General features: G+C 72.3%; 194 protein-coding genes and 6 pseudogenes (1 of these 200 cut by a window edge). 102 read left to right on the forward strand and 98 right to left on the reverse strand.

From position 1 onward, the window contains the following. Positions 1-176 precede the first annotated feature (176 nt). The 6 genes from AB0F04_RS16200 to AB0F04_RS16225 form a co-directional block, all read right to left on the reverse strand. Positions 177-1,556, reverse strand: a complete 1,380-nt coding sequence (locus tag AB0F04_RS16200; RefSeq protein ID WP_362041981.1) for an 8-oxoguanine deaminase — start codon at positions 1,554-1,556, stop codon at positions 177-179. A gap of 118 nt (positions 1,557-1,674) precedes the next feature. Then, positions 1,675-2,607 carry a factor-independent urate hydroxylase gene (gene pucL / locus AB0F04_RS16205; protein ID WP_362041984.1) on the reverse strand — a complete coding sequence of 311 codons (933 nt, stop codon included), beginning with the start codon at positions 2,605-2,607 and terminating at the stop codon, positions 1,675-1,677. A 6-nt stretch (positions 2,608-2,613) separates the two neighbouring features. Continuing rightward, positions 2,614-3,015: a hydroxyisourate hydrolase gene (gene uraH, locus AB0F04_RS16210; protein ID WP_362041987.1), complete on the reverse strand. Its 402-nt coding sequence runs from the start codon at positions 3,013-3,015 to the stop codon at positions 2,614-2,616. Positions 3,016-3,019: 4 nt separating this feature from the next. Further along, positions 3,020-3,532, reverse strand: coding sequence for a 2-oxo-4-hydroxy-4-carboxy-5-ureidoimidazoline decarboxylase (gene uraD, locus AB0F04_RS16215; protein WP_362041990.1), 513 nt, complete (start codon positions 3,530-3,532; stop codon positions 3,020-3,022). A 133-nt stretch (positions 3,533-3,665) separates the two neighbouring features. Further along, positions 3,666-4,034 carry a helix-turn-helix domain-containing protein gene (locus tag AB0F04_RS16220; RefSeq protein WP_362041993.1) on the reverse strand — a complete coding sequence of 123 codons (369 nt, stop codon included), beginning with the start codon at positions 4,032-4,034 and terminating at the stop codon, positions 3,666-3,668. Beyond that, positions 4,031-4,282 carry a thiamine-binding protein gene (locus tag AB0F04_RS16225; protein ID WP_361879652.1) on the reverse strand — a complete coding sequence of 84 codons (252 nt, stop codon included), beginning with the start codon at positions 4,280-4,282 and terminating at the stop codon, positions 4,031-4,033. The genes AB0F04_RS16220 and AB0F04_RS16225 overlap by 4 nt, the downstream gene beginning before the upstream one ends. Positions 4,283-4,442: 160 nt before the next feature. On the opposite strand from AB0F04_RS16225, the gene AB0F04_RS16230 reads away from it, so the two are divergent. The 5 genes and pseudogenes from AB0F04_RS16230 to AB0F04_RS16250 all read left to right on the forward strand — a co-directional run bounded on the left by AB0F04_RS16230 (position 4,443) and on the right by AB0F04_RS16250 (position 7,624). Then, the gene (locus AB0F04_RS16230) at positions 4,443-5,264 is read left to right on the forward strand and encodes a TIM barrel protein (RefSeq protein WP_362041996.1); all 822 of its coding nucleotides are present in this window, start codon (positions 4,443-4,445) and stop codon (positions 5,262-5,264) included. Between the two features lie 25 nt (positions 5,265-5,289). Beyond that, a complete protein-coding gene (locus AB0F04_RS16235; protein ID WP_362041998.1) occupies positions 5,290-6,180 on the forward strand; it encodes a 2-hydroxy-3-oxopropionate reductase in 891 nt (296 codons plus the stop codon). Positions 6,181-6,374: 194 nt separating this feature from the next. After that, a pseudogene (locus tag AB0F04_RS16240) lies at positions 6,375-6,515 on the forward strand (catalase-related domain-containing protein); the annotation flags it as partial. Positions 6,516-6,827: 312 nt separating this feature from the next. Further along, the gene (locus AB0F04_RS16245; protein ID WP_362042000.1) at positions 6,828-7,064 is read left to right on the forward strand and encodes a hypothetical protein; all 237 of its coding nucleotides are present in this window, start codon (positions 6,828-6,830) and stop codon (positions 7,062-7,064) included. A gap of 158 nt (positions 7,065-7,222) precedes the next feature. Next, complete coding sequence (locus AB0F04_RS16250; RefSeq protein ID WP_362042001.1) at positions 7,223-7,624, forward strand: hypothetical protein; 402 nt, start codon at positions 7,223-7,225, stop codon at positions 7,622-7,624. Between the two features lie 387 nt (positions 7,625-8,011). On the opposite strand, the gene gcl is transcribed toward AB0F04_RS16250, so the two are convergent. Next, on the reverse strand, positions 8,012-9,796 hold the full coding sequence (gene gcl, locus AB0F04_RS16255) for a glyoxylate carboligase (protein WP_362042003.1): 1,785 nt from the start codon (positions 9,794-9,796) through the stop codon (positions 8,012-8,014). Positions 9,797-10,003: 207 nt separating this feature from the next. Between gcl and AB0F04_RS16260 the strand changes: the two genes are divergently transcribed. Both AB0F04_RS16260 and AB0F04_RS16265 read left to right on the forward strand, forming a co-directional pair. Beyond that, the gene (locus tag AB0F04_RS16260) at positions 10,004-10,753 is read left to right on the forward strand and encodes a hypothetical protein (protein ID WP_362042005.1); all 750 of its coding nucleotides are present in this window, start codon (positions 10,004-10,006) and stop codon (positions 10,751-10,753) included. Between the two features lie 28 nt (positions 10,754-10,781). Next, positions 10,782-11,288, forward strand: a complete 507-nt coding sequence (locus AB0F04_RS16265; RefSeq protein WP_362042007.1) for a GNAT family N-acetyltransferase — start codon at positions 10,782-10,784, stop codon at positions 11,286-11,288. 12 nt (positions 11,289-11,300) lie between these two features. Here AB0F04_RS16265 and AB0F04_RS16270 read toward each other — a convergent pair whose 3' ends face one another. Both AB0F04_RS16270 and AB0F04_RS16275 read right to left on the reverse strand, forming a co-directional pair. Continuing rightward, positions 11,301-12,887, reverse strand: a complete 1,587-nt coding sequence (locus tag AB0F04_RS16270) for an AMP-binding protein (RefSeq protein ID WP_362042008.1) — start codon at positions 12,885-12,887, stop codon at positions 11,301-11,303. After that, positions 12,884-14,563 (reverse strand): AMP-binding protein, encoded by a 1,680-nt coding sequence (locus AB0F04_RS16275; protein ID WP_362042010.1) that lies wholly within the window; start codon positions 14,561-14,563, stop codon positions 12,884-12,886. Before AB0F04_RS16275 ends, AB0F04_RS16270 begins: the two co-directional genes overlap by 4 nt. 126 nt (positions 14,564-14,689) lie before the next feature. Here AB0F04_RS16275 and AB0F04_RS16280 point away from each other — a divergent pair, with 126 nt between their 5' ends. The 3 genes from AB0F04_RS16280 to AB0F04_RS16290 all read left to right on the forward strand — a co-directional run bounded on the left by AB0F04_RS16280 (position 14,690) and on the right by AB0F04_RS16290 (position 19,551). Further along, positions 14,690-15,499, forward strand: a complete 810-nt coding sequence (locus AB0F04_RS16280; protein WP_362042012.1) for a helix-turn-helix transcriptional regulator — start codon at positions 14,690-14,692, stop codon at positions 15,497-15,499. Positions 15,500-15,703: 204 nt separating this feature from the next. Further along, positions 15,704-18,556, forward strand: coding sequence for an AAA family ATPase (locus tag AB0F04_RS16285; protein WP_362042014.1), 2,853 nt, complete (start codon positions 15,704-15,706; stop codon positions 18,554-18,556). A 203-nt stretch (positions 18,557-18,759) separates the two neighbouring features. Further along, positions 18,760-19,551 (forward strand): serine protease, encoded by a 792-nt coding sequence (locus tag AB0F04_RS16290; protein WP_362042016.1) that lies wholly within the window; start codon positions 18,760-18,762, stop codon positions 19,549-19,551. Between the two features lie 111 nt (positions 19,552-19,662). Here the strand turns inward: AB0F04_RS16290 and AB0F04_RS16295 are convergent, their stop codons facing one another. Together AB0F04_RS16295 and AB0F04_RS16300 are read right to left on the reverse strand one after the other, a co-directional pair. Continuing rightward, entirely contained in the window at positions 19,663-20,778 is a 1,116-nt protein-coding gene (locus AB0F04_RS16295; RefSeq protein WP_362042018.1) for a winged helix DNA-binding domain-containing protein, read from the reverse strand. Positions 20,779-20,895: 117 nt separating this feature from the next. After that, on the reverse strand, positions 20,896-23,694 hold the full coding sequence (locus AB0F04_RS16300; protein WP_362042020.1) for a hypothetical protein: 2,799 nt from the start codon (positions 23,692-23,694) through the stop codon (positions 20,896-20,898). A gap of 442 nt (positions 23,695-24,136) precedes the next feature. On the opposite strand from AB0F04_RS16300, the gene AB0F04_RS16305 reads away from it, so the two are divergent. From AB0F04_RS16305 to AB0F04_RS16330, 6 genes are all read left to right on the forward strand, one after another. After that, on the forward strand, positions 24,137-25,135 hold the full coding sequence (locus AB0F04_RS16305; protein ID WP_362042790.1) for a LacI family DNA-binding transcriptional regulator: 999 nt from the start codon (positions 24,137-24,139) through the stop codon (positions 25,133-25,135). 123 nt (positions 25,136-25,258) lie between these two features. Next, positions 25,259-28,270: a glycoside hydrolase family 2 TIM barrel-domain containing protein gene (locus AB0F04_RS16310; protein WP_362042022.1), complete on the forward strand. Its 3,012-nt coding sequence runs from the start codon at positions 25,259-25,261 to the stop codon at positions 28,268-28,270. Positions 28,271-28,337: 67 nt separating this feature from the next. Beyond that, a complete protein-coding gene (locus tag AB0F04_RS16315) occupies positions 28,338-29,651 on the forward strand; it encodes a sugar ABC transporter substrate-binding protein (RefSeq protein ID WP_362042025.1) in 1,314 nt (437 codons plus the stop codon). A 218-nt stretch (positions 29,652-29,869) separates the two neighbouring features. Beyond that, on the forward strand, positions 29,870-30,739 hold the full coding sequence (locus AB0F04_RS16320; protein WP_362042027.1) for a sugar ABC transporter permease: 870 nt from the start codon (positions 29,870-29,872) through the stop codon (positions 30,737-30,739). Then, entirely contained in the window at positions 30,736-31,614 is an 879-nt protein-coding gene (locus AB0F04_RS16325; RefSeq protein WP_362042029.1) for a carbohydrate ABC transporter permease, read from the forward strand. Before AB0F04_RS16320 ends, AB0F04_RS16325 begins: the two co-directional genes overlap by 4 nt. A gap of 164 nt (positions 31,615-31,778) precedes the next feature. Further along, on the forward strand, positions 31,779-32,348 hold the full coding sequence (locus AB0F04_RS16330) for an isochorismatase family cysteine hydrolase (protein ID WP_362042031.1): 570 nt from the start codon (positions 31,779-31,781) through the stop codon (positions 32,346-32,348). A 66-nt stretch (positions 32,349-32,414) separates the two neighbouring features. On the opposite strand, the gene AB0F04_RS16335 is transcribed toward AB0F04_RS16330, so the two are convergent. Beyond that, positions 32,415-33,146 carry a flavodoxin family protein gene (locus AB0F04_RS16335; RefSeq protein WP_362042034.1) on the reverse strand — a complete coding sequence of 244 codons (732 nt, stop codon included), beginning with the start codon at positions 33,144-33,146 and terminating at the stop codon, positions 32,415-32,417. Positions 33,147-33,271: 125 nt separating this feature from the next. On the opposite strand from AB0F04_RS16335, the gene AB0F04_RS16340 reads away from it, so the two are divergent. Then, positions 33,272-34,276, forward strand: a complete 1,005-nt coding sequence (locus tag AB0F04_RS16340; protein WP_362042037.1) for an NAD-dependent epimerase/dehydratase family protein — start codon at positions 33,272-33,274, stop codon at positions 34,274-34,276. Between the two features lie 236 nt (positions 34,277-34,512). Here AB0F04_RS16340 and AB0F04_RS16345 read toward each other — a convergent pair whose 3' ends face one another. Further along, positions 34,513-35,625, reverse strand: coding sequence for a HAMP domain-containing sensor histidine kinase (locus AB0F04_RS16345; protein WP_362042038.1), 1,113 nt, complete (start codon positions 35,623-35,625; stop codon positions 34,513-34,515). Then, entirely contained in the window at positions 35,622-36,356 is a 735-nt protein-coding gene (locus tag AB0F04_RS16350; protein ID WP_362042041.1) for a response regulator transcription factor, read from the reverse strand. The genes AB0F04_RS16345 and AB0F04_RS16350 overlap by 4 nt, the downstream gene beginning before the upstream one ends. A gap of 122 nt (positions 36,357-36,478) precedes the next feature. Between AB0F04_RS16350 and AB0F04_RS16355 the strand changes: the two genes are divergently transcribed. From AB0F04_RS16355 to AB0F04_RS16365, 3 genes are read left to right on the forward strand one after another with little or no spacing between them, the layout of a single operon-like run. After that, positions 36,479-37,249 carry a glycosyltransferase family 2 protein gene (locus AB0F04_RS16355; protein ID WP_362042044.1) on the forward strand — a complete coding sequence of 257 codons (771 nt, stop codon included), beginning with the start codon at positions 36,479-36,481 and terminating at the stop codon, positions 37,247-37,249. Next, entirely contained in the window at positions 37,246-37,899 is a 654-nt protein-coding gene (locus AB0F04_RS16360; protein ID WP_362042046.1) for a DUF2064 domain-containing protein, read from the forward strand. The genes AB0F04_RS16355 and AB0F04_RS16360 overlap by 4 nt, the downstream gene beginning before the upstream one ends. Next, positions 37,896-38,654, forward strand: a complete 759-nt coding sequence (locus AB0F04_RS16365) for a methyltransferase domain-containing protein (RefSeq protein WP_362042048.1) — start codon at positions 37,896-37,898, stop codon at positions 38,652-38,654. Before AB0F04_RS16360 ends, AB0F04_RS16365 begins: the two co-directional genes overlap by 4 nt. A 313-nt stretch (positions 38,655-38,967) precedes the next feature. Here the strand turns inward: AB0F04_RS16365 and AB0F04_RS16370 are convergent, their stop codons facing one another. Next, the gene (locus tag AB0F04_RS16370) at positions 38,968-40,209 is read right to left on the reverse strand and encodes a molybdopterin-dependent oxidoreductase (protein ID WP_362042051.1); all 1,242 of its coding nucleotides are present in this window, start codon (positions 40,207-40,209) and stop codon (positions 38,968-38,970) included. Between the two features lie 161 nt (positions 40,210-40,370). Here AB0F04_RS16370 and AB0F04_RS16375 point away from each other — a divergent pair, with 161 nt between their 5' ends. Beyond that, positions 40,371-41,678, forward strand: a complete 1,308-nt coding sequence (locus AB0F04_RS16375; protein ID WP_362042792.1) for a hypothetical protein — start codon at positions 40,371-40,373, stop codon at positions 41,676-41,678. Between the two features lie 31 nt (positions 41,679-41,709). On the opposite strand, the gene AB0F04_RS16380 is transcribed toward AB0F04_RS16375, so the two are convergent. Beyond that, positions 41,710-42,204, reverse strand: coding sequence for an ATP-binding protein (locus AB0F04_RS16380; RefSeq protein ID WP_362042053.1), 495 nt, complete (start codon positions 42,202-42,204; stop codon positions 41,710-41,712). Positions 42,205-42,512: 308 nt separating this feature from the next. Between AB0F04_RS16380 and AB0F04_RS16385 the strand changes: the two genes are divergently transcribed. The 4 genes from AB0F04_RS16385 to argG all read left to right on the forward strand — a co-directional run bounded on the left by AB0F04_RS16385 (position 42,513) and on the right by argG (position 49,018). Beyond that, the gene (locus tag AB0F04_RS16385) at positions 42,513-44,324 is read left to right on the forward strand and encodes a methylmalonyl-CoA mutase family protein (protein ID WP_362042055.1); all 1,812 of its coding nucleotides are present in this window, start codon (positions 42,513-42,515) and stop codon (positions 44,322-44,324) included. Further along, on the forward strand, positions 44,324-46,498 hold the full coding sequence (scpA, locus tag AB0F04_RS16390; RefSeq protein ID WP_362042058.1) for a methylmalonyl-CoA mutase: 2,175 nt from the start codon (positions 44,324-44,326) through the stop codon (positions 46,496-46,498). Before AB0F04_RS16385 ends, scpA begins: the two co-directional genes overlap by 1 nt. Beyond that, on the forward strand, positions 46,495-47,490 hold the full coding sequence (gene meaB, locus AB0F04_RS16395) for a methylmalonyl Co-A mutase-associated GTPase MeaB (protein WP_362042061.1): 996 nt from the start codon (positions 46,495-46,497) through the stop codon (positions 47,488-47,490). The genes scpA and meaB overlap by 4 nt, the downstream gene beginning before the upstream one ends. 73 nt (positions 47,491-47,563) lie before the next feature. Next, positions 47,564-49,018: an argininosuccinate synthase gene (gene argG, locus AB0F04_RS16400; RefSeq protein ID WP_362042063.1), complete on the forward strand. Its 1,455-nt coding sequence runs from the start codon at positions 47,564-47,566 to the stop codon at positions 49,016-49,018. Between the two features lie 56 nt (positions 49,019-49,074). Here argG and AB0F04_RS16405 read toward each other — a convergent pair whose 3' ends face one another. The 3 genes from AB0F04_RS16405 to AB0F04_RS16415 form a co-directional block, all read right to left on the reverse strand. After that, positions 49,075-49,767, reverse strand: a complete 693-nt coding sequence (locus AB0F04_RS16405; RefSeq protein WP_362042066.1) for a hypothetical protein — start codon at positions 49,765-49,767, stop codon at positions 49,075-49,077. Between the two features lie 159 nt (positions 49,768-49,926). Continuing rightward, entirely contained in the window at positions 49,927-51,360 is a 1,434-nt protein-coding gene (gene pntB, locus AB0F04_RS16410; protein WP_362042069.1) for a Re/Si-specific NAD(P)(+) transhydrogenase subunit beta, read from the reverse strand. Positions 51,361-51,366: 6 nt separating this feature from the next. Further along, positions 51,367-52,923, reverse strand: a complete 1,557-nt coding sequence (locus AB0F04_RS16415) for a Re/Si-specific NAD(P)(+) transhydrogenase subunit alpha (RefSeq protein WP_362042071.1) — start codon at positions 52,921-52,923, stop codon at positions 51,367-51,369. Positions 52,924-53,222: 299 nt separating this feature from the next. On the opposite strand from AB0F04_RS16415, the gene AB0F04_RS16420 reads away from it, so the two are divergent. Continuing rightward, the gene (locus AB0F04_RS16420) at positions 53,223-54,752 is read left to right on the forward strand and encodes an MFS transporter (protein WP_362042794.1); all 1,530 of its coding nucleotides are present in this window, start codon (positions 53,223-53,225) and stop codon (positions 54,750-54,752) included. Between the two features lie 127 nt (positions 54,753-54,879). On the opposite strand, the pseudogene AB0F04_RS16425 reads toward AB0F04_RS16420, so the two are convergent. After that, positions 54,880-55,702: pseudogene (locus AB0F04_RS16425) on the reverse strand (DUF3459 domain-containing protein); the annotation flags it as partial. 348 nt (positions 55,703-56,050) lie between these two features. On the opposite strand from AB0F04_RS16425, the gene AB0F04_RS16430 reads away from it, so the two are divergent. Beyond that, positions 56,051-56,977, forward strand: coding sequence for a polysaccharide pyruvyl transferase family protein (locus tag AB0F04_RS16430; RefSeq protein WP_362042074.1), 927 nt, complete (start codon positions 56,051-56,053; stop codon positions 56,975-56,977). Positions 56,978-57,081: 104 nt separating this feature from the next. Continuing rightward, entirely contained in the window at positions 57,082-57,402 is a 321-nt protein-coding gene (locus AB0F04_RS16435) for a DUF3040 domain-containing protein (protein WP_362042077.1), read from the forward strand. A gap of 15 nt (positions 57,403-57,417) precedes the next feature. Here the strand turns inward: AB0F04_RS16435 and AB0F04_RS16440 are convergent, their stop codons facing one another. From AB0F04_RS16440 to AB0F04_RS16450, 3 genes are all read right to left on the reverse strand, one after another. Continuing rightward, the gene (locus tag AB0F04_RS16440; RefSeq protein ID WP_362042079.1) at positions 57,418-58,395 is read right to left on the reverse strand and encodes a glycosyltransferase family 9 protein; all 978 of its coding nucleotides are present in this window, start codon (positions 58,393-58,395) and stop codon (positions 57,418-57,420) included. 190 nt (positions 58,396-58,585) lie between these two features. Continuing rightward, positions 58,586-59,167 (reverse strand): HAD-IIIA family hydrolase, encoded by a 582-nt coding sequence (locus tag AB0F04_RS16445; RefSeq protein WP_362042081.1) that lies wholly within the window; start codon positions 59,165-59,167, stop codon positions 58,586-58,588. Beyond that, complete coding sequence (locus tag AB0F04_RS16450) at positions 59,164-60,165, reverse strand: glycosyltransferase (RefSeq protein ID WP_362042083.1); 1,002 nt, start codon at positions 60,163-60,165, stop codon at positions 59,164-59,166. The genes AB0F04_RS16445 and AB0F04_RS16450 overlap by 4 nt, the downstream gene beginning before the upstream one ends. 167 nt (positions 60,166-60,332) lie before the next feature. Here AB0F04_RS16450 and AB0F04_RS16455 point away from each other — a divergent pair, with 167 nt between their 5' ends. Together AB0F04_RS16455 and AB0F04_RS16460 are read left to right on the forward strand one after the other, a co-directional pair. After that, positions 60,333-61,100, forward strand: coding sequence for a polysaccharide deacetylase family protein (locus AB0F04_RS16455; protein WP_362042796.1), 768 nt, complete (start codon positions 60,333-60,335; stop codon positions 61,098-61,100). 28 nt (positions 61,101-61,128) lie between these two features. Further along, positions 61,129-61,569 carry an SRPBCC family protein gene (locus AB0F04_RS16460; RefSeq protein WP_362042084.1) on the forward strand — a complete coding sequence of 147 codons (441 nt, stop codon included), beginning with the start codon at positions 61,129-61,131 and terminating at the stop codon, positions 61,567-61,569. Positions 61,570-61,606: 37 nt separating this feature from the next. Here AB0F04_RS16460 and AB0F04_RS16465 read toward each other — a convergent pair whose 3' ends face one another. The 5 genes from AB0F04_RS16465 to AB0F04_RS16485 all read right to left on the reverse strand — a co-directional run bounded on the left by AB0F04_RS16465 (position 61,607) and on the right by AB0F04_RS16485 (position 68,235). Beyond that, positions 61,607-62,758 (reverse strand): XdhC/CoxI family protein, encoded by a 1,152-nt coding sequence (locus AB0F04_RS16465; RefSeq protein ID WP_362042086.1) that lies wholly within the window; start codon positions 62,756-62,758, stop codon positions 61,607-61,609. Between the two features lie 38 nt (positions 62,759-62,796). Further along, the gene (locus tag AB0F04_RS16470; protein ID WP_362042088.1) at positions 62,797-64,254 is read right to left on the reverse strand and encodes an NCS2 family permease; all 1,458 of its coding nucleotides are present in this window, start codon (positions 64,252-64,254) and stop codon (positions 62,797-62,799) included. Positions 64,255-64,361: 107 nt separating this feature from the next. Next, positions 64,362-66,761 (reverse strand): molybdopterin cofactor-binding domain-containing protein, encoded by a 2,400-nt coding sequence (locus tag AB0F04_RS16475; RefSeq protein ID WP_362042089.1) that lies wholly within the window; start codon positions 66,759-66,761, stop codon positions 64,362-64,364. Positions 66,762-66,763: 2 nt separating this feature from the next. After that, positions 66,764-67,345, reverse strand: coding sequence for a (2Fe-2S)-binding protein (locus tag AB0F04_RS16480; RefSeq protein WP_362042091.1), 582 nt, complete (start codon positions 67,343-67,345; stop codon positions 66,764-66,766). Next, entirely contained in the window at positions 67,345-68,235 is an 891-nt protein-coding gene (locus AB0F04_RS16485) for an FAD binding domain-containing protein (RefSeq protein WP_362042093.1), read from the reverse strand. The genes AB0F04_RS16480 and AB0F04_RS16485 overlap by 1 nt, the downstream gene beginning before the upstream one ends. A gap of 306 nt (positions 68,236-68,541) precedes the next feature. Here AB0F04_RS16485 and AB0F04_RS16490 point away from each other — a divergent pair, with 306 nt between their 5' ends. Further along, positions 68,542-70,215 carry a PucR family transcriptional regulator ligand-binding domain-containing protein gene (locus AB0F04_RS16490; RefSeq protein ID WP_362042095.1) on the forward strand — a complete coding sequence of 558 codons (1,674 nt, stop codon included), beginning with the start codon at positions 68,542-68,544 and terminating at the stop codon, positions 70,213-70,215. Between the two features lie 165 nt (positions 70,216-70,380). Beyond that, the gene (locus AB0F04_RS16495; protein WP_362042097.1) at positions 70,381-71,148 is read left to right on the forward strand and encodes a hypothetical protein; all 768 of its coding nucleotides are present in this window, start codon (positions 70,381-70,383) and stop codon (positions 71,146-71,148) included. A gap of 597 nt (positions 71,149-71,745) precedes the next feature. Here the strand turns inward: AB0F04_RS16495 and AB0F04_RS16500 are convergent. Further along, positions 71,746-72,570, reverse strand: a complete 825-nt coding sequence (locus AB0F04_RS16500; RefSeq protein WP_362042099.1) for a GntR family transcriptional regulator — start codon at positions 72,568-72,570, stop codon at positions 71,746-71,748. 176 nt (positions 72,571-72,746) lie between these two features. On the opposite strand from AB0F04_RS16500, the gene AB0F04_RS16505 reads away from it, so the two are divergent. Continuing rightward, a complete protein-coding gene (locus tag AB0F04_RS16505; protein ID WP_362042101.1) occupies positions 72,747-73,598 on the forward strand; it encodes a (2Fe-2S)-binding protein in 852 nt (283 codons plus the stop codon). Between the two features lie 306 nt (positions 73,599-73,904). Continuing rightward, positions 73,905-74,945 (forward strand): DUF2637 domain-containing protein, encoded by a 1,041-nt coding sequence (locus AB0F04_RS16510; protein ID WP_362042103.1) that lies wholly within the window; start codon positions 73,905-73,907, stop codon positions 74,943-74,945. Between the two features lie 57 nt (positions 74,946-75,002). On the opposite strand, the gene AB0F04_RS16515 is transcribed toward AB0F04_RS16510, so the two are convergent. Next, positions 75,003-75,485 (reverse strand): ATP-binding protein, encoded by a 483-nt coding sequence (locus tag AB0F04_RS16515; RefSeq protein WP_362042105.1) that lies wholly within the window; start codon positions 75,483-75,485, stop codon positions 75,003-75,005. 428 nt (positions 75,486-75,913) lie between these two features. Next, on the reverse strand, positions 75,914-76,537 hold the full coding sequence (locus AB0F04_RS16520; protein WP_362042107.1) for a hypothetical protein: 624 nt from the start codon (positions 76,535-76,537) through the stop codon (positions 75,914-75,916). A gap of 231 nt (positions 76,538-76,768) precedes the next feature. Between AB0F04_RS16520 and AB0F04_RS16525 the strand changes: the two genes are divergently transcribed. Beyond that, entirely contained in the window at positions 76,769-78,160 is a 1,392-nt protein-coding gene (locus AB0F04_RS16525; RefSeq protein WP_362042109.1) for a helix-turn-helix transcriptional regulator, read from the forward strand. Between the two features lie 9 nt (positions 78,161-78,169). On the opposite strand, the gene AB0F04_RS16530 is transcribed toward AB0F04_RS16525, so the two are convergent. Then, on the reverse strand, positions 78,170-79,912 hold the full coding sequence (locus AB0F04_RS16530) for a pyruvate dehydrogenase (RefSeq protein ID WP_362042111.1): 1,743 nt from the start codon (positions 79,910-79,912) through the stop codon (positions 78,170-78,172). A 66-nt stretch (positions 79,913-79,978) separates the two neighbouring features. Beyond that, the gene (locus AB0F04_RS16535) at positions 79,979-81,796 is read right to left on the reverse strand and encodes a protein phosphatase 2C domain-containing protein (protein WP_362042112.1); all 1,818 of its coding nucleotides are present in this window, start codon (positions 81,794-81,796) and stop codon (positions 79,979-79,981) included. Positions 81,797-82,007: 211 nt separating this feature from the next. Between AB0F04_RS16535 and AB0F04_RS16540 the strand changes: the two genes are divergently transcribed. Then, positions 82,008-82,490 carry a DUF456 domain-containing protein gene (locus AB0F04_RS16540; protein ID WP_362042114.1) on the forward strand — a complete coding sequence of 161 codons (483 nt, stop codon included), beginning with the start codon at positions 82,008-82,010 and terminating at the stop codon, positions 82,488-82,490. A 37-nt stretch (positions 82,491-82,527) separates the two neighbouring features. Here AB0F04_RS16540 and AB0F04_RS16545 read toward each other — a convergent pair whose 3' ends face one another. The 6 genes from AB0F04_RS16545 to AB0F04_RS16570 form a co-directional block, all read right to left on the reverse strand. Beyond that, entirely contained in the window at positions 82,528-83,022 is a 495-nt protein-coding gene (locus tag AB0F04_RS16545) for a methylated-DNA--[protein]-cysteine S-methyltransferase (protein ID WP_053667721.1), read from the reverse strand. Then, on the reverse strand, positions 83,022-84,434 hold the full coding sequence (locus tag AB0F04_RS16550) for an AlkA N-terminal domain-containing protein (protein ID WP_362042116.1): 1,413 nt from the start codon (positions 84,432-84,434) through the stop codon (positions 83,022-83,024). Before AB0F04_RS16550 ends, AB0F04_RS16545 begins: the two co-directional genes overlap by 1 nt. Positions 84,435-84,712: 278 nt before the next feature. After that, positions 84,713-85,819: a ribosome small subunit-dependent GTPase A gene (rsgA, locus tag AB0F04_RS16555; RefSeq protein ID WP_362042118.1), complete on the reverse strand. Its 1,107-nt coding sequence runs from the start codon at positions 85,817-85,819 to the stop codon at positions 84,713-84,715. Positions 85,820-86,041: 222 nt separating this feature from the next. Next, positions 86,042-87,532 (reverse strand): cellulose-binding domain-containing protein, encoded by a 1,491-nt coding sequence (locus tag AB0F04_RS16560; protein WP_362042119.1) that lies wholly within the window; start codon positions 87,530-87,532, stop codon positions 86,042-86,044. A gap of 236 nt (positions 87,533-87,768) precedes the next feature. Then, positions 87,769-89,088: a radical SAM protein gene (locus AB0F04_RS16565; RefSeq protein ID WP_362042121.1), complete on the reverse strand. Its 1,320-nt coding sequence runs from the start codon at positions 89,086-89,088 to the stop codon at positions 87,769-87,771. A 127-nt stretch (positions 89,089-89,215) separates the two neighbouring features. After that, a complete protein-coding gene (locus AB0F04_RS16570; protein WP_362042123.1) occupies positions 89,216-90,223 on the reverse strand; it encodes a hydroxyacid dehydrogenase in 1,008 nt (335 codons plus the stop codon). A 176-nt stretch (positions 90,224-90,399) separates the two neighbouring features. Here AB0F04_RS16570 and AB0F04_RS16575 point away from each other — a divergent pair, with 176 nt between their 5' ends. Next, the gene (locus tag AB0F04_RS16575) at positions 90,400-91,656 is read left to right on the forward strand and encodes an FAD-binding protein (RefSeq protein WP_362042124.1); all 1,257 of its coding nucleotides are present in this window, start codon (positions 90,400-90,402) and stop codon (positions 91,654-91,656) included. 148 nt (positions 91,657-91,804) lie between these two features. On the opposite strand, the gene AB0F04_RS16580 is transcribed toward AB0F04_RS16575, so the two are convergent. After that, the gene (locus tag AB0F04_RS16580) at positions 91,805-92,155 is read right to left on the reverse strand and encodes an ArsR family transcriptional regulator (protein ID WP_362042126.1); all 351 of its coding nucleotides are present in this window, start codon (positions 92,153-92,155) and stop codon (positions 91,805-91,807) included. A 228-nt stretch (positions 92,156-92,383) separates the two neighbouring features. Here AB0F04_RS16580 and AB0F04_RS16585 point away from each other — a divergent pair, with 228 nt between their 5' ends. From AB0F04_RS16585 to AB0F04_RS16625, 9 genes are all read left to right on the forward strand, one after another. Further along, a complete protein-coding gene (locus AB0F04_RS16585) occupies positions 92,384-93,043 on the forward strand; it encodes an ANTAR domain-containing protein (protein WP_362042127.1) in 660 nt (219 codons plus the stop codon). Between the two features lie 207 nt (positions 93,044-93,250). Continuing rightward, positions 93,251-94,498 (forward strand): ROK family transcriptional regulator, encoded by a 1,248-nt coding sequence (locus AB0F04_RS16590; RefSeq protein ID WP_362042129.1) that lies wholly within the window; start codon positions 93,251-93,253, stop codon positions 94,496-94,498. Positions 94,499-94,718: 220 nt separating this feature from the next. Next, positions 94,719-95,984, forward strand: coding sequence for a sugar ABC transporter substrate-binding protein (locus AB0F04_RS16595; protein WP_362042131.1), 1,266 nt, complete (start codon positions 94,719-94,721; stop codon positions 95,982-95,984). A 20-nt stretch (positions 95,985-96,004) separates the two neighbouring features. Further along, positions 96,005-96,970 (forward strand): sugar ABC transporter permease, encoded by a 966-nt coding sequence (locus AB0F04_RS16600; protein WP_362042133.1) that lies wholly within the window; start codon positions 96,005-96,007, stop codon positions 96,968-96,970. A gap of 8 nt (positions 96,971-96,978) precedes the next feature. Further along, on the forward strand, positions 96,979-97,863 hold the full coding sequence (locus AB0F04_RS16605) for a carbohydrate ABC transporter permease (protein WP_362042797.1): 885 nt from the start codon (positions 96,979-96,981) through the stop codon (positions 97,861-97,863). Between the two features lie 12 nt (positions 97,864-97,875). Further along, a complete protein-coding gene (locus tag AB0F04_RS16610; protein ID WP_362042135.1) occupies positions 97,876-100,749 on the forward strand; it encodes a glycoside hydrolase family 2 TIM barrel-domain containing protein in 2,874 nt (957 codons plus the stop codon). Positions 100,750-100,874: 125 nt separating this feature from the next. Beyond that, positions 100,875-101,870: an ATP-binding cassette domain-containing protein gene (locus tag AB0F04_RS16615; RefSeq protein ID WP_362042799.1), complete on the forward strand. Its 996-nt coding sequence runs from the start codon at positions 100,875-100,877 to the stop codon at positions 101,868-101,870. A gap of 1 nt (position 101,871) precedes the next feature. Next, on the forward strand, positions 101,872-102,675 hold the full coding sequence (locus AB0F04_RS16620) for an ABC-2 family transporter protein (RefSeq protein WP_362042137.1): 804 nt from the start codon (positions 101,872-101,874) through the stop codon (positions 102,673-102,675). A 1-nt stretch (position 102,676) separates the two neighbouring features. Then, entirely contained in the window at positions 102,677-103,483 is an 807-nt protein-coding gene (locus AB0F04_RS16625) for an ABC-2 family transporter protein (protein WP_362042139.1), read from the forward strand. Here the strand turns inward: AB0F04_RS16625 and AB0F04_RS16630 are convergent. Continuing rightward, positions 103,473-104,762: an MFS transporter gene (locus AB0F04_RS16630; protein WP_362042141.1), complete on the reverse strand. Its 1,290-nt coding sequence runs from the start codon at positions 104,760-104,762 to the stop codon at positions 103,473-103,475. The genes AB0F04_RS16625 and AB0F04_RS16630 overlap by 11 nt on opposite strands. 416 nt (positions 104,763-105,178) lie before the next feature. Here AB0F04_RS16630 and AB0F04_RS16635 point away from each other — a divergent pair, with 416 nt between their 5' ends. Together AB0F04_RS16635 and AB0F04_RS16640 are read left to right on the forward strand one after the other, a co-directional pair. Continuing rightward, a complete protein-coding gene (locus AB0F04_RS16635; protein WP_362042143.1) occupies positions 105,179-105,766 on the forward strand; it encodes a WHG domain-containing protein in 588 nt (195 codons plus the stop codon). Beyond that, on the forward strand, positions 105,763-106,755 hold the full coding sequence (locus tag AB0F04_RS16640) for an aminoglycoside phosphotransferase family protein (RefSeq protein ID WP_362042145.1): 993 nt from the start codon (positions 105,763-105,765) through the stop codon (positions 106,753-106,755). Before AB0F04_RS16635 ends, AB0F04_RS16640 begins: the two co-directional genes overlap by 4 nt. Before the next feature lie 173 nt (positions 106,756-106,928). Here the strand turns inward: AB0F04_RS16640 and AB0F04_RS16645 are convergent, their stop codons facing one another. The 6 genes from AB0F04_RS16645 to AB0F04_RS16670 all read right to left on the reverse strand — a co-directional run bounded on the left by AB0F04_RS16645 (position 106,929) and on the right by AB0F04_RS16670 (position 114,062). Next, positions 106,929-107,423: a hypothetical protein gene (locus tag AB0F04_RS16645; RefSeq protein WP_362042147.1), complete on the reverse strand. Its 495-nt coding sequence runs from the start codon at positions 107,421-107,423 to the stop codon at positions 106,929-106,931. A 137-nt stretch (positions 107,424-107,560) separates the two neighbouring features. Then, positions 107,561-108,394, reverse strand: a complete 834-nt coding sequence (locus AB0F04_RS16650) for an isocitrate lyase/phosphoenolpyruvate mutase family protein (RefSeq protein WP_362042149.1) — start codon at positions 108,392-108,394, stop codon at positions 107,561-107,563. Positions 108,395-108,473: 79 nt separating this feature from the next. After that, on the reverse strand, positions 108,474-110,156 hold the full coding sequence (locus AB0F04_RS16655) for a DUF2264 domain-containing protein (RefSeq protein ID WP_362042151.1): 1,683 nt from the start codon (positions 110,154-110,156) through the stop codon (positions 108,474-108,476). A 79-nt stretch (positions 110,157-110,235) separates the two neighbouring features. Then, the gene (locus tag AB0F04_RS16660; protein WP_362042153.1) at positions 110,236-111,279 is read right to left on the reverse strand and encodes a rhamnogalacturonan acetylesterase; all 1,044 of its coding nucleotides are present in this window, start codon (positions 111,277-111,279) and stop codon (positions 110,236-110,238) included. Between the two features lie 244 nt (positions 111,280-111,523). Then, a complete protein-coding gene (locus AB0F04_RS16665) occupies positions 111,524-112,936 on the reverse strand; it encodes an RICIN domain-containing protein (protein ID WP_362042155.1) in 1,413 nt (470 codons plus the stop codon). 1 nt (position 112,937) lies between these two features. Further along, positions 112,938-114,062, reverse strand: a complete 1,125-nt coding sequence (locus AB0F04_RS16670) for a glycoside hydrolase family 43 protein (protein ID WP_362042157.1) — start codon at positions 114,060-114,062, stop codon at positions 112,938-112,940. A gap of 234 nt (positions 114,063-114,296) precedes the next feature. Here AB0F04_RS16670 and AB0F04_RS16675 point away from each other — a divergent pair. Further along, positions 114,297-114,530 (forward strand): annotated as a pseudogene (locus tag AB0F04_RS16675) (YrhB domain-containing protein); the annotation flags it as partial. A 145-nt stretch (positions 114,531-114,675) separates the two neighbouring features. Here AB0F04_RS16675 and AB0F04_RS16680 read toward each other — a convergent pair. Both AB0F04_RS16680 and AB0F04_RS16685 read right to left on the reverse strand, forming a co-directional pair. After that, positions 114,676-114,774: pseudogene (locus AB0F04_RS16680) on the reverse strand (MOSC domain-containing protein); the annotation flags it as partial. Between the two features lie 120 nt (positions 114,775-114,894). Then, positions 114,895-116,286, reverse strand: coding sequence for an amino acid permease (locus AB0F04_RS16685; RefSeq protein WP_362042159.1), 1,392 nt, complete (start codon positions 116,284-116,286; stop codon positions 114,895-114,897). A 129-nt stretch (positions 116,287-116,415) separates the two neighbouring features. Here AB0F04_RS16685 and mmuM point away from each other — a divergent pair, with 129 nt between their 5' ends. Further along, a complete protein-coding gene (gene mmuM / locus AB0F04_RS16690; RefSeq protein WP_362042161.1) occupies positions 116,416-117,327 on the forward strand; it encodes a homocysteine S-methyltransferase in 912 nt (303 codons plus the stop codon). A 77-nt stretch (positions 117,328-117,404) separates the two neighbouring features. On the opposite strand, the gene AB0F04_RS16695 is transcribed toward mmuM, so the two are convergent. The 4 genes from AB0F04_RS16695 to AB0F04_RS16710 form a co-directional block, all read right to left on the reverse strand. Further along, a complete protein-coding gene (locus AB0F04_RS16695; RefSeq protein ID WP_362042163.1) occupies positions 117,405-118,256 on the reverse strand; it encodes an ABC transporter permease in 852 nt (283 codons plus the stop codon). Continuing rightward, positions 118,253-119,227: an ABC transporter ATP-binding protein gene (locus AB0F04_RS16700; protein WP_362042165.1), complete on the reverse strand. Its 975-nt coding sequence runs from the start codon at positions 119,225-119,227 to the stop codon at positions 118,253-118,255. The genes AB0F04_RS16695 and AB0F04_RS16700 overlap by 4 nt, the downstream gene beginning before the upstream one ends. Positions 119,228-119,399: 172 nt before the next feature. Beyond that, positions 119,400-121,016, reverse strand: a complete 1,617-nt coding sequence (locus AB0F04_RS16705; protein WP_362042167.1) for a carboxylesterase family protein — start codon at positions 121,014-121,016, stop codon at positions 119,400-119,402. A gap of 102 nt (positions 121,017-121,118) precedes the next feature. Then, positions 121,119-121,280 carry a hypothetical protein gene (locus AB0F04_RS16710; RefSeq protein ID WP_362042169.1) on the reverse strand — a complete coding sequence of 54 codons (162 nt, stop codon included), beginning with the start codon at positions 121,278-121,280 and terminating at the stop codon, positions 121,119-121,121. Positions 121,281-121,601: 321 nt separating this feature from the next. On the opposite strand from AB0F04_RS16710, the gene AB0F04_RS16715 reads away from it, so the two are divergent. Beyond that, positions 121,602-122,663: a substrate-binding domain-containing protein gene (locus tag AB0F04_RS16715; protein WP_362042171.1), complete on the forward strand. Its 1,062-nt coding sequence runs from the start codon at positions 121,602-121,604 to the stop codon at positions 122,661-122,663. A gap of 160 nt (positions 122,664-122,823) precedes the next feature. After that, positions 122,824-123,222 (forward strand): VOC family protein, encoded by a 399-nt coding sequence (locus tag AB0F04_RS16720; RefSeq protein WP_362042173.1) that lies wholly within the window; start codon positions 122,824-122,826, stop codon positions 123,220-123,222. Here AB0F04_RS16720 and AB0F04_RS16725 read toward each other — a convergent pair. Both AB0F04_RS16725 and AB0F04_RS16730 read right to left on the reverse strand, forming a co-directional pair. Then, on the reverse strand, positions 123,208-123,891 hold the full coding sequence (locus tag AB0F04_RS16725; protein ID WP_362042174.1) for a helix-turn-helix transcriptional regulator: 684 nt from the start codon (positions 123,889-123,891) through the stop codon (positions 123,208-123,210). The genes AB0F04_RS16720 and AB0F04_RS16725 overlap by 15 nt on opposite strands. Before the next feature lie 248 nt (positions 123,892-124,139). Beyond that, positions 124,140-125,075: an AraC family transcriptional regulator gene (locus AB0F04_RS16730; RefSeq protein ID WP_362042176.1), complete on the reverse strand. Its 936-nt coding sequence runs from the start codon at positions 125,073-125,075 to the stop codon at positions 124,140-124,142. A gap of 183 nt (positions 125,076-125,258) precedes the next feature. On the opposite strand from AB0F04_RS16730, the gene AB0F04_RS16735 reads away from it, so the two are divergent. Continuing rightward, complete coding sequence (locus tag AB0F04_RS16735) at positions 125,259-126,074, forward strand: NmrA family transcriptional regulator (RefSeq protein WP_362042801.1); 816 nt, start codon at positions 125,259-125,261, stop codon at positions 126,072-126,074. A gap of 12 nt (positions 126,075-126,086) precedes the next feature. On the opposite strand, the gene AB0F04_RS16740 is transcribed toward AB0F04_RS16735, so the two are convergent. Next, positions 126,087-127,268, reverse strand: coding sequence for a YihY/virulence factor BrkB family protein (locus tag AB0F04_RS16740; protein ID WP_362042178.1), 1,182 nt, complete (start codon positions 127,266-127,268; stop codon positions 126,087-126,089). Positions 127,269-127,378: 110 nt separating this feature from the next. Here AB0F04_RS16740 and AB0F04_RS16745 point away from each other — a divergent pair, with 110 nt between their 5' ends. From AB0F04_RS16745 to AB0F04_RS16815, 15 genes are all read left to right on the forward strand, one after another. Then, positions 127,379-129,013 (forward strand): acyl-CoA dehydrogenase family protein, encoded by a 1,635-nt coding sequence (locus AB0F04_RS16745; protein ID WP_362042180.1) that lies wholly within the window; start codon positions 127,379-127,381, stop codon positions 129,011-129,013. Positions 129,014-129,289: 276 nt separating this feature from the next. Beyond that, a complete protein-coding gene (locus tag AB0F04_RS16750; RefSeq protein WP_362042182.1) occupies positions 129,290-130,564 on the forward strand; it encodes a GAF domain-containing protein in 1,275 nt (424 codons plus the stop codon). Positions 130,565-130,737: 173 nt separating this feature from the next. Next, positions 130,738-132,048, forward strand: a complete 1,311-nt coding sequence (locus AB0F04_RS16755) for a hypothetical protein (RefSeq protein WP_362042183.1) — start codon at positions 130,738-130,740, stop codon at positions 132,046-132,048. 86 nt (positions 132,049-132,134) lie between these two features. Beyond that, the gene (locus AB0F04_RS16760) at positions 132,135-132,707 is read left to right on the forward strand and encodes a GNAT family N-acetyltransferase (RefSeq protein WP_362042184.1); all 573 of its coding nucleotides are present in this window, start codon (positions 132,135-132,137) and stop codon (positions 132,705-132,707) included. Between the two features lie 126 nt (positions 132,708-132,833). Then, on the forward strand, positions 132,834-132,917 hold the full coding sequence (locus tag AB0F04_RS16765) for a putative leader peptide (protein ID WP_311241247.1): 84 nt from the start codon (positions 132,834-132,836) through the stop codon (positions 132,915-132,917). Between the two features lie 129 nt (positions 132,918-133,046). Then, complete coding sequence (locus AB0F04_RS16770; protein WP_362042185.1) at positions 133,047-134,744, forward strand: nitrite/sulfite reductase; 1,698 nt, start codon at positions 133,047-133,049, stop codon at positions 134,742-134,744. After that, positions 134,741-134,929, forward strand: a complete 189-nt coding sequence (locus AB0F04_RS16775) for a hypothetical protein (RefSeq protein WP_362042187.1) — start codon at positions 134,741-134,743, stop codon at positions 134,927-134,929. The genes AB0F04_RS16770 and AB0F04_RS16775 overlap by 4 nt, the downstream gene beginning before the upstream one ends. Beyond that, positions 134,926-135,636 carry a phosphoadenylyl-sulfate reductase gene (locus AB0F04_RS16780; RefSeq protein ID WP_362042189.1) on the forward strand — a complete coding sequence of 237 codons (711 nt, stop codon included), beginning with the start codon at positions 134,926-134,928 and terminating at the stop codon, positions 135,634-135,636. The genes AB0F04_RS16775 and AB0F04_RS16780 overlap by 4 nt, the downstream gene beginning before the upstream one ends. A 23-nt stretch (positions 135,637-135,659) precedes the next feature. Continuing rightward, positions 135,660-136,196: an adenylyl-sulfate kinase gene (gene cysC / locus AB0F04_RS16785; RefSeq protein ID WP_362042190.1), complete on the forward strand. Its 537-nt coding sequence runs from the start codon at positions 135,660-135,662 to the stop codon at positions 136,194-136,196. Beyond that, on the forward strand, positions 136,193-137,131 hold the full coding sequence (gene cysD / locus AB0F04_RS16790) for a sulfate adenylyltransferase subunit CysD (protein WP_362042192.1): 939 nt from the start codon (positions 136,193-136,195) through the stop codon (positions 137,129-137,131). The genes cysC and cysD overlap by 4 nt, the downstream gene beginning before the upstream one ends. A gap of 2 nt (positions 137,132-137,133) precedes the next feature. Then, positions 137,134-138,468 carry a GTP-binding protein gene (locus AB0F04_RS16795; protein WP_362042194.1) on the forward strand — a complete coding sequence of 445 codons (1,335 nt, stop codon included), beginning with the start codon at positions 137,134-137,136 and terminating at the stop codon, positions 138,466-138,468. A 224-nt stretch (positions 138,469-138,692) separates the two neighbouring features. Then, a complete protein-coding gene (locus tag AB0F04_RS16800) occupies positions 138,693-139,796 on the forward strand; it encodes an aliphatic sulfonate ABC transporter substrate-binding protein (protein WP_362042196.1) in 1,104 nt (367 codons plus the stop codon). A gap of 46 nt (positions 139,797-139,842) precedes the next feature. Next, a complete protein-coding gene (locus tag AB0F04_RS16805) occupies positions 139,843-140,631 on the forward strand; it encodes an ABC transporter ATP-binding protein (RefSeq protein WP_362042197.1) in 789 nt (262 codons plus the stop codon). Further along, entirely contained in the window at positions 140,618-141,514 is an 897-nt protein-coding gene (locus AB0F04_RS16810) for an ABC transporter permease (protein WP_362042199.1), read from the forward strand. Before AB0F04_RS16805 ends, AB0F04_RS16810 begins: the two co-directional genes overlap by 14 nt. Before the next feature lie 5 nt (positions 141,515-141,519). Beyond that, the gene (locus tag AB0F04_RS16815; protein WP_362042201.1) at positions 141,520-142,260 is read left to right on the forward strand and encodes a sirohydrochlorin chelatase; all 741 of its coding nucleotides are present in this window, start codon (positions 141,520-141,522) and stop codon (positions 142,258-142,260) included. A 25-nt stretch (positions 142,261-142,285) separates the two neighbouring features. On the opposite strand, the gene AB0F04_RS16820 is transcribed toward AB0F04_RS16815, so the two are convergent. After that, positions 142,286-143,113 carry a GvpL/GvpF family gas vesicle protein gene (locus tag AB0F04_RS16820; protein ID WP_362042203.1) on the reverse strand — a complete coding sequence of 276 codons (828 nt, stop codon included), beginning with the start codon at positions 143,111-143,113 and terminating at the stop codon, positions 142,286-142,288. Between the two features lie 152 nt (positions 143,114-143,265). On the opposite strand from AB0F04_RS16820, the gene AB0F04_RS16825 reads away from it, so the two are divergent. Further along, the gene (locus tag AB0F04_RS16825; RefSeq protein ID WP_362042205.1) at positions 143,266-144,123 is read left to right on the forward strand and encodes a transglutaminase domain-containing protein; all 858 of its coding nucleotides are present in this window, start codon (positions 143,266-143,268) and stop codon (positions 144,121-144,123) included. Here AB0F04_RS16825 and AB0F04_RS16830 read toward each other — a convergent pair. Next, positions 144,104-144,478, reverse strand: a complete 375-nt coding sequence (locus AB0F04_RS16830; protein WP_362042207.1) for a nuclear transport factor 2 family protein — start codon at positions 144,476-144,478, stop codon at positions 144,104-144,106. The genes AB0F04_RS16825 and AB0F04_RS16830 overlap by 20 nt on opposite strands. After that, a complete protein-coding gene (locus tag AB0F04_RS16835) occupies positions 144,471-145,019 on the reverse strand; it encodes a DUF1697 domain-containing protein (protein WP_362042209.1) in 549 nt (182 codons plus the stop codon). Before AB0F04_RS16835 ends, AB0F04_RS16830 begins: the two co-directional genes overlap by 8 nt. Positions 145,020-145,370: 351 nt before the next feature. Here AB0F04_RS16835 and AB0F04_RS16840 point away from each other — a divergent pair, with 351 nt between their 5' ends. Continuing rightward, positions 145,371-147,635: an MMPL family transporter gene (locus AB0F04_RS16840; protein ID WP_362042211.1), complete on the forward strand. Its 2,265-nt coding sequence runs from the start codon at positions 145,371-145,373 to the stop codon at positions 147,633-147,635. Here the strand turns inward: AB0F04_RS16840 and AB0F04_RS16845 are convergent. From AB0F04_RS16845 to AB0F04_RS16865, 5 genes and pseudogenes are all read right to left on the reverse strand, one after another. Continuing rightward, positions 147,625-148,056, reverse strand: a complete 432-nt coding sequence (locus AB0F04_RS16845; protein ID WP_362042213.1) for a hypothetical protein — start codon at positions 148,054-148,056, stop codon at positions 147,625-147,627. The genes AB0F04_RS16840 and AB0F04_RS16845 overlap by 11 nt on opposite strands. A gap of 119 nt (positions 148,057-148,175) precedes the next feature. After that, positions 148,176-149,415: pseudogene (gene mgt / locus AB0F04_RS16850) on the reverse strand (macrolide-inactivating glycosyltransferase). A 56-nt stretch (positions 149,416-149,471) separates the two neighbouring features. Next, positions 149,472-150,752 (reverse strand): sugar ABC transporter substrate-binding protein, encoded by a 1,281-nt coding sequence (locus AB0F04_RS16855; RefSeq protein WP_362042215.1) that lies wholly within the window; start codon positions 150,750-150,752, stop codon positions 149,472-149,474. Then, positions 150,752-151,585 (reverse strand): carbohydrate ABC transporter permease, encoded by an 834-nt coding sequence (locus AB0F04_RS16860; protein ID WP_362042217.1) that lies wholly within the window; start codon positions 151,583-151,585, stop codon positions 150,752-150,754. The genes AB0F04_RS16855 and AB0F04_RS16860 overlap by 1 nt, the downstream gene beginning before the upstream one ends. Beyond that, the gene (locus tag AB0F04_RS16865; RefSeq protein WP_362042219.1) at positions 151,582-152,541 is read right to left on the reverse strand and encodes a sugar ABC transporter permease; all 960 of its coding nucleotides are present in this window, start codon (positions 152,539-152,541) and stop codon (positions 151,582-151,584) included. Before AB0F04_RS16865 ends, AB0F04_RS16860 begins: the two co-directional genes overlap by 4 nt. Positions 152,542-152,711: 170 nt before the next feature. Here AB0F04_RS16865 and AB0F04_RS16870 point away from each other — a divergent pair, with 170 nt between their 5' ends. Beyond that, entirely contained in the window at positions 152,712-153,575 is an 864-nt protein-coding gene (locus tag AB0F04_RS16870; RefSeq protein ID WP_362042221.1) for an aminoglycoside phosphotransferase family protein, read from the forward strand. On the opposite strand, the gene AB0F04_RS16875 is transcribed toward AB0F04_RS16870, so the two are convergent. From AB0F04_RS16875 to AB0F04_RS16890, 4 genes are all read right to left on the reverse strand, one after another. After that, positions 153,535-154,350, reverse strand: a complete 816-nt coding sequence (locus tag AB0F04_RS16875; RefSeq protein ID WP_362042223.1) for a 3'-5' exonuclease — start codon at positions 154,348-154,350, stop codon at positions 153,535-153,537. The genes AB0F04_RS16870 and AB0F04_RS16875 overlap by 41 nt on opposite strands. Positions 154,351-154,481: 131 nt before the next feature. Further along, the gene (locus AB0F04_RS16880) at positions 154,482-155,723 is read right to left on the reverse strand and encodes an SAV2148 family HEPN domain-containing protein (protein ID WP_362042225.1); all 1,242 of its coding nucleotides are present in this window, start codon (positions 155,721-155,723) and stop codon (positions 154,482-154,484) included. A 102-nt stretch (positions 155,724-155,825) separates the two neighbouring features. Next, complete coding sequence (locus tag AB0F04_RS16885) at positions 155,826-157,151, reverse strand: copper amine oxidase (RefSeq protein WP_362042227.1); 1,326 nt, start codon at positions 157,149-157,151, stop codon at positions 155,826-155,828. 57 nt (positions 157,152-157,208) lie between these two features. After that, positions 157,209-158,036 (reverse strand): Tat pathway signal sequence domain protein, encoded by an 828-nt coding sequence (locus AB0F04_RS16890; RefSeq protein ID WP_362042229.1) that lies wholly within the window; start codon positions 158,034-158,036, stop codon positions 157,209-157,211. A 179-nt stretch (positions 158,037-158,215) separates the two neighbouring features. Between AB0F04_RS16890 and glgX the strand changes: the two genes are divergently transcribed. The 4 genes and pseudogenes from glgX to AB0F04_RS16910 all read left to right on the forward strand — a co-directional run bounded on the left by glgX (position 158,216) and on the right by AB0F04_RS16910 (position 165,025). Beyond that, positions 158,216-160,369, forward strand: a complete 2,154-nt coding sequence (glgX, locus tag AB0F04_RS16895) for a glycogen debranching protein GlgX (protein WP_362042231.1) — start codon at positions 158,216-158,218, stop codon at positions 160,367-160,369. Between the two features lie 108 nt (positions 160,370-160,477). Then, on the forward strand, positions 160,478-162,847 hold the full coding sequence (gene treY / locus AB0F04_RS16900; RefSeq protein WP_362042233.1) for a malto-oligosyltrehalose synthase: 2,370 nt from the start codon (positions 160,478-160,480) through the stop codon (positions 162,845-162,847). A 157-nt stretch (positions 162,848-163,004) separates the two neighbouring features. Then, positions 163,005-163,718: pseudogene (locus tag AB0F04_RS16905) on the forward strand (FAD-dependent oxidoreductase); the annotation flags it as partial. 56 nt (positions 163,719-163,774) lie between these two features. Beyond that, positions 163,775-165,025: a M14 family zinc carboxypeptidase gene (locus tag AB0F04_RS16910; RefSeq protein ID WP_362042235.1), complete on the forward strand. Its 1,251-nt coding sequence runs from the start codon at positions 163,775-163,777 to the stop codon at positions 165,023-165,025. Between the two features lie 435 nt (positions 165,026-165,460). Here AB0F04_RS16910 and AB0F04_RS16915 read toward each other — a convergent pair whose 3' ends face one another. Together AB0F04_RS16915 and AB0F04_RS16920 are read right to left on the reverse strand one after the other, a co-directional pair. Then, the gene (locus AB0F04_RS16915; RefSeq protein ID WP_362042803.1) at positions 165,461-166,792 is read right to left on the reverse strand and encodes a M14 family zinc carboxypeptidase; all 1,332 of its coding nucleotides are present in this window, start codon (positions 166,790-166,792) and stop codon (positions 165,461-165,463) included. A gap of 199 nt (positions 166,793-166,991) precedes the next feature. Further along, positions 166,992-167,543, reverse strand: a complete 552-nt coding sequence (locus AB0F04_RS16920) for a DUF1707 and FHA domain-containing protein (RefSeq protein WP_362042236.1) — start codon at positions 167,541-167,543, stop codon at positions 166,992-166,994. A 173-nt stretch (positions 167,544-167,716) separates the two neighbouring features. Between AB0F04_RS16920 and treZ the strand changes: the two genes are divergently transcribed. Next, positions 167,717-169,462, forward strand: coding sequence for a malto-oligosyltrehalose trehalohydrolase (gene treZ / locus AB0F04_RS16925; protein ID WP_362042238.1), 1,746 nt, complete (start codon positions 167,717-167,719; stop codon positions 169,460-169,462). A gap of 12 nt (positions 169,463-169,474) precedes the next feature. On the opposite strand, the gene AB0F04_RS16930 is transcribed toward treZ, so the two are convergent. Genes AB0F04_RS16930 through AB0F04_RS16940 form a run of 3 tightly spaced genes read right to left on the reverse strand, consistent with a single transcriptional unit; the run spans position 169,475 to position 172,385 of the window. Continuing rightward, positions 169,475-170,179: a hypothetical protein gene (locus AB0F04_RS16930; protein WP_362042239.1), complete on the reverse strand. Its 705-nt coding sequence runs from the start codon at positions 170,177-170,179 to the stop codon at positions 169,475-169,477. A 42-nt stretch (positions 170,180-170,221) separates the two neighbouring features. Beyond that, the gene (locus tag AB0F04_RS16935; RefSeq protein WP_362042804.1) at positions 170,222-171,211 is read right to left on the reverse strand and encodes an aminoglycoside phosphotransferase family protein; all 990 of its coding nucleotides are present in this window, start codon (positions 171,209-171,211) and stop codon (positions 170,222-170,224) included. 46 nt (positions 171,212-171,257) lie between these two features. Beyond that, on the reverse strand, positions 171,258-172,385 hold the full coding sequence (locus tag AB0F04_RS16940; protein WP_362042241.1) for an aminopeptidase P family protein: 1,128 nt from the start codon (positions 172,383-172,385) through the stop codon (positions 171,258-171,260). A 182-nt stretch (positions 172,386-172,567) separates the two neighbouring features. Between AB0F04_RS16940 and AB0F04_RS16945 the strand changes: the two genes are divergently transcribed. Further along, positions 172,568-173,323, forward strand: a complete 756-nt coding sequence (locus tag AB0F04_RS16945) for a metallophosphoesterase (protein ID WP_362042242.1) — start codon at positions 172,568-172,570, stop codon at positions 173,321-173,323. A gap of 61 nt (positions 173,324-173,384) precedes the next feature. Here AB0F04_RS16945 and AB0F04_RS16950 read toward each other — a convergent pair whose 3' ends face one another. The 5 genes from AB0F04_RS16950 to AB0F04_RS16970 form a co-directional block, all read right to left on the reverse strand. After that, positions 173,385-173,945 carry a PDZ domain-containing protein gene (locus tag AB0F04_RS16950; RefSeq protein ID WP_362042244.1) on the reverse strand — a complete coding sequence of 187 codons (561 nt, stop codon included), beginning with the start codon at positions 173,943-173,945 and terminating at the stop codon, positions 173,385-173,387. A gap of 295 nt (positions 173,946-174,240) precedes the next feature. Continuing rightward, positions 174,241-176,409, reverse strand: coding sequence for a germacradienol/geosmin synthase Cyc2 (cyc2, locus tag AB0F04_RS16955; RefSeq protein WP_362042246.1), 2,169 nt, complete (start codon positions 176,407-176,409; stop codon positions 174,241-174,243). A 133-nt stretch (positions 176,410-176,542) separates the two neighbouring features. Next, positions 176,543-177,733 (reverse strand): damage-control phosphatase ARMT1 family protein, encoded by a 1,191-nt coding sequence (locus AB0F04_RS16960; RefSeq protein WP_362042248.1) that lies wholly within the window; start codon positions 177,731-177,733, stop codon positions 176,543-176,545. A 56-nt stretch (positions 177,734-177,789) separates the two neighbouring features. After that, positions 177,790-178,437, reverse strand: a complete 648-nt coding sequence (locus AB0F04_RS16965; RefSeq protein WP_362042250.1) for a ScbR family autoregulator-binding transcription factor — start codon at positions 178,435-178,437, stop codon at positions 177,790-177,792. Between the two features lie 290 nt (positions 178,438-178,727). Then, positions 178,728-180,527, reverse strand: a complete 1,800-nt coding sequence (locus tag AB0F04_RS16970) for a S8 family serine peptidase (protein ID WP_362042252.1) — start codon at positions 180,525-180,527, stop codon at positions 178,728-178,730. A gap of 362 nt (positions 180,528-180,889) precedes the next feature. On the opposite strand from AB0F04_RS16970, the gene AB0F04_RS16975 reads away from it, so the two are divergent. Then, complete coding sequence (locus AB0F04_RS16975) at positions 180,890-181,813, forward strand: lytic polysaccharide monooxygenase (RefSeq protein ID WP_362042254.1); 924 nt, start codon at positions 180,890-180,892, stop codon at positions 181,811-181,813. Positions 181,814-181,832: 19 nt separating this feature from the next. Here AB0F04_RS16975 and AB0F04_RS16980 read toward each other — a convergent pair whose 3' ends face one another. Further along, the gene (locus AB0F04_RS16980) at positions 181,833-182,474 is read right to left on the reverse strand and encodes a Tat pathway signal sequence domain protein (protein WP_362042256.1); all 642 of its coding nucleotides are present in this window, start codon (positions 182,472-182,474) and stop codon (positions 181,833-181,835) included. A 632-nt stretch (positions 182,475-183,106) separates the two neighbouring features. Here AB0F04_RS16980 and AB0F04_RS16985 point away from each other — a divergent pair. From AB0F04_RS16985 to AB0F04_RS16995, 3 genes are all read left to right on the forward strand, one after another. Next, positions 183,107-183,778, forward strand: a complete 672-nt coding sequence (locus tag AB0F04_RS16985) for a DUF6230 family protein (protein WP_362042258.1) — start codon at positions 183,107-183,109, stop codon at positions 183,776-183,778. Then, entirely contained in the window at positions 183,778-184,236 is a 459-nt protein-coding gene (locus tag AB0F04_RS16990; protein WP_362042260.1) for a DUF6114 domain-containing protein, read from the forward strand. Before AB0F04_RS16985 ends, AB0F04_RS16990 begins: the two co-directional genes overlap by 1 nt. A 122-nt stretch (positions 184,237-184,358) precedes the next feature. Next, a complete protein-coding gene (locus AB0F04_RS16995) occupies positions 184,359-185,603 on the forward strand; it encodes a cytochrome P450 (RefSeq protein WP_362042262.1) in 1,245 nt (414 codons plus the stop codon). Here the strand turns inward: AB0F04_RS16995 and tatA are convergent. After that, on the reverse strand, positions 185,560-185,805 hold the full coding sequence (gene tatA, locus AB0F04_RS17000) for a Sec-independent protein translocase subunit TatA (protein WP_362042264.1): 246 nt from the start codon (positions 185,803-185,805) through the stop codon (positions 185,560-185,562). The two genes, AB0F04_RS16995 and tatA, sit on opposite strands and share 44 nt — an antisense overlap. A gap of 77 nt (positions 185,806-185,882) precedes the next feature. Here tatA and AB0F04_RS17005 point away from each other — a divergent pair, with 77 nt between their 5' ends. Next, positions 185,883-187,442, forward strand: coding sequence for an LCP family protein (locus tag AB0F04_RS17005; protein WP_362042266.1), 1,560 nt, complete (start codon positions 185,883-185,885; stop codon positions 187,440-187,442). On the opposite strand, the gene mgtA is transcribed toward AB0F04_RS17005, so the two are convergent. Together mgtA and AB0F04_RS17015 are read right to left on the reverse strand one after the other, a co-directional pair. Beyond that, positions 187,433-189,925, reverse strand: coding sequence for a magnesium-translocating P-type ATPase (gene mgtA / locus AB0F04_RS17010; protein WP_362042268.1), 2,493 nt, complete (start codon positions 189,923-189,925; stop codon positions 187,433-187,435). The two genes, AB0F04_RS17005 and mgtA, sit on opposite strands and share 10 nt — an antisense overlap. Then, the gene (locus AB0F04_RS17015) at positions 189,915-190,262 is read right to left on the reverse strand and encodes a metalloregulator ArsR/SmtB family transcription factor (RefSeq protein ID WP_362042806.1); all 348 of its coding nucleotides are present in this window, start codon (positions 190,260-190,262) and stop codon (positions 189,915-189,917) included. Before AB0F04_RS17015 ends, mgtA begins: the two co-directional genes overlap by 11 nt. A 362-nt stretch (positions 190,263-190,624) precedes the next feature. Here AB0F04_RS17015 and AB0F04_RS17020 point away from each other — a divergent pair, with 362 nt between their 5' ends. From AB0F04_RS17020 to AB0F04_RS17040, 5 genes are all read left to right on the forward strand, one after another. Further along, the gene (locus tag AB0F04_RS17020) at positions 190,625-191,635 is read left to right on the forward strand and encodes a substrate-binding domain-containing protein (protein WP_362042270.1); all 1,011 of its coding nucleotides are present in this window, start codon (positions 190,625-190,627) and stop codon (positions 191,633-191,635) included. A 194-nt stretch (positions 191,636-191,829) separates the two neighbouring features. Beyond that, positions 191,830-194,325 (forward strand): nitrate- and nitrite sensing domain-containing protein, encoded by a 2,496-nt coding sequence (locus AB0F04_RS17025; RefSeq protein WP_362042272.1) that lies wholly within the window; start codon positions 191,830-191,832, stop codon positions 194,323-194,325. A 14-nt stretch (positions 194,326-194,339) separates the two neighbouring features. After that, positions 194,340-194,771, forward strand: a complete 432-nt coding sequence (locus AB0F04_RS17030; RefSeq protein ID WP_020271575.1) for a roadblock/LC7 domain-containing protein — start codon at positions 194,340-194,342, stop codon at positions 194,769-194,771. A 1-nt stretch (position 194,772) separates the two neighbouring features. Then, positions 194,773-195,138: a DUF742 domain-containing protein gene (locus AB0F04_RS17035; protein ID WP_362042275.1), complete on the forward strand. Its 366-nt coding sequence runs from the start codon at positions 194,773-194,775 to the stop codon at positions 195,136-195,138. After that, positions 195,125-195,709: an ATP/GTP-binding protein gene (locus AB0F04_RS17040; RefSeq protein ID WP_362042277.1), complete on the forward strand. Its 585-nt coding sequence runs from the start codon at positions 195,125-195,127 to the stop codon at positions 195,707-195,709. Before AB0F04_RS17035 ends, AB0F04_RS17040 begins: the two co-directional genes overlap by 14 nt. Positions 195,710-195,757: 48 nt before the next feature. Here AB0F04_RS17040 and AB0F04_RS17045 read toward each other — a convergent pair whose 3' ends face one another. The 6 genes from AB0F04_RS17045 to AB0F04_RS17070 all read right to left on the reverse strand — a co-directional run bounded on the left by AB0F04_RS17045 (position 195,758) and on the right by AB0F04_RS17070 (position 201,518). After that, a complete protein-coding gene (locus AB0F04_RS17045) occupies positions 195,758-196,714 on the reverse strand; it encodes an ABC transporter substrate-binding protein (RefSeq protein ID WP_362042279.1) in 957 nt (318 codons plus the stop codon). Between the two features lie 72 nt (positions 196,715-196,786). Next, positions 196,787-197,452, reverse strand: a complete 666-nt coding sequence (locus tag AB0F04_RS17050; protein ID WP_362042280.1) for an ABC transporter permease — start codon at positions 197,450-197,452, stop codon at positions 196,787-196,789. Further along, a complete protein-coding gene (locus AB0F04_RS17055; RefSeq protein ID WP_362042281.1) occupies positions 197,449-198,165 on the reverse strand; it encodes an ABC transporter permease subunit in 717 nt (238 codons plus the stop codon). The genes AB0F04_RS17050 and AB0F04_RS17055 overlap by 4 nt, the downstream gene beginning before the upstream one ends. Continuing rightward, positions 198,162-199,286: an ABC transporter ATP-binding protein gene (locus tag AB0F04_RS17060; RefSeq protein WP_362042283.1), complete on the reverse strand. Its 1,125-nt coding sequence runs from the start codon at positions 199,284-199,286 to the stop codon at positions 198,162-198,164. Before AB0F04_RS17060 ends, AB0F04_RS17055 begins: the two co-directional genes overlap by 4 nt. A 79-nt stretch (positions 199,287-199,365) precedes the next feature. After that, positions 199,366-200,823, reverse strand: a complete 1,458-nt coding sequence (locus tag AB0F04_RS17065; RefSeq protein ID WP_362042285.1) for a HAMP domain-containing sensor histidine kinase — start codon at positions 200,821-200,823, stop codon at positions 199,366-199,368. Further along, positions 200,820-201,518 carry a response regulator transcription factor gene (locus AB0F04_RS17070; protein ID WP_362042287.1) on the reverse strand — a complete coding sequence of 233 codons (699 nt, stop codon included), beginning with the start codon at positions 201,516-201,518 and terminating at the stop codon, positions 200,820-200,822. Before AB0F04_RS17070 ends, AB0F04_RS17065 begins: the two co-directional genes overlap by 4 nt. A gap of 209 nt (positions 201,519-201,727) precedes the next feature. On the opposite strand from AB0F04_RS17070, the gene AB0F04_RS17075 reads away from it, so the two are divergent. Genes AB0F04_RS17075 through AB0F04_RS17085 form a run of 3 tightly spaced genes read left to right on the forward strand, consistent with a single transcriptional unit; the run spans position 201,728 to position 204,193 of the window. Next, entirely contained in the window at positions 201,728-203,014 is a 1,287-nt protein-coding gene (locus tag AB0F04_RS17075) for a ferredoxin reductase family protein (RefSeq protein WP_362042808.1), read from the forward strand. A 13-nt stretch (positions 203,015-203,027) separates the two neighbouring features. Next, complete coding sequence (locus AB0F04_RS17080) at positions 203,028-203,441, forward strand: FMN-binding protein (RefSeq protein ID WP_362042289.1); 414 nt, start codon at positions 203,028-203,030, stop codon at positions 203,439-203,441. Between the two features lie 14 nt (positions 203,442-203,455). Next, positions 203,456-204,193 carry an FAD:protein FMN transferase gene (locus tag AB0F04_RS17085; protein WP_362042809.1) on the forward strand — a complete coding sequence of 246 codons (738 nt, stop codon included), beginning with the start codon at positions 203,456-203,458 and terminating at the stop codon, positions 204,191-204,193. A 15-nt stretch (positions 204,194-204,208) separates the two neighbouring features. Here AB0F04_RS17085 and AB0F04_RS17090 read toward each other — a convergent pair whose 3' ends face one another. Beyond that, positions 204,209-205,150, reverse strand: a complete 942-nt coding sequence (locus AB0F04_RS17090) for a Dyp-type peroxidase (RefSeq protein ID WP_362042291.1) — start codon at positions 205,148-205,150, stop codon at positions 204,209-204,211. A 444-nt stretch (positions 205,151-205,594) separates the two neighbouring features. Here AB0F04_RS17090 and AB0F04_RS17095 point away from each other — a divergent pair, with 444 nt between their 5' ends. Next, positions 205,595-208,504, forward strand: a complete 2,910-nt coding sequence (locus AB0F04_RS17095) for an ABC transporter substrate-binding protein (protein WP_362042293.1) — start codon at positions 205,595-205,597, stop codon at positions 208,502-208,504. An 8-nt stretch (positions 208,505-208,512) separates the two neighbouring features. On the opposite strand, the gene msrB is transcribed toward AB0F04_RS17095, so the two are convergent. The 4 genes from msrB to AB0F04_RS17115 form a co-directional block, all read right to left on the reverse strand. Beyond that, entirely contained in the window at positions 208,513-208,920 is a 408-nt protein-coding gene (gene msrB, locus AB0F04_RS17100; RefSeq protein ID WP_362042295.1) for a peptide-methionine (R)-S-oxide reductase MsrB, read from the reverse strand. Between the two features lie 14 nt (positions 208,921-208,934). After that, positions 208,935-210,326, reverse strand: coding sequence for a UDP-N-acetylmuramate--L-alanine ligase (gene murC, locus AB0F04_RS17105; protein ID WP_362042297.1), 1,392 nt, complete (start codon positions 210,324-210,326; stop codon positions 208,935-208,937). Between the two features lie 169 nt (positions 210,327-210,495). Further along, the gene (locus AB0F04_RS17110; protein WP_362042299.1) at positions 210,496-210,969 is read right to left on the reverse strand and encodes an indole-3-glycerol phosphate synthase; all 474 of its coding nucleotides are present in this window, start codon (positions 210,967-210,969) and stop codon (positions 210,496-210,498) included. A gap of 234 nt (positions 210,970-211,203) precedes the next feature. After that, positions 211,204-212,019 (reverse strand): pyrimidine reductase family protein, encoded by an 816-nt coding sequence (locus AB0F04_RS17115; protein WP_362042301.1) that lies wholly within the window; start codon positions 212,017-212,019, stop codon positions 211,204-211,206. Positions 212,020-212,056: 37 nt separating this feature from the next. Between AB0F04_RS17115 and zapE the strand changes: the two genes are divergently transcribed. The 8 genes from zapE (at position 212,057) to AB0F04_RS17155 (ending at position 221,314) form a co-directional block, all read left to right on the forward strand. Further along, entirely contained in the window at positions 212,057-213,160 is a 1,104-nt protein-coding gene (gene zapE / locus AB0F04_RS17120) for a cell division protein ZapE (protein ID WP_362042303.1), read from the forward strand. A gap of 708 nt (positions 213,161-213,868) precedes the next feature. Further along, positions 213,869-214,450: a carbonic anhydrase gene (locus AB0F04_RS17125; RefSeq protein WP_362042305.1), complete on the forward strand. Its 582-nt coding sequence runs from the start codon at positions 213,869-213,871 to the stop codon at positions 214,448-214,450. Between the two features lie 8 nt (positions 214,451-214,458). Beyond that, entirely contained in the window at positions 214,459-215,964 is a 1,506-nt protein-coding gene (locus AB0F04_RS17130; protein WP_362042307.1) for a SulP family inorganic anion transporter, read from the forward strand. A gap of 168 nt (positions 215,965-216,132) precedes the next feature. Beyond that, entirely contained in the window at positions 216,133-217,077 is a 945-nt protein-coding gene (locus AB0F04_RS17135; protein ID WP_362042309.1) for a slipin family protein, read from the forward strand. A gap of 90 nt (positions 217,078-217,167) precedes the next feature. Further along, a complete protein-coding gene (locus AB0F04_RS17140) occupies positions 217,168-218,574 on the forward strand; it encodes an alkaline phosphatase PhoX (protein ID WP_362042311.1) in 1,407 nt (468 codons plus the stop codon). Between the two features lie 87 nt (positions 218,575-218,661). Then, positions 218,662-219,519 (forward strand): PPK2 family polyphosphate kinase, encoded by an 858-nt coding sequence (locus AB0F04_RS17145; RefSeq protein WP_362042313.1) that lies wholly within the window; start codon positions 218,662-218,664, stop codon positions 219,517-219,519. A 69-nt stretch (positions 219,520-219,588) separates the two neighbouring features. After that, a complete protein-coding gene (locus AB0F04_RS17150; RefSeq protein WP_362042315.1) occupies positions 219,589-221,106 on the forward strand; it encodes an FAD-dependent oxidoreductase in 1,518 nt (505 codons plus the stop codon). A gap of 28 nt (positions 221,107-221,134) precedes the next feature. Beyond that, on the forward strand, positions 221,135-221,314 hold the full coding sequence (locus tag AB0F04_RS17155; protein WP_362042317.1) for a hypothetical protein: 180 nt from the start codon (positions 221,135-221,137) through the stop codon (positions 221,312-221,314). A gap of 9 nt (positions 221,315-221,323) precedes the next feature. Here AB0F04_RS17155 and AB0F04_RS17160 read toward each other — a convergent pair whose 3' ends face one another. After that, positions 221,324-221,995: an ABC transporter gene (locus AB0F04_RS17160; RefSeq protein WP_362042319.1), complete on the reverse strand. Its 672-nt coding sequence runs from the start codon at positions 221,993-221,995 to the stop codon at positions 221,324-221,326. Between the two features lie 106 nt (positions 221,996-222,101). Next, positions 222,102-222,971 carry an ABC transporter ATP-binding protein gene (locus AB0F04_RS17165; RefSeq protein ID WP_362042321.1) on the reverse strand — a complete coding sequence of 290 codons (870 nt, stop codon included), beginning with the start codon at positions 222,969-222,971 and terminating at the stop codon, positions 222,102-222,104. 40 nt (positions 222,972-223,011) lie between these two features. Here AB0F04_RS17165 and AB0F04_RS17170 point away from each other — a divergent pair, with 40 nt between their 5' ends. Next, positions 223,012-223,779: an aminoacyl-tRNA hydrolase gene (locus tag AB0F04_RS17170; RefSeq protein ID WP_362042323.1), complete on the forward strand. Its 768-nt coding sequence runs from the start codon at positions 223,012-223,014 to the stop codon at positions 223,777-223,779. Between the two features lie 69 nt (positions 223,780-223,848). Then, the gene (locus AB0F04_RS17175; protein ID WP_362042324.1) at positions 223,849-224,310 is read left to right on the forward strand and encodes a hypothetical protein; all 462 of its coding nucleotides are present in this window, start codon (positions 223,849-223,851) and stop codon (positions 224,308-224,310) included. Here the strand turns inward: AB0F04_RS17175 and AB0F04_RS17180 are convergent. Then, positions 224,286-224,819 carry a potassium channel family protein gene (locus tag AB0F04_RS17180; RefSeq protein ID WP_362042811.1) on the reverse strand — a complete coding sequence of 178 codons (534 nt, stop codon included), beginning with the start codon at positions 224,817-224,819 and terminating at the stop codon, positions 224,286-224,288. The two genes, AB0F04_RS17175 and AB0F04_RS17180, sit on opposite strands and share 25 nt — an antisense overlap. Positions 224,820-225,076: 257 nt before the next feature. On the opposite strand from AB0F04_RS17180, the gene AB0F04_RS17185 reads away from it, so the two are divergent. After that, positions 225,077-226,987 (forward strand): DUF692 domain-containing protein, encoded by a 1,911-nt coding sequence (locus AB0F04_RS17185; protein WP_362042326.1) that lies wholly within the window; start codon positions 225,077-225,079, stop codon positions 226,985-226,987. A gap of 55 nt (positions 226,988-227,042) precedes the next feature. Here AB0F04_RS17185 and AB0F04_RS17190 read toward each other — a convergent pair whose 3' ends face one another. Both AB0F04_RS17190 and AB0F04_RS17195 read right to left on the reverse strand, forming a co-directional pair. Beyond that, on the reverse strand, positions 227,043-228,551 hold the full coding sequence (locus tag AB0F04_RS17190; RefSeq protein ID WP_362042328.1) for an APC family permease: 1,509 nt from the start codon (positions 228,549-228,551) through the stop codon (positions 227,043-227,045). Then, a protein-coding gene (locus AB0F04_RS17195; protein ID WP_362042330.1) for a GMC oxidoreductase crosses the window boundary here: on the reverse strand, positions 228,548-228,781 show its final stretch. The gene runs 1,323 nt beyond the window's last position; 234 of the gene's 1,557 nt are visible here — the last part of the coding sequence; its start codon lies off the right edge, out of view; the stop codon is at positions 228,548-228,550. Before AB0F04_RS17195 ends, AB0F04_RS17190 begins: the two co-directional genes overlap by 4 nt.

Raw genomic sequence — 228,781 nt, forward strand, 5'->3', positions numbered from 1 at the left:
GGACGGTCGCGTTGTCCGCCGTGGACATGTCCTGGACACCGAGCACCTTGCCGCTGTGGGCGTTGCGGAAGCGGAACCCGTTTCCGTCGGGCCCCGGAGACGACCGCCGTGCACCCCGCTCGGGTGCACGGCCACCGGCCGGGAGCCGTCCCTCCCGGCCGGAGCCAAGGGGGTGTTCAGGCCTCGGCGGCGATCTTCGCCAGCCGCCGGGCCTCGTCCCGCGTGGCGCGGGCGATGGCGTCCTCGTCGGCCGTCAGCAGCCGTCCGTCCTCCACGATCTGCCGGCCGTTCACGAAGGAGGCGGTGACCGGGGCGGCCGCGCCGAAGACCAGTGCGGTCACCGGGTCGGCGATGGAGGCGTGGGCGAGCGTGTCCAGCTTCCACAGCACGAGGTCGGCGAGCTTGCCGGGCTCCAGGGAGCCGGTCTCCGCGGCCCGGCCGAGGACCTGGGCGCCTCCGTACGTGCCCAGGCGCAGGGCCTGACGGGCGTTCAGGGCGGCCTCCTTGTGGCCGCCGAGGCGGTTGATGAGGAGGGCGTTGCGCAGTTCGGTGTGGAGTTCGCCGGACTCGTTGGAGGCGGTGCCGTCGACGCCGAGGCCGACGGGGACGCCGGCGGCGAGCATGTCGGGGACGCGGGCGATTCCGGCGGCGAGGCGGGCGTTGGAGGACGGGCAGTGCGCGACGCCGGTCCGGGACCGGGCGAAGGCGGCGATGTCGGAGTCGTTCATGTGGACGCAGTGCGCCATCCACACGTCCTCGCCGAGCCAGCCGGTGGACTCGAAGTAGTCGGTCGGTCCCATGCCGAACAGTTCGTGGCAGAACTTCTCCTCCTCCACGGTCTCCGAGCCGTGGGTGTGCAGCCGGACGCCGAGGCGGCGGGCCAGCTGGGCGCCGTCGCGGAGCAGTTCGGTGGAGACGGAGAAGGGCGAGCAGGGCGCGACGGCGACCTGGGTCATGGCGTCGAAGGAGGAGTCGTGGTGCTGCCGCACGGTCTCCTCGGTGGCCGCCAGCGCACCGTCGAGACTCTCCACGGCGAAGTCCGGGGGCAGGCCGCCGTCCTTCTCGCTGCGGTCCATGGAGCCGCGGGCGAGGGTGAAGCGGACGCCCATGTCGCGGGCGGCGCCGATGATCGCGCCGGAGAGGTCGCCGGAGCCCCGCGGGAAGACGTAGTGGTGGTCCATGGCGGTGGTGACGCCGCCGCGGGCCATCATCGCCAGGGAGCCCTGGGCGGCGGCGCGGACCATCGGCTCGTCGATGCGCGCCCAGGTGGGGTAGAGCGCGACGAGCCAGTCGAACAGGTTGTGGTCCGTGGCGAGGCCCCGGGTGATCCACTGGTAGAAGTGGTGGTGGGTGTTGATCAGGCCGGGGGTCACGAGGTGGCCGTCGGCGTCGATACGACGAACGACGTTCTCCAGGGCCTCGGGGGCCGCGCCCGCGCCGAGCGACTCGATGCGGTTGCCGGCGAGGACGACGTGCCCGCGGGCGTACTCCGTGTCGTGTTCGTCGACGGTCGCGATCGCGCAGTTCTCGATGACGGTGCGCCGCTCTGCTGCCATGGTTCGTCCCTTTTCACGAAGTGTGCTGAATTGGCGAGGGCACGGCAGGACCCTGGGAGTTTTGAGTGCCGTGGCCGGGAGGAGGGTTCCCCGGCCACGGGTGCCGAAAGGGTGAGCGTCAGAGGTTGGTGAGGTCCTCGGGGATCCTCGCCTCGCAGCCGTCCCTGAGGACCGTCGCCTCGATCAGGCCGTAGGGGCGGTCGGCGGCGTAGTACACAGCTCCGTCGGCGGTGTCGTTCTTCAGCCCGAACGGCTCCAGGTCGACCAGGAAGTGGTGCTTGTTCGGGAGGGAGAAGCGGACCTCGTCGATCTCGCTGCGGTGATCGATGATCCGCGCGCCCATCTGGTACAGCGTCTGCTGCAGCGAGAGGGAGTAGGTCTCGGCGAAGGCCTGGAGCAGGTGCTTCTTGACCTGCTCGTAGGACTTCTCCCAGTCGGGCATGCGCTGCTCGTCGTCGGTCCAGTTGAACCGCCAGCGGCCGGAGACCTCGGTGGCCAGGATGCGGTCGTAGGCCTCCTTCAGCGTCGTGTACTTGTCCTTGACGTACCCCCAGAACTCGGAGTTGGTCGAGTTCATCACGACCAGGTCCTTCAGGCCGGAGACGACCTCCCACGACGAGCCGTCGTAGGTGATCTGGGTCAGCCGGACCTCCTGGCCCGTGCGGACGAAGGAGTGCTTGGCCTCGTCGGCGCCGATGGACTGCGAGGCGGCGTCGGAGGCCTCGATCCGCTCCCAGGCGTATTCCTCGATGCGGATCCGGGCGCGGTGGATGGGCTGCTGGCTGGTGACGAAGTGCCGGGCGAGGTGAATGCCGAACTGCTCGGCCGACTCGATGCCGTGTTCCTTGGCGAACGCGTACACCGTGTTCTTGGTGGTGTCGGTCGGCAGGACGTTGGCGTTGGAACCGGAGTAGTGGACCTCGTCCATGTCGCCGGAGAGGGCGACGGAGACGTTGAGGTCCTTGATGTGGTGGGTGGCGCCGTCCCGCGTGATCTTGACGACTCGGTTCTCGGCCTTGCCGTACTGGTTCTGTCCCAGAATGGTGGGCATCTCTAGCTAGCTCCCTCGGTAAACGGAGTAGCCGAACGGGTTGAGCAGCAGCGGTACGTGGTAGTGCTCCCCGGGCGTCACGGCGAAGGTGATCGCCACCTCGGGGAAGAACACGGCACCGCTGTCCCGATTCGCGGGGGCGTCCTGCTGCGCATCGGCTTGCTTCTTCGCAGATTCTTCGAAGTACGGCTCCACCGCGAAGTCGAGCCGTACGTGGGTCGTTCCCTCCGGCAGAGCCGGCAGGTCCTTGCACCGCCCGTCCGCGTCGGTCACCGAGCCGCCGAGCGCCCGCCAGTCGGCTGCACGCCCCGAACGGGCGGACAGGTGGACGGCGACGCCTGCGGCGGGCCGGCCGACGCTGGTGTCCAGGATGTGCGTGGACACGGAGGCGGTGGTGCTGGTGCTCATGGGGTCAGGCTTCCTCTTCGACGAGTCGGGCGAGGCGGATGCGGTTGATCTTCCCCAGTTCGGTGCGGACGATCTCCCGCTCCCGGTCCGGTGTGTTGCCGATCCGTTCCCTGACCGCGTCGCGCATCTGCTCGCCGGTCCGGCCGGTCGCGCAGATGAGGAAGACGTGGCCGAACTTCTCCTGGTAGGCGAGGTTCAGCTCCAGCATCTCCGCCTTGAGCGCGTCGGAGGCGCCGGCCATGCCACGCTGTTCCCGGGCCGAGGTGGGGTCCCCGGGCCGGGGGCGGCCGATGGGCGGGTGGCCGGCCATCGCCTCGTCGAGGTCCGCGGCCGTCAGGTCGGCCATGGCGGCGTCGCTCGCGGCGTACAGGTCCTCGCAGGTGGCGTAGGGGCGGGCGGCCAGCAGGCGCTTCGCCCACGCCGTGGCGGCGCACACCTCGTGGAGGGCGGCGTGGGCCGCGTGCTCCTCGAGGGTGTTGAACCGGGTCAGGCCCGGCGGCGTGGAAGTGGACGTCACGGGAGCCTCCGTGGCCGGATTCGGCCTTCGTGCTGAACGGGCGTGCCGATAGCTAACGCCTTCCCGCGACAGCACGTCAACAGTTTGTTGAAAATTTCGGGGCGCGAAACCGGACCGATACGCCGGGCGCCGGTCAGGCCCCCTTCTCGCGGTTGAGGTAGTTGTAGACGGTGAAGCGGCTGACACCCAGTGCGCTCGCCACCGTCTCCACTCCGTGCCGTACGGAGAAGGCGCCGCGCGCCTCGAGTGTCCGCACCACCTCCTGCTTGGCCCTGCGGTCCAGATCCGCCAGCGGCATGCCCTTGCGGCGCTCCATGGCGGCCAGGATGTGATCGAGGGAGTCGGCGAGCTGCGGCAGCCGTACGGCGACGGCATCCCTGCCCTCCCAGGCCAGGACGACGTCGTCGGGGCCGGCCTCGTCGGGCGGGATCATCTCGCCGCCCATCGCGTCGACCAGGGGTTTCACGGCCGCGATGAACGGCTCGTCCCCGGCGCCACTCACGCGCCACCCTCCTCGACCACGTTGACCTGGAGCGAGACGCGGGTGGCGCCGGCCTCCAGGGTCTTGCGGAGCAGGGCGTCCACGGCGGTGAGCACCGCGTCGGCACCACCCTCCGCGGTGTTGCCGAACGGGCCCACGTCCACGGCGTCCAGCTCGGCGGCCTCCACGACCTCGCGGGCCACCACCGCGTGCGCGGGCGCCTCGTCCAGGTCGAACGGCTCGGTCGTGAACTCCACTCTCAGTCGCACGCGCTCAACCTAACGCGCGGGACGGACTTTCCGGCAGCCCCTCTTGACAGCCCTCGCACCCCACGGGCAGTCTTCCGTTAAGCAGAAACAAGATTCCACTATGCGGAAACTACGGAGCAGTGGCAAGCACTGCAGAGACAAGGAAGGGAGCGCCGCCCCGATGGGATTCGCAGACCAGCGCTTCAACGTCAACCTGTCGATCCTCTTCACGGAGCTCCCCCTCCTGGAGCGCCCCGCGGCCGCCGCGGCGGCGGGCTTCACCGCCGTCGAGCTGTGGTGGCCCTGGGTCGACTCACCCGTCCCCGAGCGGTCCGGGCTCCACGCCCTCAAACGCGCGATCGAGGACGCCGGCGTCCGGCTCACCGGCCTGAACTTCTACGCCGGGCAGCTCCCGGGCCCGGACCGCGGCGCCCTGTCGCTTCCCGGCGAGGAGTCGGAGCGGTTCCGCGCCAACATCGACGTGGCCGCCGACTTCGCCGCGTCCGTGGGCTGCACGGCGCTCAACGCCCTGTACGGCAACCGCGTCGAGGGCGTGGACCCGGCCGAGCAGGACGCGCTCGCGCTCGAGAATCTGGTCCTGGCGGCCCGGGCCGCCGACCGGATCGGCGCGATCCTGCTGATCGAGGCGCTGAACAAGCCCGAGTCGCCGCTGTACCCGCTGGTGTCCGCGCCCGCCGCCGTCGAGGTCGTCGACAAGGTCAACGAGGCGACGGGGCTGGACAACGCGCGCTTCCTCATGGACCTCTACCACCTGTCCATGAACGGCGAGGACCTGCCGGCGGTGATCGAGCGGTTCGCCCCGAAGACCGGGCACGTCCAGATCGCCGACAGCCCGGGCCGCGGCGCGCCCGGCACGGGCTCGCTGCCCCTCGAAGACCTCCTCGACCGGCTGAACAAGGCGGGTTACGACGGCTGGGTCGGCCTCGAGTACAAGCCGGGCGACCGCCCGAGCGCCGAGGCCTTCGGCTGGCTGTCCCGCTGACCCCGCATCCGAAAGGCACACCATCATGAGCACACTCCCCAAGGTCGCCTGGATCGGACTCGGCATCATGGGCTCCCCCATGTCCGAGAACCTGATCAAGGCGGGCTACCAGGTCACCGGCTACACGCTGGAGCAGGACAAGCTGGACCGTCTGGCCGCCGCCGGCGGCACCGCCGCCTCCTCGGTCGCCGAGGCCGTCGAGGACGCCGATGTCGTCATCACGATGGTCCCGGCGTCCCCGCAGGTGGAGGCCATCGCCCACGGCCCGGACGGCATCCTGGAGAACGCGCGGTCCGGCGCGCTGCTGATCGACATGTCCTCGATCACGCCCCAGACCTCGGTCGACCTGGCGAAGGCGGCGAAGGACAAGGGCATCCGTGTCCTGGACGCCCCGGTGTCCGGCGGCGAGGCCGGCGCGATCGAGGCCGTGCTGTCCATCATGGTGGGCGGCGAGCAAGCCGACTTCGACCAGGCGAAGCCGATCTTCGAGGCGCTCGGCAAGACCATCGTGCTGTGCGGTCCGCACGGCTCCGGCCAGACCGTGAAGGCCGCCAACCAGCTGATCGTCGCCGTGAACATCCAGGCGTGCGCCGAGGCCGTGGTCTTCCTGGAGAAGTCCGGCGTGGACCTGAAGGCCGCCCTGGACGTCCTGGGCGGCGGACTCGCCGGCTCGACCGTGCTGACCCGCAAGAAGGACAACTTCCTCGGCCGGGACTTCAAGCCGGGCTTCCGGATCGACCTGCACCACAAGGACATGGGCATCGTCACGGACGCCGCCCGCACCGTCGGCGCGGCCCTGCCGGTCGGCGCCGTGGTCGCCCAGCTGGTGGCGAGTCTGCGTGCGCAGGGCGACGGGGGCCTGGACCACTCGGCGCTGCTGAGGGCCGTGGAACGGCTCTCCGGCGCCCAGCTCTGACCCTGCGCAGACCCTCGTGACCCCGGAGGCCCTGATCCCCGGGCGGCGCCGCCGCTGACACCTGTCCTGTCGCGCCCGAAGCGGCGGCGCCGCCCGGAACCAGCCATGCCGACCACTCAACGAAACGAGATGCGCCAGGCCTGCAGGCCGAACTCCTACAACGGCCCCGCCGAGACCGGCCGCCCGCTCTCGGCGTGGTCGCGAACATCGCCGGCGGCCTGTCGAAGGTCACCCGCGACGACGTGACCGAGAAGAACCTCGCGCACCTCCGCGCCGCCGACCCCGAGTACGGGCGGCGCGTGGAGGAGGCGGTCCGCGCCCTGCGCGAGGACTGAACTCCCTGACCGTGACCGACCACCCGGGGAGACCCGGATGAGGGGTGGTCCCCCCCGGCACGGACACGGCCAGGGCGCGGACCGCGGCGGCGTGCGAGCCAGTGCGGTGGTGAAAGGCCCGGACCGGCTTCTCGACCTGAGGGAAGCCGGCCTCGGAGCCCGTCGCACCCGCCGCGGTCCCAGCACCACCCTTCCCCTGTCCCCCGGACCCCGTCCGGCGGCGCGAATGTCCTGTCGCGCCCAGCCTCGCGCCGCCGGACGGCCAAGCCCTCCCGGGGTGCGGACCGGTTCCGTTCGCAGCAGCCTGAAGGCATGGCATCTCCCACCGAGCAACCGCACGTCGTGGTCCACGCCCCCGCCCTGGACGGCTCCCGCCGCGTCACCCTGGGCGAGGAGCCGCTCGGCGTCGCCACCCACACCGACGACGTCGCCGAGATCCTGCGCCTCGCCGACCTGTACGTCACCGATGTCGCCGAGAGCGACCTCGTCGAGTGGCAGGGCGGCGGTCCGGACGACTGGCCGGGGCTGTCGGAGCACCACGAGCGCTGAGCGCGTCTGCCGCACCGTTCGTACAGTCCGTACGGCACCCTCACATCGAGCTCTGAACCCGGCCCCGGGGGCTGCGACCGCCCCCGGGGCCGGGCACATTCTCGTCATACGGGGGCCCGCCGGCACGGGGGCGGCGGGCCCGGTACGGGGGTGAAGCCATGGGCGACGGTACGGCGGTCCGGCTGGAGCCGCACGAGATCGCACTGCTGGGGGGAGGCCCGCGGGCCGCCGTCACCGTCGCCCTGGTGGAGCTGTACCTGCGGGGTCGGGTGGAGGCGGGCCCGCCCGGGACGGTCCGGGCGGGTGTCGCGGACGCCGCGGAGGCGGAACGGCAGCCCTCCGGTTCGGCGGCCGCGGTACACACCTGCCTGCGTGTGCCCGTCTCTCCCAAGGCCTTGGTGAAGGATCCGGAGATCCGCCTCGCGGTGACCCTCATGCGCATTCCGCTCGCGGAGGCGGGGCTGCTGCGTCACCCCCTGCCCGGGCCGACCCGCGCTGCCCGCCGCCACGTCCGCGGGCAGCGCCACGAGCACCCCCTGCCGACGAGCAGAACGGTCTGACCGACCCCGAACGGCTGCTGCTGGTCGCCCTGCACGGGGAGGCGGCCCTGCGGCTCCTGGTGCCGCGCTTCGCGCTGCGGGCGGGCCTGGTGCGCCGGGCGGAGGTGGGCGGCAGCAGCCTTCTCGAGGACCCGCCGCGCGGCAGGAACGGCGGGGGCGGGGGCTACCACTCATGCGGTGCCGGCGGGGGCTGCGGAGGCGGCGGAAGCTGACGCGTGCGTAGGGCACTTCGCGGGCAGGCGCCCGGACCTGACCAGCGGCGCGTGTGCGTGAGCGGTCTCGCCCGAGGACGCGACGCGTTGGGGGACATGCCGCAAGAGCGGCCCCCACGGACATGCCGGAGGGGCGGTCCGCCCCCCATGGACGGACCGCCCCTCTCCCCCCGCGTCAGACCTTGAGCGTCCTGATCGAGGTCGGCGCGTGGCCGGGCTCGGTGGCGATCTCCTCGAACTCCACGACGTTGCCGATGTCGTTGGTCGTCGACATGGAGATATTGGTGACGCGCTCCAGGATCGCCTCGACGACGACCGGGACCCGGTACTCCGCGGCCAGCTTCTTGGCCTGCTCGAAGGCGGCCCCCAGCTCGGCGGGGTCGGTGACGCGGATCGCCTTGCAGCCGAGGCCCTCGGCGACCTTGACATGGTCGACGCCGTAGACGCCGAGCTCCGGCGAGTTGAGGTTCTCGAACTCCAGGTTGACCTGGAAGTCGATCTCGAACGCCCGCTGCGCCTGGCGGATCAGGCCCAGGTAGGAGTTGTTCACCAGGACGTGGATGTACGGGATCCGGTGCTGTGCGCCGACGGCCAGTTCCTCCAGCATGAACTGGAAGTCGTAGTCGCCGGAGAGGGCGACGACCGAGGCGTCCGGGTCGGCCTTGGCCACGCCCAGCGCGGCCGGGATGGTCCAGCCGAGCGGGCCGGCCTGGCCGCAGTTGATCCAGTGGCGGGGCCGGTACACGTGCAGCATCTGCGCCCCGGCGATCTGTGAGAGGCCGATCGTGGAGACGTAGCGGGTCTCCGGCCCGAAGGCCTTGTTCATCTCCTCGTAGACGCGCTGCGGCTTGATCGGGATGTCGTCGAAGTGCGTACGGCGCTGGAGGGTCGCCTTGCGCTCCTGCGCCGCCCGGGCCCACGCGGACCGGTCGGGCAGGGTGCCGGCCTCCCTCAGCTCGCGGGCGACCTCGACGAACAGCTTCAGGGCGGCCCTCGCGTCGGAGGCGATGCCGTAGTCCGGGGCGAAGATCTTGCCGATCTGGGTGGGTTCGACGTCGACGTGGACGAAGGTCCGCCCGGCCGTGTAGACGTCGAGCCTGCCGGTGTGGCGGTTGGCCCAGCGGTTGCCGATGCCGAGGACGAAGTCGGACTCCAGGAACGTCGCGTTGCCGTAGCGGTGCGAGGTCTGCAGGCCCACCATGCCGGCGTTGAGTTCGTGGTCGTCGGGCAGCAGGCCCCAGCCCATCAGGGTCGGGACGACCGGGGTGCCGGTCAGCTCGGCGAATTCGACGAGGAGTTCGGCGGCGTCGGCGTTGATGATGCCGCCGCCCGCGACGATCAGGGGCCGCTCGGAGGCGTTCAGCATCCCGATCGCCTTCTCGATCTGGGCGCGGGTCGCGGCGGGCTTGTAGACGGGGAGCGGCTCGTAGGTCTCCGGGTCGAACTCGATCTCCGTCAGCTGCACGTCGATCGGCAGGTCGATGAGGACCGGGCCCGGGCGGCCGGAACGCATCAGGTGGAAGGCCTGCTGGAAGACGCCCGGGACCTGCGCGGCCTCCAGCACGGTGACGGCCATTTTGGTGACCGGCTTGGCGATGGAGGCGATGTCGACGGCCTGGAAGTCCTCCTTGTGGATCACGGCGGTCGGGGCCTGACCCGTGATGCACAGGATCGGGACGGAGTCACCGGTCGCGGAGTACAGGCCCGTGATCATGTCGGTGCCGGCCGGGCCGGAGGTGCCGATGCAGACGCCGATGTTCCCCGGGCGGGTGCGGGTGTAGCCCTCGGCCATGTGCGAGGCGCCCTCGACGTGGCGGGCGAGGGTGTGGGCGATGCCGCCCGAGGCCTTGAGCGCCGCGTAGAACGGGTTGATCGCCGCGCCGGGGACACCGAACGCGTCGGCGACGCCCTCGCGCTTGAGGATCTCAACTGCCGCGCGGGCAGCGGTCATTCGAGCCATCGAGTACTCCTGCTTCGGCTGTCGGATTCGCACTCCCGTCGCGCCCGCGGTGAGCTCTTCCGTATTGCGGAAATTGTTTTCTACGATCTGGAATGAATGTATGTGGGGCGGGCGAAGGGCGTCAAGAGACGGAAAGCGCCGGACAGGGCGGGGGCGGAGGGAGCACGATGGGCGCACTGCCCCGATACGAAACGGTTCTGGAGTGCCATGACCGAGACCGCCTCGGTGCGCTGCCCGGCCTGCCGCCGCGAGCACCGCTACACGACACCGGCGTACCCGTGCGTGTGCGGCGCGCCGGTCGCCCCGCGCCTGGTCCGGGACGGCACGGCGACGCCCGTCTCGCACCGGGTCTGGCAGGACGACTGGGTGACCGTGCGGTGCGGCTCCTGCGGGCGGCGCGGCGAGTGGCCCCGCCCGGAGGTGGGGTGTTCGTGCGGGATGACGCTGCGGGTGGCGGTCATGGAGGACGGGGAGAGCGCCGCCGCCCGGGGCGGTACAGCCGGTGTGGACGCCACCTCGGCCTCGGAGGCGGTGACGGTCCGGCGCGCCGCCCCGGCCGCCCGGCCCCCCTTCCTCTCCGTCACGATCCGGACCGCGCGGGACGCCGTCACGGCCACCGCCCTGTATCTGCGCTGGCTCGGCTACCGGGGTGTGCGCAGGGCCGACCAGCGCCCGCCCTCCGGCATCGGCCTCGCCGCCCGCGGTGTCGTCGCGCAGGTGGACCCGGTCGTACGCCCGGCGACCCTCAGGGACGTCGAATGCCTGTGGCTGACGGCCATGACGGAGTCCGTGGAGGCCGTCTACGTCTCCCTCGCCGGGTACGCGGACGACGCCCGGGCCCGCGCGGACGCCCTGGGCGTCGCCCTGTTCGTCCTCGGCCTCGACGGCACGCCGAGGCCGGTGAACGGCCCGGCCGACGTCCTGGCCACCTCCGCGACCGGGAACCGGGCCCCCTGACCCCGCCCGCGCCCCGCATACTCACCGCATGCGCATCCGTCCCGCGACCCCGGCCGAACTCCCCGCTCTGCAGGACATCGAACGGGCCGCCGGCGCCCCCTTCCGCGACCTCGGCATGCCGGAGATCGCCGATGACGAACCGCCCGCCGCGGACGTCCTGGAGCGCTACCGCCGGGCGGGCCGCTGCTGGGTCGCCGCCGACCAGCGCGACAGGCCGGTCGCCTACCTCCTGGCCGAACCCGTCGACGGCGCCCTGCACATCGAGCAGGTCTCGGTCCATCCGCGCGCCGCACGGCAGGGCATCGGCCGCGCTTTGCTGGTCCACGCCGCCGGCCGCGCCCGCGAGGAGGGCCTGACGGCCCTGACGCTGACCACCTTCACGGAGGTCCCGTGGAACGCCCCGTACTACGCCCGCCTGGGCTTCCGGCCCGTGGCCGAGGCGGACCTCACGCCCGGCCTCCGAGAGATCCGCGCGGCGGAGGCGGCACACGGCCTGGACCTGTGGCCACGGGTGTGCATGCGTGCGCCGCTGTGACCGGCGCGCCCCTCAGCCGTCGGCGAACCTCTCCCGCAGCTCCACCTTGCGGACCTTCCCGGACACCGTCATCGGGAAGGAGTCGAGGATCCGCACCCGGGCCGGGACCTTGTAGTGGGCCAACCGCCCCTCACAGAAGGCGCGGAGCTCCTCCAGCGTGGGCGGGTCGGCCGGGTCGCGGGCGATGACGCAGGCCAGGACCTCCTCGCCGTAGCGCTCGTGCGGGACGCCGACGACCTGGACGTCCTGGATCTTAGGATGGCCGTACAGGAACTCCTCGATCTCGCGCGGGTAGATGTTCTCGCCGCCCCGGATGATCATGTCCTTGATGCGGCCGACGATCTCGACGTAGCCGTCCTCGCGCATCACGGCGAGGTCGCCCGTGTGCATCCAGCGACCGGCGTCGACGGACGCGGCGGTCTTCTCCGGCTCGTTCCAGTAGCCGAGCATCACGCTGTAGCCGCGGGTGCACAACTCCCCTGCGGTGCCGCGCGGCCGGGTGACCCCCGTCGCCGGGTCGACGACCTTGACCTCGATGTGCGGCAGGACCCGGCCGACCGTGCCGGTGCGGTGCTCCAGGTCGTCGTCCCTGCGGGTCTGCAGCGACACCGGGGACGTCTCGGTCATGCCGTAGCAGATGGACACCTCCGCCATGTGCATCTCGGCGACCACCCGCTTCATCACCTCCACCGGGCACGGCGAGCCCGCCATGATGCCGGTGCGCAGGGAGGTCAGGTCATAGGAGGCGAAGCCGGGGAGGTTCAGCTCCGCGATGAACATGGTCGGGACGCCGTAGAGGGACGTGCAGCGTTCCCGCTGGACCGCCTCCAGGGTGGCCTTCGGGTCGAAGGACGGGGCGGGGATGACCATGCAGGCGCCGTGCGAGGTGGCGGCCAGGTTCCCCATGACCATGCCGAAACAGTGGTAGAAGGGGACAGGGATGCAGATTCTGTCCTGCTCGGTGTAGGCGAGCAACTCCCCCACGAAAAAGCCGTTGTTGAGGATGTTGTGGTGGGAGAGCGTCGCGCCCTTCGGGAAGCCCGTGGTACCCGACGTGTACTGGATGTTGATCGGGTCGTCGCAGGAGAGTTCGTCGTACGTCGCGTCGGGGACCGCCCGCCCGAGCAGCGCCTCCCAGCTCGGGTCGCCGAAGTAGACCACCTCGCGCAACTCCGGAATGCCGCCGCGGACTTGCTCGACCATCGCCCGGTAGTCGCTCGTCTTGTGGCTCAGGGAGGCGAACAGCATCGACACGCCCGCCTGCTTCAGGACGTACTCCACCTCGTGGGTGCGGTACGCCGGGTTGATGTTGACCATGATCGCGCCGATGCGGGCGGTGGCGTACTGGACGAGCACCCACTCGGGGCAGTTGACCGCCCAGATCCCCACCCGGTCGCCCTTGGCGACGCCCAAGGCGTGCAGGGCGGAGGCCAGTTCGCCGACCGCCGCACCGAACTCGGCGTACGTCCAGCGCCGGCCGGACGGCACGTCGACCAGTGCCTCGCGGCCCGGCCAGCGGGCCACCGCCCGGTCCAGGTCGGCCCCGATGGTGTCGCCGAGCAACGCCGTCCCGCTGGTGCCGTGGCTGTAGGAACTCACCGGAAGTCCTCCTCGCGGTACTCGGTCTCCGAGCCGGCCGCCGTGGCCTCACGCAGCTCGATCCGCCGGATCTTGCCGGAGACGGTCTTGGGCAGGTCGCCGAACTCCAGGCGCCGGATGCGCTTGTAGGGGGCCAGGACCTCGCGGGAGTGCTCGAACAGGACCTTGGCGGTGTCGGGGCCGGGCTGCCAGCCCTCGGCCAGCACGACGTACGCCTTGGGGACGGCCAGCCGCAGCTCGTCCGGCGCGGGGACGACCGCCGCCTCGGCGACCGCCTCGTGCTCCAGCAGCGCGCTCTCCAGCTCGAAGGGGCTGATCTTGTAGTCGGAGGCCTTGAAGACGTCGTCGCTGCGTCCGATGTACGTCAGATACCCCTCGGCGTCCCTGGAGGCGACGTCGCCCGTGCGGTAGTACCCGCCGGCCATCGCCTCGGCCGTACGGTCGGCGTCGCCGTGGTACCCGGTCATCAGGCCGACGGGGCGGCCGGACAGGTCGAGTGCGATCTCGCCCTCGGCGGCGCCCGGTGCGCCGGACACGGGGTCGAGGAGTTCGACGCGGTAGCCGGGGCTCGGCCGGCCCATCGAGCCGGTCTTGAGCGGCTGGCCGGGGCTGTTGGCGACCTGGACGGCCGTCTCGGTCTGGCCGAAGCCGTCCCGGATGGTGATGTCCCAGGCCCGGCGGACCTGCTCGATGACCTCCGGGTTGAGCGGCTCGCCGGCCGCGACGACCTCACGGGGCGGGGTGCGCAGCTGCGTCAGGTCGGCCTGGATGAGCATGCGCCACACGGTCGGCGGGGCGCAGAAGGTGGTGACGCCCGCCCGGTCCATCTCCGTCATGAGACGGACGGCGTCGAAACGCGTGTAGTTGTGCAGGAAGACCGTCGCCTCGGCGTTCCACGGGGCGAAGAGATTGGACCAGGCGTGCTTGGCCCAGCCGGGTGAGGAGATGTTCAGGTGCACGTCACCGGGTTTCAGGCCGATCCAGTACATGGTCGACAGATGGCCGATCGGGTACGACGTGTGGGTGTGCTCGACGAGCTTGGGCCGGGCTGTGGTGCCCGACGTGAAGTACAGCATCAACGGGTCGTCGGCCCGGGTCGGGCCGTCGGGGGCGAAGTCCGCGGAGGCGCCGTAGGCGTCGTCCAGCGGCAGCCAGCCGTCCGGCACCGCACCGGCGGCGCCCGCGGCGATGCGCGTGTAGTCGCCGGGGACCTCGGCGAACTTGCCGGTGTCCTCGGGGCGGGCGATGACGTGCCGGACCCGGCCGCGTCCGACGCGGTCGCGCAGGTCGGCGGGGCCGAGCAGGGGGGTGGCCGGAATGACCACCGCGCGCAGTTTCATCGCGGCGAGGGCGGTGATCCACAGTTCGGCCTGGTTGCCGAGCATGACGAGGATCCGGTCCTCGGCGCGCACGCCCCGCTCCCGCAGCCAGGTGGCGAACTGCGCCGACCGCACCGACATCTCCCCGAAGGACAGCCGGGTCTCCCGGCCGTCCTCCTCGACGAGGTGCAGGGCGGTGCGGGAATTGCCGTCGGCGATCTCGTCGAACCAGTCGAGCGCCCAGTTGAAGTACTCCGGACGGGGCCAGCGGAAGCCCTCGTAGGCGGTCGGGTAGTCCTCGCGGTGTTCGAGCAGGAAATCCCGCGCGTCGCGGAACAGCTCCGTCGCCGATGTCATCTGTCCTCCTGGGTGCCGGACCATTGCCGGGCGGCTCTGAGCCATCGTGTAATCCGTGATGCAGGTCTCACTACCCCCGAACGGGGGGTGCGCCCGCACAGGAGCCGTGACGAAGGGGCGGATCAGGTGACGACGGACGCGTCCGACGCGGTCGAGATACGCAACGCGCTGCTGCGTCTGCGGCGGGGCACCGGCCTTCCCGTCGCCTTCGGCGGCCTGCTGGAGGCCGGGCAGAGGATGCGCATCAGCGAACTGAGCGGCACGGCGACGCACGCCCTGCGGTCGCTGGTGGTGACGTCCGGCACCGGTCTCGGCGGCAAGACCCTGGCGCTGGCCCGGCCCTGCGTCGTGACGGAGTACTCGGCGTCGCGGCAGATCAGCCACGAGTACGACGCCCCGGTGGCAGTGGAGGGGCTGCGCTCGGTGCTGGCCGTGCCGGTGGTGGTGCGGCACCGGGTGCGCGGAGTGCTGTACGGGGCGCTGCGCACCTCCCTGCCGCTGGGCGGGCGGATGCTGGACGCGGCCGTGGAGGCGGCGCGGGACGTGGAGCGGGCCATGGCCGTCCGGGACGAGGCCCGCACGCTCGCCGCCGGGGCCGGAGCGGGCCCGGGATGGGAGCGGGTGCGGGAGGCGCACGCGGCCCTGCGGGCGCTGGCTCCGCGGATCGCGGACCCGGAGCTGCGCGCGGAGGTGCTCGGCGCGTGTGCGCTGCTCACGGACGAGTCCGCCGGGCCGCCCCGGGTCGGGCTCGCGCCGCGCGAGGTGGACGTGCTGGCGTGCGTGGCGGCGGGGGCGACGAACGCGGTCGCCGCGGAACGGCTGGGCGTGACGCCGGAGACGGTCAAGGGGTACCTGCGGTCGGCCATGCGGAAGCTGCGGGCCCGTACCCGCGGCGAGGCCGTGGTCGCCGCGCGCCGAGCGGGGTGGTTGCCGTAGGTTTGTGGTGTTTTCTGTGATGCCTGCACGAGTGCTGCGCCGAGGGGTCCCCGAGGAGCCACCGGCCCCGTCTTCCGGGGCATTCGGGAGTCCCGAGAATTCTCCCGCCCTCACGTGTTGTTATTTCCCTCACGAGGTCGTCCCTCCGAAATTCAAACAGCTGTTGCCTAATATTGGCCAGGACACGACACAGGGAGGGGAGCGGTGACCGTACGACGGGACTTCCAGGAGCCTCCCAGAAGCCGCCCCGACCAGGTCATCGGCCGGGAGGAGCTGTTCGCCTCGGCATGTGAACAGCTCGGCCGAGGGGGCAGTGTGCTGCTCCACGGTCCGGCCGGAATTGGAAAGTCGACCGTCCTGCGGGCGCTGGCCGCGGATTACGGCGGTGCGGACCGGACGGTGTTGCGCTGCTCGGCGACCGAGTCGGAATCCCACCTGCCCTTCCTGGCGCTGGCCGATCTGTTCGGACTGGTCCTGGACGACGTGTCCGGTGCCCTGCCCGGCGCCCAGCGCACCGCCCTGGAGTCGGCACTCACCGGCCGCGGCGAGTCCACGCTCCAGCGGGACGGGCTCGCGCTGCGCCTCGCGGTGCTGTCGGCGTTGCGCGCCCTGGCCGCGAAGGGCCCGGTGCTCGTGGTCGCCGACGATCTGCAGTGGCTGGACGCCGCGAGTGCGGAACTGCTCGGCTTCGCGGCCCGCCGGCTGGGCGACACGCCCGTGCAGATGCTGTGCGCGGTGCGGACAGAGGGCCAGGAGTACGACCGTCACCTGCCCGCGTCCCCGCCCGACACGCTCGCCGTCCGGCTGGGCCCGCTGAGCCGTACGCAGGTCTCCGCGCTGCTCGACCACCGCGGCTACACGCCCCTGTCCCGCTCCACGATCCGCGACATCCACCGCACCAGCGGCGGCAACCCGCTCTTCGCGCTGGAGCTGGGCCGCGCCCTGGCCGAGAGCCCGGCCCGGCCCCGGCCGGGTGAGCCGCTGCCCGTGCCCACCTCGCTGCGGGCCCTGGTGCTGAGCCGGCTGGAGATGTTGTCCGACGAGGCGCGCCGCACCCTCCTGGTCGCCAGCGCCGGTGCCCGTCCCACCCTGGCGCTGCTGCACGCGGCCGGGCGCGAGCACGCCGAGGCCGAGACGGCGCAGGCCGCGGCCCTGGGGCTGCTGGCCACCGACCCCGAGGCGCCGGCCCTGCGCTTCGCGCATCCGCTGATCTCGGCCGCCCTCTACGCGGAGGCCCCGGCACAGGAGCGGCGGGCCGTGCACGCCGCGCTGTCCACGGCGGCCTCCGACCCCATCGAGCGGGCCCGGCACCTGGCCCTGGCCACCACCGGCACCGACCCGGACGTCGCGGCCCGGCTCGCCGAGGCCGGTGCGCTGGCCCGGGACCGCGGGGCGCCCTCCGTGGCCGCCTCGCTCGGGCTGCTGGCCGCCCGGCACACCCCGGCGGACAGCACTCCCGGCCCCGACGAGCGGCGTCTGCTGGCCGCGGAGGACGCGATCACCGCCGGCGAGGCCGATCTCGCCCGGGACATCGCACGCGACGTACTGACGCGTGCCACCGTGCCCGCCGAGCGGGTGCGGGCGTGGATGGTGGTCATCGAGGCGGCCGGGCAGGCCCTGGGCGACGTCGACGCCGTCTTCCCGCAGGTCCTCGCCGACGCGGGCGACGACCCGCGCCTGCTCGCCCAGGTCTACTACCAGCTGGCCTGGCGGGGCCTGGTCGTCGAGGGCGACTTCGCGGAGGCCCGCAAGGAAGCCGCGCACGCGGCGGAGCTGGCCGCCCGGGGCGGGGACCGGCGCACCGAGCTGATGGCGCTGTCCTTCCAGGCCTCGACCGAGACCCTGATGGGCCACCCGGACGCCCCCGCGACCGTCAAGCGGGCCCTGAAGGAGCCCCAGGACCCCTACGTGGCCTGCCACCACAACGGCGCCGGGTCGGCCCGGTTCCGCTGGCTGATCATGAGCGACCAGCTGCCCGAGGCGCGGGCGACCATCACCGCGCTGCTGCGCGAGGTGCGCCGGCGGGGCATGGTCGAGAGCGAGGTGCACTTCCTGCGCTTCCTCGCCGACACGGAACTGCGCTCCGGGCACTGCGGCCGGGCCCTGGACCTGGCGCGCGAGAGTTTGCGGCTCGCCCGGGACTCCGGGATCGGCGAGGGCGCCTCGGCGATGCTCGCCTCCCTCGCGGAGGCCTCGGCCGGGGACGTGGACCGGGCGCTGGCCCTCGCCCGCGAGGCGGCGGACCACGCCGAGGTCGACGGCGACCAGATGTATCTCTCCCGGGCCCTGGCGGCCCTGGGTTACGCCCAGTTGGTGGCCGGCGACCCGGCCGCCACCGTCCGGTCGCTGCGCCGGGTGCGGGAGCTGGAGCAGGGGCTCGGCATCAACGACCCCGGGCGCGGGCGCTGGCACGGTGACCTCGCCGAGGCCCTGGTCCGCATCGGGGAGCCGGGCGAGGCCCAGGACGTCATCGACACGACCCGGGCGCACGCGCTGCGGCTGGGCCGGCAGAGCGTGCTGGCCGTCCTGGACCGGGCCGAGGCGCTGGTGCGGGCGGCACGCGGCGAACACGAGGCCGCCGTCGTCCGGTTGACGTCCGTGCAGGACCGCCTCTCCCGGCTCGGGTACGGGCTGGAGGAGGCCCGGGCGGCCTTCGCGCTGGCCCGCCTGCGCGCCCAGGCCGCCGCCTCGCCCCGCCCCGGGGCCAGGCCCCTGCCGGGGCCGGTGTCGTACGACGAGGCCGCGCGGCTGTTCCGGCGCTGCCGTGCGCTGCCCTGGCTGCGGCAGGTCGACGCCGCCGCCACGGCCGGACCCACGGCGGTGGAACCGGCCGCCGCAGCGCCGCCCGTCGCCCTGGACGCCCTGGAGGGGCTCGCCGCGATGGAGCGTCAGGTCGCCTCGCTGGTGATGGAGGGCGCGACCAACCGGGAGATCGCGGCGCGCCTGTTCATCAGCGTCAAGACCGTCGAGGCGACCCTGACCCGGGTCTACCGCAAGCTCGGGATCCGCTCCCGGGTGGACATCGTCCGGCTGGCGGCGGGCCGCCGCACGACCTGACCCGACCTGGGTTTACGGCGCCGGACCGAGGGTTATCCCTGCCCAACTCCCTTAGGGGCTTCCCTCATTGGGGGCGCTCCGCGCTGGGCTCTAGCTTTGGGGCGTGCCGCTCGCCGGGCACACGGAGATCCGAACAACGGTGTCAGGGTCCCCGTTCTCACCACCCGCGCGACCCCCCACCGGCAACTCCCCAAGGAGACCCCATGTTCGGGCTCAACGCTGCCAAGAAGGCCGCCGCCGCCGTCGCGGCGACCGCCGCCGCCGCCACGACCGCGCTGCTCGCCGCTCCCACGGCCGTCGCCGCGCCCCAGCCGATCGTCGGGGGCACCACGACCACGACGTCCGCGTACCCGTTCGTCATGCAGATCACGGACGCCTCGCAGAACCAGTTCTGCGGCGGCACGCTGGTCTCGCCCACGAAGGTCGTCACCGCCGCGCACTGCATGGTCGGCGAGACCACGAGCAGCGTGCGCGTCGTCGGTGGCCGCACCTACCTCAACGGCACCAACGGCACGGTCAGCAGAGTCAGCAAGATATGGATCCACCCGAGCTACACCACCGCCACCAAGGGTGAAGACGTGGCCGTGCTGACGCTGTCGACGGCGATGCCGTACACCACGGCGAAGTACGTCTCCGCCTCCCAGACGTCGGTGTACGCGGCCGGCACCACCGCGCGCATCCTCGGCTGGGGCACCACCGCCTCCAACGGCAGCAGCTCCAACCAGCTGCGCACCGCGACCGTACCGACCGTGTCCGACTCCAGCTGTGGGAGCTCCTACGGCTCCCAGTTCGTGCAGAGCGAGATGGTGTGCGCCGGATACACCTCCGGCGGCGTGGACACCTGCCAGGGCGACAGCGGCGGCCCCCTGCTCATCGGGGGCGTCCTGGCAGGCATCACTTCCTGGGGCGAGGGCTGCGCCCAGGCCGGTTACCCGGGTGTCTACACCCGACTGACCACCTTCTCCAACCTGGTCACGGCACAGGTCAACTCGTGACCTTCCACTAGCTCCTGAGTATCCCTCAGGTGATTGACCAGGGGGCGTTGCGGGCCTCCACGAGCGGCCCGCAACGCCCCCTATCCATGTCTTCCGCAGAGTCCGGGCGTCTCAGGTCCGGACGGCGCCGAAGCGGATGCCGTACGACGACTCCGGGTGCATGACCCGCAGCATCCGCTCCCCCTCGGTGGCGATCTCGTCCTGCTGCGTGCGGGTGAGGCGGTCGAAGGGCTCGATCACGAGCGTGTCCTCCGTCAGCCGCCACAGCCCCGCGAGGAAGCCGTCGACGAGGAGCGTGCAGTAGGCCATGTTGCCCTTCCACGAGCGGCCCCGGTACTCGGGCGGGATCACACGGCTGCGGTCGGCGTGCGAGAGCAGCAGGTTGTCGAACTCGGGGAGGAACCGCGGCGGCGCCGGGGTGTCCGGGTCGGGGCGGGGGGCGTCCGGGAGGTCGAAGAGTTCCGCGCCGCTGTCGTCCCGGAAGGTCGTCAGCTGCGGGCGGAGCCGTTCGAAGGCGTCGCGCAGGCGCGTCATGCCGGCCCAGGTCTGCATGTCCTTCACCGAGGCCGGGCCGAAGGCGGCGAGATAGCGCAGGACGACCTCGTCGGGTGTGGGCGCCGGCTGTGCGGGCCGGCCGAGCCAGTGTTCGGCGGTGGTGAGACTGACCTGTCCGCTGCGCCCCCACAGACCGCGCGGCGTCACCTGCACCAGCGGGAGACGGCAGCGGGCGGCGACGGCCAGGGCCTGCGGATCGGCGTCGGGCCACTCCTTCAGCAGGACCTCGCGCAGTTGCTTCATGGTGCGGGGCTCGGTCTCGACCAGGTCGCGGGCGAGCCCGGCCAGCCGGTCCAGGTCGACGCCGGCGAGTCCTTTGCGGAAGGTCACGAGCTCCCGGTCACGGGCGGGCTGCACCAGCGGCCGCAGGGTGAGGCAGTCGTCCGCGGTGTGGGTGTGGATCGTGGAGCGCATCGTGACGATCCGGACCGCCTCGCGGTCGGCCATCAGCCGGGACAACGCCTCGGGCGCGAACCCGTCGAGCCGGGCGGCGAGCGCGTAGTACGGCGGTTTGACGTTCTGCGCCTGGAGCCCGAGCAGGTGCTCGACGGCCGCCGCGACGGAGAGCCGGGCGGGGCGCAGGAGCAACTGCCGGTCGAGAGTCGCGCGGTTGAGGCTCCGCGCGTCGAGCAGGGGTGCCGTGCCGGTGACGCTCCGCTTGGTGTTCGTCATGTGAGGCACGGTAGCGGGACTTGCGGACAGGTTCTGGCCGCGACAATCCCTTCCGCCGGCGGCGGAGCCTGACGGCTGAGGCCGGCCCGTCCCACGGGACGGGCCGGCCTCGAGCGTCTACGGGGTCACGGTCACCCTGGGTGCCATGTCGGCGTTCGCGTTGGTGAGCTTTCCGGAGCCGGTGGCGCCTTCGGAGCTGACGAAGCGCAGCTCGTGGTTGGTGCCCGTGACGCCGACGGCGAGCAGGAGCGTGGACTGGTTGGCCGCGTAGGCGTTCTGGACGAAGGAGGTGATGTCGACGGTGATTCCGCGGCCGTCGATGGCGTTGCCCTGGTGGGTCCCGCCGCCCTCGGGGATGATGGTCGAACCGAGGGTGAAGGTGGCCGACCTCGCGACGGAGGAGTTCGTGGCGGTGAAGCTCGGCCGGTTCTGCCAGGTCATCGTGGTGACCGGGCAGGACGTGCCGCCGCCGGTGCAGACGGTGTCGCTGACGGGTTGCACGAGGAGCTGGTCGGTGTCGGTCGACGGGACCGACGAATAGCGGTGGCCGACGTAGGTGAGACGGAGTGTCGCCTGGCTCGGCGCCCTGGTGAGACCGGTGAGAGGGAACCGGATGTAGGAGAGCTTTCCGTCACCGGATCCGGTGGTGTACTGCTCGCCCATCAGGCCGACCCCGGTGTTGCGGGTGATGAGGGTCAGGTCCGACGAATTGTTCGAGGTCTGATCGCCGGTCCACGCGCCCACCCAGGTGTCGCCGTTGGTGAAGCTGCCGGTCTTGACGTTCTGGGTCTGTCCGTTCGCGTCCGTGTAGGTGTTGGTCAGCGTGCCGACGCCGCTCGTCGTCAACGGGAACTGGCTGGTGTACTGGACGAGCTGGCCCGCGACGCGGAGGTTGTTCAGCGTCGCGTTCGTCACTCCGGTGATCGTGTTGCTCGCGCTCTTCGAGAACCACACGTTGTCGAGGGTGACGGTGCCGATCGGGGCCTTGGTGTACGAGTACGTGGCGCCCGACCCGTCGGGGTTGGGGGCGTACCCCCAGTTCGCCTGCTGGTCGGCGGTGATGGTCTGGGTGGTCCCGTTGCCGCCGCCGACGCTGATCGCCGCGCCCGTGAACCGGGAGTTGTCGATCGAGCTGTTCTTCACCACGACGCTCTGGATACGCGGGTAGGTGTTGGAGTTGTTCATCACGGTGATGCCACCGACCTTGGCCGACACCGAGTTGAGGTTGTCGAACGTGTAGTTGGTGAGCCGGTACCCGTTCGCCTGGTATCCGAGTCGGATCGCGTTGCCGGCATTGACAGTCCAGTTCAGCGTGTTGCTGACCGAGATGTTCGCCGAGTCGGCGTTGTCCCACTCGTTGGCGTCGAACCCCAGGTCGTCGGCGACGGCGTCGTAGGCGCCCACCGCGTTGACGTAGCCCTGGACGTCGGCGGTGGAGGTGCCGAGCTTGAAGTTGTTCCACACACCGGGGGAAAGGGGGGTGAATCCGTTGCTGGGGTTGTAGTGGCCGGAGGCGAACGCGTCGTCGTTGCCGAGGGTGAAGACGCCGTTGGCGGTGATGTCCTGGCCGCTGGCGAAGTCCGTCCCGTCCACCCACGGCTGGGCGTACGGGGTGAGGGCCTTGATGTTGTTGAACGTCACGCTCTTGGCGGTGTGGGTCTCCCAGTTCCACTGCTTCGCGTTGCGCACGTAGGTGTCGTTGAACGTGATGTCCGACGAGTGCATGACCATGGCGCCGCCCTGGTGCTGGCTGCGGTAGGCGTCGTGCAGGTCACCGCTGCTCACGGCGTTGTAGTTCGCCACGCCGTTGCCGTCGAAGACGCCACGGCCGTCGATCTCGATGTCGCTCGAGCCGATGATGCCGATCGCCGGCTCGAACGCCTCCATGTACGCCTGGACGCGGTTCTTCAGCAGGGCCCCTTCGTCGGTGTAGATCTTCAGCTTGCCGCCCTTGAGCTTGCTGCCGTCCAGACCGTCGACCAGCAGACCGGACCACACGTACGTGCCGTTGGGGAAGTAGAGCGTGTTGAGCGCCGTGGGGTTGGCCTTGATGGTCGCGATGGCGGCCTGCAGGGCGTACGTGACGTCGTTGGCGGCCATCACCCGCACCTTCGGGTACCGCACGTTGACGCTGCTCGCGCTCACCAGGCTCCCGGCCGAGGTCTTCTGACCGGCGGGGATGGCGGTGCCGTTGACGGTCCGGCCGGCCATGGAACTGGTCGTCGCGCCGGGAGCCGTCTGAGCCGCGCTGTTCGGGTGCGCCGCGAGGTACTTCGCGGCGAACTGCTGGAAGTTGAGGACACCGGTCTGCAGGTTGACGCCGGAACCGTCCGGTGCGCTCGTGGTGTCCGGTCGCTGCGCCGGGTCCTCCAGCGGGTCGTTGACGACCGCCAGGTAGGGCTGACCCGCCGCGTTGGTCGAGTCGCCGTTGACCATCACGATCGCCTGGTTCAACCCGGCGGCGGCTGACATCTGGAACGTCAGGGTGTGCTTGTCCGTGCTCACCGAGACGCTGCCGGCCGGGTAGTGGCGCGCCGGGTAGACGTTCACCGTGTTGATCGTGGTGCTGGGCAGCGTGACCGTGATCGTCGGCGTGCGGGAGTCCGACGCGAAGCGCGCGATGTCGAAGTTGTGACCGCTCTGGTTGTACTGCACCGCCTGGACGGGCGTGCCCGCGACCTGCACCTGGTACTTGGCGGACGCCACGTCCGGAGACGTGGTCGTACCGCCTCCGACTCCCGTCGGCGCGTAGGTGTGGACGGTGGTGGCGGCTTGTGCGGGGACGACGCCGGTGAGCATCACGCTCGCCACCGTGACGGTGGCGCCGACGGCGGCCGCGATGATGCGGCGCACGCGCGAGCCGCGTGGCGCCGTGGAGGGAGTCGGGTCGGCATCGTCGCCGGCCGGTCGGAACATGCCTGTCTCCTCAGGACTAGACCTTTCCAGGTCTGTTCAGGTGCTCCGCGTCTGCTGGAGACGGCGCGGAGCATGCGCGATGCCGCGGCCGGGCTGCGGCCGTCGGCGCTGTCGCGACCGAGAGGACCACCACGACGCCTTGGGGGCGACGGCACCGAGTGACACGGAGTGGTGGTGCGCGCGGTGAGCCGTGGACGCTCTCTCATTGACCGATCCACGCGATCGGCGTGGCCGGGATGTTAATCCCGCATTTCCGGAGCCGTCAACGCTTCAACCGCTCTTCAGGGGCAAACCCGGGTGCGACGTGCACTGTTCTTGCCGCATGCCGGTAACCGCTGGATCACGACCTTTCGGCGAAGGCTTGCTCTGTTGCGCCCCCCGACCTACGCTGACGCCACTTACGTGGATCGATACATGTTCTGGGGGTGCGCCCGTGGTGACGATGGCGGAGGTGGCCGCCCGGGCGGGTGTCGCCAAGCAGACCGTCTCGAACGTGGTGTCCGGCAAGAAGGTGCGGCCGGAGACCCTGGCGAGGGTGAACACGGCGATCGCCGAGCTCGGCTACAAGCCGAACCTGGTCGCGCGCTCGCTGAGAACCGGCAGCACGTCGACGGTGGGGCTGTTCGTGCCCTCGGTGGCCAACCCGTTCTATTCGGAGGTGGTCGAAGAGGTCGAGAACGTGCTGGTCGGCCACGGATACAACCTGCTGCTGGCCACGACCCGCGACGATCCCGGCTACACCCGGATCCATCTGGAGAACCTCGCCGCGCGCTCGGTCGACGCACTGCTGGTGGCCGGGGACAAGGGCGTCGCGCAGCAACTGCCGATGCTCACCGAGGCCGCCTTCCCGGTCGCGCTGTTCGCCTGGGAGGGGGACCCCCCGACCACGCTGCCGGTGGTGTCCATCGACTACGAGCACGCCGGGTACCTGGCCGGGCGCCACCTGAGGGATCTCGGTCACCACAACGTCGCGGTGATCGCCGATCTCCCCTCGCACGCGCCGCGTGTGCGCGGGTTGCGCCGGGCGTTCGCCGACGACGGTCTGAGCATCGACGAGAGCAAGGTATTCGCCTGCACCAGAGACGACGCCGCCGGCGGGTTCGCCGCGGGCCGTGCCGCGCTGGAGGCGGACCCGGAGCTGACGGCGATCTTCGCCACTCACGACATCCTGGCCGTAGGTGCCGTCGAGGCGGTGGTCCGGTCCGGGCAGCGCGTCCCCGGCGACGTCAGCGTCGTCGGCTTCGACGACATCGCCCAGGTCGGACAGATCCAGCCGGCGCTGACCACGATCACCTTCCCGAAGCGGGAGATGGCCCAGCAGGCCGTCGAGCTGCTGCTGCGCGCCGTCGACTCCGGCCGGCCGCCGACCAACGTCATCTCGCTGCTGCGCCCGGCCCTGACCGTCCGCGACAGCAGCGCCCCGCCCCGGGCGGCCGGATAGCACCTGGCAACGCTCGGCCTTCACGTCACCCCCGAAGATCCCGCGGTGAGTCCTGCCCTGCCGGTTTCCCACGACCTCCGCGCCTTCGGCCTCCACGCTTCACGACAGAAAGCACCTCCACTGATGAAAGACCTCGGCCCGCACGCCTACGTCGAAGACCGGTCGCCGGGCACCGGACGGCTGCGGCCGCGCGCCGCGTTCGCTTCCGGCCTGCCCGCGATCGTGCTCGACGGCGACTGGAGATTCCGACTGGCGTCCGGACTGGACGACCTCACCGGGGACTTCGCCGCTCCTGACTTCGACGACACCGCCTGGGACCTGCTCGCCGTGCCCTCCTGCTGGCAGATGACGGGCCTGCCCGGCGAGCCGCGCTACGGTGCTCCGGCCTACACCAACATCCTGTACCCGTTCCCGGTCGACCCGCCGCGGGTGCCTCGGCAGAACCCGACCGGCGAGTACCGCCGCGGGTTCGACGTGCCGGACGGGTTCCCGGCGTCGACCGCGGTGCTCCGGTTCGAGGGCGTCGACTCCGCGTTCGCGGTGTGGCTCAACGGAATCCGGCTCGGCGACGGCAAGGGCAGTCGGCTGACCACCGAGTTCGACGTCTCCGCGGTTCTGCGGCCCGGCCGGAACGTACTCGCGGTCCGCGTGCACCAGTGGTCGTCCGGCAGCTACCTGGAAGACCAGGACATGTGGTGGCTGTCCGGGATCTTCCGGTCGGTGTCCGTGGCCGCCCGGGGTGTCGAGGACTTCTTCGTCCACACCGCCTACGACCACACGACGGGTCGGGGCACCCTGGCCGTCGACGTCACCGCCCCCACCCCGGTGTCCCTGTCGGTGCCCGAGCTCGGCATATCCTCCGCCGATCCGGCCGGTCCGCACGTGATCGACGGCATCGAGCCCTGGTCGGACGAGCAGCCGCGCCTGTACACGGGCGAACTGGTCTCCGAAGCCGGGGAGCGGATACCGCTGCGCATCGGCTTTCGCACCGTGGCCGTCGTGGACGGCGTCCTGACCGCGAACGGCAAGCCGATCTCCCTGCGGGGCGTCAACCGCCACGAATGGCATCCGCTGACCGGGCGGACCCTGACCGAGGACACCATGGTGAGCGACGTGCTGCTCATGAAGCAGCACAACATCAACGCGGTGCGCACCAGCCACTACCCGCCCGACCACCGCTTCCTGGACCTGTGCGACGAGCACGGCCTGTGGGTGTTCTGCGAGGGCGACCTCGAGACGCACGGCTTTGAACCCGGCGGCTGGCTGCGCAATCCCAGCGACGACCCCACATGGCGCGAGGCCTACCTGGACCGGGCCGCGCGGCTGGTGGAACGCGACAAGAACCACCCCTCGGTCATCGTCTGGTCACTGGGGAACGAGTCCGGCACCGGAGCCAACCTGGCCTCCGCGGCCGAGTGGATCCGGCAGCGCGACGACAGCCGCCTGATCCACTACGAGGGCGACTTCGCGAGCTGCGCGTACGTCGACCTGTACTCCCGCATGTACATCGGTGTGGACGAGCTGGCCGCCGTGGGACGCCGCCAGGAGGCACCGACGGCTGATCCGGCCGACGACGCGCACCGCCGCGCCCTGCCGGCCGTGCTGTGCGAATACGGACACGCCATGGGCACCGGCCCCGGCGGGCTGTCCGAGTACCAGCAGGTCATCGAGGCACATCCGCGCCTGGCCGGTGGATTCGTCTGGGAGTGGATCGACCACGGGATCGCCCGGCTCACCGGGCAGGCGGACACCGGACAGGAGGACACCGGACAGGAGGACACCGGACAGGAGGCCCTCCACTCGTTCTACGCCTACGGCGGGGACTTCGGCGAGGAGGTCCACGACGGCAATTTCGTGGCCGACGGGCTGCTCTTCCCCGACCGCACGCCGTCGCCGGGCCTGGCGGAGTACAAGAAGGTCATCGAACCGGTCCGGATCCACATCGACCCGGCCACGCGGCGGATCAGCGTGCACAACCTGCACCACGTCCGCGACAGCGGCTACCTGGACTTCCGATGGAGCGTCGAGGACGGCGGTGAGCCGGCGGGCTCCGGCGGCCTGAGCGTGCCCGCGACCGCTCCGGGCGCGACGACCACCGTCGCATGGCCCGCCGACCTCGCGACCGCGCTCGAAGCGGCGCGCGAGAACGACTCCGGCCACGAGGTGTGGCTGACCGTGACCGCGGTGCTCGCCGCCGACGAGACCTGGGCCGTGGCCGGCCACGAGATCGCCTGGGCGCAGGGGCCGGTCGGGGCACCGGCCGCCTCGCCCGCCCCCTTCACGCCGGCGCCTGCGGTCGCGCACGTCGACCACATCGCCCTGGGTCCAGCGCGGTTCGACGCCCGCAGCGGAGTGCTGACCCGGCTCGGCGACCTGGAGCTCGACGGTCCTAGGCTGGACATCTGGCGGGCCCCGATCGACAACGACCTGCTCAACGCCTTCGGCGAGCCGCAGGCCCCCGCCTGGTTCGCCGCCGGACTGCACCGGATGCGCCACGACGTCCTGGGTGTCGAGCCCGACGCGTCGGGGCTCACGGTCACCGCCCGGCTGGCCGCCGCCGGGTCCTCCTCCGGGCTCGGCGTGGTCTACCGCTGGACGGCCTGCGACACAGCGGACGCGGATCGGACCCGGCTCCGGCTGGAAGCAGTCGTCACCCCCTACGGCTCATGGCCGGTGCCGCTGCCCCGGCTGGGAGTCGCGATGTCGCTGCCCGGCACCGACGCCGACGTCGAGTGGTTCGGTCCCGGCCCCGGTGAGGCGTACCGCGACTCCCGTGCCGCGGCTCGCGTCGGCCGCCACCGGTCGACCGTCTCGGCGATGCAGATCCCGCAGGTCCGCCCGCAGGAGAACGGCAACCGCCACCAGGTCCGCCACGCCAGGATCACCGCGCCGGGCGGCACTCTGCTCATCACCGGCGACCCGGTCATCGACCTGACCGTCCGTCCCTGGAGTACCGAAGCCCTGGCCGCCGCGGCCCACCAGCACGACCTGGTCCGCGACGGCAGACTCCATCTGCACCTCGACCACGCGCACCACGGCCTGGGCAGCACTGCCTGCGGCCCGGGTCCGTCGGCACCGAGCGTCCTGGCCGCGGTCCCCACCGCGTTCGGCCTGGAGTTCGGCACCGGCCGGTAGGCAGGCCTGCACGCCCGCCCACCGGCCATCCAGTAAGTCCTCTCCCTGTCACAGAAGGTTTCCTCACATGGACAGCACCACCATACGCACCCGCAGAGTCCTGACGCTGGCCACCGCGGCGCTGCTCACGGCCGGCCTCAGCGCGTGCGGCGGCGCCGCGAGCACCCCCGGCGACGGCCCTGCCGACAGCGGGCCGGTGAGCATGGAGTTCTGGGGCTGGGCCCCCGGCTACGACAAGATCGTCGACCAGTGGAACGCCGCCCACCCGGACAGCAAGGTCACCTTCAAGAAGATCCCGTCGGGCGGCAAGGGCGGCTACACCCAGATCACCAACGCGATCACCGCCGGCAAGGGACCGTGCCTGGCCCAGATCGAGTACGGCACCCTCCCGTCGATGCTCGTGAAGAACACGGTCATGGACATCACGCAGTACGCGAAGGCCGACATGGCCAAGTACGTCCCGTCGGCCGTCTCGGCCTCCAGCGTCGGCGGCAAGATCTACGGCGTCCCGGTGGACGTCGGCCCGATGGTCCTCTTCTACCGCAAGGACCTGTTCGCCAAGTACGGCATCACCAAGCCGCCGGCGACCTGGGCCGCGTACAAGGCCGACGCCGAGAAGGTCGCAGCCGCCGACCCGAGCGTGAAGTTCGGCACCGCGCCCGGCGACGGCAACGATCTGGCGGCCTTCAGCCTGCAGACCGGCAAGTCCTGGTACTCGACCCACGGGGACAGCTGGACCGTCAGCATCGACAACCCCGGCACACGGAAGGTCGCCGCCTACTGGCAGGGCCTGAAGGACAAGGGTCTGGTGACGAAGACCGGCAACGCCTGGGACCCGCAGTTCAACAAGGCCGCCGAAGAGGGCAAGGTGCTGACGTTCGTCAACGCGGCCTGGGCCGCCGGCGGCCTGAAGTCCGACCTGAAGGACCAGTCCGGCAAGTGGGCGGTCGCCCCGATGCCGACCTGGAGCGCCGGCGACGGCAAGAGCGCCAGCAACGGCGGCTCGGCCACCTCGGTGATGACCGGCTGCAAGAGCCCCCGCGAAGCCGAGCGGTTCGCCGCGTTCCTGTCCTCCGACCCGAAGGCCGTGAGCACCGGCATCACCGTCGGCGGCCTGTACCCGGCGTCGAAGGCCGGGCAGAACGACCCCTCGCTCGCGGGGGGCGACCCTTACTTCGGCGGTCAGAAGGTCGGCGAGCTGTACAAGGCCTCAGCGGCGCAGGTGCCCACCACCTGGACCAACGGCCCGACCTACCAGCAGGTCCAGACCGACTTCACCACCGCCATCGGCCAGGGCACCCTGCCCGCTGCGGTCACCAAGGTCCAGGCCTCGACGGTCGCCGCGATCAAGCAGCTCGGGCTGTCGGTCACCGGCGGCTGAGCAAGCGGGACTTCAGCCGACCCCGAAGGGTTCCCGCGGCCGCCCGTACCCGGCGCCGCGGGCACCCGCTCCCCGACGACGCACCGCCCAGCGAGGTTTCTTCCATGAGCAGTCCCAGCAGCGCCCCGACCGCGTCACCGCCGCGGCCGGTACCCGCGGCCACCCCCCGGACTCCCCCTGCCGGTCGGCGTCGGCGCGGCACCGGACGCCGTACCGCGTTGACCGCGACGGGTTTCCTGGCGCCGTTCGCGGTGCTCTTCCTGACCATGATGATCGCGCCGATCTGCTACGCGGTCTACCAGAGCTTCTTCACCGTCCGCCGCACCGGGCTGTTCGGCGGCACGCAGTCCACACAGTTCGCGGGACTGTCCAACTACGCCGCCGCCTTCGGCGACCACGACTTCATCGCGTCGATCATCCGGGTCGTGCTGCTGGGCTGCGTCCAGGTCCCGGTCATGCTCGGCCTGGCCCTGCTGCTCGCGCTGCTGCTGGACTCCCGCTCGGCCCGGCTGCGCAAGACCTTCCGGCTCGCGTTCTTCCTGCCCTACGCGCTGCCCGGTGCGATCGCCGCGGTGATGTGGTCGTTCCTCCTGGCGAAGAGCCTGTCGCCGTTCACCGGACCGCTGTCCCACATCGGGATCACCACCGACTTCCTGTCGCCGTCATGGGTCCCGGTCTCGATCGGGAACATGATCACGTGGGGCTGGACCGGCTACAACATGCTGATCATCTACTCCGCGCTGCAGACGATCCCCGCCGAGGTGATGGAGGCCGCCGCGCTCGACGGCTGCACCGGATGGCGGCTGGCGTGGCAGGTGAAGATCCCGCTCGTGCGTCCCGCGCTGGTGCTGACCACGGTCTTCTCCATCATCGGGACGGCGCAGCTGTACACCGAGCCGGCGGTGCTGGTCGGTGCCCGCATCCCGGGCGTCTCACCGAAGTTCTCGCCGATCATGAACACGACTCTGGGCATGGACCTGGGCGACCAGAACCTGGCCGCCGCAGAGTCCGTCGTGCTCGCGCTGATCACCCTCGTGCTCTCGTTCGGATTCCTCAAGTACACCCAGCGCAAGGGAGCGATGGCATGAGCGTGATCCAGGCCGGCCGGCCGACCCGCACGGGCCGCCGCGGCCCCGACATCGCGAGCAAGGTCGCCGTCAACGGGGTGCTGGGCCTGATGGCCCTGTACACGCTGATCCCGCTGTGGTGGCTGTTCGTCTCCGCGACCAAGGGCTCGGGTTACCTCTACACCGGTACGCCGCTGTGGTTCTCCCATTTCGACCTGGTCGCCAACATCAAGACCGTGTTCAGCTTCGAGGGCGGGATCTTCTCCACCTGGCTCGCCAACAGCGCGCTGTACAGCCTCGTCGGCGCGACCGTCAGCACCCTGCTGTCCGCGATGGCCGGCTACGCGCTGTCCAAGTTCAGCTTCCGCGGCCGGGAGGGCGTGTTCAACGTCATCCTCGCCTCGGTTCTCGTCCCGGCGCCGATGTTCGCCCTGCCGTTGTTCCTGCTCATGGCCAAGCTCGACCTCACCAACTCGTACTGGTCGGTGCTGCTGCCCAGCTGCGTCAGCCCGTTCGGCGTCTACCTGTGCCGGATCTTCGCCGCGGCGTCCGTTCCGGGCGAACTGCTGGAGGCCGCACGACTCGACGGAGCGGGCGAGCAGCGCACCTTCTTCGGGATCGCCCTGCCGCTGATGGCCCCGGCGCTGGTGACCGTCTTCCTGTTCCAGTTCGTCGGTATCTGGAACAACTACCTGCTGCCCTCGCTCATGCTCAACTCCCCCTCACGACTGCCTGTGACGGTGGGCCTGGTGCAGTGGCGCTCGGAGTTCGCCAACGGCGTGCCGCCGCTGCTGCCGATCACCGGTGCGTTCCTGTCGCTGATCCCTCTGCTCGTCGCCTTCATCAGCCTCCAGCGCTTCTGGCGCAAGGGCCTGACCGCGGGCGCCGTCAAGTAGGTCTGAGCGGGTCCGTTACGCGCGCCGCGCCGCCGGGTACTCAGCAGTACGTTCCCGGCACCCGTACCACACGCTCCACTCGGGAGATCCGATGCTCCGACTTCCCCATCGAACGCAACGCACCGGATCCCATGAGTGACGGCACCGGAGGCACGGTGAAGGACATGGAACGAGGCGCGGACCCGAAGCGGTCGGCTCTGATCGTGATCGACATGATCAACACCTACGATCACGAGGACGCCGAGCTTCTCCTGCCGTCCGTCGAGCCGGTCGTGCCCGTCCTGACGGAGCTGCTCGGCCGGGCCCGCGAGGCGGACGCTCCCGTGATCTACGTGAACGACAACTTCGGCCGGTGGCGTTCGCACCACGGAGAGCTGCTGGACGCGGCGCTGTCCCAGCCGAACGCCCACCTGATCGAGCCCATCCGGCCCGACGACCGGTCGCTGTTCGTGATGAAGGCCCGCCACTCGGTCTTCTTCGAGACGCCCCTGTCCTACCTGCTGTGGAGCCTGGACGTCGGACACGTGGTGCTGACCGGCCAGGTCACCGAGCAGTGCGTCCTGTACTCCGCGCTGGACGCGCACATCCGTCACCTGGAGGTGACGGTGCCGAGGGACGCCGTCGCCTCCATCCACCCCCACTTGGCCTCCGCCGCCCTGGAGATGATGGAGCTCAACATGGGCGCCCGCATCATCACGGCGAAGGAGACCGAGTTCCCGCCCCGCAAGACCTGAGGGGCGGCCGCCTCGGAGTCAGCCGCAGCGGCGTCCGGTGTTGCCCAGCCGGGCCGGCCCGACCGGTCAGCGGTGCTCGGGGTTGTCCGCGCCCGGACGGCAGCCGGCGTCCCACTGCGAGCGCTGGTTGCCGTGGGCGGGGACGCCTCCGGCGCGCTTCAGCAGAGCCGCGATGTGCATCAGGTTCCAGGTCATGAAACTGGTGTTGCGGTTGGTGAAGTCGTTCTCCGGGCCGCCCGAGTCCGGGTCCAGGTACGACGGCCCCGGGCCGGCCGCGCCGATCCAGCCGGCGTCCGCCTGGGGCGGGATCGTGTAGCCGAGATGCTGGAGGCTGTAGAGCACGTTCATCGCACAGTGCTTGATGCCGTCCTCGTTGCCGGTGATGAGACAACCGCCGACCCGGCCGTAGTAGGCGTACTGCCCTTGGGAGTTGAGCAGCGAGGAGCAGGCGTAGAGGCGCTCGATGACCTGCTTGGTGACGGAGCTGTTGTCGCCCAGCCAGATCGGCCCGGCCAGGACCAGGATGTCCGCCGCCATGACCCTCTCGTACAGCGCCGGCCAGACGTCCGAGGCGAAGCCGTGCTCGGTCATGTCCGGGTAGACGCCGGGTGCGATGTCGTGGTCGACGGCACGGATCAGCTCCGTGGTCACTCCCGCCCCCTCCATGATCGACCGGCTCTTGTCGATCAGGCCCTGGGTGTGGCTGCGCTGCGGGGACGGTTTGAGGGTGCAGTTGATGTAGAGGGCGGTCAGGTCGTCGAAGCGGTGGGCCGCATCGGGTGCGGAGGATGCTGTCATGCGGGCAGAATCTCGCATCATGCCCCTTTTGCTGCGGTTCGGCGCACCCGTGCACGTCTTACGGAGTCATGACGTACGGCCGTGCTCAACGCGGTGCGGGACCGGTGAGCGCCTAGCGTGCCCGTATGCGCGTACTGGTCACCGGCGGTGCCGGATTCATCGGGTCCCACGTGGTCACCGCCCTGCGGGAGCGGGGGCACGAGGCGATCGTGTTCGACGTGCGGGAGGATCCCGCGGCCGACGTCCGGGACCCGGCGGCGGTGGGCCGCGCCCTGGCCGGTGTGGACGCCGTGTGCCACCAGGCCGCGAAGGTCGGGCTCGGCGACGGCGTCGCCGACGCGGCGGACTACGTCTCGCACAACGACCTGGGGACGGCCGTACTGCTCGCGGCCATGGCGGAGGCAGGAGTACGCACCCTCGTGCTCGCCGGGTCGATGGTCGTCTACGGGGAGGGACGGTACGTGTGCGCACGGCACGGGGTGGTCAGGCCCGGGCCGCGGACCGTCGCCGATCTCGGCGCGGGCCGGTTCGAGCCCGTGTGCCCCGCGTGCGGGCAGGACCTCTCCCCCGGCCTGGTCCACGAGGACGCCCCGGCCGACCCGCGGAACGTGTACGCGACGACCAAGCTCGCCCAGGAACACCTGGCCGCCGCCTGGGCCCGCTGCACCGGTGGGTCGGCGGTGTCGCTGCGCTACCACAACGTGTACGGGCCGGGCATGCCCCGGGACACTCCCTACGCCGGTGTCGCCTCCTTCTTCCGCTCGGCGCTCGCCAGGGGCGAGGCCCCCCGGGTCTTCGAGGACGGGCGGCAGCGCAGGGACTTCGTGCACGTGCGGGACGTGGCGGCGGCGAACGCCGTGGCACTGGAGGCCGGGGCCACGGCTCCCGGCGCGCTGACCGCCTACAACGCCGGCAGCGGCGACCCGCACACCGTGGGCGAGATGGCCCGGGCCCTGGCCGTCGCGCACGGCGGGCCCGAACCGGTCGTCACGGGTGAGTACCGGCTCGGGGACGTCCGGCACATCACCGCGGACTCCTCCCGGCTGCGGGCGGAGCTGGGATGGAAGCCCGAGGTCGGCTTCGAGGAGGGCGTGCGGGAGTTCGCACAGGCGGGGATGCGCGAGGGATAGGGACGGGCGGCTTCGGGCCGGGTCCAGGACGCGGCCGCGCGGGACCCGTGCGCGCGGCCGCGCGCAGGACCTGCAGCGGCCAGGCACGCCCGCGAGTCGAGCACCGGTGGCTGCGGCCGCGCGCAGGCCACGGCCACCGGCGCGGACGCCAGGACAGACCCGGCGGCTGCGGCCGCACGCAGGACATGACGGCCCGCGGGGACGAGCGAGAGACAGGTCGGGCGGCCCGGCCGCGCTCAGGACGCCGCCGCCGGGAGCACCACCTCGAAGCGGCACCCGCCGGGGATGTTGCGTACGCCGGTCCGGCCCTGGTGGGCTTCCACGATGCCGCGGACGATGGCGAGGCCCAGGCCCGCGCCCGCCGGGGGCGTCCGGGCGTGTGTGCCGCGCCAGCCGGTGTCGAAGACGCGCGGCAGGTCCTCCTCCGGGATACCGCCGCAGGCGTCCGTCACGGACAGGACGACGCCCTCGGGCGAACGCTCGGCGGCGATGGCGACCGTGCCGTCGGCCGGGGTCCGGCGGATCGCGTTGACCAGCAGGTTGCCCAGTACCCGGCTCATCTCCTTGCCGTCCACCTCGACCGGCACCGGCTCGATGCGGCCGCCCACCAGCCGCACGCCGTACTCGCGGGCGAGGGGGTCGACGCCGGCGAGTGCGTCGCCGACGAGGTCGTAGAGGGAGATCCGGGTGGGCGTCAGCGCCAGGGTCCCGGCGTGGATGCGGGAGAGCTCGAAGAGGTCGCCGACCATGTCGTTGAGACGTTCGACCTCGGTGCGCATCTGCCGGAGATAGCGGTTCGGGTCGGCGGCGACGCCGTCCTCCAGAGCCTCCGACATGGCACGCAGACCGGCCAGCGGAGTGCGCAGGTCGTGGGAGATCCAGGCGACGAGTTCGCGGCGGGAGGCCTCCAGGGCGCGTTCCCGTTCCCGGGACTCGGCCAGCCTGGCGCTGGTGGCCGCCAGCTCCCGGCTCAGCGCGGAGAGTTCGGCGGTGGCGGGCCCGTCGGGTGCGGCGAAGTCGCCGCCGTCCCCGAAGGAGCGTGCGGCCACGGCGAGTTCACGGCTGCGGGCGACCACCCACCGGCCCAGCAGCAGGGCCGTCGCCAGCGAGACGACCGCCGCCATGGCGACGACCGTGGTGACGACGGTGAGGTCGTGCGCCGACAGGAACATCGCCCAGGCGACGGCGAGGGTGCCGGCGAGCATCGCGACGACCCCGACCGCCGCCACCACGGCGAGGGAGACCGTCAGCGAACGGCGGCGGATCAGACGCAGTACGCCCGCTCCGGCCAGACCGGTGGCGGCGGCACCGGCGAAGGCGTACAGGGCGATCAGGAGGGTGTCGCTCACGGCCCGGCTTCCTCTCCCGTGGGGTCGAAGCGGTAGCCCACGCCCCACACGGTCTGGATCAGGCGGGGCCGGGCCGGATCGTCCTCGACCTTGCCGCGCAGTCGGCGGACGTGGACCGTGACGGTCGACAGGTCGCCGAAGTCCCACCCCCAGACCTCGCGCATCAGGTCCTCGCGGCCGAAGGCCCGCCCCGGGTGCCGCAGGAAGAAGGAGAGCAGATCGAACTCGCGCAGGGTGAGGGCGAGTTCGGTGCCGTTCTTGGTGGCCCGGCGAGCCGCCGGCTCCACGGTCAGGCCGGCCGCTCCCAGTCGGCTCCCGGTGCCGGCGGGGCGGCTGCGGCGCAGCACCGACTCGACGCGCAGGACGAGTTCGCGAGGGCTGAAGGGCTTGGTGACGTAGTCGTCGGCACCGACCTCCAGGCCCAGAATGCGGTCGTCCTCGTCGCCGCGGGCGGTGAGCATGATGACGGGCACGGGCCCGTCGCCGCGGATCCGCCGGCACACCTCCAGGCCGTCCATGCCCGGCAGCATCAGGTCGAGTACGACCAGGTCGGGGCGGTGCGCGGCGGCACGGGTGAGGGCGGCCGGGCCGTCGTCGGCCCGGTCGACGGTGTAACCGGCGCGGTCCAGGTACCCGGCGACAACCTCGGCGACGGTCGGATCGTCGTCCACGACCAGGACCCTGGGAGACCCGGCCCCGGGGCGGAGGGGCTCGTACGGCTGTTGCTGCATGTCTCCAGCCTTGCACCGCCCCGCCCTCGGCGGGGGTCCCGGAACCGCTCCGGCCTCCGACGTCCGCGTTTCGTAAGGACCGGTGGTCCGGTATGCCCGATTCGCGTTCGTAGGGTGAGACCGTGACGACGACACCTTCGGACGTCGACGTGGTGCTGCCCTGCCTGAACGAGGCCGAGGCCCTTCCCTGGGTGCTCGAACGGATTCCGCCGGGCTGGCGCGCACTCGTCGTCGACAACGGTTCCACGGACGGCTCGGCCGACATCGCCCGCGCGCGGGGCGCGACCGTGCTGCACGAGCCGCGGCGGGGCTTCGGCGCGGCCTGCCACACCGGGCTGACCGCCGCCACCGCCGAGGTGGTGTGCTTCTGCGACTGCGACGCCTCCCTCGACCCCGCTCTGCTGGTCCCGTTCGTGCGCGAAGTGCGCGCGGGCCGGGCCGACCTGGTGCTCGGACGGCGGCGTCCGCAGGGGCGGGGCGCCTGGCCGCCGCATGCCCGGGCCGGCAACCTCGCCCTGGCGCGGATGCTGCGCCGGCGCACCGGGCTGCGTCTGCGCGACCTCGGCCCCCTGCGCGCCGCCCGCCGTGAACCGCTGCTCGCCCTCGGCCTCACCGACCGGCGCAGCGGCTATCCCCTCCAGATGGTGGTCCGCGCCGCCGACGCGGGATGGCGGATCGAGGAGCACGACGTGCCGTATCTGCCGCGTACGGGTGCCTCGAAGGTGACCGGCACGTGGCGCGGTACGTGGCAGGCCGTCCGGGACATGAGCCGTGTGCTGGCCGAAACCCCGGCACACGAGACACCGGCCCACGACACCCCGGCACACGACACCCCGGCACACGACGCCCCGGCACACGAACGCTCGGCGCACGAAGGGGGAACCGCCCGTTGACCACGCTCCTCGTCATCGCCAAGGAGCCGCGGCCGGGCCGGGTGAAGACCCGGCTCACGCCACCGTTCACCCCCCAGCAGGCGGCCGCACTGGCCGAAGCGGCCCTCGCGGACACCCTGCACGCGGTGGCCGCCACGCCCGCCACCCGGCGCGTCCTCGTGCTCGACGGTGCCCCCGGCCCCTGGCTGCCGCCCGGCTTCGACGTCGTGGCGCAGTGCGCGGGCCGTCTGGACGAGCGGCTGGCGGCGGCCTTCGCGCGCTGCACCGGCCCGGCCCTGCTCATCGGCATGGACACCCCTCAGGTGACCCCGGAGCTGCTCACCGTGGACTTCACCGGCTGCGACGCCTGGTTCGGCCCGGCCGAGGACGGCGGCTTCTGGGCCCTGGGACTGGCGTGTCCGGACCCCGCTCTGCTGCGGGGCGTGCCCATGTCGACGCCCGAGACGGGTGCGGTGCAGCGGGGACGGCTGGTCGCGGCGGGCCTGCGGGTGCGCGACCTGCCGCCCCTGCGCGACGTCGACACCGCTCCCGACGCCCACGCTGTGGCCGCCCTGGCCCCACGGGGGCGCTTCGCGGCGCGGCTCGCACGGTGCACGGCGGCCGGGGCCCGGGCCGCCGGGCCTGGCTCACCGACGGCGGGTCCTCGGTGAGCGCCCCACCCGCCACCGCCCTGGCCTGGGCGGACGCCGGTCCCTATGACGCCGCGCTGCGGGCCGGCCGCGGCCCCCTGTTCCTGCGGCGTCCGGACGGCTGGCTGCTGCCGCTGGAGGTGGAACGCTGGTGCGCCCGGGCCGACTCGGTCGACCGGGACGTGCTGGACCGGTGCGAGGGTGCCGTGCTGGACGTGGGGTGCGGGCCCGGACGGCTGGTGGCGGAACTGGCCGCCCGGGGCCGGACCGCCCTGGGGATCGACGTGAGCGGGGCCGCGGTGGAGCACAGCGTCCGGCTCGGGGGCCGGGCGCTGCGGCGCTCCGTCTTCGCGCCCCTGCCCGGTGAAGGCCGCTGGGACACCGTGCTGCTCATGGACGGCAACATCGGCATCGGCGGCGACCCGTGCGCCCTGCTGCGGCGGGTCGCCGAGCTCCTGCGCCCCGGCGGTCTGCTGATCGCCGAGACCGCCCCGGCGGACGTCGACGAACGCGTGGACGTCCGCATCACCGACGCCCACGCCGCTTCGGGCGCCCCGTTCCCCTGGGCCAGGCTCGGCACCCGCGCGCTGCTCCGGTACGCGCGGGACTGGGAGCGGGCCGGTCAGTGGACGGCGGGCGGACGGCGTTTCGCCGCCCTGCGCAGTCGCAGCAGCCGCACCGCCAGCAGCAGCGCCGAACCACCGAAGAGAACGGCGGTGATCAGCAGCCAGCGCGGGAGGAACACCTCCGGCGGCAGGCCGGTGGCGGACCGGTAGCGCGCCTCCACCACGGAGCTGATCAGCGGGAACCACACGAGCAGCAGCAACCCGGAGAGGGCGGCCGGTACGCGCACGTACATCGCCCACTCCCGCCGGCGGATGCCGTCGAGCCCCCGCACCACCGCCCGGTCCGCCGCCGCGTACAGCGGCAGCAGGACCAGGTCGTGCAGCAGCGCGGCGCCCACGACCCACAGGGCCACGCCGAACCAGTCCCCGGCGAGCAGGCGCGCGCCCGCGTAGGCGGCCAGGGCGAACGAGCAGCAGAGCAACAGCAGTTGCAAGGGGCTGCCGATGGCGACGCGTCCTCGCATCACAGGTCTCCGAACGTCATCCGGGCCACCCACTTGGTGTTCAGCACACCGGGCGCGGCGGGCACGATGATCCGCGCCGGGTGGCCGTGGTCGGGGGACAGCTCCTCGCCGTTGACGTACAGGGCGAGCAGGGAACGCGGGTCGGCCACCTGGTTGGCGCGCAAGGCGGCCCTGCGGAAGGCGCCGTGCCGCTGGAGGGACTCGACGAACACGTCCGGCGGGTCGTCCTCGTACCCGACGAGGGCCGCGAGGTCGCGCAGCCGCACCCCGCGCCACCACTGGTCCGGCGTGGACCAGCCCTCCACGCACGCGATGGGCAGCGCCGAGCTGTGCAACGGGAGTCCGGCGAGCTGCGCCCGGCTGAGGCGGACCGTTCCGGTACGTCCCGTGACGACGAGCCGCCACGCGTCCCCGGCCGTTTCGGCCGGGTCGATCCCGGCGTAGGCGGCTGTCTTGTTGATCTGGAAGCCGTTCGGGCCGCTGCCGGGCTCGCCGCCGCCGTGCGGGGCGAGGAGGGCGGTGCGCCGCAGCGGGCCGCCGAAGTTCTGCCCCACGGTCGTGACGAACAGCAGCAGCGAGCCGCCCCCGACGAACCACAGGGCGCCCCGCCGGGAGACGGTCGGCTCGGCGGGGCGCGGGGAGACCAGGTCGTTGCTCTCCTCCCGCAGCCTGCGCAGGTTGCGCAGTGCCGTGGGTGTCTTCAGCACCGCGTGGGCCACGAAGGCGGCGAAGAACACCCAGGCGCCGTAGAAGTGCAGGGGGTAGAACGAGCCCGGGAAGACGTAATCGAGCTGGACGTTGAGGACACCGGTCACGAACTCGAAGAGCCCGCCGCCGACCAGGAGCAGCAACGAGATCCGCTCCAGGGCGTGCGCGAGCGAGCGGGCCGGCGGCAGCGCGAACAGCCTGGGAGCGACGGACCACAGCTTGGCCAGCAGGACGGGGATCAGGGTGAGGCCGAGGGTGACGTGGACGCCCTGGTTCAGCCGGTACAGCCAGTGCGGGTTCGTCGGCCAGGAGAAGAGGTAGAAGCCGAGGATCCCCTTGTCCGGGGTCTTGTCGTTGACGGACGACAGGTCCGGGTTGTAGGCGGCGTACGAGAGGAGCCCCGTCACGAACAGCACGGTGATGCCGGCCAGCAGGACCAGGCCCAGCACCGAGGTGAACCAGGGGCCCCGCAGGGGGCTGCGCCAGAAGCCGGGGGACGTGGGGAGCCGCGGATCGCGTGGATCGTCTCGCATGAGCCGACGGTAGGCCGCGCACCCCCCGCGAAAGGGTGCGCGACCCATGACGAAACGCTGACGTCGGGCCCGGTCGGCGGTCCGCGACCGGCCGCGCGGCCTAGCGTGCCGGTGTGATCCGCACCCCTCCCACCGCCCCGTCCCGAGGCCTGCGCCGCGACATGTACGCCGCCGGTGCCGCCGCGCTGCTCGTGGCGGCGGCCGTACTGGCTGGCCGTCGCATCGAGGACGCCGACCGGACGCTGTTCGTCGACTGGCCTCCGCTGCTGGCGTCCTGGGCCCCGCACACGGGCCCCGGCACCCCCGCCGCCGTCCTGATCGCCATCGGCACCGTGGCGTACGGCCCCGTCCTGGCGGCCCGTCTCCCCTGGCGTGCCCTGCTCCCGGCCGCCTGGGGCACGGCCATGGCGTGGATCCTCTGTCTCGCCCTGGTCGACGGGTGGCACCGGGGCATCGCCCGCCGGCTCACCACCCGCCACGAGTACCTGCGGGTCATCGACCGCTTCGACGACATCCCGGCAGCGCTGCGGGGCTTCACCGGGCACATCCTGCTCGACTCCCCCGACAACTGGCCCGCCCATGTCGCCGGGCACCCGCCCGCCGCCACGCTCACCTTCGTGCTGCTCGACCGGATCGGGCTGCGGGGCGGGGGCTGGGCCGGGATGTGGTGCATCACCGTCGGGGCGACCGCCTGCGTGGCCGTGCTGATCACGGTCCGCGCCCTGGCCGACGAGGCACTCGCCCGCCGGGCGGCCCCCTTCCTGGTACTGGCCCCGGCGGCCGTGTGGATGGGCACCTCGGCCGACGCGTACTTCGCGGCGGTGGCGGCCTGGGCCGTGGCACTGCTCGCGCTGGCGGTCACCCGGGGATCTCCGGGGTGGGCGGGCGCGTCCGGGCTGCTGCTCGGCGTGACCTGCTACCTGTCGTACGGCCTCACCCTCGTCGCGCTGACCGCGGCGGCCGTCCTGGTGCTCGGCCGCCGCGGGATCAGGGAGCGCCCGGTGCTGCCGGTGGCGCTGCTCGCCGGACTCGCCGTGGTGCCGACGCTGTTCACGCTCGCGGGTTTCGACTGGTGGGAGGCCTACCGCCTGCTGGTCACGCGCTACGGCCAGGGCGCGGGCGGCATCCGTCCCTATGGGTACTGGGTGTGGGCCAACCTGGCCTGTGCGGTGCTCGTCACGGGTCCGGCGACGGCGGCGGGGCTGCGGCGGACGGGGGCGGCCCTGGTCCGGCACCGCACCGGGCCCCGGGCCGAGGTGCGCCTGGCGTTCCTCGTGTGCGCCGCGCTGGCCGCCCTGCTCGTCGCGGACCTGTCCGGCATGAGCAAGGCGGAGACGGAACGCATCTGGCTCCCTTTCGCCCTGTGGCTGCTCGCGGCCTGCGCGTTCCTCGACCGCCCGCGCCTCTGGCTCGCCGCGCAGGCGCTGCTCGCACTGCTGCTGAACCATCTGCTGTTCACCGGGTGGTGAACGCCTCCGGCAGGAGGACGCGTCGTCGGGATCAAGCGGCGGGGCCCGCTTCGAGCACCTCGTCGGAGTCGTCGTCCGGCACGGGGCGCAGGCAGGCAGTGATCTCCTTGCCGTCGCCCAGGAACACGACGGTCACCTCACTGCTGACCGTGTGCACCACGTGCATCCCGTGACCGCCGAAGCGCCGCCCGTCGCGCCTCATGACCACCGGCTGCTCGGAGGAGGTGTCCCACACGGTGATGGCCAGTCCGTCGCCGGACAGCCGGAGACTCATCCCGCAGGGGCCGGGTGCGTGCCGGATCGCGTTGGTGACCAGTTCGCTGACGACCAGTTCGGCATCGATCGCCAGCGGGGCCGGCACGGGTGTGCGGCCGGTACACGGTATGTGCGACAAAAACGCGTGCAGCGCCCGGCGTGCCTCGACGGCACACGCTGCGCCTTCGGCCCAGGCCACGCCGTAGCGCAGGATGGCCCGCTCCTCCGTGCCCGGCTCATCTTCCGCCTGCTTCATAAGCGGGATGACCATGTGGGGCTCTTTCGTTGTTGTTCGTGTTGCCAGGTGTCCTTCCGGTCGTTCATCTACCCAGGGGCTCCGTGCGCACACTGCCGCCCGCCCGCCCGCATGTGTGCTCTGCGCCGCATGGCCGGGCATGCACGGCCGGCACGGTGACGATTCGGCCCCCGGCAGCGGATCCGTCGCTACCATGGGCGGCGGTCTCCGGCCCTCTTGGGCAGGTCGCACGGGCGGGGAGAGCGAGGTCACAGCCACAGCGAGGGCAAGGTCACAGCCGTTCCCTCTGCTGCTCGTTCGTTAACGTGGCCTAACATCCGAGCATGACGGTCCTGCCTGACGACGGGCTTGAGCTGGCCGGCGAGTTCCCTGACGTGCCCCATGAGCAGTGGCAGCGCCTTGTGGCGGGTGTGCTGCGCAAATCGGGCAAGGACGTCGAGGGCGCCGAGGCCGAGGAAGCCCTGTCCACCGCGTTGGAGGACGGGTTGCGCACCCGCCCTCTCTACACCGCCCACGACGCCGCGCCCGAGCCGGGATTCCCCGGTTTCGCCCCCTTTGTGCGCGGCGGCCGCCCCGAGGGGAACACGGTCGGCGGCTGGGACGTACGGCAACGGCACACGGTGGCCGACCGTGACGCGGTGCTCGGGGACCTGGAGAACGGCGTCACCTCGCTCTGGCTGACGGTCGGAGAAGGCGGCATCGCGCTGCCGGACCTCGGCCGGGTCCTCGACGGCGTGTACCTCGATCTGGCGCCCGTCGTCCTGGACGCGGGGCGCGACACCGAGTCCGCCGCGCGGGAGTTGCTGCGCCTGTACGAGGAGCGGGGAGTCGCCCGGGACGCCGCGCGCGGCAATCTGGGCGCGGATCCGCTCGGGCACGAGGCCCGTACCGGTCAGCGATGCGACACCGCACCGGCGGCGGAGCTCGCGCGGCTGTGCGCCGGGCAGTCCCCGGGGCTGCGTGCGCTGACCGTGGACGCGCTGCCGTATCACGAGGCCGGTGGTTCGGCCGCCCAGGAGCTGGGCTGCTCGCTGGCCACCGGGGTGGCGTATCTGCGGGAGCTGACCGGAGCCGGCCTGGACGTCGAACGGGCCTGCGCCCAGCTGGAGTTCCGCTACGCGGCGACCGCGGACCAGTTCCTGACCATCGCCAAGCTGCGGGCCGCGCGCCGGCTGTGGGCCCGGGTGGCCGAGGCCTGCGGGGCGCCGCGCGCGGGGGCGCAGCTCCAGCACGTCGTGACGTCGCCGGTGATGATGACGCGCCGCGACCCGTGGGTGAACATGCTGCGCGCCACGATCGCCACGCTGGCCGCCGGTGCCGGCGGGGCCGACGCGGTCACCGTGCTCCCCTTCGACCACGCCCTCGGCCTGCCGGACGCGTTCGCGCGCCGGATCGCCCGCAACACCTCGACCATCCTCATCGAGGAATCGCACCTGGCCCGGGTGACCGACCCGGCGGGCGGCTCCTGGTACGTGGAGCGGCTCACCGACGAACTCGCCCACGCGGGCTGGGAGTTCTTCCGGCGGATCGAGCGGCTCGGCGGTCTGGCGGCCGCCCTGCGGTCGGGAGACCTGGAGGGGGATCTCGCCGAGACCTGGCAGGCCCGCACCGGCCGGCTGGCCAAGCGGCGCGAACCCATCACCGGTGTCAGCGAGTTCCCGTTCCTGGCGGAGAAGCCGGTCGTCCGCGCGGACGCTCCCGAGCCGCGCTCCGGCGGGCTGCCGCGCGTGCGCCGTGACGAGGCGTACGAGGCGCTGCGCGCCCGCTCCGACGCCCATCTCGCCGCGACCGGGTCCCGGCCGCGGATCTTCCTCGCCGCGCTGGGCCCGGCCGCCGCCCACACCGCGCGCCTCACCTTCGCCTCGAACCTCTTCCAGGCCGGCGGCATCGAGCCGGTCACGGAGGGCACCTTCGAGGAGAGCGGGGCGGCGGAGGCCGTGCTGTGCTCCAGCGACGCGCTGTACGCGGAGCAGGCCGAGGCCACCGTGCAGGAGCTGAAGGCCGCCGGTGCACGGCATGTGTTCCTCGCGGGCCGCCCCGGGGAGTACGCCGGGGTCGACGCGTACGTGTTCGCGGGCTGCGACGCCGTCGCCGTGCTGTCCGCCACCCTCGATCGCATGGGAGTTGCGTCCTGATGACCATCCCCGACTTCTCCGGGATCGAGCTGGGCACTCCGGCCCCCGACGGCGGCGCCGACGAGTGGCGTACGGCGGTCAAGAACGCCTCCGGCGGGGACGACCTGCTCTGGGAGACCCCGGAGGGCATCGCCGTCAAGCCGCTCTACACCGGCCGTGACCTGGAGGGCCTGGACTTCCTCGACACACGGCCGGGAGCGGCGCCGTACCTGCGGGGCCCGTACCCGACGATGTACGTCAACCAGCCCTGGACGATCCGCCAGTACGCCGGTTTCTCGACGGCCGAGGAGTCCAACGCCTTCTACCGGCGCAACCTCGCGGCCGGGCAGAAGGGCCTGTCGGTCGCCTTCGACCTGCCCACGCACCGGGGTTACGACAGCGACCACCCGCGGGTGACCGGTGACGTCGGCATGGCGGGCGTGGCGATCGACTCGATCTACGACATGCGGCAGTTGTTCGACGGCATCCCGCTGGACAGGATGACCGTGTCGATGACGATGAACGGCGCCGTGCTGCCGGTGCTGGCGCTGTACATCGTCGCCGCGGAGGAGCAGGGCGTCCCGCCCGAGAAGCTGGCCGGAACCATTCAGAACGACATTCTGAAGGAGTTCATGGTCCGCAACACCTACATCTATCCGCCGAAGCCGTCGATGCGGATCATCTCCGACATCTTCGCGTACACCTCGCAGCGGATGCCGCGCTACAACTCCATCTCCATCTCCGGCTACCACATCCAGGAGGCGGGTGCGACGGCCGACCTGGAGCTGGCGTACACGCTCGCGGACGGCGTGGAGTACATCCGCGCGGGGCGCGAAGCCGGGCTGGACGTGGACGCGTTCGCGCCGCGGCTGTCGTTCTTCTGGGCGATCGGCATGAACTTCTTCATGGAGGTCGCCAAGCTGCGGGCGGCGCGCCTGCTGTGGGCGAAGCTGGTGAAGCAGTTCGACCCGCAGAACGCCAAGTCGCTGTCGCTGCGCACCCATTCGCAGACCTCGGGCTGGTCGCTGACCGCGCAGGACGTGTTCAACAACGTCACGCGCACCTGCGTCGAGGCGATGGCGGCGACCCAGGGCCACACGCAGTCGCTGCACACCAACGCCCTGGACGAGGCGCTCGCGCTGCCCACCGACTTCTCGGCGCGCATCGCCCGCAACACCCAGCTGCTGCTCCAGCAGGAGTCCGGCACCACCCGCGTGATCGACCCGTGGGGCGGCAGCGCGTACGTGGAGAAGCTGACGTACGACCTGGCCCGGCGCGCCTGGCAGCACATCGAGGAGGTCGAGGCCGCGGGCGGTATGGCCAAGGCCATCGACGCGGGCATCCCGAAGCTGCGCATCGAGGAGGCGGCCGCCCGTACGCAGGCCCGGATCGACTCGGGCCGCCAGCCGGTCATCGGCGTCAACAAGTACCGGGTGGAGTCCGACGAGCAGATCGAGGTCCTGAAGGTCGACAACTCCTCCGTGCGCGCCCAGCAGATCGAGAAGCTGCGGCGGCTGCGCGCGGAGCGCGACGAGCGGGCCTGCCAGGACGCCCTGGACGCGCTGACCCGGGCGGCCGGCGGCGAGGGCAACCTGCTGGAGCTGGCCGTGCACGCGGCCCGCGCGAAGGCCACCGTCGGGGAGATCTCCGACGCCCTGGAGAAGGTGTACGGCCGGCACGCGGGGCAGATCCGTACGATCTCCGGCGTGTACCGCAACGAAACCGGAGAGTCCCCGAGCGTGGACCGCACCCGCACGCTGGTGTCCGCCTTCGAGGAGGCCGAGGGCCGCCGCCCGCGCATCCTGGTCGCGAAGATGGGCCAGGACGGCCACGACCGCGGCCAGAAGGTGATCGCCACCGCCTTCGCCGACCTCGGCTTCGACGTGGACGTCGGCCCGCTGTTCCAGACGCCGGCCGAGGTGGCCCGGCAGGCCGTCGAGGCGGACGTGCACATCGTCGGCGTCTCGTCGCTGGCGGCCGGTCACCTCACGCTCGTCCCGGCGCTGCGCGAGGCGCTGGCCGAGGAGGGGCGCGAGGACATCATGGTCGTGGTCGGCGGTGTGATCCCGCCGCAGGACGTGCCGACGCTGCTGGAGATGGGCGCGGCGGCCGTCTTCCCGCCCGGGACGGTGATCCCGGACGCGGCGTACGACCTGGTGCGGCGGCTGTCGGACGGCCTCGGGCACGAGCTGTGATCGATGTCGACGCGTATGTGAAGGGTGTGCTCGACGGGAAGCGGGCGATCATCGCCCGCGCGATCACGCTCGTCGAGTCGACCCGGCCGCAACACCGGGCACTGGCCCAGGAGTTGCTGACCGCGCTGCTGCCGCACAGCGGCCGGGCCCGGCGGATCGGGGTCAGCGGGGTGCCCGGCGTGGGCAAGTCGACGTTCATCGACGCGTTCGGCACGCTGCTGACCTCGCTCGGGCACCGGGTCGCGGTGCTGGCCGTCGACCCGTCCTCCAGCCGTACGGGCGGCTCGATCCTGGGCGACAAGACCCGGATGGAGCGCCTGGCCGTGGACCCGGCGGCGTTCGTGCGCCCCTCCCCCACGGCCGGCACGCTGGGCGGGGTCGCCAAGGCCACCCGTGAGTCGATCGTGGTGATGGAGGCGGCCGGCTACGACGTGATCCTGGTGGAGACGGTCGGCGTCGGCCAGTCCGAGACCGCCGTCGCGAACATGGTCGACACGTTCCTGCTGCTCACCCTCGCCCGCACCGGCGACCAGCTCCAGGGCATCAAGAAGGGCGTGCTGGAGCTGGCCGACGTGATCGCCGTCAACAAGGCGGACGGGCCGCACGAGCGCGACGCCCGGGCCGCCGCGCGGGAACTGGCGGGCGCCCTGCGGCTGATGCACGGCAAGGACGCCTTCTGGACGCCGCCGGTGCTGCACTGCAGCGCCCGTGAGTCGACCGGCCTGGACACGCTGTGGGAGCGCCTGGAGCAGCACCGCACCCTGCTGGACTCCACCGGCCGCCTCACCGCCAAGCGCCGTGACCAGCAGGTCGACTGGACCTGGACCATGGTCCGCGACGAACTCCTCGGCCGCCTGCGGGCCGACCCTGCCGTACGGGCGCTGGCACCGGTGCTGGAGCAGCGGGTCCGGGAGGGCGAGCTCACCCCGACACTGGCCGCCGAGCGGATCCTCGGCGCGCTGGGCGGCGGCTCCGAGGCAGCGGGTTCCTGACCCGGAAGCAACCGGAACGGCGAATTCGCATACCCGGCTTGCATGACTATGCAAAGTGATACATACTCTTTCTATGTCCAAGGTCCTCACCTCCCTGCCCGCCGGCGAACGCGTCGGCATCGCCTTCTCGGGCGGTCTCGACACCTCCGTCGCGGTCGCGTGGATGCGCGACAAGGGCGCCGTCCCGTGCACCTACACCGCCGACATCGGCCAGTACGACGAGCCCGACATCGCCTCGGTGCCCGGCCGTGCCACGACCTACGGCGCCGAGATCGCGCGCCTGGTCGACTGCCGAGCCGCGCTGGTCGAGGAGGGCCTGGCCGCGCTGACCTGCGGCGCGTTCCACATCCGCTCGGGCGGACGGGCGTACTTCAACACCACCCCGATCGGCCGGGCCGTCACCGGCACGCTCCTGGTGCGGGCCATGCTGGAGGACGACGTCCAGATCTGGGGCGACGGCTCGACCTTCAAGGGCAACGACATCGAGCGGTTCTACCGCTACGGCCTGCTCGCCAACCCCCACCTGCGGATCTACAAGCCCTGGCTCGACGCGGCCTTCGTGACCGAGCTCGGCGGCCGCAAGGAGATGTCCGAGTGGCTGCTGGCCCACGGCCTGCCCTACCGGGACAGCACGGAGAAGGCGTACTCCACGGACGCCAACATCTGGGGCGCCACCCACGAGGCCAAGACGCTGGAGCACCTGGACACCGGCGTCGAGACCGTCGAGCCGATCATGGGCGTCCGGTTCTGGGACCCGTCGGTCGAGATCGCCGCCGAGGACGTGACGATCGGCTTCGCCGAGGGCCGCCCGGTGTCGATCAACGGCAAGGAGTTCGCCACCCCCGTCGACCTGGTCATGGAGGCCAACGCCATCGGCGGTCGGCACGGCCTGGGCATGTCGGACCAGATCGAGAACCGGATCATCGAGGCCAAGAGCCGCGGCATCTACGAGGCCCCGGGCATGGCCCTGCTGCACGCCGCCTACGAGCGCCTCGTCAACGCGATCCACAACGAGGACACCCTCGCCCAGTACCACACCGAGGGCCGGCGCCTCGGCCGGCTGATGTACGAGGGCCGCTGGCTGGACCCGCAGGCGCTGATGATCCGCGAGTCGCTGCAGCGCTGGGTCGGCGCCGCCGTCACCGGCGAGGTGACGCTGCGGCTGCGGCGCGGTGAGGACTACTCGATCCTCGACACCACGGGCCCGGCCTTCAGCTACCACCCGGACAAGCTGTCCATGGAGCGCACCGAGGACTCCGCGTTCGGCCCGGTGGACCGGATCGGCCAGCTCACCATGCGCAACCTCGACATCGCCGACTCCCGCGCCAAGTTGGAGCAGTACGCGGGCATCGGCCTGATCGGCACGGGCAGCCCCACCATCGGCGCCTCCCAGGCCGCCGCGACCGGGCTGATCGGCACCATGCCGGAGCTGCCGCAGGGCGGCGCCCAGGTCATCGCCTCCCGGGGCGAGGTCTCGGAGGAGGACGCGTGGCTGGACCGCGCGGCGATGGAGTCCGGCACGGACTGACCGAGGACACCGCGAGAGGCCGGCCCGACACCATGTCGGGCCGGCCTCCGCCGTTCTCATCGGCCGTAGGCCGCCACCTCACCTTCGGTGGACGCCTCGTCCGGCAAACACCCCTCGACGCCCTGCTCTTGCCCCAGGGCGAAGGCGTCGACCCGCTCGTCGGCGCTTCCATGGTCCCCTTCCTGCGTCCAGGGCGTGGTGTCGGCGTCGCGGACGAGGGCCGTGCGTATCTCGTCGACGTCCCCGTCCTCGAAGACGACCGTTCCGTCCCGGGACGCGCCGTCGAGCTCTGCACCGGCCAGGCAATCGGCCTGCAACTCGGCGTCCAGGGTGCGCAGTTCGGCCTCGAGGCGGTTCTGTATCGCGTGGCCCCACTCGTGCGCGACGACCAGGTACACGAACGCGTCCCCGTACTGGTAGCCGGATCGCATGAGGTCGGTGTCCCAGGCGAGGTAGTCCTCGTCCGTCCCGCAGTAGAAGGCGTTGTCGTCGGCCAGCGGTTCGCCGTCGCAGGTGGGGACGTCCGCGGACGCGCCGTCGTACTCCCCCAGGACCGTGGGCGAGATGTAGGTCTCCGTGAAGAACTCGGACCAGTGGGCGTCCCAGTAGGCGTCGACGCCCTGCACGGCCGTTTCGATGTCCTGGCCCATGTCGTCACGGGCGGGAGCCGCGTACGCCCAACTGCCGGAGAGGGCCAGCAGTCCGGTGGCCAGCAGCGCGCACACGCGTATCCGTAGCTGATGGGTCATGGCCGACTCCGCAACTTGACGGTGGCGCAGCGCGGCTGCTCGTTCCGTCGCGTGCCAGGCGTGTCGTGATGTCCTCTTCACCAGTCAACGCCGATACCGGGCCGACCGCACCCCAGGGACGCCGGTGCCCCGCCGGTCCGTACCGGCGGGGCACCGCGCTCAGCGTGACGTGCCGGCCATCTCCCGGACCGGCGCGTCCAGGGAGTCCAGACCGCGCAGGATGTCCTCGACGCGCTGCCTGGCGTCGCCGAAGAGCATCTGGGTGTTCTCGCGGAAGAACAGCGGGTTCTGCACGCCCGCGTACCCGGCGGCCATGGACCGCTTGAAGACGACCACGTTCGCCGCCTCCCACACGTGCAGCACCGGCATGCCGGCGATGGGGCTGGACGGGTTGTCGGTGGCGGCCGGGTTGACCGTGTCGTTGGCGCCGATGACCAGGACGACCGAGGTGGCGGCGAAGTCGTCGTTGATCTCGTCCATCTCCAGGACGATGTCGTACGGCACGTTGGCCTCGGCGAGCAGCACGTTCATGTGCCCGGGCAGCCGGCCGGCCACGGGGTGGATGCCGAACCGCACCTCCACGCCCCGGTCGCGCAGCTTGCGCGCCAGTTCGGCGACCGGGTACTGCGCCTGCGCGACGGCCATGCCGTAGCCCGGCGTGATGATGACCGAGGTGGCGTTGCCGAGCAGTTCGGCGGTCTCCTCGGCGTTGATCTCCCGGTGCTCGCCCTGCTCGCCCTCGTCGGCGGCCGCCGCCGGGGTGCCGAAGCCGCCCGCGATCACCGAGATGAAGGAGCGGTTCATCGCCTTGCACATGATGTACGACAGGTAGGCACCGGAGGAGCCGACCAGCGCACCGGTGACGATGAGCAGGTTGTTGGCGAGCAGGAAGCCCGAAGCGGCGGCGGCCCAGCCGGAGTAGCTGTTCAGCATGGAGACCACCACCGGCATGTCACCGCCGCCGATGGAGGCGACCAGGTGCGCGCCGAGGGCGAGCGCGATCACGGTGACCGCGATGAGCAGGCCCATGTTCGGGCGTACGACGAACGCCGCCGTCAGCGCGACGAACGCGACGAGCGCGCCGATGTTGAGGACGTGCTTGCCGGGAAGCGTGAGCGGCCGGGAGTTGATGCGCGCCGAGAGCTTGAGGTAGGCGACGACGGAACCCGTGAAGGTGACGGCGCCGATGAACACCCCGATGAACACCTCGGCGTGATGGATGCCCAGCAGCGAACCGGACAGCTCGGCGTCGACGTCGAGGTAGCCGTTCCAGCCGACGAACGTGGCGGCGAGGCCGACGAGGCTGTGCATGATGGCGATCAGCTCCGGCATGCCGGTCATCTCGACCACCCGGGCCCGCCACAGGCCGATGCCCGCGCCGAGGGCCGTGGCGACGGCGATCAGGACGAGCCCGGTCGCGGTGATGCTGCGGGAGGCGAGCCCGACCGTGGCGGCGAGGGCGACGACCATGCCCGCGATGCCCCAGACGACTCCGGAGCGGGACGTCTTGTGCTGGGAGAGGCCGGCGAGGCTGAGGATGAACAGCAGCGCGGCGACGACGTAGGCGGCCTGGGCGGCCGTGTCTGTGGTCATCCCTGATCAGCCCTTCGAGAACATGCCGAGCATGCGGCGGGTGACGGCGAATCCGCCGAAGATGTTGATGCTCGCCAGCAGGATCGCGGCGAACGACAGCACGGTGACGGCGGTGTCGCCCTGCCCGATCTGCAGCAGCGCACCGACCACGACGATGCCGGAGATGGCGTTGGTGACCGACATCAGCGGGGTGTGCAGCGCGTGGTGCACATTGCCGATGACGTAGAAGCCGATGACGATCGCCAGGACGAACACCGTGAAGTGGCCGAGGAGTTCGCTCGGGGAGAAGGCCGTCACCAGGAACAGCGCGAGCGCTCCCACGCCGACCAGGGCGTAGGAGGACCAGGCCGGGCGGGCGGGCTTGGCGGGTGTCTCGGCGGCGGCCGGTTCCGGCTCCTGGGCCGCGGCCGGTGCGGGCGCGGCGGACACCTGGACCGGGGGTGGCGGCCAGGTCTTCTCGCCTTCGCGGACCACGGTCATCGACCGCTGCACCACGTCGTCGAAGTCGAGGACGAGCCGCCCGTCCTTGCCCGGGGTGAGCAGCTTCATCAGGTTGACGATGTTCGTGCCGTACAACTGCGAGGCCTGGGCGGGGAGCCGGCCGGGCAGATCGGTGTAGCCGATGATCGTCACGTCGTTGTCGGTGACGACCGCCTTGCCGGCGACCGTGCCCTCGACGTTGCCGCCCTGGGAGGCGGCCATGTCGACGATCACGCTGCCGGGCTTCATGCGCGCCACGTCCTCGGCGGTGATCAGCCTCGGCGCGGGACGGCCCGGGATGAGCGCGGTGGTGATGATGATGTCGACGTCGGCGGCCTGCTCGGCGTACATCTGCGCCGCGAGCCGGTTGTAGTCGTCCGAGGTGGCCTTGGCGTAGCCGTCGGTGCTCACCTCCTGCTCGGTCGAGACCGTCAGGAACTCGCCGCCCAGGGAACGCACCTGCTCGGCGACCTCGGGACGCGGGTCCGTGGCGCGGACCACGGCGCCGAGGCTGCGGGCCGCGCCGACCGCGGCGAGCCCGGCCACTCCGGCCCCGGCCACGAGCACCTTGGCGGGCGGCACCTTGCCGGCGGCGGTGACCTGGCCCGTGAAGAAGCGGCCGAAGGCGTGCGCGGCCTCGACCACGGCCCGGTAGCCGGCGATGTTCGCCATCGAGCTGAGGACGTCCAGCGACTGGGCGCGCGAGATGCGCGGCACGGCGTCCATGGCGAGCACGGTGATCGGACGCCGTGCCAGGTCCTCGACCAGGTCCGGGTTGAGGCCGGGGCTGACCAGCGCGATCAGCGTGGCCCCGTCGCGCAGCCGGCCGATCTCCTCGGTCGAGGGGGCGTTGACCTTCAGCACGATCTCCGCCTGCCACGGGTCGCCGAGCCGGGCTCCCGCCTCCTCGTAGGCCGCGTCGGAGAAGCGGGACGAGGCTCCCGCCCCCGGTTCGACCGTGACGTCGTACCCGAGCGCGACGAGTCTCCCCACGGTGGCCGGCGTGGCCGCCACCCTGGTCTCGCCCGCAGTGGATTCGGCCGGTATGCCGATCCCCTGGGGTTGCGGTTCCGCTGGGACCATCGTCTGCCTCTCCCGTCGTTCGACTGTCTGTCCTCCTTGGTGCCCGCATCCTGCACGTTCGACGCTGCATCCGTGGCGGACCACGGTCACATGGCCGAGGAGGCCGTCCTCACACCGCTGAAGGGTTGCCGGAGAGCACGTTTCGCGGTATCGGCGTGACTCCCGGGACCGATGGGCCCTGTGATGCGACACGCCACGGCCGGGCGCAGACTGAAGCAGTGAGCAGCACGCGCCCGGGGCGCGGCGAGGCCGCGGCCCCCTCCCGATCCGCACCGCACCAGAGCGTCGCGCTGGCGGCGATGATGTTCGCCGTCGCCATGACCTTCATCGACCAGACCATCGTGTCGATCGCGGCCCCGGACATCGTCCGCGAACTGGGTCTGTCGTCCTCCGGCATGCAGTGGGTGGTCAACGCCTATCTGCTGGCCCTCGCGGCGTTCTTCGCCCTCGGCGGCCGTCTCGCGGACCTCTACGGGCCGCGCCGGGTCGTCGTGATCGGCACGCTGGTGTTCGTCGTCTCGTCGGTGCTGTGCGGGTGTGTTCCCGAGGGGGGCGCCGCACAGGCCTGGCTGATCATCTTCCGCGCCGCCCAGGGGCTGGGGGCTGCCCTGCTGTTCCCCGCGGCTCTGGCCGTGGTGGTGACGGTCTTCCCGGTCGAGCGCCGCGGGCGTGCCCTGGCGCTGTTCTTCGGGATCACCGGCGCGCTGACCGCGATCGGCCCGCTGCTGGGCGGCTGGCTGACCGACTGGACCTGGCGGGCCGTGTTCTGGGTCAACGTCCCGGTGGCGATCGTGGCGCTGGTGCTGACGGCCCTGGCGCACATCCCCGACCGGCGGCGGTCCGGCACGCTGGACGTGCCGGGTGCCGTCCTCATCGCGATCGGCATGGGCCTGAGCGTCCTCGGCTTCCAGCAGGCGTTCTCCTGGGGCTGGGACAGCTGGGCGACCTGGGTGTGCATCGTGGGCGGCCTCGCGGTGCTGGCCGGGTTCGTCCGCTACGAACGCGGGGTGCAGCATCCGCTGATCGATCTGCGGGTCTTCCGCGACAAGGCGTTCAGCGTGGACGCGCTGGTGCTGTTCTTCGCGATGCTCGCCTTCGTCCCGCTGTTCTTCTTCGCCTCCGTCTACGCCCAGGTGTCGCTGAGCGCCTCGCCGAACCAGGCGGCGCTGTTCCTGCTGTACATCTTCGTGGGCTTCGCGATCGCCTCCCAGTGGGGCGGCCGGATCCTCGACAAGAAGGGCGCGAGGCCGGCCCTGAAACTGGGCGGGGTGGTGGGCGCCGTCGGGTTCGCGCTCTGGGCGGGCGAGCTCACCAACCTGACCATGCACGACCAGTGGCTCTACGCGGCGCTCGCCGGGGCCGGCATCGGCTTCATCCTGGCGCCGGCGTCGACGGACGCCGTGAACCGGGCCATCGGCACCTCCTACGGCGAGGTCACCGGCATCACCCAGACCGTGCGCAACTTCGCCGCCAGCGTGGGCATGGCGGTCTACGGCACGGTCCTGACGCACGTCACGACCGACAACGTCACGGGCACCCTGGAGTCCCGGGGCGTGCCCGCGGGGACGGCGGAGGGCGTGGCGCGCGACGTCACCGAATCGGTCACCGGCAACGGCGACGCCCGGCCGCCCACCGGCACCGGCCCCGCCGCCGAGGCCACCCGGGACGCGATGCCGGCGATCCGCATGGACTTCGCGGAGGCCAACCAGTGGGTGTTCTACGGGATGGCCATCGCCCTGGGCATCGCCTTCCTGTGCGCCCTGCGGCACCCGGGCGGCAAGGTGGACGCGAACGCGAAGGTGGAGGAACCGGTGGCGCACGCCGGCTGACGGGGCCCTTCAGCATCTGACCCGCTCGTCCGTGCGCCGCCGGCTCTGTTGCGGCGTCGGCTCCCCGGCGGTCTGGGACTTCATGGCAGACGCGGGGCCGGGCGGCGCCCGTGCGCGTGCTCGACCCCAGCCACACCGCCTGGTCCGGCTCCAGCAGCCCGCCCTCGACAGGGCCGCCGGCCAGCAGGAGCGCGGTGTGCGCGGGCAGCTCGTACGGCGTTCCGGAGAGGTTCACCACGCAGACGAAGCCCGGTTCGCGGCGGAAGGCCAGCACCCCCTCCGGGGCGTCCAGCCAGGTCATGCCGCCGTCGCCGAGGGCGGGGTGGTCACGGCGGATGCGCAGGGCCGAGCGGTAGAGCTCCAGCATGGAGGCGGGGTCGCCGGTCTGGGCCTCGACGCCGAGCCCCGCCCAGTCGTCGGGCTGCGGCAGCCAGGGCGCGGCACCGCTACCGAAGCCGTAGGGGGCCGCCGGACCCGACCAGGGAATCGGGACGCGGCAGCCGTCGCGGCCCCGGCCGGTGTGGCCGGAGCGTTCCCAGATCGGGTCCTGGAGGACGGACTCGGGCAGGTCCTCGACTTCGGGCAGGCCGAGTTCCTCGCCCTGGTAGACGTAGGCGCCGCCGGGCAGCGCGAGCATCAGCAGGGCGGCGGCGCGGGCACGCCGGGTGCCCAGGGCGGGATCGAGCGGGCCTTCGGGTTCGTAGCGCGTGTCGACCCTCCAGCTCCGCTCCGCGGTACGGCCGTAGCGGCTGGGGTGGCGCATGACGTCGTGGTTGGACAGGACCCAGGTGGCCGGTGCGCCCACCGCGCCGAGCATCGAGGGAGTCGTCGATGACGGCCCGAAGGTCCCCGGCGTCCCAACGGCACATGAGGAAGTCGAAGTTGAAGGCGGTGTGCAGGCCGTCCGCCCGGACGTAGGCCGCGAGGCGCTCGGGGGTGTCCGCCCAGGCAGCCGTCAGCTTCTGCAGGTCCGCCTGCAGGTCCTTCAGCGCCTGTCCGCTGCTACTGCTCGACGCCCGACGGGAGGGGCTGCCGGGCTGAGCCGCCGGCTGCCCTCGTGCGTCGCGCCTGCACGAACCGGGCGCCACGGTAAGAGGACGCCCTCCCATGACCGAAACCACGCATCATGTTCGACATCACGTACATGCGCATCGTTGCTCCGCTCGATGACGCGTCGGCCCATCCCTTGAGACCCACGCCACCGACCTTTCCGGGCGGTTCGTTCCACCCCCCGTGACGACTCGGGTGGTGACCGTAATGCCCTGAATGTCTTACCGGAGGACGGGCACTCAGGGCTTGTGCACACACAACAGGGCAAGCGACCGCGCAGGGTGCTGCTCACCGGGTGGTTCAGCTTCCAGGACCGGGAGGCGACCGCCGGGGACGTGCTGGCCCTGCGCCGGGTGGAGGACGTGCTGCGGGGGACGGGCATCCCCTACGACGTCGCCTGGAGCCCCCGCTTCCGTCCGGAGGCTTTGCATCTGGACCGGCTGTGGCCCGAGGACTACACCCATCTCGTGTTCGTGTGCGGCCCGCTGCACGGGCCGCAGGTGGAGGAGCTGCACCGGAGGTTCGCGCACTGCGTGCGGATCGCCGTCGGCACCTCGGTGATCGACCCCGGCAGCCCGGCCGTGACCGGCTTCCACCGCGTGCTGCCCCGGGACGGACCGGACAGCGAGCCGGTGGAGGACCTCGCGGCCCGCGCCCCGGACGTGCCGGCGCGGCCCGTGGTCGGGGTGATCCTCGCGCACGGGCAGCACGAGTACGGGCAGTTGCGGCGGCACGGGCAGGTCGCCGAGGAGGTGACGCGCTGGCTGGCCACGAAGGACTGCGGAAGGCTGGAGCTGGAGACCCGGCTGGACACGCACGACTGGCACCTGAGCGCCACGCCCGCGCAACTGCAGTCCGTGCTGGCCCGGCTGGACCTGGTCGTCACCGACCGGCTGCACGGGCTCGTGATCGCGCTGCGGGTGGGCACGCCGGTGCTGGCCGTCGACCCCGTCGCGGGCGGCGCCAAGCTGACCGCGCAGGCCCGTGCCTGCGGCTGGCCCGCGCTGGTGCCCGCCGAGCGGCTGGACGTGCGGCAGTTGGACCGCTGGTGGGACTGGTGCCTGACCGGCGGCCGGGTGACCGCGCGGCAGATCCGCGACGGATTCCGCGAGGGCGCCGTGCCGGACAGCGCGGACCGGCTCGTCGAGGCACTGGCGCGCCCGGTGCCCGGTTAGCTCAGCGGCCCCACGGGGCATCCGCTTGTACGTCCCCCGCTGTACTTCCCCGCCGCACGTCCCCCTGGGTGGAGAGACGGTCCGGCCGCCCGGAAGGAGAGAGCGTGTCCATCGGCCGACTTCCCGAGAACGAGCAGCGCATCCTCGATGAGATGGAAAGGGCCCTGCGCCGCGACCGTCGCCTCGACCGCAAACTGCGTACCCATCGAGTGAGCCGCCGCCCCGATCCCGCCCGCGTCCTGGCCCGTCTGGCCTCCTACCGCCCCCGCGTCTGGACCGTGGCGGTCCTGTTCGCGATGTCGGCGGGGCTGATGGTGGCCGGGATCATCACGTCCGAGCCCGGTGTGATCTGGGCGTTCGCCGCGATATGGCCCCTGACGATGTTCGCCGGGTTCCGGCTGATGTGCCGGTGGTGCGGGAGCTGAGCACGACGCGGGCCGCTACGACCGCTGCGCGCCGGGCAGTTCGCCGACGGCGCGCAGCACGTCGTCGGCGGTGATGCGCAGCAGCGCCGGATCGGGTCGGCGGCCGTGCGGATCGCCCTCCGGGCCGTACCACAGCGCACGGTGGCGCGGGTCGGGCGGCGGGCCCCAGCGGCTCGGCGGAACCGGGCCGAACAGGGTGACGGAGCGCGTGCCGTGGGCGACGGCGAGATGGGCGATGCCGGTGTCGCCGCTGATCACGGCGTAGGCACCGGCGACCAGCGCGGACAGCCGTTCGAACGGGAGGCCGCCGCCGAACACGTCGGTGTCCGGCAGGCCGGCCTCCTTGGCGAGCCGGGCCACCAGGTCGCTCTCGGCCGCGCCTCCTGTCACCACGATCCGCCCACCCCGGGCGCGCAGTGCGGCCGCGACGGCCGCGTACCGCTCGACGGGCCAGCAGCGCGCGGGCGACCCGGCGCCGGGATGCAGTACGACCGCCCCGGGCGCCGGGGACGCCGGCCGCGGGCGGGGCAGCGACAGGTCGCCCGGGTCGGCGTCGATGCCGTAGGCCCGCAGCAGCCGGCACCAGCGGTCGCGTTCGTGCTCCTCCGGGTACCAGGGCGGCCCCTCGATGCCGGGCAGCTCCGGGTGGGCGAAGGCGAGGAGTCTGTGCGGGCGCAGGCTCAGGAGCAGCCGGTGGCTGGGCGGGCCGTTGCCGTGCAGGTCGACGGCGATGTCCGGGGGCGGGCCGGTCCAGTCGAGCGTGGGCGGGACGGCCCGGCCGGGGGCACTCGCGGGCAGCAGCCGGTCCACGGCCCCCGTGGCGGCCGCGACCGGCGCGAGCTCGGCGGGTGCCGCCAGCACGAGTTCGTGCTCCGGGTGGGCCCGCCGCAGCGCGCGCAGCGCCGGGACGCCGGCGAGCAGGTCCCCGAGCCCGAGGGCCCGCAGGACGAGGAGACGGGGGCGGGCGGGCTGCGCCGCCGGGTCCGAAGTCATGCCAGCAGCCTGCCGCGCCCGGCCCGGCCCCGCCGCCGCCGACACGCTCATCGGGTGCCGTGCGGCTTTTCTGCGGCTGGCCCGCCGCCGCAGCGGGTGGTGCGGCCGTCACGGGTTGCCCCCGGGCAGGGGCCTCGGCCACTCGACGCGGCATCGGCCGTCACTCGTGGCCACCCGGGTCCGGGCCGGTTCACGGGCCCGTCGTGAACGCCTGCCGGATGGGGCGTTCGTCGGCGAGGACGCGGCCCTTCGGTGGTCCGTCCAGCAGCGCCCGGACCGCCGTGAGCAGGTCCGGGGCGACGTGGTCGGCCCGGACGGCCTCCTCGGGGCGCGTGTGCCCGTTCGGGACGAGGATGCCGTGGGCGCCCGCCCGGCGCGCGGCCTCGGCGTCCGCCGCGGTGGAGCCGATGACGGCCAGCTCGGCGGGCCCGGTGCAGATCCGGCCGCCCGCCCACAGCAGCATGCCGGGCTGCGGCATGCGGCAGTGGCAGCCGTCGTCGGGGCCGTGCGGGCAGACGGCGAACACGTCGAAGGGGCCGAGGAGTTCGTCGACACGGCGCTGGACGCGGCGGACGTCGGCGTCGGTGAGCAGTCCGTCCGCGACACCCGGCTGGCCGGTGACGACACCGGTGCGGAGACCGCGCTCCCGCAGCAGCGAGAGCGCCTCGCGAGCGCCCTCGACGGGGCGTACGCGGTCGGGGTCGGCGTTGTTCGGGACGTCCTCGACGAGCGTGCCGTCACGGTCGAACAGCACGGCCTTCACCGGGCTCACGGGATGGCCTCCTCCTGCCAGGCGGGGGTGTGACGGTGGCGCCAGGCACCTGCCAGCCGGTGCCAGGTCGCGGTGGGCGGGATGAGCACGCTGGTCGCCAGCATCGTCGCGACCTCGTGCCGGGTGCGCGGGCCGGGGACGATACGGGCGCGGGCGAACTCCGCCGTGCCCGCCGCCCAGCCGAGCGCACAGGCCGTGGCCGCCCGGCCGTGCCCGGCGGCGGCGAGGGCGCAGGCGGCGAGACCGGCGGTCGTGATGGCCGCGTGGGTGCGGATCCGGCCGCGCGGCGCGACGGCCTTGTCCCACCAGTCGGGGCCGTGCAGACGCCGCATCAGGGCGTCGTCGGCGTTGCCGCGCTGCTGGCGCACGGAAGCCCAGCGGGAGGCGCCGTGCACGGGGTGGCGGGTGGTGCGGCGGCCCTGCCGGATGCGCCAGCCCGCGTCGAGGACGCGCAGCGCGAGGTCGGCGTCCTCACGGAAGGCGCGCCGGAAGCGTTCGTCGAAGCCGCCGACCTCCTTGAGGACCTCGGTGCGGTAGGCCATGTCGGCGGTGACCCAGTGGGCCCGGACGAGTCCCGCGGTGCCGCGTTCCCAGTCGGTGGGACGGCGTCCGCCGGGCAGCGGCACGGCGAGGACGCCCTGGACGCCCGCGGTGTCGGGGGACGCCCCGGCGAGGTCCTCGGCCAGCTGCCCGCACCAGTGGGCCCCCACCTGGACGTCGTCGTCGAGGAACACGGTCCACGGCGTGTGCACGGCACGCAGGCCGGTGTTGCGGGCGGCGGCGGGCCCACGACCGCCGCCGCCCAGCACGGTGGTCCGCTCCCGCAGGTCGCCGAGGACGCTCAACGGGTGCCGCAGCGACCCGGGTTCGGGATCGGCCCGGTCGTCGACCAGGACGATCTCCTCGGGGCGCGGCCCGGTCGCGGCCGCGAGCGCGCCGAGACAGTCGGCGAGGGTGTCCGGCACGAGGGTGGGGATCACGACGGCGTACGAGGTCATACGGGCGGCCCTCCCTCCGACGGCGTACGCGGACTGCCGTGCTGGCGAGTGCCGCGGTACGGCTCCCTCAAACACCGCGTCGGGGCCGCCAGGGAACACCTCGGCGACTATAAACCGCGTATATACACGCGATGTATAGTCCCGGCATGCCTTCTCTGACCAAGAAGATGAAGAAAACGGGGTCCACGTTCCGAACTGCCGGAACACTTAAGGCGATCGCCGCCCTCACCCTCGCCCTGAGCGGCTGCACGGGAACCGACACCACGGCTCCCAGCGCCGTCCGGGCCCGCCCGGCCACGGACGTGCAGCCGGCCCGCTTCGGCACCGTGGACTGCCGCGAGGTCAAGTGCATCGCACTCACCTTCGACGCCGGGCCGAGCGAGCACTCCGCGCGGCTGCTGGACATCCTGAAGGAGAAACAGGTGCCGGCGACCTTCTTCCTCCTCGGCAAGCGGCACATCGAGAAGTACCCGGAGCTGGTACGGCGCATGGCCGACGAGGGCCACGAGGTGGCCAGCCACACCTGGGACCACAAGATCCTGACCCGGCTGAGACCCGAGGAGATACGCGAGGAACTGGAACGCCCCAACCAGGAGATAGAGCGCCTCACCGGCCGGCGCCCGACCCTGATGCGCCCTCCGCAGGGCCGCACCGACGACACCGTGCACGAGATCTGCCGCGAACTGGGCCTGGCCGAGGTGCTGTGGAGCGTGACCGCCAAGGACTACCGGACGACCGACTCCGACCTGATCACCCGCCGCGTCCTCGCCCAGTCCTCCCGGGACGGGATCATCCTCCTCCACGACCTCTACGACGGCACGGTGCCGGCGGTGCCGGGGATCATCGACGCCCTGAAGGAACGCGGCTTCGTCTTCGTGACGGTGCCTCAGCTCCTCGCGCCGGGGAAGGCGGAGCCGGGCGAGGTGTACCGGTAACGCGCCGTGGGTTCCCTACGATCGTGCCGTGGCGAACTTCCTGCTCGAACGCACGGCCCCGCTCCCCCTCGACGAGGCGTGGCGGCGGATCACACGATGGCATCGGCACGGTGACGTGGTGCCGCTCACGGTGGTCAGGGTCGTGCCGCACGAGCCGACACGCGAGGGCACGCTCGTCGTGGCCCGCTCGGGCGTGGGACCGCTGGTCTTCGACGACCCGATGGAGGTCACCGTGTGGCAGCCGCCCGAGGGCGGGGCGGCGGGGATGTGCCGGCTGGAGAAGCGCGGCCGGGTGGTGCTGGGGTGGGCCGAAATCGAGGTGCGGCCCGGGCCGGGAGGCCGTACGCGGGTGATCTGGCGGGAGGAGATCCGGGTCCGGTTCCTGCCGTCGCTCTTCGACGGCGTGCTGCGGCGCTCTTCCCGGTACGTGTTCGGGCGGGCCGTGAACCATCTGCTCCGACAGCCCTGACGCACCGGCCCCGGGCGCGGCTCGCGCGGCCGGGGCCTCAGGCCACCGACCCGATCCGCCCGACGGTGCCCGGGTCCGGCTCGTGGTGGATCGGCGTGTGCGCCCCGGTCAGGGAGACCCCGCTGCCGCCACGCCGTCCGGCGACGATCTCCGACGCGATCGACAGAGCCGTCTCCTCGGGCGTACGGGCCCCGAGGTCCAGACCGATCGGCGAGTGCAGCCGGCTCAACTCCATCTCGCTGACACCGACTTCACGCAGCCGGGCGTTGCGGTCCAGGTGGGTGCGCCGGGAGCCCATGGCGCCCACGTACGCCACCGGCAGCCGCAGCGCCAGCTTCAGCAGGGGCACGTCGAACTTGGCGTCGTGGGTCAGCACGCACAGAACCGTGCGGGCGTCGACGTCGGTGCCCTCCAGGTAGCGGTGGGGCCAGTCGACCACGATCTCGTCGGCCTCCGGGAAGCGCGCCCGGGTGGCGAAGACGGGGCGCGCGTCGCACACCGTGACGTGGTAGCCGAGGAACTTTCCCATCCGGACCAGCGCGGAGGCGAAGTCGATGGCACCGAACACGATCATGCGGGGTGCGGGGACCGAGGACTCCACCAGAACCGTGAGCGGGGCTCCGCAGCGTGAGCCCTGCTCTCCGATCTCCAGGGTGCCGGTGCGGCCGGCGTCCAGGAAGGCACCGGCCTCGGCGGCGACCGTGCGGTCCAGTTCCGGATGGCCGCCGAAGCCGCCCTCGTGGGAACCGTCGGGGCGGACCACCAGGGCCCGGCCCGTCAGTTCGCGCGGGCCCGCCACGATCCGCGCCACCGCCGCCGTCTCCCCTCGGGCGGCGGCGGTGAGCGCGGACGCGACCACCGGGCGGACCGGATCGGCGGCCCGTACCGGGGTGACCAGGATGTCGATGACGCCGCCGCAGGTCAGGCCCACCGCGAAGGCGTCGTCGTCGCTGTACCCGAAGCGCTCCAGGACGGTCTCGCCGTCCCGCAGCGCCTGTTCGCACAGGTCGTAGACCGCGCCCTCGACGCAGCCCCCGGAGACCGAGCCGATCGCCGTGCCCTCGGTGTCCACCGCGAGCGCGGCGCCGGGCTGCCGGGGCGCGCTTCCGCCGACAGCCACCACGGTGGCCACGGCGAAGTCACGGCCCTGCTCGACCCACCGGTTCAGCTCCTCGGCGATGTCCAGCATCTGTCTCGGTCTCCTTGGGTTGCGGGAGGGGGCGGGCGTCAGTGGACGCCCAGCCAGCTCTCGATCGGGTTGAGGGCGAAGTACACGAGGAACACCGCCGTGAGGATCCACATGAAGGCGCCGATCTCCCGCCACCTGCCCTGGGCGGTCTTGATGGCGGCGTAGGAGATGACGCCCGCGGCGACACCGGTGGTGATGGTGTACGTGAACGGCATCAGCACGACCGTGAGGAACACCGGGACGGCGGTGGCCCGGTCGGCCCAGTCCACGTGCCGGGCGTTCATCAGCATCATGGCGCCGATGACGACGAGGGCGGCGGACGCCACCTCCTGCGGCACGATCGCCGTGAGCGGGGTGAAGAACAGGCAGGCCGCGAAGAACAGGCCCGTCACCACGGAGGCGAGGCCGGTGCGGGCACCCTCGCCGACGCCCGTGGCCGACTCGATGAACACCGTCTGGCCCGAACCGCCGGACACGCCTCCGATCGCGCCGCCGGCCCCGTCGATGAACAGCGCCTTGGACAGGCCCGGCATGCGGCCCTTGTCGTCGGCGAGCTTCGCCTCGGTGCCGACACCGATGATGGTGGCCATCGCGTCGAAGAACCCGGCGAGCACCAGCGTGAAGACGATCATGCCGACCGTCATGGCGCCGACCTCGCCCCAGCCGCCGAACCGCACGTCCCCGAAGAGGGAGAAGTCGGGCATGGAGACGGCGCTGCCGTGCAGTTCCGGAGCACCGCCCGCCCACTGCCGGGGGTCGATGACGCCGGCGGCGTTCAGGATCGCCGCGACGACCGTGCCGCTGAGGATGCCGATGAGGATGGCGCCCGGGATGTTCCGGGCCTGGAGCATGAAGATCAGCAGCAGGGTCCCGGCGAAGAGCAGCACGGGCCAGCCCGCCAGTTCGCCCGCCGGGCCGAGCGCGAGGGGCGTGGCCTTGCCCTGGTGCACGAAGCCGGACTTGTAGAAGCCGATGAGGGCGACGAACAGGCCGATGCCCATGGTGATGCCGTGCTTGAGCGCGAGCGGGATCGCATTCATGATCATCTCGCGCAGGCCGGTGACGACCAGCAGCATGATGACCACGCCGTACATCACGCACATGCCCATCGCCTGCGGCCAGGTCATCTGGGGTGCGACCTGGGAGGCGAGCACGCCGGAGACGGAGAGGCCGGCGGCGAGCGCCAGCGGCACCTTGCCGACGAAGCCCATCAGCAGGGTGGTGAAGGCCGCCGCGAACGCGGTCGCGGTGATCAGGGCGGGCTGGGCGAGTGTCTCCCCGGCGGCGTCCTTGCCGGACAGGATCAGGGGGTTGAGCAGGAGGATGTACGCCATCGCCATGAAGGTCGTGACGCCGCCGCGCACTTCACGGGCGACGCTGGACCCTCTGTGGGATATGTGGAAGTACCGGTCGAGCCAGGACCGTCCGGCCGGGACGCGGGTGCCTTCACCCGCGTCGTCGGCTGTGGTCCTCGGCTCTGTGGACTGCTGGGTCATGGGTGCCGTCTCCCAAGTTTCACAGGGGGTTGGGATGTTCACGACCCGGGGGACGGCCCGAGACGAACAAGGGGCCCTGGGGGACGAAGCCCCCAGGGAGTGACTGCTCAGCCCTCGGAGAGCTGTGTGCCGGTCAGGTGCTCGGGGCGGACCGGCGTCCTGTTCAGCTCCAGACCGGTCGCCGCGCGGATCGCCGCGAGGACCGCCGGAGTCGACGACAGGGTGGGCGCCTCGCCGATGCCGCGCAGCCCGTACGGGGCGTGCTCGTCGGCGAGTTCGAGGACGTCGACCGGGATGGTCGGCGTGTCGAGGATGGTGGGGATCAGGTAGTCGGTGAAGGAGGGGTTCTTGACCTTCGCCGTCTTCGGGTCGACGACGATCTCCTCCATGACCGCCACGCCCAGGCCCTGGGTGGTGCCGCCCTGGATCTGGCCGAGCACCGACAGCGGGTTGAGCGCCTTGCCGACGTCCTGGGCGCAGGCCAGTTCGATGACCTTGACCAGGCCGAGCTCGGTGTCGACCTCGACGACGGCGCGGTGCGCGGCGAAGGAGTACTGCACGTGTCCGTTGCCCTGGCCGGTGCGCAGGTCGAAGGGCTCGGTCGGCCGGTGCCGCCACTCCGCCTCGACCTCGACGGTCTCGTCCTCCAGGACGTCGACCAGGTCGGAGAGGACCTCGCCGCCGTCGGTGACGACCTTGCCGCCCTCCAGGAGCAGTTCGGCCGTCGCCCAGGCCGGGTGGTAGGAGCCGAACTTGCGGCGCCCGATCTCCAGGACTTTTTCGCGGACCAGCTCGCAGGAGTTCTTCACCGCGCCGCCGGTGACGTACGTCTGCCGCGAGGCCGACGTCGAACCGGCGCTGCCCACCTGGGTGTCGGCCGGGTGGATGGTCACCTGCGTGACGCCCAGCTCGGTGCGGGCGATCTGCGCGTGGACGGTGACGCCGCCCTGGCCGACCTCCGCCATGGCGGTGTGCACGGTGGCGACCGGCTCACCTGCGACGATCTCCATGCGCACCTTGGCGGTGGAGTAGTCGTCGAAGCCCTCGGAGAAGCCGACGTTCTTGATGCCGACCGCGTAGCCGACTCCGCGGACGACGCCCTCGCCGTGCGTGGTGTTGGACAGGCCGCCCGGCAGCTGCCGTACGTCGGCGCCCTCGCTGGACTCCCACTGGCGCTCCGGCGGCATCGGCATCGCCTTGACGCGGCGCAGCAGTTCGGCGACGGGCGCCGGGGAGTCGACGGGCTGCCCGGTCGGCAGGAGCGTGCCCTGTTCCATGGCGTTGAGCCGGCGGAACTCCACCGGGTCCATGCCGAGCTTCGCGGCGAGCTTGTCCATCTGCGCCTCGTAGGCGAAGCACGCCTGGACCGCGCCGAAGCCGCGCATGGCGCCGCAGGGCGGGTTGTTGGTGTAGAGGGCGATGGCCTCGATGTCGACGTCCTCGACCACGTACGGGCCGACGGAAAGGGAGGAGGCGTTGCCGACGACGGCCGGGGAGGCGGAGGCGTAGGCGCCGCCGTCCAGGACGATCCGGCACTTCAGGTGGGTGAGCTTGCCGTCCTTGGTGGCCCCGTGCTCGTAGTGGAGCTTGGCGGGGTGGCGGTGGACGTGCCCGAAGAAGGACTCGAAACGGTTGTAGACGATCTTGACGGGCTTGCCGGTGCGCAGGGCGAGCAGGCAGGCGTGGATCTGCATCGACAGGTCCTCGCGGCCGCCGAACGCGCCGCCGACTCCGGACAGCGTCATGCGCACCTTGTCCTCGGGCAGCCCGAGCACGGGCGCCATCTGGCGCAGGTCGCTGTGCAGCCACTGGGTGGCGATGTAGAGGTGGACGCCGCCGTCCTCCTCCGGCACGGCGAGTCCCGACTCGGGGCCGAGGAAGGCCTGGTCCTGCATGCCGAAGGTGTACTCGCCCGTGACGATCACGTCGGCCCGCTCGCGTGCAGCGGCGACGTCACCGCGGACGATCGGCTGGCGGTGGACGATGTTGGGGTGCGGGACGTGACCGGCGTGGTGGTCGTCGCGGTCCTCGTGGACGAGGAGCGCGTCGGGGGCGGTGGCGGAGGCCTCGTCGGTGATGACGGGCAGTTCGCGGTAGTCGACCTTGATCTTCGCGGCGGCCCGGCGCGCGGTCTCCGGGTGGTCGGCGGCGACGATGGCGACCGGCTCGCCGTGGTGGCGGACCTTGCCGTGGGCGAGGACGGGGGTGTCCTGGATCTCCAGCCCGTAGTTCCGCACGTCGGTCGGCAGGTCGTCGTAGGTCATGACGGCATACACGCCGGGCATGGCCAGGGCCTCGCTCGTGTCGATGGACACGATCTCGGCGTGCGCGACGGTCGAGCGGAGGATCTGCCCCCACAGCATGTCCTCGTGCCACATGTCGGACGAGTACGCGAACTCGCCGGTGACCTTGAGGGTGCCGTCGGGGCGGAGCGTGGACTCGCCGATGCCGCCCTTGGTCTGAGAGCCCTGGGTGATCTTCGTGGGGGTTCCGCTGGGAGAAGCCATGATCAGACCGCCTCTGACTGCCGGGCGGCCGCGAGGCGGACCGCGTCCATGATCTTCTCGTAGCCGGTGCAGCGGCACAGGTTGCCCGACAGGGCCTCGCGGATGTCCGCGTCGCTCGGGTTCGGGTTGCGCTCCAGCATCTCGTCGGCCGCGACCAGCAGACCCGGCGTGCAGAAGCCGCACTGCACGGCGCCGGCGTCGATGAACGCCTGCTGGATGGGGGACAGCTCGGTGCCCTCGCCGGTCTGCGAGTCGGTGCCCTGGGCGTCCCACGCCTGGGCGCTCTGCAACGACGTACCGCAGGCGCCGGACGCGCAGCCGCCCTCGGCGCGCTGCCTGGCGAAGTCGGCGAGTCCCTCGACGGTGACGACCTCGCGGCCCTCCACCTGCCCGGCGGCGACCAGGCACGAGCACACCGGCACGCCGTCCAGACGGACCGTGCAGGAGCCGCACTCGCCCTGCTCGCAGGCGTTCTTCGACCCCGGCAGCCCGAGCCGTTCCCTCAGCACGTACAGCAGGGACTCGCCCTCCCACACGTCGTCGGCTTCCTGCTGACGGCCGTTGACCGTGAAGTTGACGCGCATCACGCAGCTCCCTCGATGGTGCGGCGGGCGCCGCGGTAGGACTCCCAGGTCCAGGTCAGCGTGCGGCGGGCCATGACGCCGACCGCGTGGCGGCGGTAGCTCGCGGTGCCCCGGACGTCGTCGATCGGGTTGCAGGCGGCGGAGCACAGGTCCGCGAACTGCTTGGCGGCCGACGGGGTGATGATCTTGCCGTTGTCCCAGAAGCCGCCCTCTTCCAGCGCGGCGTTCAGGAACTCCTCCGCGGCCTTGGCACGGACGGGTGTCGGGGCGGCCGAGCCGATCCCGGTCCGCACGGTGCGCGTCCGGGGGTGCAGCGCGAGCCCGAAGGCGCACACGGCGATGACCATCGCGTTCCTGGTCCCCACCTTGGAGAACTGCTGCGGCCCGTCGGCCTTCTTCACGTGCACGGCGCGGATCAGCTCGTCGGCCGCCAGCGCGTTGCGCTTCACACCGGTGTAGAAGGCGTCGATCGGAATGAGACGGCTTCCGCGCACCGACTCCACCTCCACCTCGGCGCCCGCGGCGAGCAGCGCGGGGTGGGCGTCGCCGGCCGGGGAGGCGGTGCCGAGGTTGCCGCCGACGCCGCCGCGGTTGCGGATCTGCGGGGAGGCGACCGTGTGCGAGGCGAGGGCGAGACCCGGCAGCTCGGCGCGCAGGTTCTCCATGATCTGCGTGTACGGCACGGAGGCACCGAGCCGCACGCTCTCCTCGCCGACCTCCCACTCGGAGAGGTCGCCGATGCGGTTCAGGTCCAGAAGGTACTCGGGCCGGCGGTGGTCGAAGTTGATCTCGACCATCACGTCGGTGCCACCCGCAATCGGCACAGCTGTGGGGTGCTCGGCCTTCGCGGCGAGCGCCTCCTCCCAGCTGGCGGGGCGAAGGAAGTCCATGACCGGCTCTCTTCTTCGTCTTCTCGTGGGGCGTTCAGATTGAGCCAATCCGTGTGCGGCGGTCCCGGCTCGTTCATGTGCTGTTCACGCGTAGTGGCCTCAGTACACAGCGCGCTGCGCCAAGCGAGTCAGTCACGGAAACCATGAAGGAGTTGGCTGGCCAGGGCAGGCATCTTGTAGATTCGTATGAATGGAGGCCCGTGGAAACCTCCTCGTTCTCCTGTGGAAACACGCGACGCGACCGCGTGACCTGGAACACAGCCGGGGCAGGGCTTGATTTCGAGACAAAGAACGGCGGCGACGAGAATGCGGCTGCGCGCACTGCTGGACACCGACGCGCTGGGCCTCAAGCTGCTCGGCGGCGAGGACGAACTGGACCGCACCGTGCGGGGTGTGATGACCACCGACCTGCGCGACCCCAGCCGCTACCTCGCGGGCGGCGAACTGGTGCTCACGGGCCTGGCCTGGCGCCGGGACGCGGCCGACTCGGAGCCGTTCGTCCGGATCCTGGTGCAGGCCGGTGTGACGGCGCTCGCCGCCGGCGAGGCCGAGCTCGGCGACGTACCGGAGGACCTGGTCGTGGCCTGCGCCCGCCATCGCCTCCCGCTCTTCGCGGTGCACGAGTCGGTGGCGTTCGCGACGATCACCGAGCACGTGGTGCGGCAGGTCTCCGGCGAGCGTGCCGGAGACCTCGCGGCGGTGGTCGACCGCCACCGCCGCATGATGACGGCGGGCCCGGCGGGCGGCGGCCCCGACGTGGTGCTGGACCTGCTCGGCACGGACCTGGACCTGCGGGCCTGGGTCCTGTCCCCCACCGGCCGCCTGATCGCGGGCTCGAAGGCGACGGGCCCCGCCCTGCCGGCCGAGACGTGCGCCCGGCTCGCCGGGGAGCACCTGGCCGCCACCCGGACGGGCCGCCGCGGCCCCCACCGCGTCGTCCTGGGCGCCACGACGTACTCCCTGTTCCCGGTCCGCTCCACGGGCCGCTCCCCGCAGTCGGCCCGGGACGTGCGCGAGACCGTCCTCGCGGACTGGCTGCTGGCCGTGGAGGCGGACGCCGGGGACTGGCCCGAGGAGCGCCTGGACCTGCTCCACGGCGTCACCCAGCTGATCGCGGTCGAACGGGACCGCCGCGACGCGGCCCGCACGGTCCGCCGCCGCCTGGCCCAGGAGGTCCTGGAACTGGTCCAGACGGGCGCGGCACCCGCCGAGATCGCCGCCCGCCTGCGCGTGGCCGCGCCGGTGCTGCTGCCCGGTCTGGGCGCCGCACCGCACTGGCAGGTGGTCGTGGCCCGCGTCGACTGGGAGGGCGGGGAGATCGAGGGCGGCCCGGTGGCCCAGGCCCTGCTGGAGGAGGTCCTCGTCGATCCGGCGGTCGCCGGTCCTGAGCACTCCGACCGCATCGCGGTGGCCCACACGGGCGACGAGGCCATCGCCCTGGTCCCCCTCCCGGCCGTCTCGACGGAGCACGACGGCTCGGAGACGGGCGTCCTCGCCGACACGCTCCTGGCGTCGGTCCGGGATCCCCTCACGGCCGGCCTCGACGACGACGGCCGGCTCACCCTGGGCGTCAGCGCGGCCGTCCACTCGGCGGAGGGGCTGCGCGGGGCGCTGGAGGAGGCACGCCACGCCCGGCGCGTCGCCGCGGCCCGCCCGGGCCGGGTCTGCGCGGCGGGTCACCAGGAACTGGCCTCGCACGTCCTGCTCCTGCCCTTCGTCCCGGACGACGTCCGCCGCGCCTTCACGGCCCGCCTCCTGGACCCCCTGCGGGACTACGACCGGCGCCACCGCGCCGAGCTGATCCCGACGCTGGAGGCCTTCCTCGACTGCGACGGCTCCTGGACCCGCTGCGCCACCCGTCTGCACCTGCACGTCAACACGCTGCGCTACCGGGTCGGGCGGATCGAGCAGTTGACGAGCCGTGATCTGTCACGCCTCGAGGACAAGCTGGACTTCTTCCTGGCACTGCGCATGAGCTGATACGCGGGGTGTCCCGGGGGCAAACCCCGGGCACTCCCGCGTCCCACGACTTTGTGAAATCCTTCACCCACCCTCTTGGCCCGGCCCGCCGATTCATGCTGAGATGCCGCCACCACTCAACAGCTCGATGGCGTGCTCGGGGAGGGCAACGTGGCGCATACCGCCATGTCTGGTAACGGAACGACCGCCGGTGACGATCCCCTCCAGACCGCGGTATGGCGGCTGCGCTCCCGCGGATGCTGGGCAGACGCGGCCGCCCTGCTGCTGCCGGCCACACCGGCGGCGGCGCTGCAGCGCGCGGCGCTGCTGGTCGAACGGTGTCTGTACACCGAGCAGGGCTGGGAGGAGGCCGAGGACGCGCTGCGCACGGCCGAGGCGATGGCCCACAGCGACGACGAACGGGGTGCGGCCGCTTGTGAACGCGGGTACTTGGCTTACGCGGCGACCGTGCTCGCCGTACGGGACAGGGCCGACGAGGCACGGGCCGCGCTCGGCCGGGCGGCGGCCCTGGTCCCTCCGGGGGCTCCGGCGCGGGCGCTGCTCGACTTCCGGCGCGGGCTCCTGGCCGAGAACCTGACGAGCGCGCCCCAGGCCGCCCGCGCCGCCTACCGCCGTGCCCACGCGGGCGCGACGGCGCACTCCGACCCGCTGCTGCTGTCGTTCACCTGGCGTCACATGGCCGGACTCGCCTTGCGTGAAGGAGAGTTGGCGGAGGCGCGGCACGGATTCGCGGAGTCGCTGCGGATCCGGGAGGAACTGGGCTATCTCGTCGGCACGGCCCCGGCGCTGGTGTCCCTCGCCGACACCGAGACGGAGCCGGAGGCGTCCCGACTGCGGGAGGAGGCCCGCCGGCTCTTCCGCCTCCTGGGCGGCGTGCCGACGTGGCTGGCCCGCCAGTTGGCTCCACCGGTGCCGCCGGCGGCGACGGCTTGAAGCGGCGAGGCGTTCGGCAGCGGACCCGGTCGTTCAGCTGATGTCGGCCGGAGTTCCCTGCGGGGTGAACGCGTCGCGGAAGGTGAAGGCGTACGGCCCTTGCCGTGCCGACTCGGCACGGCGAACTCTCCCCACGCACCCCGGTCCAGGGAGCAGTGCGAGCCCGGTTCGCCGTCTGCCGCTCCGGCATGGGCGAGGCGCCCGGGATGCTCGCTGATCCTGCGGTAGATGGGCTCGGCGCTGCCGCGGAAGTCGCGCGTGTCGGCGAGCGGTGACTTCGGAACGCCGAACGTGTACAGCGCAAGGCGGGGCATGCGTCTTCCTGGTCGGGGTGCCCCGGGGGCGCACGCACCCGCACCCGCGTACGGCGAGAAGGGGCCGTGTCGGGGGGTGTCCGCCCGCAGCGGTTGTCGCGTCGACGAAGAGTCAGTCGGTGTGCAAGCCCATCGCGACGTTCCGAGGACGGACACCCCCCGGCGCGGCCCCGACCCACACCCGGCGCCACGCGAAAACGCGAACCCCCACGGGGCGCCACGCCAAGCCACGCACTCTCGCCCGGCACCACGCCAAGACGCGCGCCCTCACCCGGCGCCACGCTCAGCCGGCGGCAGCCGCCCCCGCGAAGTGCTCGCCCACCAGCGCCCGCACCACATCCAGATCACGTGCGACCAGCGCGTCCAGCAACGCCGTGTGCTCGTGCGCATCCGCCAGCAGCTCGGCGCGCCCCCGCACTCCCCGCCCACCCCCGACCAGCGGCCACTGCGCCCTGCGGTGCAGGTCCTCCGCGATCCGGACCAGCTGGACGTTGCCCGAGAGGGACAGCACGGCCCGGTGGAACCCCCGGTCGGACTCCGCGTAGGTCGCGCGGCAGCCCGAGGACGCCGCGCGGACCGTCGCCTCGGCGAGGGGCCGCAACTCGGCCCAGCGTTCGGCCGGCACGGTAAGGGCCAGCCGCAACATCACCGGTACCTCGATCAGCGCCCGGACCTCGGCCAGCTCGCCCAGTTCCCGCACACCCCGCTCGACCACCCGGAACCCACGGTTGGGCACCACCTCGACGGCCCCTTCGAGGGCCAGCTGCTGCATGGCCTCCCGGACCGGCGTCGCCGACACCCCGAACCGCTCGCCCAGCACCGGCGCCGAGTACACCTCTCCGGGCCGCAGGTCCCCCGCCACCAGCGCGGCCCGCAGCGCGTCCAGGATCTGCCCGCGCACCGAGGCCCGCTGGACCACCGGCCTGCCCGGCGGAGCGACCGGCGCGGGCGGCTCACTGTGCGTGTGCTCGCCCCTCACGTCCCCGGCCTGCCGCGGCACCCGGAACTGCCCGGACGGGCCACTCGCCCTGGACGGCGCACTCGCCCCGGACGGGCCCGCCGCCCACGGAGTCCCCGTTTCCGCAGAGCCCTGCGCTCCCTGCCTCACGGGTCCTCCTCCGGACGTATCGGTACTTGGGGTCATTACGGCGGGTTGTTACTCGTCCGTCAAGCACCATAAGCGCCCCGGCTCCGAGTTCACATCTTCGTTCAACTTTTCAAGATCTTTAGTAAGGTTAGGCTTACCTTTAAGAACCCCGTTTCACCCGACGGATCGGTGATCACATGCCTGCGCCCCTTTCGGCCGTCTCCGGCGCCTACACCCGCCTGGCCGAGGTCCTGCCGGGGCTCGCCGTCACCGAACTGGGCGCAGCGGACGAGACCCCGCACGGCCACGGCTGGACCACCGCCGCCGACCTCGCGGCCGCCGGCCCCGCCCTCGACCGCTTCCTGGCCTGGGACGTGGACCAGATCCAGCGGGACTACGGCACGCAGGCCCGCCCCGACGTCGTCGCAAGCTTCGGCCTGCACCGCTACGCCTGGCCCGCCTGCCTCCTGATCACCGTGCCGTGGTTCCTGCACCGCCGGGTCCCCCACTACCCCGTGACCCATGTCTCCTACGACCGCACCGCCCCGGGCCACGCCCTCGGGCACCTGGCCGTCCGCCCCGCCGGCTTCGCCTGCCTGCCCGGCGACGAGGCGGCCGCGCTGCCCGGCGCCCGGGTCGTCCCCGACGAGGAGGCGCTGCGGGCGGAGGTCCGGGCGGCGGTCGCCGAGCACCTGGAACCGGTGCTGGCCGGCTTCGGCCCCCGGATGCGGCGCCGCGGGCGCGCCCTGTGGGGTATGGCGACCGACGAGATCGTCGAAGGGCTGTGGTACATCGCCCAACTGCTCGGCGAGATCGAGGAGCGGCGTGCGATGCGCGAGCTGGAACTGCTCCTGCCGGGGGCGACCAAGCCGTACGTCGGCACGGCGGCGTTCCGGGAGCTGACCGGCCCCGGCGGCGAGCCCCTGCTCACCCGCGACCGCGCGAGCTGCTGCATGTTCTACACGCTGCGCCCGGAGGACACCTGCGCGACCTGCCCGCGCACCTGCGACACGGACCGCGTCACCAAGCTGCTGGCGACGGCCGGTTGAGCAACGAGCGGGGGGTCCGACTCCCCCGCCGTCCCGTAAGATCATCGCGGAACCGGACACCCGCGGACCCACAGGCGATTCACATCATCCCCACGGGTCACGGGAACTTTCCGGAGAACCACTCGTACGGGTAGTCTTGTTCGAACTCAACTTCCGAGCCTCAAGCGGCAGTTCGAGCAGAACGCCGCCCTGGGCATTCCCTTGCACTTCCTTGGCGGCCTCTTGCCCCGAAACCCCCTGAGGGTCGGTGCGATTGGGCCACTATGGCGGGCGTTACGCCCTATCCCAATGCAAGGGACCACCCAGATGAGACTGACCGACATATCGCTGAACTGGCTGCTTCCGGGCGCCGTGCTTCTCCTGGGCATGCTGGCGGCGGTGGCGGTGCTCGCGCGCGGCAAGCGCTCCTCGGTCAAGGACACGAGCGCGGACGACTCCTGGGAGCGCAGCGAGGAACGACGCAGACGCAAGGAAGCCCTCTACGGCACCCTCTCCTACCTCCTCCTCTTCTGCTGTGCGGCCGTAGCCGCCCTGCTCTCCTTCCACGGCCTGGTCGGCTTCGGCGAGCAGAACCTCGGGCTTTCGGGCGGCTGGCAGTACCTCGTCCCGTTCGGCCTGGACGGCGCGGCGATGTTCTGCTCCGTGCTCGCGGTGCGCGAGGCCAGTCACGGTGACGCCGCGCTCGGCTCCCGGATACTGGTCTGGACGTTCGCCTTCGCCGCGGCCTGGTTCAACTGGGTGCACGCGCCCCGGGGCGTCGGCCACGCGGGTGCCCCCCACTTCTTCGCGGGCATGTCCCTGTCGGCGGCGGTCCTCTTCGACCGCGCGCTGAAGCAGACCCGCCGTGCCGCCCTGCGGGAGCAGGGTCTGGTGCCCCGTCCGCTGCCGCAGATCCGCATGGTGCGCTGGCTGCGGGCCCCCCGGGAGACCTACCGCGCCTGGTCGCTGATGCTCCTCGAGGGCGTGCGCAGCCTGGACGAGGCGGTCGACGAGGTGCGCGACGACAAGCGCAAGAAGGAAGAGACCCGGCAGCGGCGACGCGACCAGCAGCGCGTGGAGCGGGCCCAGTTGAAGGCGATCAGCCGCGGTCACCGGGGCCACTTCGGCCGGGGTGGCGGCCGGGAGCTGGAGGTGCAGGTGGAGCGCGGCTCCTCGCAGGTCTCCGCGGAGCCTGCCATATCCGCGCCGGAACCCCTGCCCGTGCGCTCGCGTCCCTCCCTTCAGCCGGTGCGCAAAGGCGCTGACCCGGTGACCGTCGACCTCACCGCGGAGGACGACACCATGGCACTGCCGCGTCTGGACTCCCTGGAGCGCAAGCTCAAGGACCTCGAGCAGCAGTTCGGTTAGCCGGGCCGTAGCAGAGCGGCGAGGGGGCGTGGCCTGCGGGCCGCGCCCCTTGCGCGTTCACGCCGCCCCGGCCTCCAGCTCGAACCAGACGGCCTTGCCCACGCCGTGCGGCCGGACACCCCAGGCGTCCGCGAGGGACTGCACCAGGAACAGGCCCCTGCCGTTCGTGCCCTCGTCGGCGGCCGGTGCGCGCAGTCGAGGTCTGCGAGCGACGAAGTCCCGGACCTCCACCCGCAGTCCGCGGGGTCCGACGGTGGCCGTGAGGACCGCGTCGTGGTCGGTGTGGACGATCGCGTTGGTGACGAGCTCGCTGGTGAGCAGTTCGGCCACGTCGGACTGCCCGTGCTTCCCCCACTGCCCGAGCAGTTCCCGCAGCGCCCTGCGGGCCTCCGGGACGGCCCGCAGGTCCGCCCGTCCCAGTCGGCGCCTCAACTGCGGCGCCTCATCGTGTTCCCTGACATCGTCGGTCCTGTCCTCCACCGTCTTCGCCGAGAAGCCCCCGATCGTTATGGGACCGCCTCGTCGTGCCTGCCTCTCCATGACCCCCGCCCGCGCGCCGATGTCGGTTCCCCTCCTGCTCGAACACGTTCACGGGGATCCATGCCCGATCGGAAACGCGGCAGTCATGTCGAATCGCCGACGACCGGGTGTTCGGCCACCGGAACGGGCCGGGCGCCCCGGGGTGGCGGGCCGCCGGACGGTACGGCGACGGAGGGGAGGGGGACAAGAGGGTAGCCGGTCATCGTCCCCGGACGGATCCTGACCGCCGGAGATCGGACGATGGGCCGACGGCCGGCTGCCGATCCCTGCGTACCCCGGCGAAGCACCGGGGCGGCCGGCCCCCTGCGGGGCGCTCCGGTGAAGTTGGCCGAAGTGCGACGGTCTTGACGGGTGCCGCAACCGGTACGGGGCCGTCCTCCCCACCCCCGTGGCGGGAGGACGGCCCCGGTCTTCCGGCGGACGCCCGGTCAGTACAGCTTGTTGACGGCCGTGGTCGTCGTCTTCTTGAAGGCGGCGACGGGGGCGTCGTCGAAGTCGCCCATCTGGCCCCACGACACGACGGTGACGGTCCTGCCGTCCCGGCCGACGGACAGCAGCGAGATGTCCGTGGCGCCCCAGGACGTCTCGGTGTGCAGGCCCCGGACGCGGGCGCCTTCCTCGACGGGCAGCGAACCGTAGTCCCGGCCCTCGGCCTCGACGTCCGGGTCGTTCTTCTCGATGCGGTCGGCGCAGGTGCGGATCAGGTCGTCGTAGTGCTTCGCCAAGGCCTTGGCGAGGGCGGCTGTGTCCGCCACGACGGTCAACTGCACGGCGCCCGTGTCCAGGTCGGTCCGGAACTCCCGGTGCCGGTAGTCATAGGAGGGCACACCCTCCGTACTCACACAGAAGCCGAGGCCCTCCGGGAACCCCTCGGTGACCGGGCCGGCGGTCCAGGCCGACGTCGGGTGCGGCGGCAACTGGGACGCCGACAGGAACTTCGGTGCGGCGGCCTTCGGCGCGGCACCGGCGGCCGGTGCCGTGATGACCGTGCCCGCCGCGAGGGCGGCTACGACGAGTGTGGTGAGAGCGCTTGCTCGCATGCGCATGGGCATGGGTGTTCCCCCGTGGTCGAGTGCGTGGATGAGAATGCCGCGGCCAGTCCGGCTGGTCGGCCCGTGCCTGGTCGGTGCGACACCAAGAGCATCAGCGGTCCCGCCGCCCGGATGCAACAGTCCGCAGCAGATCAGGCCCGGTGGAACCATCCCAGCCCGTCTGACGTGCAGGTACATGGGGTGCCTGGGATGCCGTTCCGGGCCGGTTGGAGCTACGGGGCGGGAGGAACGGTGTCGGCACAGCACGACGTCGACGGCGTCGGGGAGTTCGCGGCGCTGCTGAGGACGTTCAAGGAGCGCACGGACCGCAGTTACGGTTCGCTGGCCCGCCGCCTGGCCATGAACACCTCGACTCTGCACCGCTATTGCGCGGGCGACGCGGTCCCCGTCGACTTCGCCCCGGTGGAGCGCTTCGCCGCCCTGTGCGGGGCGTCAGCGGAGGAACGTCTGGAGCTGCACCGCCGCTGGCTCCTGGCGGTGGCGGCGCGGCAGCGGTCCCGGACGGCAAGCGCTGCCGGTACGGCGCGAGCAGACGCGGAGACGGATACGGACGCGGACACGCATACGGAGACGGACACGCACACGGAGACGGACAGCGACAGGGAAAGGGACGCGGAGACGGACACGGGCACCGCCCCGGTGAACGGCCCTGTCGAAACCTCCGCGGAGGCGGATTCGCTCCCCGGCCGCCCCTGGTACCGCCGCAGAAGCGCCGCGGTCGGACTGGCCGCCGCCTGCGCGGCGCTCGCGGTGGTCGGGAGCCTCGCCGCGCTGCCGGACGATCGGCGTACGACCACCGGCGACCGGACGCCTGTGACCGGCCCGGCCTCCCCCGGTACGGCGACGACGGAAGGGCCGGACCGGAAGAGCCCCTCCCCCACCCCGGACGGCACCTCCCCCGCCCCCGCTCCCCGGCGTCCTGCGCCCTCCGCCGCCCCGAAGCAGCCGAAGCCCTCCCCGTCCCCTTCCACCCGCACCGCACCGCCTCCCGGCGGGGCGGCCTCCGCCTCGCCCCTCACCTGGTCCGCCGACTCCCAGGCCTGGAAGCTCGGCTGCGGTCACGACTACGTCGTCGCCAAGCCGCCCGCGCAGGTCCCACCCCCGCCGGTCCCGCAGGACGCCGGAGTGTGGGCGGCGTCGCAGAACGCGGTGCACGGCGGCGAGACGCTCGTGCGGTTGTCCGTGCAGGGGCGCACCGACACGGCCGTCGTACTGGAGGCGCTGCGCGTGCGCGTGGTGGGACGGACGGCCCCGGCGCAGGGCAACTCCTATGCCATGGACCGGGGCTGCGGCGGTGCCATCACCCCGCGCTCCTTCGACGTGAACCTGGACAAGGACCGACCCATCGCCCGCGCGGTCGCCGGGAACGACACCGGTACGCCGATCCCGGCGATGCGCATGCCCTACCGCGTCTCCGCCCAGGACCCCGAGGTGCTGCTGGTCAACGCCCGGACGCAAGGGTGCGACTGCCGCTGGTACCTGGAGCTGGACTGGTCCTCCCAGGGCCGCACAGGCACGGTCCGGATCGACGACGACGGCCGCCCGTTCCGGACCAGCGGCATCAAGGGCCTGCCCCGCTACGTGTACGACACCTCCGCACGCGGGTGGACGCCCTACAGCTAGAGCGCCCTCCTAGAACCGGGGCACGTTGCGCAGGTTGGAGCGGGCCATCTGCAGCATCCGGCCGACTCCGCCGTCCAGCACGATCTTCGAGGCCGACAGGGCGAATCCGGTCACCATCTCGGCCTTGATCTTCGGCGGGATGGACAGCGCGTTGGGGTCGGTGACGACGTCGACGAGGGCGGGCCCCTTGTGCTTGAAGGCGTCCTTCAAGGCCCCGGGCAGGTCCTTGGGCTTCTCGACCCGCACGCCGTACGCACCGCAGGCGCGGGCGACGGCGGCGAAGTCGGGGTTCTTGTTGGCGGTGCCGTACGACGGGAGGCCGGCGACCAGCATCTCCAACTCGACCATGCCGAGCGAGGAGTTGTTGAACAGAACGACCTTCACCGGCAGGTCGTACTGGACCAGCGTCAGGAAGTCGCCCATCAGCATGGAGAAGCCGCCGTCGCCGGACATCGACACGACCTGCCGCTTGCGGTCGGTGAACTGGGCTCCGATGGCCATGGGCAGCGCGTTCGCCATCGAGCCGTGCGAGAAGGAACCGATGACGCGGCGGCGGCCGTTGGGGGAGATGTAGCGGGCGGCCCAGACGTTGCACATGCCGGTGTCGACGGTGAACACGGCGTCGTCGGCGGCGACTTCGTCGAGCACGGACGCCACGTACTCGGGGTGGATCGGCGTGTGCTTCTCGACCTTGCGGGTGTACGCCTTGACCACCCCCTCCAGCGCGTCCGCGTGCTTCTTCAGCATGCGGTCGAGGAAGCGGCGGTTCTTCTTCTCCTTCACGCGCGGGATCAGGCAGCGAAGCGTCTCCCGTACGTCCCCCCACACCGCGAGGTCCAGCTTCGAGCGGCGGCCGAGGTTCTCGGGCCGGACGTCGACCTGGGCGATCTTCACGTCGTCGGGGAGGAAGGCGTTGTAGGGGAAGTCGGTGCCGAGCAGGATCAGCAGATCGCACTCGTGGGTGGCCTCGTAGGCGGCCCCGTATCCGAGCAGTCCGCTCATTCCGACGTCGTAGGGGTTGTCGTACTGGATCCATTCCTTGCCGCGCAGGGCGTGCCCGACCGGGGACTTGATCTTCCCGGCGAACTCCATGACCTCGGCGTGCGCTCCGGCCGTGCCGCTGCCGCAGAAGAGGGTGACCTTGCCGGCCTCATCGATCATCTCGACGAGGCGTTCGATCTCGGCGTCGCCCGGGCGGACCGTCGGACGGGAGGTCACCAGGGCGGTTTCTGCGGCCTTCTCCGGGGCGGGCCGGTCGGCGATGTCGCCGGGCAGGGTGACGACGCTGACGCCGCTGCGGCCGACGGCGTTCTGGATGGCGGTCTGGAGCAGCCGCGGCATCTGCTGCGGGCTGGAGATCATCTCGCTGTAGTGGCTGCACTCGGCGAACAGCCGGTCGGGGTGCGTCTCCTGGAAGTAGCCGAGGCCGATCTCGCTGGAGGGGATGTGCGAGGCGAGGGCGAGGACCGGGGCCATGGAGCGGTGGGCGTCGTAGAGACCGTTGATGAGGTGGAGGTTGCCGGGGCCGCAGGAACCGGCGCAGGCGGCGAGCGAGCCGGTGATCTGCGCCTCTGCGCTCGCGGCGAAGGCGGCGGTCTCCTCGTGCCGGACGTGGATCCAGTCGATGGCGGAGTTGCGGCGGACGGCGTCGACGATCGGGTTGAGGCTGTCGCCGACGACTCCGTACAGCCGTTTGACTCCGGCGCGGGTCAGGATGTCGACGAACTGTTCCGCGACGTTCTGTTTGGCCATGGCTCTCGTCTGCCCCTCAGGTCTCCTGGGATCCCTCCGGGTTCCATCAAGTCACACGGGCAGCGTTCACGCCTCCCACACCGCGGCGGCCGTACGGTCGTCCGCATAGCCCTTGACCCGCACTTGGGAGTCGGCGAGGAACGCGGCGAGGCCGGGCGGTTCGGGGCGGGACCACCGCTCGGCGAGGTACTCGCCCAGTTCGGGCTCGCCGCGCAGGGGGTCGGCGAGGCCGCCGGTGCACATCAGGAGCGTGTCACCCGGGCGGGCGACGGAGGTCCGGAAGCGGAAGGGCTCGCGGGGCGGCTCCGGGGCCGGTTCGTACGGGCTGGGCGGGGTCGGGATGCCCAGGTCCATGGTGAGCCGGTCGCCCTCGGGAGTCTCGGAGGGCGGTGAGCCGAAGCCCATGACGGGGTCGCCCTTGACCTCGGCGGCGTGCGGCTCGATGTCCTGCCACTCTCCCTCCCGCAGCCGGAACAGTCCTCCCGGCCCGACCCCGAAGAACACCCGGGTCCGGCACTCGGGGTCGGCCGACAGCAACAGGCAGCGCAGGCTGGCCGCGTACTCCCCTGGATCGACGCCCTGCTCGGAGGCGCTGGCCCGCAGCTTGCCGAGGCTGCGGTCGGTGAGCCGGTGCAGCCCGGACTTCAGATCGCCGCGCCGGCCGTCCCTTATGTCCTCCACCAGCCGTGCGTGGCTGCGCCCGACGGCTCGCCCGATCCAGTGACAGGCCTCGGCGGCGGCCCGGTGCGCTCCGGGCGCGGCCCGGGCCCCGGTCGCCATCGCCACCAGCAGCAGCGCGTGCTCCCCGGCGCCGAACCGGGCGGTGAGCAGCGCGTCCCGGCGGGGTTCTCCGCGATACCGCGCGGAGTCCCCCCGCTGGGAGACGGCCCGCACCGTGCACGCCCCGTACCGGGCTCCGTCCAGCACCGTGTCCGCCACGAGATCGTCGAGATCGTCCGGATCGGCGGCCGGGAGAGCGGTGGGTTCGGCGTCGTACGTGGGCGGCCGCGTGCCGACGTGGCCACGGGACCTGGAGACGGGCGCGGGGCGCTCGATCCGGGGACTGTGCTCGTCGGGAGCGGGAGCGGGGGCGGTGGCCGGGGGTGGGGGCACCTCGGACGGCGCCGCGGTGGGAGGCGGCGGCACGGGGGGCGAGTCGGTGGGACGCGGCGGCACGGGCGGCCGGTCGGTCGGGGTGGGGGACGCGGCATGCGCCGGCTCGGCGGCGGGTGGGCGGGGCGCGGACTCGCCGGGCGCGGTGGTAGGGGGCGCCGGGGCGGCGGCCCCCGTGGCCGGGTGCGCCTGGGGGCTCGGCCAGGTCGGAGGGACCGTGGGAGGCGGTGGGATCCGCGGCGTCTCCGCGTCGGGAACCGTCGGCGCAGGCGGCTGCCCCGAACTCTGCGAGGCGGAGACGGAGGCGGAGGGTCCCGGGCGCTCGTCCGAGGGTGCGTGGGCCGGGGGCCGGCCGGGCCGCTGCGGTGGGCGCGCCGAGGCCGGGAAACTCACCGGCCCGGTGGGGCCGGGCCGTGGTGGCTCCCAGGGCGCGCGGTGCGAGGGCCCGTCGTTCGGGCGGGGGGCGTCCGGCAGGTCGTCGGCCCCGGTCCGGGGCGCCGGGACCACCGGCCCCGCTCCGAAGCCACGGGCCGCCGGCCGGTCCGAGGAACCCGGCCGGTCCGAGGAACTTGGCCGGTCCGAGGAGCCGGACCGATCCGAGGGGCCGGTCCGCCCCTGCGTCCCGTCCGCCACCGCCCCCGACGCCGACGCGAACCGGTCGTCGAGGGAATCCCGCGCCGGTGCCGGGCCCGTGTCGTCGGCGGAGTCGTCGTACAACTCCCTCCACCAGTCGTCCTCGCGACCGGTGGGCCTTCCCCCCTGCTGGCTCATGCCCGTAATTGTCCACCGCACGAGCCGGATGAAAACGGGGCTTGTGGAAAAAACCGGTCCTCCAAGGGAGGGTGAACGGCACGTCGAGTGATCCGTAGAACGGTCATGCGAAATGCGAAGCCCGGCGCGGCGCGCGTGGCTGACCTGCGGGTCTGAGGCCCGGCCGCGCTTCTGACCTGCGCCTTCTCCGGTGTTCCGGCAGTCTGGTCAGATGGGAGTGTGGGACCTCCTGCTGGTCGGGCTGGTCATCCTGCTCGGACTGTGCGGAGTGCTGCTGCCTGCCATGCCGGGATCGCTGCTGGTGTGGGCAGCGGTCATGTGGTGGGCACTGAAGGACCCGCAGCCCGTCGCCTGGTGGGTGCTGGTCGCAGCCACGGTCCTGCTGCTCGTCTCCCAGGCCGTCCGCTGGGCGCTTCCGCCCCGCCGGCTGCGCATGAACCGCACCACCCGCCGCATGCTGGCCTGCGCCGGGGCCGGTTCCGTGCTGGGTTTCGTCCTGATACCCGTCCTGGGCGCGATCCCCGGATTCCTGGGCGGTGTCTACCTCTTCGAGCGGCTCCGCCTCGGCCGCCACACCGACGCGGTGGCCGCCCTGCGCACGGTCATGCGCGCGGGCGGCTCCGGCATCCTGACCGAACTGTTCACCTGCCAGCTGATCGCGGCGGCCTGGCTGGGCGCGGTCCTCTGGGGCTGAGGCCGGCGGCCCTCAGGCGGCCGCTGAGCCGGCGCCCTCAGGAAGGCAGCACCCCCTCGTGGGTCAGCAGCCGGATCTTGCGGTCCAGACCGCCCGCGTATCCGGTCAGTGCGCCGTCCGCCCCGATCACCCGGTGGCACGGGCGGACCACCAGCAGCGGGTTCGCCCCGATCGCACCGCCGACGGCCCGTACCGCGGCCCGGGGCGCTCCGATGCGCGCGGCGATCTCGCCGTACGTGGCCGTCGAGCCGTACGGGATGTCGTCCAGCGCGGCCCAGACCTTCTCGCGGAAGGCCGTCCCCTCGGTGCGCCAGGCCAGGCGGAACTCCTTCAGTTCCCCGGCGAAGTACGCCCCGAGCTGCTCCTCGGCCTCCCTGAAGGGCCCGGGGTCGCGCCGCCAGTCGTCCCGCACCTCGCGTCCGCCCTTCTGCCCGGGCACCGACAGCGAGGTCAGCTCGCCGGTCGGGGCGGCGGTGAGGAGCAGCGGCCCGAGGGGGCCGGGCACGCTCGTCCAGTAGGTCGGGCAGGTCATCACCACTCCCATTCCCCTGCTGCGCGCAGGTGGTTCACGGCGTACGAGCGCCAGGGGCGCCAGGTGTCGGGGGCGTCCAGACCGGGCGGGGCCACGTCCGGATCGCCGAGGGCACGGGCGCGGATCTCGGCGACGGTACGGGCGTCCAGACCGGGCACGGCCCGCAGGGCGTCCCGCGCCTCGTCCCGGTCGGCGCCCGGGTCCAGGCGTACGGCCTGGTCGGCGAGGGCGGCGGTGAGCGCCCCGAGGACACCGGCGGGCTCGGCCGCGGCCAGCACGGCCGGCTCGGGAAAGAGGTGGGTGAGGCTTTTGCACGGGGCGTCGAGCGCCTTGCCGTAACGGCGTACGAGCCGTTCCGCCTCCGTCCGGCCGGTCAGGGCGCGCACCGCTAGTTCCTCCGGGTCGGCGGTGCCCGGCGAGCGCAGCCCGGGCCGGGCGGCGACCAGGGGTGCGAGCCGGGGGTCGGCGGCGAGGCGCTCGTCGACGGCGTAGGGGTCGGCGTCGAGGTCGAACAACCGCCGCAGCCGCTGGACGGCGGTGGTCAGGTCGCGCGGGTCGGTGAGGTGCAGCCGGACGTCGAGCCAGCCGCCCGGGTGGGCGCCGGGCCCGGTCCGGGCGGTACCGGGGCGTTCGTCGACGGCGACGATCCCGGTGCCGTACGGGAGGCGGAGGGTGCGCCGGTAGGTGCGGGCGCCGGGCGGGCCGCTCACCTCCTCGACGCCGGGTACGGCCTGGTGCTCCAGCAGGTCGAAGACGGGCCCGGCCCGGTAGGGGCCGCGGTGGGCGAGCCGGAGCGGGATGCCGGCGTTCGGGGTCGCCGCACGGTGGCCCCTGCCGTTGCGCGGCGCGGTGGCGCGCAGCCGGCTCGGCGTCGACGCGTAGACCGCCCGGATCGTGTCGTTGAACTGCCGCACGCTGGCGAAGCCCGACGCGAACGCGATCTCGGTGATGGGCAGCTCCGTGGTCTGCACGAGGACGCGCGCGGTGTGGGCCCGCTGGGCCCGGGCGAGCGCGACCGGCCCGGCGCCCAGTTCTGCGGTGAGCTGCCGCTGCACCTGCCGTGCGCTGTAGCCGAGGCGTCCCGCGAGCCCGGCGACGCCCTCCCGGTCGACGACGCCGTCGGCGATCAGCCGCACGGCCCGACCCACCACGTCCGCGCGGACGTTCCACTCGGCGGAGCCGGGCACGGCGTCCGGGCGGCACCGCCGGCAGGCCCGGAAGCCGGAGCCCTGCGCGGCGGCGGCCGTGGCGAAGAACCGTACGTTGGCCCGCTTCGGGGTGACCGCGGGGCAGCTCGGCCGGCAGTAGATGCCGGTCGTTTCGACGGCGAAGAAGAACACGCCGTCGAAACGGGCGTCCCGGCTGCGCACGGCCTCGTACCTGGTGTCCTCGTCCGTTTCCTGGTTCGTCACGGGTCCAGTCTCCCGCCCGCGACCGCACGACCGCTGGCGGGAATCGGACACGGCGCTGAGCAGGGCGCACGGCGGTGGGCGGGGCGCCCGCGCGGGGCGGGAGCCACACGTCCGCCGCGGCACCCCTGCGGCGGACGCGAGCCCCTCACGATCCCCGGCGGGCCCGTGCGGGCGCGAGGCAGGCCCCGCACGAGCACGAGCCCCAGCGGGCCCCTGCGGGCGCAAGGCAAGCCCCTCACCAGCCCCCGGCGGACCCGAGCGAGCCGAGGCAGAACCCCTCACGCGCGCCAGTGCGCTCCCCGCTTCGCCTCCATCGCGGCGCGGCCCATCGCCCCCTTCCGCTTCCAGTCCTTGCGGATCTCGGCCCGGAGGCGGGCGTCGGTCTTGGCGACGATGCGCTGGTTCTCCCGCAGCAGCTTGCGGTAGCTCTCCAGCCGCCGCTGCGGCAGCTCACCGCTGTCGATGGCGGCCAGCACGGCGCATCCCGGCTCCGCCTCGTGGGCGCAGTCGTGGAAGCGGCACCGCTCGGACAGTTCCTCGATCTCGGAGAACACCTGCCCGACGCCGGTCTCGGCGTCCCACAGGCCGACGCCGCGCAGCCCCGGGGTGTCGATCAGGACACCCCCGCCGGGCAGGGCGAGCAGGTTGCGCGTGGTGGTGGTGTGGCGGCCCTTGCCGTCGACGTCGCGGGTGGCCTGGACGTCCATGACGTCCTCGCCGAGCAGCGCGTTGGCGAGGGTCGACTTGCCCGCGCCGGACTGTCCGAGCAGCACGCACGTCCCGCCGCCGACGATCGCGGCGAGCACGTCGAGCCCGTCCCCGTCGAGGGAGCTGACGGGCACGACCGGCACGCCGGGCGCGGCCGTCTCCACGTCCTGGACGAGGTGCGCGAGGGTCACGGCGTCCGGCACGAGGTCGGCCTTGGTGAGGACGACGACGGGCTGGGCCCCGGACTCCCAGGAGAGCGCGAGGAAGCGCTCGATGCGCCCGAGGTCCAGTTCGAGGGCGAGGGACACGGCGATGACGGCGTGGTCGACGTTGGCCGCGAGGATCTGCCCCTCGGACCGCTGGGAGGAGGTGGAGCGGACGAAAGCGGTACGGCGCGGCAGGTAGGTGCGGACGTAGCGCGGGTTCCCGCCGGGTTCGACGGCGACCCAGTCGCCGGTGCACACCACCCGCAGGGGGTCGTGCGGGGTGACGAACGCGGTGTCGGCCCGCAGCATCCCGCCGGCGGTGACGACGTCGCACTGCCCGCGGTCGACCCGCACGACACGGCCGGGCAGCAGCCCTTCGGCCTCGTAGGGGGCGAACGCCTCGGCCCAGGCGTCGTCCCAGCCGTAGGGGGTGAGCGCGGAGGAAACGGATGAAGCAAAGGAGGAAGACAAGGGTGACCCTTCCGAGGTCGGCCCCGGCCCGACAGTCGGTCGGATCAGCCGGCGGCCATGGAGGTGGACTTCATGAACTGGATGCGGGCAGCGCTCATCGCAATGACAGCCATCGGTCGACACCTCCTCGTCGCTCGGTACGTCTCTCTGCGCGGAATCCGCGCACGGAACCGCGGTGTGCGCGGAACCGACGTCACGGTATCCCGCCGTGACGCGGGTGCGTCAACCGTTTTTCACACAGGCCTGGCCGTTCAGCTCGAAGTCGTACGGCGCGGAGTTCTTGCCGCGCCAGGAGGCCAGGAAGCCGAAGGCCAGATCGCCGCCCGCGGGAACCGACTTGTTGTAGTCGGCGGCCGTGGCGCTGACGCGGGAGCCGTCCTGGGAGACGGAGGCGTCCCACATCTGGCCGACATGCTGGCCGTCCCGGAAGGACCAGGCGACGCGCCAGGCGTCGAGGGGCCGGGTGCTGGTGACGGTGACGGTGGCCTGGAAGCCGTCGGGCCACTGGTTGACCAGGTCGTACTCGACCCTGCAGACGGGTTCCTCGCTCTCGTCGGGTTCGGCCCGGTCGGTGGGCGAGGAGGTGCCCTGCGGTTCGGTGTGGCGGCTCTTGTCCTCCGGCTTGCGGGACTTCTCCGGCTGCTTGGAGGCCTGGGTGTCCCGGTCGGCCGGTTTCGATGTCGCGGGCGGCAGGGACGGGGCGGACGGCAGGGGCGGAGCGCTGTCGGCCACCGGCTGCCGGTCCACGCCGGGTGCGCCGAGCTCGTCGCCGTCGCCCCCGAAGGGCATCAGCGAGACCCCGAGGGCCAGCACCGAGACGAGGACCGCGGCGACCAGGAGCCCGTTGCGGGCGACGCGCGCCTTCTGCTCGCCGTCCTCCGGTTGCGTACCGGCCCCGTCGGTCGAGCCGGGCCGGCCGGCGCCGAGCCGCACCTCGGCGGCGCGGCGGCGGCGCTCCAGGTAGGCGAGGCCTCCCCAGCCGATCACCCCGCCGGCCAGCGCCCCGGGCAGGCCGCCGCCGTGCAGGCGCAGACAGGCGGCGGCCTCGGCGCACTGCACGCAGGTGGCGAGGTGCCGGGAGAGGTCGCCGGGGGCCTCGGCGGCGGAGGAGCGGGTGACGGCGTCCAGCAGGCGGGCGTAGCTGCGGCACCGTCCGTCCATGGGCGTGTCGAGGTGATTGCGGTGGCAGCGGTCCCGGAACAGGGTGCGCACCTGCTGGAGTTCCTCGGCGACGCCGGCCGGATCGAGTCCCAGGCGGCGGGCGACCAGGGGCAGCGGCAGCGCCTCCACCTCGGCGAACCAGAGCAGTTCGGCGTCCGGCTGCTGCAGGTCGCGCAGGCCGCGCAGCGCGAGCGGGCGCTGCAGGGGCGGGCCGGTGTAGCGGGCCGCCGCGTCCGAGTTGAGCCACAGGCGCAGGTCGGGGTCGAGTTTGTGACCCTGGCCCGCCTCCTCCCAGGCCGCGGCCGTGGTGCGTACGGAGGTCAGCAGCAGGGGTATGCGGGGCAGCCGGGCAGGGCGGCGGGCGGTGCCGCGGACCTGGCCGGTCTCGGCGGCCCGGGCCTCGCGCACGCCCTGCGCGAACGCCTCGCGGCCGAGCTGTGCGGCGGCGGTGGAACCGGACGTGCACAGGTCCGCGTACGCGAGGACCGCGTCCCAGCACTCGGAGAACAGCGCGGCCTCGGTGGCATCCTGAGGGGTCGGCAGGTCGGGCATGAGTCTCCTGCATCCACAAGCGAGGTCAACTCACCATGACGGCGTCGGAGTTGGGGGGACCCTCGCGGCGATGCAAGAGCTTTTCACGCCTCCCACACAACTGACAAGCGCCCTGTTCAGATATCAGGACAGGGCGGCGTCACCCCCATGGCTCCGGTCTCGGAGTGCCATACGGGTGCGGCCGCCCTGCGACTCGATGCCGCCTCGCCCCGAGGGGCGTTGTCATCGAAGCGTTATCAAACGGCGGTGGGTGCGTCGGCCGGGAGGCTGTCCATGAAGGAGCTGACCGAGAAGACCGCGTTGCCGGCGCCGGGCGGGCCGTAGCCGGGGGGCGAGGAGAGACCGAAGTCCTCCATGGTCTGCCGGTAGGCCTGGAGCAGGCGGATGTGGTACTCCAGCGGCGCGCCCTGCGGGTTGGCCTTGCCGAGCGGCGTCGTGGGCTCCGGGCACCAGGTGGTGAAGCGGGGCGTGATGCCGTGCGACATGAAGAAGCGCAGGCCCTCGGTGGTGGAGTCGATGGCCTCGTCGACCGTCTTGAAGCCGAACGGCTCGGCCATCTCCACGCCTGCCACGAAGTTGGGGATGACGTTGCGCGCGCCGAAGATCTCGGCCGAGTCGAGGATCCGCTTGTGCCACTCGTCCCGGCCGACGTACCGCTCCTTGCCCGGGCAGTACATCTTGAACAGGTACTCGTCCCACACCTCGTAGTTGGGGTGGTAGATCTGCACCCCGTAGTCCTTGAAGCGCTGGACGTCGTCCTTGGGCAGCGCCTGGGCCACGACCTTGCCGATCCAGCGGCCGGGGAAGTGCTCCTCGATGGCCTTGGCGTACCGCCCGTAGAAGTCCGCCTCGTCCAGGCCCTGGACCTTCGACGTGATCGCCCCACCGGTGAGGGTGTACGCGGTGGACACCTTCGCGGTGTCGTACTTGTCGATGATCTCGAGCGCCTCGAGGACTTCGTCGACGTCCTTCACGCCCGTGTACGGGCGGCCCGCCGCCTTGTGCTGGCGCCAGTTGTGGTTGATGTCGCAGTACTGGCACTCCTCCTTGGCACCGAAGTACTGGCACACGCGGAACGCGGTCAGGTAGATCAGGTAGCCCCACTGGATGGTCGGGGCCACCTCCATGACCGACTTCCCGTTGGAGAGGGTGTGCCGGTAGTACTCGGGCATCGGCGGCACCCCGACGTCGGAGATGCGCCTGCCGTCGAGGTACAGGCCGAGCATGCCGTCGTCGTTCGCGGCGACGCGGTACGGCGAGGACGGGTTCACGCGCACCGAGACGACGGTGCGGCGCAGGTCGTAGGGGCCGCCGGTGAGGATGATCTCCTCGGGCGGGCGGCGGAGCGCGGCCTCGCCCAGCTCGGGCAGGGTGCCGTGGTCGAAGGAGAAGATGAAGTACGACTTCGGCTTGACCTCGCCGCCCTCGTTGTCGCTGAGCGCGGACGGGTCGAAGGCGACGCCGCCGCGGAGCAGGTCCTCCTTGAAGACGGCCTCCCGCGGTACGTGCGGGAACCGCTCCATCAGATCCTCGACCAGCGCGGTACGGCTGCCCATCCCGTCTCTCCTCCCGGTTCGGACGTACGACTCCTCACGGTATGCCCCTGGGTGCGCGGGGCCGGTACCCGGGTCCCCCCGAACCGGTGGAATGCCGCGTTCATCACCCTCTGTCCTGCGATGATCGTCAGGCTTCGCGTTCCAGCGCCGCCCAGTCGACCGCGTGCGCCGGCTGCTCGCCGGCCAGCAGCCGTTCCGCCTCCTGCGCGACGGTCAGGCCGAGCCGGGCCAGCTCGTTGCCCTGGGAGCCGGCGAGGTGGGGGGTGATGAAGGCGCCGGGCAGGTCGTAGAGGGGCGAGTCGGCGGGGAGCGGCTCGGGGTCGGTGACGTCGAGGATCGCGGTCAGACGTCCGGTGCGCAGTTCCGCCACGAGGGCGTCGTGGTCGACCAGCGCACCCCGCGCGGTGTTGATCAGCACCGCCCCGTCGGGCATCAGGGCCAGCTCACGGCGGCCGATCATGTGGTGGGTCTCGGGCGTCTCGGGCGCGTGCACGGTGACGATGCCGGACGTGCGCAGCAGCTCGTCCAGGGGCAGCAGGGGGACGCCGAGGGCGGCGGCCCCGCGCTCGTCGACGTACGGGTCGGTGAGGACCGGCCGCAGGTCGAAGGGGCGGAGCAGTTCGAGGACGCGGCGGCCGATGCGGGAGGCGCCGATGACGCCGACCCGGCGGCCGAAGTTGCCGATGCCGGGGACGACACCCCAGCCGGCGGACGGGCGGGCCGCGCGCATCCGGTCGCGGGCGGCCAGGACGTCCTTCCCGGCGAGCAGGATCATGGCGAGGGTGTACTCGGCGACCGGCAGCGCGTTGGCGACGGCGGCCGAGGAGACGGCGATGCCCCGCTCCCACAGGGCGTGCGTGGCGAAGGACTTCACGGAACCCGCCGAGTGCAACACCGCCCGCAGCCGGGGGGCGGCGTCGAGCACCGTCTCGTCGATCCGGGGGCAGCCCCAGCCGGTCACCAGGATCTCGGTACGGGCCAGCGCCCCCCGGACGCGCGGGTCGGTGAAGTCCCGGGCCACCAGGCCCGGATCGATGTCCACGGACTTCCGCAGCCGTGCCAGCACCTCGGGCGGGAAGACCTGCGGCACGTTCTCGGAGTCCAGGGCGAACAATGCCTGGGGGCGCTGGCTCAAGGGGGTGACCTTCCGGCTCGGGGTGCTGCGGGAGCAGCTCCCGCACCACATGCAGAAACCGCTCTCTACAGTCCGTACCGTAGGCCGGTCCCGATCACGGCGGCAATGGACGGCGGGCCGGGGTAGGTTCCGGCCCGGGGGCTTCCCGTCCCCGCCGCCTCGGGGAAGGACGACGCATGAACGCGACCGTGACCAACTGGGCGGGCAACATCGCCTACGCGGCCAAGGAGCTCCACCGGCCCGCCTCGTCGACCGCGCTGCGAGCGCTGGTCGCGGACAGCGACCGGGTGCGGGTGCTGGGCAGCGGACACTCGTTCAACGAGATCGCCGAACCCGGCCCCGACGGCGTCCTGCTGTCGCTGGCGGACCTGCCTCCTCGGGTGGAGGTCGACACGGTGGCCCGCACGGTCCGGGTCGGCGGCGGTGTGCGCTACGCGGAACTGGCCCGCCGGGTCCACGGGCAGGGCCTCGCGCTGCACAACATGGCGTCCCTGCCGCACATCTCGGTGGCCGGGTCGGTCGCGACCGGCACGCACGGCTCGGGGGTGCTCAACGGCCCGCTGTCGGCCTCGGTGCGCGAGGTGGAGCTGGTCACGGCCGACGGCTCGATGGTGACCATAGGCCGGGACGAGGAGCGGTTCGGCGGGGCCGTCACCTCACTCGGCGCGCTCGGCGTCGTCACCGCGCTCACCCTGGACCTGGAGCCGGCCTACGAGGTGGAGCAGCACGTGTTCACCGGGCTGCCCCTGCGGGGCCTGGACTCCGGGGTGTTCGAGACGGTGATGGCGACGGGGTACAGCGTCAGCCTGTTCACCGACTGGCGCGAGCCGGGCTTCGGGCAGGTGTGGCTGAAGCGGCGCACGGACCAGCCGCTGCCCGCCTTCCCCTGGGCTGCTCCCGCCACGGAGAAGATGCACCCGGTGCCCGGCATGCCCGCCGTCAACTGCACGGAGCAGTTCGGTGTGCCGGGGCCGTGGCACCAGCGGCTGCCTCACTTCCGGGCGGAGTTCGTGCCGAGCAGCGGGACGGAGTTGCAGTCGGAGTACCTGCTGCCGCGCGGGCGCGCCGTGGAGATGCTGCACGCGCTCGACGCGATCCGGGAACACCTCGCCCCCGTCCTGCAGATCTGCGAGGTGCGCACGGTCGCCGGTGACGACCAGTGGCTGAGCCCCTCGCACGGGCGGGACACCGTCGCGGCGCACTTCACCTGGGTCGAGGACACGCGGGCGGTCCTGCCGGTGGTGCGGCGGGTCGAGGCGGCGCTGGCCCCGTTCGGGGCCCGCCCGCACTGGGGCAAGGTGTTCACCCTGCCCGCCTCGGCCCTGCGCGAGCTGTACCCGCGCCTCGGCGACTTCCGGGCGCTGGCGCGGGAACTGGACCCGCGGGGGAAGTTCGCCAACACCTTCGTACGGGATGTGCTCGGGCAGGCGTAGCCGGGGGCGGCGGTGCGAGCCGGTCGCCGAGCGGCGTGCGCATCGGCGCCGGGGGCCGGTCGGGTCGCTCCGTGCAGCGGACGGCGCCGCTTCGGGCGGCCGCGTACGGGCCGCCCGCGTCAGGCCAGGACGTGCGGTGGGCCCGCGGTCATGTCGCGGCGCGCGGGCGGGCGCGGGTGGAGGAGGTCGTCGCGCGGTCGACCTCGTCCTTGATGAGCAGGGACATCAGGGACGCCACGGTCAGCCCCGCCTCGGCCGGGTGGCGCAGCACCTTGCCGGGGTCGATCCGGTAGGCGTTGGACCGCCCCTCCCGCGTATGGGAGAGGTATCCGTCGTGCTCCAGGTCGGCGATGATCTTCTGCACGGCTCGTTCGGTGAGGCGGCAGTGGGCCGCTATGTCCCGGATACGAGCACTGTGGTTGTCGGCAATGGCAGCCAGCACACGCGCATGGTTGGTGAGGAACGTCCATCCGGTGTGTGGCTCGGGCACTCCATCCATGCTCCCAACTCTAGCGACAGAACATTCACGCACCCAAAAACACGTACTGCATTTCATGTATTGGTTGACGGGCGTGGGGTAGAGGGGCAACGCTGGAAGCGAGGGCAAGGCGAACGGACGAGGGAGAACAGGGCCATGCCGGAGCCTGCGTACGCCGCGCGGTCTCACACCCGGGAAGACGCCGCACCCGCGGCGGGAGGCAGTGCACCGGCGGCGATCCCGCCCTGCATGGCGACCATGGACGTCGTTCCGGTCGGCGACCGGATGACCGTGACGATGTGGGGGGAACTGGACCTGGGCAGCAGGCGGTTGCTGCCGGAGCTGTACGACATGCTCGCCCTGTCGGGCGGCGGCATGGACCTGCGTCTGGACGCCGTCGGGTTCTGTGACTGCGCCGGCCTCAACGCCCTGCTGGACCTGCACGCCCGCGCCGTCGAGCAGGGCAAGTCGGTGACCGTCCGCTCCTGCGGGGTCGCGGTCGAGCGGGTGCTCGACCTGACGGGCACCCGGGAGATGCTCATGGGCCCCGGCCGGGCGGAGGACGCCGCGCCCCCGGCCCCTCCGGAAGGGGAGGGCCAGGACCTGCGCGCCGAAGTCGCCCAGTTGCGCCGCGCCATGCAGACCCGGCCGACCATCGACCTGGCCCGCGGCATCCTGATGGCCTCCTTCGGCCTGACTCCCGAGGCGGCCTGGAGCGTGCTGGTCAGGACCTCCCAGAACACCAACACCAAACTGCACGATCTGGCCGGAGACCTGGTGGGCACGGTAGGGGGCACGACCCTGCCGGAGCGGGTGCAGCGGCAGCTGGCCGCCGCGGTCGCCGGCGCGAACCGACCGGACGAGGCGCCGGCGCACCCCGCGGCCGGCCCCGCCGGGAAGCCGGAGTGACGCGCCGGGGTCCAGGACACCCGTACTGAGGCATCATGGGCAGGCCACCACCGGCCACGACCGACCACCACCGGTTGACCGGGTGCGCACTTTATAAAGCCCCTTTCCTAACCCCTTGTCGAAAGTCCCGGCAGCCCATAGCCTTGCGCCGCGCCGGTGCCGACGTCGATCCGGCCCGGTCGGTCTGGGAAGGATTGGGGCACCCCGGTGAAGCGCACATCACGTGACATCCGCACCGCGAACCGCTACGAGGTGCTGCGCCAGATCATCGCGGAGTCACCCACGTCACGGCAGGAGCTGGCGGCCGCCACGGGGCTCAGCCTCGCGACGGTCGCCACCCTCGTCGGCGAGCTGCTCGACCTGCGCATGATCACCGAGGTCGGTTTCGAGGACTCCGCGGGCGGCCGCCCCCGGGGCCTGGTCGCGGTCAACGCCTCGGGCGGCGCGCTGATCGGCGTCGACATCGCCGAGACCTACGTCCACGTCGAGCTGTTCGATCTCGGGCTGAACGTGCTGGCCCGTGCCGAGGAGGACGTCCGGCCCGGCGAGAGCCTGCCCGAGCAGGTGGTCGGGCATGTGGTCACGGCCGTCGGCTCGGTCGTGACGCAGGCCGGCATCGAGGGCGCCCGGGTGCTGGGCGTCGGGGTGAGCGTGCCGGGGCAGGTGGACCGCGCGACCGGCGTCTCCGAGTACGCGCCCAACTGGGACTGGCACGACGTACCGCTCCTCGACCTGCTCACCGAGCACATCGCCTACCCGCTGTACCTGGACAACCCGCTGCGCGCCAGCGCGGTCGCCGAGCTGTGGTTCGGGGCCGCGCGCGGGCGCGGGAACGCGGTGGTGGTCAACCTGGGCACCGGTGTGGGCGCCGGTCTCGTCCTGGGCGGCGGACTGCACCGGGGCGTCAGCAACAGCGCCGGTGAGTGGGGCCACACGACGATGGTGCTGGACGGACGGCCGTGCCGCTGCGGCGACCACGGGTGCGTGGAGACCTACGTCGGCGCGCGCGGCATCATGCTGAACCTGCGCGAACTCGCTCCCGACAGCCCGCTGCTGCACGCCGACGACCAGACGGCGACCATCGACGCCCTGGCCCGCGGGGTCGCGACGGGCGACCCCGTGGCGCGCCGGGTCGTCCACGACACCGCCCGTTATCTGGGAGCCGGCGTCGCGGACCTGGTCAACCTGTTCAACCCCGAGATCGTCGTGCTGAGCAGCTGGGTGGCCCGCACCCTGGGCGAGCCGCTGCTGCACGAGGTGCGTGAGGCCGTGGCCCGGCACGCGCTGCCGCGGCCGCTGGCCGCCACCGAAGTCGTCCTCTCCCCCATCCCCACCGACCCGGTGTGCCTCGGCGCGGCGACGTTCGCGCTCGAAGGCGCGCTGCAGGCCGTCGGGCAGAAGAACGGCACACGCACCGCCCCCGTGAGGAGCCGTACCACCACCCCACCCTCGTAACGGCGGAACCAACTCCTCCCCCCTCCCCGCGTGTTCGAAATCGCGAACGGGACACAACGCTTCGTACAGACTTCGTCCAACCCCTTGCCGAAGCCTTAGCCGAAGCTCTAGCGTCCCGCACCGCACCTCTCTTTGAGCCATCTGGCGCGAGCCTTCGGGCCGTGAGCCATCAGGCAGTGAGCCGCAGAGCCGCAGCCGCACTCGAGACAAGGACGTCAGCATGTCGGCATCGAGCAACATGAACTGGGACCGCCGGAACGTACTGCGGGCCGCGATGGGCCTGGCCGCCGCGGGCGGGCTGGCCGCGTGCGGCGGCAACAACGGCCGGGGCGGCGGCTCCGGTTCGGGCACCAACCTGACGCAGATGTTCCACGCGTACGGCGAGGCGGGCACCGAGCAGGCCATCAAGAAGTACGCGAAGGCGTACAAGAATGCCAACGTGACCACGCAGTGGATCACCAGCTCCGACTTCGAGAGCAAGCTCTTCTCGGCCCTGCTCACCAAGGACGCGCCGGACCTGTTCGAGTTCCACCCGCAGATCCAGATGGTGAAGAGCGGCCAGGTGGCGGACCTGACCGACATCATCGACCCGGTCAAGGACGACTTCAACCCGGCCGACATCAAGTCGCACACGGTCGACGGCAAGATATACGGCGTCCGGATGATCGACGACCCGCAGTTCTTCTTCTACCGCAAGTCGATGCTGGAGAAGGCCAAGGTCGAGGTGCCGACCACGCTCGACGAGCTGATGGAGGCCGCCGCCAAGCTCACCACCGGCAAGGTCAAGGGCCTGTACATGGGCAACGACCTGCACAATGTCATCAACCCGATGATCTGGTCGGCCGGCGCGGACACCCTCAACGAGAAGAACGAGATCGCCTACCACACCCCCGGCGTCGTCGAGGGCATCAAGAAGATGCGCAAGCTGTTCACCAGCGGCGACCTTCTCCTCGGCGCCCCGACCGAGTCATGGGACCCGTCCTCGTTCAACCAGGGCCTGTGCGCCATCCAGTTCTGCGGCATGTGGGCCATGCCCGCGATCCAGGAAGCGCTCGGCGACGACTGGGGCGTCTTCCCCTTCCCGAAGACCGTCGACTCCGGCAAGCAGTCCGTCTACAACGGCGGCTGGTCGATGTTCGTCAACGCCAAGGGCAAGAACGTGGACGCGGCCAAGGAGTACGTGAAGTGGCTGTGGATCGACCAGAAGCAGTACCAGGAGGACTGGGCCACCTCCTACGGCTTCCACATCCCGCCGCGCACCTCGCTCGCCAAGACGGCCGACAAGCTCAAGTCGGGCAACGCCGCCGAGGGCGTCAGGCTCTTCAACGAGTTCGGCCACTTCGACAACATCGGGTGGACCCAGGCGATGATCACCGCCCTGGAGGACGTCTTCGCCAACTCCGTCCGCAAGAGCATGGACCCGGAGCAGGCTCTCGACAAGGCCGACGTGGCCGTCAACCGCGAGCTCAAGAAGCTGTTCGGATAGGCCGCGGGACGGATCACGACATGTCGACGACCACCGAGCCCGCCCTCGCGGGCTCCGCCCCGGCGAAGGCCTCACCGGCCAAGCCGCGGCGGGGCCTGCGGGGCGGCCCCACCCTCGCCTTCTGGCTCTTCACCGGGCCGTTCCTGATCGGTCTGGCGATCTTCGTCTACGCGCCGATCCTCTGGAGCCTCTGGCTGAGCTTCTTCGAGGCCCGCTTCACCGTCACGCCGGACAAGTTCGTCGGCTTCGACAACTACGTCTACATGCTGACGAACGACGACTTCGTCGGCTCGCTCGGCACCTTCACCGTCTTCGCCGCGTTCATCGTGCCCACCACCTGGGCGCTGTCGCTGGGCCTGGCCCTGCTGGTGAACCGGATGCGCTTCATGCGGGCGTTCTTCCGCTCGGTCTTCTTCCTGCCCACCGCGGTCAGCTACGTCGCCGCCGCGCTCATCTGGAAGATGTCCATCTTCAGCGGGGTCCGCTTCGGCCTGATGAACACGGTCCTGAGCTGGTTCGGGATCGAGAACATCGCCTGGCTGATCGACCCCAACCCGCCCTGGTACTGGCTGGTCATCGTGACCGCCCGGCTGTGGCTGCAGTCCGGCTTCTACATGATCCTGTTCATCGCGGCGCTCCAGAACATCCCGGACGAGCTCTACGAGGCCGCCGCCATCGACGGCGCCAAGTCGGGCTGGCAGACCTTCCGGTACATCACCCTGCCCCAGCTGCGCGCCACGTCCACCGCGGTGATCCTGCTGCTGCTCATCGCCGCCTACCAGGCCTTCGACGAGTTCTTCACCCTGCTGTCCAAGACCACCTGGGGACGCCCGCCCCTCGTCGAGCTGTACTACAAGGCCCTGGGAGAGAGCCAGGACTACGGCGCCGGCAGCGCGGGGGCGCTCATCCTGACCGTGCTGATCTGTGCCGTGACCCTGCTCCAGGGCAAGATCATGGGCTTCGGAAGGGGTGACGAGTCCAAGTGACCACCACCATGACCAAGGTGCGCAAGGCCGCACCGGCGCCGGACGCGCCCAGCCGGGTCAGGCGCTCCGGCGGCGTGATGAGCTCCACCGGGCTCTACGTCGCCACCGGCGTCGCCGCCTTCCTGTTCCTGGTCCCGTTCTACATCCTGGTGCGCAACGCCCTCTCCACGGACGCCGAGATCACCGGAGAGAACTGGAAGTTCTTCCCCACGGACATCCAGTGGGGCAACATCAGCGAGCTCTTCACCGACGAGACGGTCCCCTTCGCCCAGTCCCTGTGGAACTCGGCGGTCGTGGCCACCCTGCACACCGTCGGCGTCCTGCTGGTGTGCTCCCTCGCCGGCTACGGCCTGGCCCGCATCCCCTACAAGCACGCCAACAAGGTCTTCTACGCCGTCCTGGGGACCCTCATGGTCCCGACCGCGGTCACCTTCGTCCCGAGCTTCGTGCTGGTCTCCTCGCTCGGCTGGGTCGACACCTACCGGGGACTGATCATTCCCGGGCTGTTCAGCGGTTTCACCTGCTTCCTGTTCCGGCAGTACTTCCTGGGGTTCCCCAAGGAGCTGGAAGAGGCGGCACGCATGGACGGGCTGGGATACTTCGGCGCATACTGGCGCGTCGTAGTACCGAACTCGCTCAACTTCTTCGCCGCGATGGCGACCATCACCTTCATCAACGGCTGGAACGCCTTCCTGTGGCCTCTGGTCATCGGCCAGGACCCCGGTTCCTGGACGGTGCAGGTCGCGCTCTCCAGTTACATGACCAACCAGACCGTCGTGTTCCACATGATCTTCATGGCCACGGCCGTATCCATCCTGCCCCTGGTCTTCGTCTTCCTCTTCCTCCAGCGCTGGCTGGTGCAGGGGATCGCACAGACCGGCATCAAGGGCTGAGCTAGGAGACCGATGTCTTACCGCACGACCCCATCCGTCGATTACGTCGAGGACGTCTCCCCGGGCAGCGGCGCCCTGCCGCCCCGCGCCTGGTACGCGTCCTCCGACGCGCGGTCCCTGTCGCTGAACGGCAACTGGCGCCTGCGGGTGTCGGCCACCGCCGACGCCGAGGACGACTCGTTCGCCGAAGAGGGCTACGACGCCGGGAACTGGGCCGAGGTCACGGTCCCCGGGCACTGGGTTCTCCAGGGCGACGGGGCGTTCGGCTCCCCCATCTACACCAATCACCTCTACCCCTTCCCGGTGGACCCGCCGCATGTCCCGACGGAGAACCCGACCGGTGACCACCTGCGCGTCTTCGACCTGCCGGCCGACTGGCCCTCGGACGGCGGGGCGGTGCTGCGCTTCGACGGAGTCGAGTCGTGCGCCCGCGTCTGGCTGAACGGCACGGAGCTCGGCGAGTTCAAGGGCTCCCGGCTCGCGCACGAGTTCACGGTCGGTGAGCTGCTGAAGCCCGGCCGCAACGTGCTCGCCGTACGCGTGCACCAGTGGTCGGCGGGGTCGTACCTGGAGGACCAGGACCAGTGGTGGCTGCCGGGCATCTTCCGTGACGTGACGCTGCTGCACCGCCCGGCGGGCAGCGCGGGCGACTTCTTCGTGCACGCCTCCTACGACCACACCACCGGCGAGGGCACCCTGCGCGTCGACTCCGACGTCGAGGGGCGGGTGACCGTCCCCGCCCTGGACATCGATGTCGCCACCGGCGAGCCGGTCACGGTCGCCGTCGAGCCGTGGACCGCCGAGACCCCGCGGCTGTACGACGGTGTGCTGGTCACGGACGGGGAGCGGGTGCCGCTGCGGATCGGTTTCCGTACCGTCGTCCTCGAGGACGGGCTCGTCAAGGTCAACGGCAGGGCGATCCTGTTCCGGGGCGTCAACCGGCACGAGTGGCACCCCCGGCACGGCCGCGCACTCGACCTGGAGACCATGCGCGAGGACGTACTGCTGATGAAGCGGCACAACCTCAACGCCGTGCGCACCTCGCACTACCCGCCGCACCCGGCCTTCCTGGACCTGTGCGACGAGTACGGCCTGTGGGTCATCGACGAGTGCGACCTGGAGACCCACGGCTTCGTCGAGCAGGACTGGCGGGACAACCCGGTCGACGACGAGCGCTGGACCCCGGCGCTGCTGGACCGCGCCGCGCGCATGGTCGAGCGGGACAAGAACCACCCGTCGATCGTGTTCTGGTCGCTGGGCAACGAGGCCGGCACCGGCCGCGGGCTCACCGCCATGGCGGAGTGGATCCACGGCCGCGACCCCGAGCGGCTGGTCCACTACGAGGGCGACTGGAACTGCCGCGACACGGACGTCTACTCGCGGATGTACGCCTCCCACGAGGAGGTGGCCAAGATCGGGCAGCGGCTCGACGGCGGTACCCACAAGCGCCGCGAACTGCCCTTCATCCAGTGCGAGTACGGCCACGCCATGGGCAACGGCCCCGGCGGCCTGGCCGACTACCAGGAGCTGTTCGAGAAGCACGAGCGGCTCCAGGGCGGATTCATCTGGGAGTGGATCGACCACGGCATCGAGCACGCCGAGCTGGGCTACGCCTACGGCGGTGACTTCGGCGAGGAGCTGCACGACGGCAACTTCGTGTGCGACGGGCTGATCTTCCCCGACCGGACCCCGTCGCCGGGCCTGATCGAGTACAAGAAGGTCATCGAGCCGGTCCTGATCGAGGGCGACGGCACCAACGGCACCGTCCGGGTCACCAACAAGCACGACTTCGCCGACCTGTCCGCGCTGGCCTTCGAGTGGTCCTGCCAGGTGGACGGCGAGACCGTCGAGTCGGGTTCGCTCGCGGTGCCGGCGCTCGCGCCGGGCGAGAGCGCCGAGGTGAAGCTGCCGGAACCGCCCGCGGACGGCCGGGGCGGCGAGCGGCAGTGGACGGTGCGGGCCCTGCTCGCGGACGACACGTCCTGGGCCGCGAAGGGGCACGTGGTGGCGTGGGGCCAGTTCGCCGTGGGGGCGCGGCCGCTGCCGTCGTTCCCCGCGACCGACCGGCCCGTGCGCGACGGCGACCGGATCACGCTCGGCCCGGCCGGGTTCGACGCCCGTACCGGTGCGCTGCTGTCGATCGGCGGGGTGGAGGTCGGTGCGACCCCGCGGCTGGACGTGTGGCGGGCGACGACCGACAACGACGACGGCGCCGAGTGGCAGACCGACACCCGCTACGGGTTGCTGTGGCGCACGCTCGGCCTGCACCGGATGCGGCACCGCCTGGTCTCGGTCGAGGCGGGTGACGACGCGCTGACGGTGCGGACCCGGGTGGCGCCCGCCGCCCGCGAGGTGGGTCTGGACACGGTGTACCGCTGGACGTCCGACGGCGAGCGGCTGCGGCTGAGCGTGTCCGTGACGCCGGAGGGCGACTGGACGGTGCCGCTGCCCCGGCTCGGCGTGCGCTTCGGACTGCCGCAGGCGGACCGGGTGGAGTGGTTCGGCGGCGGTCCCGGCGAGGCCTACCCGGACACCGGGACCGCGTCCATGGTGGGCCGCTGGCAGTCGACGGTGGACGGGCTGCAGACGCCGTACGTCCGTCCTCAGGAGAACGGCGCCCGTGCCGATGTGCGCTGGGTGGAGCTCGGCGGTCTGCGGATCGAGGGGGACCCGGAGTTCTGGTTCACCGCGCGGCGCTGGACGACCGAGCAGCTCGACGCCGCCCGGCACCGCTGCGACCTCACGGCCGGGGACACGGTGTGGGTCAACCTCGACCACGGGCTGCACGGCATCGGCTCGCAGTCCTGCGGTCCGGGTCCGCTGCCGCAGTACTTCCTGAAGGCGGAGCCGGCGGAGTTCTCGTTCGTGTTCTCGACCACCAGGTAAGAAACCGATTAATCGATTGACCGATTGATCGACATTCCGAGAGTGTCGGAGTGTCATCCGCGGCCGGTCGGCCCTCGCGCCGACCGGCCGCCGCTGTGTTCACCGCAAGGAAGCTGGTGGGTCAGTTGAGTGTCGCCATCGAGGTCCGCGGGCTGTCCCGTACCTTCCACACCACCGTCCGCCGCCCCGGGTTCGCGGGCGCCGTCCGTTCCCTGGTCAACCCCGAGCGGGTGGCCAAGCACGCGGTCTCCGACATCACCTTCGACGTGGCGGCCGGCGAACTCCTCGCCCTGCTCGGACCGAACGGCGCCGGCAAGTCCACCACCATCAAGATCCTCACCGGCATCCTCACGCCCACGTCTGGCGAGGCCCGGGTCGCGGGCGTGGTGCCGTACCGGGAGCGCGAGCGCAACGCCCGCAACGTGGGCGCCGTGTTCGGGCAGCGCACCCAGCTGTGGTGGGATCTGCCGGTGCGCGAGTCGTTCGCCATCCTGCGGGACATCTACGAGGTCCCCAGGGCCGAACACGCCGCGCGCCTGGCGGAGTTCGACGAGATCCTGGAGCTGTCGTCGTTCTGGGACACCCGGGTCCGCCATCTCTCGCTCGGCCAGCGGGTGCGCAGCGATCTGGCCGCCGCGCTGCTGCACGACCCGCCGGTGGTGTTCCTCGACGAGCCGACCATCGGCATGGACGTGGTGGTGAAGGAGCAGGTGCGGGAGTTCCTGCGGCACCAGGTGGAACAGCGCGGGCGTACGGTGCTGCTGACCACGCACGACATGACGGAGGTCGAGCGGCTCGCCGAGCGGGTGGTGCTGGTCAACCACGGCCGGCTGATGCTGGACGGCTCACTCGACGAGATCCGCCGTAAGTTCGGCTCCACGTGGCAGGTGCGGGCCACGCTGGCCGATCCGCACGCCGAGGTCGTCCCGCCGCCGGGCACCACGCTGCTGCGGCACACCGGCGCGCAGATCGTCCTCGGCCCCGACGGGCCGGACGCCCCCACCGTCCAGCAGGCGCTGAAAGCGGTGATCGAGCGGTTCGAGGTGACGGACATCGCCCTGGACGAGGCGGACCTCGAGGACGTGATGCGGGCCGCGTACGCGCACGCCGGGGAGGTCTGACGTGGCCGTGCTCCCCGCCTGGCGCGCCGCCCGGGTCACCCCGCTCGGCGAGCTGAACGCACCGCCCCGGATGACCGCCGTCGCCCTCCGGCTGGCCGTGCAGGTGGTGCTGGTCTGGTCGCTGTGGAGGGGCCTGTACGCGCAGTCCGGCACGACGGCGGGACTGAGCCGCGACCAGGCCGTCACGTACGCCGTACTGGCCGTACTGGCCTCCCGGCTGCGGGAGCTGGACCAGTACGCGGGCCGGGACACGGTCCTGCAGCACATGCACTTCGGCACCATCGTCTACTGGTACCTGCGCCCGCTGCCGCCGCAGCGCTACTACGCCCTGCGGGCCGCGGGGGAGCAACTGTACGGGCTGGCCTGGGCGTCGACGGGCTACGTGATCTGCCTGGCCGCGGGCGTCGTCGAGCCGCCCGTCTCACCCGCCGCTGCGGGAGTGTTCCTGCTCAGCATGCTGCTGGGCCAGTGGGTCCTGTACTACGTGATGCTGGTGCTGGACCAGTTGTGCTTCTGGACGGTCCGCAACACCGCGGCCATGCTCATCCTGCTGTTCGCGCAGAACCTGCTGTCCGGGGTGTACGCGCCGCTGTGGTTCTTCCCGGACTGGTTCGTGACGATGAGCGCGTTCCTCCCCTTCCAGGCGACGCTGAGCGTGCCGCTGTCGCTGTACGTGGGGCGCATTCCGCTGTCGGACGCGGCGTTCCAGCTCTCCGTGCAGGCCGCGTGGGTCGTGGTGCTGGCGTTGTTCACCCGGTTGCTGTGGCGGCGGGCCGCCCGGCGCGTGATCTCGCAGGGAGGCTGAGATGTCGCTCAAGGCACTGCGGATCGTGTGGCGCGTGACGGCGCTCAACTTCCGCGCGCAGCTGGAGTACCGCACCGAGTTCCTGCTGATGATCGCGATCGGGGCGATCTGGCAGGTGTCGGTGATCGTGTTCGCGACGGTGCTGCTGTCCCGGTTCGCCGGGATGGGCGGCTGGGACAGCTCCGACGTGCTGCTGATCCCGGCGACGCGGATGCTGGCGCACGGGCTGTTCGTGCTGTTCCTCGGCCGCGTGCACTGGGCCGGACGGCAGATCCAGGAAGGGCGGATCGACATCTACCTGATGCGCCCCATGCCGGTCCACCGGCAGATCCAGCTGGCGTTCTTCCCGACCAACGCCATCGGGGACCTGACGGTGGCGGCGGGCCTGATGGTGGGCGCGCTCTCCCGCAGCAACCTGGACTGGACGGCCGGCCGGGTCACGTACCTGGTCGCGGCCGTGCTCGGCGGCATGCTGCTGGAAGCCGCCCTGTTCACGGTGGTGGCGAGCGCGTCCCTGCGGTTCCCGGCCGCCGACATGTGGGGCCGCTGGCTGGAGGAACTCCTCGGCACCTTCGGCAGCTACCCGCTGAACGTCCTGCCGAGGGCGGTGGGCGGGTTCCTCACCTTCGGCCTTCCGCTCGCGTTCGTCGCCTACTTCCCGGCGGCGGTCCTGACGGGCCACGGCCACGCGACAGGAGTCCCGTACTGGCTCGCGGCGGCCTCCCCGCTGCTCGGGCTGCTGGCGTATCTGGCGGCGCGGCTGGTGTGGCGGTGGAGTCTGCGGCACTACAGCGGGATCAACGGCTGACGGTCCGGCCCGCGCCGCGGACCGGGGTGAACAGGGCCGCCACGGCGAGCAGGACGCAGGCCCCTCCGGCGGCCAGGGCGACCGGCGTCGTGCCCTGTTCCTCCGCGGCCCAGGTCAGCACGGCGGCACCGATCGGTGCCGCCGCGTAGTGCAGGGTCCAGAACGCGGAGGTCACCCGGCCCAGGAGGTGTTCCGGGGTCACCTCCTGACGGAGTGACATTGAGCAGGTGCCTCCCACGGCGGCGCAGGCGAGGAAGGCGGCGCTCAGGGCCGCGACGACCGGCACCTCACGGGCCCAGCCGAGACCGGCGAAGGCGACGCCGCAGCCCGCGACCGAGCCGGTCCACGTCGGCCCGAAGCCGAGGCGGCGGCGGATCCTGGCCACGAGCAGGGCGCCGGTGATGGTGCCGAGCGCGCCGGCCGCCATGACGGTGCCGACGGTTCCGTCGTCGTGCCCGAGGTCGTGCTTGAGGTGATAGATGACCAGGTCGTGGATGCCGAGGGTGAGGAAGCTGAAGACGAACAGCAGGACGGTGAGCGAGCGCAGCACGGGGTGGCCGCGCAGGAAGGCGATGCCGGTGCGCAGGTCCTGCCACAGTCCGGTGCGCCCGCCCGGCTGTTCGTCCGGAGTGCGGCGGCGGAACCGTACAAAGCACAGGCACGTCGCCGACACCCCGAAGCTGGCCGCGTCCACACCGACGGCCGCGGCCGGGCCGGACCACGCGGCGACCAGCCCCGCGCAGAGCGGCCCGAGGACACCCGCGGCGGCGGCGGTGGCGTTGAGCCGGCCGTTGGCCTCGGTGAGCCGCTCGGTGCCGACGAGGCCGCGCACGACCGTGACGTAGCCGACCGCGAACAGCATGCCGACGGCCTCGCACAACGGCAGCACCACGTACAGCAGCCAGATCTGCGGGCCGAACAGCCACACCAGCGGGACGGCCCCGTACAGCCCCATGCGCAGCAGGTCGCAGGCGATGAGCAGGCGGCGCCGGTCCACGCGGTCCACGACCGCCCCGGCGAACACCGCCGCCACGACCGCCGCGCCCCCTCCCACCGCGGTCAGCAGACCCATCCGGGCGACGGATCCCGTGGCCTCGAGAACCAGGAGGGGCAGGGCGATCAGTGCGAAGGAGTCGCCGAGCACGGAGAGAGTCTGGGCGGCCCAGAAGATCCCGAAGTCGCGCTGCCGCCACAGCGGGCGCGACTGGTGTAAGCCGTCGTCGGCTGTCTCCGCGAAACCGCCGCTTTCGCCCTCGCGCCGCGCCGCCCCGTGCGTCATGGTGCCTCCCCCGTGTCCCGCACCCGTCTCCCCCGGTCACCTTATGACGGTGCGGTGACCGCGAGATGCGTCCGGCGGGCTGAGCCCGAAAGGCGGGACGGGTGGTCTCGGCAAACGTGAAGTGACCTCTCCGGCGGCGCTCCCCCGGCGCCGCGGACGCGAACCGCTCCGTACCCGCGGCCGCCGCCTGCGCGCGTGCCCGGACGTTTCCGCCCGGAGAGATCACCATGGTGCGCGACAACCGACTTCCCGTCCCCGGCGCGACCCCCGAGGAGACGGCCGTGGCGGCGCGGAGGGCCTGCGGTGACCCACGCGGTCCGGCGCTTCCGCGCACCCGTCGGCGGCTACGATCACGTGGTGCGTCCGAGGGGCCTCGCCCTCGGCACGGCGCTCTTCGAGAGGTGACCCCCGACCCCATGCCCAGAGCCGGTCTCACCCCCGAGCGACTCGTCGCGGCCGCGGTGGAACTCGCCGACGAGGCCGGGCTCGAGGGCGTCACCCTGTCCGCGCTCGCCCGCCGGTTCGGGGTGAAGGACGCGAGTCTGTACACCCACGTCCGGAGCCTGAAGGACCTGCGGACCCGCATGGCCCTCCTCGCCGGTGGCGAGATGACCGACCGGATCGCGGAGGCGGTCGAGGGGCGGCAGACCGGCCGGGACACGCTCGCCGCCTTCGCCACCGCCTACCGGGCCTACGCCCTGGAACACCCCGGGCGGTACGCGGCGACCCAGATCCGCATCGACCCGGAACTCGTCGCGAACTCCCCCGCGATGCGACGGACGGCCGACGTCACGTACGGCATGCTGCGCGCCTACGGCCTGGAGGAACCGGACCTCACCGACGCCGTGCGCCTGCTGCGCAGCACCTTTCACGGCTACTGCGCCCTGGAGTCCACCGGCGCCTTCGGCGCGCCCCGCGACGTACAGGTCTCCTGGGACAGGGCGATCGACGCCCTGCACGTACTGCTCCTGAACTGGCCGGGCGAAAAGGGGACTTCCGGATGAGTGAACGCACACGATCCGATGACACGGCCGGTGCCATAGCGGACCTCCACTCCCTCGGCACCGGCCCCTGGACCATGACACCCGTCACCCGCGGCGCCCTCGGCCAGATCTGGAAACTCTCCGGGAACGGCCGCTCCTGGGCCGTGAAGGAACTCCTCTTCGGCTGCGACGAGGCCCAGGTGGCCCGCGAGGCCTCCTTACGGAACTCCGCTGCGGACCTGGGCATCGCCTCGCCCCGGCTGCACCCCGACCGGCACGGCGCCCACGTCTCCCGCCTCGGCTCCCCGGGCGGCGTGTCCTGGGTGAAGCTGTACGACTGGATCGACGGCGTCGAGGCGGACGTCCGCGACCCGGACGTCCTGGACTGGTTCGGCCGGACCATGGCGCTGCTCCACCGGGCCGGTGAGGGAGCCGTCGGCACCCCGGACGACTGGTACGAGCGGTGCCCCGCCGACGGCGACTGGGAGGACGTCGTCCAGAAGGTGCGGGACGCCGGCCTGCCGTGGTCGGACGAACTGGACCGGTTCGTCGCGACGGCCGCGCCGGCACTGGCCCACTGGGTGACCCCGTCGGCGCCCGAAGGCCTGGTGACCTCCCACCTGGACCTCCAGCCCCGGAACGTGCTGATCGGCCGGGACGGGCCCGTCCTCCTGGACTGGGACAACGCCGGTCCCGTCGCGGCGGAGCGGGAGTTCGCACGCGCCCTCTACGTCTGGTCCGGAGGCAACGACGTGGACATCGCCTCCGCACGGCGCGTGGCGCGCGCCTACCGCGAGGCGGGCGGCCGAGCCGTCCTGACCGGCCCGGAGTCCTTCTCGATGCTCTTCGCCACGGCCCTGAACTACATCCATGTGCAGGCCGCGACGGCCGTCGATCCGGCCGTGACGGCCGCGCAGCGCGAGTTCGGGAGCCGGCAGGCCGCGACCTGCCTGCGCGACGCGCCCGACCTGACCGCCGTCTCCCTGCTGCTCGCCGCGCTCGACACCTAGGCTCTGACGTCGAGTGACCTTGCGTGGTGGAGCACGGTGCGGTGACACGCCGCCCTGAACTGTGGGACGACGAGTGGAGATTCGGCCGATACCAGGCCGCCTCACCCTCGCCTCGCCACTGATGCGGGCATGACTCTTCGGCACCGAACTTTCGGCAGCCCGCCTCAGTGCCGCTATTCGTACGAGCCGACGCTGATCGAATAACCGGCACCGGTGCTGAGGTCGGGGCGGCTTCCGTGGCCCTCTTCCGCGAGAAGTTCGGCGGTGAGGAAGACGATCTGGAGACTCATGGTCTCCTTGACGAAGCTCAGGTCGCCGGGCGCGGCTTCGGGGTCTGGGCTCCATCCGTCCTGTTGCGCTGCTGTCCGGTAGTGCGCTGCCACGTCGGCCCGTGTGCCGGGGAAGGCGTATGTCCGCTCGGCGTACACCATGACGTCGCCGCTGTCGGACCAGCAGCCGACGTCGATCTCCTCGAAGCCCCGGGCGACGGTGGCCTCGTCGGGCCGGGAGTCAAGGATGTCGAGCGCTGCCATCTCCCCGACCTCGGCGTCGGTCCCTTCGCAGTCCCGGGCGAGATCCATCAGTGTGCAGCCGGTGAGCGCCGAGGTCACAACCACAGTCGCCAGGAGGAGGGACAGGGGACGGATGCCGGCTGTACGGAAGGACAAGTCGGGCTCCAGGGCGTGATCCGGGGCAGCGGACGGGCCGCTGTCGGACGAAGTGTCTTCGGACTGGCTTCGAAGAGCCACGGCCCGGTTCTACCAGAAGCCGCCCCCCTCGCATCGCCTCCGACGTGGGCGGGACGCTATGACGACACTCCCTGGGGGGCTGTCCGGCTGCCGGGCGTGCGGCCCGGCGCGGCGAGCCCCGCCACCTCGTCGTACGGCGGTGTGGTGCCCGTCGGCGGCCGGCCCGCGCGGATGCCGGCCGCGGCCTCCAGAGCCGCGCCCAGTGCCCGCCGGTACAGCAGCGAGCCGAGACTGATCCGGCGTACACCGGCGTCGGCGAGGCGGGCGACGGACGGGCCTTGAGGCGCGTAGAGGACGTTGAGGGGCACCGCCAGGCGGCGCACCAGCGCCTCGATCCTCCGAGGGTCGGTGAGACCGGGCACGAACACCCCGTCCGCACCCGCCTGTTGGTAGGCGTCGAGGCGTGCGAGGGTGCCGTCGCCGTCGCCCAGCCAGTGGGTGTCGGTGCGGGCGTTGACGAACAGGCCGGGAGCGGCCCGCTTGACCGCCGCGATCTTCGCCGCGTGCCGGGCGGCCGGTCCCAGACCGTCCTCCAGGTTGATGCCGGCCGCTCCGGCCGTGTACAGCTCCCGCGCGAACTCGGCCACCTCGTCCGGGTCGTCACTGCATCCGCCCTCCGCGTCGACGGACAGCAGGAACGGCTCGGCTCCCAGGGTCACGGCCAGCCGCAGCGTCTCCTCGCGGGTCGCCGCCGCCCCGTCGGGCAGACCGGCCGCCGCCGCGACACCCAGGCTCGTCGTCCCGACCGCCCGGAACCCCTGCCCTGCGAGGGCCCGGGCGGATGCGTGATCCCAGGCGTTGGGCAGGAGCAGGGGCTCCTCGGCATGGTGAAGGGCTGCGAAGGCGGTGGCGGCCCGGCCGGACGGCGTCTGCTGCGGATCTGCGGTCATGGCGTCACGCTAGGCCGGGATCGCTTCGGCGCGGACCGAAGGACGGCGGACCACGGCGGATCGGGGAAGGGCGGCGACCTCAGCCGACGTGCACGCCCGACCCGTCCAGCCGGACCTCCGCCTCGGACCCGTCACTCCAGCGGACCGTCAGCTCCGCCGCCCCGGAAACGGTGACCGCGACCGTTTCCGCCAGCGGTACCGGATCCGCCTCGGCGGTGAGCCGGGCCAGGGCGACGAACAGGGTGGATTGTCCGGTGGTGACGCCGGTGAGCTCGGCGTCGAGACCGGCGGCGGGCAGCAGTTCCGCCCGGGTGCCGTCCGGCGCGGCCCAGCCGGTCACACGGACCTCCGTCCCGGGCTCCGCTCCCGAGATCAGGTACGCCCGCACCTCCGACGCCCCGCGCACCAGCACCGCACTGGTCACCCGCGCTCCCCCGCCCCCCGTGTGCCGGGACGCCGCCCAGCCCTCACCCACGCCGAGCGGCTCGATGCCCGTACGGCTCGGGTCGCCGCCGACGAGGACGCTGTTGTCGTACGAGTCCGCGGGGGTCGTCACGGTGGAGTACGCCAGCCGCGTGTAGTACGGGTCGTAGCGGACGTCCTCGCTGCCGTGGTTGTGGAGACGGACCACGCCGTCGGAACGGGTGGACTGGAGCAGCCAGTTGGGAGGGCCGACGGGGGTGACGAAGTCCGCGCGTTCGGCGGGGGCGGGCTCCTCCGGTGCCGTCCACACCTCGTGGTCGGCGGGCAGGAGCAGGCCGAGGAAGCCCTTGCTCGCCCAGTACGGCGAGGCCGGGCCCGAATACCCCTGCAGCACGGACTCGTCGTAGCCGTGCCAGCCGAGGGAGAGCAGGCCCCGGTCGTCCACCGCGCCCCGGTCCAGGAAGTACTTCAGCGCGCCCGAGGCCAGCCGCCGGGTCTCGCCGGGCGGCAGCGGCGTACGGCCGGTCAGCGCGCCGAGCCACAGCGGGGCCGTGGTGGCGAAGCGGTACGTCAGGGAACGCCCCTGGTGCATGGGGGCGCCGTCGCCGCCGAACAGGCGGGCGTAGTCGCCGAGGTGCCGGAAGAGGCGGTCGCCGTACAGCTCCAGCAGTCGCTCGTCACGCTCCAGCCAGGCGTGCAGCACCGGGTAGAGGTGCATCGCCCAGCCGTTGTAGTAGTCGTACTTGCGTCCGTCGCCGTCGGTGTACCAGCCGTCGCCGACGTACCACTGCTCGATGCGTTCCAGGCCGCGGTCGATCGCCGCGCGGGAGGCGTCCGGCTCGTGTCCGATCTCGGCCAGGAAGCCCCCCACGGTGACCGGGAACAGCTCCCAGTTGCAGGGCCAGGGCTCCGCCGTGAGGGCGTCGGACAGCCAGGCGGCCGCCCGCCGGCGCACACCGTCGTCCAGGCGGTCCCAGAGCAGGTCCCGGGTGAGGCGCAGGGCCAGGGCGATGGACGCCGCCTCCACCAGGGACTGGTGGCGGTCCTCGATGCGGGGCCAGACTCCCGAGACGCCGGCGGCGAGGCCGGCCGCGTAGCGCTCCAGGGCCTTTTCGTCACGGCGGAAGGCGGCGAGCAGCAGGGTGCGGGCGTAGCCCTCCAGACCGTCGGAGAGGCGGCCCGTCCAGCTGGCCCGGTCGCCGGGCAGGTGGTAGAGCGCGCGGTCCTCGGAGGCGTACGGCTCGACGGCGGCGAGCAGGGAGTCGGCCGCCGCCTCCCAGTGGGATCGGGTGTAGCCGGTGAACGGGGACGTCGTGCGGTCGGCGGGAGGCAGCTGCATCGGGTGTCTTTCGTGCTCGGGCCGGTGGATACGGATCGGACCTGGGGCGCCCCGGTTCCGGTCGGGACGCCCCAGGGGTTCATCCCACCCGCACCGTGCCCTTCGGCACCAGATGCCGGGTGACGAGTTCGTCGCGGACGAGGCCCGCGTAGGCCGTCGCACCGCGCACGGAGGTGTGCGTGTTGTCCCGCGCCTCGTCGGTGAGGTACAGCGCCTTGGAGCCTGCCACGCCGAGGGACTCCACCAGCGCCTTGGTCTTCGCCGTGAGGTCGATCAGCGGGACGTCCCGCGCCGCGGCGACAGCACGGACGACGGCCGGGTGGTCGACACCGAGGCCGTTGACCAGCAGCGCGGTTCCGTTGTTCAGCGTGCCGTCGGGGCTGAACCAGCGCCGCACGATGGGAGTGACAAGGACCGGCTGACCGCCCTGCTCCCGGACGCCCGCCACCAGGGTTTCCAGGTTGGCCCGGTAGGTGGCCTCGTCCGTGGTCTTGTCGTTGTGGGCGAGCTGGACCAGGACCAGATCGCCGGGGCGGATCAGGGGCCGTACGGTGGCCCACAGCCGCGGGTTCCCCAGATACGAGACCGTACTCTCCCCGGAATCGGCGTAGTTGGCGACGGACACGCCCCGGCGGAGGTACTGGGGCAGTTGCTGGCCCCAGCCGGAGTACGGATCGCCGGGCTGGTCGCAGACGGTGGAGTCGCCGATCAGGAGGATCTGGCGGGTGTGCGGGGCCCGGGTGACCCGGATGCCGGCGAGGGCCGGGGCGGAGCCGCCGATCCGCAGGTCGAGGCCGGGGGTCCCCTCGGGGCCGGTGGGCTCGCCCTCGGGGGTGCGGACGTTCACGGTGAAGCTGCGGGTGACCCGCTCGCCGGCCGGTGCGGGCGTCTCCGGAAGCAGGGTGCGGCGGGTCTCGCCGCTGATGGCCGTGCTGGACGCCTCCGTGCCGCCGAGGGTGACCCGTACGTCGTAGGTGCCCGGTGGAACGTCGAAGTGGCAGGTGCCTGCGGTGCAGTGGCGGAGCCCCCGGTCTCCGATCCCCTGGCCCGCGTGGGCCGGCACGGACGACAACCCGGCACCCAGGGCCACCGCCGCCGCGACGGCGGTGCTGAAACGTCTCACTCCAGGCTCCTCCCGGTCACGACACGACCTGGAGGGCGACCGTACCGTTCGGAACAAGCGCTTTCTAGGGCTTGGGCCGCATTCCCTGAATCTCCGTCCGGCTACTGGGGAAAGCCCTTTCAGCCACATCGATTCAACGGTCATCCCTGATTCACCGCACGAAGCGACAGCGGGAGCCTGACGCGCTTCCGGCCGACGGTGGCCCGGACGGCCGGAAGCGCACGCCGTCAACGACGAGCGGCCGTCATGTCCCGCGTGTCCACTGCTGATTGGTGCCGCTGTTGCACGTGTACGTGATGAGAGCGGCGCCGTTCGCGGTGGAGGCGCCGTTCACGTCCAGGCACTCGCCGCTCGCGCGGGACTTGACGTTCACGTACGAGCCTGTGGTGGTCAGCGACCACTGCTGGCTCGTCGCGGAGGACGTGCAGTTCTCCTGTGTGACCGTGCTCGCGTTCTCCTGCACGCACAGGCTGCTGTTCCTGACCATCAGCTGGTAGTAACCGCTCCCGAGCGGCTTGAACCAGTACTTCTGGTTGGCGCCGCCGTTGCAGTCGTACTGCTTGATCTGGGCACCCGCCCACAGCGACTGGCTCGTGACGTCCGCGCACTTGGAGGAGTGGCGGGCGATCAGCGTGTTGTAGGTGGCGCCGGTGCCGGTGACGGTCCCGGCGGCCGTGTCGATCGTGACCTCCGGCGACCAGGACATGGCCATGGTGGTCGAGCCCGAGAAGGTCAGCGGCAGCCACACGTACCGCGAGTCGTTGACGGTGCCGCCGAAGGAGTTGCCCCAGCGGTCACCCATGTACAGGTACGAGGTGCCCGAACTGCCCTGCACGGGCAGGACGTACGCGGTCTGCGAGCCGTACGTCGTCGAGTCGCCGATGTTCTTCATGGCGGACCAGGGCCCGGCGATGTTCGTGGCCGTGGCGTACTGCTGCTGGTTGGGGTTCCAGCCCGTCGCACCCGAGGTCAGCATGAAGTACACGCCGTTCCGCTTGAACAGCGCCGGTGCCTCGCGGTGGCCGCCGGGCCAGGGGTTGGCGACCAGGCTCGCGACGCCGGTGTAGTCGGCGGTGAGGCGGTAGATCTGCAGGTCGTAGTTCTCGCGTGCGGCGGAGATCATGTAGCCGGCACCGTCGGTGTCGGTGAAGACCGTGATGTCACGGGACATGTGCTGGCCGAGCGGCCGGAAACTGCCCTTCCAGGTGTAGTCGCCGTCGACGGTGTCGGAGACGGCGACGGCCGCGCGGGCCTCGCTGTAGTCGGTGCCGTTCTCCTTGTGCATCCACATCACGAACGTGCCGTTGGAGGCGTTGTACATGACCTTCGGCCGCTCGATGTTGGCGGTCGCGAGCTCGGGTGCGCTCGCCTCGGTCAGGACGTGGTTGCGGAACTCCCAGTTCTTCAGGTCGGTCGAGCGGTAGGCGTCGACGTACCGGAAGGTGTTGTCGGCGTTGCGGTGCTCGCCGAACCAGTAGTAGTAACTGCCGACTTTGAGGACTCCACCGCCGTGCGCGTGGACGGGGCTGCCCGCGGTGTCGGTGAACCGGGTGCCGTTGGTGATCGTCTGGGGCGCGGCCTGGGCGGGCCCGGCGGTGGCGAGGGCGCCGAACAGACCGAGGCACAGGGCGAGCAGGGTGGTGCAGGCACGTCTCATGTCATTCACCCGCCGGTGCGGTGTCGGCGACCGGTATGCCGAAGTCGGGGGTGCCGTCGCTCTTCCAGCCCAGTCTCTGGACGCGGGTGTGGCGGTTGGGGTCGTTCAGCGGGTCGCCGTTGATCTCCTTGTACTGGCGGGCGTGGTAGACGAGGACGTCGGTGCGGCCGTCCTCGGCGACCGTGAAGCAGTTGTGGCCCGGGCCGTACTGCTTGGTCGTGTCGTTGCTGGTGAAGACCGGGGTCGGCGACTTGGACCAGCTCATGGGGTCCAGGAGGTGGCTGTCGGCGTCGGCGGTCAGCAGACCCATGCAGTAGTTGAAGTCGGTGGCGCTGGCCGAGTACGTCATGAAGAGGCGGCCGTTGCGCTTGAGGACGTACGGGCCCTCGTTGACCTTGTAGCCGATGCACTCCCAGTCGTACTCGGGGGTGGAGAGCCGCACCTGCGGGCCCGTCAGGGTCCACGGGCTCGCCATCTCCGACAGGAAGATGCCGGTGTTGTTGTCCAGCCCGGGCTCGTGCTGGGCCCATGCGAGGTAACGCTTGCCCCGGTGGGTGAAGGTGGTGGCGTCCAGGGAGAAGGTCTCCCACGCCGTCTTGATCTGGCCCCTCTCCACCCAGGTGCCCTGGAAGGGGTTGGCGTGGGCGTTCTCCAGCACCCAGATGCGGATCGCCCAGACGTCCTCGGCGGGTGCGGAGGCGAAGTAGATGTACCACTTACCGCCGATGCGGTGCAGTTCGGGCGCCCAGATGTGGGCGCCCATCGGGCCGGTGGCGTGGGCACGCCAGATGACGGACTCGTCCGCCGTGCCGAGGCCGCCCAGGGTGCGGGAGCGTCGCAGGATGATGCGGTCGTACTCGGGTGCGGTGGCGGTGAAGTAGTAGAAGCCGTCCGTGTGCCGGTGGATGTGCGGGTCGGCACGGTTGCGGACGAGCGGGTTCACGAAGGAGGCCGGCTTCGGGCGCCCGCCGGTTGTTTCGGCAGCGGTTTCCGTGGCGGCGGCCGGGGGCGCCGCCTGGGCGACGCCGGGGAGGGCGGGGACGGCGGCGAAGGCGCCGGCGGCCGCGGCGCCCTTCAGCAGCAGTCTGCGGCTGGGGGATGTGGGCAGAACAGGGTCGCGGCTCATGCGGCCTGCCTCTCATGGGGTGGGGGGAACACACCACGCCGTCTGAAATCTCGAACATCATCTGTCATTACGAACGCGGAAAAGGTAAGGGTGCGCCACGAGGAGGTCAACGGGTCTGACGGGGCGAGTCGTTGACCGCATTTCCGTTAACGGCACGAGTCGGACGCCGTACACGACTCGTCCGCTGCTACGCCTTCGGGACATGCTGCACGGCTGATCGAGCGAGCAGCGGCGGTGCGCATCGTCCAGGCCGAGTGGGACCGCCGGCACCCCGTCGGGTCTGCTGCCGGCACGGCCTTCCACCGCATGGTCGTCGCGGACGTCCAGCCGCACGAACTGGCGTGGATCGTGCACTGGACGTCCGAGGAATACGTGCGTAACCGGGGCCCTGGCACCGCGCTCGCCGGCAACGGCCCCTGTCCGGTCGACCGTGCCGACGGCGGGCTGCACCAGATCGGCATATCCGTGCCGGAGGCTACTGGGAGACCGACTACCGCACACGCATCCGTCAGCTGCCCGTCAGGACCGTCAATCCGGTGCTCACCGTGCGGACCATCCGCCGGGGCGACCCCGATCCGTCGGCCTGAGCTGCGGCCTCACAGTTCGGGCTCCCCCCCCACGCCACAACCTCCACCTCGTCACCCACCGCCACCGTGCCGGGTCGGAGTACCGCGTACTTCACGCCGAAGGCGATGCCGCCCTGGCGGGCGCGGCCCCGTGACGCTGCCCCCGGGTTGGGCGTGAGCGGCTCGAACACCGCGTCCGCGGCGGTGACTTGCGGGACCTCACGTACTTCGGCATGCGCTGCGACGGCTTCGGGCCTTCCCCGATGCTATGCCTCCGCCGCGGCACTGTCCTTGCGTCCCCGCAGCCACACGTACACCGGGATCCCCGCGAAGAGGAACAGCACGCCCTGGTAGACGGCCGCGTACCCGGCGCCGGCGATCAGCCAGAAGGAGAAGCCGAAGGAGAGGACGGCGACGGTCAGGTCACGGGCCAGGCCGGCGGGGCGGACCCGGCCGCGGGTGCCGCGGGCCAGCCAGTACAACTGGGCCGCCGCCGACAGCAGGTAGGGCACGCAGCCGGTGAAGGTGGTGATCAGGACGAGGACGCGGAAGGTGGTGTCCGGGCCTGCCGTGTAGTTGAGGGCGATGAGGAGGCTGCCGAGGACCGCGCAGGCCCACACCCCGAAGCCGGGGACACCGCCCTTGCCGAGGCGTGCGAAGGGCGCCGGGAAGAGGCCGTCGCGGGCGGCGGCGTACGGCATCTGGGCGGCCATGAGGATCCAGCCGTTGAGGCAGCCGGTGATCGAGGCGACGGCGACCAGCGCGATGGCGGTGCCGCCCCAGGAACTGCCGGTGAGGGCGTTGACGGCGTCGGCGAAGGGGGCGCCGGAGTCGACGAGCCGGTCGTGCGGGACCAGGCCGAAGACGGCGATGGTGCCGAGGACGTAGACGAGGGCGGAGGCCAGGGTGCCGAGGACGCTCGCCCGGCCGACCGTGCGCTCGGGGTCGCGGACCTCGCCCGCGCTGACGGCGGCGGACTCCACCCCGAGGAAGCTGTACAGCAGCAGCGCGGCGGAGGCGGCCAGTGCGCCGGAGACGCTCTGGCCGGAGGCGTTGAACGGGCCGAAGTTGTCCGCGTCGACGAAGAACAGGCCGATCGTGGCCAGCAGGAGCAGCGGTACGAACTTCAGGACCGTGGAGACGACCTGTACCGCGCCGACCCAGCGCGTACCCGCGAAGTTCGCCGCGGCCGGCAGCCAGAGGGCGGCCAGGGCGACGAGGGCCTGCAGGGCGTGGTTGCCGTGCAGGGGTACGAGGACCTCGACGTAGCCGACGACCGCGACGGCCAGGGCGGCGATGCTGACCCAGCACATGGTCCAGTACGACCAGGCCGACAGGAATCCGGCGAACTCACCGAAGGCGTCCCGGGGGTAGACGTACAGCCCGCCGGTCACCGGGCTGCGCCGCGCCAGCCTGCCGAAGAGCAGCGCGAGCAGGACGGCTCCCACCGAGAGCACGAGGAACGCGAGCAGGCTGATCGTGCCGTACGGGGCGACGGTGGCGGGCAGGGCGAAGATGCCGCCGCCGATGATGTTGCCCATGACGAGGGCCGTGGCGGCGGCGAGGCCGAAGGTGCGGCGGCGAGCGGGCGCCGGGCCGGTTCCGGCGGCGGCCGGATCGGCGGGTTCTGCGGCCTCGGTGGGGCTGGGGACGGTCATGAGGGTTCCTGTACAAGCGGAGGAGGAGGGTCCTGATCGTAACCGTGGTCCCATATGCTGGTCGACCTGTTCATCTGGTGGACACAAGCGGCTGGGTTCCGCGCCGGAACGTCGACTACCGTCGTCGGCATGACCAGCACCCTCTCCCTCGCAGAAGCCCTCGCCGCCGGGACGGTCGTCCTCGACGGAGGCATGTCCAACCAGCTCGAATCGGCCGGTCACGACCTGAGCGACGAGCTGTGGTCGGCCCGGCTGCTCGCCGAGCAGCCGGAGGCGGTGACCGAGGCGCACCTCGCCTACTTCCGGGCGGGGGCGGACGTGGCCATCACGGCCAGCTACCAGGCCACGTTCGAGGGCTTCGCGGGACGCGGGATCGACCACGACCGGGCGGCCGAACTCATGACGCTGAGCGTGGAGTCGGCCCGGGAGGCGGCCCGGCGGGCGCGCGTCTCCCGGCCCCTGTGGGTGGCCGCCTCGGCCGGTCCGTACGGGGCCATGCTCGCGGACGGTTCGGAGTACCGGGGTCGCTACGGGCTGAGCGTGGACGAACTGGAGCGTTTCCACCGGCCGCGCCTGGAGGTCCTGGCCGCGGCCCGGCCCGACGTCCTCGCCCTGGAGACGGTCCCGGACGCCGACGAGGCCACAGCCCTGCTGCGGGCGGTGCGCGGGCTCGGGGTGCCGGCCTGGCTGACGTACTCCGTGGCCGGTGACCGCACCCGTGCGGGGCAGCCGCTGGAGGAGGCCTTCGCCCCTGCCGCCGAGGCGGACGAGGTGATCGCGGTCGGGGTGAACTGCTGCGCGCCGCAGGACGTGGACGCCGCCGTGGCGACGGCGGCGCGGGTCACCGGCAAGCCCGTCGTCGTCTACCCCAACAGCGGCGAGACCTGGGACGCCGGGGCGCGTGCCTGGACCGGCCGCTCCAGCTTCACCGCCGGCCAGGTCAAGGGCTGGCAGCAGGCGGGAGCCCGGCTGATCGGCGGCTGCTGCCGGGTGGGGCCGGACGCCGTCTCGGGCATCGCAGAAGCGCTGAGGACGGCGTAACGCCCCGCCGCAGCAGGTGCGTTTCCGGGGCGCCCGGTACGGGACTCGGTGGCGCCCGGTGCCGTGACGGCACGTTCCTAACCGACCCGCTGCATCGCCTTCCGGTGCCGTTCCGCCATCGCGGCCCCGGATTCCCGGCGGGCCATCCTGCGCAGGACGGAGGGGGCGAGGAGGAGCCCGGCGACCGCCCAGGCACCCAGCGCTCCCGCTGTCTCCAGGTGCCGCCAGGACGCCCCGATCTCGGCGGCGACCGCATCGGCCGGCAGCAGCGCCGAGCGGAGACCCAGTCCGAGCCAGTACATGGGGAAGACCTGCCCGACGGTCCGCAGCCACGCGGGCAGCTCCGACAGCGGGAAGTAGATCCCGGAGATCACGACGAGTCCCACCACCGGAAGCATCAGCAACGCCAAGGTGCGCGGACTGCTGACGAGTGAGCCGATGACGGCGCCCGCCGGCAAGGTGGCCAGGAGGCCCAGCGGCACCACCCACACCAGCGTCAGCAACGCTCCGCCGCCCTGCCGGGCCACCCCGTCGACCAGGAACACGCCGACGGCGAAGGGGAACGCCATGGAGGCGAGAGCCGTACCCGAGACCATGACGATCTTGCCGACCAGGTGGCCGACCATGCCGTGCGGCACGGCCTTGGCCCGCAGCAGGGTGCCGTCCTCGCGCTCGGTCGCGAGCAGTTGCGCCGTGGTCGTCATCCCGGTGAAGGCGAGCGTCATCCCCAGCACGCTCGGCAACATGAACGCGCCGAGCGAGATCCCGGCGCCCTTCAGCGCATCGTCCCTGGCCAGGAACAGCGGCACGACGAGCAGAACCGTCCAGAGCACGTACCCGAACACGTCCTGGCCGGTGGTGAACGTGTGCCGGAGTTCCGTCCAGCCGCGCCGTACCCCGACCAGCGCCGCATGCCACACCGGACTCATCCCGAACCCTCCCCGAAAGCCTGCACCGCCCGCTCGCCGGGAACCCGGCCCGCCTCGATGTCCCGCACCATCGTCAGGTAGGTGTCCTCCAGGCTCGCTCGGCGCACCTCCAGCCCTCCGATCGCCTCGCCGTACTCCTCGAACAGCCGACGGACGAACCGGGTGGGCTCGGCCGTGGCCTCCTCGAACGGCCGCCCGTTCCGCGTCCAGCGCACGGTGGCCTCGGCCGATGCCTGACGTGACAGCTCCGCGGCCGAGCCGTCGGCCACGATCCGGCCACCGGCCAGGATGAGGATCCGGTCGGCGAGCTTCTCCGCCTCGGCGAGGTCGTGCGTGGTCAGCAGAACGGTGGTGTTCTCGTCCGCGAGCCCGCGCACCAGGCCGTGGAACTCGTTCCTCGCCTCCGGGTCCAGACCGGCCGTCGGCTCGTCCAGGAACAGCACCTCGGGCCTGCCCACGATGCCGACGGCCACGTCGAACCGCCTGCGCTGCCCACCGGAGAGAGTCCCGACCCGCTGGTCCGCCTGCTCGGTCAGCCCCACCGCGGCGAGGAGATCGTCCACGTCCCAGGGGCGTCGCACGAGAGCCGTCGAGTACGGCGCGTAGTAGGAGCCGAGGTGGGCCAGCAGTTCCCGCACCCGCCACTTGCCGTGGTCGCGCCAGGACTGCAGCACGATGCCCAGGCGCGCGCGCCACCTCTCGTCTCCACGGGCCGGATCGGTGCCGAGGACGCTCACGTCCCCGGCCGAGCGCATCCGGAAGCCTTCCAGGATCTCGATCGTGGTCGTCTTGCCGGCGCCGTTCGGACCGAGCAGCAGGACGACTTCGCCTCGCCGGGCCGTGAAGCCGACCCCCTTCAGTACGTCCTGGCTGCGGTAGCGCATGCGCAGATCCCGCACGTCGATGACCGTGTCGGGCTCCGGCGGTGGGCTGCTCGCCCCCACCGCCGATAAGGCGTGATCGGTCGTCACCGGTGTCCCCCGTCGTCTCGTGGTCCGTCCTGCGGGCGGGGGCCGAAGGCCGTGCCGCGTCCGTGGTCAGGGGACGTGGTCCACGGCCGAGGCTGCCATGGCCTCCTGGCAGCAGCTTTCAGGCCCTCCCGGGCGAACAGATTACCGAACACCCCGCCCGGTGGCGGCGGCGTCAGTGCCGTCGCAGAGCGCCCGAGCGGCGCAGGCGCCGTACGGCTGACCGCAGTTCCGCACCGCGGCCGGACAAGTCGTCGGCGGGGACGGCCGGAGGCAGGGGTTCCGCGGGCTTGAGGGCGTCGGCCCTCCACAAGGCGAGTTCACGGTCCCGGGGGCCGTACGCCGTGTACGCCAGGCCGTTCTCGGCGTCCGGCGCCCGGTCGCCGAAGACGCGCACCGGGTGGGCCGGGTCCCAGCGCTCCCAGCCGGGGTCGCCCTCCGTGGCGAAGCGGACCCACGCCCCGTGCATCGCGTCGGCCAGTTCCCGCGGGGCGCCCTCACCGGCGAGTTTGCGCGACTCGGGGACGTCCCCGGTGTCGAAGACGAAGCCCAGCTCCAGCGCGTGACAGGCACCGAGACCGGGCAGGTTCGAGGGCCAGGCGAACTCGTAGACGTACGACGGTTCCGTGCGGGCGTCGGCCAGGTGGTGCAGGGGTGTGCGCAGCAGATGGTCGGTGACCAGCTGGCCGACGGTCTCCGCGGTGCCGGCCTCGGGGTGCAGGGTGCGGTAGCCGCGCGGGACCTCGCTGCCGCAGTGGCAGCGGGCCATGGCGCCCGCGAGGGCGACGGCCCCGAGGCGGTCGACGCGCTCCAGGAGGCCGCCCGGCACCAGCCACAGTCGGTATTCGTCGCGGGTCCAGCCCAGCAGCAGCTCGACCCCGGGGGCCGCGCCGCCGTCCGTGAGGGCCCGGAGAGGGTCGCGCGGGACGACGTCGTCGTCGATGACGAGACCGAAGGCGGGCCCGCCGACCACCGGGCTGCTCAGTCTGCCCACCTCGGCCTGGGTGCGCAGCAGCAGATCGCGGTCGACGGCGGCGAACGCCTCGGCGGTGGCCGGGATCTTCAGGCGGGTGGCCATCCGGCGGACCATCCGCCGTACCTTGGCCCGCTCGGACACCTCGGGTGGCCCGCTCTGCAGGACGGCCCGCCGCACCAGCCCCTGGGTCTGCGGGGCGGCGAGAAGGGCGCCGATGCTGATCGCCCCGGCGGACTGGCCGAAGAGGGTGATGCGGCCGGGGTCGCCGCCGAAAGCCCCGATGGCCTCGTGCACCCAGGCCAGGGCGGCTATCTGGTCGCGCAGGCCCGGGTTCGGGGGCGTGTCCGGGAACAGTCCGTAGCCCTCCACGCCCAGCCGGTAGTTGATGGACACACAGACCACGCCGTCACGGGCGAAGGCATGCCCGTCGTACACGGGTACGGCAGAGGAGCCCCTGGTCAGAGCCCCGCCGTGCAGCCAGACGAGGACGGGGAGGCGGGCCTTCGGGTCGGGCTGCGGGGTCCAGACGTTCAGGTTGAGGCAGTCGTCGCCGGGCACGACCGGGTCGGACAGGTAGTGGGCGAAGGCGTCGGAGTACGGCGGTTTCGGCGCGGTGGGGCCGAAGGCAGCGGCGTCGCGGACACCGTCCCAGGGCGGAAGCGGCACGGGCGGGCGGAAGCGGCGGGGGCCGAAGGGAGGGGCCGCGTACGGGATGCCGCGGAAGACCGCGACACCGCGCTCGTACCGGCCTCGGAGAGCGCCGAAGGGCGTGCTCACCACGGGGTCCGCCTGCGGGTCCGTCCGGTCTGCCGTCATCCGTCCACCAGCCCCCTCACCGCGCTCGTGCACCGTGAAGATCAGAGCACCTCATTGTGGCCCGGTATTCCGGGGCACGAGCGGGTGTGGGGGCTGTTCGGGTCACTCGGCGTACATCAGCGCGCCGGAGCCGAGCCGGTCGAACCCGCCGCTGGTGGTGCCGTGGTCACCTCCCCCGCCCTCCGGGGGGGCGACGGAGAAGCACATCCGGGCGAGGTACCGGTCGTCGAGGAGCAGGCGCCGCCCGTAGTGGTGGTGGAGCATCGCCCGGACGGGGCGGACCCGGCCGCTCCCGGCTGCGGTTCACCGGCGCGAGGCGGGGATCCACGCCCGGGACCTGGTGGAGGCGGCGTTCACGGCGGACTTCACCGGCTTTCGGCTGACCTGCACACCCGGCTGAGGCACTGTTCGGGGTTTCGAAAGTTTTGACTGGCGAGAAGCACTCAAGCCCCTTGCCTTCCCGCCGTCCGGCACCCCACCTACGATAGGAAGCGCTTTCTGCCCGGCTGGACCCCGTGACCGCCGTGTGCAGCGCTGGTCGAAACTTTCCACGGCCCTCGGACGGGCCGGAGAGGTGGGTTCCCGATGGTCCGTACGGCGAGTGCGAACGTGGCGGCCGGTCCGACGCTGGCGGTCGTGGCGCGCGAGGCGGGGGTGTCGGTGCCGACCGCGTCGAAGGTGGTCAACGGCCGCGAGGACGTGGCACCGGAGACCCGTCGCCGCGTCACCGAGGCGCTCGACCGGCTCGGGTACGTGCGCAGACCCCGCTTCGACGCGGCGAAGGCGCCCCGGCTGGTCGACCTGGTCGTGCACTCGCTGGAGAGTTCCTGGTCGGGCGCGGTGCTGCACGGCGTGGAGGAGGCGGCGCACGACGCGGGCCTGGAGGTCGTGGTGTCGGCGGCGCTGATCCGCTCCCGGGTCGGCCGGCCGGAACGCGGCTGGCTGGACAAACTGGTCGCCCGGGGCTCTTCCGGCGTGCTGTTCAACCTCGCGGAGCTGAGCGACTCGCAGTACGCGTGGCTGGAACAGCACCGCATCCCGTTCGTGATGATCGACCCGGTGCAGGAGCCGCCGGAGGGCGTGGTCTCGGTCGGGGCGGCGAACTGGCAGGGCGGCCTGACGGCCACGGAGCACCTGCTGGCCCTGGGCCACGAGCGGATCGCCGTCATCGCCGGTCCCCGGCGCACGATGTGCAGCACCGCGCGGATCGCCGGATACCGTTCGGCGCTCACGTCGGCAGGGATCCGGCACCGCGCCGAGTACGTCCGGCACGCCTCGTTCGACGAGAAGGTCGCCCACCGACGCATGCTGGAACTCCTGGACCTGCCCGAGCCGCCGACCGCCGTCTTCGTCTGCTCGGACCTGATGGCGCTGGGCGTCTACCAGGCCTTGGCCGAGAGGGGGTTGGCGGTACCGGACGACATCAGTGTGGTCGGCTTCGACGACCTGCCGGAGGCGCGCTGGGCCTCCCCCGCCCTGACCACCGTGCGCCAGCCCCTTTCGGAGATGGCCGCCACCGCGCTGCGGTCGCTGCTGCGCGTGATGGACGGCCATTGTCCGGAGAGCACGCGCACGGAGTTGTCGACGCGGCTGGTGGAACGGGCGAGCACGGCGCCGCCGCGCGTAGGGACAACGCCGCGGACGTAGGGGCGAGTGCGCGCAGGGAAGGCGTCGTGCGCGGGCGCGGCGGGGGTGCCCGGGCGTCGTTCAGGGCGGTCACGGGCCCGGGGCTCCGGCGCCGGGGCCCGGGCCCGAGGCGTCCGTTTTCTTCAAGACCGGGTCTCCTGTGTCTGCCTACGGTGACTTCATGACTGCACGATTCGATGCCATCGGCCTGGTCGTCTCCGACATGGCCGCCTCCGTCGCCTTCTACCGCCTGCTCGGGTTCGCCTTCCCGGACGGCGCCGAGGACCAGCCGCACGCCGAGACCGGGCTGCCCGGCGGGCTGCGGCTGATGCTGGACACCGAGGAGACGGTCCGCTCCTTCCTGCCCGGGTGGCAGCGCCCCACGGGCGGGGGCCAAGCCTCACTCGCCCTGCGCTGCGACGGGCCGCAGGAGGTGGACGCGCTGTACGGCGAGCTGACCGGCTCCGGGTACCACGGCGAGCTCAAGCCGTGGGACGCCTTCTGGGGGCAGCGGTACGCCGTCGTGCACGACCCGGACGGCAACGGGGTGGACCTGTTCGCACCGCTAGCCGCTGAGTAGCTCACCCAACGGCAGGCCCGACAACTCCCGTACGTCACGGGCCAGATGAGCCTGGTCGGCGTAACCGGCCCGGACGGCGGTCTCCGCGAACGGCACACCGGCCCGGGCCAGTGCGAGGGCGCGGTGCAGCCGCAGGATGCGGGCCAGGGTCTTGGGGCCGTAGCCGAAGGCGGCCAGGGAACGCCGGTGCAACTGTCGCGGGCCGAGCCCGAGTTCGTCGGCGGTCGCGGCGACGGGGCGGCCCGCGTCGAGGGCGGTGACGACCTGCCGGAGCAGCAGGTCGGGGGGTCCGGAATCGGCTGCCTGCCGCAGCGCCAGGTCCTCCAGGCCGCTCGCCGGGTCGGCGGCGGAGTTCACACCGTCGGCCAGACGCCGCACCCGCCGGGCCGGCCACAAATCGGTGAGGTCGACACGCCGGTCACGCAGCTCGTGCGCCGGCACGCCCAGAAGTCCCGGGGCCGTGCCCGGGTAGAAGCGGACTCCCGCCCAGGGGCCGGTCCCACCGTCCGGGAGGTGGGCACGGGTGTCGGGCCCGGCGACCATCAGCCGCCCGTCGTGCCACAGCAGATCCATGCACCCGTCGGGCAGCACCCGGCCCGCCCCGGCCCCGGACGGGGTGTTGGTCCACACGACCGCCCCGGGCAGCCGCGAAGCCCGCTCCAGATACACGCGAGCCACGCTACGCCGCGACCCGGCGGCGCGCCCGGGCCTGCCCCCGCTCACCCCGGTGTCCGCCGGCTCGCGCATCCGCCGGCCGGCGCCTTGTCCACCCGTGCCGCCCGGCCCGGCACGCGCGGGCACACCCGCAGGCAGCGCGCCCAGGCCGCTACGCGACGACGCGGCCCATCCCCCGGCGCCGGCGGTCACGGCCTCCCCCTTCCCCCCGGCCCCCCGACCCCCCCGGGACCCTCTGCCCTCTACGCCGCCCTCCCCCGGTACTCCGCCGGGCTCACCCCGTACACCCGCTTGAACGCCGTCGACAGGGCGAACGCGCTGCCGTAGCCCACCCTGCGGGCCACCGCGTCGAGGGTGTCGGAGGAGTCGCGCAGGCGGTCGGCGGCGAGGGCGAGGCGCCAGCCGGTGAGGTAGGCCATGGGCGGTTCGCCCACCAGGCCGGTGAAGCGGCGGGCCAGCGCCGCTCGGGACACCCCGGCCTTCGCGGCGAGCGCGGCGACGGTCCAGGGATGGGCCGGGTCGTCCTGGAGGAGGCGCAGGACGCCGCCTACGACCGGGTCGGCCAGGGCCCGGTACCAGGCCGGTGCCTCTGCCTCGGGGCGTGCGAACCAGGCCCGCAGGGCGGCGATGACCAGCAGGTCCAGCAGCCGGTCCAGGACGACTTCCTGCCCCGGCTCGTCCCGGACTATCTCCTCGGTGAGGTACGGCGTCAGGGGGCAGTCCCACACGTCGGACGTGAGGGTGAGCAGCGGAGGCAGGGCGTCCAGCAGCCGCCCGCCGACCTCGCCCCGCATGGGGTAGGTGCCGATCAGCAGCACGGTCTCCCCGTCGGGCCGGTCGCCCCAGGTGCGGACGCCCAGGTCCATGGAGCCGTTGAGGGGCCGTCCGTCGGGATAGCGGCACTCCTGGTGCGGCAGGATCACCGCCTGCGGTGCCGTGCCGGGGGCGTCGGCGCAGGTGTAGGGGTCCGGGCCGCGGGCGATGGCGAGGTCCCCGGCCCGCAGCCGCGTGCTCTCGCCCCCGTCGGGCACGACCCAGGCCTCGCCGCGGACGACGAGCATCACCGTGAGCGGGGCCCGGTCCTCCACCCGCACCGCCCAGGGCGGGTCGAAGCAGGCCCTGATCATGAACGCGCCCCGCGCGCGGGGGCCTTCCAGCAGACCTGCGAGAGCGTCCATGCGGTCAGCGTAGACGCGGGCGTATGGGAATGAGCCGTTCAGCGATGGTTGCGCACGGCGCACGGCAGTTGACTCGACCACATGACGAACACGGCGCAGGACACGGCAGGAAACGCGACCGAAGACGCGAACGAGAACGCGACGACGAACTCGGCAGTGAACGCCGCTCGGAAGCCGCGGAGGATGACGGTGGTGGTGACGGGCGCCTCGGGGCGTACCGGGAGCCGGGTGGCGCGGGCCGCGGAGGCGGCCGGGCTGACGGTGCGGGCGGCGTCGCGGGCGACGGGCTTCGACTGGTGGGACGGCTCGACCTGGGCGGGGACCCTGCGCGGCGCGGACGCGGCCTACCTCGCCCTGCCCTCGGACGTCGGCGCTCCGGGCGCCGCGGAGGCGGTCGGCGCGCTGGCGCGCCAGGCGGCCGGGCTCGGGGTGCGGCGGCTGGTTCTGCTGTCCGCGCGGGGCGAGGACCAGGCCCTGCCGACCGAGGAGGCACTGCACGCCTCGGGGGCGGACTGGACGGTCGTACGGGCCGCGTGGTTCGCGCAGAACTTCAGTGAGGGGCCGCTGGTCGACGAGCTGCGGGAGCGCGGGGAGCTGGTGTTCCCGGCCGGTGAGGTGGCCGAGCCGTTCCTCGACGTGCGGGACATCGCGGACGTGGTGGTGACGGCGCTGGCGTCCGGCGACCGGTACGCGGGGCGGACCCTGACGCTGTCGGGGCCGCGGCTGCTGACATTCGGGGAGGCCGTCGCGGAGATCGCCGGGGCGACCGGGCGCCCGCTGACGTACCGGGCGGTGCCGACGCGGGACTACGCGGAGGCGCTGATCGGCTTCGGTGTGCCGCCGCAGGATGTGGCGGGGATGACGGAGATCTTCGACACCCTCCTCGACGGCCGCAACGCGCACGTTTCGGGCGGGGTGCGGGAAGTGCTGGGCCGTGCGCCCCGGGACTTCGGCGACTTCGTGCGGGAGGAGGCCGCGGCGGGGACCTGGAAGGCCTGAGGGTCTCGCCCGTCAGGTGTCATGGGGCGGCTGCCCCCCGCCGTTGACCTCGGTGTTCTTCACATGGGTGTTCTTCACCTGGGTGCTTTTCACGTGCGTGCTCTTCACATGGGTGCGCAGGCGGGCCGAGACGTCCTCGGGGGGCAGGAAGCGGGACCAGCGCTCGGGGAACTCGGAGGGCATGTCGGGGTCGGTCTCGCCCGTGGCGGTGGCGCGGGCGACGTACTCGGCGACCTGGGCCTGCCGCAGCCGCTCGTTGGCCTCGCGGGCGGCGGCCGTCGCGGCGGCAGGCCAGACCCGGTCGATGGCGGCGTTGACGGCGGCCCCGACGAGCACGGCGAACGCGGACACACCGATCCACAGCAGCACGGCGACGGGCGCGGCGAGGGAGCCGTAGATCGTCGGGCCCTCGACCGTGCTGGTCAGGTAGATCCGCAGCAGGAAGCTGCCGAGCACCCACATGCCGAGGGCGACCAGCGCGCCGGGCACGTCCTCGATCCACGGGGAACGGACCGGGACGGACACGTGGTACAGCGTGGTCAGGAAGGCGATCGACAGCAGGATCACCGTGGGCCAGTACAGGACCTGCACGACCGTCGTCGACCAGGGCACGATCCGCACCACCGCGTCCGGCCCGGCCACCATCAGCGGCAGCGCCACGGAGCCGATCAGCAGGGCCACGATGAACAGCAGGAAGGCCATCAGCCGGGTCTTGACGATGCCCCGGACGCCGTCGAGGCCGTACATCACGGTGATGGTGTCGATGAAGACGTTCACCGCGCGGGAGCCCGACCACAGGGCGAACAGGAAGCCGATGGAGATGACGTCCGGCCGGCCGCCCTTCATCACGTCGTGCAGGATCGGCTGGGCGATCTCCCGGACGCCCTGGTCGGACAGGACCGTGCGGGAGGCCTCCAGGAGGTTGGTCTGGAGGCTCTGGATGGTGTCGGCGCCGGTCCAGGCGTCGACGTAACCGAGCAGTCCGATCATGCTGAGCAGCAGCGGCGGCACCGACAGCAGGGTGAAGAACGCGGCCTCGGCCGCGAGGCCCAGGATGCGGTACTCGACGCAGGAGTTGACGGTGTCCTTGACCAACAGCCAGGCGGTCCTGCGTTTGGAGACGTTCCGGTAGAGGGCCCGCGCCCGGTGGAGGCGCCCGGAGGGCGTGTCGGGGGTTTCACTTGCTGGCTGCACCCCCTAACGGTATCCGTCGAGCCCGGCCCCACTCACCCACAGGCCGGGTCTTCGCGGACAGGTCCGGGTCCACCGGGTGCCAAGGTGCTACCGCGGGGTACGTTCGCAGCATGGCAGGCAGCACCCACACCGTGACGAACCAGGTCCCGCCTCTGGTCGGGTACGACGTCTTCTCCGCCGACCGGGCCCTGGCCGAGGCGGTCGACCGGCATGCGGATCCGGACGTGCGCGAGGAGGTCCTCGGCGAGCTGGCCGCGCTCGGCCGGACCTCGGGCTCGGCCCAGGTGCAGGAGTGGGGGCGGCTGGCCAACGAGAACCCGCCGCGGCTGCTCACGCACGACCGGTACGGCAACCGCGTCGACGAGGTCGAGTTCCACCCCTCCTGGCACCGGCTGCTCGGCAAGGGCGTCTCGGCCGGCCTGACGGCCGCCTGGGGCCGGCCGGCCGGACATCTGCGGCGGGCCGCCGCCTTCCTGGTGTGGACGCAGGTCGAGGCGGGCAACGGCTGCCCGCTGTCGATGACCCATGCGGCGGTGCCCGCCCTGCGCGCCGACCCGGACCTGGCCGCCGAGTGGGAGCCCCGGCTGACGTCCATGGTCTACGACCGTGAGCTGCGGCCCGCGCACCTCAAGGCCGGGGCGCTGTTCGGGATGGGCATGACGGAGAAGCAGGGCGGCAGCGACGTCCGGGCGAACACCACGGCGGCACGGCCCCTCGCCGAGGCCGGGACCTATGAGCTGACCGGGCACAAGTGGTTCTGCTCGGCGCCCATGTCCGACGGCTTCCTGGTGCTGGCGCAGGCTCCGGACGGGCTGACCTGCTTCCTGGTGCCGCGGGTGCTGCGGGACGGCTCGCGCAACGTGTTCCGGATCCAGCGACTCAAGGACAAACTGGGCAACCGGTCGAACGCCTCCGCCGAGGTCGAGTTCGACGGGACCTGGGCGCGCCGGGTCGGCGAGGAAGGACGCGGGGTGCGCACCATCATCGAGATGGTCGCGGCGACCCGGCTCGACTGCGTGCTCGGCTCGGCGGGGCTGATGCGGCAGGCCGTGGCGCAGGCGGTGCACCACTGCACGTACCGCGAGGCGTTCGGCGGGAAGCTCGCCGACAAGCCGCTCATGCGCAACGTGCTGGCCGACCTGGCTCTCGAGTCGGAAGCGGCGACGACGCTGGCGCTGCGGCTCGCGGCGGCCTACGACGCCGGCGGCGAGCAGGAGCGGGCGCTGCTGCGGATCGCGGTCCCGGCCGCCAAGTACTGGGTGACCAAGCGGTGCCCGCCCGTCGCCGTGGAGGCCGCGGAGTGCCTCGGCGGCAACGGCTACGTCGAGGAGTCCCAGATGCCGCGGCTGGTGCGCGAGTCGCCGCTGAACTCGATCTGGGAGGGCGCGGGCAACGTCCAGGCGCTGGACGTGCTGCGGGCGCTGCAGCGTGAGCCGGGGGCTCTGGACGCGTATCTGCGGGAGGTCGGGCAGGCGCGCGGCGCCGATCACCGCCTGGACGCGGCCATCAAGAACCTGCTGACCGAACTCGCCGACCTGGAGGGCGTGGAGGGGCGGGCACGGCGCCTGGCGGAGCGGCTCGCGCTGGTGCTCCAGGGCTCGCTGCTGGTCCGTTTCGCGCCGCCGCAGGTCGCCGACGCGTTCTGCGCGGGGCGGCTCGGCGGTGACGGGGGCGCGGCCTTCGGGACGCTGCCGCACACGCTGGATCTCGCGTCGGTGGTGGAGCGGGCCCGGCCGGTGTCCTGATCCGGCCGCTGGCGCGGTAGGTGAAGGTGCCCCGTCCGCGAGGAGCGAGGGTGGTGCTGCGCCGACACGGCACCACCCCCGCCGCACTGGCCCGTTCGAGCCGCTGAACGCCGCTCGGGACGGCGCGGATCAAGTTTCGGACACGGCCGGGCCGTCCACCAGGGTTGCAGGGGGTTGCAACTTGCTGCCGACTGTGTGCGGACTGTGCGCGCCCGCCCGGGGCAGGCGGCACTATGAGACGCACAGTCAGAAAGCGACTCCGGGGGGCGCACGCGCATGGACGTCACGCACTTGGCCGCCGTCGACAGCGCACGCGCGGCCCGGGTCCTCAGCGAGGTCCGCGCCGCGCGGCTGGCCGGGCAGCCCGCTCCGGTGTCACCACGGCCGGTGATCGAGCGGTCCTGGGAGCGGAGGCTGCGCGGCGGCATCGATCCGGACCACGACGTGCGGGCGGACCCGCTGTCCCGCGAGGAGGTGCAGCGGCGGCGGGAGACGTCGGTATTGCGCCATGTGCTGCCGGTGCTGCGGGAGGGCCTGCTGGCGGCCGCGGACGTCGCCCACCACATCATGGTGGTGGCCGACGAGGACGGCCGCGTGCTGTGGCGCGAGGGCAGCCCTCCGGTGCTGCGCAAGGCGGACGGGCTCGGCTTCGAACTGGGCGCGGACTGGCGTGAGGACGTCGTCGGCACGAACGGCGTGGGCACCCCGGCCGTGGTGCGCCGGCCCGTGCAGGTCTTCGCCTCGGAGCACTTCGTGCGCTCCCAGGCCGGCTGGACCTGCGCGGGCGCTCCCCTGACGGATCCGCGGGACGGCCGGCTGCTCGGCGTGGTGGACGTGAGCGGGCCGCTGGAGACGATGCATCCGGCGACGCTCGCCTGGGTCGGTTCGGTGGCCAAACTGGCCGAGGCCCGGCTGCGGGAGATGCACACGGAGTCGCTGGAGCGGCTGCGCGCGGTGGCGGCACCGGTGCTGGCCCGGCTCGGCGGCCGTGCCCTGGTCGTCGACCCGGACGGCTGGACCGCCGCGGTCAGCGGCATGCCGTACGTGCCGCGCGTGGCCCTGCCGAAGTCGTTGTCGGCGGGCCCGATACGGCTGCCGGCACTCGGGCCGTGCACGGTGGAGCCGCTGGCCGGGGGCTGGCTGGTGCGGGCGGCCGGCGACGAGCCGGCGGCCCACGGCCCGGCCACGATCGTGCTGGACCTCAGCCAGGCGCGGCGCTGGTCGGTGGAGGTGCGCGGCGGGGCCGGCTCCTGGGTCCGGGAACTGAGTCCCCGGCACGCGGAGTTGCTGTATCTCCTCGCCGTGCACCGCTCCGGCCGCAGCGCCTCGGGGCTGGCCGGGGACGTCTTCGGGGACCCGGCCCGCACGGTGACGGTGCGTGCCGAGATGTCGCGGGTGCGGCGGTATCTGGGGGCGTTCCTGGAGCACCGGCCGTACCGGTTCGCCGAGAAGGCCGAGGTCGAGGTGCTGCTCCCCGCCGACCCCCGGGATCTGCTGCCGCACTCGACCGCACCGGCGGTGAGCGGGCGTCGCGGGGCGGCGGCGCCCTGAGGTTCACTGCGCGTGCCGTACAAGGCGCCCCGCGGAGTGCATCTTTCGCATATTTGCGGGGTCTTCGTCCGCGCACCGCTCACCTGCCGTAGCATCCCTCTACGGACCACCCCACCTGCTCCTCCGTCAACGTGCGGATCATCAGGCGCAGTTGGTCCGTCTGGGAGGACGTTATGAAGCATCGCGGCAGACACCGGCGGCGCAGGCGGGGCAGGGCGCTGCGCGCGACCCTGGCCGGGACGGCCCTCGCGCTCACCGCCGCCGCCACCCTGATCAGCGCCTCGCAGGCCACCGTCACCGACGCCCCCGGGGCTCTCAGGCCGGTCGCCGCGTCCGGCGGGCCCGGGCAGCCGGCGCTGGCCGAGCGCCGGGTGCCAGGGCGGTGGCTGGACCGGCTCGCGTCGGAGATGGGCCGGCCGGTCGGCGTCGGCACGGTGCTGGAGGGCGCGGACCTGCCGCTGCGGGACGCGGCCGGCTGCCCGGCCGCCGAGAAGCGCAGCCTGCCGGTGGAACCGGCGGCCACCCGCGCGTACTGCTTCGGCGGCTCCGACACCCGGGGCTGGCGGGCGGGCGCGGTCACGACCTCGGGCGACGCGGACGACGACGGCCGCTGGGGCGGCAACCGCGTGATCCTCTCCGGCTGGACCCGGGGCGCCGAGGGCGGCTCCCTGGACGGCCCGGCCCCCGGGCAGGGCCTGGCCAAGGTCGCCTTCGTCGACGCGAACGACCCCGGCGCTCTGCGCTACACCTGGGCCCTGCTGGCGGTCCCGGTGGACGGCGGGCGGGACTACCGGGGGCTGGCCTCCGCCCTGTCCGGCATGGTCTGGTACCAGGACAAGCTGCTGGTGACGACCCGCGAGGGAAGCCGGGACGCGCTGTACGTGTACGACATGGACCGCATCCAGCGCGCCACCGTCGAGTCCGACGCGGTCGGCCGGGTGCGGGGCGGCTGGTCGGCGCACGGTTACCGGTTCGTGCTGCCGGCCGTCGGCGCGTACACCCTGCCCGGCGGGGGCGGCGCACCCCGCCCGGCCACCGTCTCCCTGGACCGCAGCACCTCTCCCGACAGTCTGGTCGCGAGCGAGTGGGTGCCCGCGGACGGCGACCGGCGCACCCGGCTGTGGCGCTACGCGCTGAGCCGGGACCCGGACCGCTCCGGCCTGCTCACCACCGACTCCTCGGGGCGGGCGGCCCCGACCGAGGAGTACGAGACGAAGGCGGCCGACGTGCGGGGAGTGCTGGCGTACCGCTCGGGCTGGTACCTGGACCGCGCGGCGGGCCGTCCCGGCGGGCACGGGACGCTGTGGCGCCAGGACACCGAGGGCGCCCGGGCGGCGGAGTGCGGCACGGACGAGACGCGCAACTGCTGGAGCGGCGGGTCGGGCTCCCTGTCCTACTGGGAGGAGACCGGCGAGGTCTGGTCCCAGTCGGGGCGGACGCTGTTCGCGCTGCCGCTGACGTCGGTCGACCGGGCGCTGGACTGACCGGCGGCCCCGTGGAGCCCGGTGTCTTACCGGTGTGGCACGGGACCGATCGACAGACGAGTGGGTCAGATGATTTTCTGACCCGTATGACCACCATCGCCGTGACCACCTGGTCCCTGGAGCAGACCGCCCCGACCGACCTGCTGCCGGCCGCCGCGCCGGACGGGGACGTCCGGGTCGTCCGCTCCGAGGTGCCCTCGCCCGAGTTCAGCAGGTACCTGTACGCGTCGGTGGGCGGCGACATCCTCTGGACGGACCGGCTCGGCTGGCCGTACGCACGCTGGGTGGAGCACCTTCAGCGGCCCGGCGTGGAGACGTGGGTGGCGTACGACCGGGGCACGCCCGCGGGGTTCGTGGAGCTGGAGGCGCAGGACGACGCGGTCGTGGAGATCGTCTACTTCGGGCTGCTCCCCGCTTTCCGCGGCCGGCGCATCGGCGGGCACCTGCTGTCGTACGGCACGGCCCGGGCCTGGGACCTCGCGGACCGCTGGGCGGGACTGACACCGACCAAGCGGGTCTGGCTGCACACGTGCAGCAAGGACGGCGAGCACGCGATGGACAACTACCAGCGGCGGGGCTTCAAGCTGTTCGACACCAAGGTCGAGGAGGAGGCGGAGGTCGCCACTCCGGGACCGTGGCCTGGGGCGTTCCCCGTCTGACCTGGCCCGACACTTCGGCGGCTCCCAGTGTGACCAACGACACTCTTGTCTTGCTGTGCGAGACAAGGGTGTCCACATTTTGGATAAAGCTGGACTGTGTCCAGATCGCCGTGACACGCTTCCGTCATGTCTGGAACTGGAATTGCCTTGGTGAGTCGGCGGCACGTCGACCTCGGCCGCATGTCCAGCGCCATCTGTCCGGCGCACTGAGCGTACTCAGCCCGCGCCCGACATCTTCCTTTCCTGCCTCACCCCTGCGCAATGACGCGCCCTATGCCCATGCGCACGCATGCGCAGGTCAGAGCCGCATTTTCGCCTGTCCCGAAGGACGTATCAACCATGGCCGCCACCCCGCAGAAGCCTGCCGCCGCGACTCCGCGCCGCAAGGTGAGCCGTCACCGCGGTGAGGGTCAGTGGGCCGTGGGGCACCACACCCCACTGAACGGCAACGAGCAGTTCAAGAAGGACGACGACGGTCTCAATGTGCGGACACGCATTGAGACGATCTACTCCAAGCGGGGCTTCGACTCGATCGACCCCAACGACCTGCGCGGCCGCATGCGCTGGTGGGGTCTGTACACCCAGCGCCGGCCCGGCATCGACGGCGGCAAGACGGCCGTCCTGGAGCCGGAGGAGCTGGACGACGAGTACTTCATGCTGCGTGTCCGGATCGACGGCGGTGCGCTGACCACGCGTCAGCTGCGGGTCATCGGCGAGATCTCGCAGGAGTTCGCGCGCGGCACCGCCGACATCACGGACCGGCAGAACGTCCAGTACCACTGGATCCGGATCGAGGACGTGCCCGAGATCTGGAACCGGCTGGAGGGCGTGGGACTGTCGACCGTCACCGCCTGCGGCGATACCCCGCGTGTGATGATCGGCTCGCCGGTGGCGGGTATCGCCGAGGACGAGATCATCGACGCCACCCCGGCGCTGGAGGAGATGAAGCGCCGCGTCCTGAACAACCCGGCGTACTCGAACCTCCCCCGGAAGTTCAAGACGGCCATCTCGGGCTCGCCGCTGCTGGACGTGGTGCACGAGATCAACGACGTCGCGTTCGTCGGCGTCAGGCACCCCGAGCACGGCCCCGGCTTCGACGTGTGGGTCGGCGGCGGCCTGTCCACCAACCCCAAGCTGGGCGTACGCCTGGGCACCTGGGTCTCGATCGACGACGTGCCGGACGTCTACGAGGGCGTCATCTCGATCTTCCGCGACTACGGCTACCGCCGGCTGCGCACCCGCGCCCGTCTGAAGTTCCTCGTCGCCGACTGGGGTCCGGAGAAGTTCCGCCAGGTGCTGGAGGACGAGTACCTGAAGCGCAAGCTGACCGACGGCCCGGCTCCCGACCAGCCCTCGCAGCAGTGGCGCGACCACATCGGTGTGCACCGGCAGAAGGACGGCCGCTTCTACGTCGGCTTCGCCCCGCGCGTGGGACGCGTCGACGGCGCCACGCTCACGAAGATCGCCGACCTCGCCGAGGCCCACGGCTCGGGCCGGGTGCGGACCACCGTCGAGCAGAAGATGATCGTCCTCGACGTCGAGGAGAACCAGGTCGACTCGCTCGTCGAGGCCCTGGAGGCGCTCGACCTGACCGCCCGGCCCTCCACGTTCCGGCGCGGCACCATGGCCTGCACCGGCATCGAGTTCTGCAAGCTCGCCATCGTCGAGACCAAGCAGCGCGGTGCGCAGCTGATCGACGAGCTGGAGCGCCGCCTGCCGGACTTCGACGAGCCGCTCACCATCAACCTCAACGGCTGCCCGAACGCCTGCGCCCGTATCCAGGTCGCGGACATCGGTCTCAAGGGCCAGCTCGTGCTCGACGACCAGGGCGAGCAGGTCGAGGGCTACCAGGTGCACCTGGGCGGCGCGCTCGGCCTGGAAGCCGGCTTCGGCCGCAAGGTGCGCGGCCTGAAGGTCACCTCCGAGGAACTGCCCGACTACATCGAGCGCGTCCTGAAGCGGTTCCAGGCCGAGCGCGAGGACGGCGAGCGGTTCGCCACCTGGGCGGCGCGGGCCGGCGAGGAGGCCCTGTCGTGAGCGAGCGCGCGGCACCGTTCTACTGCCCCTACTGCGGTGACGAGGACCTGCGTCCGAGCGAGGCCGCCGACGGCGGGCACGGCGCGTGGGAATGCGCGGCGTGCAACCGGGCCTTTCAGCTGAAGTTCCTCGGGCTGCTGGCCCGGGGGCTGAAGCGATCCGATTCCGGAGGGGCACAGATATGACGACCGTTCAGGAAGGGCGCACCGCCGAGGACCTGAAGAAGCTCGCCGAGCAGGCGGGCCGCGACCTGGAGGACGCCTCCGCGCTGGAGATCCTCACATGGGCGGCCGAGACGTTCGGCAAGCGCTTCTGCGTGACGTCGTCGATGGAGGACGCGGTGGTCGCGCACCTCGCCTCCCGGGCGATGCCCGGGGTGGACGTGGTCTTCCTCGACACCGGCTACCACTTCGAGGAGACCATCGGCACCCGTGACGCGGTCGACGCCGTGATGGACGTCAACGTCATCACGCTCACCCCGCGCCAGACGGTCGCCGAGCAGGACGCCGAGTACGGCCCGAAGCTGCACGACCGCAACCCCGACCTGTGCTGCAAGCTGCGCAAGGTGCAGCCGCTGGAAGAGGGTCTGAAGGACTACCAGGCCTGGGCGACCGGTCTGCGCCGCGACGAGTCCCCGACCCGGGCGAACACCCCGGTGGTCGGCTGGGACGAGAAGCGGCAGAAGGTCAAGATCTCCCCCATCGCCCGCTGGACCCAGGACGACGTGGACGCCTACGTCACCGAGCACGGCGTGCTCACCAACCCGCTGCTGATGGACGGCTACGCCTCCGTCGGCTGCGCCCCCTGCACCCGCCGGGTCCTGGAGGGCGAGGACGCGCGGGCCGGCCGCTGGGCGGGCCGCAGCAAGACCGAGTGCGGGCTGCACGGATGACGACGACGATTCAGGAGAGTGACGTGACGACCGGAGCCACCGTCTGGCTCACGGGTCTGCCGAGCGCCGGCAAGACCACGATCGCCCACGAACTGGCCGGCCGCCTGCGCGAGGGGGGCCACCGGGTCGAGGTGCTCGACGGCGACGAGATCCGCGAGTTCCTCTCGGCGGGCCTCGGCTTCAGCCGCGAGGACCGGCACACCAACGTGCAGCGCATCGGCTTCGTCGCCGAGCTGCTCGCCCGCAACGGCGTGCTGGCCCTCGTCCCGGTCATCGCGCCGTACCAGGACAGCCGCGAGGCGGTGCGCAAGCGCCACCAGGCGAACGGCACCGCGTATGTCGAGGTGCACGTGGCCACGCCGGTCGAGGTGTGCAGCGAGCGGGACGTGAAGGGTCTGTACGCCAAGCAGGCCGCGGGTGAGCTCACGGGGCTCACCGGGGTCGACGACCCGTACGAGGCGCCCGAGTCGCCCGACCTGCGCATCGAGTCGCAGAACCAGACCGTGCAGGAGTCCGCGGCGTCCGTGTACGCCCTGCTCAGCGAAAGGGGACTGGCATGACGACGACCGTCGCCACCGTTTCCGAGGAGACCGAAAGCCCGTACGCGCTCTCCCACCTCGACGCCCTGGAGTCCGAGGCGGTGCACATCTTCCGCGAGGTGGCGGGCGAGTTCGAGCGGCCGGTGATCCTCTTCTCCGGCGGCAAGGACTCCATCGTCATGCTGCACCTGGCGCTGAAGGCGTTCCGGCCGGCGGCGGTGCCGTTCTCGCTGCTGCACGTGGACACCGGGCACAACTTCCCGGAGGTCCTGGACTACCGCGACCGCACGGTCGACAAGCACGGTCTGCGGCTGCACGTCGCCTCCGTCCAGGACTACATCGACCGCGGTGTCCTCAAGGAGCGTCCGGACGGTACCCGCAACCCGCTGCAGACGCTGCCGCTGACCGAGAAGATCCAGGCGGAGAAGTTCGACGCCGTCTTCGGTGGCGGCCGCCGGGACGAGGAGAAGGCCCGGGCCAAGGAGCGGGTGTTCTCGCTGCGTGACGAGTTCTCCCAGTGGGACCCGCGCCGGCAGCGCCCGGAGCTGTGGAACCTGTACAACGGCCGGCACGCGCCCGGCGAGCACGTCCGCGTCTTCCCGCTGTCCAACTGGACCGAGCTGGACGTGTGGCAGTACATCGCCCGCGAGGGCATCGAGCTGCCGCAGATCTATTACGCGCACGAGCGCGAGGTGTTCTCCCGCAGCGGCATGTGGCTGACCGCCGGCGAGTGGGGCGGGCCGAAGGACGGCGAGACCGTCGAGAAGCGGCTCGTGCGCTACCGGACCGTGGGTGACATGTCCTGCACCGGCGCGGTGGACTCCGAGGCCGACACCATCGAGAAGGTGATCGTGGAGATCGCCGCTTCCCGGCTGACCGAGCGCGGCGCCACCCGCGCCGACGACAAGATGTCCGAGGCCGCGATGGAAGACCGCAAGCGGGAGGGGTACTTCTAAAGATGAGCACGATCACCACCGAGGAACTCGCGGAAACGACGCTTCTGCGCTTCGCCACCGCCGGCTCCGTCGACGACGGCAAGTCCACCCTGGTCGGGCGGCTGCTGCACGACTCCAAGTCGGTGCTCACCGACCAGCTGGAGGCCGTGGAGCGCGTCTCCGCGAGCCGCGGCCAGGAGGCCCCGGACCTCGCGCTGCTCACCGACGGCCTGCGGGCCGAGCGGGAGCAGGGCATCACCATCGACGTGGCCTACCGATACTTCGCCACGCCCCTGCGGCGGTTCATCCTCGCCGACACCCCCGGGCACGTGCAGTACACGCGGAACATGGTCACCGGCGCCTCGACGGCCGAGCTGACGGTGATCCTGGTCGACGCCCGCAACGGCGTGGTCGAGCAGACCCGCCGGCACGCGGCCATCGCCGCCCTGCTGCGCGTGCCCCACGTGGTCCTCGCCGTCAACAAGATGGACCTCGTCGGCTACGAGGAGAAGGTGTTCGCCGCCATCGCCGAGGAGTTCACGGCGTACGCGATGGAGCTGGGCGTCCCCGAGGTCACCGCGATCCCGATCTCGGCGCTCGTCGGCGACAACGTGGTGGAGCCTTCCGCGAACATGGACTGGTACGGCGGTCCGACCGTCCTGGAGCACCTGGAGACGGTGCCGGTCAGCCACGACCTGAGCCACTGCCACGCCCGGCTGCCCGTGCAGTACGTGATCCGTCCCCAGGGCGCGGACCACCCCGACTACCGGGGCTACGCCGGTCAGATCGCGGCCGGTTCCTTCCACGTCGGCGAGTCCGTCACGGTGCTGCCGTCGGGCCGCGCCTCGAAGATCGCCGGCATCGACCTGCTGGGCGAGCCGGTCGACGTGGCCTGGACGACGCAGTCGGTGACCCTCCTGCTGGAGGACGACATCGACATCTCGCGCGGCGACCTGATCGTGCCGAGCAAGGACGCGCCCGCGACCACGCAGGACATCGAGGCGACGGTCTGCCATGTCGCCGACGCCCCGCTGACGGTCGGGCACCGGGTGCTGCTCAAGCACGGCACCCGCACGGTCAAGGCGATCGTCAAGGACATCCCGTCCCGCCTCACGCTCGACGACCTGTCCCTGCACCCGCACCCGGGACAGCTCGTCGCCAACGACATCGGCCGGGTGAAGATCCGCACCGCCGAGCCGCTGCCGGTCGACTCCTACGCCGACTCCCGCCGCACCGGCTCGTTCATCCTGATCGACCCGAACGACGGCCAGACCCTCACCGCCGGCATGGTCGGCGAGTCCTTCGCGGCCCCGGAGCCGGTCAAGGACGCGTCCGAGGACGACGGGTGGGACTTCTGACATGAACTCCTCCGATTTCTACTCCACGTTCGCGAAGGAGGGCGGCCGCGTCGGCAGCGGTGCTCTCGGCAGCGGGCAGGGCGGAGTGGCGCGATGTGTGCGCTGACGTACGCGCACTGCCCGCGCGCCCTCACCCCCCACCGCCGTAGACGAAAACCTGCCGACCTCCCGGCCACGACCTGAGAGACCGTGACCGCCGGGCCTGGTGAGAGGAACCACCTCCCGTGCCTGCTCCATCCGCTCTGCGCCGCGGCTTCGCGGTCATCGCCGCACTCCCCCTGCTCACTCTGGCCGCCTGCGGCTACGGTTCCCAGGCCAAGGACGACGGGGCCGCCAAGGTCGCCGCCGGGGCCAAGAAGATCGACGGTCTCGACTCCGTCAAGATCGGCTACTTCGGCAACCTCACCCACGGCACCGCTCTGGTGGGCATGCAGAAGGGCTTCTTCCAGAAGGCCCTGGGCGCCACCGAGGTCGAGCCGGCCGTCTTCAACGCCGGTCCCTCGGAGATCGAGGCGCTCAACTCCGGGTCCATCGACATCGGCTGGATCGGCCCGTCCCCGGCGATCAACGGCTACACCAAGTCCGCGGGCAAGAACCTGCGCATCATCGGCGGTTCGGCGTCCGGCGGCGTGAAGCTCGTGGTCGACCCGGACAAGGTCAAGTCGCTGAAGGACGTCAAGGGCAAGCGGATCGCGACTCCGCAGCTCGGCAACACGCAGGACGTGGCCTTCCTGAACTGGGCCGCGGAGCAGGGCTGGAAGGTCGACCCGCAGTCCGGCAAGGGTGACGTCACGGTCGTCCGCAGCGACAACAAGGTCACCCCGGACGCCTTCAAGGCCGGTTCGATCGACGGCGCCTGGGTGCCGGAGCCGACCGCGTCGAAGCTGGTCGCCGAGGGCGGCAAGGTGCTGCTGGACGAGTCGGCACTGTGGCCGGACAAGAAGTTCGTGATCACGAACATCATCGTGCGGCAGGACTTCCTCAAGAAGCACCCGAAGGTGGTCGAGGCCGTGCTCAAGGGCTCGGTCGAGACCAACAAGTGGATCAACGCCAACCCGGACGCGGCGAAGGAAGCGGCGAACAAGCTGCTGGAGCAGGAGACCGGCAAGGCGCTGCCCGCCGACGTGCTGGACCCGGCGTGGAAGTCGATCCGGTTCACCGACGACCCGCTGGCCTCGACCCTCAACACCGAGGCGGAGCACGCGGTGAAGGCGGGACTGCTGGAGAAGCCGGACCTGAAGGGCATCTACGACCTCGCGCCGCTGAACAAGGTCCTCAAGGCCGAGGGCGAGCCCGCGGTCGACGACGCCGGTCTCGGCGTGAAGTAAGCCCGACCGAAGCCGCATTGTGAAGAGTTCCCAGGAGGTGACGACCATGGCCACGACCCTCGCCAAGGCCGCCGACGACACCGAGTCGGTCACGCACGCCGCCCGGATCGAGCACGTGTCGAAGTCGTTCGCGGGGCCCGCGGGACAGCAGCTCGTCCTGGACGACATCACCCTCGATGTCGCGCCCGGAGAGTTCGTCACCCTCCTGGGGGCCTCGGGCTGCGGTAAGTCCACACTGCTCAACCTGGTGGCGGGCCTGGACCGCCCCAGTGCCGGCGAGATCGCCACGGACGGGCGTCCGGCGCTGATGTTCCAGGAGCACGCGCTGTTCCCGTGGCTGACCGCGGGCAAGAACATCGAACTCGCCCTGAAGCTGCGGGGCGTGCCGAAGGCCGAGCGCCGGGAGCGGGCCGAGGAACTGCTCGAACTGGTCCGGCTGAAGGGTGCGCACGGCAAGCGGGTGCACGAGCTGTCCGGCGGCATGCGCCAGCGGGTCGCGCTGGCGCGTGCGCTCGCGCAGGAGAGCAAGCTGCTGCTGATGGACGAGCCGTTCGCGGCGCTGGACGCCATCACGCGGGACGTGCTGCACGACGAGCTGACCCGCATCTGGCGCGAGACGCAGGTGTCCGTCCTGTTCGTCACGCACAACGTGCGCGAGGCGGTGCGGCTCGCGCAGCGGGTGGTACTGCTGTCGTCCCGCCCCGGGCGGATCGCGCGGGAGTGGACGGTCGGCATCCCGCATCCGCGCCGCATCGAGGACACCGCCGTGGCGGAGCTGTCCGTCGAGATCACCGAAGAACTGCGTGGGGAGATCCGCCGTCATGGCCAGCACTGATTCGACGACCGTCGCCAAGGACGGCAACGATCTCGCCGGGCTGGAGGCGGGCCTCGACGCGCTGGAGACGCGGCAGACGAGCCGGGTCCCGTTCCGGCAGACCTTCACCCAGAAGATCCTGCCGCCCGTCCTCGCCGTGGCGTTGGTGCTGGCGGTGTGGCAGGCGCTCGTCTCGTTCAAGGTCGTCGACGACCCGACCAAGCTGCCCGCGCCGTCGGCGGTGTGGGACGTCGTGCGGACGGCATGGCTCCAGGGCGAACTGCTCGGCTACATCTGGACCAGCGTCTCGCGCGGTCTGCTCGGGTTCCTCTTCGCCCTGCTGATCGGCACGCCGCTGGGCCTGATCGTGGCCCGGGTGAAGTTCGTCCGCGCGGCGATCGGCCCGATCCTGTCCGGCCTGCAGTCCCTGCCGTCGGTCGCCTGGGTACCGCCTGCGGTGATCTGGCTGGGCCTGAACAACTCGATGATGTACGCGGTGATCCTGCTCGGCGCGGTCCCCTCCATCGCCAACGGCCTGGTCTCCGGCGTCGACCAGGTGCCCCCGCTGTTCCTGCGCGCGGGCCGCACCCTCGGCGCCACGGGCCTGAAGGGCACCTGGCACATCGTCCTGCCCGCCGCCCTGCCCGGCTACGTGGCGGGCCTGAAGCAGGGCTGGGCCTTCTCCTGGCGCTCCCTGATGGCCGCCGAGATCATCGCGTCCTTCCCCGACCTCGGCGTGGGCCTGGGCCAGCTGCTGGAGAACGGCCGCAACGCCAGCGACATGGCCATGGTGTTCGAGGCGATCCTGCTCATCCTGATCGTCGGTATCGCCATCGACCTGCTGATCTTCAGCCCGCTGGAGCGGTGGGTGCTGCGCAGCCGCGGCCTGCTGGTGAAGAACTGAGTCCCATGACGAACAAGCCCGTCCTCCTGGTCATCGCCCATGGCAGCCGCGACCCGCGGCATGCCGCGACGGTGCACGCCCTGGTACGCCGGGTGCGCGCGACACGCCCCGACGTACGGGTGGAGACGGGCTTCCTGGACTTCAACGTCCCCTCGGTGCAGGGGGTCCTGGAGTCCCTGGCGGTGCAGGGAGTGCGCGACGTCGTCGCCCTGCCCCTCCTGCTCACCCGGGCGTTCCACGCCAAGGCGGACATCCCCGCGGTCCTCGCGGACGCGCCCCCACAGCTGCGCATCCACCAGGCGGACGTCCTCGGCCCCTCCCCGCTGCTCCTGACGGCCCTGGAACGGCGCCTGTACGAGGCGGGCCTGACTCCCGCCGACAAGTCCTCGACCGGGGTCGTCCTGGCGTCGGCGGGGTCCACCGACCCGGAGGCGATCGCAGTGATCGCAGACATCGCGCGGGAGTGGCGGCACACCGGTTGGTGCGCCGTGCGGCCTGCGTTCGCCTCCGCATCCCTGCCCCGCACCGAGGACGCGGTCCGCGAGCTGCGCGCCCTCGGCTGCTCCCGGATCGCCGTCGCCCCGTACGTCCTGGCGCCCGGCTACCTCCCGGACCGTATCGCCCGGGGCGCGGCGGAGGCAGATGTCCTGGCGGACGTCCTGGGCCCGGCGCCGGAGGTGGCACGGGTGGTGCTGGAGCGGTACGAGGCGGCCCGGTTGCCGCTGCCCGCGGCTGTGAGCGCCTGACGCCCGCCGGGCTGCGGGACCACGCTCAGGCCGCCGGTTCCTCGTACGGTTGCGGTTGCAGGGCGAAGGAGTACGGGGCCCAGGGACCGCTGATCTCCACGCGGAGGCCGGGGGTGCCCTCGGCGGTCGCGAGGATGCCCGTGCGGAAGGCCTGGACGCGGTCGGCCGGGACGAGGTAGGCGTCGTTGCCGATGTTGGTGCCGGGGGCCGAACCCGCAAGACTGCCGCGCTCGGGGGTGTGGGCGACCCGGTCGACGGCGAGGGCGACGGCGGTGTCGGTGAGGCGGGCGGCGGCCTGGGTGACCGTACGCCAGGCCTCGTCGTTGCGGCGTTGTCTGCGGCGGCGGATGACCTGGTAGGCGCGGCCGACTCCGAGGGCCGTGATCGGGTCCGGTGCGGTGTCGGTGCCGGCTTCGGGCGGGGTGATGTCCGGGGAGGCGTAGGTCTTGACGCCGAGTTCGACGTGGCCCGTGAGCCGGTCGAGCAGGGAGAGGAAGTAGCCGCGCCGGGTGTCCAGGGCCTGGCGGGCGCGGTCCTCGTCGCGGTAGACGGTGGCGAGACGCAGGGGCAGTACGGCGGCACCGGAGGCGACCAGGGCGGCCACCACGGCGTGGTGGGAGCGGACCGTGGACTCCAGCCAGTCCACGTCGTGGAGGTGGGTCTGGAGGGGGATGTCGTCGTAGTCGGCGGGCGGTACGTGGCCGACGGCGAAGGCGAGCTGCGGGCCGGTGACCGCCGGGGTGATGAGATGGATGGGTTCTCCGGCCACACCGCGCAGATGGGGCGTGGCCGCCGCGGCCTCGGGGGTGCGGCGCAGGACCGCGTAGGCGTAGACGAGGTTCGTGTCGCTCATGACTGCGGGCTCCTGTCGGTGGCCGTGCGATTCCTCTCGCGAGACTCCGTTCTCGTGCCGTCCGTCCCTAGGTACGCAGGGGGTGGCGGCGGTGTTCAGGTGAAGCGCCGGCGGGTTGACCTTGCCCCAGGGGCAGGGTGAAGGGTCCCGGCATGAACGAGGACTTCTTCTCTCGGCAGACGCCGTACAGCGACCCCGGGGACTTCGCCGCGAGCGGCCTGCCGCGCGAGCCGCGCCGGCTGGCCGCGCTGGTCAGGGGTCTGATCCTCCACCGGTGCGAGGGCGGGCGGTTCGGGTACGACGTGCCCGAGGAGCGGCTGCACCACGACGCCGAGTCCCGGTACGTGACGGAGATCCTGCGGATCCTGCGGGAGCGCGGCTCCACCCCCCTCACCGAACACCGTGCGCCCGCCGGGAGGTTCGTGGGAACCTGCCGGGACTTCTCCCTCCTGCTGTGTTCCCTGCTGCGGGCCACGGGGACGCCGGCGCGTCTGCGGTGCGGGTTCGCCGCCTACTTCGGCGACGGCTGGTACGAGGACCACTGGGTCACGGAGTACCGCGCGCCGGACGGCGCCCTGCGGCTGGCCGACGCTCAGGTCCACAGCGGTTACGACGTCCCGTTCGACCCGATGGACGTGCCCCGGGACGCCTTCCGGGTGGCCGGTGACGTCTGGCGGGCCTGCCGCGAAGGGCGGGTGGATCCGCAGACGTGCGGCATCGGCTCGGTCGAGGGGCTGCGCGGCCTGTGGTTCGTTCGGGGCAACGTCCTGCGGGACCTGGCGGCGCTGAACGGTGTGGAGCTGCTTCCCTGGGACGGCTGGGAGCCGGGGCTCCGCAAGGACGCGCCGCTCACCGAGGGCGACCTCGCGGCGGCCGACGCGGTCGCCGCGGCCCGCTCCGAGGACGACTGGCCGCGGCTCTTCGCGGACCCGCGGCTGACCGTGCCGGCAGTGATCACGTCGTATGCGCCTTATCTGGGAGAGCGCCGGATCACGTTGCCCGTTCGCTGAACGGGGTCGCCTGGTGGAACCAGAGCAGCCAGCGGCCCTCCGTGCGCCGCCACAGTGAACTGCGGTGTGCGCGGCTGCCGTCGTACTCCGTGTCGTAGGTGAGGTGGACCAGGTCCGGGGCGAGCTGGACGCCTCTCAGGGCGCTGACCTGGACGGGGCGGCCTGCCGGATCGGTGGTGGCGGCCAGGGACGCGATGATGCCGGCCCGGGTCCAGTGCCGGCCGGAGGCGCCGAACTCGTGGAAGTCGGGGTGGAGCAGTGCCCCGACCCGCTCGGGCGAGCGCCGGACCTTCGGCGTGAGCAGGGCGAGTTCGCCCTCCATCGCGGACTCGACGGCGGGGTTGTGCTCAGGCATCCGTCATCTCCACCAGCTTGACGACGGTGTTCCAGTTGCGGGTCGTGGCGATCACGCCCTTGGTGATGCGCGGCTTGGACAGGTGCTCGGCCAGCTTGGAGCGGCCCAGGCCGGTCGGGGCGTACAGGTACAGGGCCCGGTCGCCGAGGCGGAACTCCTCGGGGAGGTAGGCGTCCTGGTCGATCTCCGCGAAGCGGTCGGGGGTGACGGGTGCGGAGAAGTAGGTGACGTGGAGCTGTCTGGGCTCCAGGTCGGCGGCCGGGAAGGGGCAGGCGCCGGCGATCGCCTCGAGGTAGGCGTGGTCGCGCACGATCACGTCGACGCCGAACCCGAAGTGGTTCTCGAGGGCCTGTGCGATCTCGGCGGCCAGCGCCTCGTCGCCGCCGCGGCCGGAGGAGAACACGGCCTGGCCGCTCTGCAGGTAGGTGCGGACGTCGTCGTGGCCGAGGTCCGTCAGGAGCGTGCGCAGGTCGGCCATGGGGACCTTCCTGCTGCCGCCCACGTTGATGCCACGCAGCAGGGCCGCGTATGTCGTCGTCATCCGCTCACGATAAAGCCCACGACAAAGCGGCCGTCGTGCCCCGTGGGGGTGGGCACGACGGCCGCTGCGGGCAGTTGCCCGGCCCCGTAAATTACTCACCGGTCGTTGCGGGGCACAACCGTCTGCTCAGGATCCACACACCCGAGGAGCCCGGTTTGCCCGTCGATAGGTGTAAGGGACCACAGTCTCCGGGGGTCCTCCCCAGTGGGGAGATGCTCACTCCATAGGGATGAGTTCCGGCCCCGTCACTTCACCGGGCAGCACGACGAGATGGTTTTATCCGGCCCATACCTTCGAAACGAAAGGGGGCGGCAGGGGGCCGCCACCGCATCACGAGGGGGCAAGCCGGTCATGGGGAACGGAGACATACGGGTGCGGGGCTTCGCCGCCCGGGCCGGCGGGTGGAGCGCCCGGCACCGATGGGCCGCCGTCGGTATCTGGGTGCTGTTCGTCGTCCTGGCGATGGGACTCGGTTCGGCCACGGGCCGGGTCGACGTCAAGGACAGCGACCAGCTGAAGGGTGAGACGCACACCGCCGCTCGGATCATCGAGGACGCCGGAATCGACGAACCGGCCGGTGAGACGGTGCTGATCCAGGCCAAGGGCGGTGAGCTGAAGGCGACGGACGGCGAGTTCCGCAAGGCCGTCGACGCCGTCGTGCGGGCTGTCGAGGGGACCGGCCGGGTCACCGAGGTGACCTCGCCGTACGACACGAAGACGATCTCCAAGGACGGCCGCAGCGCGCTCGTGCAGTTCGACGTGCGCGGCGAGGCGGACACCGCCGGCGAGCGGATCGAACCGGTGCTGAAGGCCGTCGAGGGCGTCCAGCGGGACCACGAGTCGCTGCGGATCGAGGAGATCGGCGGCGCCAGCATGATGAAGACGTTCGGCGACGCGTACGGCGAGGACTTCAAGAAGGCCGAGTACTCCGCGGTGCCGGTGGCGTTCGGCATCCTGCTGATCGCGTTCGGCGCGCTCGTCGCCGCGCTGCTGCCGGTGGTGCTGGCGATCACCGCGATCATGGCGACGATGGGGCTGATGGGCGTCGTCAGCCACGTCATGCCGATGAGCGAGACCGCCAACTCCGTGATGCTGCTGGTCGGCATGGCGGTCGGTGTCGACTACTGCCTGTTCTACCTGCGCCGGGAGCGCGAGGAGCGGGAGGCCGGCCGGGACGCGCAGACGGCCCTGAGGATCGCCGCCGCGACCAGTGGCCGGGCGATCGTCGTCTCGGGTGTCACGGTGTGCGTGGCCATGGCGGGCATGCTGTTCACGGGACTCGCCGAGTTCGAGGCGATGGGTCTGGCCTCGCTGATGGTGGTGGCGGTGGCGATGGTGGGGTCCGTGACCGTGCTGCCCGCGCTGCTGTCGCTGCTGGGCGGGCGCGTCGAGAAGGGCCGCATCCCGTTCCTGCGGCGACGCAAGCGGGGCGGCAGCGGTGAGGGGGGCGGTCAGGACAGCCGGTTCTGGACGGCCGTGCTGCGGCGCGTCCTCGCCAAGCCGGTGGTCGCCGCCGTCGTGGCGGCCGGTGCGCTGCTGGCCATCACGGCTCCCGCGCTCGGCATGAAGACGCAACAGCTCACCCTGGACCAGGAGTTCGGTGACTCGCTGCCCATCGTGCAGACGTACAACCGGCTCAACGACGCCTTCCCGGGCGGTTCCGAGCCGGCCGAGGTGATCGTCAAGGCGCGCGACATCAACGCGCCGGAGGTGAAGTCCGCGCTCGCCGACTTCCGTGCGCGGGCGATCAGTTCGGGCGCCTCGCGGGGGCCGGTGGAGATCAAGCTGCACGACGCGCGGAACGTCGCGTTCGTCTACGTCCCGCTGGTCGGCGGCTCCGACCTGGACAAGGCGGGTGAGAGCCTGGACAGGCTGCGCGACGAGGTGCGTCCGGCCACGCTCGGCAAGGTCGACGGGGTCCAGGCCCCCATCACCGGGCAGGTGGCCGGCTCGAAGGACTTCAACGACCAGTTGGCGGGCGCCGTCGTCCCGGTGTTCGCGTTCGTCGTGGTGTTCGCCTTCGCGCTGATGCTGCTGTCGTTCCGTTCGCTGACCATCGCGGTCACGTCGATCGTGCTGAACCTGCTGTCGGTGGGCGCCGCGTACGGGATCCTCGTCGCCGTCTTCCAGCACGGCTGGGGCGCGTCCCTGGTGGGCGCGGAGGGCGTCGGCGCGATCATCACCTGGCTGCCGCTGTTCCTCTTCGTGATCCTGTTCGGCCTGTCGATGGACTACCACGTGTTCGTCGTCTCCCGGATCCGTGAGGCGCGGTTGCGGGGTCTGGCGACGAAGGACGCGATCCGGCACGGCGTGGTCACCACGGCAGGGGTGGTCACCAGTGCCGCGGTCATCATGGTCGCCGTGTTCGCGATCTTCGGGACGCTGTCCATGCAGTCCATGAAGCAGATGGGCGTCGGCCTCGCGGCCGCGGTGCTGATCGACGCGACGATCATCCGGGGCGTGCTGCTGCCGGCCGTGATGGCGCTGCTCGGCGAGCGCAACTGGTATCTGCCGAGGTGGCTGCACCGGCTGCCGGACCTCACGCACGACGAGGCCCCGCGGGCGGCCGCCGAGCCTGCGGCGCGGGACGGCGAGGGCGAACCCCTCAAGGTCTGATCACCACCGCGGAGGGCCGGGGCCCGTCGGCTGCATGGGCATCCGACGGGCCCCTCACGTCGCCTCGCGCCGCCGTCGTTCTCGTCGTTCCGGAGCCACTGATCCCGGTCGTGCCGGGCGAACTCACCGACGAGCAGGGCGGCAAGTCACCCTGCGCGGAATGGTCCGGCCGGGCACCCCCGAAGGTGAGCGCGAGGCGGGAGTCCGACACGAGCCGCCAGCGGCCGGGCACGGCACCGGGGGCGTCGCCGCGGCCCAGCGGGTGGTCGACGAGGGTGCCGTCGGAGGCGAACTCCATGCCGCGGCGGCCGCGCGCGAGCGGGAAGGGGAAGTCGTCCGGCCGGTAGACCCGGACGTCCTCGTGGTCCTCCTCGTAGGAGTGGAGCCACGAGCGGAACAGGCCCGGCGGGGGCTCTCGCATGGCTACATGTTCACCAAGGGCCAGGCGGCACGCATGGACGCCACGCTCGACAACGCCCGGCTGACCCTCACCCGTCAGGCCGTCGCGGTGTGACGACGGCCTGACGCCGGGAGCCGGCTTCAGGGCCTGCGGACGGCCAGTTCGGCCTCGATGAGGTCGGCCGCACGCCGCGTGCCGCCCTCCTGAGACGACTCCGCCTGGAGTTCCTTCAGGCGCCGGGCCACCTCCGGGTCGCCGACCAGGGCGAGGGCCGCCGCGCGCAGAGTCTCCCCGGTCGCCTCCTCGGTGGGCACGCAGCGGGCCACGCCGAGACCCTGGAGGGTCTGCGCGTTGCCGAACTGGTCCGCGGCCTGCGGTACGGCGATCATCGGCGTGGCGGTGACCAGGCCCTCCTGACTGCCGCCCATGCCCGCGTGCGTGACGAACAGGTCGGCCTGCTTGAGGATCGCGAGCTGCGGCACCCACGTGTGCACCTCGACGTCGGCCGGGACATCGGCGAATGCGGCCGGGTCGACGTGGTTGCCGACCGAGAGGACCAGGTGCCAGCCGGGCAGGTCGCCGAACGCCCTGACGCACTCGCGGTAGAAGTCGGGCTGCTTGGTGAAGGCGGACCCGAGGGAGACGAGTACGACCTTCTCGGCGTCGGCCGGCCGCTGCCAGCCGCCCTCGGCGGTGCGGTCGCCCTGGCAGGCCCCGACGAAGGAGTACACGCTCGGGTCGACACGGTCCGCGTTCGGCTGGAGGGCCCTGGGGAGCAGGACGATCGAACGGTCGGGCCGGCCCCCGAAGTCGTCGGGGTGCCGGTCGATCCCGTTCTCCTCCAGCCAGGCCTGGAAGCGGGCGTAGTAGGCGCGGCCCCGTTCGGTCTGCTTCGGCTCCTCCCACAGCGGCCGGGCGACCTCCTCCTCGTATCCCTCCCAGGCGACCATGGCCGGCGAGAGGGAGACCGCGGGGACGCCCCAGCGGTGGGCGAGCACGCGGCCCGGATAGGAGGCGATGTCGTACAGGACGAGGTCCGGCTCGTCGCCCTCGTAGGCGTCGGTCAACTGCGGGAGGGCCTGGACGGCGTCCTCCAGGAACGGCTCGACGTTGTCCAGCAGCGTGTCCCCCCACGCTTCCGGGTCGTCGTCGGGCGAGGGCAGGGTCGAGTTCCAGGGCTTCACCTCGGCGCCGGTGTCCGCGACCTTGTCCGCGAAGACCGGCGGGATCGCGTAGGTCACCCGGTGGCCGCGCGCCACCAGCTCGCGGATCACCTCCAGACTCGGGTTCACGTGGCCGTGGGCGGCGATGGAGAACATGGCGATATGGGCGCGAGTGGTCATGGGCCCGACCGTAAGCGAGACGAGACGTATCGTGCAATGAGAATGTCGCCGGGACGGCCGGGCCGTACGCCCCCCCCGGGCGGACCGGCGCCGTCAGCGCTGGTAGCGCGCCAGTACCAGGTTGCCGTCCTCCTCCAGGCGAACGCGCAGCTCACGCAAGCCGATCGCCCCGCTGTAGTACTCCTGGAAGGCGGGTGTGGCGACCTTGTCCTTCCACTCCGGGTAGCCGCGGACGGACTGGGCCGGTGCCGGTCTCAGGTGTTCGGCGAGGGCGGTGCCGGTGTCCCAGCCGTCCTTCGTCCGGTGCAGTGCGGGGTCCTTCAGGGCCTGCCTGCCGGTGGGCAGCATCCAGTCGCCGAGGGCGAGGCGGACCATGTTCGGTGGTCTGAGGAAGAAGTCGAGGAACTCCGCGGCCTCCTTCTTGTGCGGGCAGTCCTCGGCGATGGAGAGCGTCTGCGGGCTGACGCCCTGGGTCGGGCCGCCGGCCCCCGCCGGAGCGGGCAGCACCTGCCAGTCGAAGCCCTCCGGGGCCTGCTGGGCGATCTGCTGGCGGTAGGAGAAGCCGAGCGGGACCATCGCATAGCGGCCCGCGAAGAAGCCGGGCAGGGTGTCGGAGCCGCCGCTGCCCAGGGTCGTCGGAGAAGCGCTGCGGTCGGTGTTCGCCTGGGCGTGAACCGTGCGCGGCACCACCTGGTCGGCCGCTCCGAACCGCACCGTCACCTTCCCGTCGGGTCCGCGGTGGAACAGCCGCCCGCCCGTCGACAGCGAGAGGTTGAGCGTGGCGGAGACGGGTTCCTTCAGCGGCCAGGCGACGCCGTACTTCCCCCGGCCGCTGAGGCGTTCGCTGATCCGGCGGAACTCGGCCCAGCTCCACGGCTCCTGTGCCGTCGGGATCCGCACGCCCGACTTCCTGAGCCAGGTGGCGTTGGCGATCAGCACGCGCGGTTCCTGGAGGAACGGCACACCGTAGACGCCGTGCCCGAAGGTGGTCGTCTCCCAACTGCGCCGCGGGATGTCCGACGTCAGCCTCGCGGGCAGCAGGCCGGTGAGGTCGGCGAGGTAGCCGCCGTAGGCGAAGTCCGCCAGGTCGTCGGAGGCGTCGTGGATGATGTCGGGTGCCTCACCGCCCTCGAAGGCGGTGAGGAGCTGGTCGTGCACGCTGTCCCAGGTGCCCTGGACGTACTCGACCCGGACGTCCGGGTGGGTGGCGTTCCACTCCTTCACCAGCTGTTTGTTGGCCGCGACGGACTCCTCCTGCCAGGCCAGGGACTGGAAGCGCAGGGTGATCCGGCCGTCGTCGCGGGTGCCGCCGGAGGAGCAGCCGGCGAGGAGCAGCAGGAGGACCAGGACCAGGGCGGGCAGGCGGGTGCGCATCAGCTCTTCACCGCCCCGGTGAGCATGCCGCCCGTGATCCGCCGCTGGATGAGGGCGAAGACGACCAGGGAGGGCAGGGTCGCGAGGAACGCGGCGGCCGCGAGCGGGCCGAGATCGGCGACGCCCTCGGCGCCGATGAAGTGGGTGAGGACCACGGGCAGGGTCTGTTTCTCCGGGGTCTTGAGGAGCACGAGCGCGAAGAAGAACTCGTTCCACGCGGTGATGAACGCGAACAGCGCGGTCGCCACGATGCCCGGCGCGAGCAGCGGGGCGGTCACCGACACCAGCGTCCGGACCCGGCCCGCCCCGTCGACGGCCGCGGCCTCCTCCAGCTCGGGCGGCACGGCCCGTACGTACCCGGCGAGCATCCACAGCGCGAAGGGAAGCGCCCACACCACGTACACCAGCACCAGTCCCGGCATGGAGTTGATCAGACGGAGGTTCTTCAGCACCAGGAACAGCGGGATGATCAGCAGGACGAACGGGAACGCCTGGCTGACCACCACCCAGCCCGTCACCGCCTTCGCGAGCCGGGTGCGGCGCCGGGCGACGACGTAGGCCATGGGCGTCGCGATCAGCACGGCGACGACGGCCGCCGCCAGCGCGGCGAGCAGCGAGTTGAGGGCGGCCTGCAGCAGCGGCTGTTCGTCGAAGGCCTGCCGGAAGTTGGCGAGGGTGGGGTCCTTCGGGATCCACGTCGGGTGCAGACTGCCCAGTTCACGTGGTGGCTTGAACGCGGTGGAGACCAGCCAGAGGAACGGGAAGGCGAGGAAGACGAGGTAGGCCAGCAGCGCGGCGTACCGGCCGAGGCGGGCCGGGCGGGCGGTCTTCACGCGTCGTCACCTCCCCTGAGACGGCCGGCGAGGAAGACGGCCAGGGCGATCGAGACGGCGGCCACCATCACGCAGCCCATCGCCGCCGCGTAGCCCAACTGGCCGTAGCGGAAGGCCTCTTCGTAGGCGAAGAGCATGGGCAGCCGGGTCCTGCCACCGGGTCCGCCGCTGGTGAGCACGTAGACCAGGGCGAAGGAGTTGAAGTTCCAGATCAGGTTGAGGGCGGTGATGGCCAGGGCGATGGGCTTGAGGGCGGGCCAGGTGACCGTGCGGAAGCGCCGCCAGGCGCCCGCGCCGTCCACCGCCGCCGCCTCGTGCAGTTCCCGCGGGGTGTTCTGCAGCCCGGCGAGCAGCGCGACCGTGGTCTGGGGCATGCCCGCCCAGACGCCGACGACGATCACGGCGGGCAGCGCGGTCGCCAGTCCGCTGAGCCAGTCCCGGCCACCGCCCAGCCCGAGGTCGCGCAGGGTCTCGTTGAGGATGCCCGCGTCCGGGTTGTAGACGAGCCGCCACATGATGCCGACGACGACCTCGGGCATGGCCCAGGGGATGATCGCCAGGGCGCGGGCGAGCCAGCGCAGCCGCAGGTCCTGGTTGAGCAGCAGGGCGAGGCCCAGCGCGAGCAGGAACTGCGGCACGGTCACGCCGACCGCCCACACCAGTCCGACCCGGAACGACTCCCAGAACAGCGTGTCGTGCAGCAGGTCGCGGAAGTTGAGGACGCCGATCCAGCGGGTGGGCTGAACACGGCCCGACTGCGCGTCCGTGAAGGCCAGCAGGATGCCGTACAGCAGCGGACCGCCGCTGAGGACGAGGATCGGGATGAGGGCGGGCAGCACCAGGAACCAGGCGCCGTGACCGAGGGCCTGCCGGCGCCGCTCCCCGCCGGTTCTGCGGCCGGTGCGCCACCTCGATGGGGAAGGCGGCGGGGGCGAAGGAGCTGCTGCCTCGGTCACCGGTGTCACGGAATCAGCCCCTTCGCGCGGCTCGGCCGGCCTGGTCATGCTCGTGGAGGCCATATGCCTCGTCAAGGCACCGCGTACGCCGTCCGACCTGTGCCGATGCAACACTGACCGGTGGATGGCCGGAACCGGGCGGTTCGAGGCGTGGACGAGGGAGGCGGACGATGGACGAGGCACGGGCGCGGGGCGTACTCGACGCGGCAGGGGTGCTGCCCGGTGCGGCCGGGGCGGCGCGGTTGCTCGCTCTGGGCGAGAACGCCGTGTTCGCCGCCGGAGACCTCGTCGTCAAGGTCGGCCGTGACGCCGAACTCCTCGACCGGGCACGCCGCGAACTGGACGTGGCGGGGTGGCTCGCCGAGGCGGGTGTGCCGGCCGTGCGGGCGGCCGAGCCCAAGGCGCTGCTGATCGACGGGCATCCGGTGACGGTGTGGCACCGGCTGCCGGAGGCGGTGCGTCCTGCCGAGCCGCGGGACTTGGCCGAACTGCTGCGGGTCGTGCACGCCGTGTCCCTTCCTCCCTTCGCACTCCCGCCCCGCGATCTGCTGGGCGGTGTGGAGCGGTGGCTGCGGCTCGCCGGGGATGCCATCGATCCGGCGGACGCAGCGTATCTGCGTGAGCGGCGCGACGGGTTCGCCGATCGGGCCGCCGCGCTCACACCGCATCTGCCGCCGGGGCCGATCCACGGGGACGCGCTGCCGCGCAATGTGCACGTCGGACCCGACGGGCCCGTGCTGGTGGATCTGGAGACGGTGTCCGTGGACCTGCGGGAGCACGACCTCGTGGTGATGGCGCTGACCCACGACCGGTACGGGCTGCCGGACGAGGCGTACGCGTCGTTCACGGGGGCCTACGGCTGGGACGTCCGCGGCTGGGAGGGCTGCGGGGTGCTGCGCGGGGCCCGGGAGACGGCCAGTTGTGCGTGGGTCGCCCAGCATGCGCCGGGCAACCCCAAGGCGCTGGCCGAGTTCGAGCGGCGGGTGAGGTCCCTCAGGGACGGGGACGAGACGGTGCGGTGGTATCCGTTCTGACCGTCCGGCGCCCGGCCCCCGGCGCCTGGCCCCCTACCGCCTGCCCGCCGCCTCGGACCGGCTCGTCCGCCAACTCGCGCAGCGGCCACGTCCCGTCGACCGAGGCGGTGGGGTCGCCCTTGCCGCGCAGGAAGCTCTGGAAGTCAGCCGCCCACTCGGCGTACCACTCGATCTGGCGGTGGTGCAGGGCCGCCGGGCCGAGGCCGGCGATCTTGGGGTGACGGTCGGCTATCGCCCCGGCCAGGCGAGCCGCCGCCAGGGCGTCGGCCATGGCGTCGTGGGCGGCGTCGAGGACGACGCCGTACTCGGCGCAGACCGCTTCGAGGTTGCGTTTGCCGCGGCGGTAGCGGTCGACCCGGCGGTCGATGGTGTACGGGTCGATGACCGGGGCCGGGTCCACGCCGCCCAGGCGGTCCCGCAGGGACGGCAGCCCGTGGCGCCGCAACTCCGCGGCGAGCAGGGTGAGATCGAAGGCCGCGTTGTAGGCGACGACCGGTACGCCCGTCTTCCAGTAGGAGGTGAGGACGTCCGCGAGGGCGTCCGCGACCTGGTCGGCGGGTCTGCCCTCGGCCGCCGCCCGCTCGCTGCTGATGCCGTGCACGGCCACCGCGTCCTCGGGGATCGGTACTCCCGGGTCGGCCAGCCACTCGCGGCGCCCGATCGGCTCTGTGCCCCTGACCTCGATCACGGCCCCTGTGACGATGCGCGCCTCGCGCGGATCCGTACCCGTCGTCTCCAGGTCGAAGCCGACCAGCAGCTCCCGGTGCCAGCCCATGGGCGGTCCCCCTTCGTGTGGTGCGTTCCCCCAGTGGTCCCCACCTTCGCATGCACCACTGACAATCAGAGGATCGCGTTCCGCTCATGCCCGGCGGCGGGCCGGAGAACCACCCCGCCCCGGGGCGCAGTTCATGACACCGGCCGCGAATCCGCCCACATCACCTCGAACTCCTCGCGGTACGTGGGGAAGAGACCACTTTCATCCATCTCACCCGACTTGACCACCTTGCTGCCGTTGCGCAGCACGAACACCGGCGCCTCCATGCCCCGGGTGCGGCGCAGATAGCTCTGCACGACCGCGATGCCGTCCGCCCCGTCGCCGTCCACCAGGTACGCGGTGAAGCGGGGCGTCTCGTCGAACACCTGGATCTCGAAGGCGCCGGGGTCGCGCAGCCGGGCGCGCACCCGGCGCATGTGCAGGATGTTCATCTCGACGGCCCGGCTGAGTTCGCCGCGTTTGATGCCCAGTTCGCGCTCGCGGCGCTTGACCGCGCTGGAGGCCGGGTTGAGGAACAGCAGCCGGACGCGGCAGCCGGACTCGGCCAGCCGCACCAGACGCCGGCCGGAGAAGTTCTGCACGAGCAGGTTGAGGCCGATGCCGATGGCGTCCAGGCGGCGGGCCCCGCCGAAGATGTCCTCGGCCGGGAACTGCCGCATCAGCCGCACCCGGTCGGGGTGCACGGCGACGACGTCGGCGTACCGGTCGCCGACCAGGTCCTCGACGGCGTCGACGGGCAGCCGGCGCGCCGAGGGCACGTCACCGCCCGCGCCGAGCATCTCCAGCAGCCGGGCCGAGGCCCGCTCGGCCTGGTTGAGCACGGCCTCGGACAGGGCCCGGTTGCGGGAGACGACGTTGCGGGTGACCTCCAGCTCGTCCAGGGCGAGTTCGACGTCCCGGCGGTCGTCGAAGTACGGCTCGAAGCAGGGCCAGTGCTGCACCATCAGCTCGCGCAGCTGGGGCAGGGTGAGGAAGGAGAGGACGTTGTCGTCGGCCGGGTCGAGCAGGTAGCCCTTGCGGCGGCTGACCTCGCGGACGGCCACCGCGCGCTGTACCCACTCCTGGCCTGCCGGTCCGGCGGCTGCCACCACCCAGTCCTCGCCGTGGACGGGTTCGTAGACGGGCCGCAGCACGGCGGCGACGACGGCGCGCAGCCGCTGTTCGACGAGGTTCAGCCAGATGTAGGCCCGGCCCGCCCGCTGGGCGCGGGTGCGCACCTCGCGCCAGGCGTCGGCGTCCCAGTCCAGTTCCGGGCCGATCGAGCCCGTCGCGTCCATCGGCCGCGCCAGGGACACGGCTCCGGCCGGGACGTCTGCGGAGTTCCCCTCGTGACCCTCGTCACCAGGGGGCAGCTCCAGCCCTCCCGAGCCCACCCGCGCACCGCCTTCCGCTCCCCCGAGCACTCCCCTTGTCAACGATCAAGGAAGGGTACTCCGGGAGCGGTCGGCGGTGCAGCCGGATGGGCAGGCTGATTCTCAACCCCGGGGCCGCCAGTGCCCGTTCTGCCAGCCGAGCTCGGCCGGAGTGAGCGGATTCATGGCGGTGACGTCGCGCGGGACGATGGAGAAGCCCTGCCAGTGGACGGGCATGGGCTGCTGGTCCTCGTCCCGGGCGATGTGGTGGAAGCCGATGTTCGTCCAGACCACCGGGTGGGTCAGGGCCTGTCCGTTCACCCACTTGTCGACGGACTTGCCCGCGCCCGCCCCGCAGTTGCCGGGGTTGTTGCTGGCGAACAGTTCGCACTTGTTGTACTGCGTGACGTACACGTCGTGCTTGGTGTAGCTGCGGCCGGGGTACTTGGTGGTGGGCCCGGGGACGATCTCGTAGGAGCGCGCGTGTCCGTCCTTGTTCTTGCCGGTCGCGCTGACCACACGCCACCAGCGGTAGCTCTTGCTGTCCCCGGCCAGTTCCTTGGCGACCTTGGTGCGGGTGGTCCTGGTGGTGGGGGCGCGCTGGCCCCGGGTGGGCGCGCTGACGGTGGAGTCGTACTGCTCGACGGTGTTCTTCGTGGAGCCGTCGAGCGCGAAGTCGAGCCGCCAGAAGGCGTTGTGGCTGTGGCTGGTGGCCTTGGCCGCGCTCGCGCCCTTGCCGATCGGCCAGCCGCGGCCGTCGCCGGCGTCGTAGTCGTCCCAGGACAGGCTGCCGGTGGCGCCGACGTTCATGGTGATCGTGCCGTCGTCCTGGAAGCGCCACTCGGTCATGTACTCGTACCAGCCGACCTGGTTCACCGTGTAGACGAGGAGGTCCTTGCCCTCGGCCTGGAAGACCTTGTTCGCGGTGTCGCCCTGCATGCGGTAGGCGTGGCCGCGGGAGCGGGTGGTGGTGCACAGGCCCTTGACGTTCGGGTCCTCGTTCCAGGAGTCCGGGACCTTGACGGTCTTGATGGTGCCGCCGGGGCACTCGCTCGGCGCGAGGTTCATCAGGCCCTGGGCGAAGTCGAAGCCGGTGAGGTCGTCGTACTCGATGTTGCCGTCGTCGTAGGGGACGTGGATCTGGCCGAGCCGGGCACTGTTGAGGACCCTGATCGGTTTGGGTTCGCCCTTGGGCTGGTACGAGATCTTCTCCAGCACGAGGCCGGCCTTGCCGTCGTAGCGCCAGCACATCCGCCAGGTGGTGCCGGAGGAGAGCTTCTGCTCGACGCGGTAGGCGGCGCTGCAGTCGGCTGCGGGCGGCGCGGCGGGGGCGGCCTTCGGCTGGGCGGTGGCCGGTCCCGCGCCGGCCGTGGCACCCGCGGCCAGCGCGGCCACGGTCAGGCCCACGGCCGCGCGGGTGCGGGCCTTGCTGTTGCTGTTCACGCGCATGACGAGATGACTCCCTGACGAGGAGGAGCGAGGTGGACGGTGAGTGAAGCGGTCGGGTCAGTGACCGAGCCGGGCGACCTTGCGGGCGCTCAGGTCGATCACCAGCTGCCTGGCGTCGACCCACGGACCGTTCTTGATCTTCGGGAACAGCCGGACGCAGCGGTGCTCTCCGCACGCGTCGAGCACGGCGGGCTGGGCGCCCGGTGCGGCCCGGTACACGGCTCCGCTGAGCTGGAGCTGGTCCGGGGAGGTGAGCGCCTTGCCGGTGGCGTCCTTGTAGTCGGCCTTCAGGCCCGCGCCGAGTGGGTCGGCGATCAGGAGACCTGCCGCCTCGGCCTTCTCGGCGCGGCTCAGCGGCGGCTGGACGCCGTGCTGGCTGCCCGTCGCCACCACCTTGCCTGTGTCGAGATCGACGGTCCGGGTGACGAGGGTGTCGTCCCGGTAGTCGTAGAACGTCACGTCGGCGCGCCGTGGCGCGTCCGGCCTGCCCGCCTCGTCGGAATCGGGCTCGGCGAGGTCGACGCCGAGGGGCTCGGGACCCCGTTCCCCGTCGACGCTCTCGCTGCTCCGGAACAGCTGCCGGCTGAGGGCGATCTTCTCGGCCCGCTGCAGCTCGTCGTCGGTCAGCGGATCACGGCCCTCCCCCTTCCGCCCTTCGGCGGGCGCCGCCTCGACGACACCCGGTGCCACGGCCCGGCCGCCCGCCCCCGCGGCGCCCGCCCCAGCGGCCGCGGCCTGCGGGGCGGACCGCCCCGCCCGGGTGCCGCCCTCGTCCGCCCCCGCCGTGCCCGGCAGGGTCACCGCCACCATCACGGCGGTCCCGGCCACCGCGATGGCGGTACCGGCCACCACCTTGCCCAGGTGGCGGTGCACTATGTTGCGCACGTCTTCCCCCTACTCCCCCAAGCCCCGGGAGTATGTACGAACCCCATTGGTTTGGCATACCGCGTATGCACTGGTCACTCGGTAAGAGGGAGATAAGTCATAGGAGGTTCCCTCACTTTCGGGGAGACTCGGGACCAAGGCGTCCCCACCGGCGCCGCACACCTGAAAGAGTCGTATCCATGCAGGTCTGGCCTGGCGAGGCGTATCCACTCGGTGCCACGTACGACGGCGCCGGTACCAACTTCGCGGTCTTCACAGAGGCCGCGGACCGAGTAGAGCTGTGTCTGCTGCACGACGACGGCTCGGAAACGGCGATCGAGCTCCGCGAGAGCGACGCCTTCGTGCGGCACGCGTACGTGCCCGGCATCATGCCGGGGCAGCGGTACGGGTTCCGGGTGCACGGCCCGTACGCCCCGGAGCGGGGGCTGCGCTGCAACTCCGCGAAGCTGCTGCTCGATCCGTACGCACGTGCGATCAGCGGTTCGATCGACTGGGGCGAGGAGGTCTACGGCTACCACTTCGACGATCCCGACCGGCGCAACGATCTCGACTCGGCGCCGCACACCATGACATCGGTCGTGGTCAACCCCTACTTCGACTGGGGCGACGACCGGCGCCCGCGCACCGAGTACCACCACACGGTGATCTACGAGGCCCACGTCAAGGGCCTCACCATGCGCCATCCGGGGCTCCCGGAGGAGCTGCGCGGCACCTACGCGGCCCTCGCGCACCCGGCGATCATCGAGCACCTCACCGAGCTCGGGGTCACGGCCCTGGAGCTGATGCCCGTACACCAGTTCGTGAACGATCACCGCCTGGTCGACATGGGCCTGAACAACTACTGGGGCTACAACACCATCGGATTCTTCGCCCCGCACAACGCCTACGCCTCCTGGGGTGACCGGGGCCAGCAGGTGCTGGAGTTCAAGTCGGCGGTGAAGGCGCTGCACGAGGCCGGGATCGAGGTGATCCTCGACGTGGTCTACAACCACACCGCCGAGGGCAACCATCTCGGTCCGACCCTGTCCTTCAAGGGCCTGGACAACTCGCGCTACTACCGGCTCACCGACGACCCCCGCTACTACATGGACACGACAGGGACGGGGAACTCCCTGCTCATGCGGTCCCCGCACGTGCTCCAGCTGATCATGGACTCGCTGCGGTACTGGGTCACGGACATGCACGTCGACGGGTTCCGCTTCGACCTGGCGGCGACGCTGGCGAGGCAGTTCCACGAGGTGGACCGGCTGTCGTCGTTCTTCGACCTCGTGCAGCAGGATCCGGTGGTCTCACAGGTGAAGCTGATCGCCGAGCCCTGGGACGTGGGCGAGGGCGGCTACCAGGTGGGCAATTTCCCGCCGCTGTGGACCGAGTGGAACGGCAAGTACCGGGACACCGTGCGCGACCTGTGGCGGGGTGAGCAGCGCACGCTCGCGGAGTTCGCCTCGCGGCTGACCGGCTCGTCCGACCTGTACCAGGACGACGGACGCCGCCCGCTCGCCTCGATCAACTTCGTCACCTGCCACGACGGCTTCCCCCTGCACGACCTGGTGGCCTACAACGACAAGCACAACGAGGCCAACGGCGAGGACAACCGGGACGGCGAGAGCCACAACCGGTCCTGGAACTGCGGGGCCGAGGGCGAGACCGACGACCCGGAAATCCTGCGGCTGCGGGCGCGGCAGATGCGCAACTTCATCGCGACGCTGATGCTGTCCCAGGGCGTGCCCATGATCAGCCACGGCGACGAGTTCGCCCGCACCCAGGGCGGCAACAACAACGCCTACTGCCAGGACAACGAGATCTCCTGGGTCGAGTGGCCCGAGACCGACGAGAACGCCGACGAGGGCGACGAGGACGCGGAGGGCGGTGCGAGCACCGGGCTGCTGGCCTTCACCCGCGCGATGGTGTGGCTGCGCCGCAACCACCCGGTCTTCCGCCGCCGGCGCTTCTTCCACGGACGGCCCGTGGAGGGCACCCACGACGACCTGTCCGACATCGCCTGGTTCACCCCGGACGGCCGGGAGATGACCCAGCGGGACTGGGACTCGGCGCAGGCGTCGGCGCTGACGGTGTTCCTCAACGGCAACGCGATCTCCGAGCCCGGAGCGCGCGGGGAGCGCATCACCGACGACTCGTTCCTGCTGATGTTCAACGCCTCGCCCAAGCCGCTGGAGTTCGTGGTCCCGGTCAACCACGGGCGGCAGTGGGAGGTCGTGGTCGACACCGCCCTCGCGGACGGTGTGCCGTCGGACACCGGCGCCAAGGTGCAGGCCGGGGACCGGCTGACCCTGACGGACCGGAGCATGACGGTGCTCCAGCGGCCCGTGTGACCGCCCGGCGCGTGCGCGTCGTCCGGAAAGCCACTCGTCCGGGCGACGCGCGGCGCACCTGGCGCGGGGGATGACACGAACGGCGGCAGGGCGGGTACGTACGTCTCCATGACACCTGAGCGACTTGACCCGGTGGTGCCCACGGCCACGTACCGGCTGCAGCTGCAGCCCGAGTTCCCGTTCCAGGCAGCGGCGGCCGTCGTGCCGTACCTGGCCTCGCTCGGCGTCTCGCACCTGCACCTGTCCCCCGTCCTGGAGGCGGTGCCGGGCTCGACGCACGGTTACGACGTCGTCGACCACGCGCGCGTGCGCGAGGAGCTGGGCGGCGAGGAGGGGCTGCGGGCGCTGGCGCGCACCGCGCGCGAGCACGGACTCGGCCTGGTGGTCGACATCGTCCCGAACCACATGGCCATGGCCCCGCGTCACAACCGCGCCCTGTGGGAGGTGCTGCGCGAGGGCCCGAAGTCGCCGTACGCGCGCTGGTTCGACATCGACTGGGAGGCGCAGGACGGCCAGGTGCTGCTGCCGGTCCTCGGCGGGCCACTGGGCGAGGTGCTCGACGACCTGCGCGTGGACGGGGACGTGCTGCGCTACCACGACCACGTCCTGCCGCTGCGCGAGGGCACCGAGGACCTGCCCCTGCCGCATCTGCTGGACGCGCAGTGGTACCGCCCGGTGTGGTGGCGGCTGGCCCGGACCGAGCTCAACTACCGGCGGTTCTTCAGCATCTCGGAGCTCATCGGGGTGCGGGTGGAGGACCCGGAGGTGTTCGAGGCCACCCACGGCACGATCCTCGGGCTGCTGCACGAGGGCGTGATCGACGGGCTGCGCGTCGACCACCCCGACGGGCTCGCCGACCCCGACGACTACCTCCACAGGCTGCACGAGGCGACCGGGGGCCGCTGGACGGTCGTGGAGAAGATCCTCGCCGACGGTGAGCGGCTGCCGGCGTCCTGGCCCGTCGCGGGGACCACCGGCTACGACGCCCTGCGGCACGTGGACGGGGTGTTCACGGATCCCGCCGGGTTCGGGGACCTGCTGGGGCGGTACCGGCGTTTCGCGGCCCCGCAGACGGACCGGGGCGGGCAGTGGGAGGCGACGGTGCGCAGGGCGGCGTACAAGGTCCTCACGCACGAGCTGGCGACCGAGACCGACCGGCTCACCCGGGTGGCGAGCCGGCTGTGCGCGACCTCGCCGGAGCCGGCCCTGCGCGACCGGGCCCCCTGGGCGCTGCGCACCGCGCTCCAGGAGCTGCTGGTCCGGATGGAGGTCTACCGGCCCTACGAGTCCTGCGACGCGGCGGCCGTGGTCACCGAGGAGGCCGCCGCCGATGCCCGGCACGCCTTCGCCGTGCCCGAGGAGGCCGGTGCGGTGGACGTGGTGCGGGACCTGGTGCTGGGGCGGTACGGCGACGAACCCGCCCAGGTGGAGTTCCGGACGCGGTTCGCGCAGACCTCCTCGGCGCTGCGGGCCAAATCCGTGGAGGACACGGCGTTCTACCGGTACGTACCGCTGCTGTCGGCGACCGAGGTGGGCGGGAACCCGGGCGCCCCCGCCCTGTCGCCGGAGGAGTTCCACGCGTACTGCGCGCGCGTGCAGCGCGACTGGCCCCTCACCGGGACGGTGGCCACGACGCACGACACCAAGCGCAGCGCGGACGTCCGGGCGGCGCTGCACGTGCTCACCGAATGCCCCGACCGCTTCGCGGACGTGCTCGCGGAGGTGACCCGCACCGGGGAGGGGGTGCCGGACGCGCAGCTCGCGTGGGCGGCCTGGCAGACGGTGTTCGGGCTGGGACCGGCCCCACAGGCCCTGGAGCGAGTGCAGGGGGCGCTGCTGAAACACGTGCGGGAGGCGGGCCTGCACACGAGCTGGACCGAGCAGGAGCCGCCGTACGAGGAGGCTGTGCGGGGATTCGTGGCGGCAGGGCCGTGCGGGGCGCCGGGCGAGCGGGTCGCCGCGTTCCGGGAGTCGCTGGCGCCGTACATCCGGGCCAACGTGCTGGGCACGGCCCTGGTACAGCTGACGATGCCGGGCGTCCCGGACGTCTACCAGGGCACGGAGGCCGAGTACCGGGCGCTGGTCGACCCGGACAACCGTCGGGCGGTGGACTTCCCGCCCGCGGAGTCCGGCGGCACCTCCGGGGAGAAGACGGCGGTGACGCGGGCGGCGCTGGGGCTGCGGGCGCGGCGGCCCGAGTGCTTCGGTGACACGGCGACGTACATGCCCCTGCCCGCGCAGGGGCCGGCGGCGGCGCACTGCCTGGCCTTCGTCCGCTCCGGTGCGGTGCTGACGGCCGTGACCCGCCTGTCCCTGCGGCTCGCGGAGGCCGGCGGCTGGCGGGACACGCGGCTGCCGCTGCCGCCGGGCCGCTGGGCGGACGTGCTGGAGCCGGGGCGCGAGTTCACCGGGCACGCGCCCGCGGAGGAGCTGTTCGAGGGACTGCCGGTGGCGTTGCTGGAGAGGGTGGGCGACTGAGGTCAGGCGACCGCGGAGCCGTCCTGCGGGCAGTCCTCGTACACCGGCAGCGGGGCGCGCGGGTGCGGCCAGGACGTCCGCAGCAGGTCGACGAACCTCTCCGCGGCTCCGGTCGGCGGCAGGCGCGAGAAGACCGTCAGGGTGCGTCTCCAGGCACGTGCGCGGCGCCCGGGGCGAGACCGTCACGGTGGAGGCCGAGCGGCTGCTGGTGGCGGTCGGGCGGGCCCCGGTCACCGACGGTCTGGACCTCGCCGCCGCCGGGCTCGCCACGGACGCACGCGGGTTCGTCGCACCGGCCGACCGGGACCGGCTGGAGACGGCCGTGCCCGGCGTCCACGTGGTGGGTGACCTGCTGCCCCCGCCGTCGCTCGGACTGGCCCACGCGTCGTTCGCGGAAGGGCTGCTGGTGGCCGAGACGCTGGCGGGCCTGCCGTCCGCGCCGGTGGACTACGCGGCCGTGCCCCGGGTCACGTACTCGTCGCCGCAGACGGCGGCCGTCGGCCTGAGCGAGGCCGAGGCGCGGGCGCGGGGGTACGAGGTGGAGGCCCGCTCCATGCCGCTGACGGCCGTGGCGAAGGGCATGGTGCACGGGCAGGGCGGGATGGTGAAGGTCGTCACCGAGGCGGGCGGGCGGGTGCTCGGCGTGCACCTGGTGGGTCCGCACGTGTCGGAGATGATCGCCGAGAGCCAGCTGGTCGTCGGCTGGGACGCCGGACCCTCGGACGTGGCCCGGCACATCCACCCGCACCCGACCCTGTCGGAGGCGGTCGGCGAGGTGTTCCTCACCCTGGCGGGGCGGGGGCTGCACCAGCAGGAGGCGGTGGGCCGTGCTTCCGGGCGCCCCCTTGGAGCGACCCGGTCGCGCCCTTGACACCGCACCATGGCCGTGGGGTACTGCGAGGGCGAACTCGGGCGGATGTGACGGGGGTGAGTGTCCTGCCGGAGCTGCGCTACCCGACGGTGACCGAACAGGTCTCAGCCGCCCGGGCGTTGACCGCTCAGCGCCCCGGCGTGTGCACCCTGCGGCAGGTGGGTGCCTCCCGCGCGGGCAGGCCCCTGCATCTGCTGTCCGTGGGCCGCGCGCGCCATGCCGTGCTGGTGGTCGCCGGGGCCCACGCCAACGAGCCGACCGGTTCCTGCACCCTGCTCGCGGTAGCACGGCGGGTCCTGGAGCAGCGGGAGTTGCGCGACGGCGTCTCCTGGCACTTCCTGCTGTGCGCCGACCCCGACGGGGCGAGCCTGCACGTGACGCCGGCCCCGCGCAGCCTCTTCGACTACCACCTCGGGTTCTTCCGGCCCGCGGGCCCGGAGCAGCCCGAGTGGGCACCGTCCCTGCTGCCGCCGGACCGGCTGCCGCCCGAGACCCGGGCCCTGACGGGTGTCATCGACGAGCTGCGCCCCTACCTCCAGGTCACCCTGCACGGCACCGACCTGGGCGGCAGCTGGGTGCAGCTGACCAGGGACGTGCCCGGGCTGGCGGAGCCGTTCGCGAAGTCGGCGGCCGAGCTGCACATCCCGGTGGAGACCGGTGCCTCCGACGCCGCCGGCTGGCCCGCGTCCGGGCCGGGCGTGCACGTCATGCCGGCGCCGGGGATCGGGCCGGCGTACCCGAGCCTGCCGGACGACGCGCGGCACAGCACCTGGTACCACGCCCACCGGTACGGCGGGCTGACCGCGGTGGTGGAAGTGCCGATGTGGGCGAGCGACCTGGTGGACGACCCGGCTCCGCATCCGGCTCCGGCGGCGGCGATCGGGCGGCTGGCCCGCCGGCTGCAGCGGGACGCGCTGGAGGTCACGCGCGTGCTCGACCGGGCGCTGCCCCGGCTGGCGGACCTGGACGGCCCGTTGCTGCGGGCGGCCCGGTGGGGTCTCGAACTGGTGCCGGGGCTGGCCTCCGATCTGCTGCACACCCCGCCCGCCGACCTCACCCGGGCGTATGTCGGGAGCGTGGACGCGTTCGCACGCCGTGTGCCGCTGCGGGCGGCGGCGATGCTGTTGCGCGTGCTGCGCGGGACCGACGACGAGGCGGCGAAGCAGCTCGAGGGGCTGGTGTCGACCTGGAGCGGCGCTTTCGCGGAACGCTTCCGCGCCCGCTGGGTGCCTCTGGAGCACCAGGTGGAGCACCAGTCCCGCACGGTCGTGGCGGCGGCGCTGCACGCGCGCGAGAGGGCGTGGTAGGGGCCGGGTGCGGGGCGGCGGCGTCCCGGGCACCCGGGTACCCGGACACTTCGCGACGGGACAGCGGGCACCTGGCGCCCGACACGTGGGTCCCCGGCCCCTGAGGCTCGGGACCAGGCACCCGGCACCGCCGCCCGGCGACAAAAACACCCGGCACCCGACACCGCCGCCCGGCGACAAAGACACCCGGCACCCGGCACCGCCGCCCGGCGACAAAGACACCCGGCACCTGGCACCTGGCACCTGGCACCGGAGCGCCCGGCGCCCGGCACCCGACACCGCCGCCCGGCGACAAAAACACCCGGCACCCGACACCGCCGCCCGGCGACAAAAACACCCGGCACCCGACACCGCCGCCCGGCGACAAAGACACCCGGCACCCGGCACCGGAGCGCCCGGCGCCCGGCGCCTCGGTCCGGACGCGCGATCTCCCGCTCAGTCCCGTTGCACCGGCACCGGCTCGCCCGGACCGGGGCACGCACGTGCGTGCCGTCCGGCCAGTTCGAACGCGGCGAGCACCACACGGGCCTGGTACTCCGCCTGCCGGGCCACCGGGATCCAGCGCGCCCCGCAGCCGTCGCGGTACTCGGCGCACCACTGGTCGATCAGCAGGTCCAGCTCCGGCAGCGCCCCGGCCGGGTCACGGCCGGCGGCCCGGACGAGCTGGTGCAGCAGTCCCGCGGTGCGCAGCGCGAGCCGGCGCCCGGAGATGCGCAGGGCGACCAGGTGGGCGGTGCTCAGGGGCGGGAGGGGATGGGCCGGGCTGTCGCCGGTGTCGGGGTCCCAGGCGTCGGCGAGGCCGGGGCAGACCAGGAGGTAGTCGTCGACCGGGGCGAGCAGGCGGGCCGCGTCGGGCACGGTGGCCAGGTGCGGCCGGATCCGGGCCAGGAGCTGCCGCAGGAGGCCCGAGTCGTGGCGCAGGGTGCGGCTGACGGCCCGGAGCACGGCGTCCCGGTCCGCGGGCGGGGAGCCGTCCGCCACGGCCGTCACGCCCCACATGGGCGCCTCGACGACCGCGGTGACGGTGCCGTACCGGTACGGGTGGAACCACGTGGACTCGACGGCTGCCTCCGTGATGGCCGCGACCAGGTCGGCCCGGCGCGGCGGCGGGATCCGGTAGACGGCGGGTCCGAGGCCGGGCCAGTACAGGGCGTCGTACGCGCCGAGTTCGCGCGGTATCCCGAGCCGGGCGGCGATGTGGGCCAGGCGCCGGTCGAGCCCCGGCAGGTCGTGGGTGAGCTCGACGAAGCCGCCGCCGACGTCGACGCCGTGCAGGGAGCACTGCAGGAACGGGCGCAGTTCGTCCTGGAGGCCGAGCAGGGCCCGGGTCTCCGGCAGGGCGGCGCCGCCCGCGCCGTCGGGCAGCCACTCGGGCTGTTCCAGGAAGCCGGGCCGGAAGAAGTTCCGGGCGTAGTGGCCGAGCGTGTAAGGGCCGGGCAGCCAGCCTTCGTTGCGGCGCGACCCGTCCGGGTCGAGGCACAGCAGCAGGTTCCAGGTGGCGTCGGCGCCCTCGGTGAGCCGAGGGTCGGCCAGGGCCCGCTCGGCCAGGCGCAGCACGGTGGCGCCGCCCACCGGTTCGTTGGCGTGGGGGCCGGCGACGATCAGCGTCTGACGGCTGCCGTGCCCCACGGAGAGCAGCCACATGGGGGTGCCCGCGCGGGAGGTGCCGACCCGGCGCAGCCGGGCGTCACGGGGGTTGCGGGCGACGAGGGCCGCGGCCCGGGCACCCAGTTCGTCGACGGTCGGATAGCGCGGCTGGGGCGGCAGGGCACACCTCCCCGGTACGGTGCCGTCGGTTCACCAGGTGTAGATGGCGTACGCACAGTGAGTCACGACTTCGGGGACACGTCAACACCGTGAACCGCAACGGCTTTTCGGCCAAGGCACCGAGGCCGACGGCCGGTAAGGCCCAGGCCGGAGCTGGGGCGTGGTTTCGTTTCCGGTCAGCCGGCCGTCGGCCGGAAGGTCATCCGGCCGACAGCCGGAACGTCATCCGGCCGAAGCCCACCTGGTCGCCCTCGCGGACGACGGCCGCGCCGACCACGCGCCTGCCGTTCACCGTCGTGCCGTTGGTGGACCCGAGGTCGCGCAGGACCCACAGGCCGCCCTGGTGACGGAGTTCGGCGTGGACGCGGGAGACCGTCTCGTGGTTGAGGCGCAGTCCGCTGGCGGGGTCGCGCCCTATGCGCAGCGGATGACCGTGCGAGGGATGGGGCAGCTGCAGCTTGGGCAGCCGCTCGGCCTGCCAGGCCCTGCGCAGCCGCAGGGAGAAGCCCGAGACGGCCTCGACGGTGCCGAACACCAGGCGCGAGAGGCGGCTCTCGGTGCGCAGGTCGGCGGTGAGGGCGGCGAGTTCGTCCGGGCGGCGGGCGGCGAGCGCCAGTTCCATGCGGTGGACGAACGTGTCGTGGGACAGGCGGCCCATGGCGACGCCGTCACGGAGCACCTTCAGCACCCGGTCGCGCTCCGCGTCGGAGAGCCGCGCGGGGGACGTGTTGAACTCGAAGGACGACGTCACGCTGGTGATTGTCGGGCAGTGCGGCCGGGCTGTCCAGAAAACGGGAAATCGGCCGCCGGACGCACGTACCCGGTGAGACCCGCCGCAAATGGGTGGATGCACCAGCGGATTGATCTCTTTTGACGCACCATGGACGGGCTACCTCACGGTGAACAGACGAAGGGGAACCGTCCGTGCAGTTCGAGGTGTGGGCACCACAGGCCGGTCGTGTGACGCTCCGGTGCGACGACGTCACACGTGTGCTGGAACGCGATCCGGAACGGCCGGGGTGGTGGCGGGGCGAGGCCGAGGCGCGCGACGGGTCCCGCTACGGCTTCGCGCTGGACGACGGGCCCGTGCTGCCCGATCCGCGCTCGCGGCGGCAGCCGGACGGCCCGGACGGGCTGAGCGCGGTCGTCGATCACGAGCGCTACCCCTGGCGCGCGCAGTGGCGGGGGCGTCCCCTGCCCGGCGCGGTGCTGTACGAGCTGCACGTGGGGACCTACACCCCCGAGGGCACCCTGGACGCGGCCGCCGAAAAGCTCGGACATCTCGCCGAACTGGGCGTCACGCACGTGGAGCTGATGCCGCTCACCCCGTTCCCCGGCACGCACGGCTGGGGCTACGAGGGGGTCTCGCTGTGGGCGGTGCACGAGCCGTACGGCGGGCCCGAGGCACTGAAACGCTTCGTCGACCGGGCCCACGAACTCGGCCTGGGTGTGGTGCTCGACGTGGTGCACAACCACTTCGGGCCGTCCGGCAACTACCTGCCCGTCTTCGGCCCGTACCTCACGGACACCCACCACACCCCCTGGGGCGCCGCGGTCAACCTGGACGCGCCCGGCTCGGACGAGGTGCGCGCGTTCCTGATCGGCAGCGCGCTGGCGTGGCTGCGCGACTACCGGATCGACGGCCTGCGGCTGGACGCGGTGCACGCGCTGGTGGACACGCGCGCCTGCCACTTCCTGGAGGAGCTGTCGGCGGCCGTGGACGCCCTGGCCGCCGAGACGGACCGGCCCTTGTTCCTGGTCGCCGAGTCCGACCTGAACGACCCGCGGCTCATCACCTCCCGCGCCGAGGGCGGCCTCGGCCTGCACGCGCAGTGGAACGACGACTTCCACCACGCCCTGCACACCGTCCTGACCGGTGAGTCGCAGGGGTATTACGCCGACTTCGCGCGCGCCTCGCTCGGCGGGCTCGCCAAGACCCTCACCGGCGGCTGGTTCCACGACGGGTCGTACTCGAGTTTCCGCGGGCGGCACCACGGGCGCCCGCTGGACCGCACGCGGGTGGCCGGGCACCGGCTGCTGGGCTACGGCCAGACCCACGACCAGATCGGCAACCGCGCCCAGGGAGACCGGCTTTCGGCCCTGCTCTCCCCCGGACTGCTGGCGTGCGCGGCCACGCTGATCCTGACGGCGCCCTTCACCCCGATGCTCTTCATGGGCGAGGAGTGGGCGGCCGGCACGCCCTGGCAGTTCTTCACCGACCACACCGACCCGGAGCTCGCGGACGCCGTACGCCGGGGCAGGCGGCGGGAGTTCGCCGCGCACGGCTGGAAGGAGGAGGACGTGCCCGACCCGCAGGACCCGGCGACCCGGGACCGTTCCTGCCTCGACTGGTCCGAGCCGGACCGCGAGCCCCACGCGCGCATGCTGGCCTGGTACCGGCAGCTCCTCGCCCTGCGCCACGAGCAGCCGGACCTGACCGACCCGGACCTCGCCGACACCAAGGTGGCCTGTGACGAGGAGCGCCGCTGGATCGCCTTCCGGCGCGGGGACGTCCTCGTGGCGGTGAACCTGGCCTCCGAGGAGGCGGCCCTGCCGCTCGGCGTGCCGCACGCGCGGGTGCTGGCCGCGTGGGAGCCGGTGGACCGGCCCGGGGCGGACGGGATGGTGCGGCTGCCCGGGGAGTCGGCCGTGGTGCTGCTGCAGGAGTGAACGCCCGGCGGATCAGGGGAGTTTGGCGTCCTGCGCCTCGAGGACGGGTGTGAGGAGCCCCGGCCTCGCGATGTGGGCGCCGCCCACCGCGGTGCAGACGGTGATCACGTCCCCGTGGCGTACGACGGTGGTGCGGATGGGGCGGGACGTGCCGCCCTCCTCCGTGATCATGCCGCGGTACGCGAGGGCCTCGTCGCCGACGTCGGGGGTCTCCTCCGGCTCGAACGGGTAGTACATCTCGCCGTGGCCGTTCGCCTTGACGGTGAAGCCGAGGGAACAGCCCTGCACGGCGTCCTCGAGGAGGGTGTCCATCGCCGTCGTCGCCATGCCCTGGTCGTAGGTGGCGAGGGTGACGTAGATCCGGGTGCCGGGCGCCTCCTCGGTCGAGACGACGCGGCTCAGGTGGGCCTGCGGCGTGCCGAGGGGCAACTGGTGCGTCATGGCGGCCAGCGGTATGCAGGACCCGTCGCCGGTGATCTCCCGGGCGGACCTGGCGAAGACGGACTTCTGCCTGGTCGGGTCGAAGTCCCGCACCGAGTAGCCGGTGCCGAGGTCGGCCGTCGTGACCATGAGCGCGGTGAGGCGTTCCGCCGGGGTCGTCTGCCGCACCGGGGACGGCGGGGCGCCGGACGTGGCGTTCGCGACGTGCCCAGAGCAGCCGGTCAGGCACGTGAGGGCGGCGGCCAGCAGGGACGTCGCCGTGACGGTGCGCTTCATGAGCGGAGGGTAGCCGTACGGGATGTCGTACCCGCCGCCCCGCTACAAGGCGTCGTCCGCGTCCCCCAGGTCCGTCACCCGTTCCAGCAGGATGGGCTCCCAGGCGCGGCGCAGCCGGGTCCGCACTACGGTGGCGTCCTGGCCGGCGAGGTCGTCGGCGAGCTGGACCAGGGCGTCGCAGCGGGCGAGCCACAGGCCGCGCAGACAGGGGCGGGCGCCGTAGCCGGCGAGGGTGGCGGCGCGTACGGCGGCGGGTGCGCCGACGGCGAGGGCGAGACCGGCGATGTCCTCGGCCGGGTCGCCGACGGCCGTGCCCGCCCAGCCGAGCACGCCGCGCACCCTGCCGTCGGCGCTGACCACGAGGTGGCCGCCCGTGAGGGCGTGGTGGGTGAGGACCGCCGAGCCGGGCTGGGCGGCGAGCTGGGACGCGGCGGGCGGGGTGAGCTGGTTCAGGCGCGCGGGGTCGAACTCGTCGGCAGCGGCCAGGCGTTGGGCGGCGTGCAGGGCGGCCCGGCGCAGCGCCTCCAGGGAGCGCGGTGCGGCGCGCGGCACGCCGAGCGTCTCGGCCTGCCGGACCGGCACCTCGCGCAGGCCCGTGAGGAGGCCGGCGAGGTCGGCCTCGCCGACGGCCGACACGTCGTGATCCTCTCCCGAGCCGCCGGGCACCTTGGTGTCCAGCGTGAAGCTCAGGCCGGGCGCCCACTCGCCGTGCGCGACACTGACCGGCACCGTCACCGGGACGTGCGGGCGGACGAGGTCGCGCAGGCGCAGTTCGCGGCGCTGGCGCGCGGTGGCCTCCCGGTCGGGGGCCAGGCGCAGGACGTGGCGGGTGCCGACCCACCAGGTGACGGGTTCGGCACCGGGGGTGGCGGGCCGGACGTCGGGACCGCGGCCGCTGCCGCCCTGCCGGTCCTCCCTGCCGGCCCGGCCGCCTTGGGTGTCCTGGGCGTTCCTGCCTTCCCTGGCGTCGTCGAGGAGGGACTGGACCAGCCGGCGGACGGTGTCCGCGGTGGGTGTCGGTGCCTGGGTCATGGTCGCGCCGTTGCCGTTCGGGAGGCGTGCTGGGGACATCGGGGCCTCACTCCACTATGACCAGCTCGCGGGGGGTGGTGTTGAGGCGCCGCCCACCCTCCTCGGTGACGGTCACGATGTCCTCGATGCGGACCCCGAACCGGCCGGGCAGGTAGATGCCCGGTTCCACGGAGAAGCACATGCCGGGCACGAGGGGCCGCTCCTCGCCCTCGATCATGTAGGGCGGCTCGTGGGTGGTGACGCCGATCCCGTGTCCGGTGCGGTGGATGAAGTACTCGCCGTAGCCGGCGTCGGCGATGACCCGGCGGGCGGCCCGGTCGACGTCCTGGCAGGCCGCGCCCGGCCGCACCGCGCGGAAGCCGGCCTCCTGGGCCTCGCGCACCAGGTCGTGCACACGGCGCTCCTCGTCGGTGGGCTCGCCGACGTGAACCGTGCGGGAGGTGTCGGAGCCGTAGCCGTCGCACAGGCCGCCGAAGTCGAGGACGACCATGTCGCCCCGGGCGATGACGCGCTCGCCCGCCTCGTGGTGCGGGTCGGCGCCGTTCGGGCCGGAGGCGACGATGGTGAAGTCGACCTGCTGGTGTCCGTGCCGGCGCAGCAGCCGGTCGAGGTCGGCGGCGACCTCGGCTTCCCGGCGTCCGGCGAAGGGGACGTTCCGGATCTCCTCGAACGTCGCGTCGGCGGCGGCTCCCGCGGCCGCCATGAGGTCCAGCTCCGCCGCGTCCTTGACGGCACGCAGCATCGGCAGGGCCTCGGTGAGCGAGGCGTACGAGCTGCCGGGCAGGGCCTGCTGGAGGGCCAGCAGGTGCAGGGCCCAGGCGTTGTCGCTGATGCCGTACCGGCCCGGGGCATCGAGGAGGGCGGCGGTGGCGGCGTAGGGGTCCTTGCCGTCGGTCCAGTCGCGCAGGGTCAGCGCGGCGGCGCCGGCCGCCCGGTGCGCGTCCGGGGCCTCCAGGGCGGGGACGACCAGGACGGGGTCCTGCCCCGCGGCGAGGACCAGCAGGGTGAGCCGCTCCGTGACCGCAGGGGGCGTGTAGCCGGTGAGCCACACCAGGTCCGGTCCCGGGGCGACCAGCAGGCCCGCGAGACCGGCGTCGGCGGCCGTCCGCGCGGCGCGCTCCATGCGGGCCCGGTAGTCGTCGGCGGTGAAGGACGCTGTGGTGCTTCCGGTCATCCGGACCTCCCAGGCGGACGAAGGGGCTACGGGCAGCATCCTGCCCGGCGGACGGGGGCGGCGCGAGCCGTCTGCGGGCATTCACCCGGCGATCTTTCTAACGGCAGTGGATTGCCCAAGCGTTAGCTCTAATGCTTAGATTCAGCTCTGCCATTAGTGTTTGATCGAGGGGGCGTACGACGGTGCTGGTACTCGCGCACATCAGCGATCTGCATCTGGACGGGAGCACGCGGGCCACGGAACGCGCCGAGCGGGTGCGCGACCGCCTCTGGGAGCTGCCGGGCCCCGTGGACGCGCTGCTGGTGACCGGGGACATCGCCGAGCACGGCACGGAGCCCGAGTACGAGGAGGCCGCACGCATCCTGGGGCTGCGCACCGGTGACGCCCCGTTCCCGGTGCTGACCTGCCCCGGCAACCACGACAGCCGTACGCCCTACCGCAAGGCGCTGCTGGACCGGCCCGGGGGCGAGGGGCCGGTCAACGGCGTGCGGGTCTTCGACGACGGCGCGGTGCTGATGTGCGACTCCAGCGTCCCGGGCCGCGACGACGGAGAGCTGGACGACGAGACGTACGACTGGATCGAGACGACCCTCGACGAACTCGACGACGGGCTGCCGGCCCTGCTCGTCCTCCACCACCCGCCGGTGGCGCTGCACCACCCGCTGCCCGACTCCCACCCGCTGCGAAACCCCGGCCGGCTGGCCGGTCTGCAGGCCCGCCGGCCCGAGATCGCCGGGCTGATCACCGGCCACGCCCACACCCCCGCCGCCACCACGTTCGCGGGGCGGCCGCTGGTCGTCGGGCCCGGCGTGACGTGGACGCTGCGGCTGCCGTGGGAGGGCGAGCAGATCGCGGACCGGGAGGCGCCGCCCGGATTCGCCCTCCACGTCCTGGACGACTCGGGGCGGCTCACGAGCCACTTCCGCGTCGCGCCGTGAGGGTCGCCCGGGCGCGTGCGCGCCCGGGGGTCACGCGGGCGGCGAGCCTCGTCGACCTGCCTCACGCGGCGAGGGCCGGTACGAGTGTCAGCTGCTCGTAGCCGCCGCTGCGGTGCCGGACCGTCAGCCTGACCTCGGAGCCCGGGCGGGTGCGCGCGACGGCCCGGACCAGATCGGCGGCCGTGTCGATCCGGGTCGCGCCGTAGGCGAGGAGGACGTCGCCGCGCACCAGACCGGCGGCCTGGGCCGGGCCGGGGACGTGCAGTCCCACGACCACCGCCCCGGGCTTGCGGGCGTCCATGACCTGCACCCCGAGGGAGGCGGTGGTGGGCGCCGAGGGAGCGGGGGCCGGCGGGGAAACGGGAGGTGACGGAGTGTGCCGTCCGCGGAGGTCGAGGCGTCCGACGTCACCGAGCACCGTGGGCCCCATGACCCCGAGGCCGATTCCGGACAGCACCAGGACCGCGCCGGCGAATCCGGCGAGCAGAACGTTGAGAAGCCGCCTGCCGCGGCGCCGGGCGGCGTGCGGGCGCGGGCGTGACGGGCCGGGTCCCGTCACGGGGGCGGCCCCCTCGGGGTCCCGCCCCGGCATCGGCTTGGGTCGCAGCGCGGTCTGTTCCATGGCTCGCCTCCGGATGGTGCCGATCGCCACCGGCGGGTCCCGGAGCGATCTCGGCAGGTGCTCTACCCGGCGCATCGGCGGCCGACGAGCCACGAACGAGTGAGACTGACCGGGAACGGGGCGGTCGGGGGGTGCCGGAGGCGGACACGGCTCGTACCGCACGCGGGTTGCCGGTGCGGTACGAGCCGTGGAACAGGTGGGGCGCCCCCGGCCGGTGTGATCCTCCGGCCGGGCGATCGCAGCCCTCGGCGATGGGGTACGGCCGCTGTGGCCTTCCGGCCGGGACGCCGACGCCTCAGCGAAGAGCGGGCACGGGTACGGCGGGCGGCCGGTACGGGAGGAAGCCGTGGGCGCGCCGGGACAGCCACGCTTCCTTGTAGCGGTCCACCTCGCGATGCCAGTGGAGGATGCCGGACAGCCAGTTCCGCAGATCCGCCACATAGGCCCCCATCGCCGCGCGCGCTTCCGCCGTGAGCTGGAAGTCCTCGTACAGAATGGGCAGTTCGTGCGCGACGACGTGCTCGAACTGGCGCATGCGCTGGTCCATCAGGTCGTGCACGATGCCGAGCCCGGTCGGGTAGTCGCAGCCGAAGAAGGACTGCACGACGAGGATCGCGTTGTGGATCTCGCCCTCGAACTCGATCTCCTTCTGATACGAGAAGACGTCGTTGAGGAGGCACGCGAAGTCCATCGCGGCGTTCTCCAGGGAGCGGACCGGGCCGCTGCGGTAGACCTCGGGCGGGACGGCCGGGCCGTGTCCCCTCCGGCACAGGCTCAGGGTGAGGTCGGAGCCGAAGGTCGCCCTGCGCATCTCCAGGTAGTCCACCGGGTCGGGCACGCGGTTCTGGAGCTGGTTGGACAGCTCCCACAGCCAGCTCTCCGTCATGGCGTCGACCGCGTCCTTGAACGTGCGCCGCGCCTCGCGCGTCATCCCGGCGGTGGTCCGCGTCCACAGGTCCGCCAGTCCGCGTTCCATGGCGTTGACCGGCGGCGGGGGCTCCTCTCCGTCGAGCGGCATGCAGTCGGACAGGCGGGCCGTGGTCAGCCGGGCGGCGGCGAGGTCGCGGCGATGGCCGTACACCAGCGGGTAGTAGTCGTCGCCGTAGGTGCCCCAGGCGAGCCACTGGGCGCTCAGGTCGAGGGCCTCGGACGTGGCGTCCGGGTCGAGGCCGGCCGAGCAGAGCGCGAGGTCGTAGGCGCGGAGCTTGTCCTCGTCCCAGACGCCCTCGGCGAGGATGCCCATGCGCTCGGCCCAGGCGCGCAGGCTCCGGCGGGCGCCGTCGAGGTGCGGGCTCAGCTCCAGCGGGAACGGCATGCGGATGTCGGGGATCCGCGACGGCCCGACCTTCTGGTACGGCACGTGCGTGAAGGAGCGCAGCCGCTCCACGCCTGCCGTCGCGAGCAGCGTGCGGACATCGGCCGCCGAGGTGCCGAAGCCGGTGCACCCGGGCGAAGGGCTGCTGCCGCCGCGCACCGCGTTCTCGTTCATGTAGCGGCTGGAGCGCAGATGCCACTCGTGGCCGCCCGACTGCCAGTCCTGCAAGCCCTTCGTGTACGCCGCCACGGCCGCGAGTTCGTCCGGACGCAGTCCCTTCTCCAGGGCCACGGCGGGCACTTCGGTGAACGCCGTGTGCTCGAACTGGTGGAGGCGGGAGGTGAGGATGTCGTTGACCGTGTCGGCGGCCTGCTGGGTGGTGCAGCCGAAGAAGGTCTCCAGGACGAGCACGCCGTTGCTGTTCTCGCCCTCGTCCTCGACCTCGCGCTGGTAGGAGAACAGGTCGTTGCGCAGGTGCACGGCGTCCGAGAACGTCTCCATCAGCACCCGCAGCGGCCGGGTCCCGGCGACGGAGGCGGGCACTTCGGCGGTCGCGTACTCCACGAGCCCCGCCGACCAGGGGGCGCCGCCGACCTTGCGGCGCATCTCGATGTACTCGACGGGGTTGGCGATCCGCCCCTCGTTGATGTTGGACAGCTCCCACATCGACTCGTTGAGGAGGTGCTCGGTGGCCACGGCGAAGCGCCGGCGCCACCCCTCGGACATCCTCGGCACCGTACGAGCCCACAGGTCGGCGAGGCCCGCCTCGACCGGGTTCTCCGGTTCCGGCACGGGAGCGAACAGGTCCAGCGGCATGAACAGGGGCAGCCGGTCCAGGTGGGCCTTGCCGGCGGCGCGGTCCGGGCTGCGCTTGTACCTCTCCAGGAAGTGGTCGTCGAAGAAGAAGACCCACACGTACCAGTCGGTGATGAGGGAGAGGTCGGGGCCGTCGCAGTCGGGATGGGTGTACGCGCAGAGCAGACCGTAGTCGTGGGCGTCGAGGTCGGCCTGTTCCCAGACGCCGGACCCCTCCAGCATGCCCATCTCACGGGCCCACTCGGTCGAATGGGCCCGGGCCTCGTCGACGTGCGGGTTCAGCCGCGCGGGATGCGGCAGGTAGAAGTGCGGGAGTTCGAACGGCTGCGTCATGGCCGGGGCCCTACCCGGCGTCCCGCGGTGACATCCGCCGGACCGGACATGATCACACTATCGCGTGAACCGGGGCCAACACGGGAGGCCCGAAAGGGACTTGCGGCGCTCCTCCCCGGCCCCGGATTTCCCCTCACGCCTCACCGGGGTCCCGTACCTGGATGAGCGCGTGTGTGCCGCTGGTGCGCCAGCGCTGGTCCTCCGCCGCGACCAGGGCCGCCTCGGTGTGCGCGTCGAGGCCGGTGATCACGTCGGACTTCAGGGTGCGCAGGGCGGCGACCGGGCCGGGGAAATAAGCCGTGACGTCCGCGAAGGGAGTCGTCGGCGCCCACAGCCGGTCTCCCACCAGACGGCGGTAGTTGAGGTCTCCCTTGACGATCGTGAGCGCGGCCGAGGCGAATTCGGCGCGCAGGTCGCCGGGCATCTCCTCGTACGGCAGCGGCGCACTGGAGAAGGGGTGGGCGCGCAGCGTGAGGCGGCCGTCGGCCAGGGCGGACCACAGCCGCCGCCCGTACGCGGCGGCCGCTCCCCCGGCGCCGGTCAGGCGGCGCAGTGCGTCGACGACGTCGGCGGTGGTGGCGTCGGAGACGTAGTAGGGACAGGGCTTGACGTGCAGGACCGCCTGCCCGATGCGGCCGGTCCGAAGGAGGTGGGCGACGAGGAGGAGATCGGGGACGAGTTCACGGCCCGCGTTGTCGGCGACCAGGCACAAAGTGCCCCCGTCGGCGCGGTCCAGCAGCGACCGGAGCCGGTCGCTGTCGTCGGCGACCAGGCCGGGCACGGCGTCCGCCGCCCGCGCGCCTTCGGCGGAGAGGCGGAAGCCGAGGTCGGCGCGATTGCCCCACAGGGAACCGTGCAGCAGGGCCTGCTCCTGTTCGGCGGCGGGGCGGTCGGCGAGGTCGTCCAGCGCGGCGAGTTCGTCGTCGGTGTCGGCGGAGTCGAGTTCGGCGAGCTTGAACGGGCGGAAGGGGTCGATGCCCTGCCAGGGGCCCGGGCCGAACCAGCCGACGGCCTGGAGCAGCCGGCGGTAGAACCAGCTCTCGGACCACAGCCACGGCACGTCGAACCAGGAGCGGCCGGTGTACTCGCGCAGCCCCCAGGCCTCCCACCGGCCCCGGTCGCGCGCGTCGGCGGGGAGCGGTTCGATCGCGCCCTCGGTGCAGTTGGCGAGCAGTTCGTCGAGGGCGCGGTGCTGCGCGGGTTCGTACGGGAAGGCCTCGCGGACCTGCCGGATGATCGCGGGGTGCCGCTCGGCCAGCACACTGTGGGGGAAGGAGCCCGGCTGGTTGCCGAGGAGCAGGGGCGCGGAGGAGGTGTCGGGCATGGGCCTCACCGTAACGCGCGGGCCCAGCGCGACGGGTGAACAGCCCGGCGCCCGGGTCACACCGGCGCGAGCTCCCGCTCCAGGCGCGCCGCCAGGCTCAGATAGCGGGCTCGGCGGGTGACCGGGACCAGCCCACGGATGAGTATGTTCCACATCTCGGCCGTCCTGCGGGGCTGCCGCGCGACCGGCTCCCGGGAGCGCCCCACGACGCGGGTGCCGACGAAGAAGCAGACCAGCGAGTGGGCCACGACGTCGATGTCGATGTCGGGGTGGACGTCCGACTCCTTGACCGCGCCGACGAGCCGGGCCGTGACGATGTCCAGCCACTCGGTGAACGGGTGGCTCAGGGGCGGCCGGGGCCGGATCCCGCCCGTGGCCAGCCGCAGCCCGGCCCGCAGCACCGGGTCGTCGACGGACATGCGGGTGATGCCGAAGGTGAGGCGCATCAGCGCCTCCAGGGAGGTGTGGCCGCGGTTGTCGGTCTCCGTCGCCAGTCGGCGGGCGGTGTGCGACTGCAGTTCGAGGATCGCGTGGGCGAGATCCTCCTTCGCCGCGAAGTGGAAGTACAGGGCCCCCTTGGTGACGTGAGCGTGCTCCACGATGTCGCTGAGACTGGTCGATTCGTAGCCGCGACGGTCGAACAGGTCAGCGGCGGCCGTGATGATCGTCGAGCGGGTCTGCTCGGCTCGCAACTGCCTCGCCATCGACTGAACTCTCCCGGGACGGAAATGAACGGGACATGCCGTTTGTTTTTACCCCCCGTACACGATAACTCACCCTGAGACGGCGCTCATCACGCCGTACGGCCGGAGTGCGGGTGCACATCCGGCAAAACAAGCGCGACTCGTGAATGGAAACAGCGGTTTCGGTATCTAACTGTGGGGGATCTCGGGCCATACGTAAAGGCGGGCCGGCCGGTGCCCCATCCGCACCGGCCGGCCCGCCCGCTCTGTGGCCCGCCTCGTTCAGAGTCCTGGGAGAAGGATCACAAGGATCAGAAGGTCAGCTTCCAGCCGTTGAGCGTGCCCGTGTCCTGCGCCGCGGTGTCCTGGACGCGCAGCTTCCAGGTGCCGTTGGCCACCTCGCTGGACGCGTTCACCGTGTAGGTGGTGTTCACGTTGTCGGCGGAGTCCGACGCGGCGGACTTCAGGCGGTACGCCGAACCGTCCGGCGCCACCAGGTCGATGACGAGGTCACCGCGGTAGGTGTGGGTGATGTCCACGCCGACCTGGAGGGCGGAGGGGGCGTTGCCGCTGCGGCCGGTGACGGTGATCGGCGACTCGACGGCCGCACCGTTGTCCGGGATGGCGACGGCGGTGGTGCTGGAGAAGGTCGTGCCGGTGGACGTACCGCCCTTCACGGCCTGGACCGTCTTGGCGGCGTCCGCCAGGCCCGCGCCGCAGCCGCCGGAGCAGGTGCCCGGCAGGGGGCGGGAGTTGGTCTTGATGGCCGACTCGATCTGCGCCGGGGTGAGGGCGGAGTTGGCCGACTTCACGAGGGCGGCGAGGCCCGCGACGTGCGGGGTGGCCATGCTGGTGCCCTGGTAGTAGGCGTAGTTCTCGCTCGACGGCGTCTTCGTGCCGGAGTTCAGCGTGGAGAGGATGCCGTTGGCGGTGGAGGTGCGGGTCTCCCCGCCGGGGGCGGCGATGTCGACGAGCGAGCCGTAGTTGGAGTACGAGGCCCGGCTGCCGGCGCGGTTGGTCGCGGCGACCGCGATGACGTTGTTGCAGTTCGCCGGGGAGGCGTTGGAGACGTTCTGGTTCTCGTTTCCGGCCGCGACGACGACCGTGGTGCCGCGGTTCACGGCGCCGTTGATGGCGCTCTGGGTCGCGCTGGAGCAGGCGCCGCCCCCGCCGAGGCTCATGTTGATGACCTTGGCGACGTTGGTGTTGGCGGGCACGCCGGAGACGGTGCCGCCGGACGCCCAGGTGATGGCGTCGATGATGTCGGAGTCGTAGCCGCCGCACTTGCCGAGCACGCGGACCGGGGAGATCTTCGCGCCGTAGGCGACGCCGGCGACGCCCTTGCCGTTGTTGGTGGCGGCGGCGATGGTGCCGGCCACGTGGGTACCGTGCCAGGAAGAGGTGGAGGCGGCGATGCCCTGGCCGCACTCGTTGTCGTTGTACCAGTCGCCCGGGTCGGCCGGGTTGCTGTCACGGCCGTTGCCGTCGACGGACACGGCGGTGTCGGAGATGAAGTCGTAGCCGCCGACGATGTTCGCGGCCAGGTCGGAGTGGGCCACGTAGCCGGTGTCGATGACGGCGACCGTGACGCCGCTGCCGGTGGTGGTGTCCCAGGCGCCGGGGACGTTCATGCCGGCGGTGGACTCGAACAGGTCCCACTGCTTGCCGTACTCGGTGTCGTTCGGGGTGACGGCCGTCGGCTTGTTCAGGCGGTCCGGGACGACGTAGGCGACCTGCGGGTCGGCCTGGTACTGGGCGACGACGTCGGCGACGTCGGCACGGGTGGGGTCGCTGCCCAGCTCGACGAGGGCGGCGCCGGTGCCGAGGCGGCGCTGGAAGTCGATCTCCTCGCCGGTCTTCTCGGCCTTGGCGGCGGCGTCCGCGGCGGCGGCCTTGTCGGACTTGGCCTCGCCGGCACCGGACTTGTAGCCGACGATGAGGCGCTCTGCCTGGATGCCGGGGGCCGCTTCGGTCTGGGCGGCCGGGACCGCGGCCGGGCGGGGGGCGGACTCCTGGGCGACGGCGACCGAGGCGGGGGCTGCGGTCAGCAGGGCGGCGGAGACGGCGGCGACGGATATCAGCTTCCGTCTGAGCTCTGGGGAGGTACGCACGGTCGTTGCCTTTCGTGGCCGGACTCCGGGCTGGGCGGAGCGGCGGTGGACTCGCTTCGTCCTCGAAGCGCAGGGGGGTGGTTCGAAAAGCGAAGAGCGACGCGATGGCCGGCCATGCGTGGAGTGGAAGCGGACCCGTTCGGGGTTACCTGTGGGTCAGCTGTGGTCGAACGATAGGCAAAGAGAAGGTCAGCGGGATACGGGGGAAACCCTCGATCAGACGGGAACACCACCCTCTATGGCGGGCAGTTGGGCGTCCAATGGACCCCTTTCGAGCAGGTCGTGGCGTGATGAACGCGTCGGGCCGATTTCCCGTACTGCACTACCGAACGTCGCCGCCCGGGCCGAGGAGAAGCAGACCGATGCCTCGCATGACCGCACATCGCACCGCACTCACGGCCGCCCTGGTGACCCCCCTGCTGCTGCCGCTGTGGGCGGCGGGGCCGGCCCGGGCGCACGGTGCTCCGACGGACCCGGTGAGCCGGGTGGTGGCCTGTTCGCCCGAGGGTGGTGACCGCACGGGCACGGCGGCCTGCCGTGCGGCCGTCGCGGCGAACGGAGCGCCTTTCACGGCGTGGGACAACCTGCGGGTGGCGAACGTCAACGGCCGGGACCGGCAGATCGTCCCGGACGGGAAGCTGTGCAGCGGTGGCCTGCCCGCCTACCGGGGCCTCGATCTCGCCCGTGCCGACTGGCCGTCGACCCGGGTGACGCCCGGCGCGAGACTGCGGATGCGGTACGTCTCGACGATCCCGCACACCGGTACGTTCCGTATGTATCTGACGAAGCCCGGCTACGACCCGGCCGGGCCGCTGTCCTGGTCCGACCTGCCCGACAAGCCGTTCGCCCGGGTGACGGACCCGGCGCTGACGGACGGCGCGTACCGCTTCGAGGCGACTTGGCCGTCGGACCGCACCGGGCGGCACGTGCTGTACACGGTCTGGCAGAACAGCAGCACGCCGGACACCTACTACTCGTGCTCCGATGTGGTGTTCCCGGAGACGAAGAAGGAGCCGCAGAAGCGGGAGAAGGAGCAGAAGCAAAAGGAGCCGCAGGAGGCGGAAGCCGGGCAGCGCAGCGAGCCGGAGAACGAGAGGACCGGCGAGAAGCCGGCGGCCGGCACCGCCGCTCACCCCTCCGGGCCCGCGCCTCGAGACGACCACACGCCGCTGGCCACCTCCGGCCCTGCCGCCGGCCCGTCCGCGCCCATGCTGGCGGGCGGCGCCGCGGCGGTGCTGTTGCTCACCGGCGGCGCCGCCCTGGCCGTACGGCTACGGCGGCGCTGAATCAGCGCCCGGGGGCTGTCTAGTTGACGGTCACGGCGACGCCGCCCTTGGTCACCGGGGCGTACTTGGCGGTGAAGAAGGCGTTGGCGAAGCACAGCGACGAGCCGGACACCTTGGTGAACTGCTGGTTGGTGAAGGCGATGCTGTTGTCGGCGTTGCTCGCCGTGCCGGTCAGGCCGGGGGCCTGGTAGACGCAGGTGACGCTGCCGAGCAGGGTGCGCAGCTTGACCGTGGACTGGACGGTGGAGCCCGCGGCCGGGGTGACGGAGACGGTGCCGCCGGAGGACACGCTGGTGGTGTAGGGCAGGTTGTCGACGGTGATGCCGCTGACCCCGAGCACCCCGACGACGTTGGTGGTGCAGCCGCTGGTGTCGAAGCTGTGCGAGGTCAGGGACTCGGTGGCGGTGCCGGGGGCGGCCGGGTTGTCGGTGACGGTGGCGGAGAACGCCGACTTGGTGCAGGAGATGCCGCTGGTTCCGGTCGCGCTGGAGTAGAACGTGGCGGCGGTGCCGCTCGCCAGGGACGCGTCGAGGGCGTCACCGACCGCGACGGCCGCGCCGTCGGCGGTGGTCAGGACGGGGGTGTCGGCCGCGGAGGCCGGGGCGGCGAGGCCCAGGGTGGCGACGGCGGCGGTGAGGGCGAGGAGGGTGCGCGTACGCATGCGGGTGTACCTCTTTCCATAGCGGGGGGTGAGGGGGTGGCGCCGGGCCGTCTGCCGTTGCCGGCTCGTCACGCCTTCTCCGTACGTGACGGGCCGGCAACGGCAGACCGGACACCGGCCGGAGGCTCACACGGGAGGGGACCTCCGGCCGGGCCGGGCGGGGGGTGGCTGGTGGCACGTCGCCGGGGAAACGGCCATGCCGTGGCGTGGGCTCGGGCGAAGGAAAGCCCGTGCGGACGAGACCGGGCGACGAGATGCCCGTACGGGGACGGGCGGGTCCGGGACACGGGGACGTGCCGAGTGACGGATCCGGCGCCACGGATCCGGTGGGACGAGGAGAGTTGTAGACCTGCGCCTCCGTCAACGTCAAGGTCTTGCAGGGGAGTTGTAAGGGGGCTGAGCCTTGCGGGGCACGGGCTGCTCACCCCCGGCACACCGTCGACACTCTTTGTTCACACTTCCCTTGACCCCTCATGTAACCCCCGGTAACTTCCTGAACGGCTACTGCGGCGTAACGAGAAAGCCCTTGCAACCGCCGGGAGTTGCGGGAGACGTGCGTACGCGGTCGATGTCCGCGCCAGGGCAACGTGCCACCGAAGTCCGATCCGCACCGACATGCACCTGGAGCACACATGACCTCCTCCGCCGAGCACACCCCCGAAAGACCGGACGGCGCAGCCGCCCCGGAGATCGACGCCGGTCCCGCGCGACGCGGGCGGGTCCGCGCGCGCCGCGCCGCCGTGATGGCGGTGCCGGCCGCCCTGGCCGCCGCCGGCCTCGCGGTCCTCACGGCCGAGGGGGCGCTGGGCGTGCAGTTCGCCATCTCCGGCATGCCGTTCACCGTCACCGCGACCGAGCTGAACGGCACCGGCTTCGCGCAGTTCGGCGGTCTGGACGAGATGGCCGAAGGCAGCCCCAACGCCGGCGACACCGGCGGCCAGGTCCTGGTCGTCACGTCCGTGATCAAGAACGCGACCCTCTCCAAGCTGTGCCAGAGCGTCGACCTCGGCGGCACGAACCTGGTCATCCGGGCGGGTGAGGGCGCGCAGAAGGTCACCGCCAGCGATCTGACGACCGACTCGACCGAGCTGACCGGTGACGCCGCGTTCAACAACATCGAGATCGGCAACGACGCCAGCACGCTCAACAAGGCCGGCCCCAAGGGCCGCGGGCCGAAGGGTGTGTTCAGCCAGCAGTCCGACACGGTGCACATCGCCAACCTGCGGCAGACCAACTACGCCACGACGGCGGGTGTGTTCAAGCTGCCCGGTCTGAAGCTCGGCTTCAGCGGATCGGGTTGCTGATGTCGCGCGGTCCGCGCGAGGGAGTCCGGCCCGCCTTCCGGCAGTGGCGGGCCGGCCGCCCGTTCTGGGGCGGGCTGCTGCTCGCCCTGGGCGGGGTGGAGGTACTGCTCACGCTGAAGGCGTCGCTGGACGTCATCCTGCACGTCGGCATGCAGGGTCTGGCCGGTTACCTGCTCCCGGCCGTGATGCTGCTGTGCGGCGTGCTGATCCTCCTCAATCCCGCCCAGCGCCTGTTCTATTCGGTCGTCGGGGTCCTGGTCACCCTGGGCACCTGGCTGACCTCCAACCTCGGCGGCTTCTTCGTCGGCCTGCTCCTGGGCCTGGTGGGCAGCTGCCTCGCCTTCGGCTGGCTCCCGGACCAGGAACCCCGCGTCGGCCGCAGGCAGCGCCGCAGGGAGGCCAGGGCCGCGCAGGCCGTGCCACAGCCGCTGGAGTCGAGGACCGGCCAGACCGCCTGAATCAGGTCAGCGATCCCCCATCCCCTGGCGCCGCCCTGCCGCGGCCACTTGGCTGGACGTGTCACGCGTACGCCCACCTGCGTGCGCGCCGCCCGATCAGCCGTCAGCCCAGGGAGGGCCCGATGGAGTTCAGCCGCCCGATCGTGATCGACCCGACCGGCCGCGACATCCACGGCGAGGCCGCCCGGATCCGTGAGCGCGGACCCGTCGCGCCCGTGGAACTCCCCCACGGTGTCCCGGCCTGGGCGGTCGGCAGCGCGCCGCTGCTCAAGCGGCTGCTCACCGACCCGCGGGTGTCGAAGGACGCCCGCCGGCACTGGCAGCGCTGGAATGACGGTGAGGTCGCGACGGACTGGCCGCTGTACACGTGGGTCGCGGTGCGGAACATGTTCACGGCCTACGGCACCGAGCACAAACGGCTGCGCACCCTCGTCTCCAAGGCGTTCACCGCCCGCCGCACCGCGGCGCTGCGGCCCCGGATCGAGGAGATCACCGCGGCGCTCCTCGACCGTGTCGCGAAGGCGGGGTCCGACGGGCTCACGGTCGATCTGCGGGAGGAGTTCTGCTATCCGCTGCCCATCCAGGTCATCGGCGAACTCCTCGGACTGCCCGAGGAGTTGGGCACCGAGCTGCGGGTCGTGGTGGACGGCGTCTTCCACACCTCGGCCGACGCGACGGAAGTCGCCGACATCTACGCCCGGTTCTACGCCGTCCTCGGTGAACTGGTCGCCGCCAAGCGGGCCGCACCCGCCGACGACCTGACCTCCGCGCTGATCTCGGCCCACGAGGAGGAGAGCGGCACCCGGCTCAGCGAGCAGGAACTGCTCGACACGCTGATGCTGATGATCAGCGCCGGTCACGAGACGACGGTCAACCTGCTCGACAACGCCGTCCACGCGCTGCTCACCCACCCCGCCCAGCTCGCGCACGTCCGCGAGGGGCGGGCCTCCTGGGACGACGTGATCGAGGAGACCCTGCGGGCCGAGGCGCCGGTGGCCAGCCTGCCGCTGCGCTACGCCGTCGAGGACCTCCCCCTGCGCGAACTGGGCGGCCCGGACGACGCGGTGATCCACAAGGGAGAGGCGATCCTCGCCGTCTACACCGCCGCCGGACGCGATCCGGAGCACCACGGCCCGGACGCCGCCGTCTTCGACGTCACCCGGGCCTCGAAGGATCACCTGGCCTTCGGGTACGGGGTCCACCACTGCCTGGGCGCCCCGCTGGGCCGGCTGGAGGCGCGCGTGGCCCTGCCGGCGCTGTTCGGGCGGTTCCCCCGCCTCGCCCTCGCCGCGCCGGGGGACGGGCTGGAGCCGGTGGATTCCTTCATTTCGCACGGGCATCGGTCGCTGCCGGTTCTGACCGGCTGACGGGCGGTGCGGCGGGCGCCGCGTCCGGGGACTCCGGCGCCGCGGCGCCCTCCTCCTTCAGAGCCTTGGCCTCGCTCTTGAGGATCCGCATCGAGCGGCCCAGCGACCGTGCCGTGTCCGGCAGTTTCTTCGATCCGAACAGGACGATCACCACGATCGCCACGATCAGCAGGTGCCAGGGCTCCAGTCCGTTGCGCAGCACGTCCTGCCCTCCCTCTCGTCGACAGTTGCTACATTGCGCAACTGTACAACCCACGGGCGAGAGGCAAACGGACGCCGATGACGGTCACCAGCAATCGGACGACGGACCCGCCGCGGCACCGGAGCGGGGGCACCGGTCGCGGCAACCGGGGTGCGCCCCGGGACCGCAGGCGCCGGCGCGGCCGCCGCCGCGGCGGCATACGCACCGCCCTCCTGATCACCCTGGCGCTGCTCGTCCTGGCCGCGGGCGGTGCCGGCTGGCTCTATCTGAAGCTGGACGGCGACATCAGCACGTTCGACTCCGGCGGACTCTCCGACAACCGCCCCGACGCCGGTTCGTCGAAGGGCGAGAACGTCCTGGTCATCGGCTCCGACACCCGCACCGGCGGCAACAACGCGCTGGGCGGCGGCGAGAAGGACGACGTGGGCCGCTCCGACACCGCCTTCCTGCTGCACGTCTACGCCGACCACCGGCACGCGATCGCCGTCTCCATCCCGCGTGACACACTGGTCACGATCCCGCCCTGCAAACTGCCCGACGGCACCTGGACCACGGCCCGGCCGGACACCATGTTCAACGCCGCCTACTCGGTCGGCCAGACCCCCGAAGGCAACCCGGCCTGCACCCAGAACACGGTCGAACAGCTCACCGGGCTGCGCGTCGACCACACCGTCGTCGTCGACTTCAAGGGCTTCGCGGAGCTGACGGAGGTGGTGGGCGGCGTGCGCGTGTGCCTGCCGCAGAACGTCTACGAGAACGACCTCAACCCGCATCTCACCGCCCCGGGCAAGCTGCTCTTCCCCAAGGGCGAGCAGACCGTGTCGGGGCAGAGGGCGCTGGACTACGTCCGGATCCGGCACGGCATCGGCGACGGCTCCGACATCGGCCGGATCAAACGCCAGCAGGCGTTCGTGGCGAGTCTGCTGAAGGAGGTCAAGAGCAAGGGCCTCACCCCCACGAAGCTGTTGCCGCTCGCCGAGGCCGCCACGAAGTCACTCACCGTGGACCCCGGCCTGGGCTCCGCCGACAAGCTGATCTCCTTCGCGATGTCCCTGAAGGACATCGACCTGCACAACACCAAGTTCGTCACCCTGCCCTGGCGTTACGAGGGATCACGGGTGGCGATCGTCCAGCCGGACGCGGACGCCCTGTGGGCCGCGCTCCGGTCCGACCGCACGATCGACGGCAAGAACGCCGGCGGGAAGAAGGGCGGAACATCCGGCTCCGGAGCTTCTTCCGCCTCCCCCGCGCCGGTCTCCGGTGAGGGCGTCGACGTCGCCGTCTACAACGGCACCGCCGTCCCCGGCCTGGCCGCCCGCGCCGCCGCCACCCTGACCGGGGACGGCTTCACCGTGACGGGCACCGCGACGGCGGCCGAGCAGGACCGCACGACCACGCTGGTCGAGTACGGACCGGGCCAGGAGGAGAACGCCCGGACCGTGGCACGGGCCTTCCCCGGGGCGGAGCTCCGGTCCACGACCGGCAGCGGGATCAGCGTCGTCCTCGGGCAGTCGTACGCGGACGACCCGGCGGCGGGCGCCTCCGCCTCCCCGGCACCGACCGCCGTGCCGTCCGAGGTCGCCGACGGGGCCAGGTCCGCGGACGACAACCCCTGCTCGAACCTCACCTACGGCTGACGCCGCCGGTGCCGGGTGCGGGCCGCCGCCAGGGCCAGGGCGTACAGGCCGAGGACGACGGCCGGCAACAGGTAGTACGCGGCGGGCAGCGCCGTCATGCCGAGGGCCGCCCCGAGAGGGCTCGGCGGCAGGAGCAGGCCGACGGCGGTGAGGCCGGCCGCCGCCAGGCCGACCGGGCCCGGCGGGCGGATCGCCGCGTCGCGCCGGCCGGTGCGCAGGAGCAGCATCACCGCGGCCTGGGTGAGCAGGTTCTCGGTGAACCACGCGGAATGGAACACGGCCTCGTCGTCCACGGCGTCGGGGCCGTTCAGCACCAGCGCGAGGACGGCGAAGGTGGCGAGGTCGGCGAGCGCGTTGAGCATGCCGAAACCGAGGGCGAACCGGAGGAAGGCGCGCGGCCTCAGCACCGCCGGGCCGCGCAGGGCCGCAGCGCCCGGACGGTCGTGGGCGAAGGCGAGCTGGGCCGCGTCGAAGCACAGGTTCTGGGCGAGCACCTGGGCGGGAAGCATCGGCAGGAAAGGCAGGAGCAGACCGGCGCCGAGCATGGCGACGACGTTGCCCAGGTTCGAGGAGAGCGTGACGCGCAGGTACGAGGCGATGTTGCCGCTGGCGTGCCGGCCTGCCGTGATCGCGTGGCCGATCGACGTGAGGTCCTTGTCGGCGAGCACGACGTCGGCGCTCTCCCGTGCCACGCCGACGGCCGAGCGGGGCGCGATGCCGACGTCGGCGGCGCGCAGCGCGGCCACGTCGTTCACACCGTCGCCGAGGAAGCCCACAGTGTGCCCGGCGGTGCGCAGCGCGGTGACGAGGCGGGCCTTGTCCTGCGGGGTGCAGCGGGCGACGACCGTCGCGCCACCGGGGCCGTCGGTCACCTGTGCGGCGGTCCGTACCTCGCCCGGGTCCAGGCCCAGGTCGTGGCAGGCCCGGGCCGCCGTGGCCGGGTGGTCGCCGGTGAGCACCTTCACGGTGACGCCGCGGTCGGCCAGGGCGCGCAGCGCCTCGGCGGCGGTGGGGGCGAGGGCGTCCCGGAAGGTCACCAGGCCCCGGAAGACCAGCCCCCGGGCGTCGGCCGTGCGGGGCCCTGCGGGGCGCTCGGCCGTGGCGACGGCCAGGACCCGCAGCCCGGCGTCCGCCTCCCGGGCGGCGAGGGCGAGCAGCCGCTCGCGCTCGCCGGGCGCCGCGGCGCAGCGTTCCAGGACGGCTTCCGCGGCGCCCGTGAGGACGACGGTGTGCTGTCCGAGACCGCCTCGCACCACGGCCGTCGAGGTGCGCCGGACGGGATCGAACGGCACGGCCTCCACCCCGTCGTACTCCTCGCCCACCGGCCCGGCCGCTTCCAGCAGGGCCTCGTCGAGGGCGTCGGGGGAGGGCAGTTCGGCGAGCTGGAGGGTCCACCAGGCGCCGACGGCGGCCCAGCGCAGCACCTCGGGGTCCTCCCGGCCGGCCGGGTCGAGGGCCCGCTCGACGACGGGACGGTCCTGCGTGAGGGTGCCGGTCTTGTCGACGCACAGCACGTCGACCGCGCCCAGGTCGTGCAGGGCGGGCAGCCGTTTGACGATGACGGCGTGCGCGCGGGCGAGCAGGGCCGCGCCCCGGGCCAGACAGGTCGTGACGATCACCGGCAGCATCTCGGGTGTCAGCCCGACGGCGACCGCGACGGCGAACGGCAGTGTCTCCAGGCCGCGGTCGCGCAGGGTGGCGTTGGCCATCAGCACCAGCGGCGGTGTCAGCAGCATAAACCGGATCAGCACCCAGGAGATGCCGTGCACGGACCGGTCGAAGGCACCGCCCTGCCGGGGCGCGTCCGGCACCCGGTGAGCGGCGGCGAACCGCGTCGCGGCCCCGGTCGCGGTCACGACGGCGGTGGCGCTGCCGGAGGCGATCGTGCTGCCCTGGAAGCACAGTCCGAACTCGCCGGGGACTCCGTCGTCGGCCGCCCGCTTCGCCACCGGCGCCGACTCCCCGGTCAGCGCCCCCTGTTGCACCATGAGCCCGCGGGCCCTCAGCAGCCGTACGTCCGCCGGGACCAGATCGCCGGGACCGAGCCGGAGCACGTCGCCGGGGACCAGTTCGGCGACCGGCACCTCCCGGGGCTCCGGCTGCCCGGCGGGGTCGGCGCGGCGCAGCACCGTGGCGGTGCCCGCGACCAGTTCGCGCAGGGCGGCCAGGGACCGGTCGGCCCGGTGCTCACCGCCGGCCCGCAGCACACAGCTGACCGCGACCAGGGCGAGGATCACCACGGCGGTGCCCCAGGAGGCGACGGCGGCGGACACCAGGCCCAGACAGAGGAGTACGGCGGTGAAGGGGTCGCGCAGGGCGCGTGCGCACCGGCGGGGCCAGGAGGGGGTGCGGCGGTCCGGCAGCGTGTTCTCGCCGGACGCGGCGAGCCGGGAGGCGGCTTCCGTGTCGGTCAGCCCGCGGGGCCCCGACTCCAGCCGCCGCAGCACCTCCAGTGTGGTGCCCTCGGCGGGCTCAGAGGCCATGGAGGCGGCGGGGCGCCGGAGCGGCGCGGTCGGTGAGCCGGTCCACCAGGAGCCGCACGACCTCGACGACGTCGGGGTCGTCGACGTAGTACACCTGGCGGCGGCCCTCACGGCGTGAGCGGACAAGTCCGGCCAGCTTCAGCTTGGTGAGGTGCTGGCTGACCGCGGGCAGCGCGCCGCCGACCCGCTCGGCAAGCCCGGTCACATCGCTCTCGCCCTGCGCCAGCGCCCAGACGATGTGCAGCCGGGCGGGCGAGGCGAGCAGAGCGAAGGACGCGGCCGCCCGGGCGAGCACGTCCTCGGAGGGGTCCTCGAAACCACCGCCGGCTGCCGCCACCGTCACCGCCCCTTCCGTCGCCTGCCTCGCCGAGTGCGCCGCCTCAGTCTAGGCGGGGCAGGAGGGCCACCGCTGCGAGCGTTTGGCGGGGCCGTCAGGCCGTCACGAGGGGTCGGCCGAACCGCATAGACGGTACGGAAAAGCCGAGGTGAGAGCCTCGACACCCCTCTTCGTTCGACGGGCCGAACAGATCATCACGATGCGGCAGCATCAACTCACGGCACGTCGCCGCTCACTTGACGACCGGTGGTCACACACGGTTGGCTCCGGGCCAGCGAGAGTCATCCGACCGGTGCGTCTTTGCGGCCCCGTCTGCGCTCTCACCCTGCTCTTGCTCGGCCGCACAGCGAGGTCCACCCCCCATGAACACTGCTTGCCCGCCTCACACCTCCGGCAGAGGCATCCGTGTCGCGGCCCTGCTGTCCGTCCTGTGTCTGCTGGTGTCGGGCTGCTCCGTCCTGGGCGTGACCGACGACGCGGCGGGCGGGGACGCCGCGGGCGGACCGGGCGGCGGGATGAAGGTCGCCCTGATCACTCACGGCGGCAAGGGTGACGCCTTCTGGGACCTGGTGCGCAGGGGCGCCGAGACGGCTGCCGCCAAGGACGGCGTCGACCTGACGTACGCGGGCGACGCCGACCCGGCCGCGCAGGCCGGGCTGGTGCGGGACGCGGTCCGCGACAAGGTCGACGGCATCGCGGTGACACTGGCCAAGCCGGCGGCGATGCGGGGCCCGATCGCCCGGGCCAGGGCGGCCGGCATCCCCGTCGTCGGGCTCAACTCCGGCATCGACGCCTGGCGGCCCGCGGGCCTGCTGGAGTACTTCGGCCAGGACGAGTCCGTCGCGGGCCGGGCCGTCGGCGACAAACTGGACGACGTCAGGGCACGGCACGCCCTGTGCGTGGTGCACGAGCGGGGCAACGTCGCGCTCGAGGCGCGCTGCGCCGGAATGCGCAAGACGTTCCGCGGCGACACCGACAACCTGTACGTGGACGGCAGCGACATGAAGGCGGTGACCGCCACGATCGCCGCCCGGCTGCGGCAGGACGCGAGCATCGACGAGGTCGTCGCCCTGGGCGCCCAGTACGGGCTCGGCGCCGTCGAGGCCGTGCGGCGGAGCGGCAGCCGGGCCAAGGTCGCCACCTTCGACCTCAACAGGAACGTGGTCGAGGCGGTGAAGAGCGGTGAGGTGCAGTTCGCCGTGGACCAGCAGCCCTATCTGCAGGGCTACCTGGCGGTGGACGCCCTGTGGCTGTACCGGACCAACGGCAACGTCAGCGGCGGCGGGACGGCGCCGGTGCTCACCGGCCCCGCGTTCGTGACCAGGTCGAACGTGTCCGCTGTGGCACGGTTCGCGGCAGCCGGGACCCGGTGACCGGGCGTGTGTTGTGACGGTGTCGCCAAAGATTCGGTCAGGCCCGGCCCACATGCCCACTTGTACGGATAACATCCTGCGCATTCCATGTGCCGCGCCCGGGACGGCACCACCCTCGCGCCCGTCCCCCACCTCCCCCGACCGCTCCCCCTCCTCCCCGTTCCTCAGCTCCCGCTGATCGCCCTAGGACGACGATGCCTCGACGGACAGGTGCCCGGCGCCGCCTCGGTTCCATACGCCTCTCCCTGGTGTTCCTGGCCCTCGTGCCCAGCGTCACCCTCGCCGCGATGTGGGGCGTGACGACGATCCAGATGTTCTCGGAGGGCCTCAGGCTGCGCGACCAGACGGAGCTCAGCCGTTCGACCGGCGCCATGGGCACCGACGCGACGCTCGCCCTGCAACGGGAGCGCAGCCTGTCGGCCGCCTGGCTGTCCTCCGCGAAGGGCTCCCGGGCGGCCCTCGACGCCCAGCGCGAGGAGACCGACACGGCGGTGGCCAAACTGGTCGGGCAGGCGGACGCGATCGAGAAGGCGCCCGCGCGGATCTCCGACCGGCTGTACTCGGTGCTGGGCTCGGTGGGCAGCCTGGAGTACTACCGGGACCAGGTGGACCACCCGACCGACATCACCGCGCAGCAGGCGCTGGACCAGTACTCGTCGATCATCGACGACCAGATCCACGCCTTCCAGGAGCTGTCCCAGGTCGACGACGGCGACCTCACCTCGCAGGCCGGCCCGCTGATCGGTCTGGAGCACGCGGCGGAGCTGGTCTCCCGGGAGGACGCGCAGCTGACCCTCGCCTGGCCGACCGGACACCTGGACGACAAGACGTGGACGCAGTTCACGGAAATGGTGAACACGCGGCGCTGGCTGGTCCAGGACCAGGTCATGCCGCAGCTGACGGGCGGCGCCAAGACACAGACCGAGCGGATCCTGGCGAGCCGGGACTGGCAGACGCTGCAGTCCGTCGAGGACCGGGTGCTGGCCTCGCGCAACACGAGCGGCAGCGCCGACCGGATCGCCCTGCCGGACGCGCAGAAGCAGTGGTCCGCCGCCATGGAGAGGCTGTCCGAGCAGTACACGTCCCTCATCCAGCAGCAGACGGCGAGCCTGCTGCAGCGCAGCGCCGACAAAGCGGACGCCCTCCTGCTCAAAGCGGCCCTGCTGAGCGCCGGCGGGCTGCTCGCTCTGCTGCTGTGCGTCGGCATGTCGTGGCGGATCACCCGCTCGCTTTCCCGGCGGCTGCGCGGCCTGCGCCGCGCCGCCGTGGACCTCGCGCAGGAACGGCTGCCCGACGTCGTGGCCCGGCTGGAGCGGGGCGAGACGGTCGACCCGGAGTCGGCGACCACCCCCCTGGACTACGGACACGACGAACTCGGCCAGGTCGCACGGGCGTTCAACACCGCCCAGCGCACGGCCGTGCACACCGCCGTCGAACTCGCCGACACCCGGCGCGGCTTCCAGAAGATCATCCTGGGTATCGCGCGGCAGAGCCAGAACCTGGTCAACCTCCAGCTGAGCAAGCTCGACACGCTGGAGCGCGAGCACACCGACCCCGACATCCTCAAGGGTCTGTACGAACTGGACTCCACGGCCAGCCAGTTGCGCCGGTACGAGGAGAACCTGGTCATCGTCAGCGGCGAACGGCCCGGCCGCAGCTGGAGCGAGCCGGTGGCGCTGATGGACATCCTGCGCAGCGCGGTCGGTGAGGTCGCCGAGTACCAGCGGGTGGAGGTGCTCACCGAGGAGGAGGTGTGCGTCGCCCCGCCCGCGGTCGCCGACGTCATCCATCTGCTGGCCGAGCTCATCGACAACGCGACCGCGTACTCCCCCGCCCCGAGCTCCGTCACGGTGCGGGCCCAGATGGTGGCCAAGGGCCTGGCCGTCGAGATCGAGGACCGGGGCCTCGGCATGTCGGAGGAGGACTACGCGTCCTTCAACGAACAGCTGGCGGTGCCCCCGCAGTTCGACGTGGTCGCGCTCGCCGACGACCTGCGCCTCGGCATGTTCGTGATCGGCCGGCTGGCGCACCGGCATGGCATCGCCGTCACCCTGCGCTCGTCGCCCTACGGCGGGACCACGGCGATCGTGCTGATCCCGCACGAGATCGTGGTGGGCGAGCCGGCGGAGGACGCGGTGCCCGAGCAGCGGGCCGCCGCCGGAACCGGCCCGGACGGACCCGCGGCCCCGGCCGGCCCGAGAGGAACGGTCGGCGGAGCGAAGGACGGCGGCGCCCCGGAGGACGGGCCGGGAGCCGCGGACGGACGGGGCGCGAGGGACGCCGAGCCGAGCGGGGCACCGCAACGCGCCGGGACACCGGCGGGAACCGCGAGCGCCGCCGTGGCCGTTCGCGCGCTCAGACCCCTCGTCACGGCCCGCACCGCCTCCGCCGCCCCGTCCGCCGGCCGTGAGGTCCTCCCCCGCCGGGACGGTCTCGCCCCGCTGCCCCGCAGGGTGCCGCAGACCAGCCTGGTGGAGGAGCTGCGCGAGGAGGCCGCACCGGCCGCCGACGACGGCGCCCTCGACGACTTCACCGCGGAGGCCGCCGCGTCCTCCTTGGCCGGCTTCCAGCGCGGCACGCTCCGGGCCCGTGACGACGACACCGAGCCGCCCCACCCCGACGAGACGGCCGTGGTGCCCCGGCAGGCCGCCGCCGATCCCGTCGCCCCGACTCCGCCCGCCGACCGCTGACGAAGGACACCCCCATGACACGCCCCATCCCCGCCACGCACACCCAGCTCGACCAGCTGCTGACCGGACTCGTGGAGCGGGTCGCCGACGTGAACCAGGCCGTGGTGCTCTCCGAGGACGGCCTGGTGGTCAGCAAGTCCACCGGATTCCTGCGCGACGACGCCGAGCGGCTCGCGGCGACCGCGTCCGGGCTGATGAGCCTCAGCAAGGGCGTCAGCATGGACTTCCGGGGCGGTCCGGTGCGCCAGGCGCTCATCGAGATGGCCAACAGCTATCTGATCCTGACCTCTGCCGGCCCCGGCGCGCATCTGGTCGTGCTGACCGGCCCGGGCGCGGACGTCGGGGTGGTGGCGTATCAGATGAACATGCTGGTGAAGAAGATCGGCGAGCACCTCAGCGCGGCACCCCGGGGCATGGCCGGCCCCGTCGTCGATCCCGGCGTGTGAGGTGGACGTAGGTGATCCGGCGGGCCGGCTGGTCAGGCCGTTCGCTCTGACCGGTGGCCGGACCCGGCCCAGCCGCGCCGACTTCACGCTCATCTCGACGGTCGCGGCGGTCGATCCGCCACCCGACACGGCGACGGCGGCCCGCTGCCAGCCCGAGCACACCCGGATCCTGCGGCTGTGTGCCGAGCCGCTCGCCGTGGCGGAGCTGGCCGCCCGGCTCGACCTGCCGGTGAGCGTGGTCGTCATCCTGCTGTGCGACCTGCTGGAGGCGGGCCGGATCACCGTCCGCCCGCCGCGCCTCGTCTCCCGAACCTCCCCGGACCTGGACCTGCTGCAGAAAGTGAGGGACGGCCTTGGCCGGCTCTGACCTTGCCCCTGACGCGCCTTCGGCACCCGACACGGTCAAGATCCTCATCGCCGGGGGCTTCGGCGTCGGCAAGACCACCCTGGTCGGGTCCGTCAGCGAGATCGTCCCGCTGCGCACCGAGGAGCCCCTGACCATGGCCGGTCTGGGCATCGACGACCTCGACGGCATCGAGGAGAAGCGGGCCACCACGGTGGCTCTGGACTTCGGCCGGATCACCCTCAGCCGGAAACTGGTGCTGTACCTGTTCGGTACGCCGGGACAGCAGCGGTTCTGGTTCATGTGGAACGACCTGGCGCTCGGCGCGCTGGGGGCCGTGGTCCTGATCGACGTGCGCCGGCCCGAGTCCAGCTTCGCCGCGATCGACTTCTTCGAGCGCCGGGGCATTCCGTTCGTCGTCGGTGTCAACGGCTTCCACGGCGAACACCCGTACCCGCCCGAGGAGATCAGGGAAGCGCTGGCGGTGCCCGATCACGTCCGGGTGCTGTTGTGCGACGCGCGGGACCGCGAGTCGTGCCGGGACGTGCTGATCGCGCTGATCGACCAGTTGATCGCGTCGGCGGTGCAGGCGTAGCGGCCGGCCCGGGCGGTCGCGTGCCCGGGCCGGTGAGACGTCAGTGCGTCAGCTCAGGCCCGCCGACTTCAGCCACGCCGTCGCCACGTCCAGCGGGTCCTTCTTCTCCAGCTGCACCTGCGCGTCCAGCTCCAGGAGCGTCTTGGTGTCCAGCTTCGCGGAGACCGCGTCGAGCGCGTCGACGCCCTTCTGGGAGAGGCCGTCCTTGTGGACCAGCGGGGTGACGTTGGCGAACCCGAAGAGGTTCTCCGGGTCCTTCAGGACGACGAACTTCTCCTTCACGATGGTCGGGTCCGTGGTGAAGATGTCCGCGGCCTGGATGGTGTTCTTGGCCAGGGCCGCCTGGGTCAGCGGGCCGCCCGCGTCGAGCGCCTTGAAGGACTTGAACTCCAGGCCGTACACGGACTTCAGGCCCTTCAGTCCCTGCTGCCGGGTCTGGAACTCGGGCGAACCGCCGATCACCAGGTCCGGGGCGGCGTCCTTGAGGTCCGCGAGGGTGGAGGAGGAGGTGAGCTTGTACTTCCGGGCCGTCTCGGCGTTCACGGTGACCGAGTCCTTGTCCTCGGCCGGCGACGACTGAAGCAGCGTCAGCCTCTTGTCCAGCTTGGCCTTGACGGCCTCGTTCACCGCCTCGGGTGACTTCTGCTCGGCCTTGGGATCCAGGTAGGCCAGCAGCGAGCCGTTGTACTCGGGCAGCACGGTGACGGAGCCGTTCTTCATCAGCCCGTACGACGTCTCCCGGCTGCCGATGTTGTGCTTGTAGGTGACCTCGACGCCCTTGGCCTTGAGCGCTTCGCCGTAGATGTCGGCGAGCAGGGTGCTCTCGGCGAAGTTGTTGGAGCCGACGACGACGGTGCCGGCCTTCGCCTTCTCGCCCTCGAGGGGGTTGTCGGAGGAGTCGCCGGACGAACAGCCCGCGAGGAGCGCCGCAGCGGCGGTGAGCGCGACGGCCGCCGCGCTGGTGTGCCTCGTCCTGGACCTGCTGCTCTTCGCGGTGAAAGTCATTCACCGATCCAATCCAGCCGCTTAGTGATCAGTCAAGAACGCCCTGGTCACGGTTTGTTACAGACCGGACCATCAACGCCGGCGCACCCCCGGTGACACGGCCACCCGGCCCGCCGCCCAGAACAGCGCCAGCGTGACGAGGGCCAGGGCGGCCACCAGGGTGGCGCCGCCGACGACCTTCTCGTAGTCGCGCTGGTAGAGCCCGTCGACGATGTAACGGCCGAGGCCGCCCAGGCTGACGTAGGCGGCGATGGTGGCCGTCGACACGATCTGGATGGCCGCCGAGCGCAGACCGCTCAGGATCAGCGGCAGCGCGACCGGCAGTTCGACCTGGAACAGGATCCGCGACTCGTGCATGCCCATGCCGCGGGCGGCGTCCACCGGGGACGGGTCGACGGTGCGCACCGCCTCGTAGGTGGTCACCAGGATCGGCGGCACGGCGAGGACGACCAGGGGGATCATCACGGGCAGCAGGCCGAAGCCCATCACGATGACGATCAGCACCAGCAGCCCGAAACTGGGCAGCGCGCGGGCCGCGGTGGCGATGAAGGCGAGGGCGTTGCCGCCCCGCCCGGTGTGCCCGGTCAGCAGCCCGACGGGCAGGCCGATCGCGGCGGCGAGGGCCAGGGCGAGCAGGGAGTACTGGACGTGCTCCAGCAGGCGCTGCGGGATGCCGTCGTAGCCGTGCCAGTGGGCGCTGTCGCTGAAGAAGGCGTTGACGAAGTTCAGTACGTTCACCGGGTCACGTCCTGGGGGGCGGGCAGGGGCTGCCGCCCTGTGGTCTTCGGGCGCCTGCGTGCGCCGCTCGGCATCCACGGGGTCAGCGCGACGCGCAGCAGCACCAGCAGGGCGTCGCACAGGATGGCCAGGACGGCCGTGGTGATCACGGAGTTGACGGCCAGTTCGGGACGGTCGTACTTCTGCGCGTCGGCGAGGAGGTTGCCGAGGGCACCCTGGTTGCCGATGAGGGTGCCGACGCTCACCAGGGAGATGCTGGAGACGGTGGCGACCCGGAGCCCGGCGACGATGGCGGGCACGGCGATCGGCAACTGCACCTGCGCATAGCGGCGTACGGGGCCGAAGCCCATGGCGGTGGCCGCGGCCAGGGTCTCCTGGGGCACGGACCGCACCCCGTCGACGATGGCCGGGACGAGCACCACGAGGCTGTACACGGCCAGCGGGATCATCACGGTCAGCTCGGTCTGGCCGGTGTAGTCGATGAGGACGACGAAGAAGGCCAGCGACGGGACGGCGTAGAGGATGGTGGTGGCGCCGAGCACCGGCGGGTACAGCCAGCGGAAGCGGACGCAGAGCTGGGCGAGCGGCAGGGCGAGCAGCAGGCCGGCCAGGACGGGCAGCAGGGCCTCGCGCAGATGGAGCCCGATCAGGCCGGCGTAACTGTGCTGGAGGTCGCTCGGGATGTCGAAGAAACCGTCGAGGAAGCCGTTCACGACGCGACCTCGGCCACGTCGGCGTGGCCTGCGGCGTGGGCGCTGCGGATCGCCTCGCCGATGGTCGCCTGCGCGACCACGCCGGTCACCCGCCCGGCGTCGTCCACGGCGACGGCCCAGCCGGCCGGGGAGAGGACGGCGCAGTCGAGGGCGGCGCGCAGGGAGTCGGTGCCGGGGGCGAACGGCCGTCCGTGCGGGACGAGCCGGTCGGGCCTGATGTCACCGGCCGTCAGGTCGCCCCGCTCACCCCAGCCGAGGGGCTTCCCCTCGGCGTCGGTGACCAGCAGCCAGGGGGCGTCGGCGGCGGCGATCCGCTCGGCGGTGGCGTCCACCGGGATCACCGGGCCGGTGGTCAGCGGGAGTTCGGCGGAGGGGAAGAACGACAGCCGCCGGATGCCGCGGTCGGCCCCGAGGAAGTCCTCGACGAAGGAGTCGGCGGGGTGGGACAGCAGCTCGGCGGGGGGAGCGTACTGGGCGAGGTGACCGCCCTCGCGCATCACGGCGACCATCGTGCCGAGTTTGATCGCCTCGTCGATGTCATGGGTGACGAAGACGATGGTCTTGCCCAACTCGTCCTGGATGCGGAGCAGTTCGTCCTGGAGGCCCTTGCGCACAACCGGGTCGACCGCGGAGAACGGCTCGTCCATGAGCAGCACCGGCGGGTCGGCGGCGAGCGCCCGGGCCACGCCGACGCGCTGCTGCTGGCCGCCGGACAGCTGGTACGGGTACCGCCGGGCGAGCGCGGCGTCGAGGCCCACGCGTTCCATCAGCTCCGCCGCCCGGGCCCGGGCCTTCTGTTTGCCCCAGCCGAGCAGGCGGGGCACGGTGGCGATGTTGTCGAGGATCGTGCGGTGCTGGAAGAGCCCGGCGTTCTGGATGACGTAACCCATGGAGCGGCGCAGGGTGGTGACGGGGCGGCGCTGGATGTCCTCGCCGTCGAGGAGGATCGTGCCCTCACTCGGTTCGACCATCCTGTTGATCATCCGCAGGGTGGTCGTCTTGCCGCAGCCCGAGGGTCCGACCAGGACCGTGATCGAGCGGTCGGGTATCTCCAGGGAGAGCCGGTCGACAGCCACCGTGCCGTCCGGATACCGCTTGGTGACTGATTCGATCCGTATCAAGGCGCCGGAGCCCTTCGGTTGGCGGAAGCGTTGGCCAGGGTCGTACGGGCTGTTTCCGGACGAGTCTAGAGGGCGCCTGTCACCGGTCCGCGGGGCGTACGTCCCGCACGGGCAGGCGCACGGTGAACACGGTCGCTCCCGGTGCGCTGTTCAGCTCGATGCGGCCGCCGTGGGCACGCACCAGTGACTGGGCGACCGCGAGGCCGAGGCCGCTGCCGCCGCGGTCGCGGCTGCGGGCCTTGTCGACGCGGTAGAAGCGGTCGAAGACACGGGCCCGGTCCTCGGGCGGGATGCCCGGACCGGTGTCGGCGACCCGGACCTCGGCCGCGCCGGGCACGAGGGCGACCTCCAGCGACACCTTCGTCCCGGCGGGGGTGTGCACGGCGGCGTTGGTCAGGAGGTTGTCGACGACCTGCCGGATGCGCAGCGGGTCCATCGGCAGCGTCACCGGGCCCGGACCCGCCAGGACGGTCAGCGGGTGATCGGGGCGGGCCGCGCGGAAGGCGTCCGCGGCCTGCCCCACCAGCTCCGTCAGGTCGGCCTCCTGCACGCGCAGCGGTGTCTCCACCTCCGCGGCGTCCAGCCGGGCGAGCAGCAGCAGGTCGTCCAGGAGGACGCCCATGCGGGCGGCCTCGGCGCGCAACCGGGCCAGGTGCCGGTCGCGTTCCTCGGGGGCGTTGGCGGCGGCGTATTGGAAGAGGTCGGCGTAACCGCGCACCGACATCAGCGGGGTGCGCAGCTCGTGCGAGGCGTCGGCGACGAAGCGGCGCAGCCGCTGCTCGGCCTCGGCTCGCACGGCGAGGGAGTCGTCGATGTGCTCCAGCATCGTGTTGAAGGCGGTGCGCAGTTCGTCCACCTCGGGGCCGCCGTCCCGGCCGTCGGCGCGCAGCGGGAGCCGGGCCGCCGACTCGGTCAGGTCGTGCGAGGCGATGCCGTGCGCGGTGGACGCCATGTCGCTGAGCGGTTTCAGACCGCGGCGCAGCATGCGGCGGCCGAAGACGACCAGCGCGAGCAGGGCGAGGGCGAAGGTGACGACCTGCATCGTGATCAGCTGCCCGACGGTGTCCTCGATGTCCTCCAGGGGAGCGGCGCTGACCAGGACCACCCCCGGTTTCACCTGACAGGCGCGCAGCCGGTAGGAGCCCGCGCCCCTGAGGTGCTCGGTGCGCAGCAGTTCGGTGTGCGCGGCGGTCTGCGCCCGGGCCAGGGAGGTGAAGTCGTCGACGTCCTTCGGCAGGTCGGCCGGGTCCTCCGGCCTGCGCAGCTCGGGCGTGCCGTTCTTCACGTCGTACACGGCGTAGAACCAGCTGTAGTACTTCTTGCCCGAGAGAGTGCCGTAGTCGGCGATGCTCTTGGACTGGGCGATCTGGGCCTGGCCGAGCTGGGTGTCGAGCTGGGCCGACAGATAGTCCCGCATGTACGTGGTCAGGGCGGTGCCGACGACGGCGAACACGACCAGGGACAGGGCGCCGAGGCCGAGGGCCAGTCGGGTGCCGAGCCGCATGCGGGGGTAGGCCCGGCGCAGCCGGGCGATCACTCGGCGGCCTGGCGCAGCACGTACCCGAACCCGCGCACGGTGTGGATGAGCGGCGAGCCGCCCTCGTCGGTCTCGTCGAGCTTGCGGCGCAGCCGGCTGACGACCAGCTCGACGACGTTGGAGCGGCCGCCGAAGCCGTACTCCCACACGTGGTCGAGGATCTGCGCCTTGGTCAGCACGGTGGGCGACTTGCGCATGAGGTAGCGCAGCACCTCGTACTCGGTTGGGGTCAGCGACAGCAGCCGCTCGCCGCGCCGGACCTCCCGGGTGTCCTCGTCCATGGTCAGGTCGCCGACCTGGAGCACGGACCGCTGGAAGGCGGGCCCGGCGCTGCGCCGCAGCACGGTCCGCAGCCGGGCCATCAGCTCCTCCACGGCGAACGGCTTGACCAGGTAGTCGTCCCCGCCCCGGGTCAGGCCGGCGACCCGGTCGGCGACACCGTCGCGGGCGGTGAGGAACACCACCGGCACCATCGCGCCGGAGGCGCGCAGCCGGTCCAGGACGCCGAAGCCGTCCACGCCGGGCAGCATCAGGTCGAGCACCACGATGTCCGGGTGGAACTCGGCGGCCCGCCGCAGGGCGTCCTCGCCGGTGTACGCCGTGACCGCCTCCCAGCCCTCGTAGCGGGCGACGGTCGCGACGAGGTCGGCGATGGGCGGGTCGTCGTCGACGACGAGAAGTCGTACTTTCTCCACGCGCTCATAGTGCTGCACGGGCCGGGCGCCGCCATAGCCGCGTGCCCTCCCGCCGCGGGATCGATAGAGACTTGAAAGTCGAGCGACAGCTTCCCGACAGCTCCTCCGCGCCAAGCTCGGTGTCCCAGGAGCCGATCAAGGAGCTGCCGACCGTGACGACCCTCCGACCATCTCCCGTGGCGGCGACCCGCCCCGGTGTGCGCCCCAGAGTGGTGGGCCGCGCCGGACTGTACGCGGTGCTGCTGGCGAACGCGGTCGTGGTGGCCGTGTTCTTCGCGCGGGCCGGTTTCGCCTCGAACGCGCTGATCGTGCTGGGCCGGCTGACCGGGCTGTACGCGGCGCTGCTGATGGCGTTCCAGCTGCTGGTGGTGGCGCGCCTGCCGTGGTTCGACCGGCGGATCGGCATGGACCGGCTGACGTCCTGGCACCGCTGGACGGGCTTCTCGGTGCTGTGGCTGCTGCTCGCGCACGCGGTGTTCATCGTCTTCGGCTACGCCGAGGCCTCGTCCCTGGACCCGGTGAACCAGCTGGTGGACCTCGCCGAGACGGTCGAGGGCGTGCTGCGGGCGATCGTCGCGCTGGCGCTCCTCCTGGTGGTCGGAGCGGTCTCGGCCCGGTACGCCCGGCGTCGGCTGGCCTACGAGACCTGGCACTTCATCCACCTGTACACCTACGTGGCGGTGGTGCTGGCGTTCACGCACCAGGTCGCGGCGGGGACGACGTTCGCCTCGTCGCCGGTGGCGACGGCGTACTGGTACGGCGTGTGGGGCGTGGCCCTGGCCTCAGTGTTCACCGGCCGGCTGGTGCTGCCGCTGTGGCGCAACCTGCGCCACCGGCTCCGGGTGACGGCCGTCGTCCCGGAGAACGACGACGTCGTCTCGGTCTACGTCACGGGCCGCGACCTGGACCGGCTGCCCGCGCGGGCGGGGCAGTTCTTCCTGTGGCGGTTCCTGACCAGGGACCGCTGGTGGCAGGCGAACCCGTTCTCCCTGTCGGCCGCCCCGGACGGCCGGACGCTGCGCCTGACCGTCAAGCGGGCCGGTGCCGGCAGCGCGGCCCTGCGGCATCTGAAGGTCGGCACGCGTGTCTTCGCCGAGGGTCCCTACGGCGCCTTCACCACCCTGCACCGCACCCGCCCCGACGCCGTGCTCATCGCGGGCGGCGTCGGTGTCACGCCGATCCGGGCCCTGCTGGAGGAACTGCACGGCCACGCGGTCGTGATCTACCGGGTGGCCACGGACCGGGACGCCGTCCTCTACGACGAGCTGCGCGATCTCGCGCTCGCCCGGGGCGCCGAACTGCACCTGGTCACCGGCCCGCCGGTGCCGGACCGGCTGGCGCCGCGGGAGCTGGCCCGGCTGGTGCCGGACATCGCCGAGCGGGACGTCTACCTGTGCGGCCCGCCGCCCATGATGAACGCGGTGCTCGGCAGCCTGCGCGAGCTGGGCGTGCCGACACCGCAGACCCACTTCGAACGCTTCAGCCTGGCCGGATGACGAGGAGAGATCCGTGAAGCGAGCCATACCCGTCCTCGTCCTGAGCGTCGCCGGTCTGATCCCGGTCTGGCGCTACGCGCCCTCGCACGACACCGGATCGTCGTCGGCCCCCGCGCAGGCGGCGGCACCGGCGTCCACCCCCTCGGCCTCCTCGTCGGGCGGCACCACGACCACCGTCGTGTCGGGGTCCCTCGTCGAGACCGAGAAGGGCCCGGTGCGCGTCGAGGTCACCTTCGACGGCGACAAGATCGCCTCGGTGCGGATGCTCCGGCAGCCGGACCACCCGCAGACCACGGCCGCGGTGCCGAAGCTGATCGAGGAGACGCTCCGGGCGCAGAGCGCCGACATCGACACGGTGTCCGGCGCGACGATCACCAGCGACGGCTACAAGGAGTCGCTCCAGGCCGCCATCGACGCGAGGGGCTGAGCAGGATGAGGGGGTTGCGGCGCGTCGAGCACGTCATGGGGTTCCCGGTGTCGGTCCGGATCGACGACGAGGACGTCCCCGAGGCGGCGGTGGACGCCCTGTTCGCCTGGCTGCGCGAGGCCGACGCGCGGTTCAGCCCGTTCCGCCCGGACAGCGAGGTGTCCCGGCTGGACCGGGGCGAGGTGCGCGAGCCCGGTCCGCAGCTGCGCGAGGTCCTGGACCTGTGCGAGGAGTACCGGATCGCCACCGCAGGCGCCTTCGACGTGCGCCTGCCCGGCCGCGGCCTGGACCCCTGCGCCGTGGTGAAGGGCTGGTCGGTGCAGCGGGGAGCGGAGCTGCTGTGGGCGGCGGGCGCGCGGCGCTTCTGCCTGAACGCCGGCGGCGATGTGATCGCCTCCGGCGGCCCCTGGCGTGTCGGCGTGCGCCACCCCGAACAGGCCGACCGGCTCTGCACGGTCCTGGACGTCACGGACCGGGCCGTGGCGACCTCCGCCCGCTACGAGCGCGGTGATCACATCCTCGACGGGCGCACCGGCCGCCCCGCGACCGGCCTGCTCAGTCTGACCGTGGTGGCCCCGACCCTGACCGAGGCGGACACGGTGGCGACGGCGGCCTTCGCCCTCGGCAGGGACGGCGTCGGGTGGGCGGCCGCCCGTGAGAGGTGCGAGGTGTTCGCGGTGGACGCGGACCGGCGGGTGCTGCACACGGCCGGATTTCCGGCGGCGGGGGCTGACGGGGCCGCGGCGGCGTGAGCCGGGTGGCGCCGGTCAGCCGCTGCCCGGCAGGTCCTCCAGGAAGCCCGCCGGCGGCACGAAGAACAGGCTGCCGGTGACGGCACGCGAGTAGTCCAGCAGCGGGTCGGGGCCCGAGCCCGGGCCGCCCAGGAACATCTTGCGCAGCATCGTCTCGGGTATGCCGGGCGTCGCGGCGTACGCCACGAAGTACGTGCCGAACTCGCCGTGCCCGGGCCTGCCGAAGGGCATCGCCGAGCGGAGGATCTTCAGCTCCGCGCCGTCCGGGCCGAGGACGGTGTTGACGTCCTTGTGCGAACCGGGGGCCTCGAGTTCCAGGTTGGTGAGCTTGGTGCGGCCGATCACCTTCTCCTGCGCCTCGACGGCGAGGGCGTCCCAGGCGTCCACGTCGTGCAGGTACTTCTGCACCAGGGCGTAACTGCCGCCCCGGAAACCGGGATCCTCCTCGCCGACCAGTGCCGCGTCAGCCGCGGCCTGCCCGACCGGGTTCTCGGTCCCGTCGACGAAGCCGAGCAGGTTGCGCGAGTCGAAGTAGGAGAAGGCCTGCGTCTCGTCCCGCACGGTGACCGCGCCGCGCAGCCGCCGCACCAGCTCGGCGGCGAGCGCGAAGCACAGGTCGGTGCGGGCGGCCCTGATGTGGAAGAACAGGTCCCCCGGGGTCGACGGCGCGTGGTGCCGGGACCCGGCCAGTTCGCGGAACGGGTGCAGTCCGGCGGGCCGCGGACCGTCGAACAGCCGTCCCCACGCCCGGGATCCGACCCCGGCGACGCAGCCGAGGCCGCCGTCGGGGCTGGGGAAGCCCACGGAGCGCACCAGGCCCGCGAGCGAGCCCAGCACCTCCCGGACGGCGTCTTCCCCGCCGGGTTCGATCGTCGCGACCAGGAACACCGCGACCGACGCCGGCGGGCTGAGCACCGGCTGCGGCAGCGTCTCGCCCGAGGGCAGCGGTGACGTCATGGCTTCCCATCCCTTCGCCCGGACGGCACGGCCCGCCCGCTCCCCCTCCGGGACGGCGCGGGCCACGCCCCTGACACGATGCCCAGCGAGCGGGCGGCGGGAACTCCCGGTTCGTCACGAGTGGGTGCGCGTCCCGCCCTCCCGCGGCACCGCTCCGTCCCGCGGCCCGGCCGGCACCGCGTCGCGGGACGGAGCGGTGACGGGCCGTCCGCCCGCTGCGGGACGTGCGCGCCGGGCGGCAGGGGGAGGGAATCGGCACCGGTGACGGGCAGCGGGTCGCGCAGGCTGCCGACCCCGTCGTACGTCACCCGGCGGCCCCGGCGAGCCGGCCCGGCCGTCGCCCGGCGCGGGACCGGACCTCCCTCGACTTCGTTCGTCACCCACTCGCACCCCACCGGCACCGGTTACTGTCGTAAGTCACCGAAGGCTGACGGGGGGTTGCCCATGGTGAAGGACGCTCGCACGCCGCCGGACTGCCCTGGGGGTCACGACGGCATGCCGGAGAGCGACGCCGGGCGCCACCTCCAGAACCAGCTCGAGATCCTCATCCAGGACTTCCGCAGGAGCACCGAACCGCCGATGCCGGTGTTCGTCGTCCACGCCCAGGAGGTCCGGGACGACGACGCGGTGGCCGGGCTGGTCCGGCAGCTGCACGCGGGCCAGGAGGCGCACGGCACGCGCTGCGCGGTGACGCAGGACACCTACGAGGGTGCCACGGAGGTGCGCCGGGCCGCGGCCCTGGTCCGGGCGTTGAGCGATCCGCGCAAGTGGGGCGGCCCGAAGGCGCTCTACCGGCGCTACGCGTTCCCGCGGCTGCGGCTGGTGCACGCCATCGACGACGCGGTCGCGGCGCTCGGCGACAGCTGGCCGGCGCCCGCCCCGGGCAGCCCCGAGGCCGGGCAGGACCAGCACAGGCGACTGCTGGACGAGCTGGCACAGCAGCGCTGGCGGCCGAAGAACACCGCCCGCTGGCGTTCCGGCCTGCCGCTGTTCGACATGGCGCACATCCTCCCGGCGAGTCTCGTGACCGTCCTCGCCGCGCTCCTGGCCCGCAGCGAGTGGTACGTCGCGGTCGGCGCCGGGCTCGTCTTCCTGCTGCTGCTGACCGTCCTCAACTACGTCCTGCCGGGCCGGGCCCCGATCTTCCTCTGGCTGCGCCGCGAGAGCCGCTGGTTCATGACCACGACGTTCCTGAGGGCGGCGGACCAGGAGGAGTCCACCGAGGTGTCACTGCTGCGGCCGGTCCGCTCCTGGAAGGCGATCGCGGCCCGGGCCTACGACGTGGCCGAGGCGCTCACGGCGGGCGGCGACTTCCACCTCCAGCTGTGCGTGCTGGCGCTGCGCGAGGACCTGCGGGACAACCACCGCCGCTGGAGCTGGGACCTGCGCGGCTTCAAACGGCCGCGTCCGCCGATGCTGTTCCTGCCGCACGCGGACGACCGCAACGGCGGCATCGAGCTGATCCGGGCCATCAGCGACGTCCGCAGCCGGCGCAGCGAGCTCGACCCGCTGCTCGTGGTGGCCGCGGTGCGCACGCACGACGTGCCGCGCCTGGAGCGCAGTGTCGTCCAGGCTCCGCCCGCCCCGGAGGCGACGCCGCCGACGTTCGGTGTCCGGCTGCGCACCTGGTACCAGGAGTGGGGCCGCAACCTGCGGGCCGAGCAGTCGCCCAGCCGGGAGCGGTCCGTCCTGCCGTGGGTGATGAAGATCCCGCTGCCGCACGACCAGCTGGGCCCGCTCGAGGAGGGCCGCCATCATCTGCGGGCCTCCTCCCGGCCGACGCTCGCCCGGCTGGTGTGGGCCCTGCACACGCTGGTCCTGGTCATCGCCCTGCTCACCACGGCCACCGTCATGAGGGCCGACGCCCTGCACGACCGGTACTGCTCGGCGTCCGTGCTGACCGCCAACCGGGACACCCGGCGCGAGCAGGGGCCCGACGGCCGCACGGAGTGCATCGGCATCGCGACGGACGAGGTCCGCTTCGCCGACTGGCTGCCCGCGCCCCCGGCCGACGACGACGTCAAGGCGCTCACGGCCGACGACGACCCGCCCTGGACGGTGGCCGACCTGGAGGACCGCATCGCCCGGCAGAACACGGACGTCGTCGCCCGTCACACGGGCAAGTTCGTCACCGTCGTCTACGCGGGGCCGCTGAGCGCCGACCGCTCGGCCGGTTCCTCCCTGGTGAAGGGCGCCGAGGAGCTGGCGGGCGTGTATCTGGCGCAGGCCGTCATCAACGAGAACTCCAGTGTGAAGCTGCGGGTCCTGATCGCCAACGGCGGCGTCGACCTGGGCCACCAGGAGGAGATGGCGGAGGCGATCGCCGCGTACGCCGCCCACGACCCGACGGTGGTGGGAGTCGTCGGCACCGGCCGCGACCTGAAGTCGAGCCGCGCGACGACCCGCACCCTGATGCGGGCCGGCCTGCCGGTCGTCTCCGGCACGAACTCCGCGACGTATCTGCCCCGCGAGTTCGCCAACTGGTTCAGCCTGGCCGCCACGGACGAGTGGCAGACCAAACAACTCGGCCTGATCGCCGCCCAGTTGCGCACACCCGGCCGTCGGCAGTACGCCCTCGTCCTGGCCCGCGACACGGCGAGGACCGACGACCTCTACACCGACGAGCAGGCGCGCTACGGCCAGCGGATGCTGCGACGCCAAGGCTTCACCCAGCTCGAGCAGCGGCGCTACACCCTCAGCGGCGGCAAGCCCGAACTCCGCTCGCACGCCCAGGAGATCTGCCGGGGCGGCCGGGTCCCGTCCGTGATCTACTTCGCGGGCCGGGTGGAGGACATCGACCCCCTGATGACCCAGCTGGGCACCGAGCCGGGCTGCGCCGGCAAACCCCTGGCCATCCTCACCGGCGACGACCTGTCCAAGGCCGACTTCGCCGGCGGCGGCCACTCCGTCGCGCCGGAGGTCACGCTGTACCACGCGGCCCTGGCGGAGCTGGAGAAGGCCTCCACCACGACGGCCTTCTACCAGGACGCCGCCCAGCACCTGCCGGGGCTGCGGGGTCACCGCCCGCGCGCCGACAGCCCGGCCCTGGCCAGCGGCCAGACCGCCCTCGCCCATGACGCGACCCGCGCCCTGTTCTGGGCGGCCACCCGCGGCGACCGGCCGCAGAGCCGCGCCTCGACCTGGGTGAACCTGCGCAGCGTCAAGATCGAGGGCATGGCCACCGGCACCATCGACTTCACCGGCGCCCCGCTCTACGGCGACCGCAGCGGCCACAGCATCGTCCTCAAGGAGGTCAGCCGCGTCGCCGACGGCACGTCCGAGACGCGGGTGCTGTGCAGACGCACCGCGGGGGACACCAAGCGCCTCACCCAGCAGGAGTGCCGGATCCGCTGAAGCCGGCCTCAGCCCCGCTCGGGGGCCAGCCGCAGCGCGATCGAGTTGATGCAGTACCGCTGGTCGGTGGGCGTGGGATACCCCTCGCCCTCGAAGACGTGCCCGAGGTGCGAGCCGCAGCGTGCGCAGCGCACCTCGGTGCGCACCATGCCGTGCGAGCGGTCCTCGATCAGCTCCACGGCGTCGCTGTCCTTCGGGTCGAAGAAGGACGGCCAGCCGCAGTGCGACTCGAACTTGGTGTCCGAGGTGAACAGGTCCGCTCCACAGGCGCGGCACGAGTAGACGCCCGGGGTCTTGGTGTCGGTGTACTCACCGGTGAAGGCGGGTTCCGTGGCCGCCTGGCGCAGCACCGCGTACTCGCCCGGGCTCAGCTCCACGCGCCACTGCTCGTCCGGCTTCTCCACGTCGTACGGCATGAGCCTCCAGCCCCTCAGTTCGACAGACGGTCCAGGATGTGCGGGCCGAGGTCGGTGACGTCGCCCGCTCCCATGGTGAGAACGAGATCCCCGGGCTTCGCCATTCCCGCCACGACCGACGGGACGTCGGCCTTGTCGTGCAGCGGCGTCACGTCCGCGCCCGCGGCCCGGGCCGCCTCGACGATCAGCTCGCTCGTGATACCCGGGATCGGGTCCTCGCGCGCCGGATAGATGTCCAGCACGACGGAGGCGTCCGCGAGGGCCAGGGACCGGCCCATCTCCTTGCCGAGCTCCTGGGTCCTGGAGAAGAGGTGCGGCTGGAAGACGACCAGGATCCGGGCGTCCCCGGCCGCCGCGCGCATGGCCTCCAGGTCGGCGGTCATCTCGGTGGGGTGGTGTGCGTAGGAGTCGATGACCTGGACGCCCGCGGCCTCACCCTTCAGCTGGAGCCGCCGCTTCACGCCCGTGTACGCGGCGATCGCCGGGGCCAGCTCGGCCGCCGGGACACCGAGGGCCGCACCGGCCGCCAGCGCGGCGACGGCGTTGTGCGCGTAGTGCCGGCCGGGGACGGAGACCGTGAAGGTCAGCTCCTCGCCCTCCAGCACCACGGTGACCTCGCTCTTCAGCCCCTGTGGCACGACCGACAGGATGCGCACGCCGGCGTCCTCGGACTCGCCGTAGGTCACCACGCGCACACCGCGCCCGGCGACACGGCGGGTCAGCTCCCGCGCGCCCTCGTGGTCGGCGGCGATCACCAGCGTGCCGCCCTTGGTGATCCGGTCCACGAACGTCTCGAACGACGCGTAGATCTCGTCCATCGACGCGTAGTTGGCGTGGTGGTCGAGTTCGACGTTGAGGACGATCGCGACCTCGGGGGCGTACTTGTGGAAGCTGCGGTCCGATTCGTCCGCCTCGGCGACGAAGATCTCGCCCTCGCCGTGCAGCGCGTTGGAGCCGGGGGCGTCCAGGTCCCCGCCGATCGCGTACGAGGGCTTCAGGCCCAGCTCGCTCAGCGACACGGCCAGCATCGACGTCGTGGTCGTCTTGCCGTGCGTACCGGCGACGGCGATCGGCCGCAGCCCGTCCATCAGCGCCGCGAGCGCGTCGGACCGGTGCACGACGGGGATGCCGAGCTCGGCCGCGCGGGCCAGCTCGGGATTGTCCTGCCGGATCGCGGACGACACGACCACACAGCTGGCGTCGTCGGCGAGATGCTCCGCGGCGTGCCCGATGTGCACGGTCGCACCGAGCGCACGCAGCGCCTCGGCCGTGGCCGACTCCTTGGCGTCACTGCCCGCCACGACGGCCCCGCGCTGGGCGAGGATCTTCGCGATCCCGGACATCCCGGCCCCACCGATCCCGATGAAGTGCGGTCGGTCCATGGCGGGAGGAAGGCCGGCTGCCATGCGTGTCTCCAAGTTCGGGGTGCGAGAGTGAGCAGCCCCAGCCTATTTCAGGAGTGGGCAGGACTGGGCCAACCCCTCAGGGGCGCGGGGCGGTATCGATGTGCGGCTCCGCCGCGTGGGCGCGACCAGCCCCACACCACCCGCACCCGACCGACGTCAGAAAGCACCCCTACGCCTTGCTGTGCGAGAACAGCTTCAGCACCGGGACCCCCACCTTGTGCCGGGCCCGCGACGCCCAGTCCCGGTGGAAGAACTCCTCCACGTAGTGGGGATCGGTCAGCACGATGACCTCGTCCGCGCCGGCCTCCTCCACCAGGGACTTCAGCGCGTCCAGCGGATGGTCCTCGATCAGCCGCCCCTGCGCCGCACTGCCCGAGGCGCGCAGCGCGGCGAGGGACACCTCCAGCGCCCGCTGCCCCACGCTGAGCGCCTCCTCACCCTCCGGCGTCTCCCCTTCGCGGACGGCCTCGTCCAGTTCGCCGAGCGCCACGTCGTCGATGGCCCGCAGCAGGCGGTCCGCCTGCTCGCCCCGCGGCTGCAGCAGCACCTCGAAGGAGACCTGCTCCTCACCGTGCAAGGTGGTGACGAACTCCACGTCGGCCGACGTCAGCGCCTTCTCGATCATCAATACGCTGGTGAACACCAGGCGCCCCTTCTGCTCCGGGGGCCCAAGGCCCCACTTCGCCGCGGGCCGTGCCGGGCCCTGCGGAAACCATCCTGCACACAGGTACTGCCGGATCCAGTGTGCCCTCCGAAAACCAAACAGAACGGCATATTCCGTCGATGAACGGACCGACGGCGGGTCACCCCGCTTCGACGGCGTACCGGTCGGCCGGATTCCCCGGCCGCCGACACCTTGTACCCCGGGCCCGGCGTTTCAGTACGCGGTACGGTCGCGCCCGTACCGCGTGAACAGGAAGCCGTCCTCCTCCAGCATCGACACCAGCCCGAAGCGGTGCGGGACGGTGACCGCCGGCCCTCCGGCGATGCGCTGGGCCTCGCCCGCCGTGAGCATCGGAGAGACGGTCAGGCACAGCTCGTCGAGCACGCCGGCCGCGACCATCTGCCCGAGCAGTCGCGGGCCGCCCTCGGTCAGCAGCCGGGTGTGGCCGAGGTCGGCGAGGGCCCGGACGGCCAGGGCGGGGTCCACTCCGATGCCGTCCCCGGCGGTCACCACCCGGGCGCCCGCCTTCTCGGCGGCGGCGACGCGGTCCGCGGGGGCCGCCGCGCCCGTGAGGATCAGGGTGGGGACCAGGGGCGAGGTGAACAGCGGGAGCGAGAAGTCCAGGTCGAGACTGGCCGTGACCACCGCGATCGCGGGCGCGGGCCGCTGCCCGGCCGCCTCCCGCATGGCCGCGAAGTCCTCCCGTGCGCGTGCGGGCCGGTAGCCCTCCTTCCGCACCGTCTCCGCGCCGACGACCACGACGTCGGCCAGGGCCCGCAGCGTGCCGAAGATCCGCATGTCGGTCGCGCTGGAGATCGGCTGCGAACGGCCGTCGTGCTGGGCGGCCCCGTCCAGCGTGGACACCATGTTGGCGCGCAGCCACGGCACCGGCCCCCCGGGCCCGGGCTCCGGATAGGCGTACGCGGCGGCCAGCTCCTGAAGGCTCCACTCCCGCCCGGCGCCCTCACCGGAGGCGCCGTCCGGCGCCGGAGCTGCTGTTTCATCGGTCACAGGGAACAGACGTCGCATGCCGTGCAGTGTTCCACGCGCCGTAGCATGGTGAACCGTGTCTTCTCCCCTGGCCCCCTCCGGTGGCGGCCCCATAACCGATCCGGCCCCGCTGTCCCTGTGCGCCCGTGAGCCGCACGTACCCGCGGACCGGCTGGTCGCCGAGATGGTGCCGCCGCCGCGGTTCGACTCCGTCCGCTTCAGCACGTACATCCCCGACCCGAACCAGCCCAGCCAGACGGAGGCCGTCGGGGTCCTGGAGGGTTTCGCGGCGGGCCTCGGCGCGGGGGGATCCCCGGGCTCCGGCAAGCGGCGGCTGTTCGGATTCGGCAAGGCACCGAAGAAGGTCCCGGCCGGCCCGCGGGGCGTCTACCTCGACGGCGGCTACGGCGTCGGCAAGACCCACCTGCTGGCGTCCCTGTGGCACGCCACGCCGGCCGAGCCCGCGCTCAAGGCGTTCGGCACGTTCGTGGAACTGACCAACCTGGTCGGCGCCCTCGGCTTCCAGCAGACCGTCCGGACCCTGTCCGGGCACCGCCTGCTGTGCATCGACGAGTTCGAGCTCGACGACCCGGGCGACACCGTCCTGGTCTCCACCCTGCTCGGCAAGCTCGTCGACGCGGGTGTGGCGCTGGCCGCCACCTCCAACACGCTGCCCGGCAAGCTCGGCGAGGGCCGGTTCGCCGCGGCCGACTTCCTGCGCGAGATCCAGGGCCTGTCGGCCCACTTCCGCGCCCTGCGCATCGACGGCGAGGACTACCGCCACCGCGGTCTGCCCGAGGCACCGCCGCCGTACTCCGACGAACAGGTGACCCGCGCGGCGCACGCCACCGAGGGCGCCTCCCTCGACTCGTTCTCGCCCCTCCTGGAGCACCTCGCACGCGTCCACCCCAGCCGGTACGGCGCTCTGACCGACGGGATCAAGGCCGTGTGCCTCACCGGTGTGCACCCGGTTCCCGACCAGTCGACGGCCCTCAGGCTGGTCGTTTTGGCGGACCGGCTCTACGACCGCGAGGTGCCCGTGCTCGCCTCGGGCCTGCCCTTCGACCGGCTGTTCAGCGACGAGATGCTGAACGGCGGCTACCGCAAGAAGTACTTCCGGGCCATCTCCCGGCTCACCGCCCTCGCCCGCGACGCGAGTTCACTCACGGACCCCCGCTGACACATTCCCCATAGCGCATCAACCGCCCCGCGGGTAGGGCTTGTTCAAGCCAGCCCACCTGCGGTTTTCAGGCTCTCTTCAGCTTGAAACGTTAAGTTAACCCTGCAAACGACGTTGCAGGGTTAACGTGTTTCTTGACCGGCCGTTGACCAACTGTTGGTCCGGACTAGACGTGCGAGGCACCGGAAGGAGGGCGCATGGACCGAGGTACGACGGCACGGACCGTGGTTTCGATCCTCGCCGCCGTCCTGCTCGCCCTCCAGTTCTTCGCACCGACCGCGTCCTTCGCGTCCGCATATACGCACAGTCAAGTCGAGGCCAAAGCTCAGCCCGGAACGAAGCCCTCCGGCACGTCCTCGCGCCCCAAGCACAAACCCCTGGGGAAGGCACTGCGCGACGAAACGGCGACCTGTCGCGCCGGGCACCACGGGGACCCGACCGGTCCCCTGCGGACCCGCGACCGGTCCCACACCGCGGACCTCGCACCCACGGGTCCCGAGCGGCCGCTGCAACGGCACGTCCGGCCGACCGGTCCCGAACCCGTCAGACCCGGAGCCGCTCACGACCGCACGTCGAGATCCTCGACGTCGCACACTCCGGCGGGACTTCAGGTCTTTCGCTGCTGAGCGGCACCAGCATTCCCCCCCCCACCCTTGCCATGCCCGTCCGACGCGTCCCCACTGCGCGCCAGGAGGAGTCAACACACTCATGCAACCCCTCATCGACAACGCCCGCATCTTCGGACAGCGCCCTGAGGAGTTCGCCCACCTCGCCGAGGGCCAGTCCCCCGACGTCCTGTTCATCACCTGCTCCGACTCCAGGGTCGTACCGGCCCTGATCACGGGCGCCCGCCCCGGCGAGCTCTTCGAGCTGCGCACCGCCGGCAACGTCGTTCCCCCGCACTCCATCGAGCACCCCACCTCGGAGGCGGCCACGATCGAGTACGCCGTGGAGGTCCTCGGCGTCAAGGAGATCGTGGTCTGCGGTCACTCGCACTGCGGCGCCGTGGGTGCGGTGGTACGCCACGACGACCTCTCCGGCGTGCCCGCCGTGCGCGACTGGCTGGCGCACGCCTGTGACGAGCCCAAGTGCGCGGACCCGGCCGACAAGACGGTCACCGAAGCCGTGCAGAACCATGTCCTCACCCAGGTGGAGCGGCTGCGCTCCTACCCCTGCGTGGAGAGCCGCCTGACGGACGGTCGGCTCCGGCTGCACGCCTGGTTCTACGAAGTGCACACCGGCACCGTGCGCGAACACCGCGCGGACACCGACTCCTTCGAGAAGCTGTGAGGGCGACCATGGCCAAGTTCCCTTACCTGAAGCAGGACTTCCTAGCCTCGATCGTCGTCTTCCTCGTCGCGGTCCCGCTGTGCGTCGGCGTGGCGGTCGCCTCCGGCGTCCCCGCGGAGCTGGGCCTCATCACCGGCATCGTGGGCGGGCTCGTCACCGGAATGATGCGCGGCAGCAGCCTCCAGGTGTCCGGTCCCGCCGCCGGACTCACCGTGCTGGTCTTCGAGGCCGTCAGCCAGTTCGGCGTGGCCACGCTCGGCGTGATCGTGCTGCTCGCCGGCCTGCTCCAGCTCGCCATGGGCTTCCTGGGGATCGGGCGCTGGTTCCGGGCGATATCCGTCTCCGTCGTCGAGGGCATGCTCTGCGGCATCGGACTGGTGATCATCGCCGGGCAGGTCTACGCGGCGGCGGGCCTGAAGGCCCCGGAGTCCGGACTCGGCAAGATCGCCGGCCTGCCCGGGATGTTCGCCGACACGCTCGGCAGCACCAAGGCCCTGACCTCCCTCGCGATCGGCGCGGCCACCATCGCCGTCATCGTGCTCTGGAAGAAGCTGCCGAAGGCGGTCCAGACCGTGCCCGGCGCCCTCGCCGCGGTCGTCCTGGCCACGGGCGCCACGCTCGCCTTCGGCCTGCCGGTCGCCACCGTCCAGGTGGAGGGCCTGCTGGGCGTCATCCAGCCGCCCGGGGCCGAGGCCTTCGGCGAACTGGCGAACCCGGCCATCTGGGGCACCATCATCGCCTTCGCCCTGATCGCCTCCGCGGAGAGCCTGTTCAGCGCGGCCGCCGTGGACCGGCTGCACAACGGTCCGCGCACCGAGTACAACAAGGAGATGATCGCCCAGGGCGCGGGCAACACCCTGTGCGGTCTGCTCGGCGCGCTGCCGATGACCGCCGTGATCGTGCGCAGCTCCGCCAACGTCAACGCGGGCGCCAAGACCAAGGCCTCCCGGGTGCTGCACGGCGTGTGGCTGCTGCTGTTCGCCGCCGCGATGCCGTGGGCCCTGGCCCTGATCCCGATCCCCGCCCTCGCCGGCATCCTCGTGCACGCCGGCTGGAAGCTGATCCCGTTCCGCCAGATCACGGCGCTGTGGCGGGACCACAAGGGTGAGGCGCTCATCCTGATCGTCACGGCCGTGTCGATCGTCGCGGTGAACATGTTCGAGGGTGTGCTCATCGGTCTGGCCCTGTCGGTCGTCAAGACCGCCTGGGAGGCCTCGCACATCAAGCTCGACGTCATCGACAAGGGTGCCGGCCCGATCCAGGCGTACCTGTCCGGCAACGCGACCTTCCTGCGGCTGCCGAAGATCCTCGACAGCCTGGAGAGTCTGCCGCAGGACCGCCCGGTCGAGCTGGACCTCTCGGGCCTGCACCATCTCGACCACGCCTGCCGCACGGCCCTGGAGAACTGGGCCGAACGCCACAGCGCGACGGGCACGGAGCCGGTGAAGGTCACGGAGCCGGTACAGGTCACGGAGCCCGAGGAGGCCCCGGCGGAGAAGGTCACCGTCGCCTAGCCGGCGGACCGATCACCCATCCCTTGGTCCGGGGCGCGCCGGCTGCGCGCCCCGGACCATGCGCGTCCGCCCCGCTTCGGCCCGATCCCCGAGCATGGCCCCACGCCCCCGTTCGGGCATATCGTTACAGAAACGGACGGATTCGGACCTCTGAACCGGGAGGTCGGCATGGTCGAAGAGCTGGTCGGCGTGGTGGCCGCGGTCGGGGCCGGGGCGCTGGTGTACGTGGCCTCCGCGGCACGGGTCGTCAAGCAGTACGAGCGCGGGGTCGTCTTCCGGCTCGGGCGTCTGCACGGGGACGTGCGACGGCCCGGGTTCAACCTCGTGATCCCCGCGGTGGACCGGATGCGCAAGGTCAACCTGCAGATCGTGACCATGCCCATCCCGGCCCAGGAGGGCATCACCCGTGACAACGTGACCGTGCGGGTCGACGCCGTCGTGTACTTCAAGGTCGTGGACCCCTCGGCCGCGGTCGTCAACGTCGAGGACTACCGCTTCGCCGTCTCGCAGATGGCGCAGACCTCGCTGCGCTCGATCATCGGCAAGAGCGAGCTGGACGATCTGCTGTCCAACCGGGAGAAGCTCAACCAGGGCCTGGAGCTGATGATCGACAGTCCGGCCGTGGAGTGGGGCGTGACCATCGACCGCGTGGAGATCAAGGACGTCTCCCTGCCGGACACCATGAAGCGCTCCATGGCCCGCCAGGCGGAGGCCGACCGGGAGCGGCGGGCCCGGCTCATCAACGCCGACGCCGAGTACCAGGCCTCGAAGAAGCTGGCCCAGGCCGCCCACCAGATGGCCGACACGCCCTCGGCACTGCAGCTCCGGCTGCTGCAGACCGTCATGGCGGTGGCGGCGGAGAAGAACTCCACGCTCGTCCTGCCCATTCCGGTGGAGCTCCTGCGGTTCCTGGAGCGGGGCGCGCAGACCACGACGGAAGGCGCGGGGCGGTCGCAGGGCGCGGGAGACGCGGAGACCGCGGACCGCGCGCGGACCACGGACCGCGCGGAGATCGAGGAGCGTGCCGCCGACCCGACGGAGCAGCGCGCCGTCGACCTGACGGAGCAGGCCGGGGAGGCCATGGAGCGGCTGCGGCGGGCCGTGGAGCAGTGACGCGCGCTACGCGCGTGGTTCCCGAGGCCCGCACCAGGTGATAGACACAGCGGGATCACAGTTCCTGTCCGCCAGCAGGAAGGTTTCCCCATGACCGAATCCGGTCGCTTCGCCACCCGACGTCGGATGCTCGCCGGAACGGGCGCCCTGGGCGTCGGGATCGCGTTCTCCGGCGCCCTCTCCGAACTCTTCGCCGGCACCGCCGCCGCCCAGGGCCTCGGCCGTACCGGCTACGGCCCGCTCGTCCCCGACCCGAAGGGCGTCCTCGACCTGCCGGAAGGGTTCCACTACCGGATCCTCTCCCGCGAGGGGGACGAACTGCGCTCCGGTGAGGGCAAGGTCCCCTCCAACCACGACGGCATGTCGGCCTTCGGGGGCAGAGGCGGCCGGGTCCACCTGGTCCGCAACCACGAGAACCGCGCGAGCGGCAGGATCCCGGTCCCGGCCGTCGAGGGCCTCACCTACGACCCGGCCGGCAAGGGCGGCTGTACGGCACTGACGCTGGACTCCCGGGGCAGGGTGCAGTCGGAGCGCGTCGCGATCGCCGGCACCGCGGTCAACTGCGCGGGCGGACCCACCCCTTGGGACACCTGGCTGACCTGCGAGGAGACCGAGGACCGGGCCGGCACGAACGGCTACACCAAGGACCACGGCTTCATCTTCGAGGTCGACCCGGTCGATCCGCACCGCACCGGGGCCGTGCCGCTGACGTCGATGGGCCGCTTCGCGCACGAGGCGATCGCCGTCGACCCGCGGCGGGGCGTGGTGTACGAGACCGAGGACGCCTTCGAGAAGCCCTTCGGCCTCTTCTACCGCTTCCTGCCGAACCGGCCGCTGGGCGGCAGGGGTTCGCTGCGCGCGGGCGGGCGGCTGCAGGCCATGCGCGTGCCCGGTGTGCCGGACCTGTCCTCCCTCCAGGAGGTCGGCGCCGAGTTCGACCGCATCGAGTGGGTGGACGTACCGGACCCGCAGGCGGCGCAGACGCCGATCCGGTTCCAGGACTTCGGCCGCGGCGGCATCACCCACGCGCAGAAGCTGGAGGGCTGCTACTGGGGCGGCCGCTCGGTGTACTTCGTGTCGTCGTTCGCGCGCCGGTCGGACGGCTCGGCCGCCGACCACTACGGGCAGGTCTGGCGCTACGACCCCGAGCGCCGCCGGCTCACCCTGGTGATCGTCTTCGGCCCGGACACCGATGTGCAGCTGCCGGGCGAGTCGCCCGACAACATCTGCCTGGCGGCCGGCGGCGGCCTCATGGTCTGCGAGGATGGCGACGGCGCCCAGCACGTCTACGGGGTCACCCGGCGCGGCGAGGTCTACGCGATGGCCCGCAACCGGCAGGCGATCACACCAGCCGCCGACGCGGCGGGCGGCACCGAGCAGGAGCCGGAATACGGTGAGTTCGCCGGGGTGACGTTCTCCCCGGACGGAGACACCATGTACGTCAACTGCTACACGCCCGGCACCACGTTCGCGGTGACGGGCCCCTGGCGCCGCTAGCCGGCGCTCCGCTCCCGACCCGGGCGCCGGGTGCGAAGCCCGGCGCCCCGCCGGACCGTCGAGGCACAGGAGTGCGAAGGGGACCCGGTGACCCACAAGGACAGCGCCTCGTTGCGGGAGCGGCTGCGGCTGCCCCCGGGCCGGCCGGTCGACCTCGGCCGGTACGACGCCGCCGCCACTCCGGGCGGGCCCCACGGCAAGGCGGCGGGCAAGGCGGCCACGGCCCGGACCGGCGAGCGGCTGGCCGTCCTGCAGGAACGGCTCTGGGCGGCGAGCACCGCGGGCGACCGGCGCCGGGTCCTGCTGGTTCTGCAGGGGATGGACACCAGCGGCAAGGGCGGCACGGTCAAGCACGTCATCGGCCTGCTCAACCCGTCCGGCTGCCGGATCACCGCGTTCAAGGCACCCACCGCCGAGGAACGCGCGCACCCCTTCCTGTGGCGCGTGGAGCAGGTGCTCCCAGTCCGTGGCGAACTGGGCATCTTCGACCGCTCACACTACGAGGATGTACTGATCGCCCGCGTCCGGGAGCTCGCGCCCGCCCCCGAGATCGCCCGGCGCTACGAGCAGATCAAACGCTTCGAGCAGTCCCTCACCGGCGACGGGGTGACCCTGATCAAGTGCTTCCTGCACATCTCCTACGAGGAGCAGCGCCGTCGGCTGCTCAAGCGCCTCGACAAGCCGGAGAAACGCTGGAAGTTCGCCGCTTCCGACATCGACGACCGCGCCCTGTGGCCGGCGTTCCAGGAGTCCTACGAGATCGCCCTCGAGCGCTGCGGCACCTCGAAGGCGCCCTGGTACCTGGTCCCGGCCGATCACAAGTGGTACCGCAACTGGGCGGTCAGCCGGCTGCTCCTGGAGCATCTGGAGGAGCTGGATCCGCGCTACCCGGAGGCGGACTTCGATGTGGCCGCGTGCCGGAAGCGGCTGCTGGAGCAGCCCTGATCCGCCCGTTCGGGCGGCGGCGGGGCGTCGGGGCCACTGAAGCCGCCGGACGGGGGTACTCGGCGGCTCATGAGCGAGAACCAGCAGGTCAGCAGCTCTTACTGGCTTCAGACGGCACCGGACGGCCACCACCCGGCGCTGACGGAGGACCTGGACGTCGACGTGGCGGTGATCGGCGCCGGGATCGCCGGGCTGAGCACGGCGTGGGAGCTGACGCGGGCCGGGCGGAGCGTGGCCGTCCTGGAGGCCGGCCGGGTCGCGGCCGGCGTCACCGGACACACCACCGCCAAGGTCACCGCTCTGCACACGCTCGTCTACGACAAGCTGCGGCGCACCCGCGGGCCCGAGGGCGCACGGCTGTACGCCCGGTCCCAGTCGGAGGCGATCGAGCACGCGGCCCGGATCGCCGGGGAACTGGGCGTCGACTGCGAGTGGGAGACGCGGAGCGCCTACACCTACGCCCGTGACACGGGCCGTGTGGAGGAACTGCGCGCCGAGGCCCGGGCCGCGGCCGAGGCCGGGCTGCCCGCGTCGTTCGTGACGGAGACCGGACTGCCCTTCCCGGTGGCGGGTGCGGTCGAGGTCACCGGGCAGGCCCAGTTCCATCCCCGCAAGTACCTCTTGGCACTCGCCGCCGACCTGGTCGAGCGCGGCGGGCACATCTACGAGGACACCACCGTCCTCGGCCTGGACGAGGGCGAGCCGTGCAGGCTGTCGACCACGACCGGGGCGACGGTCCGGGCCCGGGACGTCGTCGTGGCGACGCACTACCCGATCTTCGACCGTGCCCTGCTGTTCGCCCGCCTCTCCACACGCCGCGAGCTGGTGGTCGCCGGGACGATCCCCGCGGACCAGGACCCGGACGGCATGTTCATCACGCCCGACGAAGACACCCGCTCGGTGCGCACCGCGCCCCACGAGGGCGACCGGCGGCTGCTCATCGTCACCGGTGAGCACTTCACGCCGGGCACCGGCGACCCCCGGGCCCGTTTCGAACGCCTCACCGCCTGGGCCACCGGCCACTTCCCGGACCTGGAGGTCACCCACCGGTGGGCGACCCAGGACACCGAGCCCACGGACACGGTGCCGATGATCGGCCCCCTGCACCCGGGCGCCCGGCACACGTACGTGGCCACCGGCTTCGGCGGCTGGGGCATGACCGGCGGCATCATGGCGGGCCGGCTGCTGGCCGCGCAGATCACCGGCGAGGAGTGCGAGTGGAGCGCGCTGTACGATCCGCGCCGGGTCAAGCCCGCGCTGCGTGAGGCGCCGGCGTTCCTCAAGACGCAGGCCAAGGTCGCCGGGCACTTCGTGGGAGACCGGCTGCGGCCTTCCCCGCCGGTGGAGTCCCTGCCGCCCGGCGAGGGCGCCGTGGTCCGCGCGAACGGCCACCGCCTCGCGGTGTACCGGGACGACGACGGCGGGCTGCACGCCGTCTCCGCCCGCTGCACCCACCTGGGCTGTCTGGTCGACTTCAACGCGGCCGAACGTGCCTGGGAGTGCCCCTGCCACGGGTCCCGTTTCGACACGGACGGCAAGGTGATCCAGGGCCCGGCGACCAAGCCGCTGGAGCAGCGGGACCTCTGACGGCTCGCCCCCGGCCTACGCTGGAGGTATGAGCGAGAACGACTACTGCCTGATCGACGCGACCAGGCCGCCCCGGGCGGACGGACCGCCGTACGCGGAGTGCGTGCTGTGCCGGGAGCCGACGGAATACCCCGAGTCGTACAAGGGCATCACGCTCTGCCCGGCCTGTGAGTGGCAGGAGGCGCAGCGCACGGCCTGTTCAGGGTGATCCGCCTGCTCAGGGTGATCGGCGGGAGGCCAGGGCACCGGCCAGGGCCAGTGCCCCGGCCGTGAGCAGGGCTGCCGCGCCCAGGGGCAGCAGCGGCAGCGGGACGGTGCCCCGCTGCGACCCGGTGACCAGGCCCCGCACCGCGGCCTGGGCCGGTGAGCCGGTGGCCACCAGCGACAGCAGCGCCGCGAGCAGCAGGGCGGGAACCGCCCGGCCCGGCGACCGCACCAGGGGCCGGCTGGTGAGCGCGCCGACGGCGGTGCCGAGCAGGGCGCAGGCCAGGGCCGCGAGCAGTCCGGCGGCACAGGCGGAGGCAAGCGGCACCCGGGTGCGGTGATCGGAGGCCACCGGGTCGCTGAGCAGCGTCACGACGAAGGTCGCGAGCGTGCCGAGCGCGGCGGCACCGGCCAGGGCCACCAGCAGGCAGGCCACATGGGCCCGAGCGGGCCCGGCGGCCGCCGCCACGCATCCGCGTGCGGCGTCGGGCTCGCCCGTGGCACAGATCCGCGCCAGCCACGCGGCGACGGGCAGCAGGGCCGCGGCCGTGTACCCGAGCGAGTCGAGAACCGGCTGCCCGGCCTGGATGCTGATCGCGAGGAACGCCGCGTACAGCAGGAACGGCGGCAGCCAGCGCTGCGAGCGCCCCAGCAGGGCGGCGTGGTAGAGCATCAGGGCGGTCATCGGCGGCTCCTCGGTGCGGTCGCTCCCGGGCCGGCGTACCGGGCGGGCCGTGCCGGGACGGCGGTCGGCGGCGGGGTGCGGGGGCCCGGTGCCGCGCCGGCGGCGGTCATCCGTGCCGCTCCGGGTCCGTCGCCTGCGGTGTCACTCTCACCACGTGCCAGGGCGGGCGGGCCGTCAGCAGGGTGCGGAGCAGGACGTCGGTGTGCGGGGCGGCGACGGACAGGCGGTAGGCACCGGGCCCGGTCTCCTCGGCGGAGGCGACGGTCCGTCGTACGTCCTCGGGCAGCCGCCCGTCCGGCGGCCCCTGTACCTCGACCAGCACCTGCGGGCCGGCCGCGGCCCGGTCCTGCGCGGGCTCCTGCCGGACGACGCCCGCGTCGCGCACGGCGTATATCGCGTCGGCCAGGCCGGCGAGGCGGCGCGGGTCGTGGTCGACGAAGACCACGGAGCCGCCGGCCGCCGTGCGTTCGGCGACCGCGCGCTCCAACTCGGCGCGGGCCGCGGTGTCCAGACCGGTCCACGCCTCGTCCAGCACCAGCAGCTCGGGCTCCGACAGCAGGGCCTGGGCCACCGCGACCTTCTGACTGCTGCCCTTCGACAGCCGGGCCATCGGCGTCTCGGCGTACGCGAGGGCCCCGAGGCGCTCCAGCCACTCCCCTGCGGCCCGGGCCGCCGCCGCGCGGGTCAGGCCGTGGACGGTGCCGAGGTGGGTCAGGTAGCCGACGGCGGTGAAGGGCAGGGCCGGCGGGAACCGCTCGGGGACGTAGGCGGTGCGCGGCCGGCCCGTGATCCGGCCCTCGCTGGGGGCGTCGATGCCGGCGAGCAGCCGCAGCAGCGTGGACTTGCCGCTGCCGTTGGCGCCCACGACGCGGACGAGCCGGCCCGGAGCCACCGCCAGGTCGATCCCGCGCAGCACCCAGGGGCCCAGCAGACCGTAGCGGCGGCCCGCGTTGCGCAGACACAGGTCGGGTCGCATGCGGCCATCCTGCACGATCTTCGGCTGGCAGACTGGGGTCGTGAGCGAAAACCAGACGCCCGTGAGCGAGAGCGGCAGTCCCTTCCGGTCCAAGCCCTCGGCGCGCGACGAGGCACCGCAGTTCGTGCTGCCGCTCGTCGTACGGATCGAGCGGGCGGACCCGCCGGCCCGCACGGACGCCCTGGAGACGGCCGCGCGGGCGGTGCTGACGATCCTGGCCGACGAGCGGTCGGCCGGCGAGGGCGAGTGGGCCGGGGCGATGCGGGACTGGCAGGACGCCAGGATCCGCAAGGTCGTGCGGCGGGCGCGCGGCGCCGAGTGGCGGCGGGCCGAGGCGCTGCCCGGCATCACGGTCACCGGCAAGTCTGCCGAGGTGCGGGTGTTCCCGCCCGTCCCGCTGGACGGCTGGCCGAAGGATCTGGCCAGACTCCAGGTCTCCGGCACCGACCTGGACGACCCGCAGCCGCCGGTGGACGCGGACCCGTCCGCCCCCGTGCTCTGGCTGAACCCGGACCTCGGCATGTCGGCCGGCAAGGCCATGGCGCAGGCCGGCCATGGCGCCCAACTGGCCTGGTGGGAGCTGTCCGACGCGGAGCGGGCCGCCTGGCGCGACACGGGTTTCCCGCTCGCCGTCCGGACGGCCGACGCCGCTCACTGGCCCGGACTCACCGGCAGCGGGCTGCCGTTGGTGCGCGACGCGGGCTTCACGGAGATCGCGCCCGGCTCGTGCACGGTGGTCGCGGACCACCCGGCGCTGCGCCGCGAGCCGCACCGGGCGGGCCGCGCTGCTTCCACCCGTTCGGAGTAGCCGCAGGCGCGGCGGCCTGGGACGAGTGCTCCAGTGGGGTTACCAGCCGGCCGACCCCAGGAGACAGCCATGACCAGCGCCGCGCCCCCTCCCCCCGCTCCGCCCGCCCCCGGCGACCGGAGGCCCGACGGCTCCGGCGCGGGCGGTTCCGGCGACCCGTGGGCGGCCGGGGGGCTCGTTCTCGGCGGCATCCTGATGGTCGTCTACGGCCTCTTCGCGGTGCTCCAGGGCATCGCGGCGATCGCCGGCGACGAGGTGTACACCAGCTTCGGCCAGTACTCCTTCGCGTTCGACCTGACCGCGTGGGGCTGGATCCACGTGATCGTCGGGGTGCTCGTGGTGGCCGCCGGGCTCGGCCTGTTCGTCGGAGCCGCCTGGGCCCGGGTGGTGAGCGCGGTCGTGGTCGGCCTGGCGCTCATCGCGAACTTCCTCTGGCTGCCGTACCAGCCGTTCTGGTCGATCATCATGATCGTGACCGGCCTGTTCGTCCTCTGGTCGGTGTTCAGCTACCGCTCCTCCCGCCCGGTGTAGGGCCCCGGCCCCGGTCCGGGCGGCGGCGGGCGCCGCTCGCGCTCCGCGACCACCGCGTGCATGCGGCGCGTCAGCGCGGTCGCCGCCGCCGTGAGGAAGACGAAGGTGTAGACGATCTGGACGACGGTCACCATGCGGGCCTCCTGCCCGCGCGGGGTGATGTCGCCGTAGCCGACGGTCGCGAGCGTGACGACGGTGAAGTACAGCGCGTCGACGCGGGTGCTCAGGCCGGTGAACTGACCGGGCTGCTGGGCGAGGGCGTAGTACCCGGACGAGAAGACCAGCACGGCCAGGCACATCAGCAGCGAGATCATGATGCCCGACCGGGCCTGCGGCTTCTCCGGCACGACGTCGCGCACGTGACGCAGCAGCAGGACGGCGACGAACGCCAGGCACAGCACGAACAGCGGCCAGCCCAGCCAGGGGCGGTCGGCGCCCAGGCCCTCCAGCGGCAACAGGAAGTAGGCCGTGCCGCCCGCCAGGAGCACCGCCGCGGCCCTGATCCGCAGCCGGCGGACGGCGGCCTCCCCGAACTCCTTCTCCCGCTTCCGCGCGGGGCGGTGGGGCTGCTCGCTGCCTTCGGGCACAGGTCCGGTCTACGACGGATCGCGGACGGATGCGATCCTTGCGCCTCCGTCAGTGGGGCGCGGGCCCGGCCCCTAACCTCAAATGTTGCTCTGAAGCCGGGCCGGGCGGGGTTCGGGGGCGAGCGGCTGGGCCATACCCCCCTCACGTTCGAGGAACGGGCGGGGTGGAGGAGGGGACGATGGAGCGACTGGGGACGGGCATCGGGTGGCGGCCGGAGATCGCGGACGCCGTGGAGCGGATGCCGGGGATCGACTGGGTCGAGACGGTGGCCGAGAACGTCTGCCCGGGGCACCTGCCCGACTCCCTGCGGCGGCTGCGTGAGCGCGGCGTCACCGTGGTGCCGCACGGCGTCTCGCTCGGCCTCGGCGGCGCGGACCGGCCCGACGCAGGACGGCTGAGCGCACTGGCCGAGCGCGTGGAGGCGCTGGGCTCCCCGCTCGTCACCGAGCACATCGCGTTCGTCCGGGCGGGTGGGCCGCTGACCGCCTCCCCGCATCTGGAGGCGGGCCATCTGCTGCCCGTGCCCCGGACCCGGGACGCCCTGGACGTCCTGTGCGAGAACGTGCGCATCGCACAGGAGGCGCTTCCGGTGCCGCTGGCCGTCGAGAACATCGCCGCGCTGGTCTGCTGGCCGGACGAGGAGATGACGGAGGGCCAGTTCCTGTACGACCTCGCCGACCGCACGGGCGTCCGTCTCCTCATCGACGTGGCCAACCTGCACACCAACCACGTCAACCGCGGCGAGGACCCGTCCAAGGCCCTCGGCGAGCTGCCCCTGGAGGCCATCGCCTACGTCCACGTCGCCGGCGGCTTCGAACGCGACGGCGTCTGGCACGACAGCCACGCCCACCCCGTCCCCCGGCCGGTGCTCGACATCCTGACGGACCTCGCCTCCCGCGTCAGCCCCCCGGGCGTCCTCCTGGAACGGGACGAGAACTTCCCGGAACCGGCGGAACTGGAAGCCGAGTTGACCACGATCCGCCGGGCGCTGGAGGCAGGCGCGGTCGAACGCGTGAAGACGGAGCTCCGCTCGGCCGCGCTTGCCGCTGCGCGGCACAGGGGGACCGGCACGGTCGACGGCGAACCGCTGCTCACGGCAACCGCCGCCGGACGGCGAGCGGGAGGGAACGCCCGCACCGGACACCGGGACGCGGCGCGGGGCCACGGCGGCATGCTGCTCGCGACAGCCGCAGCCGCAGCGCCTGACGCGGCAGTGGCCGAGATCGACACGACACGGCACGGCGACGAGACCGGCACGGTCGACGACGAACCGGTCCTCACGGCAACCGCCGCCGGACGGCGAGCGGAAGCTGCGGACCGCGGCGGCGAGCCGCGCGGCAAGGCCCGCACCGGACACCGGGACGCAGCGCGGGGCCACGGCGGCATGCTGCTCGCGACAGCCGCAGCCGCAGCGCCTGACGCGGCAGTGGCCGAGATCGACACGACACGGCACGGCGACGAGACCGGCACGGTCGACGACGAACCGGTCCTCACGGCAGCCGCCGGACGGCGGGAAGCGGCTGTGGGCCTCGGCGGTCAGCTGGTGCAGGAAGCCGGCGCCGGAGCGCGGGCAGCCGCTGCCGGTGGGAGCCGGGCCGTGCGGCACGGTGATGAGACCGGGGCGGCCGGGGCGACACGGGGCGTCTCCGGCCTGCCCCATCCGGAAGGGATCGCCGGGGCCCGGCAGCGGCTCGGGCTGGCGCAGGCCGCGTTGCTGTCGGCGCTGGTCGCGGGCACGCCCGTGCCCGAGGGGTTCGACCGGGTGCGGGTCGGTGTCCAGGCGCGGGCGCTCGCGGCGAAGCGGGCGGACGTGGTGGCGAAGGTCGCTCCCGAGTTGCCGGTGATCCTCGGGGACGGGTACCGCACGGCGTTCCTCGGCTACGCCCAGACCCGCCCGATGACCGCCGGGTACCGGCGCGACGCCCTCACCTTCGCCGAGTACCTGCTGTCCGCCGGGCGCCCCGGGGACGCGCGGGCGCGGCGGGAGCTGCGGGAATGGTGGCTGGAGCGGTCGGGCCCTGCCCCGCGCTCCCGGCGGCCCGGCGATCGCCTCGTCCGCGCCACGCGCAGGGTGCTGCAGCGGCGTTGAGCTCGCCCGCGCCATGAGGGGTGAGGGGCCCGGCCCGCCTCCCTCACCCCTCGTCTCACTCCTGCCGGGCCCCGGCAGGAGGCCCTCCGGGCGTCGCACCGGCCTTCTCCGGCACGGCGTCACCCGCAGGGGCGTCGCCGCGGCCGTAGTGGTGCGTGGTGAACATGTAGAGCAGGCCGGTGCCCAGCACGACCGCGCCGCAGAGCAGCACGATCCAGTTCTCCCACCACGGCTTCTCCGGGGCGCGGGCCCAGCAGATGTTGACGATGGCGAAGATGCCGTACGCCAGCGCCCCCACGTTCACCGCCAGGCCCCAGCGGCCCAGGGTGAACTCGCCCGCCGGACGCCAGCCTTTGAGCCGGGCGCGCAGCGCCGCCAGGACCACCATCTGGAACGATCCGTAGATGCCGAGGATCGCGAACGAGACGATGTTGGTGAGAGCGTCCTCGGAGAGCAGCGACGCGAAGGCGATGAGCAGCGGCACCGCCGCCGACACGAACAGCGCCCAGCTCGGCACCGCACGGGCGTGGACGAACCGCCGCAGCAGTCCGTGCCCGACGATCATCTCGTCCCGGGCGTAGGAGTAGATGAGCCGCCCGGCCGCGGCCTGGAGGCTGATCGTGCAGGACAGGAAGGAGATGAGCACCACGGCCATCACCAGCCGGGCCCCGGTCTCGCCCATGGCGTCGTACAGCACGTCCACGACCGGGTCGGCCACCTCCCCCGAGATGATTGCATTGAAGTCCGTGACCGACAGCAGCAGCGACATACAGGTGAACGTGGCCGCGGCGCCCCCGATGTAGATGGTGCGCCGCATCGCGCGGGGGATGACGCGCCCCGGGTGGGCGACCTCCTCCGCGGTGTCTCCGCACGCCTCGAAGCCGTAGTACTGGTAGAAGCCGATGATGGCGGCCGCCAGGAACGCCGGTAGGTAGGAGCCGTTCTCCTCGATCCCGTAGGTGTCGAAGATGATGCCGACGTTGTGGTGGCGGTGGGTGGACAGCAAGTAGATACCGACCACGAGGGCGCCGATGAGTTCGCCGCCGAAACCGATGATGGCCGCCGCCGACAGGGCTTTGGTTCCCAGGTAGTTGATGAGGATGGCGACGACGATGAGCACGGCGGTGCACAGCACGGTGGTGTGCACGGTGGCGTCGAAGCCGAACAGGATCGCGATGTAGGGCCCGGCGCCGTAGGCGACCGAGGTGATGGTCACCAGCAGCGCCCACATGTACACCCAGCCGGTCATCCACGCCCAGCGCTTGCCCCACAGCCGCCGGGCCCACGGGTAGACACCACCGGCGATGGGGTACTGCGCGACGACCTCGCCGAAGACCAGCGCGACCAGGAACTGGCCGCAGCCGGCCAGCACGAACGCCCAGATCATCGGCGGCCCGCCGTCGACGATCGCGATGCCGAAGAGGGTGTAGGTGCTCACCACCGGGGAGAGGTAGGTGAACCCGAGGGCGAAGTTGGCCCAGGGGCCCATGTCCTTGCGGAACTCGGAGCCCGGCTCGCCGCCGGGGGTGCCGGAGGCCGGCGCGGGAGGCTGGGTACCGGTCACCGCTGCGCCTTCCGTCCCTCGGTGATCAGATCGGCGGCCCGTTCGGCGGCGAGCAGCACCGTCACCATCGGGTTGATGGTGGGCATCGTCGGGAACACCGAGGCGTCGACGATCCGCACGCCGTCGAAGCCGCGCAGTCTCAGCTCGGGGTCGCAGACGGCCAGGGGGTCGTCCGCGGCGCCCATGCGGCAGGTGCCGGCCGGGTGGTAGACGGTGTGGGCCGCGCGGCG

This window comes from Streptomyces sp. NPDC029041, from assembly GCF_040637515.1.
In the GTDB taxonomy this organism is placed as follows: Bacteria; Actinomycetota; Actinomycetes; order Streptomycetales; family Streptomycetaceae; genus Streptomyces.

Bases quoted from the DNA above. Each gene is read 5' to 3' on its own strand.
- AB0F04_RS16335 (WP_362042034.1), bottom strand. From the start codon at position 33,146: ATGACAGCATCCTCCGCACCCGATGCGGCCCACCGCTTCGACGACCTG.
- AB0F04_RS17125 (WP_362042305.1), top strand. From the start codon at position 213,869: ATGCAACCCCTCATCGACAACGCCCGCATCTTCGGACAGCGCCCTGAG.
- AB0F04_RS17185 (WP_362042326.1), top strand. From the start codon at position 225,077: ATGGAGCGACTGGGGACGGGCATCGGGTGGCGGCCGGAGATCGCGGAC.
- AB0F04_RS16415 (WP_362042071.1), bottom strand. From the start codon at position 52,923: ATGGTCCCAGCGGAACCGCAACCCCAGGGGATCGGCATACCGGCCGAA.
- AB0F04_RS17140 (WP_362042311.1), top strand. From the start codon at position 217,168: ATGACCGAATCCGGTCGCTTCGCCACCCGACGTCGGATGCTCGCCGGA.
- AB0F04_RS16730 (WP_362042176.1), bottom strand. From the start codon at position 125,075: ATGGACGCTCTCGCAGGTCTGCTGGAAGGCCCCCGCGCGCGGGGCGCG.
- mgtA (WP_362042268.1), bottom strand. From the start codon at position 189,925: ATGGCCTCTGAGCCCGCCGAGGGCACCACACTGGAGGTGCTGCGGCGG.
- AB0F04_RS16950 (WP_362042244.1), bottom strand. From the start codon at position 173,945: ATGGAACAGACCGCGCTGCGACCCAAGCCGATGCCGGGGCGGGACCCC.
- AB0F04_RS16350 (WP_362042041.1), bottom strand. From the start codon at position 36,356: ATGCAGCAACAGCCGTACGAGCCCCTCCGCCCCGGGGCCGGGTCTCCC.
- AB0F04_RS16875 (WP_362042223.1), bottom strand. From the start codon at position 154,350: ATGGGCTGGCACCGGGAGCTGCTGGTCGGCTTCGACCTGGAGACGACG.
- AB0F04_RS16450 (WP_362042083.1), bottom strand. From the start codon at position 60,165: ATGACCTCGTACGCCGTCGTGATCCCCACCCTCGTGCCGGACACCCTC.
- AB0F04_RS16605 (WP_362042797.1), top strand. From the start codon at position 96,979: ATGACCAAGGTGCGCAAGGCCGCACCGGCGCCGGACGCGCCCAGCCGG.
- AB0F04_RS16735 (WP_362042801.1), top strand. From the start codon at position 125,259: ATGACGGTGGTGGTGACGGGCGCCTCGGGGCGTACCGGGAGCCGGGTG.
- AB0F04_RS16770 (WP_362042185.1), top strand. From the start codon at position 133,047: ATGGCCGCCACCCCGCAGAAGCCTGCCGCCGCGACTCCGCGCCGCAAG.
- AB0F04_RS16375 (WP_362042792.1), top strand. From the start codon at position 40,371: ATGTACGCCGCCGGTGCCGCCGCGCTGCTCGTGGCGGCGGCCGTACTG.
- gcl (WP_362042003.1), bottom strand. From the start codon at position 9,796: ATGGCTCGAATGACCGCTGCCCGCGCGGCAGTTGAGATCCTCAAGCGC.
- AB0F04_RS17090 (WP_362042291.1), bottom strand. From the start codon at position 205,150: ATGACGTCACCGCTGCCCTCGGGCGAGACGCTGCCGCAGCCGGTGCTC.
- AB0F04_RS16585 (WP_362042127.1), top strand. From the start codon at position 92,384: ATGGCGACCATGGACGTCGTTCCGGTCGGCGACCGGATGACCGTGACG.
- AB0F04_RS16545 (WP_053667721.1), bottom strand. From the start codon at position 83,022: ATGACCTGCCCGACCTACTGGACGAGCGTGCCCGGCCCCCTCGGGCCG.
- AB0F04_RS16750 (WP_362042182.1), top strand. From the start codon at position 129,290: ATGGACGTCACGCACTTGGCCGCCGTCGACAGCGCACGCGCGGCCCGG.
- AB0F04_RS16635 (WP_362042143.1), top strand. From the start codon at position 105,179: ATGCCCAGAGCCGGTCTCACCCCCGAGCGACTCGTCGCGGCCGCGGTG.
- scpA (WP_362042058.1), top strand. From the start codon at position 44,324: ATGACCATCCCCGACTTCTCCGGGATCGAGCTGGGCACTCCGGCCCCC.
- murC (WP_362042297.1), bottom strand. From the start codon at position 210,326: ATGGCAGCCGGCCTTCCTCCCGCCATGGACCGACCGCACTTCATCGGG.
- AB0F04_RS16495 (WP_362042097.1), top strand. From the start codon at position 70,381: ATGTCTGGTAACGGAACGACCGCCGGTGACGATCCCCTCCAGACCGCG.
- AB0F04_RS16325 (WP_362042029.1), top strand. From the start codon at position 30,736: ATGAGCGTGATCCAGGCCGGCCGGCCGACCCGCACGGGCCGCCGCGGC.
- AB0F04_RS16470 (WP_362042088.1), bottom strand. From the start codon at position 64,254: ATGACCCAGCAGTCCACAGAGCCGAGGACCACAGCCGACGACGCGGGT.
- pucL (WP_362041984.1), bottom strand. From the start codon at position 2,607: ATGCCCACCATTCTGGGACAGAACCAGTACGGCAAGGCCGAGAACCGA.
- AB0F04_RS16625 (WP_362042139.1), top strand. From the start codon at position 102,677: ATGTCGCTCAAGGCACTGCGGATCGTGTGGCGCGTGACGGCGCTCAAC.
- AB0F04_RS16275 (WP_362042010.1), bottom strand. From the start codon at position 14,563: ATGACATCGGCGACGGAGCTGTTCCGCGACGCGCGGGATTTCCTGCTC.
- AB0F04_RS16250 (WP_362042001.1), top strand. From the start codon at position 7,223: ATGGGCGACGGTACGGCGGTCCGGCTGGAGCCGCACGAGATCGCACTG.
- AB0F04_RS17150 (WP_362042315.1), top strand. From the start codon at position 219,589: ATGAGCGAGAACCAGCAGGTCAGCAGCTCTTACTGGCTTCAGACGGCA.
- AB0F04_RS16745 (WP_362042180.1), top strand. From the start codon at position 127,379: ATGGCAGGCAGCACCCACACCGTGACGAACCAGGTCCCGCCTCTGGTC.
- AB0F04_RS16780 (WP_362042189.1), top strand. From the start codon at position 134,926: ATGACGACCGTTCAGGAAGGGCGCACCGCCGAGGACCTGAAGAAGCTC.
- AB0F04_RS16315 (WP_362042025.1), top strand. From the start codon at position 28,338: ATGGACAGCACCACCATACGCACCCGCAGAGTCCTGACGCTGGCCACC.
- AB0F04_RS16475 (WP_362042089.1), bottom strand. From the start codon at position 66,761: ATGGCTTCTCCCAGCGGAACCCCCACGAAGATCACCCAGGGCTCTCAG.
- AB0F04_RS16710 (WP_362042169.1), bottom strand. From the start codon at position 121,280: ATGCTCCACCACCACTACGGGCGGCGCCTGCTCCTCGACGACCGGTAC.
- AB0F04_RS16260 (WP_362042005.1), top strand. From the start codon at position 10,004: ATGACCGAGACCGCCTCGGTGCGCTGCCCGGCCTGCCGCCGCGAGCAC.
- AB0F04_RS16995 (WP_362042262.1), top strand. From the start codon at position 184,359: ATGGAGTTCAGCCGCCCGATCGTGATCGACCCGACCGGCCGCGACATC.
- AB0F04_RS16855 (WP_362042215.1), bottom strand. From the start codon at position 150,752: ATGCGCACCCGCCTGCCCGCCCTGGTCCTGGTCCTCCTGCTGCTCCTC.
- argG (WP_362042063.1), top strand. From the start codon at position 47,564: ATGTCCAAGGTCCTCACCTCCCTGCCCGCCGGCGAACGCGTCGGCATC.
- AB0F04_RS16370 (WP_362042051.1), bottom strand. From the start codon at position 40,209: ATGCGAGACGATCCACGCGATCCGCGGCTCCCCACGTCCCCCGGCTTC.
- AB0F04_RS16655 (WP_362042151.1), bottom strand. From the start codon at position 110,156: ATGCAGCTGCCTCCCGCCGACCGCACGACGTCCCCGTTCACCGGCTAC.
- AB0F04_RS16820 (WP_362042203.1), bottom strand. From the start codon at position 143,113: ATGAGCGACACGAACCTCGTCTACGCCTACGCGGTCCTGCGCCGCACC.
- AB0F04_RS16515 (WP_362042105.1), bottom strand. From the start codon at position 75,485: ATGGAGAGGCAGGCACGACGAGGCGGTCCCATAACGATCGGGGGCTTC.
- AB0F04_RS16885 (WP_362042227.1), bottom strand. From the start codon at position 157,151: ATGCGCGTGAACAGCAACAGCAAGGCCCGCACCCGCGCGGCCGTGGGC.
- AB0F04_RS17155 (WP_362042317.1), top strand. From the start codon at position 221,135: ATGAGCGAGAACGACTACTGCCTGATCGACGCGACCAGGCCGCCCCGG.
- AB0F04_RS16755 (WP_362042183.1), top strand. From the start codon at position 130,738: ATGAAGCATCGCGGCAGACACCGGCGGCGCAGGCGGGGCAGGGCGCTG.
- treY (WP_362042233.1), top strand. From the start codon at position 160,478: ATGACACCTGAGCGACTTGACCCGGTGGTGCCCACGGCCACGTACCGG.
- AB0F04_RS16290 (WP_362042016.1), top strand. From the start codon at position 18,760: ATGTTCGGGCTCAACGCTGCCAAGAAGGCCGCCGCCGCCGTCGCGGCG.
- AB0F04_RS16600 (WP_362042133.1), top strand. From the start codon at position 96,005: ATGTCGACGACCACCGAGCCCGCCCTCGCGGGCTCCGCCCCGGCGAAG.
- AB0F04_RS16230 (WP_362041996.1), top strand. From the start codon at position 4,443: ATGGGATTCGCAGACCAGCGCTTCAACGTCAACCTGTCGATCCTCTTC.
- AB0F04_RS16245 (WP_362042000.1), top strand. From the start codon at position 6,828: ATGGCATCTCCCACCGAGCAACCGCACGTCGTGGTCCACGCCCCCGCC.
- AB0F04_RS16805 (WP_362042197.1), top strand. From the start codon at position 139,843: ATGGCCACGACCCTCGCCAAGGCCGCCGACGACACCGAGTCGGTCACG.
- AB0F04_RS17045 (WP_362042279.1), bottom strand. From the start codon at position 196,714: ATGACTTTCACCGCGAAGAGCAGCAGGTCCAGGACGAGGCACACCAGC.
- AB0F04_RS16385 (WP_362042055.1), top strand. From the start codon at position 42,513: ATGACGGTCCTGCCTGACGACGGGCTTGAGCTGGCCGGCGAGTTCCCT.
- AB0F04_RS16670 (WP_362042157.1), bottom strand. From the start codon at position 114,062: ATGAGCCGCGACCCTGTTCTGCCCACATCCCCCAGCCGCAGACTGCTG.
- AB0F04_RS16825 (WP_362042205.1), top strand. From the start codon at position 143,266: ATGAACGAGGACTTCTTCTCTCGGCAGACGCCGTACAGCGACCCCGGG.
- glgX (WP_362042231.1), top strand. From the start codon at position 158,216: ATGCAGGTCTGGCCTGGCGAGGCGTATCCACTCGGTGCCACGTACGAC.
- AB0F04_RS16420 (WP_362042794.1), top strand. From the start codon at position 53,223: ATGATGTTCGCCGTCGCCATGACCTTCATCGACCAGACCATCGTGTCG.
- AB0F04_RS16200 (WP_362041981.1), bottom strand. From the start codon at position 1,556: ATGGCAGCAGAGCGGCGCACCGTCATCGAGAACTGCGCGATCGCGACC.
- AB0F04_RS16980 (WP_362042256.1), bottom strand. From the start codon at position 182,474: ATGCGTACGCGCACCCTCCTCGCCCTCACCGCCGCCGTCGCCACCCTG.
- AB0F04_RS16835 (WP_362042209.1), bottom strand. From the start codon at position 145,019: ATGACGACGACATACGCGGCCCTGCTGCGTGGCATCAACGTGGGCGGC.
- AB0F04_RS16610 (WP_362042135.1), top strand. From the start codon at position 97,876: ATGTCTTACCGCACGACCCCATCCGTCGATTACGTCGAGGACGTCTCC.
- AB0F04_RS16235 (WP_362041998.1), top strand. From the start codon at position 5,290: ATGAGCACACTCCCCAAGGTCGCCTGGATCGGACTCGGCATCATGGGC.
- AB0F04_RS16940 (WP_362042241.1), bottom strand. From the start codon at position 172,385: ATGACCGGAAGCACCACAGCGTCCTTCACCGCCGACGACTACCGGGCC.
- AB0F04_RS16505 (WP_362042101.1), top strand. From the start codon at position 72,747: ATGCCTGCGCCCCTTTCGGCCGTCTCCGGCGCCTACACCCGCCTGGCC.
- AB0F04_RS16310 (WP_362042022.1), top strand. From the start codon at position 25,259: ATGAAAGACCTCGGCCCGCACGCCTACGTCGAAGACCGGTCGCCGGGC.
- AB0F04_RS16535 (WP_362042112.1), bottom strand. From the start codon at position 81,796: ATGAGCCAGCAGGGGGGAAGGCCCACCGGTCGCGAGGACGACTGGTGG.
- AB0F04_RS16530 (WP_362042111.1), bottom strand. From the start codon at position 79,912: ATGGCCAAACAGAACGTCGCGGAACAGTTCGTCGACATCCTGACCCGC.
- AB0F04_RS16520 (WP_362042107.1), bottom strand. From the start codon at position 76,537: ATGCCCATGCGCATGCGAGCAAGCGCTCTCACCACACTCGTCGTAGCC.
- AB0F04_RS16595 (WP_362042131.1), top strand. From the start codon at position 94,719: ATGTCGGCATCGAGCAACATGAACTGGGACCGCCGGAACGTACTGCGG.
- AB0F04_RS16665 (WP_362042155.1), bottom strand. From the start codon at position 112,936: ATGAGACGTGCCTGCACCACCCTGCTCGCCCTGTGCCTCGGTCTGTTC.
- AB0F04_RS17115 (WP_362042301.1), bottom strand. From the start codon at position 212,019: ATGCGACGTCTGTTCCCTGTGACCGATGAAACAGCAGCTCCGGCGCCG.
- AB0F04_RS16330 (WP_362042031.1), top strand. From the start codon at position 31,779: ATGGAACGAGGCGCGGACCCGAAGCGGTCGGCTCTGATCGTGATCGAC.
- AB0F04_RS16695 (WP_362042163.1), bottom strand. From the start codon at position 118,256: ATGAGTCCGGTGTGGCATGCGGCGCTGGTCGGGGTACGGCGCGGCTGG.
- AB0F04_RS16540 (WP_362042114.1), top strand. From the start codon at position 82,008: ATGGGAGTGTGGGACCTCCTGCTGGTCGGGCTGGTCATCCTGCTCGGA.
- AB0F04_RS16705 (WP_362042167.1), bottom strand. From the start codon at position 121,016: ATGACGGCAGACCGGACGGACCCGCAGGCGGACCCCGTGGTGAGCACG.
- AB0F04_RS16465 (WP_362042086.1), bottom strand. From the start codon at position 62,758: ATGCTGGACATCGCCGAGGAGCTGAACCGGTGGGTCGAGCAGGGCCGT.
- AB0F04_RS16575 (WP_362042124.1), top strand. From the start codon at position 90,400: ATGAACGCGACCGTGACCAACTGGGCGGGCAACATCGCCTACGCGGCC.
- AB0F04_RS16830 (WP_362042207.1), bottom strand. From the start codon at position 144,478: ATGCCTGAGCACAACCCCGCCGTCGAGTCCGCGATGGAGGGCGAACTC.
- AB0F04_RS16960 (WP_362042248.1), bottom strand. From the start codon at position 177,733: ATGCCCGACACCTCCTCCGCGCCCCTGCTCCTCGGCAACCAGCCGGGC.
- msrB (WP_362042295.1), bottom strand. From the start codon at position 208,920: ATGCCGTACGACGTGGAGAAGCCGGACGAGCAGTGGCGCGTGGAGCTG.
- AB0F04_RS16650 (WP_362042149.1), bottom strand. From the start codon at position 108,394: ATGACCGCAGATCCGCAGCAGACGCCGTCCGGCCGGGCCGCCACCGCC.
- AB0F04_RS17135 (WP_362042309.1), top strand. From the start codon at position 216,133: ATGGTCGAAGAGCTGGTCGGCGTGGTGGCCGCGGTCGGGGCCGGGGCG.
- AB0F04_RS16845 (WP_362042213.1), bottom strand. From the start codon at position 148,056: ATGCGAGAGCCCCCGCCGGGCCTGTTCCGCTCGTGGCTCCACTCCTAC.
- AB0F04_RS16935 (WP_362042804.1), bottom strand. From the start codon at position 171,211: ATGACCCAGGCACCGACACCCACCGCGGACACCGTCCGCCGGCTGGTC.
- AB0F04_RS16795 (WP_362042194.1), top strand. From the start codon at position 137,134: ATGAGCACGATCACCACCGAGGAACTCGCGGAAACGACGCTTCTGCGC.
- AB0F04_RS16560 (WP_362042119.1), bottom strand. From the start codon at position 87,532: ATGCCCGACCTGCCGACCCCTCAGGATGCCACCGAGGCCGCGCTGTTC.
- AB0F04_RS17160 (WP_362042319.1), bottom strand. From the start codon at position 221,995: ATGACCGCCCTGATGCTCTACCACGCCGCCCTGCTGGGGCGCTCGCAG.
- AB0F04_RS17005 (WP_362042266.1), top strand. From the start codon at position 185,883: ATGACGGTCACCAGCAATCGGACGACGGACCCGCCGCGGCACCGGAGC.
- AB0F04_RS16640 (WP_362042145.1), top strand. From the start codon at position 105,763: ATGAGTGAACGCACACGATCCGATGACACGGCCGGTGCCATAGCGGAC.
- AB0F04_RS16580 (WP_362042126.1), bottom strand. From the start codon at position 92,155: ATGGATGGAGTGCCCGAGCCACACACCGGATGGACGTTCCTCACCAAC.
- AB0F04_RS16760 (WP_362042184.1), top strand. From the start codon at position 132,135: ATGACCACCATCGCCGTGACCACCTGGTCCCTGGAGCAGACCGCCCCG.
- AB0F04_RS16990 (WP_362042260.1), top strand. From the start codon at position 183,778: ATGTCGCGCGGTCCGCGCGAGGGAGTCCGGCCCGCCTTCCGGCAGTGG.
- AB0F04_RS16930 (WP_362042239.1), bottom strand. From the start codon at position 170,179: ATGAAGCGCACCGTCACGGCGACGTCCCTGCTGGCCGCCGCCCTCACG.
- AB0F04_RS16305 (WP_362042790.1), top strand. From the start codon at position 24,137: ATGGCGGAGGTGGCCGCCCGGGCGGGTGTCGCCAAGCAGACCGTCTCG.
- uraH (WP_362041987.1), bottom strand. From the start codon at position 3,015: ATGAGCACCAGCACCACCGCCTCCGTGTCCACGCACATCCTGGACACC.
- AB0F04_RS16300 (WP_362042020.1), bottom strand. From the start codon at position 23,694: ATGTTCCGACCGGCCGGCGACGATGCCGACCCGACTCCCTCCACGGCG.
- AB0F04_RS16485 (WP_362042093.1), bottom strand. From the start codon at position 68,235: ATGGACTTCCTTCGCCCCGCCAGCTGGGAGGAGGCGCTCGCCGCGAAG.
- AB0F04_RS16380 (WP_362042053.1), bottom strand. From the start codon at position 42,204: ATGGTCATCCCGCTTATGAAGCAGGCGGAAGATGAGCCGGGCACGGAG.
- AB0F04_RS16685 (WP_362042159.1), bottom strand. From the start codon at position 116,286: ATGACCGTCCCCAGCCCCACCGAGGCCGCAGAACCCGCCGATCCGGCC.
- AB0F04_RS16715 (WP_362042171.1), top strand. From the start codon at position 121,602: ATGGTCCGTACGGCGAGTGCGAACGTGGCGGCCGGTCCGACGCTGGCG.
- AB0F04_RS16985 (WP_362042258.1), top strand. From the start codon at position 183,107: ATGACCTCCTCCGCCGAGCACACCCCCGAAAGACCGGACGGCGCAGCC.
- AB0F04_RS17025 (WP_362042272.1), top strand. From the start codon at position 191,830: ATGCCTCGACGGACAGGTGCCCGGCGCCGCCTCGGTTCCATACGCCTC.
- AB0F04_RS16340 (WP_362042037.1), top strand. From the start codon at position 33,272: ATGCGCGTACTGGTCACCGGCGGTGCCGGATTCATCGGGTCCCACGTG.
- AB0F04_RS16265 (WP_362042007.1), top strand. From the start codon at position 10,782: ATGCGCATCCGTCCCGCGACCCCGGCCGAACTCCCCGCTCTGCAGGAC.
- AB0F04_RS16810 (WP_362042199.1), top strand. From the start codon at position 140,618: ATGGCCAGCACTGATTCGACGACCGTCGCCAAGGACGGCAACGATCTC.
- AB0F04_RS16975 (WP_362042254.1), top strand. From the start codon at position 180,890: ATGCCTCGCATGACCGCACATCGCACCGCACTCACGGCCGCCCTGGTG.
- AB0F04_RS16510 (WP_362042103.1), top strand. From the start codon at position 73,905: ATGAGACTGACCGACATATCGCTGAACTGGCTGCTTCCGGGCGCCGTG.
- cysD (WP_362042192.1), top strand. From the start codon at position 136,193: ATGACGACGACCGTCGCCACCGTTTCCGAGGAGACCGAAAGCCCGTAC.
- AB0F04_RS17165 (WP_362042321.1), bottom strand. From the start codon at position 222,971: ATGCGACCCGACCTGTGTCTGCGCAACGCGGGCCGCCGCTACGGTCTG.
- AB0F04_RS16720 (WP_362042173.1), top strand. From the start codon at position 122,824: ATGACTGCACGATTCGATGCCATCGGCCTGGTCGTCTCCGACATGGCC.
- AB0F04_RS16815 (WP_362042201.1), top strand. From the start codon at position 141,520: ATGACGAACAAGCCCGTCCTCCTGGTCATCGCCCATGGCAGCCGCGAC.
- AB0F04_RS16405 (WP_362042066.1), bottom strand. From the start codon at position 49,767: ATGACCCATCAGCTACGGATACGCGTGTGCGCGCTGCTGGCCACCGGA.
- AB0F04_RS16630 (WP_362042141.1), bottom strand. From the start codon at position 104,762: ATGACGCACGGGGCGGCGCGGCGCGAGGGCGAAAGCGGCGGTTTCGCG.
- pntB (WP_362042069.1), bottom strand. From the start codon at position 51,360: ATGACCACAGACACGGCCGCCCAGGCCGCCTACGTCGTCGCCGCGCTG.
- cyc2 (WP_362042246.1), bottom strand. From the start codon at position 176,409: ATGACGCAGCCGTTCGAACTCCCGCACTTCTACCTGCCGCATCCCGCG.
- AB0F04_RS16480 (WP_362042091.1), bottom strand. From the start codon at position 67,345: ATGCGCGTCAACTTCACGGTCAACGGCCGTCAGCAGGAAGCCGACGAC.
- AB0F04_RS17030 (WP_020271575.1), top strand. From the start codon at position 194,340: ATGACACGCCCCATCCCCGCCACGCACACCCAGCTCGACCAGCTGCTG.
- AB0F04_RS16765 (WP_311241247.1), top strand. From the start codon at position 132,834: ATGTCTGGAACTGGAATTGCCTTGGTGAGTCGGCGGCACGTCGACCTC.
- AB0F04_RS17175 (WP_362042324.1), top strand. From the start codon at position 223,849: ATGACCAGCGCCGCGCCCCCTCCCCCCGCTCCGCCCGCCCCCGGCGAC.
- AB0F04_RS16295 (WP_362042018.1), bottom strand. From the start codon at position 20,778: ATGACGAACACCAAGCGGAGCGTCACCGGCACGGCACCCCTGCTCGAC.
- AB0F04_RS16490 (WP_362042095.1), top strand. From the start codon at position 68,542: ATGCGGCTGCGCGCACTGCTGGACACCGACGCGCTGGGCCTCAAGCTG.
- AB0F04_RS16965 (WP_362042250.1), bottom strand. From the start codon at position 178,437: ATGGCGAGGCAGTTGCGAGCCGAGCAGACCCGCTCGACGATCATCACG.
- AB0F04_RS16455 (WP_362042796.1), top strand. From the start codon at position 60,333: ATGAAGAAAACGGGGTCCACGTTCCGAACTGCCGGAACACTTAAGGCG.
- AB0F04_RS16565 (WP_362042121.1), bottom strand. From the start codon at position 89,088: ATGGGCAGCCGTACCGCGCTGGTCGAGGATCTGATGGAGCGGTTCCCG.
- AB0F04_RS17130 (WP_362042307.1), top strand. From the start codon at position 214,459: ATGGCCAAGTTCCCTTACCTGAAGCAGGACTTCCTAGCCTCGATCGTC.
- mmuM (WP_362042161.1), top strand. From the start codon at position 116,416: ATGACCAGCACCCTCTCCCTCGCAGAAGCCCTCGCCGCCGGGACGGTC.
- AB0F04_RS16840 (WP_362042211.1), top strand. From the start codon at position 145,371: ATGGGGAACGGAGACATACGGGTGCGGGGCTTCGCCGCCCGGGCCGGC.
- AB0F04_RS16440 (WP_362042079.1), bottom strand. From the start codon at position 58,395: ATGACTTCGGACCCGGCGGCGCAGCCCGCCCGCCCCCGTCTCCTCGTC.
- AB0F04_RS17095 (WP_362042293.1), top strand. From the start codon at position 205,595: ATGGTGAAGGACGCTCGCACGCCGCCGGACTGCCCTGGGGGTCACGAC.
- AB0F04_RS16870 (WP_362042221.1), top strand. From the start codon at position 152,712: ATGGACGAGGCACGGGCGCGGGGCGTACTCGACGCGGCAGGGGTGCTG.
- AB0F04_RS17020 (WP_362042270.1), top strand. From the start codon at position 190,625: ATGAACACTGCTTGCCCGCCTCACACCTCCGGCAGAGGCATCCGTGTC.